The organism is Escherichia sp. E10V10 (assembly GCF_004211985.1).
In the GTDB taxonomy this organism is placed as follows: domain Bacteria; phylum Pseudomonadota; class Gammaproteobacteria; order Enterobacterales; family Enterobacteriaceae; genus Escherichia.
In genome coordinates this window covers 1-216,453 of record NZ_RHJO01000015.1, presented here as the reverse complement: position 1 = coordinate 216,453, position 216,453 = coordinate 1, and the positions used below count along the sequence as shown (strand labels likewise).

The window sequence follows — 216,453 nt, the reverse complement described above, 5'->3', positions numbered from 1 at the left end:
TGACCTCTCTGAACGTCTGCGTCTGCGCGGCTGGCAGGTTCCGGCATTTACTCTCGGCGGTGAAGCCACCGACATCGTGGTAATGCGCATTATGTGCCGCCGTGGCTTCGAAATGGACTTCGCTGAACTGTTGCTGGAAGACTACAAAGCCTCCCTGAAATACCTCAGCGATCACCCGAAACTGCAGGGTATTGCCCAGCAGAACAGCTTTAAACATACCTGATAACAGAATGTCACCTGCATGCCAGGAGCATGCGGGTGTAATTCATTCATGGTAAAGAAATATATCCTATAAATAAGAGCAGTGGCGTAATGATCAGGATGCTAATTCTGATCATTTTTTTGTTTTTTGGGAAATTCATATAATTGAATAATTTGCAATGTAAATTAAATCTTGTGCAAATTACAATAGAATGCATCAGTTATTATTCATATTCGTTATTATTGCTTATTTTTTTCTCTAACAGATTGAAAAATAAGTGACCCGGAACAATGCTTCTAACCACTTAGGATGCTACTCTTTTTTTATCGTTTAAGCTTTATTTAAGTCGCGATTTGACTTAGGGTGTTGGCGTGCTACATTAAATACAATAATACGTTTCTGTTATAGTGTATTAATGATGCAATCACTACATGGAACTTGTTTAATTGCGTACGCAAAGCATAAATATATTCTCACCATGCAGAATGGTGAATATCGCTGTTTTAACGGTGGTGATTTGGTTTTTGCGGATGCAAACCAGATTTTAGTTGATGAATGTGCAGAGAACGTCGTCTTTGTCACTAAGGAAACACTCTCATTATTTCTCCCGATGCTCAAGGAGGAGGCATTAACTCTTCATGCCTGTAAAAAAGTTCCTTCGTTAATTGTGCATCACTGTACCCGAGATATCCCTGTTTTTCAGGAAGTTGTGCAGCTTTCACAGAGTAAAAATCTCCGCTATGGTGAGGTCTTACGTAACAGGGCATTAATATTCGCGATATTGTCGGTTTTTCTTGAAGATGAACAGTTTATAGCGCTACTCATGAATATCCTACAGCCCAATATGCGAACGCGGGTTTGTACGGTTATTAACCGTAATATCGCTCATGAATGGTCATTGGCGAAAATAGCCAGCGAGTTATTGATGAGTCCTAGTTTGTTAAAGAAAAAATTACGTGAAGAAGAGACGTCTTATTCGCAATTGCTTACCGAATGTAGAATGCGAAGAGCGTTACAACTCATTGTAATACATGGCTTTTCTATAAAGCGAGTGGCCGTGTCGTGTGGCTATAACAGTGTGTCGTATTTTATTTATGTTTTTCGCAATTATTATGGCATGACACCGACAGAGTATCATGAACGAATAGCTGAAAGAGGGTGTGATAACCCTCTGATGATGGATATTTGTGTAGCAGAAAAGTGTTGTCACCCTGAAAGGATAGTAAGGTTATAATTGCTTTTTGAAGATAAAAAAAACCCGGCATAGGGGACCGGGAAGAGGATAGTCTGCCGTCTCCAGACTAATAAGCCGTTATAACACTCCATGTTGGCACGGGAAACTTTGTGCTCTCAGTGGGTTAAATATAACTTTTGCTGGAGATAAGATCAGCCAATTTTTTATAAACATAAGCTATACACAAATTTAAGATATATCACGCATGCATTTACTTTTTATGGCTTAACTGATATATGCGCTTATGTATGTGATTACTTTTTGGTCCTACCAATTTTGGCAGTTTTGGCTTTTTACAGGAGTCATACATCATTTCATTTGTATACTGAAATTGTAATGGTTGTAGTAATGGAATATAAGGGCTTGTCATGACACACGTTTGCTCAGTGATCCTCACCCGCCGTTCATTTGATATTTATCATGAGCAGCAGAAACTCTATTTGCAAAAAGAGAGTATTCTTTTGATGGACAAAAATATGGTGGAGAGTTTTCCTTTTGATGAATCCTATGCCCGCAGACTAGATATCGATGAAAGGATCATTAGCTATTACTTGCACAATATCCGTCTTTCGGGGCGGTGTTTAGGGCTGCATGGTAAAAAACGGTTGCTAGTTAACCCAACACCACCAATGCCGCTGGTCACTGCGATATTTGATAGTTTTGCTCAAGAAGATATTGCGTCGAGGACATTAAGTAATATGCTTTACTTTTCCTGCCTTTCGATGTTTTCACGAAATAAAGAACTTATTCCTTTCCTTTTTAATAGCATTAGTACCGTTTCAGGTAAAGTTGAACGCATTATTGGCTGTGATATAGCCAAACGTTGGTATCTGCGTGATATCGCCGAAAAAATGTATACCAGTGAAAGCCTAATCAAGAAAAAATTGCAGGATGAAAATACCTGCTTCAGTAAAATATTGTTGGCCTCGCGAATGTCGATGGCCAGACGATTACTCGAGTTACGACAAATCCCGCTGCCGATGGTCGCAGAAAAATGTGGCTATAGCAGTACGTCGTACTTTATTAATACTTTCCGCCAGTACTATGGCGTAACACCGCACCAGTTTGCGCAACAGTCAACTGGGACCTTTAACTGACTGGATTTCTCATTCGAAAGTCGGTCAGGATCTCCCTCACACTTCATGTGAAAATCTTTCCTCATTAACTCTGCCGGGTCACCGGCAAGTTTGCTTTCGCAGTTTGCAAAACAGTAAACGTATTTTCAGGAGGAAAAGACGCGGCATGTTCAGGATTATTAAGTTTGCAATTCATACAATTACGGGAGTTCTGGTCAGTGTCGTGTTGTTTAAATTGATAACCAACGGTTGGAGCGGGTTCTACTTTCAATGCTGTTTACTGAGTCTGATGTTCCTGGCGGTAAGCTGGCTGTTGAGTGGCGAGTGGTTAGCGGGAAAGAGTAAGGCTGAACCCTCACGCTCAACCTTACTCTCGTTTACGCGTTACGCTTTTTTAAAGCGGGCAAAGAGATGTTCCACCACAACGAAAAAGACCGGAACGAAGTAAATCGCCAGCACCGTTGCTGCAAACATCCCCCCCATAACGCCTGTACCTACTGCGTTTTGCGCACCGGAGCCTGCGCCATGACTGATAACCAGCGGCAGCACGCCGAGAATAAAGGCCAGAGAGGTCATCAGGATTGGGCGTAAGCGCATCCGTGCCGCTTCGATAATCGCTTCCATCGGTGTCTTCCCTTCTTTTTGCATCATCTCAACCGCAAACTCGACAATCAGGATGGCGTTCTTGGCGGAAAGCCCAATGGTGGTCAGCAGACCAACCTGGAAGTAGACGTCATTGCTTAAGCCGCGCAGGTCTGTAGCCAGTAACGCGCCAATTACCCCAAGCGGTACGACCAGCATTACTGAGAATGGAATTGACCAGCTTTCATAAAGTGCGGCGAGGGCAAGGAACACCACGACCAGCGAGATGGCATATAGTGCCGGAGCCTGGTTGGAAGATAACGCTTCCTGATATGACAGTCCGGTCCATGAATAGCCAACGCCAGTCGGAAGTTTTGCGACCAGATCCGCCATAAATTTCATTGCGTCACCCGTACTTTTTCCTGCCGCCGCTTCCCCTAAAATCTCCATTGCTGGAATACCGTTGTAGCGTTCCAGACGTGGTGAGCCGTAGGTCCATTCTGTTGAAGAATAAGCAGAAAGCGGCGCCATCGTGCCGGAGGCGTTGCGCACATACCATTGGTTTATATTATCTGGCAGCATGCGGAACGGTGTTCCCGCCTGGACATACACTTTTTTCACTCGTCCCTGGTTAAGGAAGTCGTTCACGTAGCTACTACCGAAAGCGGTGGAAATGGTCTGGTTGATATCGGACAACTCCACGCCCATCGCCTCAGCTTTCGCAGCGTTGACGTTGACTTTGAACATCGGTGTATCTTCCAGGCCGTTCGGGCGTACCCCGGTGACCTGGTCAGGCGATTGCGCTGCCAGAGACAGCAACTCATTTCTCGCCTGGGTCAGCTTTTCATGTCCCAGGTTACCGTTGTCCAGTAGTTCCATATCAAAACCTGACGCTGTCCCCAGTTCTGCTACCGCCGGTAAGTTGAACGGGAAAATAACTGCTTTATTGATGCGGCTAAGAGCCACCATCGCCCGCTGAATAATCGCGGTCACCGAATTTTCTTCGCCGACGCGTTCAGACCACGGCTTCAGGCTGATAAACGCCAGACCGTTGTTTTGCCCCTGGCCGCTGAAACCAAAGCCGCCAACGGTAAACACCGACTGAACATTATTTTTCTCTTTTGTCAGATAGTAATCGGTCACCTGCTGCAGCACTTTAGTGGTGTTAACCATCGTGGAACCTGATGGTAGCTGTGCAGTGGTCATAAATACCCCCTGATCCTCTTCCGGCAAGAAGGAGGTCGGTGTACGCAGAAACAGCACCGCCATCCCGGCACAAATCAGCAGGTAAACCACCATATAACGACCCGTGCAGCGCAGCAGTGAGCGGGTACTGTCGGTATAGTGTTGGGTTGATTTTTCAAACAGATGGTTAAATCGCACAAACAACGCATTCTGTTTGTGACCGCCTTCTGGAACGGCTTTCAAAATGGTGGCGCAAAGGGCAGGCGTTAGACTCATCGCCACAAACACCGAAAGCAACATGGAGGAGATCAGCGTAATGGAGAACTGACGGTAAATTTCCCCGGTCGCGCCGCTCATAAAGGCCATTGGCATAAACACCGCGGAAAGCACAACGGCAATCCCGACCAGCGCCCGTTGGATTTGCCCCATTGATTTATGCGTCGCTTCCTTCGGCGGCAGCTTATCTTCTGCTATCACGCGCTCGACGTTTTCTACCACCACGATAGCATCATCGACCAGCAACCCTATCGCCAGCACCATCCCGAACATGGTGAGGGTGTTGATGGTAAAACCGACCGCCGACAAAATCGCAAATGTGCCGAGAATAACGACCGGAACGGCAATAGTCGGGATGATCGTAGCGCGAATGTTTTGTAAAAACAGATACATGACTAGGAAGACGAGGATGATGGCCTCAACCAGCGTTTTGAAAACTTCCTGGATTGAAATTTTAATAAATGGTGTCGTGTCGTAAGGATAAACCGTCTTCAGGCTGGCGGGAAAATAGGCCGATAAACGGTTGAGCTCTGCTTTTACCGCCCGCGAAGTATCGAGCGCGTTTGCTCCTGTAGCCAGTTTGATCGCGATCCCGGCGGCAGGTTTGCCGTTATAGCGCGCTACGGTGGAATAATCTTCCGCTCCCAGCTCGACGCGGGCAACGTCGCGCAGCAGCACTTGTGAACCATCTTGCTGAACTTTCAGCAGGATTTTGCCAAATTCTTCCGGTGTTTGCAGACGTGTCTGCACAATGATCGAGGCGTTCAGTTGTTGGTCTGCCGCCTGTGGCATTCCGCCCAGTTGACCGCCGGAAATCTGGTTGTTCTGTACCTTGATTTGGGAAATAACATCGGCAGGAACAAGGTTGTATTTATTGAGTTTTTGCGGGTCCAGCCAGATACGCATGGCGTACTCTGAACCAAAGAGCTGCACGCTACCGACACCTGCGGTACGACTTAATGGATCTTTAATATTAGAAGCCACATAGTCTGCAATGTCGTACTGGTTGAGGCTGCCGTTTTCAGAGATAAACGCTGCCACCATCAGGATATTGCTGCTCGACTTATTGACGCTAATCCCTTGTTGCTGTACTGCTTCGGGGAGTGATGGCATGGCAAGTTGCAGTTTATTCTGCACCTGAACCTGCGCAATATCGGGCGATGTTCCTGTCTCAAAGGTCAGTGTGATGGACGCATTACCCGCCGCATCACTGGTTGATGACATATACATCAGGCCATCAAGTCCATTCATATTTTGCTCAATCACCTGAGTGACCGAGTCTTCTACCGTTTGCGCATCAGCACCCGGATAGGTGGCGCTAACGGTGATGGTCGGTGGTGCAATCTGCGGATATTGCGCCACCGGTAAGTTCATGATCGCCAGCCCGCCTGCGAGCATCAAAATAATGGCAAGTACCCAGGCAAAAACCGGGCGATCAATAAAATAGTTAGCCATGAAAGTCCCCTTAAGCCTGCAACGTTATTGTTTCGATTCGGTGCTGGCGTTTTCCTGGCTGGAGGAAATTGCGCGTGCTTTGATACCTGGGCGAATGCGTTGCAAACCGGAAACGATCACCCGATCGCCAGCTTGCAAGCCAGAAGTGACGACCCACTGGTCGCCGATGGCTTTAGTGGCCTCAATTTCGCGTAACTGCACGACATCATCTTTATCAAGAATGAGCGCCGTTGCTTTGCCCTGGGCGTTATGGGTAACGCCTTCCTGCGGCACCAGTAACACATTCTGGCGACTACCTTCATCCACTAATGCTGTGACGTACATGCCTGGCAGTAAGTCGCCATTTGGATTGGGGAAAATCGCGCGCAACGTGACGGAGCCCGTGGTTTCATCCACCGTCGGGTCAGAGAATTTCAGCGTACCGGTCTGGCTGTAACGTTTACCATTTTCCAGATTGAGCTGTACTGGTGTACTGCCCTGAACCTGTTTGATTTGCCCACTGGCGACCTCTTCTTTCATGCGCAAAAAATCCTGCACTGACTGCGTGAGATCGACATAAATCGGGTCCAGACGCTGTACGGTAACCAGTGAATCCGCCTGGTTAGCGGTAACGAGTGCGCCGACGGTCACTGATGATTTCCCGCTGACGCCCGTAATGGGCGAGGTGACATTCGCGTATCGCAGATTGATGGTCGCCTGCTCAACAGCCGCTTTAGCAACGGTGACATTGGCTTCCGCCTCATTCAGCTGGGTGCGCGCGGTGTCGTAATCCTGACGGCTGACGTAGTTGGTTTTCAGCAACGATGCCTGGCGATTAAAGGTAATGCGGGCATTGCTGGCGGTAGAGAGGGCTTTCGCCAGCGAACCTTTGGCTGAGTTCAGCTCTGCCTGCAAGGGCGCAGGGTCAATCTGATACAACGAATCGCCCTGGTTGACTTTATCGCCCTCGATAAAATTGCGTTTAATGATGATGCCACCCACCTGCGGGCGAATCTCAGCAACTTCATAAGGAACAGTTCTGCCAGGCAATTCGCTCATGACATTGATTGAGCCGGGGGAGAGCTTCACCACGCCCACTTCTGGCGTCATGGCGGCAGCATTTTGCGCTGATTTGTCGTCGCATGCGGTGAGTATTACGCCGCAGAATAACAACGGTATTAACAGTTTTCTTTTTCTGTTCATTTTATTCCCTGAAAATTCGTGAAAAATTACGGATTTTTTGAATGTGTGCGGGGAGAGGCATGAGGGATTTACAGACCAGCGGCATAGTGCAGGCCATGGGGATGTATGCCTGTGATGGCGCATGCAGGCCGAGTGACCAATGTGGTGATTTAGATGGCAAAAAAAATGTTGCCGTTCTGCTGACAGTCTCTGCCTGCGTCCGGGCAACGAATGTTTCTACTGGTGGATACATAAACCAGGGGAATAAGTTCGTTTTTGCTTCTCCTTTGGTTATCACCGGGAGTAATGGAGTCAGCATTTGCATCCCTCGTCATGCCAGCCGTCAATTTCAGGCACTTATCGCTGGGCCACATCAACGCCTTCTTAAAAATAAGAAGAGATCCCCAGAGTCACGATGTCGCTCATACGTCTAAGTTTCAGCTTGTACATAATATTGAATTTCTGGATCTTTAATGTCTGCTGTGAAATTTTCAGTGTTGACGTGATATTACTTTCATTTTTGTTCTTAAGGATTAATTGCATAATTTTGAATTGATTATGCGAAAAACATAATTGAGAATTCTTATGAGGCAAGTGTTTTCCATAAGTAATATCAATCAGGTTTTTAATGCTTTCTTTACGGCTGATAAAAAAGATAGGCGACTGACTTTTAAGTTTACTGATGTGGTAAGGTGCCAGAACAATGATTCTTTCAGCATCTAACTTCTCAAGAAACTTAATCGCTTCTTCATCAAGGATATGATTATGATAGGTATCAATGATCACCTTGAATGGTTTGTTACCTATGCTTTTTATCTCTGACAGGGAATTGATTTTTATCATTTCGTGATTATCTTTCAACTGCAAAAAGCCCTGTAAAAGAAAAGAATCCTTCGTCATGAGAAAAATCATAACTTGCTCCTTAGCCGTTATTGTTTCGAACATGTCATCCTTTTCATTATTTACATCCATGTCCGAATTCGTTGTTCAATATAGTAAACGCCTATAAGAACGTTGCCCTTCGTGAACTAATACGTCTATTAACACTAATCAAAACTTGAGATTTATCCATCACGCACTCCATATATTGATCCTAGGTAACATTCCTGGGTGTTATAAATTTGTTAGTGCTAACAAGAAATTAACAACTCCCATATTTTCACCAAGAATAAGTTATCAATTTAAAGTTTGTGATTTCTTAATGATAAAACTAAAATAAAAAAGTAATCCGATTTAAATATCGAGTCTCCTTGTTTCTACTTAAGCTGGCAATTGGATTGCCAGCTTTCTTTTTAATTTTTCAGGAAAATTAACATCAACTGAATTAATTACCTTCTTATTGAGCCAATGCTTGCCAAATCTTGATTTCATTTTCCCACAGCACTTTTAAACATTAAACCTGACTACAGAAAATATCAGCCATGATAATGTTTGAAATGGCTAATTTGCTGTGAAATTTATAAAACCATAAAGGTTTCAGCGAGTTGTTTAATGAGTCGCACGGTAATTATTTCAACGATGGTTTATGTTTTGCCCTGGTGGCTATATGAAGTGAGAGTGTTACATGCCTCATAGTCACCATGAGTGATTATGAGGCGGTGTGGGAAATCCTGTGTCGACGGTCTGATATTGATTATTTTTTAACGAATAAACTAGCGAAGCTAAACAAGCTGGCAGCGCTGAATATTAGTTCTATCCCCACCAGTGTAGAAACTAGTGTTACAGAAACCATTGGCGTTGCACCCAGGAATATCCATGCGATGATGATATCCAGGATACCAATGACTAGTTGTAGCCAGCTGCCTTTCATTGAACGCTGGCGATACCAGCTCATCAAGCGAATAACCCCAGCGACACAAAACAAGCCAGCGATAAACGCCGCAATAGCAAAAATTCCCAGTTCTGGTGCGCGGATGAAGAAATAGCCGATCAACAAATAGGCGACAGCGACAAGGAAGCCGGATAATACAGGCCAGAAATTATGACTCCGGTTGCTGAATAAACCGACAATAAGCGCAATGCCTGAGCAGATTAATAATGCGCCAACGACCGTGCTAAGGATATCGCCAGAGACAAACGGGAAGCTTATACACAGCAAACCGACAATAAACAGTAGCACAGCAATAAACTGGATTGCTCTCCGATGCTTCTTAAGCATATCCAGGTCAAATTTCAAAATTGTTGCCTTATCTATATATAACATAGAACCACCCTATAAATTTAAGAAGAAAAACCCCTGCTATCAATCTATGCCAAAAATGCATCCAGGAATGCATGTGATTTAATAAAAATTTCCTAATTAATGTGTCTGACACCAATGTAACTTGTTGTATTTAAATAAAAATATCTGATTTTGACATTTTATCTCAACATGACATACCCAAAAAACCAGGTTATAACCTCAATGTCGAAATTGATTCGTGACGGCTCTTTCACTTTATAGTTGAGGATATTACGATGAAAAAAGTATTAGGTGTAATTCTTGGTGGCCTGCTTCTTCTGCCAGTTGTGAGCAATGCCGCGGATGCACAAAAAGCAGCTGATAATAAAAAACCTGTCAACTCCTGGACCTGTGAAGATTTCCTGGCTGTGGACGAATCCTTCCAGCCGACTGCAGTCGGTTTTGCTGAAGCACTGAATAACAAAGATAAACCAGAAGATGCGGTTATGGATGTTCAGGGCATTGCAACCGTAACCCCAGCTATCGTTCAGGCTTGTACTCAGGATAAACAAGCCAGCTTTAAAGATAAAGTTAAAGGCGAATGGGACAAGATTAAGAAAGATATGTAATTCATGGAATGCGTTGCATCGTATTTCCTTGAATATTGAACAGGCAGGAATACCTCGCGTTAAAGCAGATAATCCTCCTGTTCATATATACTTTATTTGTTGAATGGGTTGTAAAATGAATATTTCATCTCTACGTAAAGCCATGATTTTCGTTGGCGCTGTAGCGGCACTTTCACTGGTTAATGCACAATCTGCACTGGCTGCTAATGAATCTGCTAAAGATATGACTTGTCAGGAATTTATTGACCTGAATCCAAAAGCGATGACACCGGTTGCATGGTGGATGCTGCATGAGGAAACGGTTTACAAAGGTGGTGATACTGTAACCTTAAATGAAACTGATCTGACTCAGATTCCTAAAGTGATTGAATATTGTAAGAAAAATCCGCAGAAAAATTTGTATACCTTCAAAGATAAATTGGCAAATGTCCTGCCGAATTAACAGGAATAAAGCAAAAAGGAGTAGCAAGTTGAGCCATCTTGCTGCTCCTTTTTGCATTTTTATATGACTGCAGAATTTATTATTCGTCTAATCCTGGCTGCTATTGCCTGTGGTGCTATTGGCATGGAAAGGCAAATCCGCGGCAAAGGGGCAGGGCTTCGTACACATGTCTTAATCGGTATGGGTAGCGCCCTGTTTATGATTGTGTCGAAATATGGTTTCGCTGATGTGCTGGCGCTTGATCACGTCGGGCTTGATCCCAGCCGTATTGCCGCTCAGGTTGTCACTGGCGTCGGTTTTATAGGCGCGGGTAATATCCTCGTTCGTAATCAAAATATTGTCGGCCTCACCACCGCTGCGGATATCTGGGTAACAGCAGCAATCGGTATGGTGATTGGTAGCGGCATGTATGAGCTGGGGATTTACGGTTCTGTAATGACCTTGTTGGTACTGGAAGTCTTCCATCAATTAACTTTCCGGCTGATGAACAAGAATTACCATTTACAGCTGACGTTGGTGAACGGTAATACGCTGTCGATGCTCAACTGGTTTAAACAACAAAAAATAAAAACTGATTTAGTTTCGTTGCAAGAAAATGAAGATCATGACGTGGTTGCTATTGATATTCAGCTTCATGCGGCGACGTCGATAAAAGATCTGTTGCGATTATTAAAAGGTATGGCAGGGGTGAAAGGCGTTTCAATTAGCTAATCTATATAGTTATTTATTCGCAGGAGTACCAGTGCGGTACTCCTGTTGGTTTAATGATCGAGGACAATCAGCGGAGAATGATTGGCAGGGGCGTTTAATACAGTAATATCCGCGCCGTAGAGCATAGTCAGCGCCTGCTGTGTCAACACGTCCTGCGGTTTACCATTGGCGATAACCTTTCCTTTTTGCATCAATACAACACGGTCGGCATAACGGGCGGCAAGATTAAGATCGTGCAAAACACAGCAGACGTTGAATTGCCGTTCGCGAACTAACTGACGTAATAAACGAAACAGATGCTGCTGATGATGAATATCCAGCGCCGACGTTGGTTCATCAAGAAATAACCATTTCGGCGAGGGTATTGCTTCCCAAAGTTGTACCAGCAGGCGCGCTAATTGCACACGCTGTTGTTCACCGCCGGATAATTGCCGATAGTCGCGGTTTGCTAACGCCTGACAGTCGCATAGCGCCATTATCTGTGCCGTTTCATCCCCCTGATTACCGGTACGATGCGGATGGCGCCCCATCTGGATCACTTCTTGTACGCTGAATGGAAACGCCATATGGCTATTCTGACGCATCACGGCCCGGTGTTTCGCCAGTTCGGTAATTGACCATTCATTTAATGGCTTATTAAATAACCGGCATTCACCGCTATCAGGTTGAAGATAGCCGGTGAGTTGGCGAAGCAACGTGGATTTTCCCGCACCATTAGGACCGAGAATGGCAACAATTTCCCCGCCGGGAAAAGTCAGCGAGACATTGTCAGTCAGGCGTCGCCCATGAAGGCTATAAACCAGGTTCCGGGCGCTAATCATGCGATCCTCCGGTTGCGCAGAATCAACCACATGAAATACGGACCGCCAAGCAGGCTGGTTAGTAATCCTACAGGCATTTCTGCGGGCTGTACCAGTGTGCGGGCAAGCGTGTCTGCCATCAGTAATAAGCAGGCTCCGGCAAGGGCAGAGCAAGGAATTAGCCAGCGATGATTTGCTCCGGTTGTCATGCGAATCAGATGCGGGATCACCAGGCCTATAAAGCCAATAATGCCGCTTACCGATACGGCAGCGCCAACGAGCAGTGAGCTAATCAACAGTAATTGTTGGCGTTTACGCTTTACGTTCACGCCGAGGTAATGGGCTTCTTCATCACCAAGTTGCAGCAAATTCAGCGTTCCGGCGAGACACGTTGTTGCCATAATGGCGGGCAGAATGAACGAACTGGCAACCAATAACGTTGGCCATTGCGCCTGACCGAGATTGCCCATCATCCACAACGTGAGTTGTCGTAGCTGTTGCTCATCGCCGATATAGCTCAGTATGCCGATCGCTGCGCCGCACAGGGCATTGATGGCGATACCGGCGAGTAACAATTGCATCATGCTGCCATCGCGATGGCGCTGCGTGATGAGAAAAATGATGGTGCAGACCACTAAACTTCCGGCGATGGCAAACACCATTTGTTCATAAAGCACCAGCACCACGGGGAAGGAGAAGGGCAGCACAATAGCAACGCCAACCATTAATGCCGAACCGCTACTGACGCCAAGTAATCCAGGGTCAGCCATTGGGTTGCGAAAAAGCCCCTGCATAATTACCCCTGCGGTTGCCAACGCTGCACCTACCAGCACCGCCAGCAAAACCCGTGGTAGACGAATATTGAGCCAGATATCGCGGTATTCCTCATCAAAAAGGGCATCAAAACTGATCTTTAACGCTCCCTGACTGGCACCGAACAGCACCAGAGCTAGCAATAATAGTGATAGCCCCATAAAGACCCTGGAGGAAGAGAGTGAATCCTTGAGCACGCAAAACTCCGTTATGACGTTGCGGCGCGGAGAGTCTGCGCCGCATGGGATTACGCCGGTTTCAGGTCCGGTTCAATCAGACTGTAGATCTGCTTGTTGAGTGCTGGCGCGTTTGCCAGTTCATGAATGTGTGCGGCGACATCGGCACGGTGAACAAAACCATGACACTCCTGATTTTGTATCCGTTGTGCTTTGCCTGTTGCTGCGCCGTCAAGCAGACCGCCAGGGCGGAGAATGGCGTAGTCTAGCTGGCTGGTTTGCAGCCAGCTTTCCGCCAGTGTCTTTTCGCGCACCGCCTGACCAAACGCGGCTTTTGCCCGCTCCGATAAGAACGGCCAACTATCGCCGCATCCCAAAGAAGTCACCAGAATCATGCGACGGATGCCTGCCTTTTCGGCCTCATCAATCACCGTTCTGTGGGCCAGATAATCCTGTGCGCCGCCCATTGTTGAGATGATAAGTGCTTGCGGACCAGCCGCGCGGCTGGCGGCTGCGACTACGCTGGCGTCACAAGCGTCGCCAGTAAAAACCTGCACACCTTGTTGCGCCAGTTGAGCCGCAGCGTCTGCACGGCGAACGATAGCGACGACCGGACGTTGTTCTGCCAGCGCCAGTTCAAGCGTTCTGGCGCCCACACCTTTTCCGCCCGCACCAAAGAGTAGCCAGGGTGTCATCAGGCGTGTTCCTTCAACGATGCTGCCAGAGCATGGAAGGCGTTGACCTGTTCACTCAGGAGCTGACGATGGTCATCCCTGCCGAGGAAGATTTTCAGCATGGCGCTGCCTTCTTTGTTGAAAAAGAGAATGGATGCGGTGTCCATGCCCATAAATTTACGTTCGATTAAGGCAATATGCGTGCAGTTTTCTGCTTTGATATGCCCGGACATGCCGTGCTTTCCACGCAGATTGAAATAGCCGTGGCGGTGGAAACCCGAAGGCAGTTCGCCGCTAAATTCGAGGATCACATCGGCAGTATGCACCAGCGTGGTGACGTTGCCCCATTCACAGACGGTATCCCAGACAGTATCGAATTTATCGCCTGACACAACAGTCGGAGAGGGCAGATTTTTCACTACCTCCAGAAGCGTGGTGTTGTATTGTTCGGCGATCGCCTCCAGCGTACCGTCTGGCTCCGTTTTCAAAAATTCCTGTAACGAGACATGGCTCATAAATCACTCCTGTTATGGTTTTTCAAGCGCAATTGCTGGCGCATTAAGTACCTGAATCAGTTCATTAAGAGACTGCAAAATGTTGCTTGCCCAGAAACGACCTTCATTGGTCAATCGCAGACACGTTGAAGCATCGCGGCTTAAGCCTTTTTGGTGCCACTGGGCCAGTAATGGTGCGAGTTTTTCGGCATGTGGCGTAAGTTCGTCCAGCGGTACACGCGCCGTTTCAATGCCCGATTGCAAGGTATGACGCCACTGCGCGTTACGTTCAGCGTTACGCATGATCATCATCAGCGGTTTTTTGCCTGCCGCGACGGATTCATGCCAGGTCTGCAGATTGCGTTCATTCATCCAGGAGTAACCATTAATCGAACCGCCGGCGCCGGAACCAAAGGCCAGACAATCGGCACCTTGTTTTATCAGCAGGTTATAGAGATTGCGTTCGCGTGTGGTACGGCCCCAGTGGCTGTTACTGATGCAGCGCCAACCGGCATCGTCCATAAAATCACACCCTTGCAGGTAAAGATCGCGACGTTCCGCCGGAGAGGGCACGGTAGTGCGCCCGTTTTCCATGGCTTTGCCCAGTGGCGTGTTGGGCAGGACGTTGAGCGCATAGAGGTCGACGCCGTCAAGACCGATATCGCGGGCAATAGCCAGATCTTCTCCCCAGGTTTGCGCATCCTGACCTGGCAGGCCAAACAGCAGGTCACAGACCACCGCAGCACGGTCGCGTTTGACCAGGCTTTCCATAAACGCAATGGCGGTTGGGCCATCCGAGGTGCGGGCCATTTTCTTGCGGATTTTGCTGTTAAACGACTGAATACCAATTGAGAAGCGGTTTGCTCCCGCATCAAGGCAAGCGTCGATTCGCTCAGCGTCAAAATTCAGTACCCGGCCTTCAATGGTGATTTCACAATCGGGTGCCAGTGGTAATTTCTCTCGTAGTGTGGTGATGATTCTTGCCAAATCGCGCGCGGAGAGTGCGGAAGGCGTACCGCCACCGAAATAGACCGCATGGATGGGCGCGGACTGATGCAATACGCTGTCTGCCTCCTGTTCGATTTCTCGAATCAGGGCATCGGTATAATGAGCACACGCATCTTCATTAAAACGATTCTGATAAAAACCACAAAACGTGCAGTGTGTCGCGCAAAAAGGAATATGAAGATAAACCAGTCGCTTACGAGGTGAGGTTGTTTGACTGATCATCTCTTGCCAGGTCTGTGCCAGTTGTTCTTTGGCGACCGGAATGGCTCCACGAAACGGCATCATGGCACGCCTGTCTTTAAATGGCTGGTCACCGTCTAAAGCAAAATGAGACGTGAGATCCAGGGTGTTTTTCATGTTCATACGTCTGATTTAAATCCGTTTATTGCGGCCAAAGTTGCTGGTGTAAAGACTCAACGACATCAGCAATACGCGGGCCCATTCCCAGAATCAGGTTTTGATCAACGGTGATAATGCGCTGGTTTTTCCATGCGGCAGTGTGGGTAATTCCGGCAATAGAACGTAGCCGATTAATATCGCCATCGACCATTTGTGAGGTTACGACAATCACTTCAGGGTTAGCCGCAATCAGCGATTCCGCGCTGTAGCTTTTGTACTGCTGGTGGGTAGCGACGTTTTCTGCTCCGGCAAGCGAAAGAATGGCGTCCGCGACGCTGCCTTTACCGGCAACCTGTGGCGCACTTCCGCCTGCGGAGAGAATAAACATGGCTTTAACCGGGGCTTTTTTGGCCGCCACGTTTTGCTGTACTCGCTCCAGGCGTTGGCTGATTTGTGTCACCAGCGCCTCGCCTTGTTCAGGAACCTGTAACGTTTTTGCCAGTTGGCGAATGTTGGCGTACATCTGCTCAAGGGTGGCTGGTACACGCGGCAGAGTGACGACGTTGACCTTTTGCGCCCGCAACTGGTCGAGCACAATTTGCGGTCCTGCATCCTGCCAGGTAATTACGCTATCCGGGCGAAGTGACAAAATGCCTTCGCTGCTGAGTTGTTTCCAGTAGCCAATATGCGGCAGTTTGGCGGTTTCTGGTGGATAAGATGTCGTTTCATCGACACCCACTACGCGCTCGCCAGCACCCATCGCGTAGATTAGCTCCGTCAGTGATCCTCCAGCGACCACAATGCGTTCGGCAGCCGTTGCGCTAAAAGCCCAGCTAAGAGCCAGTACTGCCGTAAACAATTTTTTTCGTTTTACCGCAGTCTTCGCGACAGAGGCCACGGCTGAAATACATAACATTAGTGGGGAAAAAAGATACGGCCTGTTGGTGATCCTTGGCATCATATGAGAACTCTTATCGAATTGAGAATGATCATGATTATCATTTGAGTTATATATGAAATACAACCGTCGATTCAATACGCAAGGCGTTACAAGCGTATTTATTTTTGATTTTTATCAAGATGCTTCGTCAGCTAACGTTCTTGTTACCGACAAAATTTCAGGGCGGGAAAAAGCTGAGATCTCAGAGATATCGCGGCTTGCAGAGCAAAGAGAAGAGAAAATTATCGCGGTTAACGACAACGTTTCGTTATGAGGTCGTGGGGGACTGCCACAAGAAAAAAATGGTTTTCTGGATACAGGATAGCTTTCATAACCCCCTGTTTATTGTGTTAATGGCGGTTAAAAAAAAGCTTGATCATAAAAAATTGATCGATAATAATTCTCATTATCACGTCTGGATTTAACAAAATATGACTATATGGATAACAAAATAATAGCTTTTGCAAGGGATAGCGCACAGCGCTCTTCACTCCAGATGCGGCATATCGCTTTGCCTGACAAAGAGGGCGAATTGTCCGGGATACCAGGCAATTTCACCGGATATAAACGCCTGTTAACTCACCCGGCGAATATTATCGCTTTGAATTGTAAATAAATTTATTTTTCGCCAGCCATCCCGGTATTAATCCAGGTAGCCAGCATTTTTTATTTTCCTCATGGAGAATCGCTATGTCACGTCCTCAATTTACCTCGTTGCGCTTGAGTTTGTTGGCTTTGGCTGTTTCTGCCACCTTGCCAACGTTTGCTTTTGCTACTGAAACCATGACCGTTACGGCAACGGGGAATGCCCGTAGTTCCTTCGAAGCACCAATGATGGTCAGCGTCCTCGACACTTCCGCTCCTGAAAACCAAACGGCGACTTCAGCCACCGATCTGCTGCGTCATGTTCCTGGGATTACCCTTGATGGTACCGGACGAACCAACGGTCAGGATGTAAATATGCGTGGTTATGACCATCGCGGCGTGCTGGTTCTTGTCGATGGCGTTCGTCAGGGAACGGATACCGGACACCTGAATGGGACTTTCCTCGATCCGGCGCTGATCAAACGTGTCGAGATTGTCCGTGGACCTTCGGCATTACTGTATGGCAGTGGCGCGCTGGGTGGGGTTATCTCCTACGATACGGTCGATGCAAAAGATTTATTGCAGGAAGGACAAAGCAGCGGTTTTCGCGTTTTTGGCACCGGTGGCACGGGGGACCATAGCCTGGGATTAGGCGCGAGCGCGTTTGGGCGAACGGAAAACCTGGATGGTATTGTGGCTTGGTCCAGTCGCGATCGTGGTGATTTACGCCAGAGCAATGGCGAAACCGCGCCGAATGATGAGGCTATTAATAACATGCTGGCGAAAGGAACCTGGCAAATTGATTCTGCCCAGGCTCTGAGCGGATTAGTGCGTTACTACAATAACGACGCGCGCGAACCAAAAAATCCGCAGACCGTTGAAGCGTCTGACAGCAGTAATCCGATGGTTGATCGTTCAACGATTCAACGTGATGCACAGCTTTCTTATAAGCTCTCTCCAGTGGGCAACGACTGGTTAAATGCTGATGCAAAAGTTTACTGGTCGGAAGTTCGTATTAATGCGCAAAACACGGGAAGTTCCGGTGAGTATCGCGAGCAGACAACGAAAGGTGCCAAACTGGAGAACCGTTCCACTCTGTTTGCCGAGAGTTTTGCCTCTCACCTGCTGACGTATGGCGGTGAGTATTATCGTCAGGAACAGCATCCGGGCGGCGCGACGACGGGCTTCCCGCAAGCAAAAATTGATTTCAGTTCCGGCTGGCTACAGGATGAAATCACCTTACGCGATCTGCCGATTACCCTGCTTGGCGGAACCCGCTATGACAGTTATCGCGGTAGCAGCGACGGCTACAAAGATGTTGATGCCGACAAATGGTCGTCTCGTGCAGGGATGACTATCAATCCGACCAACTGGCTGATGTTATTTGGTTCATATGCCCAGGCATTCCGCGCGCCGACGATGGGCGAAATGTACAACGATTCAAAGCACTTCTCGATTGGTCGCTTCTATACAAACTATTGGGTGCCAAACCCGAATTTACGTCCGGAAACCAACGAAACTCAGGAATACGGCTTTGGGCTGCGTTTTGATGACCTGATGTTGTCCAATGATGCCCTGGAATTTAAAGCCAGCTACTTTGATACCAAAGCGAAGGATTACATCTCCACAACCGTCGATTTCGCGGCGGCGACAACCATGTCTTATAACGTCCCGAACGCCAAAATCTGGGGCTGGGATGTGATGACGAAATATACCACTGACCTGTTTAGTCTTGATGTGGCCTATAACCGTACCCGCGGCAAAGACACCGATACCGGGGAATATATCTCCAGCATTAACCCGGATACCGTTACCAGCACCCTGAATATTCCGATCGCTCACAGTGGCTTCTCTGTTGGTTGGGTCGGTACGTTTGCCGATCGCTCAACACATATCAGCAGCAGTTACAGCAAACAACCTGGCTACGGCGTGAATGATTTCTACGTCAGTTATCAAGGGCAGCAGGCGCTCAAAGGCATGACCACTACTTTAGTGTTGGGCAACGCCTTCGATAAAGAGTACTGGTCGCCGCAGGGCATTCCACAGGATGGGCGTAACGGCAAAATTTTCGTGAGTTATCAATGGTAATCATCAGCCCCGATATTTCGGGGCATTTATCTGGAAGGAAGAGAGACAATGAACCACTACACACGCTGGCTTGAGTTAAAAGAACAAAATCCCGGAAAGTACGCGCGTGACATCGCAGGTTTAATGAATATCAGCGAAGCAGAACTGGCATTTGCGCGCGTCACGCACGACGCGTGGCGGATGCGCGGCGATATTCGTGAAATTCTGGCGGCGCTGGAAAGCGTTGGTGCAACCAAATGTATTTGTCGTAATGAATATGCAGTCCATGAGCAAGTTGGCTCGTTCACAAACCAGCATTTGAACGGTCATGCCGGATTAATACTCAACCCGCGCGCGCTGGATTTGCGACTGTTTCTTAATCAGTGGGCCAGTGTTTTCCATATAAAAGAAAACACGGCTCGCGGTGAACGTCAGAGTATTCAGTTTTTTGATCATCAGGGCGATGCGTTACTGAAAGTTTATGCTACCGACAATACCGATATGGCGGCATGGAATGAGCTTCTGGCACGCTTTATCGTCGAGGAAAATACGCCGCTTGAGTTAACAACGATTGATGCGCCTGCCGCACAAACCGATGTCGATGCCAGTGTTGTAGAACAAGAGTGGCGTGCGATGACGGATGTCCATCAGTTTTTTACGTTGCTCAAGCGCCACAACCTGACTCGTCAGCAGGCGTTCAATCTGGTGGCAGACGATTTGGCCTGCAAAGTATCTGGTAGTGCGCTGGCGCAGATTCTGGAATCTGCACAGCAGGATGGCAATGAAATCATGGTGTTTGTTGGCAACCGTGGCTGCGTACAGATTTTCACGGGTGTGGTAGAAAAAGTGGTGCCAATGAAAGGTTGGCTGAATATTTTCAACCCGACGTTTACTCTTCATCTATTAGAAGAGAGCATTGCTGAAGCCTGGGTTACCCGTAAACCGACCAGCGATGGCTACGTAACCAGCCTGGAACTGTTTGCTCATGATGGTACACAGATTGCGCAACTTTATGGTCAGCGTACTGAAGGGGAACAGGAGCAGGCGCAATGGCGTAAACAGATTGCGGCGCTGACGCAGGAAGGCGTTGCTGCATAACGAGTCATTGTCCGGAGGTCTGGCTGTCGCCGGACCTCTTTATAAATATCAGCTGGAGATTTCAGACCAGATAATCAATATGTTGATGACGTACCAGTTCGTTGATCCGTTTAAGATTGAGGATCATCATAATATTGTGTTTATGGCAGTAGAATGTTTTCAGCGATATTTTGAGTTTCCCCAGAATATCTTCTGTCGTCATTTGATTCGCAATGCAGCTCAGAACCTGATGCTGTTTGCGCGAGAGTGACACGTCCGCTTCTGGTACAGAGCAATAACTGCCATTGAGCAGCGCGACGAAGTCAATAATCGTAATATTTCTCTGGACAAAGGTTACCGGAACTTTCCCCAGACAGCGTTTAATATTAAACGGCGAGAAAACAATGACATGAACAGGCCGCAGGCGTTCAATTTTGTTGAGCATTGATGAGTGGAATACATTATTCATTAATGTATCAATAATTACTAAGGCATTCTGATGCAACGTTAAGTCAATCTCTTTTTCGTTCTGTATATGAACGACATTACCTTTACTTATAATATTTTTCATCGCGGTGAAAAACATGGTGTCTTTGGTAATTATAAGAAACATAACCGACTCCCGTTGCGAACATTAACTTTATAATCAGGTCGCCAAAGGTAATAAAAAGGTCAGGGCTTGTAATTATAGTTATATAGAAATGATTTTATTGAAGATGCAGATATTTGAAAAATATCTGCATCTTTAAACCAAATTATTTCACCAGTTCTGGCGTTACCTGGCTAACTGCATTGGTGTAGTACGGTGTGCCCCAGCCGGGTTCAGGCCAGAATGCGCCGTAGCCGTAATCCCACAAGTTGTAGGTGGTATTGACCACTTCTCTCAAATGCCATACCTGAATCCCCTGCACATTTACGTCAACGAAGTTATATGGGACTTTATTGATAAATCCAGGTTGTTCGCCCTGAATAGTGCCGAGAACGGTGACAAAGTGGTTACGGTAGTTCACTGGGTCAAGGAAGCCGCTTTGTCTGGCGAGCAGTCGCCCTTGATAGTTGGCCTCAATGTCAGGTTTCGCATAGCTATCCAACGGCAATACGGCGATTTCTAGCAACGTATCTGTTTTACCGTTGATAACGTTGATAACCTTCCCGCCGAAGCGTGCCTGTTGGCCAACATACAAATTCGGTTGGTTATGAACAGCAACAAAACTTTTTTGAATATCAGGTTGGTTATTGCCTTTGATATTTTGCGGAATCGAACTACATGCGGCAAGAAAAAATGAAAGGCTGAAGATGAGTGCACCTTTTGTCTTGTTCATGTTACTATCCTTATCAACAAATGTTAAAACCATAATAGATATTTCTTTATAGTTTTCATCTGATTTTCAGGTGATATGCCTGATAGTAACGTAAACCTGTCTGATATTTATATCCTTGCAGATGAGTTCCGGAAAGCATTGATGTGTGATGTTATTATGCGTCTCCTTATAATATGAGATATTATAAGGAGACTCTTATTTCTAATGGCACATGGCGTAAAAATTGTTATTGATGTGATGATAATGGTTTATAAATGTTAGATATGCAAGCCATTCGTAATTTTAATTTTGGGGATCTTCAATTTTAAAACGCTTATTATATGACTCATTTTATCTGTTCATTAAAAAACATTGTTTATCCGTCCTGCGTGGATATCAATAATTTACTGAAATTGCACGATCGAAATTATGTATTTTTTGTCAATAATGAGAGGGCGCAGCCGCCCCCTTTGTTTATTTTAATCGCTTACCCGCATCATCAATCACTTTCTCGCCATCTTCCTTGGTGAACGCGCCTTGTTGCGCATCTGGCAGAATTTCCAGCACGACTTCTGAAGGGCGACACAGGCGAGTTCCCAGCGGCGTCACTACAATCGGGCGGTTAATCAGGATGGGATATTGCAGCATAAAATCAATTAACCGATCGTCAGTAAATTTATCTTCTGCAAGGCCCAATTCCTCATACGGTTCAACGTTTTTACGCAGCAGCGCGCGTACGGAAATCCCCATATCGGCAATGAGTTTGACCAGTTCATTACGCGTCGGCGGAGTTTCCAGATAATAGATAATGGTCGGTTCGGTACCGCTGTTGCGGAGCATCTCAAGCGTATTACGCGACGTGCCGCAGGCCGGGTTGTGATAAATAGTAATGTTGCTCATATCAGTATCTCATTACGATGTGAAAGAGAGGCGTAGCGCCAGCGCGGTCAACGTCACAAACAGTACAGGCAGGGTCATGATAATCCCTGTACGGAAGTAATATCCCCAGCTGATTGTCATATTCTTCTGCGAAAGTACGTGCAGCCAGAGCAGCGTTGCCAGGCTACCAATCGGGGTAATTTTCGGCCCCAAATCGCAGCCAATCACGTTGGCATAAACCATCGCTTCTTTGATAACGCCAGATGCCGTGCTGCCCTCAATGGACAACGCGCCAACCAGTACCGTCGGCATATTGTTCATAATAGAAGAGAGCAAGGCGGTGAGGAATCCGGTGCCGAGCGTCGCGGCCCACAGGCCGTTATCCGCCAGCACGTTGAGTACGCCAGAAAGATATTCTGTTAACCCGGCATTGCGCAGGCCATAAACCACCAGATACATGCCGAGCGAGAAGATGACAATCTGCCAGGGTGCACCGCGCAGCACCTTGCCCGTATTAATCGCGTGACCGCGTTTAGCGACCGCAAACAAAATCAGCGCACCCACAGCTGCAATGGCGCTCACCGGAATGCCGAGTGGTTCCAGGACGAAAAATCCCACCAGCAGAAGCAGTAAAACAACCCAGCCAGTTTTGAACGTAGCAGGATCTTTAATCGCTTCGGTGGGAGATTTCAGCAGCGCCATATCGTAGTTCTGTGGAATATCTTTGCGGAAATAGAGATGCAGCATTACCAGCGTGGCAACAATTGCGGCGATATCCACCGGCACCATCACCGAAGCGTATTCGCGAAAGCCAAGACCAAAGAAATCTGCCGAAACGATATTCACCAGGTTGGAGACAATAAGCGGCAGGCTGGCGGTATCGGCAATGAATCCCGCTGCCATCACGAACGCCAGCGTCGTGCCTTTACTGAACCCTAAAGCCAGCAGCATGGCGATGACAATCGGCGTTAAAATAAGCGCCGCGCCATCATTGGCAAACAGGGCCGCAACGGCGGCACCGAGCAGGACAATCCAGGTAAACAGCAAGCGACCGCGTCCATTGCCCCAGCGTGAAACGTGCAGCGCTGCCCATTCAAAAAAGCCGGACTCATCCAGCAGCAGGCTGATGATAATGACGGCAATAAACGCAGCCGTCGCGTTCCAGACGATATTCCACACCACCGGAATATCACCCGGATGGACCACGCCCGTAACTAACGCCAGTACTGCGCCGAGGGTTGCACTCCAGCCGATGCCTAAACCTTTCGGCTGCCAGATAACCAATACGATGGTCAGGACAAAGATAGCGCCTGCCAGTAACATAATGCCTCCCGGATAAAACACATGTGCAAATCCATATGTGTTTAGCTAAATTTTTTAACCGCAAATGTTCTTACTGTCTGCGGAACAGTTTTGCCGAGCCAGGTTGCGGACAATCGCCTGAATCTTTTCCTGTTCACATCGCCAGGCCTGCTCAATAATTTTCGCGGCCCATGCTGGAATATGCGGTGATAAGCGGTAATGAACCCACTTACCTTGCTTGCGGTCCAGCAATAGCCCGCTTTCACGCAGCAATGCCAGATGGCGGGATATCTTGGGCTGCGACTGGTCGAGGGCAGTGCAGAGATCGCAGACGCATAACTCTCCCAGTTCGCTGAGCAGTAAAACGATGCCCAGACGGGTTTCATCGGCAAGAATTTTGAAGAGTTGGATGGGTAACAGAAATGACATATTGCGCTCCTGATTGTTACAGGCAGTGTCTCTCTTCAAAGCGGATAAGTCAAAAACATATATGAATTAATGAATGTGTAAGTGCAGAAGATGGTAATAGGTGTGAATTTTGAGTTGGCTATTCATTTGAAAGGCGGTCTGAATCAGGACGTAAAAAAACCGACTTTGCGTCGGTTTTTTACTCTTCAGCCTGAGCTGGTGGCTCTGGCTGGAGTGAGAATGCCCACATCTAACGGTTCAATACTATTAGCCAGTGGCTAACATTACAAGCGTTAGCGATTTCTTCAGCTGGCGAAGGGGGCACTTCGGTATATATCGCAGTGACGATTTATATACTTTCACTGGGTCATCGTCATATTAAGCCTTGTCCGAATCCGGATGTAAAAAAACCGACTTTGCGTCGGTTTTTTACTTTCCAGCCCAGAGTTGGTGGCTCTGGCTGGAGTGAGATAGCCATCATCTAACGCATCAATGCTAATACCATACTGAAACTATTGCAAGGACATGCTGGTTTTATAACCTGAATATACTGTATGATTATCCAGTTGGCTCTGAGACATTTTCACTCTGGCAATGCGCATAAACGCTTTCAAAGTCCTGGTCAGAAGTACGGGTGGTGCCGTTCACTGATGCTCTGGCCGGAGTGAGATAGTCGTCATCTAACAATGAGACATGCGCCGTGACAGGCAATGGATGAGTAAGCGGATGCATTCTCACTCCATCGCATGGAGAAAACGGGTGATTGATAAAGCAATCATCGTTCTTGGGGCGTTAATTGCGCTGCTGGAACTGATCCGCTTCCTGCTTCAGCTTCTGAACTGATAGCGGAAACGTAATTAAGGGCTAAGAGCACACTACTCTTAGCCCTTTAACATTTAACGCATTGTCACGAACTCTTCTGCCGCTGTCGGGTGAATGGCAACCGTGTTGTCGAAGTCTTTTTTGGTTGCGCCCATCTTCAGCGCCACCGCGAAGCCCTGCAACATTTCGTCCATACCAAAGCCAATGCCGTGAATACCGACAATCTTCTCTTCCGGTCCAACGCATACCAGTTTCATGCGGCACGGCTGGCGGTGAGTGGTGACGGCGGTATACATCGCGGTGAAAGAGGATTTATACACTTTCACCTGATCGTCGCCGTACTGCTCGCGCGCCTGCGGTTCCGTTAAACCAACAGTACCAATCGGCGGATGGCTGAAGACCACGGTCGGAATGTTGCTGTAATCCAGATGCTCATCCGGCTTGTTATTAAACAGGCGTTCAGAGAGACGGCGACCCGCTGCAACTGCCACCGGTGTCAGTTCCACTGCACCCGTGTTATCGCCCACCGCGTAAATACCTTCAACGTTGGTGTTTTGATATTTATCGACGACGATATAGCCTTTTTCGTTGGTTTTTACGCCAGCGGCTTCCAGGTTGATGTTGTCATTGGCAGGCTCGCGACCAATCGCCCAAATCAGGCAATCCACCGTTTCACTGCGACCATCTTCCAGCTCCAGCGTCAGGCTGCCATCGGCATTTTTCACCACCGCTTTCGGGATGGCGTTGGTGTGCAGCTGCGGGCCTTCGGCGTTCATCACTTCAACCAGCGTTTCAGAGATCATCGGGTCGAAACTGCGCAGCGGCGCATGTTTACGCACAAACAGATGCGTTTTCGCGCCCAAGCCGTTAATCACGCCCGCCAGCTCAACAGCGATGTAACCTGCGCCAACAACCGCTACACGCTCTGGCAAAGCAGGAAGGGCGAAGAAACCATCGGAATCAATACCATATTCCACGCCTGGAATATCCGGGTGGCTCGGACGACCGCCGGTGGCGATCAGAATATGATCGGCCGTGATGGTTTCGCCGTTTACCTCTAGCGTTTTGGCATCAACGAAGCGGGCAAAGCCTTTGATTACATCAACGTTATTTTTACCGAGCACGTTTTCATAGGAAGTATGAATACGGTCGATATAAGCGGTACGGCTGGCGATCAACGTTTCCCAGTTGAATTTATTGATAGTGGTATCGAAACCATAATCCGGGCCGTACATATGGATCGCTTCACGGATTTGCGCCGCGTGCCACATCACTTTTTTCGGTACGCAGCCGACGTTCACGCAGGTGCCGCCCAGCTCTTTGGCTTCAATCAGTGCGCATTTCTGGCCGTACATAGCCGCGCGGTTGATGGAGGCGATACCGCCGCTGCCGCCGCCGATGGCGATGTAATCATAGTGTTTAGTCATGACAGAGTGTCCTTATCGTTGATTACCGCGATTGTAGCGCGAGACGTAATAGGTGCCAGCAATGGCTGCAATTACTCCGGCACGATCCAGCTTACGGTGGCGTGCCCGGTGCCAGCCGGAACCAGTTTGCTGTGCAGCCACGGCAGCACGTTATTCATCTGCTGTTCCAGCTTCCACGGTGGGTTAATCACAATCATGCCGGAGGCGGTCATGCCACGGCGATCGCTGTCTGGCAGCACCGCCAGTTCAATTTGCAGAATTTTGCGAATGCCGGTCGCTTCCAGGTCGTGGATCATGCGCTTAATTTGCTGGCGCAGCACCACTGGATACCACAATGCGTAAGTGCCAGTGGCGAAACGTTTGTAACCTTCTGCTATCCCGCTGACCACCGCCTGATAGTCGGTTTTCATTTCATACGGCGGGTCGATAAGGATTAAACCACGGCGGGAAACCGGCGGCAGCTTGGCCTTAAGCTGCTGGAAACCGTCGGCTTTTTCGACGCGCGCACGGCTGTCTTTCTGAAATTCAGAACGCAGCAACGGGTAATCGCTCGGGTGCAGCTCGGTCAGTTGCAGGCTGTCTTGTTCGCGCAGTAACTGACGAGCAATCAACGGCGAACCGGGGTAGTAACGCAACTGACCGCTACGGTTGAAGTGTTTTACCACATTGATGTACGCCTCCAGTTCTGCGGGCAAATCGTCCTGCTGCCAGATACGGGCGATACCTTCGAGATATTCGCCGGTACGCTCGGCATGTTCGCTACCTAACTGATAACGCCCGGCCCCTGCGTGGGTGTCGAGATAGAGAAACGGTTTATCTTTCTCTTTCAGCGACTCGATGATCAGGCTCTGAACGGTATGTTTAAGGACGTCGGCGTGGTTGCCAGCGTGAAAGCTGTGGCGATAACTGAGCATGGGTAAAGGTGTTCCGGTAAGTAAAAATCGGCCCGTATTCGGGGCGCACAAAAGCCTATCAGGACAGTATACCGAAAAGAGGCCGCCGCCGCGAAAGCGTAACGTTTCTCATTGAAATTCACTACACTTAACCCCATGCTACACACATTATGTAAAGCGCCTGTTGAGCGCTTCCTTAACCTCTTTAACCAGGACTGCGCTAATGACGAATCCGTTACTGACTCCCTTTGAATTGCCTCCGTTTTCTAAAATTCTCCCGGAACATGTCGTTCCAGCCGTGACTAAGGCGCTGAATGACTGCCGCGAAAACGTGGAGCGCGTAGTAGCGCAAGGGGCACCGTACACCTGGGAAAATCTCTGCCAGCCGCTGGCGGAAGTGGACGATGTGTTGGGGCGTATCTTCTCCCCGGTCAGCCACCTGAACTCGGTGAAAAATAGCCCGGAACTGCGTGAAGCCTACGAGCAAACCCTGCCGCTGCTGTCGGAATACAGCACCTGGGTAGGGCAACATGAAGGGCTGTATAAAGCGTATCGCGACCTGCGCGATGGCGATCATTACGCCACGCTGAATACGGCTCAGAAAAAAGCGGTTGATAACGCACTGCGCGACTTCGAACTCTCTGGTATCGGTCTGCCGAAAGAGAAACAGCAGCGTTACGGCGAAATTGCCACCCGTCTTTCTGAGCTGGGCAACCAATACAGCAACAACGTCCTCGATGCGACGATGGGCTGGACCAAACTCGTCACCGACGAAGCGGAACTGGCGGGGATGCCAGAAAGCGCTCTGGCTGCGGCAAAAGCCCAGGCCGAAGCGAAAGAGCTGGAAGGTTATTTGCTGACGCTGGATATCCCAAGCTACTTGCCGGTAATGACCTACTGCGACAACCAGGCTCTGCGCGAAGAGATGTATCGCGCTTACAGTACTCGCGCCTCCGATCAAGGCCCGAACGCCGGTAAGTGGGACAACAGCAAGGTGATGGAAGAGATCCTCGCGCTGCGTCACGAACTGGCGCAACTGCTGGGCTTTGAAAACTACGCCTTTAAATCCCTTGCCACTAAAATGGCAGAAAACCCGCAGCAGGTGCTGGATTTCTTAACCGATCTGGCAAAACGCGCGCGTCCGCAAGGTGAAAAAGAGCTGGCGCAACTGCGCGCCTTCGCCAAAGCCGAATTTGGCGTCGATGAGTTGCAACCGTGGGATATCGCATACTACAGCGAAAAACAAAAACAGCATCTTTACAGCATCAGTGACGAACAGCTGCGTCCGTACTTCCCGGAAAACAAAGCGGTTAACGGCCTGTTTGAAGTGGTGAAACGTATTTACGGCATCACCGCTAAAGAGCGTAAAGATGTTGATGTCTGGCATCCGGATGTACGTTTCTTCGAACTGTATGACGAGAACAACGAACTGCGCGGTAGCTTCTACCTCGACCTGTATGCCCGTGAAAACAAGCGCGGCGGGGCGTGGATGGATGACTGCGTAGGCCAGATGCGCAAAGCCGACGGTTCGCTGCAAAAACCGGTCGCGTATCTGACCTGTAACTTCAACCGCCCGGTAAATGGTAAACCGGCGCTGTTTACCCATGACGAAGTGATCACCCTGTTCCACGAGTTCGGTCACGGCCTGCATCATATGCTGACCCGCATCGAAACTGCCGGAGTGTCTGGTATCAGCGGGGTACCGTGGGATGCGGTCGAACTGCCGAGCCAGTTTATGGAAAACTGGTGCTGGGAGCCTGAGGCGCTGGCGTTTATCTCCGGTCACTATGAAACTGGCGAACCGCTGCCGAAAGAGTTGCTGGATAAAATGCTGGCGGCGAAGAACTACCAGGCGGCGCTGTTTATTCTGCGTCAGCTGGAGTTCGGCCTGTTCGATTTCCGCCTCCATGCCGAGTTCCGCCCGGATCAGGGAGCGAAAATCCTCGAAACTCTGGCAGAAATCAAGAAACTGGTTGCCGTAGTACCGTCTCCATCCTGGGGCCGTTTCCCGCACGCTTTCAGCCATATTTTCGCCGGTGGTTATGCCGCAGGTTACTACAGCTACCTGTGGGCCGACGTGCTGGCAGCAGATGCCTTCTCGCGTTTTGAGGAAGAGGGCATTTTCAACCGTGAAACCGGGCAGTCGTTCCTCGACAATATTCTGAGCCGTGGTGGTTCAGAAGAGCCGATGGATCTGTTCAAACGTTTCCGTGGTCGTGAACCGCAACTGGATGCGATGCTGGAGCATTACGGCATTAAGGGCTGATCATTCAGTGAAAATCTGCTTAATTGATGAAACAGGCACCGGAGACGGTGCCTTATCTGTTCTGGCGACCCGCTGGGGGCTGGAGCATGATGAAGACAACCTGATGGCGCTGGTGTTAACGCCGGAGCATCTGGAACTGCGCAAGCGCGATGAGCCAAAGCTTGGCGGCATTTACGTTGATTTTGTCAGCGGGGCGATGGCGCACCGTCGCAAATTCGGCGGTGGTCGCGGTGAGGCGGTGGCGAAAGCGGTGGGCATTAAAGGCGATTATTTGCCGGATGTCGTCGATGCTACCGCAGGACTTGGTCGCGATGCCTTTGTGCTGGCTTCGGTCGGCTGCCGCGTGCGGATGCTGGAGCGTAATCCAGTGGTTGCTGCATTGCTCGACGATGGCCTGGCGCGTGGTTATGCGGATGCGGAGATCGGCGGCTGGCTGCAGGAGCGTTTGCAATTAATTCACGCCTCCAGCCTGACGGCGCTGACTGATATTACCCCGCGCCCGCAGGTGGTCTATCTCGACCCGATGTTCCCGCATAAGCAGAAAAGCGCGCTGGTGAAAAAAGAGATGCGTGTCTTTCAGTCGCTGGTGGGGCCGGATCTTGATGCCGATGGGTTGCTGGAACCTGCGCGGCTGCTGGCGACCAAACGCGTGGTGGTAAAGCGCCCGGACTACGCGCCGCCGCTGGCGAATGTCGCCACGCCAAACGCGGTAGTCACCAAAGGGCATCGCTTTGATATTTATGCAGGTACGCCGGCGTAAAAGTAAAACAGGGTAGCGTTATCGCTACCCTGTTTTCTGCAAGAATAATCAATGGCTTTCCGGCGTCTCAATCATTCGTTTCAGCCACGGCACCATCAACAGCATCACTACAGCAACGCCCAGCGTGACCAGACCAATCTTACCAAACACGTTGGTATAGACAGGCAGCGTTTCAAGCGGGTCGGTAATGTTGTCTGGTACTGCGGTAAATGTTGCCACATAGCCGCCCAGCAAGAACGCGGCAGCCTGCGTAAGGAACCACATCCCGAGAATAAAGCCCATCAAATGTTGTGGCACCAGAGCGGCAATCATTGCGAGGCCCAGGGCGCTAATAAGCAGTTCACCTAAGCTCTGGAATAAGTAAACCAGCACGATAAACCATGGCGATGTCAGCCCCTGGGCATCCGCAAACCACATTCCCGCTGCGGCGGCTGTCAAAAAGCCCAGCGAGCACATAAACATACCGAGGGTAAATTTCATCGGCATGGAGAGGTCTTTGCCTTTGTTACCCAGATGCGTGTAAATGCCTGCCAAAACTGGGCTGGCGAGCACCACCCAGAACGGGTTAAGCGCCTGGAAGCTCACCGGGTTGATGGAAAAACCGAGAATTTCATGATGCACGTTGTTGATAGCAAAGAAGTTCAGCGACGTTGGCATCTGGGCGTAGAGGATGTAAAACACTACCGCTTCAAGCATCAGCACAAAGGCGACAAACATCTTATTGCGCCCGGTTTTATCCAGCTTGAATGCCTGACGGAAGAAGATAATGGTCACGACGATAGAGAGAACAATCAGTACCAGATTGGCGACTTCCACGTTGTGCATCAGCCATGCGCAAACGAAAATCATCACCACGCTGCCAAGCAGCACGTACAACAATTTGCTGAAGTTCATCGGTCGGAAATCTGGTTCAGAACCAATATCTTTCACCATTCCGCGACAGGCGATGTAAACCAGTAGCGCGACAATCAATCCTGCTCCGCATAAGTTATAGGTGACGGAATAGCCAAATCTGTCAGCGATAACCGGTGCTAGCGACAGCGCAATCAACGAGCCGATATTGATCGACATATAGAACAGGGTGAAAGCGCCATCGAGACGAGGATCTTTCGGTGGATAGCACTTCGAAAGCAGGCTTGCCGGGTTGGCTTTAAACAGGCCGTTGCCGACGGCGATTGTTCCCAGCGCGATGAATATCAGGTCTGGCTTGAGTAGCGACATCCCGGTCATGAAGTAGCCCATCGCCAGAACAATTGCCCCAAGGACAATGGTGCGTTTAGTTCCTAACAGATGGTCGCCAACATAACCACCGATCGAGATAAGGCCATAGACCAGCGCAGCGAAGGCACCAAAGGTGACAAAAGCCTGCTCTTGTGAGAAACCGAGCTGTTTAACGAAGAAAACGGCCAGGACGCCTTGCACGCCGTAGTAACCGAATCGCTCCCATAGTTCGACAAAAAAGATCATGAAGAATGGGCGAGGTTGTTGCAGCATCCCAGTGGGTGTTGTTGTATTCATAATTTTTAGCCTTTCAATACCATCATGAAAAGTATGAACGCGTAAGTGATTGCGCGCGAAAGAGTTTACACATGTCTAAAATTCTTAATATTGATGTAATGAATGCATTAATGCACTATCACAACAAAAAACAACCAGCTAATCATGCTGGTTGTTTGAGATATGATGGCGCTAAATGCTATTTTGTCGTGATGTAAATTTGAATTATTCGATGCGTAGTGGAACTTTCTGACTGCGGATGAACACCGGCTTGATTGAGCACTCCCGTGTTTGTACCCGCACGTCGCATTCGGGTACAACACAAAAAGCAGAACGCCCGCATAAGCGGGCGTCCAGGAGCAAGTAGGGGAGATATTATTCTTCTTCGTCGCGCAGCGGAACAATCAGCATATCAACGTGAACGGTGTTGATCAGCTGACGCGCGGAAGACATCAGTTTGCTCCAGAAGTCCTGGTGGTGACCACAAACAACCAGGTCCATGTCGTATTTCTTGATCGCATCAACCAGAACCTGACCCAAATCGCCGCTGCCGCTAAGGGTTTCAGTGATGGGGTATCCTGCGTTGGTGGAGAGTTCGGTCAATGCATGATGAGTCTCTTCGGAAATGCGTTTCTGCATGTCACCCAGATTTACATCAATAAGTCCGGTGTATAGGTCAGAGTAGTTTACATCTACGTGGATCAGAGAAACTTTCGCATTGTAGGGGCGAGCCATAGAGACTGCTTTCTCTACCAGAACTTTGCTTTCCGGGGAGAGATCGACCGCGATGAGAATGTGTTTATAAGCCATAGTGTTACTCCTTCCATAAAGTTGTCGATGACTGGCCAGCTTGCGTTTCTTGTGCCGTTACGTCACCCGCGTCCTGCGAACTACGTGCGCGGGGCTAACCCAGCCGTAAAGATTCAGTGAAAAGACCATCCTTACCTTATAGCGACCTGGATGATCCGTCAATCCGCCTTGCTTACCAATCAGATAATCAAATTTTCTACATGAATGTATTGATAGTGGTTAACCTTATGGAAAAAAAACAACCTGATCTCCTACACTATCTATAGAGCCGCTCGGATGTTTGCCATCACAAAAGCGGTTTCTCCAGGACCTGGTGTTAACTGATTGGCAGCGTATCGGGAGCGGTAGCCCCGGAGGGGAACTCCGCGGGCAGGTCGCCGGGGAGGGGGTATGATAAGCACCGTCGCATTATTTTGGGCTTTATGTGTCGTTTGCATTGTTAACATGGCGCGCTATTTCTCATCACTACGCGCGTTGTTAGTGGTACTGCGTAATTGCGATCCATTGCTCTATCAATATGTTGATGGAGGGGGCTTTTTTACCTCACATGGCCAACCCAACAAACAGGTGCGTCTCGTTTGGTATATCTATGCCCAACGTTATCGCGATCATCACGATGATGAGTTTATCCGTCGCTGCGAGCGCGTGCGTCGTCAGTTTATTCTGACCAGCGCATTGTGTGGCCTGGTGGTGGTAAGCCTGATTGCGTTGATGATTTGGCATTAAGCGCCACGGTAATAACGCATAAAAAAAGCGGGCCAGTAAACTGACCCGCCCGAGACTGATTACAAACGCAAAATTGCCTGATGCGCTACGCTTATCAGGCCTACATAATCTCTGCAATCTATTGAATTTGCATGTTTTTGTAGGCCGGATAAGGCGTTCACGCCGCATCCGGCATGAACAAAGCGCACTATGTCAACAATCTGAAGCGGGCCAGTAAACTGACCCGCTCGTTTTTATGCGTGCGATTACAGGAACTGCAAGGAGATCCAGTACAGCGCACCGGAGAGCAGAACTGCAGCCGGGAGGGTAAACACCCAGGCCATCAGAATGCTGGTTACGGTTTTACGCTGTAAGCCGCCGCCGTCAACCACCATTGTCCCCGCTACGGAAGAGGAGAGTACGTGAGTGGTGGAAACCGGCATCCCGGTATAACTCGCCAGACCGATAGACACCGCTGCCGTCATCTGAGCAGACATCCCCTGAGCGTAGGTCATGCCTTTCTTACCGATTTTCTCACCGATAGTGGTCGCCACACGACGCCAGCCAATCATCGTACCGATACCTAACGCCAGCGCGACCGCCATGATGATCCACACCGGAGCATACTCGATGGTGCTCAGCATATCGGACTTCAGTTTCTTCAACAGACGCTGATCATCCGCAGTGACGCCAGGCATTTTCACCACTTTGTCGATAGTGTCAGAAACGCACAGCATAATGCGGCGCATCTGGCTACGTTGGTCAAGCGACAGCTTGTCGTAGCTTTCCACATCGGCGGTCAGCATGCCTTTCAGGCGGTTGAGCGCGTTAATGGTATTCGACGGATGGCAATGGAACTCCGCAGGTTGTGTTGCGCCTGCTTCTGGTGTCGGTACTAACTGATCGGCACCGGTAGCCTGTTTAAGCAGCGCAGGATGCTGCTCAAAGTAAGCTTCCACATTGTTGATGGCATCACGGGTACGGGTGATTTCGTAGCCAGTGGCATTCATATTCACCACGAAGCCCGCTGGTGCGACGCCAATCAGAACCAACATAACCAGACCAATGCCTTTCTGACCATCGTTCGCGCCGTGAGAGAACGCCACGCCGATAGCGGAAAGGATCAGCGCGATACGCGTCCAGAACGGCGGCTTTTTCTTGCCGTCTTTCTTTTCACGTTCCGCTGGGGTCAGGTGGATACGGGCGCGTTTCTTGGTGCCGCTCCAGTAGCGACGCAGCAAGAAAATCAGACCGCCAGCAAACACCAGGCCGACAATAGGGGAAACGATCAGAGATGCGAAAATACTTAATACTTTCGGGATATTGAGTGCATCCACCACTGACGTACCGGTCATCAACGCATTGGTTAAACCAATACCGATGATCGCGCCAATCAGCGTATGGGAGCTGGATGCAGGTAAACCAAAGTACCAGGTACCAAGGTTCCAGATAATTGCTGCCAGCAACATAGAGAACACCATGGCAAGACCATGGGACGATCCCATATTAAGCAGCAGATCTGTCGGCAGCATATGCACAATGGCATAGGCAACACTAAGACCACCCAGCAAAACACCCAGGAAGTTGAACACTGCCGCCATAACCACAGCGAGCTGAGAACGCATCGCGCGGGTATAGATGACAGTTGCCACGGCGTTGGCTGTGTCATGGAAACCATTGATGGCTTCGTAGAACAGCACAAAAGCCAGTGCAAGCAATAATAACAGCCCGGTATGCAAATCCAGGCCAGCAAACAAATGTAGCATAGGACGTTACGCCATTTTGAGGACATGAACGCGGCGCATTATCAGTGACTTTCGCGGCGCGGGCAAAGTGAAATATAGATTTTTTTGATTTGCCTCCTGTATGAATTTCGCTCAAAAAATAATTATCTTATATAATTCAGACAAATACTTCCCCTAAGTAATATTGATGCTGGTGCGACCACTGAGGAATCTTTACAATTCACGCCCGTTTTTTCTAAGAGGAACGCAACGTGGAAAAGTTTGATGCCATTATTATAGGCGCTGGCGCGGCGGGTATGTTCTGTTCTGCGCTGGCAGGTCAGGCAGGGCGCAGAGTTTTGCTGATCGATAATGGCAAAAAACCGGGGCGCAAAATCCTCATGTCTGGTGGTGGGCGCTGTAACTTCACCAACCTTTATGTCGAACCAGGTGCCTATCTGAGCCAGAATCCGCATTTTTGTAAGTCTGCACTCGCGCGTTTTACCCAGTGGGATTTCATTGATCTGGTCAATAAACACGGCATCGCCTGGCACGAGAAAACGTTAGGGCAACTCTTCTGTGATGACTCCGCTCAGCAGATTGTCGACATGCTGGTGGATGAGTGCGAGAAGGGCAATGTGACCTTCAGATTACGTAGCGAAGTGTTGAGCGTGACGAAGGATGACGCGGGATTCACGCTTGAACTGAACGGCATGACCGTAGGCTGCGATAAACTGGTCATTGCGACCGGAGGCCTCTCGATGCCGGGGCTGGGTGCGTCGCCGTTTGGTTATAAGATTGCCGAACAATTCGGGCTGAACGTGTTGCCGACGCGCGCAGGCCTGGTGCCATTCACCCTGCATAAACCGTTGCTGGAGGAGTTACAGGTGCTGGCGGGCGTGGCGGTGCCTTCTGTGATAACCGCTGAAAACGGCACGGTGTTCCGTGAGAACTTACTCTTCACCCACCGCGGCTTGTCTGGCCCTGCGGTATTGCAGATATCCAGCTACTGGCAACCGGGTGAATTTGTCAGCATCAATCTGCTACCGGATGTCGATCTGGACGCCTTTCTTAATGAACAGCGTAACGCGCATCCGAATCAGAGCCTGAAGAACACGCTGGCGGTTCATTTGCCGAAACGGTTGGTTGAACGGTTACAACAACTCGGGCAAATCCCGGACGTCTCGTTAAAACAGCTCAACGTGCGTGACCAACAGGCGCTCATTGCCACATTGACTGACTGGCGTGTACAACCTAACGGCACTGAAGGCTATCGCACCGCCGAAGTGACGCTCGGCGGCGTGGACACCAATGAACTCTCGTCACGGACGATGGAAGCGCGTAAAGTGCCGGGCTTGTACTTTATCGGCGAAGTGATGGATGTTACCGGCTGGCTAGGGGGCTATAACTTCCAGTGGGCGTGGTCCAGTGCGTGGGCTTGTGCACAGGATTTGGCCTCAGAATAAGAGGCAAAATGCCCCCTCGTTTTCGCGGTGTAACCAGGGGGGATTACCTGAACAAAGTCCAGATAAGACGCTCGACGCCTTATCTGAAGCCTTTTCTATTATTTTTTCGCAGACCCCGCTTCTAATATAGAAACGATGGAAAACAGTGTAAAACACACTGCACCTAAGCCAACCAAAACTCGCGAAGGAATAAAATAAGCCATATCGGTTTGCGAAATTTCAGCAAGGAACGCTGCGAGGAACAGGCAAAACAGACAGGTAAATACCGGAATCATGGGTATTCTGTTGGCTAACGAACAGGTGCGTCGCCATACCAGCGCCAACAACCACACTTTGGAGAAAATACTGTAGCAGATCATCCCCAGACAGATGAGAATAATGCCGGGTGCCAGTCTGGCACTTTCATCAGAACTGACTAAAACGTAGATCCCCTGAATAACTGTCAGTGAGCCAAGTAAAATAACCCAATAACACCAGAGCCAATGTTCTTTCTCTGAGAATGTGTTCCGCGTTTGATGAACAATAGTGGCGACCAGGCCAATAAGACAAGCGCAAATTGCCGTTAACCCTAGCAGTACGTGACCAGCAACATAATGTGGTGTGATATCTGCACTACGTAACAGCGCGACTGACCAAATGAAACCAAAGAGAGTAAGCAGAACGGGAACAGCAATTAAGCCATTACCGATTGTTGAAGAATAAGCCTGCAACGGCGTACCATCACTCTTACTGCCCGAGGCGTTTTTGGGAATTAGCAGAAAATGCCCGGAAGACGCCGCCACGGTGGATACGCAGGCGGCAATCATCCCAACACCGAAAATAACATGCCCGGCAACAAATTCATCGGCCATGACATTATCACTTGCCAGCAGTAACCATCCCCAAATCATAGTTGCGATAGACCCAGCGTAACCAATAACAGGAAAAAGTGTGTTGTAGAGCTTATTCACACCATGCGTTAACTGCGAAATAATAATAAATGCAGTAGTGAATAACGCCAGACAGATTGCAGAAAGCGAAATAAGTACATGCCCCGCCACAAAATACTCACTTTGCCCGGAACCTGCTAATACAAAATCACCCAATGCAATACATATTATCCCCATGATTAAAGGGATTAATTTAAATAGCCATCCGATATATATATTCATTTTAAACTCCATGTGTACTTTCTGCTAATATAAGAAAGCGTATCAGTAGTATTTTTAGTCAGTTAAATATAACAATGAGATACCACCAAATGTAACAAGTAACTTTACTATAGCCGGATTTATTGCCCGGAGTGTTAAGTTTTAGATGTGAGTTAATGCTGATAAATAAATATTTATCCTAAGGTAAATTCTGAGTTAATATCTTTATCTTATACTCTAAATAATTCGAGTTGCAGGAAGGCGACAAGCGAGTGAATCCCCAGGAGCTTACATGAGTAAGTGACTGGGGTGAGCGAACGCAGACGCAGCACATGCAACTTGAAGTATGACGAGTATATTTTTATTTTGTTGCTTTAAACGACCTTGTTCGAGACTGCTTTATTTAATACACAAGCATTTATCATCTATCATCTTTTCAAAAAATTATTTCACTTTCGGTAAATATTTGCACCTCGGCGATAATAACGCTATGTGATAGTCATCGGATTTTCTGTTATGCAAACCTACGCAGTAGTACCTGAGAACCTGTGCAGAAGATTTTTGGTTAAAAACGCTATCGGACAGAAGAACATCGCGATGTATCACAAGCTGATGGTAATCAAATAGACAACATGAATATAACTGTTAGTATTTAATTGATTTCACTTATGAGTATGCGTGTTTCATTTACGGCCAGGAATGCTGATGATGACAACATTACTACCCGTTTTCACTAAGCCTTCCCCGTTGGCGCTCAGTTTGCTGCGCCCTGGCCGCCTTTGCCGTTTCCTTCTTATCCCGGATGGAATAATTCACTGAACGTCGTTCGGTGGCAGTTGTAACACGCGTCGATTGCTTACAGGGATTATGGCGGGTCGATTATGGATAATATTAAGCGCCATCTGGCGTGGTGGGTTGTAGGGTTACTGGCGGTTGCAGTCGCCGTGGCGTGGTGGTTGTTGCGCCCGGCAGGTGTGCCGGAAGGCTTTGCCGTCAGTAATGGTCGTATTGAAGCGACGGAAGTGGATATCGCCAGTAAAATTGCCGGGCGTATTGACACCATTCTGGTGAAAGAAGGCCAGTTTGTTCGCGAAGGTGAAGTGCTGGCGAAGATGGATACTCGCGTGTTGCAGGAGCAGCGACTGGAAGCCATCGCGCAAATCAAAGAGGCGCAAAGTGCCGTTGCTGCCGCGCAGGCTTTGCTGGAGCAGCGGCAAAGTGAAACTCGTGCCGCACAGTCGCTGGTTAATCAACGCCAGGCTGAACTGGACTCCGTAGCCAAACGTCATACGCGTTCCCGCTCGCTCGCCCATAGTGGGGCTATTTCTGCGCAACAACTGGATGATGACCGCGCCGCCGCCGAAAGCGCCCGTGCTGCGCTGGAATCGGCAAAAGCCCAGGTTTCGGCTTCTAAAGCCGCTATAGAGGCGGCACGCACCAATATCATTCAGGCGCAAACGCGCGTCGAAGCGGCACAAGCCACTGAGCGGCGCATTGCCGCAGATATCGATGACAGCGAACTGAAAGCCCCGCGTGACGGACGCGTGCAGTATCGGGTTGCTGAGCCAGGCGAAGTGCTGGCGGCAGGTGGTCGGGTGCTGAATATGGTCGATCTCAGCGACGTCTATATGACCTTCTTCCTGCCAACCGAACAAGCGGGCACGCTGAAACTGGGTGGTGAAGCCCGGCTGATCCTCGATGCCGCGCCAGATTTGCGTATTCCTGCAACCATCAGTTTTGTCGCCAGTGTTGCCCAGTTCACGCCAAAAACTGTCGAAACCAGCGATGAGCGGCTGAAACTGATGTTCCGTGTCAAAGCGCGTATCCCACCGGAATTACTCCAGCAGCATCTGGAATATGTCAAAACCGGTTTACCGGGCGTAGCGTGGGTGCGGGTGAATGAAGAACTTCCGTGGCCTGACGACCTGGTGGTGAGGTTGCCGCAATGACGCATCTGGAACTGGTTCCCGTCCCGCCTGTCGCGCAACTGGCGGGCGTGAGCCAGCATTATGGAAAAACCGTTGCGCTGAACAATATCACACTCGATATTCCGGCCCGCTGCATGGTCGGGCTGATTGGCCCGGACGGCGTCGGTAAGTCGAGTTTATTGTCATTGATTTCCGGTGCTCGTGTCATTGAGCAGGGCAACGTGATGGTGCTGGGCGGCGATATGCGCGACCCGAAGCATCGCCGCGACGTTTGCCCGCGCATCGCCTGGATGCCGCAAGGGCTGGGCAAAAACCTCTACCACACCTTGTCGGTGTATGAAAACGTCGATTTTTTCGCTCGCCTGTTCGGTCACGACAAAGCGGAGCGAGAAGTGCGAATTAATGAGCTGTTGACCAGCACCGGGTTAGCACCGTTTCGCGATCGTCCGGCAGGTAAACTCTCCGGCGGGATGAAGCAAAAACTTGGGCTGTGCTGTGCGTTAATCCACGATCCGGAATTGTTGATTCTTGATGAGCCAACAACGGGGGTTGACCCGCTCTCCCGCGCCCAGTTCTGGGATCTGATCGACAGTATTCGCCAGCGACAAAGCAACATGAGCGTGCTGGTCGCCACCGCCTACATGGAAGAGGCCGAACGCTTCGACTGGCTGGTAGCGATGAATGCCGGAGAAGTGCTGGCAACTGGCAGCGCCGAAGAGCTGCGGCAGCAAACGCAAAGCGCCACGCTGGAAGAAGCATTTATAAATCTGTTACCGCAAGCGCAACGCCAGGCGCATCAGGCGGTAGTGATCCCACCGTATCAACCTGAAAACGCAGAGATTGCCATCGAAGCGCGCGATCTGACCATGCGTTTTGGTTCCTTCGTTGCCGTTGATCACGTCAATTTCCGCATTCCACGCGGGGAGATTTTTGGTTTCCTTGGTTCGAACGGCTGCGGTAAATCCACCACCATGAAAATGCTTACCGGACTGCTGCCCGCCAGCGAAGGTGAGGCGTGGCTGTTCGGGCAACCGGTTGATCCAAAAGATATCGATACTCGCCGTCGGGTGGGCTATATGTCGCAGGCGTTTTCGCTCTATAACGAGCTCACCGTGCGGCAAAACCTGGAGTTACATGCCCGTTTGTTTCACATCCCGGAAGCGGAAATTCCCGCGCGAGTGGCTGAAATGAGCGAGCGTTTTAAGCTCAACGACGTTGAAGATGTTCTGCCAGAGTCATTGCCACTCGGCATTCGCCAGCGGCTTTCGCTGGCGGTGGCGGTGATTCATCGCCCGGAAATGTTAATCCTCGATGAGCCTACTTCTGGCGTCGATCCGGTGGCGAGGGATATGTTCTGGCAGTTGATGGTCGATCTCTCGCGTCAGGACAAAGTGACTATTTTCATCTCCACCCACTTTATGAACGAAGCGGAACGCTGCGACCGCATCTCACTGATGCACGCCGGAAAAGTGCTTGCCAGCGGTAAACCGCAGGAGCTGGTTGAGAAACGCGGAGCCGCCAGTCTGGAAGAGGCATTTATCGCCTATTTGCAGGAAGCGGCAGGGCAGAGCAACGAAGCCGAAGCGCCGCCCGAGATACACGACACCACCCACGCGCCGCGTCAGGGATTTAGCCTGCGCCGTCTGTTTAGCTACAGCCGCCGTGAAGCACTGGAACTGCGCCGCGATCCGGTCCGTTCGACGCTGGCGCTGATGGGAACGGTGATCCTGATGCTGATAATGGGTTACGGGATCAGTATGGATGTGGAAAACCTGCGCTTTGCGGTGCTCGACCGCGACCAGACCGTCAGTAGCCAGGCGTGGACGCTCAATCTCTCCGGTTCCCGTTACTTTATCGAACAGCCACCGCTCACCAGTTATGACGAGCTTGATCGTCGGATGCGTGCGGGCGATATCACGGTGGCAATTGAGATCCCTCCCAATTTCGGGCGCGATATCGCGCGTGGTACGCCCGTGGAACTCGGTGTCTGGATCGACGGTGCGATGCCGAGCCGCGCCGAAACGGTAAAAGGCTACGTGCAGGCCATGCACCAGAGCTGGCTACAGGATGTGGCGAGCCGACAGTCCACACCCGCCAGCCAAAGCGGGCTGATGAATATTGAGACGCGCTATCGCTATAACCCGGACGTAAAAAGCCTGCCGGCGATTGTTCCGGCGGTGATCCCGCTTCTGCTGATGATGATCCCGTCAATGCTAAGCGCCCTTAGCGTGGTGCGGGAAAAAGAGCTAGGGTCGATTATCAACCTTTACGTGACCCCCACCACCCGTAGTGAATTTTTGCTTGGCAAACAGCTGCCATACATTGCGCTGGGGATGCTGAACTTTTTCCTGCTCTGCGCCTTGTCGGTGTTTGTGTTTGGCGTACCGCATAAAGGCAGTTTCCTGACGCTCACCCTGGCGGCGCTGCTGTATATCATCATCGCCACCGGAATGGGGCTGCTGATCTCCACCTTTATGAAAAGCCAGATTGCCGCCATTTTCGGTACGGCGATTATCACGTTGATCCCGGCGACACAGTTTTCCGGGATGATCGATCCGGTAGCTTCGCTGGAAGGTCCAGGACGTTGGATCGGCGAGGTTTACCCGACCAGTCATTTTCTGACTATCGCCCGCGGGACGTTCTCGAAAGCGCTGGATCTGACTGATTTGTGGCAACTTTTTATCCCGTTGCTGATAGCCATCCCGCTGGTGATGGGCTTAAGCATCCTGCTGCTGAAAAAACAGGAGGGATGATGCGCCATTTACGCAATATTTTTAATCTGGGTATCAAAGAGTTGCGCAGTCTGCTCGGTGATAAAGCGATGCTGACGCTGATTGTTTTCTCGTTTACGGTGTCGGTGTATTCATCAGCGACCGTCACGCCAGGATCATTGAACCTCGCGCCGATCGCTATTGCCGATATGGATCAATCGCAGTTGTCGAACCGGATCGTTAACAGCTTCTATCGCCCGTGGTTTTTGCCACCGGAGATGATCACCGCCGATGAGATGGATGCCGGGCTGGACGCCGGACGCTATACCTTCGCGATAAATATTCCGCCTAATTTTCAGCGTGATGTCCTCGCCGGACGCCAGCCGGATATTCAGGTGAACGTTGATGCCACGCGCATGAGCCAGGCATTTACCGGCAACGGGTATATCCAGAATATTATCAACGGTGAAGTGAACAGCTTTGTCGCGCGCTACCGTGATAACAGCGAACCGTTGGTATCGCTGGAAACCCGGATGCGCTTTAACCCGAACCTCGATCCTGCGTGGTTTGGCGGGGTGATGGCGATCATCAACAACATTACCATGCTGGCGATTGTGCTGACCGGATCGGCGCTGATCCGCGAGCGTGAACACGGCACGGTGGAACACTTACTGGTGATGCCGATAACGCCGTTTGAGATCATGATGGCAAAGGTCTGGTCGATGGGGCTGGTGGTGCTGGTGGTGTCGGGATTATCGCTGGTGCTGATGGTGAAAGGCGTACTGGGTGTACCGATTGAAGGCTCGATCCCGCTGTTTATGCTGGGCGTGGCGCTCAGTCTGTTTGCCACCACGTCAATCGGCATTTTCATGGGGACGATAGCGCGTTCAATGCCGCAACTGGGGCTGCTGGTGATTCTGGTGCTGCTGCCGCTGCAAATGCTTTCTGGTGGCTCCACGCCGCGCGAAAGTATGCCGCAGATGGTGCAGGACATTATGTTGACCATGCCGACGACACACTTTGTTAGCCTCGCGCAGGCCATTCTCTACCGTGGTGCCGGATTCGAAATCGTCTGGCCGCAGTTCCTGACGCTGATGGCAATTGGCGGCGTGTTTTTCACCATCGCGCTGCTGCGATTCAGGAAGACGATTGGGACAATGGCGTAAGGAAGGGAAACTTGACTTCATACTGTGAAGTCATAAAGTGAAGTCATAAGGGAATGCCATGAAAACACAGGTACAGGCTTTACGAAAGAAACAAAAAACACGCTGGATCAGCTATTTAAATCACCTGTACCTCAAGGAATCAAATGGTCTGATATAGAGTCAATGGTTAAAGCATTAGGCGGAGAAATTAAGGAAGGAAGAGGTTCGCGTTGTAAGTTCATACTAAATATGAGCGTTGCGTGTTTCCATCGGCCTCATCCGTCGCCAGATACCGATAAAGGCGCTGTAGAAAGCGTGCGTGACTGGTTACTAAGTATAGGGGTAAAACCATGATCAAACTGAAGACGCCAAACTCTATGGAGATTGCCGGACAACCAGCTGTTATTACCTACGTGCCAGAACTGAATGCATTTCGTGGCAAATTCCTGGGCTTGTCAGGTTATTGTGATTTTGTCTCTGACAGCATTCAGGGGCTGCAAAAAGAAGGGGAGCTTTCCCTGCGAGAGTATCTTGAGGATTGTAAAGCTGCGGGTATTGAGCCGTATGCGCGTACAGAAAAGATTAAGACCTTTACGTTACGCTATCCAGAATCGCTGAGCGAACGCCTTAATAATGCCGCTGCGCAGCAACAAGTCTCTGTTAATACCTATATTATTGAAACACTGAATGAGCGTTTGAATCATTTATAAATTTTAGCGGCGTACATTACGCAGAATATCTGCCTTTACAGGATCTATCTATGCAACTGAACTTAATTTTATAAATTAAGTTCAGTTAATATCTTTTCTTTCCTCGTTTTAGAAATAACTCAATCTTCCTTCGGCAGGCACTGCAAATGCCCGTGCCGCACGCCGCGCTGGGCGATGACGTCATCGGCAAAATGCTGCACGTCGCCCATGTCGCCTTTCAACACGGCGATTTCCAGACAGTCGTCGTGGTTGATGTGCACATGCAGAGTAGCAACCGAGAGATCGTGGTGATGATGTTGGGTGGAGACAATACGGCTGGCTAAGTCGCGTTTTTCGTGTTCATACACATACGACAGCACCGCGAAACCTTGTGTGCCGTGCTGCTGGGTAGCTTCCTGCGCCAGGGCGCTACGCAGAATATCGCGGATAGCTTCGGAACGGTTGTTATAACCACGACGCTGGCTCAGGCTGTCCAGCGTCTCCAGTAAATCGTCATCAAGCGTGATGGTGACTCGTTGCATTTGCGTTAAACCTTTTCTGTGGCGCGACGGCGCACGGGGAATGCGGGTAATACCGCGTTTTGTAGCACACGTCCGGCGTCAGAGGAAAAGGTTAATTTATCTCCCACCACCTGGGTTTCGACGATTTGTCCGTTGTCCATCACCATCACTCGCTGGCAAAAGCGTTCTACAAGACGTAAGTCGTGGGTGATGAACAGGCAGGCGGTGCCAAACTGTTGTTGCAGCTTTTTCAGCAGGCGAATGACGCCCGCCTGTAACACGAGGTCAAGGTTAGAAACCGCTTCATCCAGAATCAGCAGTTTCGGTTCGACCGCCAGCGCGCGTGCCAGGCAGACGCGCTGGAGTTGGCCGCCGCTTAACTGCGGTGGGCGTTTGTCGAGCACGCTGTCGTCAAGATCTACCGCCTTCAGCATTTCGCTGGCGCGCGCCAGTTGTTCGGATTTTTTCAGCGATAGCAGATGGCGCATCGGTTCACGCAGGATCTCGCGCACGGTTTTGCGCGGATTCACGGCGCTGATGGAGTCCTGAAACACCATTTGAATATCGCGGCGGAACGCTTTACGTTGCGCGCGATTAAGTTTCGCCAGCGGTTCGCCGCGCCATTTAATTTTCCCCTGCGCGGGCGACTCTAAGCCTACCAGTAGCCGCGCGAGAGTGCTTTTTCCGCAGCCGCTGCGCCCCAGCAGGGCGACGGTTTCGCCGCTTTTCAGGGTCAGGGAAACGTTATTAAGCACCGCCTGATGCTGGTGCTTACCGCTGAAACCACCGTGTGCGTAGTGATGGGAAAGGTCGCAGACGTTAAGTAAAGTCATGATGCCAGCTCCATACCATAGAGGGCGAGATGCGCGGAAACCAGGCTGCGCGTCACCGCATGTTTGGGGGCGTTAAACAGCGTTTCTACATCGCCCTGTTCAACAATCTTACCGTGAGACATTACCGCCACGTCATCCGCCAGACGCGCTACCACGCCCATATCATGGGTAACCAGCAGCATTCCCGGTGCTTGTTTTTGCATAATGCTTTCCAGTAGATCGAGGATGCGTGCTTGTGCTACTACGTCGAGGTCGGTGGTTGGTTCATCGGCGATGATAAACGGTGATTCGCACAGCACCGCCATCGCAATCATCATGCGCTGCAACATGCCGCCGCTCATCTCGAACGGGTAGAGCTTCAGCACGCGCGCGGCGTTTTCCAGCCCCACCGCTTCTATGGCAGCGGTAAGCGTAGCGTCATCGGCGGGTTTCCCCAGCGCCAGGCAGGTTTCCCGCGCGTGGGTCTGCATGGTGTGAAGCGGATTAAAGGCACTGCGCGGGTTCTGCATGATGGTGGCAATTTTGATGCCGCGCAGGGCGCAGGGAGAAACCGGTTTTCCATCGGCCAAAATTTCCCCCGCCGTCTGGCGAACGCCAGCAGGCAGAATGCCCAGCGTCGCGGCGCAGGTCAGCGACTTCCCGCTGCCACTACCGCCGACTAACGCCAGCACACGCCCACGTTGCAGGGTTAACGATACGCCGTGCACCAGCGGCTGCGCGGCCTGTAGCGTGATATTACGGAGTTCAATCTGTTGCGGCATTAGTGTGCGTGCTCCGTCACCAGATGAGGATCCAGATGATCGCGCAGTGCGTCACCCACCAGGTTAAAGGCCATCACGCTGATAAACAGCGCAAGCCCCGGCCAGAACATTTGCAGCGGCTGGGTCCAGATATACTGGCGCGCGTCGTTAATCATCACGCCCCATTCGGCGGTCGGCGCGGTCACGCCGAGGCCGAGGAAGGACATCCCCGCGACGTGCAGCATCATATGGCCGATATCCAGCGTTGCCAGCACCAGCAGCGAGGGGATCACCGCACCTGCCAGATGATCAACAAACACCCGCACATGGCCCGCGCCGGAAAGACGTGATGCCAGCACAAACTCGCGCTGGCGCAGTGAAATCACCAGGCTTCGCACCATGCGTGCATACCACGCCCAGTGCGACAGGGCGATGGCGATAATTACGTTGGTCAGCCCGGTGCCGAGCACGCCGACCATAAAGAACGACAGAATCGAGGTCGGGAAGGTCATAAACATATCGGCGACGCGCATGGTGGCCTGATCAACGCGCCCGCCAATCAGTCCGGCGCTGCCGCCAATAACCAGCCCTAATGTCAGCACCAGCAGCAGGCAAGCCATTACCGAACCGAGCGACACGCGGGTCGCTGCCATCAGCCGCGAGAAAATATCGCGCCCTAAGTGATCGGTGCCCAGCCAGTGCTGCGCATCCGGCGAAAGCAGGCGCGACGGCAAATCAATCGCCTGGGGGTCATACGGCAGCCACCACTGGCTGGTGAGCGCAATCAGCGCCAGCAGGGCGATAATGATCAGCGCCAGGCGTACCGACCAGCGGGAAGAGAGGAAAAAGTTCACGCGTGCGCTCCTTCATGACGACGAATGCGCGGGTCCAGCGCGGCGTTGAGCAAATCGACAATCAAATTGCAGACCACAAAAACCACCACCATCATCAGCGTAAAGCACTGAATGACCGGATAGTCACGGTTAAAAATCGCCGACACCGCATAGCGCCCGACGCCCGGCCAGGCAAAGATGTTTTCGATAATCATCGTCCCGCCAATCAGTTCGCCGATGTGCATCCCCACGGCGGTGATCATCGGCAGCGAGGCATTGCGCAGAATATGGCGGCGTTCGGTCTGTTTGTCGTTCAAACCGCGCAACCGCGCCCAGGTGACGTGACGCTGACCGGCGACGTCCAGCATACTGGCGCGCAGCAAACGCGCGTTAATCGCCAGCGACATAAAGGCAATGGAAACCGCAGGCAAAATGATGTGCTGCCAGCCGCCGTAACCCATCGCGGGTAGCCATTGCAGATACACCGAAAACGCCATCACCAGTAAAAACGCCAGCCAGAAGTTGGGCATCGACACACCGAGAAACGCGATGAAACGTACGGCGAAATCCGGCAGACGATCGCGATGACGCGCCGCCCAGATACCGAGCGGTACGGAAGTGAGCAGAATTAACACCAGCGCCGCGCCCGCCAGTTCCAGCGTGGCGGGCAGGAAGTTCAGCATATCGTCCAGTACCGGGCGCTGCGTGGCAAACGAGATACCAAAGTCAAGATGCAGCGCCTTCCATAGCCAGGTGCCGTACTGCACGTACAGCGGCTGATCCAGCCCGAGCATGGTGCGGGTAGAGGCCAACATATCTGGCGTCGGCGGCAGATTAGACAGACGCAAATAATCAAGCGCCGGGTCGCCGGTGCCGAGGCGCAACATCAGAAAAATGATCACCGAGGCGGAAAGCACCATCGGGATCAACAGCAGAAAGCGGCGTAATACGTAACGCAACATTAAGGTTTCACCGGTTTAATCTGTTCAAACGGAATTTCGGTGGCGATCGGCGCGTAGGGGATGTTACCCAGCTCCGGTTTTGATACCACCATCATTGAGATGTAACTGATAGGCAGATAAACCGCCTCGTCATGCAGACGGGTCAGAATGTCGCGATACAGCGCCTGACGTTGCGTTTCGTCATGGGTCGCCAGCACTTCGCCGATCTCTTTATCAATCAGCGGCTTGTCGGCTAATCCTTGCTGTGCCTGGAAGTCAGCGTGCGACGGTACGCGCATTGAACTCAGGAAGGCGTGTGGATCGTATGGCGCGCCCCAGGTGCGGTGGAAAATCATGCCAAAACGACCGTCGCGCTGACGAGCATAGATACTGCTCTCTTCTTCGCCAATCAGCGAGACATCTGCGCCAATCTGGCGCATATCAGCCTGAATGATTTCCGCCATCGATTTACTTAACGCATCGGTGCCGATGAACGAAAGTTCAATGCGCAGCGGCTGACCATTTTTCTCGCGGATGTCTTTGCCCGCAGGCAGCGTCCAACCGGCTTTTTCCAGCAACTCTTTCGCTTTCTGCGGATCGTACTGGCGTGGTTTCAGGCCGAGATTAGCGTAAGGCACAGAAGGGGCAAACAGGGTGTCGGCAACCTGCTGGGTGCCATACAACGCGTTATCAATCAGCGATTTTTTGTTTACCGCGTAATTAAGAGCTTCACGTACTGCCAGCTCGTTGGTAGGGGCTTTGGCAGTATTGAGCGCCAGCATCACGGTTTCGATCGGCTGTGACAGTTGGGTGTGGTAAGCCGGATTCTGGCTAAAGCGGGCGAAGGTATCGAGCGGTAATAACCCTTCGTTTCCGTACAGCAGGTCGATATCGCCAGTTTCAAACGCTACCGCGCGGGTAGTAGGGTCCGGGATGACGTTAAAAGTGATCTTTTTAATCGCTGGCTTTTCGCCCCAGTAGTTTTCGTTACGGACGAAGACATCGTACTGATTCAGTTTCGATTCCTGCAAAATCCACGGTCCGGTGCCAATCGGCGCTTTAATTCCGTTCATGGTTTCATGGTTTTTAAACTGCGAGGGGGCGATAAAACGGAAAGGACGGGGCAGGGCCAGTTCTTGCAGGAAAGGATAGTAGGCGCTTTTCAGGGTGATTTGCAGCTCGTTTTTACTGAGTGCTTTGACATCAACAATCTGGTTTGCCAGCTCCAGCCAGGCGTGACGTTGACGGTTATCGAGCACTGTGCGGAAGTTTTCTGCCGCTGCCTCGGCATCGAACGGTTCACCGTTGGAGAATTTCACGTCATCACGCAGGGTGAAGGTCCAGGTTTTACCATCTTCTGAATGAGTCCAGCTTTTTGCCAGCCACGGGATCACCGAACCATCAGCCTGATATTTTACCAGCGGTTCATAAACCATGCTCTGGGCGAACATCTGGTTAGGCGTGTAAAGGTGCGGGTTTAGTGGCCCGACGTTCACCGGCCAGGCGGTGGTGATTTCATCTGGCGCGGCGGCATGGACGATAAAAGACGCACAAGCCAGCAGCGCAAATAAAGTGCGGCGGAGTGTGGAGAGCATGGTAACCCCAATGGATTAAAATAGATGGCGGAAATAAGTATGACGATTTTAAGTATTCGTCATACTGATTACCTGTTCTGGATCAAGAGATGGACAGTCGGGTGGGCGGATCAGTTAACTGAATCGATCCATTGCACACTGTCGGCAGTGAGCGTAAAGGGGGTAGGGGTGCAGATTGCCAGGCTTAAATTGTCGAGCTGGCAATGGCTGACTGACAGCGAGGACTGATAGGTGCTGTCTACGCTGACGATTTGCCAGGCGCTGCCGCCACGCTGTTTAACGATGGCTTCTTTGCGCGTCCAGATGCGCCAGAACATTTCCAGTTGCTGATCAGGATGCACGGCGTCCATTTCAGCGTGTTCCCCGAGGCTGAACACCGCGTTCGCCAGCCAGCGCCAGTTGGCGCGCGGGCGAATCACTTCGATATCGCAGCCGACTTCGCCTTCATCACTCAACAGCAGGGCGATATCGTCACCGCTATGGCTTAAGTTGAACCATAGCGGCGTTTCCGGCGCGAATGCAGGTTTGCCTTGTTCGCCATAGATGATCTCCGGTAGCGGGGAAAGCGTGTGCGAAAGCAATGCACGCCCCGCTAGCCAACGTTCGCGTCGTGGACCTTGCGGTGCTTGCTCGCGTAAACCCGGTGGCAGTGGAGCTGCGCTTAAGGTCGAAACTTTCCCCAGAACTATCCGATACATATCAGGGCCAACGTTTAATGATGATGGATGTATTAATGCCGCCAAAGGCAAAGTTGTTACTCTGCAAAAACTCACAATCAACCTTGCGGGCTTCATGCATGATGTAATCCAGCGCGCCACAGTTCGGGTCTGGTTTATTCAGGTTTAGCGTAGGCGCAAACCAACCTTCGCGCATCATTTGCAGACTCATCCAGGCTTCGAGCGCGCCACAGGCACCAAGCGTATGACCAAAATAACTTTTCAGCGAGGAGAGCGGCACATTATCACCGTAAATGGTTGCTGTCGCCAGACTTTCTGCCATATCACCACGATCGGTCGCCGTGCCATGCGCCGAAATATAGCCGATATCTTGTGCGCTTAACCCGGCGATTTTCAGCGATTGCTCCATACAATACTGCATGGTTTCGCGCTGCGGCTGGGTAATATGTGCCGCGTCGCAGTTAGTCGCAAAGCCGACGATTTCACCGTAAATGGTCGCGCCGCGCGCTTTGGCGTGCTCCAGTTCTTCGAGAATGAGCGTACCTGCGCCTTCACCAATCACCAGCCCGTCGCGGTTTTCATCGAACGGTGAAGGTGTGGTTTTCGGCGCATCATTGTGCTGGCTGGTGGCGAAAAGCGTATCAAATACCGCTGCTTCTGAAGGACATAACTCTTCGGCACCACCAGCAACCATCACCGTTTGATAACCGTGGCGAATGGCTTCCCACGCATAACCGATCGCCTGGCTGCCGGAGGTACAGGCGCTGGAGGTTGGGATCACCCGCCCGCGCAGGCCGAAAAAGAGGCCAGTATTAACGGCGGTGGTGTGCGGCATCATCTGCACATAGGTGGTGCCAGTGATGTTATTGGTGTGCTTTTCAGTCAGCATGGTGGCGAACTCGCTTACCGGGCCGGTACTGCCGGTCGATGAACCGTACGCAATGCCCGTTTCGCCGCTGGTTAATATCGGATCGCCAATCAACCCTGCCTGCTCTAACGCCAGCTCGCTGGCACGGGTCGACATTTGCGACACGCGGCCCATCGCACGGATACGCTTGCGGGTGTAGTGCTCCGGTAGCGTGAAATCATCAACAGGCGCGCCAAGCAGGGTGTGCAGACCATCGTAGACCTGCCACTCCGGCATTTTGCGCACCGCATTTTCATACGCCAGTAAGCGTGCAGAAACGTCCTGCCAGTTTTCACCAAAGGCAGTCACGCCGCCCATTCCTGTAATCACTACGCGACGTGTCATAACATCCCTCCGTTGATGGAAATAACCTGGCGGGTGACGTAACCCGCAATATCAGACATTAAATAACTGGCAAGCCCGGCAACTTCTTCCGCCTGGCCCATACGTTTCATGGGGATCATCGACATTGCCTCTTTCAGGGCGCTCTCTTCCATTTCGATCATCCCGGTATCAATAAGCCCCGGCGCGATGCAGTTGACGGTGATTTTGCGTTTCGCGAGTTCGATAGCCAGTGCTTTTGTTGCGCCGATAATTCCGGCTTTGGCAGCGCTGTAATTCACCTGGCCGCGATTGCCCATTACGCCGGAAACCGAGGATAGCGTGATGATGCGCCCACCCTGGCGTGCGCCGATCATCGGCATAATGCACGGCTGAATGACGTTGTAGAAACTGTCGAGGTTGGTGTGGATCACCGCATCCCAGTCGTCATCGCTTAAAGCCGGAAAAGCGGCATCGCGGGCGATCCCGGCGTTACTAACCACGCCGTACCAGGCACCGTGTTGCGCGATCTCGTGCTCCAGCACTTCCCGACACTGTTCGCGGTTTGCGACGTCGAAACTGAGCAAACGCCCGTTACCCCCGTTGGCGACAATGGCATTCAGCGTTTCCTGAGCGCCTGTGGCGTCACGGTGATAGTGAACGCCAATGTTAAAACCGTCTGCCGCCAGTTGGCAGGCGATGGCTCGACCAATGCCTTTGCTGGCACCGGTAACCAGAACTGAACGACTCATCAGGACGCTCCTTGTTGAAACAGGGTGGTAAGTTCTTCCGCGGTCGGCTGGAAGGTGTTAATGCGGCCCGTCGCCTCGCCGTCGTTGATGCTGCACTCAAAACTGCCGAAGCGATCGTCTTGCATCAGCAGTTTGACGGTAATGGTCAGCGTCTGGCCTGCGGGCAGAATGCCAGCGGCGCAAAGCAATTCACGTGCGCCCAGTACCATCCCTAACTCAATACTGTTTTTGCCCTGCTGGTGGCGATGCCAGCCAGACCAGACGCCGACGGTTTGCGCCATCAATTCAAGGGCAAACCAGCCAGGGAGATTGCCGTCCGGGTCGAGAAACGGTGCTAGTACGCCACTGGGCGAGACCGTCACGCGGCACACCGCGCTGTCATCGCTGACGCTCACTACGTCTTCCAGCAGCAACATGGGCGCGTCGTGGGGCAGATAAGCGCCGGGTGATAAATAGTGGCTCACGAAACCCTCCCGAGCAGAATGCTGGCGTTATTGCCGCCAAAGGCGAAGGAATTGGACAGGATCACCGGACGTGCCAGCGGCTGCGGTTTTTCGATAATGCCGCACGGTGGCAGCGTGGGATCGCGTGGCGACAGGCTGAAGTCCTGAGCGGGCAGCGGTAAATCACGCTGTAAGATCAACATGCTGATTGCCGCCTCGGTAATGCCCGCCGCGCCCAGCGTGTGTCCGGTCAAATGTTTGGTGGAGCTGCACGGTACGCGTTCGCCAAACAGGGCGTTAACCACCATTGATTCAATCTGATCGTTGAGTTGTGTGGCGGTGCCGTGCAGGTTGATATAGCCGACGTCATCTGGCGTAAGCTGCGCATCGGTCAGCGCCTGATTAATAGCGCGGATCGCCCCTTCGCCCTGCGGATGCGGGGCCGAAATATGGTAAGCGTCGCTTGATTCACCAACGCCCAGCAACGCGATGGGCTGCGGTTCGCGGGTCAGCAGCATTAGCCCCGCCCCTTCGCCAATGGTGATACCTGCGCGGTCACGACCAAACGGCTGACATAAGGTTGGCGACAGTGATTCGAGGCTGTGAAAACCGTTAATCGGCATTCGGCTCAGGGTGTCTGCGCCACCCACAATGGCGGCATCGACCAGCCCCGCCTCGATAAGCCTGCGCCCGCTGATCATCGCTCTGGCGCTGGAAGAGCAAGCGGTTGAAAGGGTATAGGCCGGGCCGTCGAGCGCCAGCCAGTGGCTGAGAAAGCGCGACGGATCGCCGAGTTCTTGTTGCGCGTAGTGCCATGTGGTGCTCGGCTGTCCGTTGGTGCGCAGGTTAACGTGCGTGTCGCCCTCATGCAGGCCGGAGGTGCTGGTGCCAAGTACAATCGCGATGCGCTCGCGACCATATTTCGCGATAGCGTCATCAACCTGCGGCTGGATCTGCGCCAGCGCCGCCAGCAGGATCTGATTGTTGCGCGAGCGGTGCGCAGCGAATTTTTCGGGGATAAGCGGAAGCTCGCCATCCACGCCAGCCAGGACCGCCTGCGGATGCCCCTGCAACCAGCCTGCGCGCGGGCGCATTCCGGGAGCAACACCGCGAGTCAGGTTGGCTGCGATTTCGTCAAGGTTATTTCCCAGGGCGTTGATCATGCCGACGGCGGAAACATAAATCATATCAGTCACCTAAGTATTGAATGGTGATGTGGTATTTAAAGACATGCTGCTCAATGCTGATTGGCTCGCGTTTGCCCTTGCGATTCAGATAGGTGATTTCCGTGACCAGTTTGCCGCTGGCGTTACGTAGCTCGCGTTTGTCACCGTTGTCGCGAAGTGTCCAGCCTGCGGGGAGTTGCGGTTGCCAGGCGCTAATCGGCCAGTGGCTGAGCATTACGTCAGCCAGTACCTGACTTGCGGGCGGTAACTGTGGGACGACGATGGATTGCTCGGCGCGTAGCCCTTGCGCATCGTAGGTTACCAGAAACAGGCGAATGCCGACCGATGATAGTCCGGCAAGGGTGATTTTCTGGTCGTCGGCGTTAAGCATCACTAGCAGCGACTGGGTTTTGCCGTTGAAGCTGCCGGTCAACAGTTGCTGGGAATTGACGGCGGGTGAAATCCCCGGCGCAGGCAGCGTGATGCGCGTGCCAGGTTGCAGCCATGCCTGCGGGCGGCCTTCCTGTTCCGGTTGCGAGTGGCTACAGCCAGTGAGGATAAGCGTAGCGGTCAGAGCGAACGCTCGCCAGAATGTGGGTTTGATCATTTTTTTGTTCTCTTTTTATCGGGCATAGCCAGCGGCGAAAGCAGGAAGGCGGTGAAAATACCGCTCACCAGCACAATGCCAAAACTGCTGATGGCCTGAGTGGCGCTGAATACCAACATTCCCAGCGTCAGCAAGGTGGTGAGCATTGCCAGCGTGATCGCCAGTAGGGAAGTTAACGGTGTACCGCGCGGATTACTGAAAAACAGCGTGTAGTTGATACCGATGCCAAGCACCAGCACCAGCGCCAGCAGCGAAAAGAGATTCACCGCCTGCCCGCTCATCGCCAGCACCGCCAGACCGCAGCTCAGCGAAAGCACCGAAGGCACCAGGCTGATAAGCCCTTTGCGCCAGCCGAGGCGAGCTACCGCGCCGCAGGCAATCACCGCCAGCGCCACCAGCAACAAGCCGGTTAAGACGTAGCGGTAAAGTGCGAACAATTCATCAAAGGTACTTTTGCGATCAACCCAGGCAATGCCGCCAGGGTAATAGCTGGCGATTTCCTGCAACAACTCGCTACTTTTAACCCCTTCAACCGGCACCAGTACACCACTTTCGCCGTTTTCCAGCGTCAGCCACAGCAGACGCCAGCCTTCACTGGCGGGGCTTGCCAGCCATTCATCAACGTTCACCGGCATGGCGTTGAGATCCGGATTCACTGCCGTCAGCCCGGCATTTTGTAGTGCTTTTGTTACCGTCGGGGCAGCCGTTTTCAGCAGGTGTAAATCTTCCTCCTGCCGCGCCAGGGAGTTCAGCGGAATGGTGCGGTAGTTGCTGATAAGGCCGTCTTTTTTCGCCTTCTCCAGCGAGGTGGTAAATTTCTCCAGCCGTCTTAATGTTTGCTGTGGGGAGTCGCCGTAAACCACAAACCATTTTTGATCGACGCTTTGTCCGGTCAGGGCGGTAATGGCTTTCTCCTGGGCCAGAATATGCTGCGGCAGCGCCTGTAACTGCGAGATATCGTCATCGACGCGCAGCATTGACATCCCCGCCAGCGAAAACAGCGCCAGCGCGACGGGCAGGCCCAGCGACAGTTTTTTATTACGCCGCCATGCCGCCAGCCAGCGCAGCATCAGCGCCATCGCCGGAACCGGGCGCACCGGCAGGCCACGGCACAGCCACGGATGCCAGAACAGGACGGTCAGACAGGAGGCGCTCAACCCGACGGCGGCAAAAATCGCCATCTGGCGAATACCAGGGAAAGGGGCGAGCATCATAATCAGATATGCTGCTACGGTGGTGAGCAGCGCCAGCAGCAGGGCATTACGCACTTTCACCAGGCTTTGCCACGGCGAAACATCGTTGCCGTGCACCATCCGCTCGGTAAGGTAATAGAGCGTGTAGTCAGCGGAAATGCCGATAACGCTCATGCTCATCACCAGCGTCATCAGGTGTAATTCACCGAAAATCAACAATGTGGCGACCGTTCCCGCCAGCGCGCCGATGCCGATGGAAATCACGCAGAGCAGCAACGGACGTAAAGAGCGGAACACCGCCACAATCAGCAATATCACCCCCAGCAGCGTTGCCACGCCCAGGGTGGAGATGTCCTGCTTCGCCTGTTGGCTGGCGTAATCGCTGTAAAACACCGTGCCGCGCGAGAGCAACTGCGCCTGCGGGTAACGCGTTTTTAGATCTTTTTCCAGCGTATTCAGGGTCGTGATCAGCTGGTGGGTTTGCTGCATATCAAACGACGATCCCGCCAGTTCGCCGTGCAGCAGATACCAGTAGTTGCCCTGGGGATCCTGCGTCACCAGCCAGCCGTCCATCAGCCGCAAACGCTGGCCGTTTTTCGCCATCGCCAGCTGCGAGCCGCGCATTAACATCAGCGGATCGTTTTGCAACTCTTTGCCGCTTACCCCGGAGAACGCGGAATAAAGCTGGGAGAGGATCCACTGCGCCTGCGCTTCGCCGCCGTTTTGCAGGCGGGCGCGAGTGTCGGGGTCAATCAGGCCGTTGCGGTGCTGCCAGAAAAACGCTCCCCACGCTTGCTGGCTGGCGGCATCCATTGGCCCTTTAACGTCGCCGAGCGCAGCGGATTTTTGCAGCAGCGTCAGCCATTCCTGAGCGACTCTGGGATTAGCCTCTTTACCGGGGCTGACCAGCCACACCAGTTGGCGGTCCAGACGCTGCATAAAGCCGTCATTCAGCGCTGGAGGAATATCGCCCATCGCCTGTTTGGGTAACATAGCCAGCACGCTACTGTTCAGTCGTGATTGCGGCAGCAGGATCAGTAACGCCGCCGCCATGACCAGGCAGACTAGCCCCCATAACAGCGCGGGGCGGTTACTGGGCGGCAAAACGTTGGCGTTCGTCATCGGTCAGTTGCGCTGGCGTCAGTTGATGTTGGGTAAGAGCGATATCGGTGCGATCGCCCTGTTTATCATTAAGCTGAATGCTCTCCAGATAGGTTTGCCCGGCGAGATCGATGGTGTTGAAAATTTTATCCAGCGGCGTGGTGGTTGGGGTCAGGCGCAGCGTCCAGCGGCCTTCGCCTTTGTCGGCAAATTCGACGCGGAAGTTTTGTTCCAGCACTTTGCGATCGGCCTGGAACAGCGCGCGCAGCAGGTGGTTAAACTGGAACATCTGCGGGTTATTTTCTGCCGTGATGATTTGCGGCGGCTGACCGTTGATCACCTGCACCATGCGTTTATCGTCCAGCAATAGCTGCATGGGGAAGGGTGAGGTTTGATCCCACAATAGCCCCTGGTCGCGGGCGATCAACATCTGGCCCTGAGATCGCAGCGGCTGCGGCAGATCTTTAATCGTCCGGGTTTGATCGAAATGGGCGCGGATCACCGGTTGTTCGGTAAAGCGTTGCTGAAGATCGTCCAGGGTCAGGGCGCTCACAAACGGGCTAATCAGCAGCGCCAGCAGCGGTAAAAATTTCATGGTTTGACTCCCATGCGTTCAAACAGAATATCGGGGCTGACAAAGCACAGTTCGCGGCTTTGCTCGTCGACCGCGACCTGAATGGTGTATCCGGTGGTGGCGCGTTTGCCCGTTTCGGCATCGAAAATCTGATAGCTAATCCGCAGACGGTTTTCGAACTCTTCGATATGCGCACGCACGCGGATGCGCTGCTCAAAGGTGAGGGCGTGGCGATATTTCACCCGCGCATCGACCACTGGCCACAAATAACCTGACTCTTTCATCTGCCGATAGCCGTAATTGAACTGGTTGAGCAGCGCCTCGCGGGCCACTTCAAAGTAGCGAAAATAGTTACCGTGCCAGGCCACGCCCATCATATCGACGTCGTGAAAGGGAATGGTCAGCTCGACTTCAGCGGTAAATCGGGGATCGTTAAGCACCCTTTACTCCTTGTCCTGAATTTCCGGCAGTTGCCAGAAATCGAAAAAATTAAACCAGTCGAGGGGCGACTGGAGCGCGTAATGTTCCAGACGCGCGGCGTAGTGGTCGATAGCGTTTTGCAGCGCCTGTTGGCGTTCGCCACGCGGCAACAGCAGCGGGTCGGCAAAGGTTTCGCAGTGAATATGCAGCTTGCCGTGCTGGCGCAGGGCGAAAATCAGATTCACCGGGCAGCGCAAAATGGACGCGAGAATAAACGGCCCCTGTGGGAAAGGTGCAGGCTGACCCATAAACGGACTCCAGCAGACGCGCCAGTCGCCGCCGCGTTGCGGGTTGACGGCGATGCGGTCACCGACAATCGCCACCCATTCGCCGTTATCCAGCTTCTCTTTCAGCAGAATGGCGGTTTCCGGGCCAATATCCGTCACCGGGAGCAGGTTGATGCCAGCCTGCGGGGCCATCTCCTGCATTATCTGTTTAAAGCGTTGGGCGTTTTCGCTAAACACCAGCGCGTTAATGGTTTTGTAGCCCTGAATTTTTGCCAGCGCCCGGCACACTTCCACATCGCCAAGATGCGAGGCCAGCAGCAATTTGCCGCGCGGATCGCTGACGTTAAGTGCCGCTTCTGCGCCTGGCGCAAACAGCACATCGCGCCCCAGTTGTAGCTCGCCGCGCCAGCTGGCGATTTTGTCGAGCATGGCGTTGCCGAAACGTAGAAAGTGCTGATAGCTGTTGAGTTTTGCTGCCTGTGGTTGATGCTGGCGCACACGGGCGAGCCAGTCTTGTGATGCTTTGCGCGCCCGGTTGGCAGTGAGCCAGTAGACGCCCACCACCGGGTAAAGCAGCGCGGTAAACGCTGTTCTTCCCAGCAGACGCCAGACCAGCAGCATCAGGCGCATTCCCCATAATCCTTTCACTTCACTCTGCCGCGCCCAGTGTCTGGAAGAGCGGCGCATCAGCAGCGAAGGGATTCGCGGCAACATGCCGAAAAACAGACGCGTGTGCATGAGCGAGATGCGGACGTTATCTTTCAGGGCATCAAAATGCGAAAGCCCGTCCAGCGGATAGGTGACGCGGGTCGGCACGAAATAACTGGTATTTCCCTGCCAGTAGAGGCGCACCATCACTTCGGTGTCGAAATCCATCCGCTTGCCGATGGTGGCGTGTTTTGCCAGTTGCAGCGTTGGCGCAACCGGATAAACGCGAAAGCCGCACATGCTGTCTTTCAGTTGCAGGGAGAGCGTTTCGATCCATACCCAGACGTGGGTGACCCAGCGCCCGTACAGCCGTGAGCGGGGGATGGATTCATCGTAAATTGGCTGGCCGGAGATCAGCGCCGTAGGGTGCTGTTCGGCAAGTGTTAGCAGTTTGGGGATATCTTCAATCGCGTGCTGACCGTCAGCATCCACCTGTACCGCATGGCTGAACCCTGCGTCTGCCGCCGCCTGTAAGCCACGCATCACCGCCGCGCCTTTACCTGCGTTTTCTGCTAAGCGAATTAAGGTCACGCCAGGCTGTTCGCTAACCAGATTATCCAGTTGCTGTTGCGTGGCGGCATCGCTGCCGTCGTCCACCACAATACAGGGGAGATTAAATGGCTTAAGACGCGCCAGCACGCCCGGCATCATCGCGCCGTGGTTATAGCAGGGGATCAACACGCAGGGAGAAAAGTTTACCGACATAGGCGGATCTTCCCGCTACTGGCGGTGTGGCGGGCGTCACCGTCGTGACGCTGATAGCTATAGCTCAGAATCTGGCGATCTTCCTGCCAGTTAAGCGTGAGCGTGACGCGGTTTTCCGGCAGCAACGGAGACTGGAATTTTATGTTCTGAATGGAGTGAAAACGCCAGCCGGGCGCGAGCAGAGTGAGCGCGTAGCTCATCGCCCAGTCGATTTGTGCAACTCCTGGGAGTAATGGTTGCACGGCAAAATGACCGCGAAACCAGAACAGATCTGCCCTGAGATGCAAAACAATCTCAAGGTGATTCGCTTGTGCCTGATGGCGCTCGATTTCATGGGGCTTCATGAAATAACTCCTGTAATTGCGCATAGACACGCTTGTTCATACTGTTTACTGGCATTTCATCAATAACGCGCCAGTAACGCGGAATGGCAACTGGCTCCAGCGTCGGGCGCAGTAATCGCCGCCAGGTCATTTCCTGGCTATGCCCGCCGCCGTTCTGCCATTGCAGATGAGCTTCGTCATCCAGCACCAGCAAAGCGCCAATGCACTGACGCCCGCCGCGCGTAACGGGAACTGCCGCCACCTCGCGAATACCGTCCAGCGCCAGCAGACGTTGTTCCACTTCCTGCAGAGAAATACGTTTTTCTTCAATCTTAACGATGCGTCCGCGACGCCCCATCAGATGGAACTGACCATCTTCGCTAAACTGCAAGATATCGTCGAGTAACAAGCCGGTATCTTCCGCCATCAGCGGTGAAAAGAGGCGAAAAGCATCACATTCGGCCTGGAACTGCATACCTGGAAAGGGCTGCCAGCGGCGTTGCTCCTGTTCGCGGTAACGCCAGGCGATGACGCCGGTTTCCGTGCTGCCGTAGATTTCATCAGGCCAGACGCGCAGCCAGCTCGCGGTGTGTTGTACGTCCTGCCACGGTAGCTCACCGCCAGCAGAGAGAAGCACCTGAACAGGCGGCGGGGATAGCTGAGCATCCAGACGCTTCAAAAATGCCGGGCTGCTGATGAAGATATAGCGATGCTGATGACTCAACGCGGCAAACTGTTCGACATACCAGAGCATGGCGGCGTGCAGCGGTAATCCCAGCGCCATTGGCAGGAAAACGCGAAAAGTCAGGCCATACAAATGCTGCGGCAATACGGAACCGACCACCCGACAACCCGCCAGACGTGCGCCTAATCGTTCAGCCAGCAGTTGTGCTTCACGGTCCAGCAAATGAACAGGTTTAATCACCCGCTTCGGCTGCCCCGTGGAACCGGAGGTAAACAGCTCGATATAAGCGTCTGGCGCTATAGCGGCAAAGGTGAATGATTGTGTCGCGACTTGTGGGGAACTTGCTACCAATAGCAATGAACCTTGCCAGTTAAGTTCGCTGTCACTAAGTACACCATCGAACAGTTCACGTTGCTCGTTAAGCTGGATAACACGGTTATGCCCCGGAAGCAGCGGCGTTTTTCCGGCGTGTAGCGTGGCGAGCAGGGCAACGATAAACAGATAGCTGTTCTCAAAGCACAGCGCCCAACGTTCACCCGGCTGTTGCTGCAAGCGGCAGATAAGTTGCGCGACATCGTGACGCAAATCGCCCAGCGTCCAGGTGCTTTCGTCCAGCCACGCAATGGGCGTGTCATCAGGGCGTGGCGCAGTCAGCCAGCGTGCAAGCGGTAAGGTCTGCTTCATGAGCGATCTCTTTTCATCACTTGACGGCGCACCAGCCATTCACCTGCCATTAACGTCCCCATCAACAAATAAGCAATCATGCCGTTCCAGGCAGTCCATAACGACATATCGCCATGCAGCGCGGTAAAGAGAGCAATTCCGCCGTTGATGATGAAAAAGCCGCACCAGATTTGCGTGACGTGGCGGGTATAGCGCACGCCATTTTCCGGAAGGTCTGGCTCCTGCAAACGCGCCAACCGCTCAACTATCGGCATTGCCGACCACAGCGAACCGCCAAAAACCGCCAGCATTACCGTATTAACCACTACCGGGTAAAACAGCAGTAGCTGGTGCGTTTTCAACGCAAAGCTGGCGACACACAAGGCGATGCCTACGACAGCGACGATTTGTGTTACGGCTTGTAGCGGCCCCGCCTGGCCACGGGTCTGGCGCAGGCGCAACAAAAGCAGCAGCGCCATCAGCGGCAACAGCCAATGCAGGCCGTTATGTGCCAAACCAAGCCAAATCACAAACGGCCAGGTGAGCAGCAATAATCCGGTCAGCAGCTTAATAATCGGTAGCGAGCGAATGCCCGACATCAGATCAGGCTTCTTGTAGCAGGCGTTCTACGGCCTCTACGACATCCTGGACTGTACGCACTGCTTTAAACTCTTCCGGCTTGATTTTCTTACCGGTTTTCTTTTGCAGGTGCACAATCATGTCAACGGCGTCGATGCTGTCCAGTTCCAGATCTTCGTACAGGCGCGCTTCAGGTTTGATGTCCTGCGGATCGATTTCAAACAGCTTAACCAGCAGGGCTGAGACTTCCTGATAGACGGTTTGTTGTTCTGTCATGATGGCTTTCCTCAGGCACGTTGCGCAGCAATGAAAGAGGCCAGAGTGGCGACGGAGAAAAAGTGCTGACGCATCTCTTCGCTTTCCGCGGAAAGTACAACGCCATACTCATTTTTCACTGCCAGCCCCAGTTCCAGGGCATCGATGGAATCCAGCCCTAAACCGTCGCCGAACAGCGGCGCATCGGTCTCGATATCATCAGGAGTCAACTCGTCCAGATTGAGGGTGCTGATGATGAGATTTTTAATTTCCAGATAAAGCGCTTGCATTATTTATTCCTGAGAGAGGTAAACAACCTTGTTGTAATTGAAGCAAAAGATGCCGGTTAAGCTGCCTTGCTGCCAGCGCCGGTTCTTGTGAAGTTGCATCGTAAAATTCTTGAATTTCTACCCGCCCACGGACTGCAACCGTAAAAAACGGCCGGGCAGGTGGAACGTCGTACCATTTACTTTGTTTATCCAGCAGATGCTCGCTACAGCCGATCGTCACGATGCGCATATCGCTGGCGCAGCGCACGGCAATATTCGCCGCCCCGCGCTGCAACGTCATTTTTTCACCGGGCTTCGTTCGTGTGCCTTCGGGGAAAATCAGGATAGTGTCTCCCTGTGCCAGTCGCTGTTGGCAGCGGGGTAACAGGGTTTCAGCTTCGCTGTTGATTAAATAATCAGCCGCCCGCACAACGCCGCCAAGAAAAGGATTTTTTAACAGCGCGCTTTTCACCAGGCAGTCAGTTTCTGGCATGACTGACGCCAGCAGTACGTAATCAATAAGCGTGGGATGATTAGCTACGACGAGGCAACCGCGTTCCTGACGTAAGATTTCAGCCCCATCAATCCGATAATCCAGCACGCCAAGCCCTTTTGCGACTGTTAAAAACAGACGAAAACTGGCGGCAATGCTGCGGCGCGCCACACGACGGCGGCGGGAAGTATCCCACACCAAAACTAACAATACGTTAAACCACACCACAGAGAGCAGTAGTCCGCCGAGGCCAAACAGGGCAAAACACAACCCGGTCATAACCAGTCGCCATGTCCACTCCAGGCGCGACATCAGCTTACTCATCTGCGGCTCCAGCGCCATTGCACGCGCTCGCCAGGCAGTGAAAATTTATCAACGTTTTGTAAAAAGTGCTGTAAAAACAACATGCTTTGCGGCAGCAATGTTTCATTGCCCGCAATGACTGGCTGTGTTTCACATTGCCAGTCATCGCCAGCTTCAATCACCAGCGCGACGGCGTACGGCCAGGTCGGCATTTCTGCTGGCAGTTGTGGGTGATAGAACTCAGGCAGAAAGCCATCAAAATCGACCATCAACACGCGTTGGTATCCCGCTTGTAACAGGCTAAGCACTTCACATAAACCTTGCTGGAAACTGTCGCGACCAGCCGAAAGCGATGACGAAACGATCGGTTGTTTGGCCGCAATGGTCAGGTTGCCCACGGAAGAGTTGTGTACGGAGAGCGCGAAGTCCGTCGGAGAGAGCGCCTGTTCGGTTGCCAGTGCATGAACAATGCGGTAATTGCGTTCCAGTTCGCCATGACGACTGGTATACAAAACGGCGTCTGGCTGATGGCGGCGTAGCATTGCCAGACCGCACTCCACGGCCAGTTTGCTGCCAGAACTGAGACGGCGGGCGGTCATCATTGGCAGTTCACTTAATTTTGCCAACGGCGCGGCAGGGTCAACCGCCCACGGCTGGCGCGACCATGCTTGCCATTGCTGCGCTTCGCTAAGTCCAGGCGCCAGTGCCTGCCAGTCGGTAATATTTAATGTAAATTTCATCAACGCGCGCCCGCGGTAAACCAAAATTATTAAGTGACGATTATTTCTTTTGGCATATCAAAAGTGTATGCCCAACGCCTAAATTATCGTGGCGCTCTGCTACCTGAAATCCTGCTTTATTCAGATAGTCGTAAAATTTCTCTGCGCTATAGAAACGGCTGTTACCGTTTGCCATGCAGGTGAAATAAAGTGAGGAGGCATTCAAGCTAAACGATGCCGCTTCAAACCGCTGCGCATCCCAGAACAACTCCATAATGCAAAGTTTTGCGCCTGGCTTCATTACGCTGGCAACTTTGCTGAGTATGCTAATTATTTGTTCGGGTGAAAAACAGTCTAAAAATTGACTCATCCACCAGATATCAGCCTCGCCCGGTAACGGCGCATCGCTTAGCATATCCACAGCATGGAAATCTATACGATCAGAAAAGCCTGCATTCGCGATATTTTCTTTGGCGAGCACGATTTGTTGTGGCAGATCTAATAACGTAACGGTGATGTTTTCGTTGTATTTACAGCAGCGCAAAGCCCACTTACCGGTATTGCCGCCTACATCGTACAAGGTTGTGGGGTTGTTGGCGAATACATAAGGCAGTGCGGCGTTAAATGCGCCATCTGAATAGTAATGATCAAACGCGAACCAGCTTTCACGGGCGGCGTCAGGTAATTGTGAAAGTGCCGGATATATCGTCGGCCAGTCGCCAAATACTTTTAACCCGGAAGGTTTGCCTTCATTGAGTGAATCGGCGAGGAAGAATAGCCCCTGATAACAGACATCCTGGGTGAAATCCATATTCACGCGCGTCATGGTGTCATGCAGGAGGTAATGACCGATTTTCGCCAGGTAATAAATTCCCTCTTTGCAGGTAATAATTCGCCCGCTTAAGCCCATATCTAACAGAACGCTGGCAGCATATTCGTTGATATGACTATTTTCGGTGATATCAGCCAGCGTTGCGCCATGTTTGCCTTGCCGATCCAGATAAGAAAGTACACCCGCATTACGCAGGCAGAGAGCTGTTTGAAAAAGCATGGGGGCAAAGGCAATGCGTTGAGCTTCGGTAATCGCATCCAGTGCGCTAAGAGAATCCTGTTCGTACATGTTGGGCACAACCTGTTAAGAGGGAATTAAATTATTATCGGACCGAAGCGGCCCGACTTTAGGGGAAATTACAAATCTGCGCCAGCCGACAAATTCAGTTGAATATCTTTGTCGAGATTGCGGACCCAGCGATTATAGTTTTTATGAATTTGTCCGCCTGATGCTTGCAGGTTCTGACTATTTTCATAATTGATATCGTAGCTGGATGCCGTGTAGTTAATGCGAATTTCTGCTGAATGATCGCGTGATTGTTGACGTGCTTTAATTACGCCTTGTCCGGCTTCGGACATAATCCATTTGCGTTCAATGCCAGCTTTCAGAATCGCTTTTTTAACTTGATCCTGAGTATGACCGGCGCTGACGGTTGAGTGAACTTGATCAATTGGCGCAGTACGCGCACAACCCGCTAAAGCGCCCACAACAGCAATAGCAGCAAACCATTTCATGTAGTGTTTCATTATAACCCCATTAAAGTATTGTTTTTACGAGTAAAGCAGGATTTAACTGTAATTGCTGGTATCACTATATTCTTTATTTAGCGAAAAATTTACTTATGAGATAAGTCAGTAAGTGCACATCAGAACAAATCATTTTGAGATGACTAAATTACTGCCAGCGGGGACCAACTATAAGTGAGTGAGAAAAATGAGGCAATAAAAATAACACAATATAATCAGTGCGTTCTCTGGGATGGGAATTTAATGATTATTCGGTGTTTATATATATTTGACTTAAGGAGTGGTTTTTAGAAATTAATTTTCTGAATAATATTGCATCATTTTCTCGAATCAAATGGCCACCGTTAGATAAACGGTGGCCATTGTCTGATCAGGGTGCGCTATTACCCCGGTAACCGACTTTTCGGTCTGCCTGGCCCCAGTAAAATCGCCAGTTTGCTACCGCCTTTCGTGGTTTCCATCCAGATTTTACAGACGCTGGTTAATGGCACCGAAAGTAGCATCCCTACCGGACCGAGCAGCCATCCCCAAACCAACAACGAAAGAAATACCACCATGGTGGACATCCCCAGGCGATGGCCCATCATCCGTGGTTCTAAAATATTGCCGATGACCATATGGACAACTAAAAACAATGCGCCGACCAGAATACATTCGTAAACACCATTAAACAGCAGCACCTGAATCATTGGCGGTACGGCGGAAATTACCGCGCCGATATTGGGGACGTAGTTGAGTAAAAACGCCAGTACCGCCCACATCAGCGCAAACTGCACGCCCATCAGCGCCAGCCCCAGCCAGACGATAACGCCCGTCCATAAACTTAGCAGCGTTTTTAATGCCAGATAATGCGAAACGCCTTTTAATGCGCGGTGTAATCCGGCGATGTGAATCTGTGGGTTATTCAACGCAAAACGCATTTTGTAAGGGACGTGGCGTACTTCAAACAGCATAAAAACAACGGTCATCACCAGCAGAAGTACGCTCGCCATTGCCCCGGAAAGCCCGGTCATTAAAGCGGTGGTGAAGGTAACCACTTTTTCTGAATCCATCCGCTGCAACATTCGTTCCGGCGACATATGCAAATTAAGAAAAGGCAGCATCTCCTGCAATTTAAAAAGCTTGCGCGTCAGCTCCTTATTAAACTTCGGCAGCATAGAGATGAACTCGTTAAACGATGCCGCCAGCACACCGACCAGCGCAGTAAGCGCAATCAACATCACTACGACCACAATCGTAATGGCAACGGGACGCTGAACTCTGCGACGAATAAACCAGGTCACCAGGGGATTGAGGACGATGGCGAAAAACAGCGCCAGTAACAATTGCACAATGATGTCTGCCGCTGCGTGAATACCCGCGAGGATTACTACCAGTGAAGCCAGCTTGAGTAGAATGTGCATGCCCGTTTTATCGGGTTGAGATGTTTCCATTGGGGCTTCCTTATGACTTTTTGTATTAAGTGTAGCGGGAGTCACGCCAGCAATATTCTGATTCTTCTTGCTGATTTACACGCCACCACGTGGTAAAAATGAAACACTGTTGTAAAAATGTGGTGCTCCTCATGCCCGTACCTGTTGCCGAACCGGCGCTTAACGGAATGCGCCTGAATTTGCGCATTGTCTCCATTGTCATGTTTAACTTCGCCAGCTATCTGACCATTGGGTTACCGCTCGCCGTGCTACCGGGCTATGTCCATGATGTGATGGGCTTTAGCGCCTTCTGGGCGGGGTTGGTTATCAGTCTGCAATATTTCGCCACGTTGCTGAGTCGTCCTCATGCCGGGCGTTATGCTGATTTGCTGGGGCCAAAAAAGATTGTCGTCTTTGGTTTGTGCGGCTGCTTTTTGAGCGGGCTGGGTTATCTGGTGGCTGGGTTAACCGCCAGTCTGCCAATTATCAGTCTGTTATTACTTTGCCTGGGGCGCGTGATTCTTGGGATTGGGCAAAGTTTTGCCGGAACGGGGTCGACACTGTGGGGCGTTGGCGTGGTCGGTTCGCTGCATATCGGACGAGTGATTTCGTGGAATGGCATTGTCACTTACGGAGCGATGGCGATGGGCGCGCCGTTAGGTGTGGTGTTTTATCACTGGGGCGGTTTGCAGGCGTTAGCATTAATCATTATGGGCGTGGCGCTGGTGGCTATTTTGTTGGCAATACCGCGTCCGACGGTGAAAGCCAGTAAAGGCAAACCTCTGCCGTTTCGCGCGGTGCTTGGGCGCGTCTGGCTGTACGGTATGGCGCTGGCGTTGGCTTCCGCCGGGTTTGGCGTTATCGCCACCTTTATCACGCTGTTTTATGACGCTAAAGGCTGGGATGGTGCGGCCTTCGCGCTGACGTTGTTTAGCTGTGCGTTTGTTGGAACGCGATTGTTATTCCCTAACGGCATAAACCGCATGGGTGGCTTAAACGTGGCGATGCTCTGCTTTAGCGTTGAGATAATCGGCCTGCTGCTGGTTGGCGTGGCGACTATGCCGTGGATGGCGAAAATCGGCGTCTTACTGGCGGGAGCGGGCTTTTCGCTGGTGTTCCCGGCATTGGGCGTAGTGGCGGTCAAAGCGGTGCCGCAGCAGAATCAGGGGGCGGCGCTGGCAACCTACACCGTATTTATGGATTTATCGCTTGGCGTGACCGGACCACTGGCAGGGCTGGTGATGAGTTGGGCGGGCGTACCGGTGATTTATCTGGTGGCGGCGGGGCTGGTCGCAATCGCGTTATTGCTGACGTGGCGATTAAAAAAACGGCCTCCGGTGGAAGCACCTGAGGCCGTTTCGTCATCTTAAAACTTACTGAATAACCAGCGTGTTAATGATGTTTTCTGCGGTGGTCTGCGCTTTTTGCTGATCGTCAGCAGGCAGTGTGATTTGCATGGTCAGCAGTTGGTTGCCCACGTTACCCAGAATGACGGAAGAGTACGCCGTCTGGCCTTTAGCAGAGATAACGCTGTCTAACTGCTGCATTTTGTGACCTTTCAGCTCAATGGCTTTGTTGGTCACCACTTGCAGCTGTGGATCGCGGCTACGTTGCTGATCTTCCAGACGCTTCGCCAGCACAGCCAGGTCTTCTTTCGGATCATCGCCCATAATAACAATCACCGCTTTCTGCCCGGTGGCGTCGGACCAGACGTGCATGTTATTGGCCTGTGTTCCCAGCTTACCGCTCTGGTCGGTCATATCCGCTGGCAGCGAGAAGCTTAACTTGCCATCAAGCAGGTTGACGGGATTCGCGGTAGCGTTACTTTCCGCGACTGTACCTTCCGCTGTAGTGTTAGTGTCTTTATCATCACAGGCCGCAAGCCCCATAACCAGCAGGCCAATTCCGACATATTTAACCAGATTGCGCATTGACATCTTCCTTTCGATAAACGGCCATAACGGCTCATTCATCCATCTTATCACAAGTCTGATAACGAACCTTTAACTGGCCTGCAAAGCGTTGATTTCGGATTTATCTGCCAGTCTTTTCAATAGCATATTGAGTAATACGCCATACATTGGCAGGAAAAAAACGATGCTGATTAACACTTTGAAACAGTAATCAACCAGCGCGATTTCCATCCAGTGTTCGGCCATAAAGGCATCCGGACTCCGCCAGAAAGCAATGAAGAAGAAGGCCAGTGTGTCACTGACGTTACCGAACAGTGTGGACGCTGTCGGTGCCAGCCACCAGCGGCGATTCTGGCGCAGGCGGTTAAAGACATGCACGTCGAGGATCTGCCCCAGCGCGTAGGCCATAAAGCTGGCAGTAGCGATACGAGCGACAAACAGGTTGAAGTGGGCGAGAGCACCGAATCCCTGCCAGGAACCCATATAGAACAGCGACGAGATGACATAGGAGATCAATAACGCCGGGATCATCACCGCAAAGATGATACGACGGGCCAGCGGTGCGCCAAAAATACGCACAGTCAGGTCGGTAGCAAGAAAAATAAACGGAAAGCTAAACGCGCCCCAGGTGGTATGAAAACCAAAAATGGAGACGGGAAGCTGAACCAGATAGTTACTGGAGGTGATCACCAGCAGATGAAATAACGATAACCAGAACAACGCCTTGTAGCGCAGTGGTTGTGTTGAAACGTTCATATTTTACCTTTTTGATTAACCATTGGGGTGAGGGAACCCAATACGTACGACACGCTATTTTACCTTGATTAAATAACGTTCTTACCCTTTTTTCGAGCCGCCGCATGATACTGCTTTACGTTGACAATGCAATGGCTAATTTTCACGCAATCGTTAACCTGGTTTGCTAACGGACATACAGAGCGTAAACTAGCGCCGTTTTTTTATGTGATGAGAAGAAAATGACCGATCTCTTTTCCAGCCCTGACCACACACTCGACGCGCTTGGCCTGCGCTGCCCGGAGCCGGTGATGATGGTGCGCAAAACCGTGCGCAATATGCAGCCTGGCGAAACGTTACTGATTATCGCCGACGATCCGGCGACGACCCGAGATATTCCTGGGTTTTGTACCTTTATGGAACACGAACTGGTTGCTAAAGAGACGGATGGCTTGCCTTATCGTTATTTGATTCGTAAAGGCGGTTGATAGGGGCTGATTGGCTTCGATGCCGCCTTTTCCTCACCCCCTAACCCTCTCCCCAGAGGGGCGAGGGGACCGAACGTGCTCAATGTTGCGGCTTGCAACCGGTTTGCAGGACGGATAAAGCGTTCAAGCTGCATCTGGCGATACGGTGCACAATGCCTGATGCGACGCTGTCGCGTCTTATCATGCCTACGAGTTCGATGCTCTGTGTAGGCCAGATAAGGCGTTCACGCCGCGTCCGGCACGCAAGTGTAATGGAATGCACAAATGGATTATTTAATTCCAGTTTGTCTGGGATTGCTGGCGATATTCGCCCCCAATTGGCTGATGCCTGTTTTTATCATCATGGGGGGATGGCTGGGGGTACTTGCCTGTGGTTGGCTCTGGCTAATGATTTTTTTACCTTTACTTAACGGTGTCGGGCTTGCTTATGCCCTGTGGTTGATGTTCAAAAGGCCATCATTAGCATCCCGCCTGGTTGCAGCATTCAGTGTTATCTCCGTCATTCTGATGTTAGCGCTATATTACGCTTTCCTGACCATGCCGCCGTTCCCGCCTCAGCACTAAGCCTGATAGCCAGAGGCCATCAGGCAACACCTTTATTTCCTGCGCAACAATCTTAACGCATTCGCTGTCACCAGCACCGTCGCCCCCGTATCTGCCAGCACAGCCAGCCACAGGCCGGTCATCCCTAACAGCGTCGTGACGAGGAAGATCCCTTTCAGCCCCAGCGCAATAGTGATGTTCTGGCGGATATTGGCGTGAGTGGCGCGCGCCAGTTCAATCATTTGCACCAGGCCGCGCAGGTGGTTATGGGTTAATGCTGCATCGGCGGTTTCCAGCGCCACGTCTGTGCCGCTGCCCATTGCAATCCCGATGGCGGCGGCTTTCATCGCTGGCGCGTCGTTAATACCGTCACCGACCATCGCCAGCGGCGCATGTTGATTCAGCTCGGTCACCGCTTTGACTTTATCTTCCGGCAATAGGCCCGCTTTAAATTCCAGCCCCAGTTCCCCGGCGATTGCCGCCGCTGCGCGTGGATTATCGCCAGTAAGGATCACCCCTTTGACGCCCAGCGCGTTCAGTTCATTGATAGCAGTTGCGGCATCGGCGCGCAGGGTGTCCTGCAATGCAATGACACCAAGTACGTCATCGTTACGTACCACCAGCACTACCGTTTGCCCGGCGCTTTCCAGTTCATTAATCACACCAGCAAATGCATCAGCAGGATGTTTTCCGGCAGCGCAAATCAATACGCGCTCACCGTTAACCTGCGCTTCAATGCCGGACCCAACCAGCGCCCGCTGTGACTCGGCGGCGGGAATGGCGAGTGCAGCGACCTGCGCTTCACGAACTATGGCTTGTGCAAGTGGATGCGTTGCGCCTTGCTCGACCGCCGCCGCCAGTGTCAGCAGTTCAGATTCACTAACACCCGTTGCCGGATGAATCGCGGTAACGTGCGGTTTACCGACGGTCAGCGTACCGGTTTTATCAAACGCCACCTGGGTAACACGACCCAACTGCTCCAGCGCCGCACCGCCTTTAATTAACGCCCCACGACGTGCCGCCGCCGCCAGCCCGGAGGTAATCGCCGCGGGCGTGGAGATAACTAACGCACACGGGCAACCAATCAGCAGCAGAGTCAGCCCTTTATAAATCCACTCCTGCCAGCTGGCGGCAAACAGCAGCGGCGGCACCAGCGTTACCAGCAGAGCGACGGCCATAATCGCGGGCGTATAGATACGGCTGAAACGGTCGATAAACCGCTCAATGGGCGCGCGGCGCTCTTCGGCTTCTTCGATCAGTTTCAGAATCCGGTCAATGGCGCTGGCACCCGGTTCTGACAGCACTTCCAGCGTTACCAGACGGTCTACGCTGGTGGCACCAGCAGGGACTTTATCGCCCGTTGTGCGCTCCACCGGAATAGATTCGCCGGTCAGGGCGCTTTCATCAAAACTGGCAAACGGTGAGAGCAGTTTACCGTCGGCAGGCAAACGCCCACCTGCCGCAACTTCAATCACATCGCCAGGCCGCAGGCTATTGATCGCCACCTCTTCCCGCTCACCGTTACGCAGGCGCGTGGCGGTTTCTGGTTTCAGCGCCATTAACGCGCTGACCCCTTGACGTGCGCGGCTGGCGGCCCAGCCTTCCAGTCGTTCGCCAATCAAAAACAGCAGCAACACCATCGCAGCTTCAGCCGTTGCGCCAATAAACAGCGCACCAATGGCGGCTACGCTCATTAACGTTTCAATAGCAAAGTAACTGCCGGATTTGATCAGCCGTAATGCCTGACGAGCAATTGGGTACAGCCCAACCAGCGTGGTCGCGATAAACGCCAGTTGACCAAACGGATGATTGAACTGCTCCAGTCCCCAACTGATTGCCATCATCACGATAAGCGTAATCAGCGGCAGATTCTCTTTCAGGCGTGATTCTTGTGGTTCGTCGGTGGCCTGTTCATCGCGCAGGGAATAGCCTGCTTTTTGCACCGCAGATTCAACTTGTGCGCGGATGTCATTGTCGGCATCAACCACCAGCTTCTCGGTGGCAAACAACACCTGCACCTGATTCACGCCTGCAAGCTGGCGCACGGCATTTTCTACCTTGCGCGCACAGGCGGCACAGTCCATACCGCTGACTTTCCAGCTATAGCGATTGCCGGAGACGTTTTCAGAAAGGGGGGGCGTACTGGAACATGCGCCGTCGCAGCAACAGTCGTTGGCGTTCTTTACCGGTGTTAGCGGTTTGAACGCAGCAAATTGGGGGGCTTTCTTGCCGAGATTGTCAGGAGTCGACATGGCATCCTCCGGTTAAGTTTTTTCTCATTAACCGAAGGATACACTCTGGAGCCGACTCCAGAGTCAAGTTTTATCAGAGATACAGCGAGCGGACGATGAGGAAGTGACCGGCAAAGTAGCAGGCGGCAGCAATGGCGTTATCGGCCCGGAAGCGGCGGCGATAGTGGCTACCCAGCCAGACAAAGTTGCTGATAAACAGTAACGAAGCGCCGACAAACGCAGAGAGCGCCGGAGCGGTCGGACGGAAGAACCACAGTTCACCTGCCAGCCACACCATCACCAGCGTCATACCGACAAAGGTACAAATGGGCCAACGTAACTCTTCCAGGCGTGTCCAGATAATGGCCAGCAACAGCGCGCCCAGTACCAGCAACACCAGCGGCAATGGCCAGAAGAAAGAGAGCGTCATCTGGCTGGCGAAATAGATAGTGTACAGCAGGTGAGAGAGGAAAAATGCGCCAATGGCGTACATCAGACGTTGACGTGGCAACAGGGTTAGCGCATCGCCCAGCAGTGAGGCGCAGAGTCCCGCCAGCACCAGATAGCTAATGGCGTCGAACATCGGCGCTTGCCAGGCCAGTAATAGCAGGAGAAGAAGAGTTAACGGTTTAAACACCCAGCGTTGCCAGGTTGAACCACGATAGGAGGCATCCACAGATAGCCATGCGGAAAGACAGACAGCGATAAACGACCAAAGCATCTTAGTTCCTTGAATTCGTTATTATTTAGTAAGCGGAATGCCTACAGTCTTGCTATTCAGTTTAGTGGCGAGGGCGGACAGATGACAACACCATAACGGGCAGGGTATGCTTATTTCCGCATTTTCCGATAAGGTACAAAGATGAGTAAACCACCTCTTTTCTTTATTGTTATCATTGGCTTAATTGTTGTCGCTGCATCGTTTCGCTTTATGCAGCAGCGGCGGGAAAAAGTTGATAATGATATGGCACCGCTCCAGCAAAAGCTGGTGGTGGTGAGTAACAAGCGGGAAAAACCAATTAACGATCGCCGTTCGCGCCAGCAGGAAGTGACTCCGGCTGGCACCAGTATGCGCTATGAGGCAAGCTTCAAACCGCAAAGCGGTGGACTGGAGCAGACGTTCCGCCTCGACGCCCAGCAGTACCACGCCCTGACAGTGGGCGATAAAGGTACGCTGAGCTATAAAGGCACGCGTTTTGTCAGTTTTGTTGGCGAACAATAAGGTTATTTTTTAACTTTAAATTTCTTCTGCCAGGCCAGCAGTTCAAACACGCCGAAAAGGAAAATACGCACCTTTTCGGCACTGCTTAGCTGCGGACCATCCTTCGGCAAAGTGGATTTCAATAGCGCCAGCTGCATACCATGCATCAGCACGGTAAAAATCAGCGCCACGTTAACGAAAATATTCAGCGGTCGCGGAAATGGCTGAACAAGATTGAGGATTAAAAATCCCCATACGCAAAGCATTAACAAACGTCCAATATTAATCAGCATCACTTTCTCCTTGTGTTTCACGCTGATACAACCGATAAGCAACTTGCCCCGCCACTTTTTCCCGATATAACGACCAGTTTGCCGGAACAGTAGGCAGACCGTTTTCGACTTCACTCTCGACATATATCCAGGCTTCGTCAGCCAGCCAGCCGTTGTCTTCCAGTAAATTTATGGTTTCTTCCAACAAGCCTCGGCGGAATGGCGGATCGACAAACACGATATTATGCGGTGTGCCTTTTTGCGCCAGGAATGACATTGCATTGCTGTTAACCACCCGCGCATTATCTGCTTTCAGGGTTGCCAGATTCTTGATTAATTGCTGATGCACCGCACGATCCATCTCAATCAGCGTGGCGCCCGCAGCGTAGCGAGACAAGGCTTCCAGCCCCAGCGCGCCGCTACCGGCGAAGCAATCCAGACATTGCGCATCGACGATAACCGGAGCCAGCCAGTTAAATAACGTTTCGCGCACGCGATCGGTGGTGGGGCGCAGGCCTGGGCTGTCCGGGACCGGGAGTTTACGGCCTCGCCACTGCCCGCCAATAATGCGGATTTGGCCGCTACCGGAATGATTCGGTTTTTTCATGATAAATTGCTCAATCCGCCAGATAACACATAATTGCAGGCGGTGATGTGTATTCAGTTAAGTGATAGACTATTTCATCATTTTTTTAGCTGCTATGTACATAGCGTTAACGCTGTGCCATGAAGCAACAGCGAGGAGTGTAGTCGCAGATGGCGAAAGAAAAAAAACGTGGCTTTTTTTCCTGGCTGGGCTTTGGTCAAAAAGAGCAGACCCCGGAAAAAGAGACAGAAGTCCAAAATGATCAATCGGTTGTAGAAGAAACTGTCCAGGCAGAAGAGCCTGCGAAGGTTGCTGAACAACCTGTTGAGGCGTTGCCGCAGGCCCATACTGAAGCCGAGGCGGAAACTTTTGCTGCCGAAGTGGTGGAAGTGACTGAACAGGTTGTCGAAAGCGAGAAAGTGCAGCCTGAAGCTGTTATCGAAGCGGAAGTCAGTGCGCAGCCAGAACCCGTAGTGGAAGAATCGCCAGCACCGGTAGTTGAACCTGAAGTTACGCCGGAGCCAGTGGCTATTGAACGTGAAGAGCTGCCATTGCCGGAAGACGTCAACGCCGAAGAGGTTTCGCCAGAAGAGTGGCAGGCCGAAGCGGAAACCGTAGAGATTGTCGAAGCGGCACAAGAAGAAGCGGCTAAAGAAGAAATCACCGACGAAGAGCTGGAAGCACAGGCGCTGGCTGCCGAAGCGGCAGAAGAGGCGGTGATGGTGGTTCCTCCGGCAGAAGAAGAGCAGCCGGTTGAAGAAATTGCCCAGGAGCAAGAAAAACCGACCAAAGAAGGTTTCTTCGCGCGCCTGAAACGCAGCCTGTTAAAAACCAAAGAAAATCTCGGTTCCGGATTTATCAGCCTGTTCCGCGGTAAAAAAATCGACGATGATCTGTTTGAGGAGCTGGAAGAGCAGCTTTTGATCGCCGATGTGGGTGTGGAAACCACGCGTAAAATCATCACCAATCTGACAGAAGGTGCATCCCGCAAGCAGCTTCGTGACGCCGAGGCGCTCTATGGCCTGCTGAAAGAAGAGATGGGCGAGATTCTGGCGAAAGTCGATGAACCACTGAACGTCGAAGGCAAAGCGCCGTTTGTGATCCTGATGGTCGGCGTCAATGGCGTGGGGAAAACCACGACGATTGGTAAGCTGGCGCGTCAGTTTGAACAGCAAGGTAAATCTGTGATGCTGGCGGCGGGCGATACTTTCCGTGCGGCAGCGGTTGAGCAGTTGCAGGTCTGGGGGCAGCGCAACAATATCCCGGTAATTGCCCAGCATACTGGTGCAGATTCCGCCTCTGTTATCTTCGACGCCATTCAGGCTGCGAAGGCGCGTAATGTTGACGTTCTGATTGCCGATACCGCCGGACGCCTGCAGAACAAATCGCACCTGATGGAAGAGCTGAAGAAAATCGTCCGCGTGATGAAGAAACTCGACGTTGAAGCCCCGCATGAAGTTATGCTGACTATCGACGCCAGCACCGGGCAGAATGCGGTAAGCCAGGCCAAACTGTTCCACGAAGCGGTTGGCTTAACCGGCATCACGTTAACGAAACTGGACGGCACGGCGAAAGGCGGGGTAATTTTCTCGGTGGCTGACCAGTTTGGTATTCCTATCCGCTATATTGGTGTCGGCGAACGTATTGAGGATTTGCGTCCGTTTAAAGCGGACGACTTTATAGAGGCACTTTTTGCCCGAGAGGATTAACAATGATTCGCTTTGAACATGTCAGCAAGGCTTATCTCGGTGGGAGACAGGCGCTGCAGGGCGTTACGTTTCATATGCAGCCGGGTGAGATGGCGTTTCTGACCGGTCATTCCGGTGCAGGGAAAAGTACCCTCCTGAAGCTGATCTGTGGGATTGAGCGGCCAAGCGCCGGGAAAATCTGGTTTAGCGGCCATGACATCACGCGTCTGAAAAACCGTGAAGTTCCGTTTCTGCGCCGCCAGATCGGCATGATTTTCCAGGATCACCATCTACTGATGGACCGTACTGTCTATGATAACGTGGCGATCCCGTTGATTATCGCTGGTGCCAGCGGTGACGATATTCGTCGCCGTGTATCGGCGGCGCTGGACAAAGTCGGGCTACTGGACAAAGCGAAAAACTTTCCAATACAGCTTTCTGGCGGTGAACAGCAGCGCGTTGGCATTGCCCGCGCGGTGGTGAACAAACCTGCGGTACTGCTGGCTGACGAACCGACCGGTAACCTGGATGATGCGCTGTCAGAAGGGATTTTACGTCTGTTTGAAGAGTTTAATCGCGTTGGGGTAACAGTATTGATGGCAACACACGACATCAACCTGATTTCACGACGTTCCTATCGCATGCTCACCCTGAGCGATGGTCACTTGCATGGAGGCGTGGGCCATGAATAAGCGCGATGCAATCAATCATATCCGGCAGTTTGGCGGGCGTCTTGATCGCTTCCGTAAATCGGCTGGTGGCTCTGGCGACGGTGGGCGTAACGCGCCGAAACGCGCGAAGTCCTCGCCAAAACCGGCAAATCGCAAAACCAACGTTTTCAACGAACAGGTGCGCTATGCGTTCCACGGCGCTTTGCAGGATCTGAAAAGCAAACCGTTCGCCACGTTTCTAACCGTGATGGTCATCGCCATCTCCCTGACGCTGCCAAGCGTCTGTTATATGGTGTACAAAAACGTTAACCAGGCGGCGACGCAGTATTATCCGTCACCGCAAATTACCGTTTACTTGCAAAAAACGCTGGATGATGACGCCGCTGCGGGCGTGGTCGCGCAGCTACAGGCCGAGCAGGGCGTGGAGAAAGTGAACTATCTTTCTCGTGAAGATGCACTGGGCGAGTTCCGTAACTGGTCTGGCTTTGGTGGTGCGCTGGATATGCTGGAAGAAAACCCGCTTCCGGCAGTAGCGGTGGTGATCCCGAAACTCGATTTTCAGGGGACGGAGTCACTGAATACGCTGCGCGATCGAATCACTCAGATTAACGGCATTGACGAAGTGCGGATGGATGACAGCTGGTTTGCCCGTCTGGCGGCGTTGACCGGGCTGGTCGGGCGCGTTTCGGCGATGATCGGCGTATTGATGGTGGCGGCCGTGTTCCTCGTCATCGGCAACAGCGTACGTCTGAGCATCTTTGCTCGCCGTGACTCCATCAACGTGCAGAAACTGATTGGTGCGACGGATGGTTTCATCCTTCGCCCGTTCCTGTACGGCGGTGCACTGCTGGGATTTTCTGGCGCATTGTTGTCATTAATTTTGTCAGAAATTCTGGTACTGCGTTTGTCGTCAGCGGTGGCGGAAGTGGCGCAGGTTTTCGGAACTAAGTTTGATATCAATGGCTTATCGTTCGATGAATGTCTGCTTTTGCTGCTGGTGTGTTCGATGATTGGCTGGGTGGCAGCCTGGCTTGCCACGGTACAACATTTACGCCATTTTACGCCTGAATAATAAAAGCGTGTTATACTCTTTCCCTGCAATGGGTTCCGTAGCAGGGAAAGAGACCCCGTTGTCTCTTCCCGGTATTTCATCTCTATGTCACATTTTGTGCGTAATTTATTCACAGCGTTGCATTGAACTTGTGGATAAAATCACGGTCTGATAAAACAGTGAATGATAACCTCATTGCTCTTAAGCTCTGGCACAGTTGTTGCTACCACTGAGGCGCCAGAAGATATCGATTGAGAGGATTTGAATGACTGACAAAATGCAAAGTTTAGCTTTAGCCCCAGTTGGCAACCTGGATTCCTACATCCGGGCAGCTAACGCGTGGCCGATGTTGTCGGCTGACGAGGAGCGGGCGCTGGCTGAAAAGCTGCATTACCATGGCGATCTGGAAGCAGCTAAAACGCTGATCCTGTCTCACCTGCGGTTTGTTGTTCATATTGCTCGTAATTATGCGGGCTATGGCCTGCCACAGGCGGATTTGATTCAGGAAGGTAACATCGGCCTGATGAAAGCAGTGCGCCGTTTCAACCCGGAAGTGGGTGTGCGCCTGGTCTCCTTCGCCGTCCACTGGATCAAAGCAGAGATCCACGAATACGTTTTGCGTAACTGGCGTATCGTCAAAGTTGCGACCACCAAAGCGCAGCGCAAGCTGTTCTTTAACCTGCGTAAAACCAAGCAACGTCTGGGCTGGTTTAATCAGGATGAAGTCGAAATGGTGGCTCGCGAACTGGGCGTAACCAGCAAAGACGTGCGTGAGATGGAATCGCGTATGGCGGCACAGGACATGACTTTTGACATGTCTTCCGACGACGATTCTGACAGCCAGCCGATGGCTCCGGTGCTCTATCTGCAGGATAAATCATCTAACTTTGCCGACGGCATTGAAGATGATAACTGGGAAGAGCAGGCGGCAAACCGCCTGACCGATGCGATGCAAGGTCTGGACGAACGCAGCCAGGACATCATCCGCGCGCGCTGGCTGGACGAAGACAACAAGTCCACGTTGCAGGAATTGGCTGACCGTTACGGTGTTTCCGCTGAGCGTGTGCGCCAGCTGGAAAAGAACGCGATGAAAAAATTGCGCGCTGCTATTGAAGCGTAATTTCCGCTATTAAGCAGAGAACCCTGGATGAGAGTCCGGGGTTTTTGTTTTTTTGGGCCTCTGCAATAATCAATTTCCCCCTCCGGCAAAACGCCAATCCCCACGCAGATTGTTAATAAACTGTCAAAATAGCTATTCCAATATCATAAAAATCGGGTATGTTTTAGCAGAGTATGCTGCTAAAGCACGGGTAGCCATGCATAAAACGAAATAAAGTGCTGAATAACAACATCACAACACACGTAATAACCAGAAGAATGGGGATTCTCAGGATGAATATAAAGGGTAAAGCGTTACTGGCAGGATGTATCGCGCTGGCATTCAGCAATATGGCTCTGGCAGAAGATATTAAAGTTGCGGTCGTGGGCGCGATGTCTGGTCCGGTGGCCCAGTACGGTGACCAGGAGTTTACTGGCGCAGAGCAGGCGGTAGCGGATATCAACGCCAAAGGCGGCGTTAAAGGTAACAAACTGCAAATCGTAAAATATGATGATGCCTGTGACCCGAAACAGGCGGTCGCCGTGGCGAACAAAGTGGTTAACGACGGCATTAAATATGTCATTGGTCACCTCTGTTCTTCATCAACACAGCCAGCGTCTGATATCTACGAAGACGAAGGCATTTTAATGATCACCCCAGCGGCAACCGCACCAGAGCTGACCGCGCGTGGCTATCAGTTGATCATGCGCACCACCGGCCTGGACTCCGACCAGGGGCCGACGGCGGCAAAATATATTCTTGAGAAAGTGAAACCGCAGCGTATTGCTATCGTCCACGACAAACAACAGTACGGCGAAGGTCTGGCGCGTGCGGTGCAGGACGGCCTGAAGAAAGGCAATGCTAACGTGGTGTTCTTTGATGGCATCACCGCCGGGGAAAAAGATTTCTCAACGCTGGTGGCGCGTCTGAAGAAAGAGAATATCGACTTCGTTTACTACGGCGGTTACCACCCGGAAATGGGACAAATCCTGCGTCAGGCACGCGCGGCAGGGCTGAAAACTCAGTTTATGGGGCCGGAAGGTGTGGCTAACGTCTCGCTGTCTAATATCGCGGGCGAGTCAGCGGAAGGGCTGCTGGTGACCAAGCCGAAGAACTACGATCAGGTTCCGGCGAACAAACCGATTGTTGATGCCATCAAAGCGAAAAAACAGGACCCAAGCGGCGCGTTCGTCTGGACCACCTACGCCGCGCTGCAATCTTTGCAGGCGGGTCTGAATCAGTCTGACGATCCGGCTGAGATCGCGAAATACCTGAAAGCGAACTCGGTGGATACCGTGATGGGGCCGCTGACGTGGGATGAGAAAGGCGATCTGAAAGGCTTTGAGTTCGGCGTATTTGACTGGCACGCCAACGGCACGGCGACCGATGCGAAGTAATTATTAATCGGCAACTTTGGGTTGCCGCCAAATTGCTAATATCGAGTACGTTGCTTCATGCCGGATGCGGCGTAAACGCCTTATCCGGCCTACAAGATCCAAAGAAATCAGTAAATTGCAACACACATTGTAGGCCTGATAAGCGTAGCGCATCAGGCAATTTCTCGTTGGTCATCACTTTTGAAATCAAACTTGACGATTAACGCTTCTCCCAACCGCCCTGCTGTGCCGTAAATCCCAGTGCCTGCATAAACGCCGTCATCACGCCGCGATCTTCCACGCCTGCATCCGCCATCCACCAGCATGAAACGCCAGGATTGTTACGCAAAACCTCTTCCAGCAGGTATTGCCCCACACCGCGACGTCGGGTGACTTCCCGCACGCGCAGGGAATCCAGTGCTCCCTCGGTGCCGCTTAAGGTTACCCGTACGGCAGCGAGCAGGCGCTCGTTAAAACGCGCGGCGTAGATACGGTGGTTATAGTCAACCTGTAACGAGGAAGGGGAATACTCCGGCCAGATCTTTTGCAGGTCAATCCGGTCCTGGTCGCTAAAGTTTTCTAATCGAATGATGGTCAGCTTCATGGGTAACCCGTGTAAATCACAAAAGTGGAACCAGTGTAGCGAAATAATTTAATCGGAGGCTTTCTCTTTTTTATTTCTTTTGGCAGGTGATTAATTTTTTTTCAGCAATAATTACAAAGTTAAAACATTAGAGAATGAAAAATGTTCAGCATAATCCCCTGAATGGTAGTGAATTATTCCGCCCTTTGTACCGTTATTTTATGCTGACAACGGCGCTTTTTTCTGTTTATCTATCAATAAATTCAGAATATTATCTGTTCTTAATCGACTGAAAAATAGGGATTTTAATCGCTATTATCACAAAATACTTCGCTAAACCCTTAATCAGACAGGCAAAAACAGCGCAGTATAAAAAAGAACAGTCTGATTTGTTAACACATAAAAACAAAGCAACACAACATTACGAGTGGGGATTTTGAATAATGAAACGGAATGCGAAAACTATCATCGCAGGGATGATTGCACTGGCAATATCACACACCGCTTTAGCCGACGATATTAAAGTTGCCGTTGTCGGCGCGATGTCTGGCCCGGTTGCCCAGTGGGGCGATATGGAATTTAACGGCGCGCGTCAGGCAATCAAAGACATCAATGCCAAAGGGGGAATTAAGGGCGATAAGCTGGTTGGCGTGGAATATGACGACGCCTGCGACCCGAAACAGGCCGTTGCGGTCGCCAACAAAATCGTTAACGACGGCATTAAATACGTTATTGGTCATCTGTGTTCTTCTTCTACCCAACCTGCGTCAGATATCTATGAAGACGAAGGTATTCTGATGATCTCGCCGGGAGCGACCAATCCGGAGCTGACCCAACGCGGTTATCAACACATCATGCGTACTGCCGGGCTGGACTCTTCCCAGGGGCCAACGGCGGCAAAATACATTCTTGAGACGGTGAAGCCCCAGCGCATCGCCATCATTCACGACAAACAACAGTATGGCGAAGGGCTGGCACGTTCGGTGCAGGACAGTCTGAAAGCGGCTAATGCCAACGTCGTTTTCTTCGACGGCATTACCGCTGGCGAGAAAGATTTCTCTGCGCTGATTGCCCGCCTGAAAAAAGAAAACATCGACTTCGTTTACTACGGCGGTTACTACCCGGAAATGGGGCAGATGCTGCGCCAGGCCCGTTCCGTCGGCCTGAAAACTCAGTTTATGGGGCCGGAAGGTGTGGGTAATGCGTCGCTGTCGAATATTGCCGGTGATGCCGCTGAAGGCATGTTGGTCACCATGCCAAAACGCTATGACCAGGATCCGGCAAACCAGGGCATCGTTGATGCGCTGAAAGCAGACAAGAAAGATCCATCCGGGCCATATGTCTGGATCACCTACGCGGCGGTGCAATCTCTGGCAACTGCCCTTGAGCGTATCGGCAGCGATGAGCCGCTGGCGCTGGTGAAAGATTTAAAAGCTAACGGTGCAAACACCGTGATTGGGCCGCTGAACTGGGATGAAAAAGGCGATCTTAAGGGATTTGATTTTGGTGTCTTCCAGTGGCACGCCGACGGTTCATCCACGGTAGCCAAGTGATCATCCCACCGCCCGTAAAATGCGGGCGGGTTTAGAAAGGTTACCTTATGTCTGAGCAGTTTTTATATTTCTTGCAGCAGATGTTTAACGGCGTCACGCTGGGCAGTACCTACGCGCTGATAGCCATCGGCTACACCATGGTTTACGGCATTATCGGCATGATCAACTTCGCCCACGGCGAGGTTTACATGATCGGCAGCTACGTCTCATTTATGATCATCGCCGCGCTGATGATGATGGGCATTGATACCGGCTGGCTACTGGTGGCGGCGGGATTCGTCGGCGCAATTGTCATTGCCAGCGCCTACGGCTGGAGTATCGAACGGGTGGCTTATCGCCCGGTGCGTAACTCTAAGCGCCTGATTGCGCTCATCTCGGCAATCGGTATGTCCATCTTCCTGCAAAACTACGTCAGCCTGACCGAAGGTTCGCGCGACGTGGCGCTGCCCAGCCTGTTTAACGGTCAGTGGGTGGTGGGCCATAGCGAAAACTTCTCTGCCTCTATTACCACCATGCAGGCGGTGATCTGGATTGTCACCTTCCTCGCCATGCTGGCGCTGACGATTTTCATTCGCTATTCCCGCATGGGGCGCGCCTGTCGTGCCTGCGCGGAAGATCTGAAAATGGCGAGCCTGCTTGGCATTAACACCGACCGGGTGATTGCGCTGACCTTTGTGATTGGCGCGGCAATGGCGGCGGTGGCGGGTGTGCTGCTCGGTCAGTTCTACGGCGTAATTAACCCCTACATCGGCTTTATGGCCGGGATGAAAGCCTTTACTGCTGCGGTGCTCGGTGGGATTGGCAGTATTCCGGGGGCGATGATTGGCGGGCTGATTTTGGGGATTGCGGAGGCGCTCTCTTCTGCCTATCTGAGTACGGAATATAAAGATGTGGTCTCATTTGCCCTGCTGATTCTGGTGCTGCTGGTGATGCCGACCGGTATTCTGGGTCGCCCGGAGGTAGAGAAAGTATGAAACCGATGCATATTGCAATGGCGCTGCTTTCTGCCGCGATGTTCTTTATCCTCGCTGGCGTCTTTATGGGCGTGCAGCTGGAGCTGGACGGCACCAAACTGGTGGTCGACACGGCTTCGGATGTTCGTTGGGAGTGGGTGTTTATCGGCACGGCGGTGGTCTTTTTCTTCCAGCTTTTGCGACCTGCTTTCCAGAAAGGGCTAAAAAGCGTTTCCGGACCGAAGTTTATTCTGCCCGCGATTGATGGCTCCACGGTGAAACAAAAACTGTTCCTCGTGGCGCTGCTGGTGCTTGCGGTGGCGTGGCCGTTTATGGTGTCGCGTGGGACGGTGGATATCGCCACCCTGACCATGATCTACATTATCCTCGGTCTCGGGCTGAACGTGGTTGTTGGTCTTTCTGGTCTGCTGGTGCTGGGGTACGGCGGCTTTTACGCCATCGGCGCTTACACCTTTGCGCTGCTCAATCACTATTACGGCCTGGGCTTCTGGACCTGCCTGCCGATTGCTGGATTAATGGCAGCGGCGGCGGGCTTCCTGCTCGGTTTTCCGGTGCTGCGTCTGCGCGGTGACTATCTGGCGATCGTTACCCTCGGTTTCGGCGAAATTGTGCGCATATTGCTGCTCAATAACACCGAAATTACCGGCGGCCCGAACGGCATCAGTCAGATCCCGAAACCGACCTTCTTCGGCCTTGAGTTTAGCCGTACCGCCCGTGAAGGTGGCTGGGACACCTTCAGTAATTTCTTTGGCCTGAAATACGATCCCTCCGATCGCGTCATTTTCCTCTACCTGGTAGCGTTGCTTTTGGTGGTGTTTTCTTTATTCGTCATTAACCGCTTACTCCGGATGCCGCTGGGCCGCGCGTGGGAAGCGTTGCGAGAAGATGAAATCGCCTGCCGTTCGCTGGGCTTAAGCCCGCGTCGTATCAAGCTGACCGCCTTTACCATCAGCGCCGCGTTTGCCGGTTTTGCCGGAACGCTGTTCGCGGCGCGTCAGGGCTTTGTCAGCCCGGAATCCTTCACCTTTGCCGAATCGGCGTTTGTGCTGGCGATAGTGGTGCTCGGCGGTATGGGCTCGCAATTTGCAGTGATTCTGGCGGCAGTTCTGCTGGTGGTGTCGCGCGAGTTGATGCGTGATTTCAACGAATACAGCATGTTAATGCTCGGTGGTTTGATGGTGCTGATGATGATCTGGCGTCCGCAGGGCTTGCTGCCCATGACGCGCCCGCAACTGAAGCTGAAAAACGGCGCAGCGAAAGGAGAGCAGGCATGAGTCAGCCATTATTATCTGTTAACGGCCTGATGATGCGCTTCGGCGGCCTGCTGGCGGTGAACAACGTCAATCTTGAACTGTACCCGCAGGAGATCGTTTCGTTAATCGGCCCTAACGGTGCCGGAAAAACCACGGTCTTCAACTGCCTGACCGGATTCTACAAACCCACTGGCGGCACCATTTTACTGCGCGATCAGCATCTGGAAGGTTTGCCAGGTCAGCAAATTGCCCGCATGGGCGTGGTGCGTACCTTCCAGCATGTGCGTCTGTTCCGCGAAATGACGGTGATTGAAAACCTGCTGGTGGCGCAGCATCAGCAACTGAAAACCGGGCTGTTCTCTGGCCTATTGAAAACGCCTTCTTTCCGTCGCGCCCAGAGCGAAGCGCTCGATCGCGCCGCGACCTGGCTTGAGCGCATTGGTTTGCTGGAACACGCCAACCGTCAGGCGAGTAACCTGGCCTACGGTGACCAGCGCCGTCTGGAGATCGCCCGCTGTATGGTGACGCAGCCGGAGATTTTAATGCTCGACGAACCGGCAGCAGGTCTTAACCCGAAAGAGACGAAAGAGCTGGATGAGCTGATTGCCGAACTGCGTAACCATCACAACACCACTATCTTGTTGATTGAACACGATATGAAGCTGGTGATGGGAATTTCGGACCGAATTTACGTGGTCAATCAGGGGACGCCGCTGGCAAACGGTACGCCGGAGCAGATCCGTAATAACCCGGACGTGATCCGTGCCTATTTAGGTGAGGCATAAGATGGAAAAAGTCATGTTGTCCTTTGACAAAGTCAGCGCCCACTACGGCAAAATCCAGGCGCTGCATGAGGTGAGCCTGCATATCAATCAGGGCGAGATTGTCACGCTGATTGGCGCGAACGGGGCGGGGAAAACCACCTTGCTCGGCACGTTATGCGGCGATCCACGCGCCACCAGCGGGCGAATTGTGTTTGATGATAAAGACATTACCGACTGGCAGACGGCGAAAATCATGCGCGAAGCGGTGGCGATTGTCCCGGAAGGGCGTCGCGTCTTCTCGCGGATGACGGTGGAAGAGAACCTGGCGATGGGCGGCTTCTTTGCCGAACGTGACCAGTTTCAGGAGCGCATAAAGTGGGTGTATGAACTTTTTCCGCGTCTGCATGAGCGCCGTGTTCAGCGGGCGGGCACCATGTCTGGCGGTGAACAGCAGATGCTGGCGATTGGTCGCGCACTGATGAGCAACCCGCGTTTGTTGTTGCTTGATGAGCCATCGCTCGGTCTTGCGCCGATTATCATCCAGCAAATTTTCGACACCATCGAGCAGCTGCGCGAGCAGGGGATGACTATCTTCCTTGTCGAGCAGAACGCCAACCAGGCGCTGAAGCTTGCTGATCGGGGCTACGTGCTGGAAAACGGTCATGTGGTGCTCTCCGATACCGGCGATGCGCTACTGGCGAACGAAGCGGTGAGAAGTGCGTATTTAGGCGGGTAAATTATCAATAACCCGGCAGCTAAGTTCTGCCGGGTTCTTCGTCCGTTTACAGACTTGTTTCGACTGACCGGGAGGATTAAAACCAGACCACTTATTTGCCACGGAAAGGTTCCCTCCCATGCATTATGCCGTTGTCGTCATGCTTGAACTGCTTTGCTGTATTCACGCTTACCGTACCGGACAAGAGCGGTATTGGATTTTTATCATCTTCTGTTTTCCGGTGATTGGTTGCGTGGCGTATTTCGTCATGGTGATGCTGCCTGAAACGGGCGCTGACCGTCACGGACGTACTTTGCTGATGCGCCTGCAGGACAAAATCAATCCGGAACGCCACCTGCACAAATTAACCGAAGAGCTGGCGATTGCCGAGACCAATCAAAACCACTATCAACTTGCCAACGAGCTGGCGCGCCTGGAGCGTTATCACGAAGCCGTTCCCCATTATCAGCAGGCGTTAAGCGGGATATTCGTCCATGAAGCGGCAATGATGTTAAGCCTGGCGCAGGCACAATTTGCCATCCAGGAGTTCGCTGCCTGCCAGCAGACGCTGGAAGATGTGATGCGTTATAACCCTGATTTTCAGTCGGCAGAAGGGCACTTGTTATTCGCCAGAACCTTAGCCGCTCAGGAAAAATACGCAGATGCGGAAAGCGAGTTTGACGTGTTGGTTTCTTATTACCCTGGCCCGCAGGCGCGTATTTACTATGCGGAAATGCTGGCGAAAATGAGTCGGTTACGTGAAGCCAACGAGCAGTATGTTGCTGTGGTTGATACGGCTAAACGCTCAAGACCACATTACAGAAAACACCACCGGGAATGGATTAAGACCGCCAATGAACGGCTGAAGCAGAGTATTGTTCAATAAGTGCTGCGCCAGATAGCCTCTGGCGCGTTAATTTTCCCCAACGTAGCATTATCCGTGCCCCATCTCCCATTTTCCCTCACCCACGCCGTCACCGCCTTGTCATCTTTCTGACACCTTACTATCTTAAAAATGTAACAAAAGAGTTATTTTTCTGTAATTCGAGCATGTCATGTTACCCCGCGAGCATAAAACGCGTGAATTCGCGCATTCGGTACAACAAGAGAGATAAACGATGAAACCGTTACATTATACAGCTTCAGCACTGGCGCTCGGACTGGCGTTAATGGGCAATGCGCAGGCAGTGACAACTATTCCGTTCTGGCATTCTATGGAAGGGGAACTGGGTAAAGAGGTGGATTCTCTGGCCCAACGTTTTAACGCCGAAAACCCGGATTACAAAATTGTACCGACCTATAAAGGTAACTACGAACAGAATTTAAGCGCGGGGATTGCCGCATTTCGTACCGGCAACGCACCGGCTATTTTGCAGGTTTATGAAGTTGGCACCGCCACCATGATGGCGTCGAAAGCCATTAAACCGGTGTATGACGTGTTTAAAGAGGCGGGGATTCAATTCGATGAGTCGCAGTTTGTGCCGACGGTTTCAGGTTACTACTCCGACAGCAAAACGGGCCACTTACTCTCCCAGCCGTTCAACAGCTCGACTCCCGTTCTCTATTACAACAAAGACGCCTTCAAGAAAGCGGGGCTAGACCCGGAACAGCCGCCGAAAACCTGGCAGGATCTGGCTGACTATGCCGCGAAACTGAAAGCCTCCGGCATGAAGTGCGGCTACGCCAGCGGCTGGCAGGGCTGGATCCAACTGGAAAACTTTAGCGCCTGGAACGGCCTGCCGTTTGCCAGCAAAAACAACGGCTTTGACGGCACAGACGCGGTGCTTGAGTTCAACAAGCCGGAGCAGGTGAAACACATCGCCATGCTCGAAGAGATGAACAAGAAGGGCGACTTCAGCTACGTCGGGCGTAAGGATGAATCCACCGAGAAGTTCTATAACGGTGATTGCGCAATGACGACTGCCTCTTCTGGTTCTCTTGCCAACATTCGCGAGTACGCCAAATTCAACTACGGCGTAGGCATGATGCCTTACGACGCCGATGCGAAAGGTGCGCCACAAAACGCCATTATCGGCGGGGCCAGCCTGTGGGTGATGCAGGGCAAAGATAAAGAAACGTATACCGGCGTGGCGAAGTTCCTCGACTTCCTCGCGAAGCCAGAAAACGCTGCCGAGTGGCATCAGAAAACCGGTTATCTGCCAATCACCAAAGCGGCGTATGACCTGACGCGTGAGCAGGGCTTTTACGAGAAAAACCCAGGGGCGGATACCGCGACGCGTCAGATGCTGAACAAGCCGCCGTTGCCGTTCACCAAAGGGCTGCGTCTGGGCAACATGCCGCAGATCCGCGTGATTGTGGATGAAGAGCTGGAGAGCGTGTGGACCGGTAAGAAGACGCCACAGCAGGCGCTGGATACCGCCGTTGAGCGTGGGAATCAGTTACTGCGCCGCTTTGAGAAATCGACGAAGTCTTAACCAGTGAAATGTCGGGTGCGCTTCGCTTATCCGACCTGCCATCGTGTGTAGGCAGAATAAGCGAAGCGTATCCGGCACAGTTCAGGAATTAACCGTAATGTCATCATCCCGTCCGGTGTTTCGCTCGCGCTGGCTGCCTTATTTGCTGGTCGCGCCACAGCTCATCATCACCGTTATCTTTTTTATCTGGCCTGCGGGCGAAGCGTTGTGGTACTCGCTACAAAGCGTCGATCCGTTTGGTTTCTCCAGCCAGTTTGTCGGCCTGGATAACTTCGTCACGCTGTTCCATGACAGCTACTATCTCGACTCCTTCTGGACGACGATAAAATTCAGTACCTTTGTCACCGTCAGCGGTTTGCTGGTGTCGCTGTTCTTCGCGGCGCTGGTGGAGTACATCGTGCGCGGCAGTCGTTTCTATCAAACCTTGATGCTGCTGCCGTATGCCGTGGCTCCCGCCGTTGCCGCCGTATTGTGGATCTTCCTGTTTAACCCCGGCCGTGGGCTGATCACTCATTTTCTCGCAGAGTTCGGCTACGACTGGAACCACGCGCAAAACAGCGGTCAGGCAATGTTTCTGGTGGTGTTTGCCTCGGTGTGGAAGCAAATCAGCTACAACTTTCTGTTCTTCTATGCCGCGCTGCAATCCATTCCCCGTTCGTTGATTGAAGCCGCAGCCATCGACGGTGCAGGCCCGATTCGCCGCTTCTTTAAGATTGCGCTGCCGCTTATTGCGCCAGTGAGTTTCTTCCTGCTGGTGGTGAACCTGGTGTATGCCTTCTTCGACACCTTCCCGGTGATCGACGCCGCCACGTCCGGCGGGCCAGTACAGGCTACCACGACGCTGATTTATAAGATCTACCGCGAAGGCTTTACCGGACTGGATCTGGCTTCGTCTGCCGCGCAGTCGGTAGTGTTGATGTTCCTCGTCATCGTGCTGACGGTGGTGCAGTTCCGCTATGTTGAAAGCAAGGTGCGTTACCAATGATTGAGAACCGTCCGTGGCTGACAATATTCAGCCATACCATGCTGATCCTCGGGATCGCGGTGATCCTCTTCCCGCTGTACGTGGCGTTTGTCGCGGCGACGCTGGATAAACAAGAAGTCTACGCCGCGCCGATGACGCTTATTCCCGGCACGCATCTGCTGGAAAACATCCACAACATCTGGGTGAATGGGGTAGGCACGAATAGTGCGCCGTTCTGGCGGATGTTGCTTAACAGTTTTGTGATGGCGTTCAGTATTACGCTCGGCAAAATTACCGTCTCGATGCTCTCGGCATTTGCCATTGTCTGGTTTCGTTTTCCACTACGTAACCTCTTCTTCTGGATGATTTTTATCACTCTGATGTTGCCGGTTGAAGTGCGTATTTTCCCGACGGTGGAAGTCATCGCCAACCTGAAGATGCTCGACAGCTACGCCGGTTTAACGCTGCCGCTGATGGCCTCGGCGACCGCCACGTTTCTTTTCCGCCAGTTCTTTATGACGCTGCCGGATGAGCTGGTGGAAGCGGCGCGGATCGACGGCGCGTCGCCAATGCGTTTCTTTTGCGACATCGTTTTTCCGTTGTCGAAAACCAATCTGGCGGCGCTGTTTGTGATCACCTTTATTTACGGCTGGAACCAGTATTTGTGGCCGTTGTTGATTATTACCGACGTTGATCTCGGCACCACCGTGGCAGGGATTAAAGGGATGATCGCCACTGGCGAAGGCACCACGGAATGGAACTCGGTGATGGCGGCGATGTTGTTAACCCTGATCCCACCAGTAGTGATTGTTTTAGTGATGCAGCGTGCCTTTGTGCGCGGCCTGGTCGATAGTGAGAAATAAGATGGCAGGACTGAAATTACAGGCAGTAACCAAAAGCTGGGATGGCAAAACCCAGGTCATTAAACCGCTGACCCTTGATGTTGCGGATGGCGAATTTATCGTGATGGTCGGGCCGTCTGGCTGCGGGAAATCGACGTTATTGCGCATGGTGGCCGGACTGGAGCGGGTAACGACGGGCGATATCTGGATCGACCGCAAGCGTGTCACCGAAATGGAGCCGAAAGATCGCGGAATTGCGATGGTATTCCAGAACTACGCGCTTTATCCGCATATGAGCGTCGAAGAAAACATGGCGTGGGGGCTGAAAATCCGCGGCATGGGCAAGCAGCAAATTGCCGAGCGCGTTAAAGAAGCGGCGCGTATTCTGGAACTGGACGGCCTGCTCAAACGTCGCCCGCGTGAGCTTTCCGGCGGTCAGCGCCAGCGTGTGGCGATGGGGCGCGCGATTGTGCGTGAGCCGGCGGTGTTCTTGTTTGATGAGCCGCTCTCTAACCTTGATGCCAAGCTGCGCGTGCAGATGCGGCTTGAACTACAACAACTGCACCGTCGCCTGAAAACAACTTCACTCTACGTTACCCATGATCAGGTTGAAGCGATGACGCTCGCCCAGCGAGTGATGGTAATGAACGGCGGCGTTGCCGAACAGATTGGCACGCCAGTTGAAGTCTACGAAAAGCCCGCCAGCCTGTTTGTGGCGAGTTTTATCGGCAGCCCGGCGATGAACCTACTGGCTGGCCGCGTGAATAACGAAGGCACGCATTTCGAACTGGATGGCGGTATTGCGCTGCCGCTAAACGGTTACTATCGCCAGTATGCCGGGCGTAAAATGACTCTCGGCATTCGCCCGGAACATATTGCGCTAAGCTCGCAGGCAGAAGGTGGCGTTCCGCTGGTGATGGACACGCTGGAGATCCTCGGCGCAGATAACCTGGCGCACGGACGCTGGGGCGAACAGAAGCTGGTGGTGCGACTGGCGCATCAGGAGCGCCCGACGGCAGGTAGCACGCTGTGGCTGCATCTGCCGGAAAATCAGCTGCATCTTTTTGATGGTGAAACAGGACAACGAGTATGAGTAACTGGCCTTATCCCCGCATCGTCGCCCACCGTGGCGGCGGTAAACTGGCTCCGGAAAACACCCTGGCAGCAATCGATGTGGGGGCAAAATACGGTCATAAGATGATCGAATTTGACGCGAAGTTATCGAAAGATGGCGAGATCTTTCTGCTCCATGACGACAATCTTGAACGCACCAGCAACGGTTGGGGCGTTGCGGGCGAGCTGAACTGGCAGGATTTACTGCGCGTGGATGCAGGCAGTTGGTACAGCAAAGCGTTTAAAGGTGAGCCGCTGCCGTTGCTTTCGCAGGTGGCGGAACGCTGTCGCGAACATGGGATGATGGCGAATATCGAAATCAAGCCCACCACTGGCACCGGGCCATTAACGGGCAAAATGGTGGCGCTGGCGGCACGCGAACTTTGGGCCGGTATGACGCCGCCGCTGCTGTCATCGTTTGAGATTGATGCTTTAGAAGCCGCACAGCTGGCGGCACCGGAACTGCCGCGTGGTTTGTTGCTGGATGAGTGGCGCGACGACTGGCGCGAGTTGACTACGCGGCTGGGCTGCGTCTCTATTCATCTCAATCATAAGTTGCTCGATAAAGCGCGAGTGATGCAGTTGAAAGACGCTGGATTACGGATTCTGGTGTATACCGTCAACAAACCCCAGCGCGCGGCAGAGTTGCTGCGCTGGGGCGTGGATTGCATCTGTACCGATGTGATTGATGTAATTGGTCCGAACTTTACGGCCCAATAGTTTTCAACGGAATGTCAGGCTGCGACGTGCTGGGCGGATTCAGCATGTCGCCGTTTTTCCTCTCTTGCAGCATATGCTGCTGATTTAGCGAACTATCCGGATTATGGTTACTGTTTAACATCCCGCCGTTGGTGTTGGGCAGCATTTGCTGCCGGGCGGGATTTAGCTCCCCCGGCTGCGACTGCAATACCCGTTGCGAGTTACTGTTAATCTGATTTTCTAAATGCTGCTGTTGTAATTGCGTCTGAGTTTTCAGTTGCTGATTCAGCATCCCTTTTTGCTGGATTTGCTGCGTTTGCATTTGAGTTTGCATCCGCTGCTGGCTGGGGATTTGATATCCCGGCTGGTTGGGGTTGTTCAGAGTATTAATGGGCTGTGCAAAGCCGACAAACGGCAGGAGTGCCGTCAAAAGCAGAAGTCGTTTCATCGCGTATCCTCCTCTGAAGATATCCTTTAAGTTTACTCGCTTCCCGGCAAAACGATGATTAATTCAGAGTTATATACCAGGCTTAGCTGGGGTTGCCCCACACATAACTGGAGAATAACGATGATAAAACCGACGTTTTTACGCCGGGCGGCGATTGCAGCTTTGCTTTCAGGATGTTGTTTTAGTGCGGCAGCCGCGCCACCTGTTTCTTATGGTGTGGAGGAAGATGTCTTCCATCCGGTACGCGCAAAGCAGGGGATGGTGGCGTCTGTAGATGCTACTGCCACTCAGGTGGGGGGGGATATCCTCAAGGAGGGCGGGAATGCCGTTGATGCTGCCGTGGCGGTGGGCTACGCGCTGGCGGTAACGCATCCGCAGGCGGGGAATCTGGGCGGCGGTGGTTTTATGTTAATCCGCTCGAAAAATGGCAATACCACGGCTATCGATTTCCGCGAAATGGCGCCGGCCAAAGCGACCCGCGATATGTTCCTTGATGATCAGGGCAACCCGGACAGCAAAAAATCACTCACTTCGCATCTGGCTTCCGGCACGCCCGGTACGGTAGCAGGTTTCTCGCTGGCGTTGGATAAATACGGCACCATGCCGTTGAACAAAGTGGTGCAGCCAGCGTTTAAACTGGCACGCGATGGTTTTATCGTTAACGACGCGCTGGCAGACGATCTCAAAACCTACGGTAGCGAAGTGTTGCCGAATCACGAAAACAGTAAAGCTATCTTCTGGAAAGAGGGCGAGCCGCTGAAAAAGGGCGACAAGCTGGTGCAGGCGAACCTGGCAAAGAGCCTAGAGATGATTGCCGAAAACGGCCCGGATGAATTCTACAAAGGCACGATAGCAGAACAGATTGCCCAGGAGATGCAGAAAAACGGTGGCTTGATCACGAAAGAAGATTTAGCGGCGTATAAAGCGGTCGAACGTACACCGATAAGCGGCGATTATCGCGGGTATCAGGTTTACTCCATGCCACCGCCATCTTCCGGCGGTATTCATATCGTACAAATCCTCAATATCCTGGAAAACTTCGATATGCAGAAATACGGCTTTGGCAGCGCCGATGCGATGCAAATCATGGCAGAAGCTGAGAAATATGCCTACGCCGACCGCTCGGAATATCTTGGCGACCCGGATTTTGTCAAAGTCCCGTGGCAGGCACTGACCAATAAAGCCTATGCCAAATCCATTGCCGAGAAAATCGATATCAATAAAGCGAAGCCATCCAGCGAAATTCGCCCAGGCAAGCTTGCGCCTTATGAGAGTAATCAAACTACCCATTACTCAGTGGTGGATAAAGACGGTAACGCGGTAGCGGTTACCTATACGCTGAACACCACCTTCGGTACGGGTATTGTCGCAGGCGAGAGCGGTATTTTGCTCAATAACCAGATGGATGATTTCTCCGCCAAACCAGGCGTGCCGAACGTTTATGGGCTGGTGGGCGGTGATGCCAACGCCGTCGGGCCGAACAAACGCCCGCTGTCATCGATGTCGCCGACTATTGTGGTGAAAGACGGTAAAACCTGGCTGGTCACCGGAAGCCCTGGCGGTAGCCGGATCATCACCACCGTGCTGCAAATGGTGGTGAATAGCATCGATTATGGCATGAATATCGCCGAAGCGACCAATGCACCGCGTTTCCACCATCAGTGGCTGCCGGACGAGCTGCGTGTCGAGAAAGGATTTAGCCCGGATACGCTCAAGCTGCTGGAAGCAAAAGGTCAGAAAGTGGCGCTGAAAGAGGCGATGGGCAGTACGCAAAGTATTATGGTTGGGCCGGACGGTGAGTTGTACGGCGCATCCGACCCACGCTCGGTGGATGATTTAACTGCGGGGTATTAATATATTAAGCCCTCTCCCGGTAGGTGAGGGCTTAAATGACAAACTTAGATTGCAAATCCTCTATTTCACCCGCGCCATATAATACGCATCAACATATTCACCATTACGCAATGCGTACTTCTTGCCGGTCCCTTCAATCTCAAAGCCGAATTTTTTATAGACCTTAATTGCTGGCGCGTTATCGACGAACACCGTTAGCTCGATACGATCTACCCGCAACCAGTTGTTGCACATTTCAATCATCTCTCGCATCAGGGCGCTGGCGACACCGCGATTCTTCCAGCGGGCGTCGACACAGATACCAAAATCGGCAACATGACTGCGGCGTGGGCGTTGCTGTACATCAATGGTGAGATGACCTACTACAGTTCCATCAATACAGGCGACGAGTTGCTTGATGCCGGGGCGAGCGGTGAGTCGCTCCTGCCACATTGGCTCTGACGGATGAGGCACCTGTAGTGTGTTGTAATACACCTCCGGCTGGGCGTGGATATGCCGAATGGCCTCATAATCGCGCGTTTCTGCGTGGCGTATTACTATCTCACTCATTCCTCTGTCCTCTTTAGGGTAAATGTCCCTTTCAACATCATTGACTTTCAAATACGAGTCAAATGCATTTTTTTGCAAAAAGTGTTGGACAAGTGCGAATGAGAATGATTATTATTGTCTCGCGATCAGGAAGACCCTCGCGGAGAACCTGAAAGCACGACATTGCTCACATTGCTTCCAGTATTACTTAGCCAGCCGGGTGCTGGCTTTTTTTTGCTTGTCATTTTGTCCACGGGAAGTGTTCCTCGTGTTGAGACAAATGCAAAATCGCCTGATGCGCTACGCTTATCAGGCCTACAAATAGTCCTGAACCGTAGGTCAGATAAGGCGTTCACGCCGCATCCGGCATGAATAAAGTGCACTTTGCCAACAATCTGACGTACTGAAGCCCAGGCATAGGAACCGCGTCCGCTTTGCGCTAAGGTGTAAATAACCACCTTAAAAAGGACGAAATCATGGTCATCAACTGTGCCTTTATTGGCTTCGGCAAAAGCACCACCCGTTACCATCTGCCGTATGTACTTAACCGCAAGGATAGCTGGCATGTCGCGCATATTTTTCGCCGCCATGCGAAGCCGGAAGAACAGGCCCCCATTTATTCCCATATTCATTTCACCAGCGATCTCGACGAAGTGTTAAACGATCCCGATGTTAAGCTGGTTGTCGTCTGCACCCACGCGGACAGCCACTTCGAGTACGCGAAGCGCGCGCTGGAAGCCGGGAAAAATGTACTGGTCGAAAAACCGTTCACCCCGACGCTTGCGCAGGCGAAAGAGCTGTTTGCGCTGGCGAAAAGCAAAGGGCTGACCGTCACGCCGTATCAGAATCGTCGCTTTGACTCCTGCTTCCTGACGGCAAAAAAAGCGATTGAAAGCGGCAAGCTGGGAGAGATTGTCGAAGTGGAAAGCCATTTTGACTATTACCGCCCGGTGGCAGAAACCAAACCTGGACTGCCGCAGGATGGCGCGTTCTATGGGCTTGGTGTGCATACCCTGGACCAGGTTATCTCGCTGTTTGGTCGCCCGGATCACGTCGCTTATGACATCCGCAGCCTGCGTAATAAAGCCAATCCTGACGACACCTTTGAAGCGCAGCTGTTTTATGGCGACCTGAAAGCGATCGTTAAAACCAGTCATCTGGTGAAAATCGATTATCCGAAATTTATCGTTCACGGTAAGAAAGGTACATTTATTAAATACGGTATCGACCAGCAGGAAACCAGCCTGAAGGCTAATATTATACCGGGCGAACCTGGATTTGCGGCGGATGATTCGGTCGGTGTGCTGGAGTATGTCAATGACGAGGGCGTGACGGTCAGAGAAGAGATGAAGCCGGAGATGGGCGACTATGGGCGCGTTTATGATGCGTTGTACCAAACCATCACCAGCGGTGCGCCAAATTACGTCAAGGAATCTGAAGTTCTTACTAATCTGGAAATCCTTGAACGCGGTTTTGAACAAGCCTCTCCCTCCACAGTGACTCTCGCGAAGTAAGTTTGATGGCCCCTCGAATAGTTCAATTTTTTTGAACAGAGGGGTCAATTTTCACCCTCTATCATCCCAGGCAGATCGGGTCCACACTAAGCCCATCGAAATCATTCAGGGGGCGAATACAAATGATCTACTTACGCAAAGCAAATGAACGCGGTCATGCAAATCATGGCTGGCTGGACTCCTGGCATACTTTCTCTTTTGCCAATTATTACGATCCGAACTTTATGGGCTTCTCTGCACTGCGCGTGATTAACGACGACGTGATTGAAGCAGGGCAGGGCTTCGGCACTCACCCGCATAAAGATATGGAAATTTTGACCTACGTGCTGGAAGGTACTGTTGAGCACCAGGACAGCATGGGCAATAAAGAACAGGTTCCGGCGGGCGAGTTCCAGATTATGAGTGCGGGTACGGGTATTCGTCACTCAGAGTACAACCCAAGCAGCACCGAGCGTCTGCATCTGTATCAGATCTGGATCATGCCGGAAGAAAACGGCATTACGCCGCGTTATGAACAGCGTCGCTTCGATGCCGTGCAGGGTAAACAACTGGTGCTCTCGCCGGATGCGCGTGACGGTTCGCTGAAAGTGTATCAGGATATGGAACTGTACCGCTGGGCGCTGGTAAAAGATGAGCAGTCGATACATCAGATTGCCGCTGAACGCCGCGTCTGGATCCAGGTGGTGAAAGGTAATGTCACTATTAACGGCGTAAAAGCCTCGACCAGCGATGGTCTGGCGATTTGGGATGAGCAGGCGATTTCCGTCCACGCTGATAGCGACAGTGAAATCCTGCTGTTCGATTTACCGCCAGTCTAAATTTATCTCACAAACCTTCCTGAGGAATCAGGAAGGTTGTGATGCGTCCGTGGTAAACTAAAGGAATCTATCCCTTTTGTACCTTTCAGGACGATGAAAAAGAAAAGACCCGTACTTCAGGATGTGGCTGACCGTGTAGGCGTGACCAAAATGACGGTCAGCCGCTTTTTGCGTAACCCGGAGCAAGTTTCCGTCGCTCTACGTGGCAAGATTGCCGCCGCTCTTGATGAACTGGGTTATATTCCCAATCGCGCGCCCGATATCCTCTCTAACGCCACCAGCCGGGCGATTGGCGTCCTGTTACCTTCTCTCACCAACCAGGTTTTTGCGGAAGTATTACGCGGTATCGAAAGCGTCACCGACGCGCACGGTTATCAAACCATGCTGGCGCACTACGGTTATAAACCGGAAATGGAGCAAGAACGCCTTGAATCGATGCTCTCCTGGAATATCGATGGCCTGATCCTTACCGAACGCACCCACACGCCACGCACCTTAAAGATGATTGAAGTGGCGGGTATTCCGGTGGTGGAGCTGATGGACAGCCAGTCGCCGTGCCTCGATATCGCTGTCGGTTTTAATAACTTTGAAGCGGCACGCCAGATGACTGCCGCTATTATTGCTCGCGGGCATCGTCACATTGCTTATCTCGGCGCACGTCTCGACGAACGTACTATCATCAAACAGAAGGGATATGAGCAGGCGATGCTGGATGCAGGCCTGGTGCCATATAGCGTGATGGTTGAACAATCTTCTTCTTACTCTTCCGGTATTGAACTGATTCGTCAGGCGCGGCGGGAATATCCACAGTTGGATGGCGTGTTCTGTACCAACGATGACCTGGCGGTCGGCGCGGCGTTTGAATGTCAGCGTCTGGGGTTGAAAGTTCCTGACGATATGGCGATTGCCGGTTTCCACGGTCATGACATCGGCCAGGTGATGGAGCCACGGCTGGCAAGTGTGCTGACGCCGCGTGAGCGGATGGGCAGCATTGGCGCTGAACGCCTGCTGGCGCGTATTCGTGGCGAAGCGGTGACGCCGAAAATGTTAGATTTAGGTTTCACCTTGTCACCGGGTGGATCTATTTAAGCCTACAAATTTGAAGTAGCTCACACTTATACACTTAAGGCACGGATGGATATTGCTTCTGTTTTTGTCCGGCTGGAGAATGTTACCGATAACAGTTACCCGTAACATTCTTAATTCTTGTACTGTGGGGGCACCACTTTGAGCACGACTAATCATGATCACCACATTTACGTCTTAATGGGCGTATCGGGCAGCGGCAAATCTGCGGTCGCCAGTGAAGTGGCGCATCAACTTCATGCCGCGTTTCTTGATGGCGATTTCCTCCATCCGCGCCGCAATATCGAAAAAATGGCGTCTGGTGAACCGCTGAATGACGACGATCGCAAACCGTGGTTGCAGGCGCTGAACGACGCCGCGTTTGCTATGCAGCGTACCAATAAAGTGTCGCTGATCGTCTGCTCTGCACTGAAAAAACACTATCGCGACCTGCTGCGTGAAGGTAATCCGAATCTCTCTTTCATCTACCTGAAAGGCGATTTTGATGTGATTGAAAGCCGCCTGAAAGCGCGCAAAGGCCATTTCTTTAAAACCCAAATGTTGGTGACGCAGTTTGAAACGCTGCAGGAGCCGGGTGCGGACGAAACCGATGTACTGGTGGTGGATATCGATCAACCGCTGGAAGGTGTTGTGGCAAGCACCATTGAGGTTATTAAAAAAGGCAAATAAGTAGTGACTACATTAACGCTTGTTTTAACAGCAGTAGGGTCTGTTTTACTGCTGCTGTTTTTAGTCATGAAGGCGCGTATGCACGCTTTCCTGGCTTTGATGGTGGTGTCTATGGGGGCTGGCCTTTTTTCCGGTATGCCGCTCGATAAAATCGCAGCGACGATGGAAAAAGGGATGGGAGGCACCCTCGGCTTCCTGGCGGTGGTTGTCGCCCTGGGAGCCATGTTTGGCAAGATCTTACATGAAACCGGCGCAGTCGATCAGATTGCCGTCAAAATGCTCAAATCCTTCGGTCACAGCCGCGCGCATTATGCCATCGGCCTTGCGGGGCTGGTCTGCGCGCTACCGCTGTTCTTTGAAGTGGCGATTGTTCTGCTGATTAGCGTTGCTTTCTCAATGGCGCGCCACACCGGTACGAACCTGGTGAAGCTGGTAATCCCATTATTCGCAGGCGTGGCAGCAGCGGCTGCGTTCCTGGTGCCTGGACCAGCGCCGATGCTGCTGGCATCGCAGATGAATGCCGACTTTGGCTGGATGATCCTGATTGGCCTGTGTGCGGCAATTCCGGGGATGATTATTGCCGGGCCGCTGTGGGGCAATTTCATCAGCCGTTACGTGGAGCTGCATATTCCTGACGACATCAGCGAACCGCATCTCGGCGAAGGCAAAATGCCGTCTTTTGGATTCAGCCTGTCGCTGATCCTGCTGCCGCTGGTGCTGGTAGGGCTGAAAACCATTGCTGCGCGTTTTGTACCAGAAGGATCAGCTGCTTACGAATGGTTTGAATTTATCGGCCATCCGTTTACTGCGATTCTGGTTGCTTGTCTGGTAGCAATTTATGGCCTGGCAATGCGTCAGGGCATGCCAAAAGACAAAGTGATGGAGATTTGCGGTCACGCGCTGCAACCGGCGGGGATCATTCTGCTGGTGATTGGTGCAGGCGGCGTGTTCAAACAGGTGCTGGTTGACTCTGGCGTAGGTCCGGCGCTGGGCGAAGCGTTAACCGGCATGGGCCTGCCGATTGCCATCACCTGCTTCGTGCTGGCAGCTGCAGTGCGCATCATTCAGGGGTCTGCCACCGTTGCCTGTTTAACGGCGGTGGGGCTGGTGATGCCGGTTATTGAACAATTGAATTACTCCGGTGCGCAAATGGCGGCACTGTCGATTTGTATCGCTGGTGGTTCGATTGTCGTCAGCCACGTTAACGACGCTGGTTTCTGGTTGTTCGGTAAATTTACCGGTGCGACCGAAGCCGAAACGCTGAAAACCTGGACCATGATGGAAACCATCCTCGGCACTGTTGGTGCCATCGTCGGGATGATTGCGTTCCAGCTGTTGAGTTAATTACTGCGACAAATTACTGCGAGCTTGCTCGCAGTAATTCATTTCTCTTTTCTCCCCTCTTCATCTTTTTGATCTCTCTCGCAAATTTACCTGCTAATAATCCGTTCTAATCACTGCCTAAAGATCGCAGGAGATAAAGATGGAAAAGCACGGAGCTGAATTGCTTTTAAAGCGGATGTTAGGAAATACCACCGCTACTTTCAGGGAAGGGCAATGGGAAGCCATAGACGCGGTGGTGAACCAACGGCGAAAACTGCTGGTTGTCCAACGCACTGGCTGGGGGAAAAGTGCCGTGTACTTCATCGCCAGTAAAATCTTCCGCGATCGCGGCGTTGGCCCGACAATTATCATCTCTCCTTTGCTTGCCCTGATGCGTAACCAGGTTGCCGCCGCTGAACGGTTAGGTATTACGGCTGAAACGTTGAATTCTACAAACAGAGAAGAATGGCAGCGCATTAGCGATAAGTTGCTGCAAGGTGAGGTCGATTGCTTGCTGGTTTCCCCGGAACGTTTGGCAAACCAGGACTTTATCGAAACGGTTTTATATCCTATAGCCGATCGTATTGGCTTGCTTGTGGTCGACGAGGCGCACTGCATCTCTGATTGGGGCCACGATTTTCGCCCGGATTACCGACGTATATTAGATATTTTGCGCCAACTGCCTGCGAATACCCCTGTTCTGGGTACAACCGCGACAGCGAATAACCGTGTCGTTGAGGATATCCGTCAGCAATTGGGTGACATTGTGATTCAGCGTGGAACGCTGGCTCGCGAAAGTTTGGCGCTTGATGCCTTAGTCTTAGGTGAACAGTCATCCCGTCTGGCATGGTTAGCAACGGTTATCCCTCAGTTTTCCAAATCGGGAATTGTTTATACCCTGACTACTCGCGATGCCGAACTTGTCGCCGAGTGGTTAAGGAAAAATGGTATCAGTGCATTTGCTTACTACAGTGGCGTGACTTGTGAAGGCGCGGAAGATTCTAATACTGCCAGGGAATATCTGGAGCAGGCACTGCTGGCAAATAAAATTAAAGTTCTGGTCGCGACGACGGCGCTGGGAATGGGCTTTGACAAACCGGATTTGGGGTTTGTTATTCATTACCAGATGCCAGGTTCGATAGTTGGTTACTACCAACAGGTGGGGCGTGCCGGTCGCGGTATCGATTCTGCTGTTGGCATACTGCTTTGTGGCAGTGAAGACCGCGCTATTCATAAATTCTTCCGTGAAAGCGCCTTTCCTGCGGAGGCGCAAATTCATGAAATACTCAACGTACTTAGCGAGAATGACGGTCTTACCCTACGAGGCATTGAACAACGGACGAATCTTCGTTATGGGCAAATAGAAAAAGCACTGAAGTTACTGGTAGCTGAAAATCCATCGCCTGTGGTGTATACCGAGAAATTATGGCGCAGAACAATTGTCAGTTTTTCTCCTGACCATGAACGAATTAACCATTTGATGAATCAGAGAAAAAGCGAGCTGGAAGACGTTGAAAGCTATATCACGACCAAGGAGTGCAAAATGCAATTTCTGCGCCGCGCACTCGATGAGCCAAGTGCCGAACGTTGTGGTAAATGTAGCAGTTGTCTTCAGCATCCGTTGTTGTCGCCCGACATTGATAGCAGCTTACTCCATGCGGCAAATTTATTTATTAAACACGCTGACCTGCCATTAAATCTCAATAAACAGGTGGCAGCTGGGGCTTTTACGCAATACGGATTTAAAGGGAACTTGCCTGCGGGTTTACAAGGATCTACGGGGCGAGTCCTTTCTCGTTGGGGCGATTCCGGGTGGGGAAAGCAGGTAGCACAGGAGAAAAAAATGGGGCGCTTCAGTGATGAGCTGGTGGAGGCATGTGCGGAAATGGTTCGCCAACGCTGGAATCCGCATCCTGAACCAACCTGGGTATGCTGCGTTCCTTCATTAAGGCACCTCGACCTGGTTCCTGATTTTGCCCGGCGACTGGCGGCGAAACTAGGCTTACCTTTTATTGATGCCATTGGAAAAGTCGTGGACAATCCACCGCAGAAAATGCAGCAAAACCGTTTTCACCAGTGTCAAAATCTCGACGGGGCGTTTGTGATTACCCCTCCTTTGATGCCAGGTCCGGCGTTGCTGGTTGACGATATCGTGGATTCTGCATGGACGCTGACAGTTCTGACAGCACTGTTACGCCAGGCTGGTTGCCCGACGGTTTATCCTCTTGCCCTTGCTTCTACCTCGGTAAAAAATTGATGAATCTTTCAGCCAATGCACAAGCGACTCTCCTGCTAACCAGCGATTTTTCTCGCGCGGCGGCGAGTGAGTATAAACCTCTTAGTAATAGTGAATGGGGGAAGTTTGCATTATGGCTGAAGCACCAACGTATCAGTCCCGCCGATCTTCTGGTGCCGCAACCGCAAGAGAAACTTACAGGCTGGAGCGATCCGCGTATTTCACAGGAGCGTATTCTTGGCTTGCTGGCGCGGGGTCATAGTCTGGCGTTGGCGGTAGATAAGTGGCAACGCGCCGGTTTATGGATCTTAACTCGAGGAGATGCCGATTATCCCGTTCGCTTGAAAAACCGATTGCGAACGGATGCACCTCCCGTTTTATTTGGCTGCGGGAATAAAGCATTACTGCAAGCGGAAGGTATGGCGATTGTTGGCTCGCGAGACGCTCCGACTGACGATTTGCGCTATACCCAACAACTGGCAGCGAAACTGGCCCAACAGGGGATTTGCGTTATCTCTGGTGGTGCGCGAGGTATTGATGAGTGTGCAATGGCGTCGGCACTAGAGGCCGGGGGAACTGCCGTTGGCGTATTAGCTGATAGCTTGTTAAAAACGAGCACGTTAGTGAAATGGCGTGAAGGGCTTATAGCAGGCAACCTGGTGTTGATTTCGCCGTTTTACCCAGAGGTACGTTTCACTGTCGGCAATGCGATGGCGCGGAATAAATATGTTTATTGCCTTGCTGAAAGCGCAATGGTTGTACGTGCGGGAATGACCGGTGGAACGATAACTGGGGCGATGGAGGCATTAAAACATCAGTGGCTGCCTGTCCTGGTTAAACCAAATCAGGATGTGCAATCAGCCAATTCACGATTAGTAGAAAATGGGGCGTCATGGAGTGCTGAACAGGCTGAAAATGTGACGATCAGACTGCCAGACGTTCCTGGGCAGATGTATGACAGAGCATTCCGTAACGCTCAACCAGAACTGTTTTCGCTGCATGAAGATGACGCAAATTATGCAGTAATGCCTGCGCATACGCCTGTCGATTTTTATCAACTCTTTGTAGCGGAACTGGCGATCCTTGCAAAGGAATCGATAAGTATTGAAAGGCTGGCGTCTTGTACTGGTTTAACCATCGAACAAGCTAGTGTATGGCTGAATCGCGCAGAAGAAGAGGGAAGGGTTATCCGATTGGGCGAAGGTCATTATCAGTTCAGGTAATAAAACAGGTGCCGCGTCTGATTGTTTGCAGCACCTGTTTGAACCTTACCCCTTCATCCACATCCGAATGCCGTCGAGGAACATCTGGGTTGCCATCATCACCAGAATCAATCCCATCAGGCGTTCAAGTGCGTTCACTCCTTTCTCGCCCAGCAGACGTAAAAATAGCGATGACTGTAGCAGGATAACAAAGGTGCCGCCCCAGGCCAGCAGCAGCGCAATCACCAGATGCCCCATCTGATTCGGGTACTGGTGAGACAGCAACATTAATGTGGCGAGGATAGTCGGCCCTGCTACTAATGGGATTGCCAGCGGCACAATAAACGGCTCTTCACCTGCCGGAAGCCCACTGCTATTGCCCGAAGCACTGGGGAAAATCATCTTAATGGCGATCAGAAAGAGAATGATGCCGCCAGAAATGGAGACGGTTTCTGCCCGCAGGCTAAGAAATGCCAGAATTTTCTCACCCGCAAACAGGAACACCAGCATCACCATGAGAGCAATAAGCAACTCTCGCACCATGATTGCCCGACGTCTTTTCGGTTCTGTATGTTTCAGTACGGACATAAAAATAGGTAGGTTTCCGAGCGGATCCATAATCAAGATCAATAAAACTGCTGCAGAAATGATTTCATTCATAACTCAAGTTCCCTGATAATTGCCGTGGACTTTCTGCGTGCTACGAAAGCAGGATAAGTCGCATTACTGATGGCTTCGCTATCATTGATTAATTTCACTTGCGACTTTGGCTGCTTTTTGTATGGTGAAAGATGTGCCATGAGGACACCGGCACATATATACAGCACACATCTTTGCAGGAAAAAACGCTTATGAAAAATGTTGGTTTTATCGGCTGGCGCGGTATGGTCGGCTCCGTTCTCATGCAACGCATGGTTGAAGAGCGCGACTTCGACGCCATTCGCCCTGTCTTCTTTTCGACTTCACAGTCTGGTCAGGCTGCGCCTTCCTTTGGCGGTGCTTCTGGCACACTTCAGGATGCCTTTGATCTGGAGGCGCTGAAGGCTCTCGATATCATCGTAACCTGTCAGGGCGGCGAGTATACCAACGAAATCTATCCAAAGCTCCGTGAGAGCGGATGGCAAGGTTACTGGATTGACGCAGCATCGTCTCTGCGCATGAAAGATGACGCCATCATCATTCTTGACCCAGTCAATCAGGACGTCATTACTGATGGATTAAATAAAGGCATCAGGACTTTTGTTGGCGGTAACTGTACCGTAAGCCTGATGTTGATGTCGTTGGGCGGTTTATTCGCCAATGATCTTGTTGATTGGGTTTCCGTTGCAACCTACCAGGCGGCTTCCGGCGGTGGTGCGCGACATATGCGTGAGTTGTTAACCCAGATGGGCCAACTGTATGGCCATGTGGCGGATGAACTCGCGACACCGTCCTCTGCTATTCTCGATATTGAACGCAAAGTCACGACCTTAACCCGCAGCGGCGAGTTGTCAGTGGATAACTTTGGCGTGCCATTGGCAGGCAGCCTGATTCCGTGGATCGACAAACAGCTTGATAACGGTCAGAGCCGCGAAGAATGGAAAGGGCAGGCGGAAACCAACAAGATTCTCAACACATCTTCCGTTATTCCGGTAGATGGTTTGTGTGTGCGTGTCGGGGCGTTGCGCTGCCACAGCCAGGCATTCACCATCAAACTGAAAAAAGATGTGTCTATTCCGACCGTGGAAGAACTGTTGGCGGCCCATAACCCGTGGGCAAAAGTGGTTCCAAACGATCGCGAAATCACTATGCGTGAGCTAACCCCAGCTGCCGTCACCGGTACGCTGACCACGCCGGTAGGGCGTCTGCGTAAGCTGAATATGGGACCTGAGTTCCTGTCAGCCTTTACCGTGGGCGACCAGCTGCTGTGGGGGGCCGCGGAGCCGCTACGCCGGATGCTTCGTCAACTGGCGTAATGTTTATTCATTAAATTTGGGGCGTAATGCTGCCCCTTTTAGTGCGTAGTACAGGAGTAAGCGCAGATGTTTCATGATTTACCGGGAGTTAAATAGAGCATTGGCTATTCTTTAAGGGTGGCGGGATACATACGTATTCAATGCCTTACCTGAAGTGAGGACGGCGTAGAGAGGATGCACAGAGTGCTGCGCCGTTCAGGTCAAAAAAATGTCACAACCAGATGTCAAAAATTAGTTGGATGGGGTGACACAATAAAACAGGAAGACAAGCATGTCCGATCGTATCGATAGAGACGTGATTAACGCGCTAATTGCAGGTCATTTTGCGGATCCTTTTTCCGTACTTGGAATGCATAAAACCACAGCGGGACTGGAAGTCCGTGCCCTTTTACCTGACGCCACCGATGTGTGGGTAATTGAACCAAAAACTGGACGCAAAGTCGCTAAACTGGAGTGTCTCGACTCTCGTGGATTCTTCAGCGGCGTCGTTCCTCGGCGTAAAAATTTTTTCCGCTATCAGTTGGCGGTTGTCTGGCATGGCCAGCAGAATCTGATTGATGATCCTTACCGTTTTGGCCCTTTAATCCAGGAAATGGACGCCTGGCTGTTATCTGAAGGTACCCACCTGCGCCCGTATGAAACCTTAGGTGCGCACGCAGATACTATGGATGGCGTTACCGGCACGCGTTTTTCTGTCTGGGCGCCAAATGCCCGCCGTGTCTCGGTTGTTGGGCAATTCAACTACTGGGATGGTCGTCGTCACCCGATGCGCCTGCGTAAAGAGAGCGGCATCTGGGAACTGTTTATCCCTGGCGCGCATAACGGTCAGCTCTATAAATACGAAATGATTGATGCCAATGGCAATCTGCGTTTGAAGTCTGATCCTTATGCCTTCGAAGCGCAGATGCGCCCGGAAACCGCTTCCCTTATTTGCGGACTGCCTGAAAAGGTCGTGCAGACCGAAGAGCGCAAAAAAGCGAATCAGTTTGATGCGCCAATTTCTATCTATGAAGTTCACCTGGGGTCATGGCGTCGTCACGCCGACAACAACTTCTGGTTAAGCTACCGCGAACTTGCCGATCAGTTGGTGCCTTACGCGAAATGGATGGGCTTTACCCACCTCGAACTGTTGCCAATTAACGAGCATCCATTCGATGGCAGTTGGGGCTATCAGCCGACAGGTTTGTATGCGCCAACTCGCCGTTTTGGCACTCGCGATGATTTCCGCTATTTCATTGATGCCGCCCACGCAGCAGGTTTGAACGTGATTCTCGACTGGGTGCCGGGTCACTTCCCAACAGATGACTTTGCACTTGCCGAATTTGACGGTACAAATCTGTATGAACACAGCGATCCGCGTGAAGGCTACCATCAGGACTGGAATACCCTGATCTACAACTATGGTCGTCGCGAAGTCAGCAATTTCCTTGTTGGTAACGCGCTGTACTGGATCGAGCGTTTTGGTATCGATGCGCTGCGTGTCGATGCGGTTGCTTCGATGATTTATCGTGATTACAGCCGTAAAGAAGGTGAGTGGATCCCGAACGAGTATGGTGGACGCGAGAATCTGGAAGCGATTGAATTCCTTCGCAATACCAACCGTATTATCGGTGAACAAGTTCCTGGTGCAGTAACGATGGCGGAGGAGTCTACCGACTTCCCGAACGTTTCCCGCCCGCAGGATATTGGTGGTCTGGGCTTCTGGTACAAGTGGAACCTTGGCTGGATGCACGACACTCTGGATTACATGAAGCTCGACCCGGTTTATCGTCAATACCACCACAATAAACTCACCTTCGGGATGCTCTACAACTACACTGAAAACTTCGTCCTGCCGCTGTCGCACGACGAAGTGGTGCACGGCAAAAAATCGATTCTCGACAGGATGCCAGGCGATGCATGGCAGAAGTTTGCCAATCTGCGAGCCTACTATGCCTGGATGTGGGCGTTCCCGGGCAAGAAACTGTTGTTCATGGGTAATGAATTTGCCCAAGGGCGTGAGTGGAACCACGATGCCAGCCTCGACTGGCATCTGCTGGAAGGTGGCGACAACTGGCATCACGGTGTCCAGCGACTGGTACGCGATCTGAACCATACTTATCGTCACCACAAAGCTCTGCACGAGCTGGATTTCGACGCCTACGGCTTTGAATGGCTGGTGGTGGATGACCATGAACGCTCGGTGCTGATCTTTGTGCGTCGCGATAAAGAGGGTAACGAAATTATCGTTGCCAGCAACTTTACGCCGGTGCCGCGCCATGATTATCGCTTTGGCATTAATCAGCCAGGTAAGTGGCGTGAGATTCTCAACACCGATTCCATGCACTACCACGGCAGCAATGCTGGCAATGGCGGCGCGGTACATAGCGATGAGATCGCCAGCCACGGTCGTCAGCATTCATTGAGCCTTACTCTACCACCGCTGGCCACTATCTGGCTGGTGCGGGAGGGAGAATGACACAACTCGCCATTGGCAAACCTGCTCCCCTTGGCGCGCACTATGATGGCCAGGGCGTCAACTTCACGCTCTTTTCCGCTCATGCTGAGCGGGTAGAGCTATGTGTGTTTGACGCTCAGGGCATAGAACACCGGTATGACTTGCCAGGACGCAGCGGCGATGTCTGGCACGGTTACTTGCCGGATGCGCGCCCGGGTTTGCACTATGGGTATCGCGTACATGGCCCCTGGCAACCTGCCGTGGGGCATCGCTTTAACCCGGCGAAGTTGTTGATTGATCCTTGCGCGCGGCAAATTGAGGGTGAGTTTAAAGATAACCCGCTGCTGCATGCAGGCCATAATGAACCTGATTATCGTGACAACGCCGCCATTGCGCCGAAATGCGTGGTGGTGGTCGATCACTATGACTGGGAGGATGATGCCCCGCCGCGCACGCCGTGGGGCAGCACCATCATTTATGAAGCCCATGTCAAAGGATTAACCTATCTGCATCCGGAGATCCCGGTTGAGATCCGCGGCACCTATAAAGCGCTCGGCCATCCGGTGATGATCAACTATTTAAAACGGTTGGGCATTACCGCGCTGGAACTGTTGCCAGTGGCGCAGTTTGCCAGTGAACCGCGCCTGCAACGCATGGGGCTAAGTAACTACTGGGGCTACAATCCGGTGGCGCTGTTTGCGCTGCATCCGGCATATGCCAGCTCGCCCGAAACGGCGTTGGACGAGTTTCGCGACGCAGTGAAAGCCCTGCACAAGGCGGGTATTGAAGTCATTCTCGACATCGTACTCAACCACAGTGCGGAACTGGACCTCGACGGTCCGGTATTCTCACTGCGCGGGATCGACAACCGTAGCTATTATTGGATAAGAGACGACGGCGATTATCACAACTGGACTGGTTGTGGTAATACGCTCAATTTGAGCCATCCGGCGGTAGTGGAGTACGCCAGCGCCTGTCTACGCTACTGGGTGGAAACCTGCCACGTTGATGGTTTCCGCTTCGATCTCGCAGCAGTCATGGGGCGAACACCGGAGTTTCGTCAGGATGCGCCGCTGTTTACGGCTATCCAGAATTGCCCTGTGCTTTCGCAAGTGAAGTTAATTGCCGAACCGTGGGATATCGCGCCAGGTGGTTATCAGGTGGGCAATTTCCCACCGCTGTTTGCCGAGTGGAATGATCATTTCCGCGACGCCGCACGCCGTTTCTGGCTGCACTATAACCTGTCGCTGGGTGAGTTTGCCGGGCGTTTTGCCGCCTCCAGCGATGTTTTTAAACGTAATGGCCGTCTGCCGAGTGCTGCGATTAATCTCGTCACTGCGCATGACGGTTTTACGCTTCGCGACTGCGTTTGTTTCAACCATAAACACAATGAAGCAAATGGAGAGGAAAATCGCGACGGGACCAACAACAATTACAGTAACAATCATGGTAAAGAAGGGTTAGGCGGTACTCTTGATTTGATTGAACGGCGGCGCGACAGCATTCACGCCCTGTTAACGACGTTGTTGCTCTCCCAGGGTACGCCGATGTTACTGGCAGGTGATGAACATGGTCACAGCCAGCATGGCAATAACAATGCCTACTGTCAGGATAACCAACTAACGTGGTTGGACTGGTCGCAGGCAAACAGTGGGTTAACGGCGTTTACCGCCGCGTTAATCCATTTGCGCAAGCGCATTCCTGCTTTGGTAGAGGATCGCTGGTGGGAAGAAGGCGATGGCAATGTCCGTTGGCTGAATCGATATGCTCAACCTTTAAGCTCGGATGAGTGGCAAAACGGGCCAAAGCAGCTGCAAATTTTGCTTTCGGATCGTTTTTTGATCGCAATAAACGCCACGCTTGAGGTAACAGAGATTGTTTTACCTGCTGGGGAGTGGCACGCCATTCCCCCATTCGCTGGAGAGGATAACCCAGTGATTACGGCTGTCTGGCCGGGACCTGCACACGGATTGTGTGTGTTCCAGAGATGATAAAAAAGGAGTTAGTCATGGTTAGTTTAGAGAAGAACGATCACTTAATGTTGGCGCGCCAGCTGCCATTGAAATCTGTTGCCCTGATACTGGCGGGAGGACGTGGTACTCGCCTGAAGGATTTAACCAATAAGAGAGCAAAGCCTGCCGTACACTTCGGCGGTAAGTTCCGCATTATCGACTTTGCGCTGTCCAACTGCATCAACTCTGGGATCCGTCGTATGGGCGTGATCACCCAGTACCAGTCTCACACCCTGGTGCAGCATATTCAGCGCGGCTGGTCGTTCTTCAATGAAGAAATGAACGAGTTTGTCGACCTGCTGCCCGCGCAGCAGAGAATGAAAGGGGAAAACTGGTATCGCGGTACCGCAGACGCGGTCACTCAAAACCTCGATATCATCCGCCGCTATAAAGCGGAGTATGTGGTGATCCTGGCTGGTGACCACATCTACAAGCAAGACTACTCGCGAATGCTTATCGACCACGTCGAAAAAGGTGCGCGTTGTACTGTTGCTTGTATGCCAGTACCGATTGAAGAAGCCTCTGCATTTGGCGTTATGGCAGTCGATGAAAACGATAAAATTATCGAATTTGTTGAAAAACCGGCTAACCCGCCATCAATGCCAAACGATCCGAGCAAATCTCTGGCGAGTATGGGTATCTACGTCTTTGACGCCGACTATCTATATGAATTGCTGGAAGAAGACGATCGCGATGAAAACTCCAGCCACGACTTTGGTAAAGATTTGATTCCAAAAATCACCGAAGCAGGCCTGGCTTATGCGCATCCATTCCCTCTCTCTTGCGTACAGTCTGACCCAGACGCCGAGCCGTACTGGCGCGATGTGGGTACGCTGGAAGCTTACTGGAAAGCGAACCTTGATCTGGCCTCTGTGGTGCCGGAACTGGATATGTACGATCGCAACTGGCCAATTCGCACCTACAATGAATCATTGCCACCAGCGAAATTTGTTCAGGATCGCTCCGGTAGCCATGGGATGACCCTTAACTCACTGGTTTCCGGCGGTTGTGTAATCTCTGGTTCAGTGGTGGTGCAGTCCGTTCTGTTCTCGCGCGTTCGTGTTAATTCATTCTGCAACATTGATTCCGCCGTATTGTTACCGGAAGTATGGGTAGGTCGCTCGTGCCGTCTGCGCCGCTGTGTCATTGACCGCGCTTGTGTCATTCCGGAAGGCATGGTGATTGGTGAGGATGCAGAGGAAGATGCACGTCGTTTCTATCGTTCAGAAGAAGGCATCGTGCTGGTTACGCGCGAAATGCTACGGAAGTTAGGGTATAAACAGGAGCGATAATGCAGGTTTTACATGTATGTTCAGAGATGTTCCCGCTGCTTAAAACCGGCGGTCTGGCTGATGTTATTGGGGCATTACCCGCAGCACAAATCGCAGACGGCGTTGACGCTCGCGTACTGTTGCCTGCATTTCCCGATATTCGCCGTGGCGTGACCGATGCGCAGGTGGTATCTCGTCGTGATACCTTTGCCGGGCATATCACGCTGTTGTTCGGTCATTACAACGGGGTTGGTATTTACCTGATTGACGCGCCGCATCTCTACGATCGTCCCGGAAGCCCGTATCACGATACCAACTTATTTGCCTACACTGACAACGTGTTGCGTTTTGCGCTGTTGGGGTGGGTCGGGGCAGAAATGGCCAGTGGGCTGGACCCATTCTGGCGCCCTGATGTAGTGCACGCGCACGACTGGCATGCAGGCCTTGCGCCTGCGTATCTGGCGGCACGCGGGCGTCCGGCGAAGTCTGTGTTTACTGTGCACAATCTGGCCTATCAAGGCATGTTTTATGCACATCACATGAATGACATCCAACTGCCGTGGTCATTCTTTAATGTTCACGGGCTGGAGTTCAACGGGCAAATCTCTTTCCTGAAAGCCGGACTGTATTACGCTGACCATATTACAGCGGTTAGTCCGACCTACGCTCGCGAGATTACTGAACCACAGTTTGCCTACGGTATGGAAGGTCTACTTCAGCAGCGTCATCGTGAAGGACGACTTTCCGGCGTACTGAACGGCGTGGACGAGAAAATCTGGAGTCCAGAGACGGACTTACTTTTAGCCTCGCGTTACACCCGCGATTCATTGGAGGATAAAGCGGAGAATAAGCGCCAGTTGCAAATCGCAATGGGGCTTAAGGTTGACGATAAAGTGCCGCTTTTTGCAGTGGTGAGCCGTCTGACCAGCCAGAAAGGCCTGGATCTGGTGTTAGAAGCCTTACCGGGCCTTCTGGAACAGGGCGGACAACTGGCGCTGCTCGGCGCGGGCGATCCGGTATTGCAGGAAGGTTTCCTTGCTGCAGCAGCGGAACACCCCGGTCAGGTTGGTGTACAGATTGGTTATCACGAAGCATTTTCGCATCGCATTATGGGCGGCGCGGACGTCATTCTGGTGCCCAGTCGTTTTGAACCGTGCGGTTTAACACAACTTTATGGATTGAAGTACGGCACGCTGCCTTTGGTGCGGCGTACCGGTGGGCTTGCTGATACAGTCTCTGACAGTTCTCTAGAGAACCTCGCAGATGGCGTCGCCAGTGGGTTTGTCTTTGAAGATAGTAATGCCTGGTCGCTGTTACGGGCTATTCGACGTGCTTTTGTACTTTGGTCCCGTCCTTCACTTTGGCGGTTTGTGCAACGTCAGGCTATGGCAATGGATTTTAGCTGGCAGGTCGCGGCGAAGTCGTACCGTGAGCTTTACTATCGCTTGAAATAGTTTTCAGGAAACGCCTATATGAATGCTCCGTTTACATATTCATCGCCCACGCTTAGCGTAGAAGCTCTTAAGCATTCTATCGCTTATAAGCTGATGTTTACGATTGGAAAGGACCCGGTCGTCGCCAATAAACATGAATGGCTGAACGCAACGTTATTTGCTGTGCGCGATCGTCTCGTGGAGCGCTGGTTACGCTCGAACCGTGCCCAACTGTCGCAAGAAACTCGTCAGGTTTATTACCTTTCGATGGAGTTTTTGATTGGCCGTACTCTCTCCAACGCCATGTTGTCGTTAGGTATTTATGACGATGTTCAGGGGGCGCTGGAGTCGATGGGGTTAAATCTCGAAGAGTTGATTGATGAAGAAAATGACCCGGGCCTCGGGAACGGTGGTCTGGGACGCCTGGCAGCTTGCTTCCTGGATTCACTGGCGACTTTAGGGTTACCAGGTCGCGGCTACGGTATTCGTTACGACTACGGCATGTTCAAGCAGAACATCGTTAACGGCAGTCAGAAAGAGTCACCGGACTACTGGCTGGAATACGGCAACCCGTGGGAATTTAAACGACACAATACGCGCTACAAAGTGCGTTTTGGTGGACGTATTCAGCAAGAAGGCAAGAAAACTCGCTGGATTGAAACTGAAGAAATTCTGGCCGTTGCTTATGACCAGATAATCCCCGGCTATGACACTGACGCAACTAATACCCTGCGTTTATGGAGCGCACAAGCCAGTAGCGAAATTAACCTGGGTAAATTCAACCAGGGGGACTACTTCGCGGCGGTGGAAGACAAAAACCACTCCGAGAACGTATCCCGCGTACTGTACCCGGACGACTCCACTTATTCCGGGCGTGAACTGCGTCTGCGTCAGGAATACTTCCTGGTTTCCTCGACCATTCAGGACATTTTAAGCCGCCATTATCAGCTGCATAAAACCTACGATAATCTGGCAGATAAAATCGCGATTCATCTCAATGACACTCATCCGGTGCTGTCGATTCCTGAGCTGATGCGTCTGCTGATTGACGAGCATAAATTCAGCTGGGATGACGCTTTTGAAGTGTGCTGCGAGGTCTTCTCTTACACCAACCACACGCTGATGAGCGAGGCGCTGGAAACCTGGCCGGTCGATATGCTGGGTAAAATTCTGCCGCGTCACTTGCAGATAATCTTTGAAATCAATGACTATTTCCTGAAAACCTTGCAAGAGCAGTATCCGAACGACACTGACCTGCTGGGACGGGCGTCAATCATTGATGAATCCAACGGGCGTCGTGTGCGGATGGCCTGGCTGGCGGTTGTCGTGAGTCATAAAGTTAACGGTGTTTCAGAGTTGCACTCTAACCTGATGGTGCAGTCGCTGTTTGCTGATTTTGCGAAAATTTTCCCGGGTCGTTTCACCAACGTTACCAACGGTGTGACGCCGCGTCGCTGGCTGGCGGTAGCGAACCCATCGCTTTCAGCTGTGCTGGACGAGCACCTGGGCCGTAACTGGCGCACCGACCTTAGCCTGCTGAGCGAGCTGCAACAGCATTGTGATTTCCCGATGGTCAACCATGCGGTGCATCAGGCGAAGCTGGATAACAAAAAACGTCTGGCCGAGTACATCGCCCAGCAGTTGAATGTGGTGGTGAATCCGAAGGCGCTGTTTGATGTGCAGATCAAACGTATTCACGAATACAAACGTCAATTGATGAATGTGTTGCACGTTATCACTCGTTATAACCGTATCAAGGCCGATCCGGATGCTAATTGGGTGCCGCGCGTGAATATTTTTGGTGGCAAGGCCGCTTCGGCTTATTACATGGCGAAGCACATTATCCATTTGATCAACGATGTAGCTAAAGTGATCAACAACGATCCGCAGATTGGCGACAAGTTGAAAGTGGTGTTTATCCCGAACTACAGCGTTAGTCTTGCGCAGTTGATCATTCCGGCGGCCGATCTGTCTGAACAGATTTCGCTGGCGGGGACGGAAGCCTCCGGCACCAGTAACATGAAGTTTGCCCTTAACGGCGCGCTGACTATCGGTACGCTGGACGGTGCGAACGTCGAAATGCTGGATCATGTCGGTGATGACAATATCTTTATCTTTGGTAACACAGCGGAAGAAGTGGAAGAACTGCGTCGTCAGGGTTACAAACCGCGTGAATACTACGAGAAAGATGAAGAGCTGCATCAGGTGCTGACGCAAATCGGCAGCGGTGTATTCAGTCCGGAAGATCCGGGACGCTATCGCGATCTGGTTGATTCGCTGATCAACTTTGGCGACCACTATCAGGTACTGGCGGATTATCGCAGCTATGTCGATTGTCAGGATAAAGTCGACGAACTCTACGAGCGTCAGGAAGAGTGGACAGCAAAAGCGATGCTTAACATCGCCAATATGGGCTACTTCTCTTCAGACCGTACGATCAAAGAGTACGCCGATCATATCTGGCATATTGATCCAGTGAGATTGTAAGTTCGCAAAGTGGTAACTGCCGTGTGTTCCCTTAAAGCTATCGTTAATGGGCACACGGCATTTTTATATCAGATAAACGATATGTCATGACAATTTACATACAGTATCGATATATAATTAATATTTATTAATTCTTAATAAAAATCCTCATCTGAGTATGTATCATATAATAAGCATTATAAGTGACTAATAAATTATTTATTATATTTATATATTGCCGCGCTCCTCAGTTATACTGCCTAAAATAAATCTCTTTGTTTTCAAATGACTGTATTTTTATATAAAGTCAATCATTGCGAGCATGGATTCTTTTAGTTACATTACCAGGCAGCTTATATAATATTTTCCAGCCATTATATCTCTTAATTTTCTGGGGTTAACCACACCAGCTTTATTCATTTAAATAATGTGATTTGTTAAAGCTGAATGTAAAAATAATCGCCAATATTGCTTGGATTTTTTAACAAAAGGAAAGGTATAAATGAAATTCAATCTATCTAATTTATCCGTGGTTTTACTCGCATCAGGAATGCTGATGTCAACTGCGGTAACCGCTGCGCCAGACGATGCATCACAATTTGGTGGTGCGGATAAAAACTGGAGCACCGCTGATTATCCAAAACTCACCGATATGGATGACAACACTGATGCGATGGGCGGAAACATTCGCTTTACTGGTCGAGTGGTTAAAGCGACGTGTAAGGTCGCTACAGAATCAAAACAGATTGAAGTGGTACTGCCAGTCGTACCTTCTAACGCTTTCACGGGCATTGATACCGAAGCGACGGGCGCCAGTAACCAGACTGACTTCAACATTAAGCTGACCGATTGTAGCAATACGGACAGTCAAGACATTGAGTTTCGTTTTACTGGCGCCGCAGACGGTGCCAACCAGACGCTTGCCAATGAAGTGGAAGGACTTGCTAATGCTGATGGTACTGGCGAAACGGGAGCAACAGGTGTAGGGATTCGTATTTATTCTAAAAACACGACAACTGATGGCCTGATTAAACTGAATACACAAACTCCTCAGGGGAGTGGTTCTTCGGCAGCTTACGTGATTCCTGGCGATGCTGCTACCCATGATTTTACTGCCGCATTTACCGCAGGCTATGCGCAGAACGGTAGTTCCGTTGCACCAGGTCTGGTGAAAGCTACGGCAAGTTTCGTCGTGCTGTACGAATAATTACAGCAAAATAATTTCAGGTTACAGTTACTTGTAGCCTGAAATTAATATTACGTGTTTATTTGTAATAAATAGACTCGTATCAGTAATTACAATTAATTTCATCTACAAGGATGCAGTATGAGATGGATTTCAAAAAATAAATGTTTTACGAATAGAAACATTAATTCTTTGCAGAAGGCTCATTATGTCATAAGGGCCGGTGTTCTATTTTTACTATCCGCCATATCTATCAATGCTATTGCTGCGGGTGGCTTCGGTCTTGGTTCTACGCGTCTGGTTTATCCATCTGACAGTCAGCAAATTACGTTAAGTGTACAGAATGGTGGGGCTAACACCAGCTATTTAATCCAGTCATGGATTGATGACAATCAAAGCAGTAAAAAAAGTCAGGATTTTGTGGTTACGCCTCCTTTATTTATGTTGCCAACGCGAAAAGAAGCCTCATTGAGGATAATGTTTATTGGTAAATCACAGTTACCGACTGATCGCGAAACATTATTCTGGATGAATGTGAAAGCGATTCCGCCAACGGATGAGAAGAATACCCAGAAAAACACGTTACAACTGGCGTTACAAAACAGAATTAAATTATTTTACCGTCCGAATAATTTACCCGTTCAAGCTGGTAAAGCACGGGATATGCTGCGATTTAAATACGAAGGTAAACAGCTGAGAGTCATTAACCCTTCTCCCTATTATCTGACGGTGACTGGAATCAGGGTGCAAGGGGCAAAATTACCCAATGCGTTTGTTCCACCGAAAAGTGACGTAACAGTGTCTTCACCAGTGACGTTAGCCGGTGAAATTACTTATCAAACTATCAATGATTACGGTGCCACAACGGCCAGGCAAAAGGGAACGATGCAATAAACCTGGAAGATTAAAACGTTAAAGCAACTCAGGTCAGGGATATGAACCTAAAGCTCAGAAAACTCGAACACAGGATGGCAAGGCACAAGCAGATGAGGCGGTGTATGCTGCTTCTACTGACACTTTTGCCTACGTGTTCAGTGGCGGGTATGCGCTTTAACCCTGCATTCCTGTCGGGTGATACTGAAGCTGTTGCTGATTTATCTCGTTTTGAGAAAGGGATGACGTATCTTCCTGGTAGCTATGAGGTTGAAATATGGGTCAATGATTCGCCTTTGACATCACGTAAGGTTACTTTCAAAGCTGATGATCAGAATCAGTTGATCCCCTGTTTTTCGCTCGATGAGTTAGTTACTTTAGGAATTAACAAAAGTGCATTGCCGGAGCAGGCGCAAGCAGAGGGGAATAATTGTCTCGATTTACGTATATGGTTTGCAGAAGTTCAATATACTCCTGAACTGGATGCGCAACGACTCAAACTGACCTTTCCGCAGGCAATATTAAAGCATGAAGCACGTGGTTATATTCCACCTGAGGAATGGGATAATGGTATCCCAGCCATTCTTATTAATTATGATTTTTCTGGCAACAGCGATCGTGGAGACTATGCGTCTGATAGTTATTATTTAAATCTTCGTTCAGGTTTAAACTTAGGAGCGTGGCGTTTTCGTGATTATTCTACATGGAGTCGTTCAGGTAATTCACCGGGTAAAATTGCACATGTGAGTAGTACGTTACAACGGGTCATTATTCCATTCAAAAGTGAATTAACACTGGGTGATACCTGGTCTTCATCAGATGTTTTCGACAGCGTGAGTATTCGGGGTGTCAAACTTGAGTCCGATGAAAACATGCTGCCGGATAGCCAAAGTGGCTTTGCCCCGACTGTGCGCGGCATTGCTAAAAGTAATGCCCAGGTCACGATTAAACAAAATGGCTATGTTATTTATCAGACATATACTCCCCCTGGGCCTTTTGAAATCAACGATCTGAACCCTACGTCTTCCGCAGGGGATTTAGAAGTTACGATCAAAGAGTCTGATAATTCCGAAACTATCTATACCATTCCTTACGCCGCTGTACCCATCCTTCAACGCGAAGGACATATTAAATATTCCGCAACTGCCGGTAAATATCGTAGTAATAGCTATAATCAAAACAATCCGAATATCTTTCAAGGCGATTTGATTTGGGGGTTACCCTGGGATATTACCGCCTATGGAGGGATACAATACGCTAATAATTATCGGGCAATAGCACTCGGGCTTGGGTTCAACCTTGGTATGTTTGGTGCGACCTCATTTGATTTGACGCAAGCCAATAGCACGCTTGCTGATGGCAGTAAACATCAAGGGCAATCGTACCGTTTTCTATACTCAAAATCGTTAGTGCAAACAGGTACGGCTTTTCAGATTATTGGTTATCGTTACTCGACGGAGGGATTTTATTCGTTGAGTGATACGACATACAAACAAATGTCGGGTACGGTTATCGATCCAGATACCCTTAATGAAAAAGACTATGTTTATAACTGGAATGATTTTTATAATTTACGTTATAACAAAAGAGGAAAATTTCAGGCGAATATATCACAACCATTGGGTGAATATGGCTCTATGTATTTGGCAGCGAGTCAACAAACTTACTGGAATACGAATAATAAAGATACCTTATACCAGGTTGGCTATAATACGAGTGTGCATGGGGTTTATTTAAATATTGCTTATAATTACAGCAAATCACCAGGTTCAGATGCGGACAGAATCTTATCCGTCAATATATCATTGCCGATCAGCAATTGGTTATCACCAGCAGTCGATGGGCGCACTGCGACAAATTCTATGACTGCGACCTATGGTTACAGTCAAGATAATAGCGGTCATGTGAATCAGTATGCTGGAGTATCTGGTTCACTGCTGGAACAACATAATCTCAACTATAATATTCAACAAAATTTTGCCAATCAGAATAATAGCGGAAATGGATCGGTAGGTTTAAATTACCGCGGTACTTATGGTTCACTAAATTCCGGATACAGCTACGATAATAATGGTAACCAGCAATTTAACTATGGTTTAAGTGGTGCCATGGTTGTTCACGAAAATGGTTTAACGCTAAGTCAGCCGTTAGGTGAAACAAATATACTGATAAAAGCACCAGGAGCAAACAATGTAAATGTGGAGCGCGGAACGGGGGTTAAAACAGACTGGCGTGGCTATGCTGTCGTGCCTTATGCCACGGAATATCGGCGTAATAATATCTCTTTAGACCCTATGTCTATGAGTATGCATACAGAATTAGATGCCACTACTATGGAAGTGATACCCAGTAAAGGTGCTTTAGTTCGCGCTGAGTTTAATGCACATGTCGGTATTCGTGGTTTATTTAATCTTCACTATCGTAATAAACCAGTTCCATTTGGTGCGACGGCCAGTGTACCCACTGAGGGGACCACTCAGATTACAGGAATAGTGGGTGACAGTGGGCAGGTTTATCTCTCCGGTTTGCCTTTACAAGGCATAATAAATATACAGTGGGGAGAAAGTTCTTATCAGCAATGTCAGGCAAGCTATCAATTACCGGAAAGCGAGCTGGATAATGCCATTAGCTATGCAAATCTGGAGTGCCGCTAATGAATATATTACAGAAATTTATTCTATTAATTTTTACATCATTATTCATGATGGTGATTTCATGTAACGCACTGGCTAACGATACCGTAATAGTCACATTTACAGGACAATTATTAGCAAAAACGTGTGATATTACAGCTGGAAGCAAAGATCAGCCAGTAAATATGGGAACTTATGACGTCAATGATTTTTTGAATGTAGGGGATGTTTCTGGCAGCCATACATTTACGATCAATCTGGAAGGATGTCCTACAACAACCAGTACTGTTTATAGTTCAGGAGTAAGTGCTAATGTGAGGTTTACTGGAGATACTGATGCTATCAATACCACTTTATTACGCCTTACTTCCAGTGCAGATAGTGCAACTGGAGTGGGCGTCGAAATTTTAGATAGCAATGATAAAATTATATCAATTAATAGTGAGTCAGGGTTCAAAGAATTAATTTTAGATAATAATGGCGATGCCAGTTTAGCCTTTAAACTCCGCTATAAGTCAACTCAGCAAAACGTACATGCGGGGCAGGCGAATGCACTGTTGTACTTTGATATAGATTATCAGTGAGGATAATATGACGCGCTCCTGGAATTTAATTGCTCTGTTATTCTCTGTGATATCAATGCCATCCATTGCTGATGATACAACACATACAGGTGTTGTACGTATAGAAGGAATAATAACGGCAAAGACTTGTATTGTTGCCGATGAGTCTAAAAATTTCACAGTTAACATGCCTGATGTTCCCAGTTATAGGGTGAGAAATTCAGGGAGTGTTACTGAAAAAGTTGGCTTCTCTGTAAAGTTAACCCGTTGTGGCAGTGATGTCGGTCATGCCAATGTCACGTTTGATGGAACATCAGTTAGTGAAGACACGGCCCTATATAAACTGGAAGAGGGCTCAGTCGAGGGGTTAGCACTGGCTATTTTTGACAACAACAAACAAAGTATTAGTAATGGTATAAAGAGTACAAGTTATGCCCTTACACCATTGGTAGATAATACATTGCATTTCTTTGCTGCTTATAAAGCTATAAAAAATGATGTACAACCAGGAGAGGCGAATGCATCAGTTTCCTTTATCGTCACTTATGATTAATGTGCTGATATGCTTTTTTATGTGTTGCACAAATGCGCAGGCAGGAGTTGTTGTTGGCGGTACCCGTTTTGTTTACCCAGAAAAGCAGTCATCAATTTCGGTCGAGCTTAAAAATACTGCCAGTAAAGATATGCTGGTTAAAATTTCCGTGACACCTGATGATGGCCGCCAGTTAAAAGGCACACTGGAATCCCAACCTTTACTACCAAATAAGGCGTTTATTGCCACACCACCATTATTGGTACTTAAACAAGATAAAAATACCAAAATAAGAATTAATCGCGTGGGTGGTCAGTTACCTGTGGATCGTGAGAGTTTATTTATACTGAATGTTGCAGCGTTACCTGCTCAGGAACAAAACTCACAACTTAAGAACGAAAATCAACTCCAGGTAGCTGTACGCAATAGGATGAAAATATTTTATCGCCCGGAGACGTTATCAGGTAATCCACTTGATGCTTATCAACAGTTACGGTGGTCGCGACACAATGAAGCTGTCACCATTTTTAACCCTACGCCCTGGTATGTGACACTCTATAATTTATCTATTGATGGTAAAAGCGTAAATGGTGGCATGGTCGCACCATTTAGTCATCGTCAACAGAATTGGTGTCAGCGGCAAGGAAATTGTGAGATTAACTGGCAAACGTTGGATCTTTACAATAATGCTTTACCTGTTTGGAGCGTAAAATTAAATGTTTTACAAAATAATGCTATGGGTGCAGTAGCGATACATGGATAACCGGAGAAGCATGATGCTTACTTATTTTTGGGGAAATATAAAAGCAATTTGTATATTGTTTATTCTTTTAGTCAGTAGCTGCTATAACATCGTATATGCGGAAGATATGGGACGGGATCGCGCTTTTTGTTATCCTGGTGCACCAGGTAATAATACTACTCCTGCGACATTTTCTTATAACTTTGGTACGGTGACTGTCTCAGATGTTAATAATAATTCTCCCGGAACAGTGTTACCAACACAGAGCTGGAAAATAGGGCGTTATAAGGCTTATTGTAATTCTCTGGATGATTATGAAATTTATTTTTCTGGTGTGTCTGGTATTGATCCGTCGGGAGCGGCTGGTGATCATCAGGGGAGCGATATATTTATACCATTGACACATGAGATATCTGTTTTGACACATATTAAACTTTATAATAAAAACGGCACAATGACAGATAAGACGGTACCTTTTGAGAACTATAGCACCAATTATCCAGCGGACAGAAGTAAACCAGATAATTGGTCCTCTGGAACAGAAGGTTATATAAAAATTAGACTTGATAAAAAAATAATATCCGATATATCGATAAATAACGTATTGCTGGTTTCTTTGTATGTCAGCCAATTCCCAACAGAGCACGGACCAATTCCCGTATTTAATGCTTATATTGGTAACTTAAATATTGAGGTTCCACAAGGCTGCACAATTAATGAGGGCACCAGCTTTACGGTTAATATGCCGGATGTTTGGGCCAGTGAGTTAAGTCGTGCTGGCGCTGGAGCAAAGCCAACAGGTGTTTCTCCAGTTGCAACCACTATTCCGATAAATTGTACGAATAAGGATATTGATGCCGTAATGACGCTGGTTTTTGATGGCAATATCTCATCAACGAGAGATGTTAATGGCCGGCAAAGCATTATTCAGGCGGAGGATAACCCAGACGTTGGCATTATGATTATGGATAGCCAACAGGAATCCGTAGACTTGAACGCCCTTGCTGCGCATGTTGGTGTGCCATTTAAGTTAATTGAAAACCGAGCTGAGTCAGCTCAGACAGCAGACGTGACTTTTCTGTCTCTACCCGTTAGTACCACAGGGCGACTACCCGCTGCGGGTCGTTATAATGCCCTGGCTGTTTTGCGGGTGGAATACCAGTGATGTATGAGTCAGTGCAGAAACGGATTAGCCCGCTTTTAGCCATCGGTGAAAAATAAAGCACAGTAACAGCAAGGATGAATAATATGCAAAACAGAAAATGGATTTTGACCTCGCTGGTAATGACTTTTTTCGGCATCCCCATACTGACGCAATTTTTGGCAGCGGTTGTTGCCATGCTGGGTGCCGGGCTTGCCGCCATTCTTGAAGTTTGCAATTTACTCTTCACGCCAACAATTTACCTTCTGCTTAACATTTTTATGTTGGCGCTGGGTGCGATAATGCTATTTTTCTCGGGGCGAGTATGGGCGGGCGATAGTGCACCAGAAAAAAGAGAAATAGCCGCCTGGCGGCAATGTCTTTTTTTAGTTCCCGCTTTATTAACCCTGATTGGCTGGATAATCACGCTGCATCTGGCAGATTATCAATTTCGCCAGATGGGATCAGGTTGGTTGGCAGACCTTATGCTCCCCTGGCTGGGCGTTTTGTTAGTCTCATTAGTCGGTGGTGAGTACTGGTGGGTAGTCATTATTCCCGTTGGGGCGCATATCAGTTTTTCGCTAGGATACAGCTGGCCAACCAGACATTCTTTAACCGGCACATCCGGGCTACGTTGCCGTAATTCCCTCCTGTTTATCCTTCTCATGCTTGGTTTTATCGCTGGTTATCAGGCTCATTTATATAAAGAACTTAATCCAGGCGTTGGTGTACGCGAAAATATTGATACCTGGGCCTGGCAACCCGATAAACTCAATAATCAACTGACGCCACTGCGTGGTAAACCGCAAATTCAGTTCACTCAAAACTGGCCGCGACTCGATGGCGCCACGGCAGCGTACCCAATTTATGCTTCTGCCTTTTATGCGTTAAGCGTAATACCAGAGGATTTTCACGTCTGGGAATATCTGGATAACTCTCGTACCCCCGAAGCATATAATAAGATTGTTAAAGGTGATGCCGATATTATCTTTGTGGCTCAACCTTCCGGTGGGCAGAAAAAACGCGCAGGGGAATCGGGCGTCACTTTGAACTACACACCTTTCGCCCGTGAAGCGTTTGTTTTCATCGTCAATGCGGATAACCCGGTTAATTCCCTGACTGAACAACAAGTGCGTGACATCTTCAGTGGCTCAATTACCAACTGGCGCACGGTTGGCGGTAATGATCAGGAGATCCAGACCTGGCAACGCCCGGAAGACTCTGGCAGTCAGACGGTGATGCAATCACAGGTTATGAAAAATGTCCGCATGATCTCACCACAGGAAACTGAGGTGGCTAGTATGATGGGAGGAATGATTAAAGTTGTTGCCGAATACCGTAATACAAACAACGCAATAGGCTACACCTTCCGCTATTACGCGACGCAAATGAATGCTGACAAAAATATCAAATTGTTATCGATTAACGGTATTACACCGACTGCGGAAAACATCCGTAACGGCAAATATCCGTATATCGTCGATGCCTTTATGGTAACGCGGGAAAATACGACGTCAGAGACACAAAAATTGGTGGAATGGTTTTTAACTCCGCAAGGGCAGAGCCTGGTGGAAGATGTGGGATATGTGCCGATGTATCCAACAATGAAATAACCCTCGAGGGAAAGGAATCAACGCGATGAATAAATTCACAGGCGTTTTACTGTTAGGTGCAGTATTACTGGCGGGATGCGCCGACCGGGAAGGGTACTATAACAGCGTCAGGGAAGAAGAGAGCCATGGCCTGACGTCTCTGCGGGGACAACCTGAATTCCGTTACAGCGAAGATTGGACAAGATGGCCGAGAGTGTACGGTGCAACAGCTTTATACCCGCTGTATGCTTCTGCATATTATGAATTAGTACCGGAGCCGAAAGATGCGGATCAAACCTCGCTGGCCTGGCAGGCGTATGGTTTACAGCAAACCCGAACAGCGGAAGCCTACGATAGTCTGATTAAAGGTACTGCGACTGTTATTTTTGTCGCGCAACCCTCTGAAGGGCAGAAAAAACGTGCAGGAGAAGCGGGTGTTAAGCTGAAATATACCGCGTTTGCCCGCGAAGCCTTTGTCTTTATCGTTGATATCAAAAACCCGGTTAATTCACTTAGCGAACGGCAGGTCAAAGACATTTTTAGCGGTAAAGTGAGTCGCTGGAATAAAGTGGGCGGCAGTGACGAAAGTATAAAAGTCTGGCAGCGGCCAGAAGATTCAGGAAGCCAAACGGTTATGAAGGGACTGGTTATGCAAGATACTCCAATGCTGCCAGCCAAAAAATCCACTGTTATTGATCTTATGGGCGGTTTAATTACCGAAGTCGCCGACTACCAAAATACACCATCTTCCATTGGATACACCTTCCACTATTACGTCACACGTATGAATGACAATATGCTTAAAATGCGCAAACAGATCAAACTGTTGGCTATAAACGGCGTTGCGCCTACAGAGGAAAATATTCGTAACGGATCTTATCCCTATGTTGTGGATGCCTATATGGTGACGCGTGAAAACCCCACGCCGGAAACGCAGAAATTCGTTGACTGGTTTTTAAGCCCGCAGGGGCAGCAATTGGTAGAGGATGTGGGCTATGTGCCGCTGTATAAAACGCAACCTTAGAGCAGGGAAATAATATGGATACTACCATTATTCGCCTGAACGCGGCGAATGCTCGTTTTGTTTATCAACCGTTTACACGCGACCAGCGGGCGAGGGGGTAATTATGCAACCCAGCCCCGCCATGCAGGCATTAATTGAGCAGATATATCACACCTTTCACCGTTATCCGGTGCCGAAGCAATTTGTGGTTTGTTGTGAATATTGCCTGAGTCAGCAGGAACAAAAGGCATTACGGAATACATCGTTACGAGCGATCCCTTATTCTTTAATCAATGCCTGGAATAGTAGTCCTGGTCCTGATCCGCAAAACAGCGATGAAGTCCGTTATTTTCTGCCGCGTCTACTGGAATTTGTTGCGCAGGGGTATTTTGACAATATTCACGAAGTCTTTTCTCTGCGCCGTATCAACCTGGCTAATAAAGCAAACTGGCGTGCGGATGAACTGGCGATATTGCAGCAATTTGCCTGCCAGTATATGGCTGATTGGGTATCTGGCGATGAAGCTGTCGAATTACAGTACATGCTGGAAATGTTTTTCCGTGCCGATATCGCCCTTGCGCCATTGCTTGATGCCGTTATCTCTGTACCCGGTTACCAGCCCACAGTGTCAGTGGCATGTTTACTGTGGCATAACAGGGAAGAGAATATCCAGAATAGTAGCTTTGAGCAGGATGATGACGATAAAGCTATTACCGCCCAAATCAATACCTGGGCTGACAACAATCAATCCATCCTGAAAGAACGCTCGCGGCAAGCGATTGAGAACCCGCTTAGGCAGCCTGAACAGGGCACACGATATCAGGTCTGGGAAGATGACTGGCTGATTGATGAGTGTTTATGCGCGATGTATGACGCATCATCCGAATCACCAGGGCAATAAAGATGAATAAAATCAGACTTTATATTCCCCCGCTAATTCTCGGCTTTATTATTGTACCGTTGTTGATATGGCCGACGGTGGTTGCGCTGGCTGCTTCTGTTATAACGCTGAGTTTTCTGGGGGAGATACTGTTCTCTATCCCGCTCATGATCAGGCGTATTTCATTTCTGGAATTACAACTTTGGTTATCGGTCGAATATGCGCTTTTCTTCTGTGTAATGTGCTGCGTCGGTTGGCAATTTGCTCGCAGAACTCAATCTGAATTGAAAAGCAGACTGCATTGTTGGCTGGTATTTGCACCAGTTTATTTCTGGTTGCTCCTGTGGAATATCATTTTTTATGTCGCGCCAGCGCAAATTGCTTTGCTGGAAAATATGCGCAGTTTCTTTCTGACAGTCGTCTGGCTCCCACTGAATTTTTCGCCATTTTGGTCCCAACCGTGGACTGGCTTTGTCGGCCCGATAAGTGCACAGCTTGGTTTTGCGTTGGGATATTATTGCCAGTGGCGTAGCAAAAATAGAAGCCAGAGGAAGAAGTGGGGCGAGTGGGTAATGTGTCTGAGTTTTGTTACGTTGGGTATGATGGCGTGGGCTTTGCGGTAATTCCCTGAATCAAAAAGTAGGTTAGATTGAAATTTGACCTCAGATTGTTGACGAAGTGCGCTTTGTGCATGCCGGATGCGACATGAACGTCTTATTGGCCTACAAGACCATGCAAATTCAATATATTGCATAAACCACGTAGGCCTGATAAGCGTAGCGCATCAGGCAATTTTATGTTTGTCATCAGTCTCAGGCCAGATCGAAATCTGATCTGGCCACCTTACGTTAAATCACGACGCCAGCGACAACTTCTGCTGCGTATACTCTACCAGCCACTGACTCACACGAGATTGTTGATCCGCATTCAGCCACATGCCTTGCTTTGTGCGACGCCACAGGGCATCGTCGGCACGGCGGACCCATTCGTGATCCACCAGATATTTCAGCTCCGCTTCGTAAAACTCATGTCCGAAATCCTCCCCGAGGTCGCTTATCGCCCCTGCATTGCCGAGCAGCAGCTCGCTGTTGCTGCCGTAAGTGCGCGCATAATGACGTGCCAGCGATTCGGTCAGGAATGGGTAACGGCGGCGCAGACGCGCGGCATAATCGTCGCGGTCGCCTTCAATGGCACCACCCGGCAGCACGCTCTCTTTCGTCCACGCCGGGCCAATACCCTGATAATACGGCGTCAGTTTTTCCAGCGCATGTTCCGCCAGTTTGCGGTAGGTGGTCAACTTACCGCCGAATACCGACAGCAGCGGTGCTTTGCCGTTTTCATCATGGATATCAAGGGTGTAATCACGGGTAATAGCCTGCGGCGAGTCGGACTCATCATCACACAGCGGACGCACACCGGAGTAGGTCCAGACGATATCGTCACGGCTTAACTGCTTTTTAAAGTGCGTGTTATACACTTTCAGCAGGTAATTGATTTCACTCTCTTCAATCTTCACTGCTTTCGGATCACCTTTGTATTCCACATCGGTGGTGCCGATGATGGAAAACTCGTCCATCCACGGGATCACGAACACAATGCGTTTATCTTCGTTTTGCAGAATGTAGGCCTGCTTTTGGGTATGCACGCGCGGCACCACAATATGGCTGCCTTTGATCAGGCGAATGCCATAAGGCGAAGGCAGATGCATCCCATCGTCGAAGAACTGCTTCACCCACGGGCCGGTGGCGTTCACCAGGCCGCGTGCCTGCCAGCTGTATTTTTTACCGGTATCGATATCTTCCGCTTCCACAATCCACAGGCCGTTTTCGCGGCGAGCAGAAGTGGCACGAGTACGAGTAAGCACTTCGCCGCCTTTACGCACCACCATCTGGGCGTTGGCGAGTACCAGACGGGCGTCGTCAACCCAACAGTCAGAATATTCGAATCCGCGCTTAATTTCCGGTTTTAACACTGAGTTTGCGCCAAAACGCAAAACGGTTGATCCCGGCAGGCTGGTGCGTTTACCCAGATGATCGTACATAAACAGACCAATCCGAATCATCCACGCCGGGCGCAGATGCGGACGATGCGGCAAGCGAAAACGCATCGGGAAGGCGATATGCGGGGCCATTTTCAGTAGCACTTCACGTTCGGCCAGCGCCTCGCTGACCAGTCGGAATTCATAGTGCTCAAGGTAGCGCAGGCCACCGTGAATGAGTTTTGAACTGGCGGAGGAGGTCGCGCAAGCGAGATCCTGCGCCTCCAGCATCAGCACGGATAAACCGCGTCCAGCGGCGTCTGCCGCGATACCAGCACCATTGATGCCGCCACCTATCACAATCAGATCTTTGGTTTCCATGCTGCCCTCATTCACTTTCGTTAAAGCTCATAAATGCTCGTTATCGAACATATTAGCAAAGAATCGCGCTTTGGGTAACATTGAAAAAACATTTTAGAGTGATATGTATAACATTATGGCGTTTATCTGCCGCTTCGACGTAAACTGTGCGGTAAATTTGCCCACTTGTTTGTAAAGAAAGAGAGACGCATGGATCAGTTCGAATGTATTAACGTTGCCGACGCGCACCAGAAGTTGCAGGAAAAAGAGGCGGTGCTGGTCGATATTCGCGATCCACAGAGTTTCGCAATGGGGCATGCGGCGCAGGCTTTCCATTTGACTAACGACACGCTGGGCGCGTTTATGCGTGATAACGACTTCGATACACCGGTGATGGTGATGTGTTACCACGGTAATAGCAGCAAAGGCGCGGCGCAGTATCTGCTGCAACAGGGCTACGATGTGGTCTATAGCATTGATGGCGGTTTTGAAGCCTGGCAACGTCAGTTTCCCACAGAGGTGGCGTACGGCGCGTAAGGCTTTATACTGTCCCCTTTTGTGTGGAATAAGCGACAGCAACAATGTTGATGATTACCTCTTTTGCTAACCCCCGCGTGGCGCAGGCGTTTGTCGATTACATGGCGACGCAGGGTGTTATCCTCACGATTCAACAACATAATCAAAGCGATGTCTGGCTGGCGGATGAATCCCAGGCTGAACGTGTGCGGGCGGAGCTGGCGCGTTTTCTCGAAAACCCGGCAGATCCGCGTTATCTGGCGGCCAGCTGGCAGGCGGGCCATACCGGCAGTGGCCTGCATTATCGCCGTTATCCTTTCTTTGCTGCCTTGCGTGAACGTGCAGGTCCGGTAACCTGGGTGATGATGATCGCCTGCGTGCTGGTGTTTATCGCCATGCAAATCCTTGGCGATCAGGACGTGATGCTATGGTTGGCCTGGCCATTCGATCCGACGCTGAAATTTGAGTTCTGGCGCTACTTCACCCATGCGTTAATGCATTTCTCACTAATGCATATCCTCTTTAACTTGCTCTGGTGGTGGTATCTCGGCGGTGCGGTGGAAAAACGCCTCGGTAGCGGTAAGCTAATTGTCATTACTCTCATTAGCGCCCTGTTAAGTGGCTATGTGCAGCAAAAATTCAGCGGGCCGTGGTTTGGCGGGCTTTCTGGCGTGGTGTATGCGCTGATGGGCTACGTCTGGCTACGTGGCGAACGCGATCCGCAAAGTGGCATTTACCTGCAACGTGGGTTAATTATCTTTGCGCTGATCTGGATTGTCGCCGGATGGTTTGATTTGTTTGGGATGTCGATGGCGAATGGAGCACACATCGCCGGGTTAGCCGTGGGTTTAGCGATGGCTTTTGTTGATTCGCTCAATGCGCGAAAACGAAAATAATTCCAGGGATTTATAAATGAAACAAACACAACGTCACAACGGTATTATCGAACTGGTTAAACAGCAGGGTTATGTCAGTACCGAGGAACTGGTGGAGCACTTCTCTGTCAGCCCGCAGACTATTCGCCGCGACCTCAACGAGCTGGCAGAGCAAAACCTGATCCTGCGCCATCATGGCGGTGCGGCGCTGCCTTCCAGTTCGGTTAACACGCCGTGGCACGATCGCAAGGCCACCCAGACTGAAGAAAAAGAGCGCATCGCCCGTAAAGTGGCGGAGCAAATCCCCAACGGCTCGACGCTGTTTATCGATATCGGCACCACGCCGGAAGCGGTGGCGCACGCGCTGCTCAATCACAGCAATTTGCGCATTGTCACCAACAATCTCAACGTTGCTAACACGTTGATGGTAAAAGACGATTTTCGCATCATTCTCGCCGGAGGCGAATTACGCAGCCGCGATGGCGGGATCATTGGCGAAGCGACGCTCGATTTTATCTCTCAGTTCCGTCTGGACTTTGGCATTCTGGGGATCAGCGGCATCGATAGCGACGGCTCGCTGCTGGAGTTCGATTACCACGAAGTTCGCACCAAACGCGCCATTATTGAGAACTCGCGTCACGTTATGCTGGTTGTCGATCACTCGAAATTTGGCCGTAATGCGATGGTCAATATGGGCAGCATCAGCATGGTTGATGCCGTCTACACCGACGCCCCGCCGCCAGCGGGCGTGATGCAGGTGCTGACGGACCATCATATTCAACTGGAGCTGTGCTGATCCTGCACGGCTTCCCACGCCAGACCAAAACGCGCCAGGTATTTGCGTAGCCGATCCGCGTCATTGACGCTGGCTTTGCCCTGGCGCGAAACATCAAAAAGCTGTCGTCCAGCTGCGGAAAGCGACTTTGCCTGGCGGCAGATAGCGATAACGTGTTCCAGTTGCATACGGTCGAAGAGATCGATGTTTTCTGCCTCTGCGCCCAGCAACGCCGTAAGCGCGGAGGGGCGGCTCTCCTGCCAGTTATAGCGCAGACGGTTTATCTCATCTTCAACCACGTCCAGAGTGATGCGTCCGCTAGTGGCAAAGGTTGCCATCCGCGTGACGCTGGCAGAAAGCTCGCGAAAGTTACCGCGCCATGTTGCCTGGGGAGATGTCGCAAAGGCCAGCCAGGCGCGCCGTGCTTCGGTGTTAAAACGCACGCTGTCGCCGGTGAGTGAGGCGTGGCGCTCCACTTCATAATCCAGGTTAGGTTCAATATCTTCCTGGCGCTGGCGCAGCCCCGGCAGGGTGAAGGTCCAGAGATTGATCCGCGCGTACAGATCTTCGCGGAATTTGCCTTCGGCAACCAGCTGGCGCAAATCGCGCACCGTTCCGGCGATAAGCTGAAAATCACTGCTCACCTGGCGATCGCTGCCAAACGGGTAAAAGGTTTTCTCTTCAATGGCTTTCAGCAGCATTGCCTGTTCGTCTGCGCCCAGTTCGCCAATCTCATCAAGAAACAACATTCCACCGTTGGCGCTGCGTAATAATCCTTCACGAGATTCCCGCGCCCCGGTAAACGCGCCTTTCACATGACCAAACAGCGTCGACATGGCGGTATCGCCGCGCAGGGTGGCGCAGTTCACTTCCACAAACGCGCCGCTAAACTGATGCCGTGCCTGTTTTAACTCGAAGATGCGTCGCGCCAGAAACGACTTACCTGCACCGGTTGGGCCGTTAAGCAGGATCGGTGCGCGGGATTTAATCGCCACTTTTTCGATCTGCTCAATCATGCGGTTGAAGTGGGGGTTACGCGTGGCAATGCCGGACTTAAGAAAATCGAGCGTTTGCTGGCGTTCCTCGGCAAAGCGGCTGGCGATGGCGTTATAACGGCTTAAATCGAGATCGATAATCGTCACCGCGCCTGGACTATCGGGCTGTTCTTTTTTGCGCGGAGGTGAAGATTGTATCAACCGGGCGGGTAGGTAACGCGCTTCTGCCAGCAGAAACCAGCAAATCTGCGCGACGTGGGTGCCGGTGGTGATGTGAATTAAATAGTCTTCTTTATCAGGTTGGAACGCGTAACCACGGGCGAAGTCATGCAGGCAGGCGTAAACCTCTTCGAAATCCCATGGGTTATGCAGTTCAATCTCAACGCTCACCACTTCTGTTTCTGGCGAAACGCTGGCGATATCGCGTTTAAGCGTTTCAAATAGCGAGCGCGAGCGGGCGTCGTGCAATAATTCCAGTCGATCGATGACCAACGATTCTTGCTGGCATAAACAGAGTGTCGGACGCCATTTTGACCAGCGCTGACTACCGCGCCCGGCATAATCCAGCACCGTTCCGACAAAGCCAAAAGCCACTGTTTTACGCATCTTAGATATCCTTATAAAAGACGATATTTCATTATCGGTAAATTGGCTTTGCGGGAAATCTCCGTTTACGGACGTAAAGATTTTATCTATTTAAAAACAATGAATTAAAAAATTAACCTGCATATTTAATTTTCTGGCACGACGGTTGCAATTATCAGGACATACCAACGAAAAGAGAAAAACAAAATGAATTACGAATTACTGACCACTGAAAATGCCCCGGTAAAAATGTGGACCAAAGGCGTGCCGGTAGAACCCGATGCACGTCAGCAACTTATTAATACGGCGAAGATGCCGTTTATTTTCAAACATATTGCGGTAATGCCTGATGTACACCTGGGTAAAGGTTCCACCATTGGTAGCGTGATCCCGACTAAAGGGGCGATTATTCCGGCGGCGGTGGGCGTGGATATCGGTTGTGGAATGAACGCACTGCGTACCGCGTTAACGGCGGCAGACCTGCCTGAAAACCTGGCGGAGCTGCGTCAGGCAATTGAAACGGCCGTGCCGCATGGGCGTACCACTGGCCGTTGTAAACGTGATAAAGGCGCATGGGAAAACCCGCCTGTTAACGTCGATGCGAAATGGGCTGAGCTTGAAGCCGGTTATCAGTGGTTAACGCAAAAATATCCCCGTTTCCTTAACACTAACAACTATAAACACCTGGGAACGCTGGGAACGGGTAACCACTTTATTGAAATCTGCCTTGATGAGTCGGACCAGGTGTGGATTATGCTGCACTCCGGTTCACGCGGAATCGGTAACGCCATCGGAACATATTTTATCGATCTGGCACAAAAAGAGATGCAGGACCAGCTTGAGACGTTGCCGTCGCGTGACCTGGCGTACTTTCTGGAAGGAACAGAATACTTTGATGATTACCTGAAAGCCGTGGCCTGGGCGCAGCTTTTTGCCAGCCTTAACCGCGATGCGATGATGGAAAACGTGGTAACGGCGTTGCAGAGCATTACGCAGAAAACGGTAAGACAGCCACAAACGCTGGCGATGGAAGAGATCAACTGTCACCACAACTATGTGCAAAAAGAACAGCACTTTGGCGAAGAGATCTATGTGACGCGTAAAGGCGCGGTGTCTGCGCGTGCTGGTCAATATGGAATTATTCCCGGTTCGATGGGAGCGAAAAGCTTTATCGTCCGTGGGCTGGGAAATGAAGAGTCGTTCTGTTCATGCATCCACGGTGCCGGGCGGGTAATGAGCCGTACTAAAGCGAAAAAACTGTTCAGCGTGGAAGATCAAATTCGTGCCACCGCGCATGTGGAATGCCGTAAAGATGCCGAAGTGATCGACGAAATCCCGATGGCGTATAAAGATATTGATGCGGTGATGGCGGCACAAAGCGATCTGGTGGAAGTTATCTACACCCTGCGTCAGGTGGTGTGCGTAAAAGGATAAATGATGAAAAGGATGATTGCGCTGGATGGCGCACAGGGCGAAGGCGGCGGGCAGATCCTGCGTTCGGCGCTGAGCCTGTCGATGATAACCGGCCAGCCATTTACCATCACCGGCATTCGTGCCGGGCGGGCGAAACCGGGGCTGTTGCGCCAGCATCTGACTGCGGTAAAGGCGGCGACGGAAATTTGCGGAGCAACGGTGGAAGGCGCGGAGCTGGGATCGCAGCGTCTGGTCTTCCGGCCTGGTACCATGCGCGGCGGCGATTACCGCTTTGCTATCGGTAGCGCCGGAAGTTGTACGCTGGTGCTGCAAACGGTGCTGCCCGCGCTGTGGTTTGCCGATGGGCCTTCGCGTGTTGAAGTGAGCGGCGGCACCGATAACCCGTCGGCCCCGCCTGCGGATTTTATCCGCCGGGTGCTGGAGCCGCTGCTGGCGAAAATAGGAGTTCATCAGCAAACCACATTATTACGCCACGGTTTTTACCCTGCCGGAGGCGGCGTGGTGGCAACGGATGTCTCGCCCGTGGCATCGTTTAACACCTTGCAACTTGGCGAGCGCGGGAACATTGTGCAGATGCGTGGAGAGGTGCTACTGGCTGGTGTGCCGCGCCATGTTGCTGAGCGTGAAATCGCTACACTGGTGGGTAGTTTTTCCCTGCATGAGCAGAATATTCATAACCTGCCGCGCGACCAGGGGCCGGGTAATACCGTCTCGCTTGAAGTCGAAAGTGAAAATATCACCGAACGCTTTTTTGTCGTCGGTGAAAAGCGCGTCAGTGCCGAGGTGGTCGCGGCACAGTTAGTGAAAGAGGTGAAACGCTACCTGGCAAGCCCAGCGGCGGTGGGGGAATATCTCGCTGACCAGTTGGTACTGCCGATGGCGCTGGCGGGCGCGGGAGAATTTACGGTCGCCCATCCCTCATGTCATCTGCTGACCAATATCGCCGTGGTGGAGCGTTTCTTGCCCGTGCAGTTCAGTCTGACAGAAACAGACGGCGTAACGCGAGTGAGCGTTGAATGATGCAGAGATGTAAGCCGGATCTGGCGCGTTATCCGGCTAAATTCACACTCCATACCCCATCATCTTCAGCAGTTTCTGCGCGTGTTGTACCGCAGCCTGGCGGTGGGCGACGCCGAGTTTTTGGTACAGATTGCGGATATGCGTTTTGATGGTGGTCGCTGCGACTTCCAGTTCACCGGCAATTTGTTCGTTGCTGTAACCGGAGTAAATCAGCCCCAGTACTTGCCATTCACGTTGTGTCAGCGGGCTGGTGCGGATAAGTTCTGGCACTTCCGGATGATTTAGCAGACGTTCAACGAAACTCTCATCGAAATGGGCGAATTTATGTCGATGATGTTGATTGATTTCCCGCAGAATACGCTGCGCGCGGTGCTGTTCCAGTTCCGGCAACGTATTGAGTTGAATCAGCTGACGTAACTGTTGCGCCATCGCTTCGCCTTCAATAACAAAATGACTGATAAATCCAGTGCGGTTTGCCAGTTTTAATGCATCCAGCAACACACGCTGGGCGTCGCTTTTACGCCCAGCTTGCCAGTACAACTGATTGAGTAAAAGCAGGTTCCGGTTGAGGTCGCTCATTAACCGCAGACTGCGGGCGTTTTCGTTCAGTTCTTCGAGGACTATTTCCGCCGGTTCAAACTCTCCCAGCAAGATTTGTGCGCGGGCAATGTTGCGCCATTGACCTTGCAGGAAGTGATTGTTCGCAAACTCTGGTTTCGCAGTATGGCTCAGCCAGTTGGCGGCAGCCGCTTTATCTCCGGTCATTTGCCAGTAAATCACCCGGACTTTGTTGGCGTTAGAGATCCAGTCGCTGTGATATTTGCCATTCCCCAGCAGGTTTTCCAGACGGTTTAGCTGGCTACGGGCGTTATCTAAATCACCACGGGCCAGCGAGCATTGGATCAACATTGCCAGGCACTGAAGCTGTTGCTGCGGCTGATAAGACGACAAGACTTCAATCCCGCTTCGCGCCGAGGCTTCGGCTTCATCCAGCCGCGCCCAGGCCCATAGCAGCTGTGCACGGATGCGCACCAGAAACTCATGCATCGGCAACTGTTCCAGATGCTGCTCGTTGATCAACTGGAATGCTTTTTCCTGTGTTTCCCATGCAGTTTGCAGGAACCCTTGGGCAAACAGAATTTCACTTTGCTGAATCAGACTCCACAAGGCGTAGTGCCAGACATCGTGCTGACGCGCCATTTGTTCGGTTTGCTGCATTAACGCCAGTGAACGGGGCAATTCGCCTTTGCAGTGCAACACTTCGCCAAGCACGGATGTCGCGACAATGCGGCTGTAGAACCAGCCCGGGGGCAGTTCTTCCAGCGCCAGTTTTGCCAGTCGCTCGGCTTCATCCGGATTGCCGTCGTTAATAGCCACCTGGGCGCGCAGAGCGTTAAATTCTGCGTGCATGGTACCTTCCCTGATATCCTTGATCTCATGCTCGGCACGCGCCAGCAGGGTGTTCACTTCGCCATAGCGATGTTGGCTTTGCATCAGCCACGCCTGCAACAACACCAGCTGTGGGTTTTCCAGCAGGCTGTCCCACGGCAGGGCGTTGAGCGACTCTTCCAGCAGTGACAGTTCGCTATGGTTGAACAAACTCCAGGCGTGATTAAGCAGAATATCGCGCAGCATCAGCGCGTCGCCTGCGGCCAGCGCATGATGAATAGCTTCGCTGGGGAAACCTTGCGCCATCCAGCTTTCTGCGGCAGCACGGTGAATTTCCGGCAGTTCCGCCGCCAGTTCCCACTGGCAGCGCTGGCGCAGGAAGTTGCCAAACAACGGGTGATAGCAGAACCACTCGCCGGTATCATCCATCCGTTGCAAAAACAGTCCCTGACGTTCAATTTCTTCGAGGCGCATTTGCCCGTTGTCTTCACCGGTCACGCGGGTGATTAGCGCATCGTTCATCGAGCGTAAAATGGCACTTTTCAGTAGAAAATGGCGCGTTGCCAGATCAACGTTATCCAACACTTCATCGACCAGATAATCAGAAAGATGGCTGGCATTAATGCCCGCCAGGCGACGTGCGGATTTGTGCGCAGAGTGGGTATTCTGTCGGACGGAGAGGGCGATTAATTGTAAAGCCGTTGCCCAACCAGAAACGTCATCGCAAATCCGGCTACTTTCAGCGGCTTCAATGGGCGAAGACAGACGGCAATCAAAAAACTGCTTGGCTTCCTGGTGGGTAAACGCCAGTTGCTGGCTGCCAATTTCCAGCAGTTGGTCACGTACACGCAAATTGGCAATACCCAGTTGCGGAAGATTGCGCGACAAAACCACCAGGGTCAGATTTTCTGGTTGATGACGAATAAAGAAGCGCATTGACTCGTGAATCACTGGGTTGGTGATCAGATGATAATCGTCAATAACCAGGTAGAGCGGCTGGTGCCACTCTGCCAGTTCGATAAACAGTTGGGCAAAAAGTGAGGATAGACTGGCATATTGCCGCTTTTGCGCCATCACTTCACTGGCGGGGCAATGCCCGTTGGTGGCCTGTTGAATTGCGGCAATCAGGTAGCTGGCGAAACGTTCTTGCTGGTTATCGCCGTCATCCAGCGAGTACCAGCCCAAATCGTTTTTGCCTGCCGCCCATTGGGATATGAGCGTTGTCTTTCCGTAGCCCGCAGGACTTGTGATCAGCACCAGCCTGAAGTTGTTCGCGCCGGAAAGTTTAGCCAGCAGGCGCTCACGAACCACGGTATGGTCGAGTCGAACCGGACGACTTAATTTTGACGGAATCAGCATAGTTAATCACTTCACTGTGGAAATTGAGGAAATATTATTTTTTTTGCGCTTCGTAATTAATGGTTATAAGGTCGGCCAGAAATCTGTGCAATGCAAGCGATGACGGTTTTTTATGTGTCTGAATTTGCACTCTGTCACAATTCAAAACCTTTATTAATGGTTCACCTAAAAACTACGCTGATTCAGCGTAGATACTGGATCTTATGGTGTTTTCTCGTGGTTCAAAAGCGTTATTAAAGCAATGATGCTTCCTTAATTCATGATGAAAGGTCTATCTAAAAAGATGATCCTAATAAATCTATTAAGAATGAGATGAATCACGATTGGTATTTCATTACTGAAACTATTTCGCTGCTTTACTTAATTTATAGAGTGGCTTTCCGCTTTTTGATAATACGCGACGCCCTTTCTTACTGTTAATCGTCGATTTTTTTGCGCTCTTTGGCACTGGGCCGATGCTTTTGCAGTTGATTGCACTACCTTTAAGTGTTCGCGATCACATTTTCTTGCTCATCCCCGTCACTCCTCCCCGCCTAATCCCCCGTAGGATGAGGAAGGTCAACATGGAGCCTGGCAAACTAACGATAACGTTGTGTTTAATGTCTAAGAAAACTGGAACTCCTATGTCACAACCCATTTTTAATGAAAAGCAATTTCAGGAAGCCCTGTCACGTCAATGGCAGCATTATGGCTTAACTTCTGCAGCTGAGATGACCCCTCGTCAGTGGTGGCAGGCCGTGAGTGAAGCGCTGGCGGAAATGTTGCGTGCCCAGCCTTTTGCCAAACCGACGGCGAATCAGCGCCATGTTAACTACATCTCAATGGAGTTTTTGATTGGTCGTCTGACGGGCAACAACCTGTTAAATCTCGGTTGGTATCAGGCTGTTCAGGATTCGCTGAAGTCTTATGACATCAACCTGACAGATTTGCTGGAAGAAGAGACTGACCCGGCGCTGGGCAACGGCGGTCTGGGCCGTCTGGCGGCATGTTTCCTCGATTCAATGGCGACCGTCGGACAATCCGCAACAGGCTATGGTCTGAACTATCAATATGGTCTGTTCCGTCAGTCATTTGTTGACGGTCAACAAATGGAAGCGCCAGATGACTGGCATCGCGGTAACTATCCGTGGTTCAGCCATAATGAAGCGCTTGACGTGCAGGTTGGGATTGGTGGCAAGGTCACGAAAGACGGACGTTGGGAGCCCGCATTTACCATTACCGGCCAGGCGTGGGATTTACCTGTGTTGGGCTACCGAAATGGTGTGGCGCAGCCGCTGCGTTTATGGCAAGCGACACATGCGCATCCGTTTAACCTCACCAAATTCAACGACGGCGATTTCCTGCGTGCTGAACAACAGGGCATCGACGCTGAAAAACTGACTAAAGTGCTCTATCCAAACGACAACCATACTGCCGGTAAAAAACTGCGTCTGATGCAGCAATATTTCCAGTGTGCTTGTTCGGTTGCCGACATTCTGCGTCGTCACCATCTGGCGGGGCGTAAACTGCACGAGCTGGCAGATTACGAAGTCATTCAACTGAACGATACCCACCCGACTATCGCTATTCCGGAACTGCTGCGCGTGCTAATCGATGAGCACCAGATGAGCTGGGATGACGCATGGGCAATCACCAGCAATACCTTTGCTTATACCAACCATACCCTGATGCCAGAAGCACTGGAGTGCTGGGATGAGAAACTGGTAAAAGCCCTGCTGCCACGCCATATGCAGGTAATCAACGAAATTAACAACCGCTTTAAGAAGTTGGTGGAAAAAACCTGGCCGGGCGATAAAGCGGTATGGGCGAAGCTGGCGGTGGTGCATGACAAACAAGTTCGCATGGCCAATATGTGCGTGGTAAGCGGCTTTGCGGTAAACGGTGTGGCGGCGCTGCACTCGGATCTGGTGGTGAAAGATCTGTTCCCGGAATATCACCAGCTATGGCCGAACAAATTCCATAACGTCACCAACGGTATTACACCACGTCGCTGGATCAAACAGTGCAACCCGGCACTGGCAGCATTGTTGGATAAGTCACTGAAAAAAGAGTGGGCTAACGATCTCGATCAACTGATTAATCTGGAAAAATTCGCTGATGACGCGAAATTCCGTCAGCAATATCGCGAGATCAAACAGGCGAATAAAGTTCGTCTGGCGGAGTTTGTGAAAGTTCGTACCGGTATTGAAATCAATCCTCAGGCGATTTTCGATATTCAGATCAAACGCCTGCACGAGTACAAACGCCAGCACCTGAATCTGCTGCATATTCTGGCGTTGTACAAAGAAATTCGTGAAAACCCGCAGGCTGATCGCGTACCGCGCGTCTTCCTCTTCGGCGCGAAAGCGGCACCGGGCTACTACCTGGCGAAGAATATTATCTTTGCGATCAACAAAGTGGCTGACGTGATCAACAACGATCCGCAGGTGGGCGACAAGCTGAAGGTTGTATTCCTGCCAGATTATTGTGTATCTGCTGCGGAAATGCTGATCCCGGCGGCGGATATCTCCGAACAGATCTCCACCGCAGGTAAAGAAGCTTCTGGTACTGGCAATATGAAACTGGCGCTTAACGGTGCGCTCACTGTCGGCACGCTGGATGGCGCAAACGTCGAAATCGCTGAGAAAGTCGGTGAAGAGAATATCTTTATCTTTGGTCATACTGTCGAGCAGGTTAAGGCGCTGAAAGCGAAGGGCTATGACCCGGTGAAATGGCGGAAGAAAGATAAGGTGCTTGATGCGGTATTGAAGGAGCTGGAAAGCGGCAAATATAGCGATGGCGATAAACACGCGTTTGACCAGATGCTGCATAGCCTCGGTAAGCAGGGCGGCGATCCGTATCTGGTGATGGCGGACTTTGCGGCTTATGTCGAAGCGCAAAAACGCGTGGATGTGCTGTACCGCGACCAGGAGGCCTGGACTCGCGCGGCGATCCTCAATACCGCCCGCTGCGGTATGTTCAGCTCGGATCGCTCAATCCGTGATTATCAGGCTCGTATCTGGCAGGCAAAACGCTAAGGAAGCGCGATGGAAAGCAAACGTCTGGATAAAGCCGCGTTGGCGGCGGGGATCAGCCCCAATTACATCAATGCCCACGGAAAACCGCAGTCGATTAGCGCCGAAACCAAACGGCGTTTGCTTGATGCGATGCATCAAAGTACCGCCACGAAAGTGGCGGTAACACCAGTGCCAAATGTCATGGTGTATACCGCCGGGAAAAAAATGCCAATGGCGGTAGAGGGCAGCGGCGAATTTAGCTGGTTGCTGACCACCGAAGAAGGTACGCAGTACAAAGGCCACGTGAGCGGTGGTAACGCGTTCAATCTACCGACGAAGCTGCCGGAAGGTTATCACACGCTGACGCTTACCCAGGATGAACAGCGTGCTCATTGTCGGGTGATTGTCGCCCCGAAACGCTGCTACGAACCGCAGGCATTGCTCAACAAGCAAAAGCTGTGGGGGGCCTGCGTTCAGCTTTATACGCTGCGATCGGAAAAAAACTGGGGTATTGGGGATTTTGGCGATCTCAAAGCGATGCTGGTGGATGTGGCGAAACGTGGTGGAGCGTTTATCGGCCTGAATCCGATTCATGCGCTCTATCCGGCAAACCCGGAAAGCGCCAGCCCATATAGCCCGTCTTCTCGCCGCTGGCTGAACGTGATTTATATCGACGTCAACGCCGTTGAAGATTTTCAGCTTAGCGAAGAGGCGCAAACCTGGTGGCACATGCCGACGACGCAGCAGACGCTGCAACAGGCGCGGGATGCCGACTGGGTCGATTACTCCACGGTTACCGCCTTAAAAATGACAGCATTGCGCATGGCGTGGAAAGGTTTCGCGCAACGTGATGATGAGCAGATGACAGCGTTTCGCCAGTTTGTTGCAGAGCAAGGCGACAGCCTGTTTTGGCAGGCAGCCTTTGATGCGCTACATGCCCAGCAAGTGAAAGAAGACGAAATGCGCTGGGGCTGGCCAGCATGGCCTGAGATGTATCAGAACGTGGATTCGCCAGAAGTGCGTCAGTTCTGCGAAGAACATCGCGATGACGTCGATTTTTATCTCTGGTTGCAGTGGCTGGCTTACAGCCAGTTTGCCGCTTGCTGGGAGATAAGCCAGGGCTATGAAATGCCGATTGGCTTGTATCGTGACCTGGCGGTTGGTGTAGCAGAAGGTGGGGCAGAAACCTGGTGCGACCGTGAATTGTATTGCCTGAAAGCGTCGGTTGGCGCGCCGCCGGATATCCTCGGCCCGTTGGGGCAGAACTGGGGCTTGCCGCCGATGGACCCGCATATCATCACCGCGCGCGCCTATGAACCGTTTATCGAGCTGCTGCGTGCCAATATGCAAAACTGCGGCGCATTACGAATTGACCATGTGATGTCGATGCTGCGTTTGTGGTGGATACCGTATGGCGAGACGGCGGATCAGGGGGCATATGTTCACTATCCGGTGGATGATCTGCTCTCGATTCTGGCACTTGAAAGTCAGCGTCATCGCTGCATGGTGATTGGCGAAGATCTCGGCACTGTACCAGTAGAGATTGTCGGTAAACTGCGTAGTAGCGGTGTTTACTCCTATAAAGTGCTCTATTTCGAAAGCGACCATGAGAAGACATTCCGCGCGCCGAAAGCGTACCCGGAGCAGTCGATGGCAGTTGCGGCGACACACGACCTGCCAACGCTTCGCGGTTACTGGGAAAGCGGTGATTTAACGCTGGGCAAAACGCTGGGCCTGTATCCGGATGAAGATGTGCTACGCGGTTTGTATCATGATCGCGAACTGGCGAAGCAGGGGCTGCTGGATGCACTGCATAAATACGGTTGTCTGCCTAAACGCGCCGGGCATAAGGCGTCGCTGATGGCGATGACGCCGACGCTTAATCGTGGTTTGCAACGCTACATTGCCGACAGTAACAGCGCCCTGTTAGGGCTACAGCCGGAAGACTGGCTCGATATGGCGGAACCGGTAAATATTCCTGGAACCAGTTACCAGTACAAAAACTGGCGACGCAAGCTTTCCGCAACGCTTGAGACGATGTTTGCCGATGATGGGGTGAACAAGTTGATTCAGGATCTGGACAAGCGGCGCAGGGCGGTAGCGAAGAAGAAGTAGAGTGCGGTTGATGCCGGATGCGACGCTTGACGCGTCTTATCCGGCCTACTAATTAATGCCGAATCGTAGGCCGGATAAGGCGTTCACGCCGCATCCGGCCATCAGTATTATCAAATCACCATATTCAGCAGCAGACAGCCAACCAGACCGCACACTGAGATAATGGTTTCCAGCATCGACCAGGATTTGATGGTCTCGCCGATAGTCAGGTTAAAGTACTCTTTGAACAGCCAGAAGCCCGGATCGTTCACGTGCGAGAAAATCACACTACCGGAACCAACCGCAATAACCATCAGCTCTGGGCTAACGCCTGTCGTTGCAATCAGCGGTGCCGCGATACCCCCCGCAGTGATTGCCGCAACGGTTGCGGAACCCAGCGCGATACGCAGTACGGCAGCAATCGACCATGCCATCAGCAGCGGAGAAATGTTGGTTTCGTGCATCATGGAAGCAATGTATTTGTCCACGCCGCTGTCTACCAGCACCTGCTTGAACGCACCGCCACCACCGATAATCAACAGCATCATCGCGATGATTTTGATGGAAGAAACCAGCGTGTCGTTAATCTGATCCATTGAACGGCCACGGTTCAGACCAAAGGTGAACATCGCAATCAGCACAGCAATCAGCGTTGCCATTACCGGGTCACCGAGGAACTCCGCCACCGGCAGGAAAGCGTGACCTTTCGGCAGGATCATTTCGGCAATCGCACGCATCGCCATCAGCACAACTGGCACCAGAGAAGTCCAGACGCTGACGCCAAAGCTCGGCATTTCTTCTTCGCTGAAGGTTTTCGCGCTGTACAGACCTTCCGGGATTGGCTTATCGATACCTTTCAACACACGAGCGTAAACCGGACCGGCGAGAATCACGGTCGGGATTGCCAGAATAGTACCGTACAGCAGGGTTTTACCCATATCGGCATTGAAAATGGTGGCAATCGCAGTCGGGCCCGGATGCGGTGGCAGGAAGCCGTGGGTCACAGACAGTGCAGCCGCCATTGGTACTCCAACATACAGCAGTGGAATATTCGCGGAAGCCGCGATGGTAAACACCAGCGGCAGCATCAGCACAAAGCCCACTTCATAGAACAGGGCAAAACCAACGGTAAAACCGGTCAGTACCACCGCCCACTGGATGTGTTTTTTACCAAATTTGGCAATCAGCGTGGTGGCGATACGTTGTGCACCACCGCAGTCTGCCAGCATTTTGCCCAGCATCGCGCCAAAACCCATGATCAGGGCAAGGCTGCCGAGCGTACCGCCGACACCGGCTTTGATAGAGCCAATAACTTTATCCAGTGGCATACCTTGCATTAATCCAACAGCAAGCGCCACCAGGACGAGAGCGATGAAACCGTTCATTTTGAAGCGGATCATCAGGAGTAATAACAAGATTACACCGATAGCAACAATGACTAATGGCATGATTTACCTGGCCTTTCATTTGTTATGGGTAACGTCAGGCTTCTGACGATAAATTCTGATCGTCCCAACTGGGAACAGAGATATAACAGCACCATGGCTGACGACTTCTAAAACTAATTAGTGTAGTCAGATGTTATGAGTGTGTTTGGTGCCCATGTAAATGATACGGGTAACATTGTGTGCTTGAGAATCACCAGAGCGGGGTAAATTTAAATTATGAGAGGTTGGTCATATTATCGCGGGGAAACGAAGGGATGGATTTGCCGAGTCAATGTAGAGCCAATGCCTGGCAGACGGCCCGATAAGACGCTTTAGCGTCGCATCGGGCTATCTGCAAAAGAGGGGGGACTTAGTAGTAAGAGTGCTCGCCGCGCTGGTGTTCGGTGAGATCGCGTACACCTTTCAGCTCCGGGAATTCGTTCAGCAGCTGCTTCTCGATCCCCTCTTTCAGCGTCACATCGACCATAGAACAACCGTTACAGCCGCCGCCGAATTGCAGAATGGCGTAACCGTCTTCGGTGATTTCCATCAGCGAAACGCGACCACCGTGACCGGCAAGTTGCGGGTTGATCTGCGATTGCAGCATATACTCCACACGCTCCATCAGCGGCGCATCGTCAGCCACTTTACGCATTTTGGCGTTCGGGGCTTTCAGCGTTAACTGAGAACCCAACTGGTCGGTAACAAAGTCGATCTCTGCATCTTCCAGGTATGGCGCGCTTAACTCATCAACATACGCAGTCAGCAGGTCAAATTTCAGGGCGGTGTCGGTGGCTTCCACAGCGTCCGGCGGACAATAAGAAACGCCACATTCAGCGTTAGGCGTGCCAGGGTTAATCACAAATACGCGGATTTGTGTCCCTTCTTCCTGGTTTGCCAGCAGTTTGGCAAAGTGCGCTTGTGCAGCATCGGAAATACGGATCATAGTAATGGCCTAATAGTTGACTATTTTAGTTGGTTATAATACGCCCATCATCGAGGCTCTACAAGGTTCGACAAAGGCACCAGACCTGGACTGTCGCCGCACCATTGCGTAAAAGCAGCTGCGCAATCTCTGCGACGGTACTTCCGGTGGTAACGACATCATCCACAATCACCATATGGCGACCTTGCACAGGCAATTCAAGGCGAAAGGCATTTTTCAGGTTGCGCTTGCGCAGCCGGGCACTGAGAAAATGCTGGATAGCGGTGGCCCGTGTTCGTACGACGGCTTCGCTATCCCACTGGCAGTGCAACCAGCGTGATAACGGCTGACACAGCAAATCGCTCTGATTAAATCCCCGACGCCAGTGACGCCGCTGCCATAACGGAACGCTGATGATGCGATCCGGCAGTTGCAACCCGGCGGTACGACGAGCGTGTAAGACCTCCAATAGTAACAGACGTGACAGGGCGCTGGCGATTTCGCTGCGCCGCGAAAATTTAAGCTGGTGGATGAGCGGGCTTAATGGCGGCGTGTAGTTGGCGACCGTGACCAGTCTTTGCCAGGGCGGCGGTTTTTGCAGGCAGCGGCCGCAGGGAAGATGTGAGTGTGTGGCGGGTAATCCACATTGTGGGCATAAGGTTTTATCTGTACGTGCGGCGCGGGAGCAGACCGAACAAATCCCCCAATGACCTAACGCCAGCGGCATTCGGCATAGCCAGCATAATCCCGGTACTGTTAGCATATGTTCATCCTTGTAAGTCAAAAGAGAACAATAGCGGATGAATAACATCTGGTGGCAGACCAAAGGTCAGGGGAATGTTCATCTTGTGCTGCTGCACGGATGGGGACTGAATGCCGAAGTGTGGCGTTGCATTGACGAGGAACTCAGCTCGCATTTTACGCTGCACCTTGTTGACCTGCCCGGCTTCGGGCGCAGCCAGGGATTTGGTGCGATGTCGCTTGCTGAGATGGCAGAAGTCGTGCTGCAACAGGCACCGGATAAGGCCATCTGGCTGGGCTGGAGTCTGGGGGGACTGGTGGCAAGCCAGATTGCGTTAACCCATCCCGAGCGTGTTCAGGCGTTGGTTACCGTGGCATCGTCACCGTGTTTCAGTGCTCGTGACGGCTGGCCGGGGATAAAACCGGACGTGCTGGCAGGTTTCCAGCAGCAACTGAGTGAAGATTTTCAGCGCACAGTAGAACGGTTCCTTGCGTTACAAACCATGGGTACAGAAACGGCACGCCAGGATGCGCGAGCGCTGAAGAAAACCGTTCTGGCGTTACCGATGCCGGAGGTTGACGTGCTTAATGGTGGGCTGGAAATTCTGAAAACGGTCGATCTCCGTCAGTCGCTGCAAAACGTACCTATGCCGTTTTTGCGATTGTATGGCTATCTCGACGGTCTGGTGCCGCGCAAAGTGGTGCCGATGCTGGATCAACTCTGGCCGCACAGCGAGTCATACATCTTCGCCAAAGCGGCCCATGCGCCGTTTATTTCGCATCCGGATGAGTTTTGTCACCTGCTGGTGGCATTGAAGCAGAGGGTGTAGGCAGGAAGTGAGGGTTACTGTTGTGGGTCGATTATATTCACCAGTTTACCGATCACCTCACTAATCAATGCTTCATCGGCAACAGTATGAAATTGAGCGCCACGGGCAATAAGATCGACTGCTTTCAGCTGGTGACAAAGCACAACGCCATGCAGGTTACCGGTTTGCGTATCATGGGGGAGGACGTTCACCGTCACCCCTGTGGAACGTGCTGCATTTGCCCCTGTTGAAATCGGACAGCACATAGCAACTTTTAAAACATTGTTGAGTTCTTTGTCTGTTACCACAATGCAATAATGTGGATCCCGAAGTTCATGCCCGGCAACCGGATCAGGGTTAAAACACCAAATCTCACCACGATGTGGCGTCCGTGCCTTTACCATGCTTCATTACCTTTTTTCCCTTCAGCCCATCCTTCTGTGGACTGATTTAGCTCCGTAATTTCGCTTTCATCGATCTGACTCAACAACTGCGCGACGGTAAGACGCCCACGTGGTTTGTGCTCTGTTGCGCGCAAATTAACGCTATCGCCTTTTTTCTCCACGGTAAGCTCTGTGCCCGGTGACCAGCCAAGATCGGTGGCAACATCTCGTGGGATAGTAACGATCATGGCTCCTCCTTGTTGCCGTAATTTCACTGTCTGCATATCAGTTCCTAAGTGCTACTTTGTGTTACATGCAAGATAGCACAAAGTAGCACTTAAGCAGGGGATAGTGTCTACTGGCTCGCCGCAGCCAACTCTTCTTCTGACACCCCGGTAAAGCGCATGATGTCTGCAAGAGGGACTCCGGATTCAAGCATTATTTTTGCTATATGTAAGGCTTTGGATTGTTCCCCTTCCTGCCGCAACCTTTCCGCAATAGTCATTAAACTCTCCTTTGTTTTATCAATGGATAATTTCTTTAAGCTCCTCCATCGTCAGGCTGGTAAATAATATTATGTATTCATGGGGGATACCCGCTTTCAGCATCGTTTGGGCAATATCCAGGGCTTCCAGGCGTCGTCCTTGCTGTACGCCTTGACGATGACCTTCCTGCCGCAATCTTTCCGCAATAGTCATTAAACTCTCCTTGTGTTTCGGTGAACGTTCGGCCACACCGTCGATAAAATCGTTAAAACGCACCGCATCGCCGGTTTGCAATATGTAATTAAACAGCCCTTTGATTTGTCTGTCATTAGCGTATCCACTACTTAATAAGCAGGCCATTTGCTCTACCAGCCCCATCAGGTCGCGTTGACGAATATGTTTTTGAATTAACTCCAGCAGCGCCATGCGTCGGTGTTGCATGATTTCATCATCAGGCATGACGGTGACATCAATCAGCGGAAATGCAGAGGCATAGAGCTGCCTGGCCAGGTTGGGATCGGCGAAACAATCCAGCCAACACAGCGAATAGGGATAGGGGCTTTCAATACCGTGGTAAAACAACAACGGCACCACCATCGGCAACGTTTTGTATCCGGCATCAAGGTGGTTTTGCATTGCGGCAATGGCGTAACGCATCATGCGAAATGCGATCAGTTTGTTTGAGGTGCTTTGATGTTCAATCAGGCAATAGATATATCCCGGTCCTTGTTCCGTTTTCACCGACCACAGCACGTCGGAGTAGCTTTCACGCAGATCGTCATCAATAAAACTGCTCGACTCCAGCTTGAGGGTTTTCATATCACAGAGCGCGTGAATGGGGGCCGGTAAATGGAACGCAAGAAAATCGCGTGCCGTGTCCGGTTGGCGTAAAAAGAGTTTGAACAGTGCATCGTGTGGGGTGGAACTCTGCTTTTTGCTCATGGCGTTCCTTCACCTGTTGTTTGAATGTCGCGACTCTACGCGCCACTCCACACCTGTGCATTAGCGAGTTTTCATCCCTGCGAGACGCTTTCAGAGGAACTTACTCTGTGCTGCAAGAATTGCATTTTTATGGAAAGCCGCACGCAAAAAAGCCCGGTAGCAAACGCATACCGGGCTTTTCAAAACAGGCGATGGAGTATGGTTAACGCAGCGCCCACCACTCGCGCAGACAGGCTTTTCCTTCCGGGCAGCTTTTACAACTGCCGGAGAGGCAGCCGTCGGGTTCTTCCTGAATCCGCACGGCTTTGCCCATACTTTCCAGTTGTTGCAGCATGGCGTTAATCATTGGCTGTGGAGTGTTCAATGCCTGGCTTATCTGGGCCGCTTCCATACGACCCCGTAACGCCAGCAAATCACGCACCTGAATGAGCGAAGCCATTGCTGTATCCTTAGTGGCAATCGCCAGTGGTGCTGGCTGCACAGCAACTGCTTACCGACTTGCGCGTTGCCAGCAGTTCGATATCCACCCGGCTACGCGCGCGGCGCAGCAAACCGATAACCACGATGTTAAACAGGATAACCGCCAGAATGCATACCAGACTGTAGGTTGGATGCTGGCTGTAGCTGGCGACTTGATAGAACAATGTTGCCAGCGAGTAAGCGATATTCAGCCCCCACAGGATGGAGAAGCCCATCCAGCCACGGCTTGATTCACGCGCGATAGCACCCATCACCGAGATGCACGGTACATACAGCAGGACGAAAATCAGGTAGCTGTAAGCGGCTGCGGCGCTACCGAATTTCTGATCCATCACGCCCATCGCCCCGGTACCCATTTCGCCGTCGCCTTTGCTTGCTTCAATGGGGTTCATCAGTACGCTAAGGCTGAAGGTGTCTTTCAGGCTCTGCCAGGTTTCATCTACCGCACTGAACAGCTCTTCACCGAGGTTAAATTCCGCCGGATTGAACTCTTCGTCCTGAATATTTTCTGCGGTGTAGAGGGTGTTGAGCGTACCCACCACCACTTCTTTCGCCATGGCACCTGTAAACAGGCCAACCGTTGCCTGCCAGTTATCTTCATGTACGCCAATCGGCTTGAAGACCGGGGTGATCACCCGGCTGACGGAAGCCAGCGCCGAGTCGTTGATGTTATCGACGATTTTTCCGCTCAGCGAGAAGCTGTTGAAGGCGCTCAGGAAAATGCTGACGATGATAATCACTTTACCAGCACGCAGAACGAAGCCTTTCAGACGCTGCCAGGTCTGGATAATCAGGCTTTTAACGTGTGGTACATGGTAGACCGGCAGCTCCATGACGAACGGCGTCGCTTCACCGCGCATGATGGTGTACTTGAGCATCAGGCCAGTCAGCACCGCCATCACGATACCCAGCATATACAGCGAGAAGACCGCCAGCGCGCCGTTCTGCCCGAAGAAGGCAGCCGCAAATACTGCGAAGATAGCCAGACGTGCGCCGCAGGACATAAACGGTGCCATCATAATGGTCATCAGGCGTTCACGCGGAGCATCAAGAGTTCGCGCGCCCATTACCGACGGTACGTTACAACCGAAACCAACGATCAGCGGTACAAAGGATTTCCCCGGCAAGCCCAGCGCCTGCATCAGACGGTCCATCACAAACGCCGCACGCGCCATATAACCGGAGTCCTCGAGGAAGGAGAGGAACAGGTACATCATGCCGATCTGCGGCACCAGTGGCAGCACGGTGTTAATACCGCCGCCCAGGCCCTGGGCGAGGAAGATAGTCAGCCAGTCCGGGAAGTGGAGCGTGTAGCCAATCCACTGAATACCATGCACAAATAGCGCCACGGAGCCGACGTCAAACAGCGGCTGTAACGCCCCGCCGATGTTGATAGCGAGCAGGAACATCAGGTACATCACAAAGAGGAAAATCGGCAGACCGAGGAAACGGTTGAGCACGATTTTATCTACCGCAGTGGTGAAACGGCTGGGTTCTGCCGTCAGGGTGTTGCTTACCACATCACAGATGGCAGCAATGCACTGGTAACGCGCATCGGCAATGTGCAGCGCCGGATCGTCCATCTCATTACGCAGACGGGCGAGGGCGGCATCCAGATGCTGCGACGCTTCACCGGCGTAGGCGCGGCTGTAGATATCGCCTTCCAGCATTTGCAGGCCCAGCCAGCGACGCTGCTTGAGCGGGATGTCGGACGGCATCACTTTTGCCAGCGAGTCGGCTTCATTGATTAGCGGCTGGGCGTAATGCACCAGTTCTACATTGTCGTTGGCTTTGTAGCGGTCAATCGCCAGTTTCAGAGCTTCGATACCGCGACCACGCGTGGAAACCAGTGGAACTACCGGGCAGCCAAGACGCGCCGACAGCGCATCAATTTCGATGCGAATATTTTGTTTCTCGGCAATGTCGAGCATGTTCAGCGCCACGATGCAGGGAATGCCGAGTTCCAGCAGCTGTAGCGTCAGGTACAGGTTACGCTCAAGGTTAGACGCATCCACCACGTTAATCAGCAGATCGGCGTCGCCACTCAAAATGTAGTGACAGGCGATTTGCTCGTCCAACGACGTCTGCGATGAAATAGTAGTCAGAGAATAAGTACCGGGCAGATCCACCAGCGTGACCTGATGATCGGTGGTGGAAAACTGACCCTCTTTACGTTCGACGGTAACGCCGGCCCAGTTTCCTACACGCTGACGTGCGCCGGTGAGCTGGTTAAATAAAGTTGTCTTGCCAGAATTTGGATTACCAATTAAGCCAATGGTTAATTTTTTCATTGTTGTTATCACCGTATTAACAGGAAACCGCTTCCACTTCTAATAAGGCCAGATCTTTTTTCCGTAATACTAGGCTTACACGACGGGTTTCGATATGAATGGGGTCGCCGAGTGGAGCGACGCGCACCACATTAAAAGAGGAGCCAGGTAACATGCCAAGAGAAAGCAGTTTTTGGCGATATGCCGGGCTGATTTCACGGGAAAAGCCAGTGATTTTCCACGCAGTATCTGGAGTGTATTGCATAGGTGCCTACTTGTTTCTCATTAACTGGATAACTACCTCATGGGGCGTTTGACAGCGACATGAGACCAGATGATTTGCCAACGAAGGAGAGATTAAATAATCAACAGTACAATGATAATGAGAATGGTTTCTATCAGCAATACTTAAAATGTGTGCGAATGTTGGTTTGAATAATAATCTGACTCAATGTTGATGTGGCTCAAGGTTATATCGCAGCCAAAATATAATTCGAATGACGAATTATTAGGGCGGGTTAATGTTTAATTAAGGTTTCAGTTGTTAATGAGGTGATAAATATTAACGGAATATATTGTGAGTTTGGCTGTGGAATAAATATGCCGGAGAATATCTCCGGCATATTTATGTCAGGCAGGGCGTTCGTTGGCAGATGCGGCGTGAACGCCTTATCTGGCCTACGATTTCGTGCAAATTTGAACCGTAGGCCAATCAGGGTGTTTAACGCTTTTTACCCATTGCTGCCGCCAGCGCATCCATCATCGCGCTATTACCGGCAGGCTGCGCTTCACGCCCACGCGGTTTGGCTGCCGGGCGGTTGTTTTGCGGGCGATCGTTACCGCCGCCGCGACGAGCGTTGGCTTCGCCAGGCTGCTCGTCCAGACGCATGGTCAGGGCGATACGTTTACGCTGAAGATCCACTTCCAGCACTTTCACCTTCACAATGTCGCCTGCTTTCACCACGGTATGCGGATCTTCCACAAACTTGTTCGACAAAGAAGAGATGTGAACCAGGCCGTCCTGATGTACGCCGATATCAACAAAAGCACCAAAGTTGGTGACGTTGGTGACCGCGCCTTCGAGGATCATACCCGGTTGCAGGTCGTTCATCGTTTCGACGCCATCGGCAAACTGAGCGGTTTTAAATTCCGGACGCGGATCGCGACCCGGTTTTTCCAGCTCTTTGATGATGTCGGTTACCGTCGGCACACCGAATTTCTCATCGGTAAAATCAGACGCTTTCAGGTTACGCAGCTCGCTGCTGTTACCCATCAGATCTTTCAGTGCCTGCTGTGTTGCTGCCAGAATGCGTTCCACCACCGGATAGGCTTCCGGGTGAACGGTAGACGCGTCCAGCGGGTTATCACCGTGGTTAATGCGCAAGAAGCCCGCACACTGCTCGAAGGCTTTCGGCCCCAGACGGCTCACTTTTAACAGTTGCTGACGGTTCTGGAACTGGCCGTTCTCATCGCGCCAGGCCACGATGTTTTGCGCCATCATGCGCGTCAGGCCCGCTACGCGAGTTAACAGCGGAACAGAAGCGGTATTCAAATCAACGCCAACGGCGTTAACGCAGTCTTCTACTACTGCATCCAGCTTGCGGGCCAGCTGCGTCTGGCTGACGTCATGCTGATACTGACCCACGCCGATAGATTTCGGATCGATTTTCACCAGCTCCGCCAGCGGATCCTGCAAACGGCGGGCGATAGATACTGCGCCACGCAGAGAAACGTCGAGATCCGGGAACTCCTGTGCTGCCAGCTCGGAAGCCGAGTAAACTGATGCGCCAGCTTCGCTGACGATCACTTTCTGCGCGGTCACTTTCGGGAACTGCTTCTGGACATCAAGATAGAAACGCTCGGTTTCGCGGGAAGCTGTACCGTTGCCGATCGCCACCAGTTCAACGTTATGCTTTTCACACAGGGCAGCAACGGTCATCGCTGCTTTTGCGGCTTGTCCGGTGTGCGGGTAAATGGTATCGGTTGCCACCAGTTTGCCGGTTGCATCGACTACCGCTACTTTTACCCCGGTACGCAGACCCGGATCGAGGCCCATCGTCGCACGCAGTCCGGCAGGGGCCGCCATCAGCAGATCGTGCAGGTTACGGGCAAAGACATTAATCGCTTCATCTTCCGCACGTTCGCGCACGGTGCCCATCAGTTCTGTTTCCAGATGCATCAGCACCTTGATGCGCCACGTCCAGCTCACCACGCCTTTGCGCCAGCTATCCGCCGGGGCATTGTTCAGGCGCAGGCCGAGATGATCCATGATGATTTGCTCGCAATAGCTCTCTTTTGGCGGCTCATCGAACTGCGGATCGGCATTCAGCGAAAGCTGGAGTATGCCTTCGTTACGACCACGGAACATCGCCAGCGCGCGGTGAGAAGGCACCGTTGACAGCGGTTCGTGATGATCGAAATAGTCGCGGAATTTCGCCCCTTCCTCTTCTTTACCGCTCACCACTGTAGAAACCAAATGCGCGTTTTTCCACAGATAATCACGCACTTTTGCCAGCAGCGCGGCATCTTCGGCAAAGCGTTCCATCAGGATATAACGCGCGCCGTCCAGCGCGGCTTTGGTATCTGCCACGCCTTTATCGGCATCAACATATTGTGCGGCGGCGACTTCTGGCGTGTGTGACGGATCGCTCCACAGCAGGTCAGCCAGTGGCTCAAGACCTGCTTCAATGGCGATTTGCCCGCGGGTACGACGTTTAGGTTTGTAAGGCAGGTAGAGGTCTTCGAGTTCGGTTTTGCTCAAGGTAGCGTTAATGGCATTCGCCAGCTCGTCGGTGAGTTTACCTTGCTCAGAAATGGACTTGAGAATAGCCTGACGTCTCTCTTCCAGCTCGCGCAGATATCCCAGACGTGTTTCCAGATTACGCAGCTGCGTGTCATCCAGACCGCCGGTGATTTCCTTACGATAACGTGCGATAAACGGCACGGTATTCCCTTCGTCAAGCAGGCGAACGGCAGCGTCAACCTGTTCCGGGCGTGCCTGAATTTCACCCGCAATAATGCGGCAGAACGAATCATTCATCATGGTTTGAGTTCATCTTTTCGGATCAAAAATCAGGGGATAGTTATACGGACTGGCTGGCAAAAATGCCAGCCATCGGCAGGAGGTTAAGACTCTTCCTTACGGTTTCACGTACTCGATAGCATTAACATACCAGCTCGCTTCCCCGGCAGGGGTATTCACCACCGCCAGATCGCCCACTTCTTTTTTCAGCAATGCGCGGGCCATTGGGGAATCGATAGAGATGTAGTCTTTACGGCCAAAGATTTCATCATAGCCGACGATCCGGAAACGGTGAGTCACGCCATCGTCGTTTTCAATCTCTACCCACGCGCCAAAGAAAACTTTTCCTTCCTGCTGGGGCGAGTAATCGACGATTTTGAGATTTTCCATGCATTTAGTGAGATAGCGCACACGACGGTCGATTTCACGCAGGCGCTTTTTATTATACTGATAGTCAGCGTTTTCGCTGCGGTCGCCCAGACTTGCGGCCCAGGTCACCTTCTTTGTGACTTCCGGGCGCTCTTCACGCCAGAGATAATTTAGCTCTTGTTTGAGTTTTTCATACCCTTCCCGGGTAACCAGGGGCGTTTTCATCTCGTTGATTCCCTTTGTCTGTTTGATAATGCGCACATTGGGTATAACGTGATCATATCAACAGAATCAATAATGTTTCGCTGAATAAATTGTATACTTAAGCCGCTGTTTAATATGCTTTGTAACAATTTAGGCTGAAATTCATACCAGATTTAGCTGGTGACGAACGTGAGCTTTTTTAAGAATACACGCTTACAAATTGTTGCGAACCTTTGGGAGTACAAACAATGCAAGAGAACTACAAGATTCTGGTGGTCGATGACGACATGCGCTTGCGTGCGCTGCTGGAGCGTTATCTCACCGAACAAGGCTTCCAGGTTCGAAGCGTCGCTAATGCAGAACAGATGGATCGCCTGCTGACTCGTGAATCTTTCCATCTTATGGTACTGGATTTGATGTTACCTGGTGAAGATGGTTTGTCGATTTGCCGACGTCTTCGTAGCCAGAGTAACCCGATGCCGATCATTATGGTAACGGCGAAAGGGGAAGAAGTTGACCGTATCGTTGGCCTGGAAATTGGTGCTGACGATTACATTCCAAAACCGTTTAACCCGCGTGAATTGCTGGCCCGCATCCGTGCGGTGCTGCGTCGTCAGGCGAATGAACTGCCGGGCGCGCCGTCACAGGAAGAAGCTGTGATTGCTTTCGGTAAGTTCAAACTTAACCTGGGTACGCGTGAAATGTTCCGCGAAGATGAACCGATGCCGCTGACCAGCGGTGAATTTGCGGTCCTGAAGGCGCTGGTCAGCCATCCGCGTGAGCCGCTCTCCCGCGATAAGCTGATGAACCTTGCCCGTGGCCGTGAATATTCCGCAATGGAACGTTCCATCGACGTGCAGATCTCTCGTCTGCGCCGCATGGTGGAAGAAGATCCGGCACATCCGCGTTACATTCAGACCGTCTGGGGTCTGGGCTACGTCTTTGTACCGGACGGTTCTAAAGCATGAGGCGATTGCGCTTCTCGCCACGAAGTTCATTTGCCCGCACGTTATTGCTCATCGTCACCTTGCTGTTCGTCAGCCTGGTGACGACTTATCTGGTGGTGCTGAACTTCGCGATTTTGCCGAGCCTCCAGCAGTTTAATAAAGTCCTCGCGTACGAAGTGCGTATGTTGATGACCGACAAACTGCAACTGGAGGACGGCACGCAGTTGGTTGTGCCTCCCGCTTTCCGTCGGGAGATCTACCGTGAGCTGGGGATCTCCCTCTATTCCAACGAAGCTGCCGAAGAGGCCGGGCTGCGTTGGGCGCAACACTATGAATTCTTAAGCCATCAGATGGCGCAGCAGCTGGGCGGCCCGACGGAAGTTCGCGTCGAGGTTAACAAAAGCTCGCCTGTTGTCTGGCTGAAAACCTGGCTGTCGCCCAATATCTGGGTACGCGTGCCGCTGACCGAAATTCATCAGGGCGATTTCTCCCCGCTGTTCCGCTATACGCTGGCGATTATGCTGATGGCGATTGGCGGGGCGTGGCTGTTTATTCGTATTCAGAACCGACCGTTGGTCGATCTCGAACATGCTGCTTTGCAGGTCGGTAAAGGGATTATTCCGCCGCCGCTGCGTGAATATGGCGCTTCGGAGGTGCGTTCGGTTACCCGCGCCTTCAACCATATGGCGGCTGGTGTTAAGCAACTGGCGGATGACCGCACGCTGCTGATGGCAGGGGTAAGTCATGACCTGCGCACGCCACTGACGCGTATTCGCCTGGCGACCGAGATGATGAGCGAGCAGGATGGCTACCTGGCAGAATCGATCAACAAAGATATCGAAGAGTGCAACGCCATCATTGAGCAGTTTATCGACTACCTGCGTACTGGTCAGGAGATGCCAATGGAACTGGCGGATCTTAATGCGGTGCTTGGTGAGGTGATTGCCGCGGAAAGTGGCTATGAGCGTGAAATTGATACCGCGCTTTATCCTGGCTGCATAGAAGTGAAAATGCATCCGCTGTCAATCAAACGTGCGGTGGCGAATATGGTGGTGAACGCTGCCCGCTATGGCAATGGTTGGATCAAAGTCAGCAGCGGAACGGAGCCAAATCGCGCCTGGTTCCAGGTGGAAGACGACGGTCCGGGTATCGAGCCTGAACAGCGTAAGCATCTGTTCCAGCCTTTTGTCCGCGGCGACAGTGCGCGCACCATTAGCGGCACGGGACTAGGCCTGGCGATTGTGCAGCGTATCGTGGATAACCATAACGGGATGCTGGAGCTTGGCACCAGCGAGCGGGGCGGGCTTTCCATTCGCGCCTGGCTGCCATTACCGGTAACGCGGGCGCAGGGCACGACAAAAGAAGGGTAAATAAACGGGAGGCGAAGGTGCCTCCCGTTTTTAGATTGTTTTCAATTGATTGATAATGAAAGGATTCGCTTGCAAAAGCAGGAGCAATTTTCGAGGTGCTCCGGTAGGTTGACGGCGTTTGGTTTCCCAGCTTTTTACCAGGTCGTAACTCACCCCCACGGCGACAGCGAAATCTTGCTGACGTAAGCCAGTTGCTTCACGGATCGCTTTTACATCGATTTCGCTAAAAGTATGGACGTGTTCTGGCTCAGGCGTTTTTTCACCCTTTTCGATGCGTACCATTTCTTCTGCGCTGGCAAGAAGATCAGCAAATAATTCGTCTTTCATCTATTTCCAATGCCTCTGTTGGCGTTGCGGCCGTGATGGGATTTGTTGAGCTTCAACATTAAAGCAGCTTTTCGGACAATAGTTTCAATGCCTTTCTTTGTTCTTCTGTTAAATCATCCTGTTCATTTTTAGGATAAATCAATGCCAGATAAATTCGGCCATTGCGTGTCACGTTGTAATAAATTATCCGAATGCCGCCCCGTTTCCCCATACCAGAACGGTTCCAGCGAATTTTTCTGAAACTGCAGATATAAAAAAACCCCTTATCCGTTTGGATAAGGGGTCAGTGAAATATTAACCGATTACAGCTTCGGACCTGCCGCTACCAGCGCGGCACCCGCTGGGGTGTCGGTGTATTTATCGAAGTTGTCGATAAACAGTTTCGCCAGCGTTTCAGCTTTTTCCTGCCACTGTTCCGGGGAAGCGTAGGTGTTACGCGGATCGAGGATCTTCGTATCAACACCCGGCAGCTCGGTCGGGATCGCCAGGTTAAACATCGGCAGAGTGAAGGTTTCTGCGTTATCCAGCGAACCGTTGAGGATGGCGTCGATAATGGCGCGGGTATCTTTAATGGAGATACGTTTGCCAGTGCCGTTCCAGCCAGTGTTAACCAGATATGCCTGCGCGCCCGCTGCCTGCATACGTTTTACCAGCACTTCTGCGTATTGAGTCGGGTGCAGCGACAGGAATGCCGCGCCGAAGCAGGCAGAGAAGGTTGGCGTCGGTTCGGTGATGCCACGCTCTGTACCAGCCAGTTTGGCGGTGAAGCCTGAGAGGAAGTGGTACTGAGTTTGATCGGCAGTCAGGCGAGAAACCGGTGGCAGTACGCCAAAAGCATCTGCGGTCAGGAAGATAACTTTAGTCGCGTGGCCCGCTTTGGAAACTGGCTTAACGATGTTATCGATGTGATAGATCGGATAAGAAACGCGGGTGTTCTCGGTTTTTGAACCATCATCAAAGTCGATGGTGCCATCTTCACGTACAGTGACGTTTTCCAGCAGCGCATCGCGACGGATAGCGCCATAGATTTCTGGCTCTGCTTCTTTCGACAGTTTAATGGTTTTCGCGTAGCAGCCGCCTTCGAAGTTAAACACACCGTCATCGTCCCAACCGTGCTCGTCATCGCCAATCAGACGACGTTTCGGGTCGGTGGAAAGGGTGGTTTTACCGGTGCCGGAAAGGCCGAAGAACACCGCAACATCGCCTTTCTCGCCAACGTTGGCGGAGCAGTGCATAGAAGCGATACCTTTCAGCGGCAGCAGGTAGTTCATCATTGAGAACATCCCTTTCTTCATTTCGCCGCCGTACCAGGTGCCACCAATCAGCTGCATGCGCTCGGTGAGGTTAAACGCCACGAAGTTTTCAGAGTTCAGACCCTGTTCTTTCCACTGCGGGTTGGTGCACTTCGCGCCGTTCATGACGATAAAGTCAGGTTTGAAACCTTCCAGCTCTTCATCACTCGGGCGAATAAACATGTTCTTGACGAAATGCGCCTGCCAGGCCACTTCGGTGATGAAACGTACGGAAAGGCGAGTATCCGGGTTAGCGCCACAGAAAGCATCAACCACAAACAGGCGTTTGCCGGAAAGCTGTTTGGTCACCAGGCCTTTCAGATGTTGCCAGGTTTCCGGAGAGAGAGGTTTGTTGTCGTTCTTACCTTTGCCTTTGTCTGCCCACCAGAAGGTATCGCGAGTGGTATCGTCGCGGACGATATACTTATCTTTTGGTGAACGCCCGGTGAAGATCCCGGTATCCACGGCAACGGCACCCAGATTAGTTAACACCCCTCGCTCATAACCTGTCAGGCTCGGATCGAGCTCTTCCTGATACAGCAGGTCGTAGCTTGGGTTGTAAACGATATCATGAACGTCACTGATACCATAAGCCTCGAGTTCTTGCGGGGTCAAACCATTGTTAACGCGCATTTCACTGCTCCTTAGCCAATATGTATTGCCTGAATAGTAAAGTCTTTTTGGGGGTGTTAACCGCGACAAGGCTCATAGATTTACGCATCTGGAGAAATTCATATTTGACAAAAAACTCCGTGATTCCTGTCACGAAACGGTTGCTATTATCGCAGAAATGGCATTCCAGGTGTGGAAAATGTTCCTAAAAGGTTAAAAGTTAGTTTAATTGGCCATTATAATGTGAGTTAAATCTCATTCCTGATTGAAATTTATGCAAAATCAATCAGTAAAGTATCGATTCACCACCGCAAAATTTTTTGTAAATTTTTCTTAAAATAAATATTAGTACTGCCTGAATGCAATAATTAACCTTCCTTTTGATTCCGGATCACGAACATGGATAACGTTGAACTTTCACCTGCAACACGGTGGGGAATGGTCGCCACTGGATTAATCCAGGGGCTGGTTTGCTATTTTCTGATAACCTGGCTGGCTGTGGACAATAACAACTGGCTTGTTTACGGCATTCCTGCGACCGTGGCGCTTTCATCCGTTTTGTTATTCACCGTGGAATCCTTCAAACAGAAGCGTTTGTGGGGGTGGCTGGCGCTGGTATTTATTGCCACCCTGGCGATGAGCGGCTGGCTGAAATGGCAAATTGATGGCATGAGTCCCTGGCGAGCGGACCAGGAACTCTGGGAATTTGGTTGTTATCTGCTGTTAATGGCGATGTTGTTATTGCCCTGGATACAACTGAATTTGCACGAAAGAAAAGAGCAAACGAACTATAGCTTTTTTTACCAGTCAGCGTGGCATAACGCTCTAATATTGATGGTGATTTTTATCACTAATGGTCTGACATGGCTGGTGCTTTTACTGTGGAGTGAGTTATTTAAACTTGTTGGCATCACGTTTTTCAGTACCCTCTTTTTTTCAACCGACTGGTTTATTTATCTTACGCTGGGCCTGGTTACCGCGCTGGCAGTCATTCTTGCGCGGACTCAATCGCGGTTAATCGCCTCTATTCAAAAGCTCTTCACGTTAATCGCCACAGGTTTGCTACCACTGGTTTCACTGCTGACGCTGCTGTTTATTATCACTTTGCCCTTTGCTGGTTTGAATGCGATTTCCCGCCACATCTCCGCCGCTGGGCTGCTTTTAACTCTGGCCTTTTTGCAGTTGCTCTTAATGGCCATTGTCCACGATCCGCGAAAAGCATCGCTTCCCTGGACTGGCCCATTGCGTTGCCTGATAAAAATGTCTCTGCTGGTGGCGCCGCTCTATGTGCTGATCGCTGCCTGGGCTATATGGATGCGGGTCGCTCAATACGGCTGGACTACCGAACGCTTGCACGGCGCACTGGCGGTGGTGGTGTTACTGGTCTGGTCGCTGGGGTATTTCGTCAGTATTGCCTGGCGTAAAGGGCAAAATCCCCTTGTTCTTCAGGGCAAAGTGAACCTTACGGTTTCGTTATTGGTGCTGGTGATACTGGTGCTTCTTAATTCGCCGGTGCTGGACAGTATGCGCATTAGCGTGAACAGCCATATGGCGCGTTATCAGAGTGGCAAGAACATGCCAGACCAGGTAAGTATCTACATGCTCGAACATAGCGGTCGCTATGGACGTGCAGCGCTTGAGTCGCTGAAAAGCGATGTCGAGTATATGAAAGACCCGAAACGCAGGTGGGGTCTGCTGATGGCGTTTGATGGAGTGCAACGTCTTCAGCAGCAGATATCGGAAAAAGCATTAGCTGATAATGTATTTATTGCCCCAGGTTCTGGAAAGCCGGATATGACATTCTGGTCGGCAGTGATGAAAAATCGCTATAACGCAATGATATGTATTGAAAAAGATGCCTGCGTGCTGGTAGAGCAAGATCTGAATAGTGATGGTAGGGCAGAGCGGATCCTGTTTGCCTTTAATGATGAAAGATACATTGTCTATGTTATTGATCCTGCCGGGAAAGAATGGAAAGAGATTACGATGAGTTCACTCCCGCGTGTAATAACGAAAGAGAAATTACTCACAGCGGCGAAGAATGGAAAACTGGGGACGAAGCCTAAGGTGTGGCGCGATCTTACGGTGGATGGTGAAACGCTGGATTTGAATCTGAATGAGTGACAGCGCGTTTGGATGCTGCGCCTTATCTTACCTGCGATAAATTGCATTTAATCCGTAGGCCAGATAAGCGCAGCGCATCAGGCAATTTAGTTATGATATCCGGCAGAGTCACCTCTGCCGGACATGGCGATTAATGTACCTGCGGATCTGCCGGAGACGCATTGTTGCGGATCTCGGCAATATCCATTGCATTGAACAGATAGTGGTTACCACAGTAATCACAATGCATGTCAATTTCGCCTTCTTCCGCGAGGATGCTATCAACTTCTTCATCCGGCAGCGTTTTCAGCGCGCCTGCGCAACGTTCACGCGAGCAGGTGCATTTGAATTCAACATCCTGCGGATCGTAAACCGTCACCTCTTCTTCGTGGTACAAGCGCCACAAAACTTCGTTTGCCGGTAACGTCAGCAGCTCTTCAGTTTTGATGGTTTCGGTCAGCGTCGCAAGGTGGTCGAAGTCGTCTTGCTGGGCATTTTGCGCAGGCATTACCTGTAACAACATACCGCCCGCAGCCGGTTTGCCGTCTACGTCACCGGTGCGAATAAACAGGCGCGTCGGCAGCTGTTCAGAACGCATAAAGTAATCTTCCAGGCAAGCCGCCAGGGTATCACCTTCCAGACCAACTACACCCTGATAGCGTTCGCCTTCGCTCGGGGTAATGGTGATCACCACGTAACCATTGCCGACCAGCGTTTTCAGGTCGGCATTTTCTGGAATTTCGCCCTGCACGCGCGCCACACCGCGCATCTGCTGTTTGTTGTTACCGTTAATAACCGCCAGATTCATCGGACCGTCGCCTTGCAGCTGTACGGTGATATCACCATCAAACTTCAGCGTAGCGGTCAACAGGCTGGTCGCGACCAGCAGTTCTGCCAGCACGTTTTTCACCGGCTGCGGATAATCGTGATTCTCAAGGATCTGTTGCAGGGTTTCCGAAACGGTTACCAGTTCGCCGCGAACGGCAAAGTTTTCAAACAGATAGCGATGTAATTGGTCATGTTGCGGCATAATCATCTCTCTTGCAGGTGACAGTTATTCACTGTCGCCGTGTTTAAATCGTAACAGGTCGCGGCGCTCTTTTTTGTCCGGGCGCCGGTCCGGGTGCGGCATGGTTAAGGCATTAAGTTTACGTGCCAGCGCCATTTTTTCGCGTTTCTCTACACTTTCCGCAGTCTCTTCATACAGCAAGGCTGCCTCGCTGGCGGGGCGACGCTGTTCAGTAATCGCCTTTACAATCACCGTTCGTTCGTCATTTCCCTGGCGCAGCGTGAGCGTGGCATTCAGCTCGACGACTTTACTCGGCTTGCTGCGTTGCCCGTTGTAATGCACCTTACCGCCTTCAATCATTTCGCGGGCCAGCGCGCGGGTTTTATAAAAACGGGCGGCCCATAGCCATTTATCCAGTCGAACCTCAACAGCCGGTTTTTCTTTCATGGCGTCTCCTTCACATTAGCGAGGGGATCAGGCGGCGGTAGTCATTCAGTGACGGATGGCGTTCATACTGTTTTTCGGCTATTCCAGAGTCAGGGTTGGTGACGCCGAGACAGTAACGAATACCAAATTGCGCGGCAGCATCGAGAATGGCTTCGCTGTCATCAATAAACAGCGTTCTTTCAGCTTTCAGACCCGTAGCTTCGGCCACCGCATGCCATAACCGCTGATCCTCTTTCGGATAACCAAATGTGTGGGTGGAAAGTAATAAATCAAGGTGTGCGTCCAGACCCGTATGCTCAAGTTTAACGGCCAGGTTATGTGGATGGGCGTTAGTGAGCAAAATTCGCTGCTTGCCGCTGGCTTTCAGCGCTTCGAGAAACGGAATAGTATCTTCACGCAACACTGCACGCGGCCCCATCTCGGTGGTCATCGCACAGATATCCAGACCCAGTTGCTCGCTCCAGTAATCAAGACAGTACCAGTTTAGCGTATGCTGCACGTCGTGATATTGCTGGCGCATATATTCCATTGCTTCCTGTGGCGTAACACCGTTTTGCGCGCCCCATGTTTCAGGCACCAGTTTTTGCCAAAAATAGTTATCGAAGGCGAGGTCGAGCAACGTGCCGTCCATATCCAGCAGAACGGTGTCTACGTCCTGCCAGGCAATGTTGATATGCATGGGGGAAATCTCCAGAGTGAAGCAATTTGCGCGACAGGGTAGCATAACCTGCCGCGCAAACGTGTTATTCGATGAGGCTTTCTGAAGACGTGAGCAGCGTCGGATTCAGGCAGCTTTCGTAATATTCCTTAATCTCCATCATGCGGGTGCGATGACGCTGGTAACGACGCCAGGCCTGCACGCCATTATAGATGGCACAGCCGAACATCGTCAGTAGCAGTAATGTGGTGCCGAGATAGCGCCACAGGCCAGAACGGTCCGGAATAGGGTGCAAGCTGATATGCTGCGTACCGTTGGCATCGGTGAAAATATTGGTGACGATCCCCTCGGCGTTAAACGGTGTATGCATCAACATTTGCGCCAGCTTCTGGAAAGCGTTCCATTGTTCTTGCGCCGGGTAGTCATAAAGCGAGGCTGCTGGCCACGGTTGATCGACAAAATCGCTGCCTTCGTCGCTGACAATCAGGAAGCCGCCAGGCGCTGGGCTATTCAGTGATTGTGCTGCTCGCGCCGTTTCATGAGTGATAAACGGTGCGGTGGAAGTCGCCACCAGATTATCCAGCGATTCTGCGCTCACCGGGCGGAGTAATACATTCACACCATCAAGTTTTCCTGCGTTGGCGCGTTTTACCAGTGCGTCCCAGTCCTTACTGTTGCCGAGATTCACCAGCGCATTTTTCAACCGAACACAATCATCTTTGGCGGCACAGAGATCGGCGGTCTTCAGTACGATGTCGCCAAAGTCATCAAGCAAAACCATGCCGGATTTCTGAATTGCTGAACGCAATGTGGCGCTGACGCGAGATTCATCATCCGGTTTCGGGTGCAACTGGCGGTTTACTGCTTCGGTCAACGCCGTAGCTTTGTTAACCAGTTCCGATTCTGGTAATGGCAATGAACGGGCGTCATTCCAGATGATTTGCGAGCAGTCAAACGGCAAAAACGGTGAATTGGTTTTCGCGCTCCAGGTGCCGGAAGTGCGGATATTACACATGCCTGTACCACTTAGACGTAAGGTATCGCCTACGCGTACGCCAGCGTCCGCAAGTTGTTTAACACTGGTGGCCTCAATAGTCTGCGCGCCTTTCATCCACGAGAGAGTGAATTTCAGCGGCATATCCAGTGGGATCCAGAACAGCAGCATAAACAAGACAATCAGCGAACCGGCTGCGATAACCGTGCTGCGTAGCCAGTGCTGCAACGGGAAGTTTTTTACTTCGTCATGCAGCGAAAGATAGCGCCCCTGGCGCACGACGTGACGGTCGAGGTAGATATCGATATCGGTTTGTTGTCCGAGATCCTGGGCAATGTAAGGTTGCCAGTGCGCGGGGTAGACCAGATCGATAATACCAAGCGAAATATTGTTAATCTGTTCCTGAGAGTTTTCACCAAATAGCCCCCAGCGACGCGGTGTCCCGCGCAGGCAGTGGATTTCCCTTAGGGAAGATTTGGCAGGTGGCGCATATAATCCCCACAGGCCCGCGCCCAGCAGCAGTAGCGCGCCGCCAACCAACCACGGGACAAATACATCTGGGGTCACCAGGCAGAAATAGAACATCAGGAATGAGGCGACAATCAGCAGCGCTTCCCGCAATCCTCGTGGGCGGCTAAGTGCATACTCTTCGTGCGTTTCCTGGCGAATGTTGAGCAACTCAATTTGTTCGCTCTCTTCACCGCGAATCGATGCCTGTGTTGATGGAATAGGTTGTAACGTGTAACCGCGAGTCTCCTGCATATACTCTTGCAGCGTATGGCCGTTGAGTGAAATGACTAATGGGAGTGAGTCGGTATAAATCAGTTCAACGGTGTTTTCGTCGTTGATGTACTGCTCCCAGAAAGGCGGCAGGTGGACTTCTACCGAGTCAAGGTAGTAGCGCCATTTATTGGGATCGTCGGTAGAGATGCCATAACGTGTGATAGCGTGCGTCAGCATCATCACATTATTGCTTTCGGCGTTCAGCGTCAGAGAGACAGGCGCCGTGCTGGCACCCGTCGGGCCGGGAACCTGCAAAATCTGCGTCAGGCTCTCGAGATAATTTTCAACAGCGCTACGTTCTTCCGGAGTGAGTTTGCGCGTTTGCGCATCAGCGAAGGCGTTAGCCCAGGGCAATTGTCGCCGCCTGGTGCGGGTTTTTATCAGCCATCCCGCAAGTAGTGAGCAGGCCAGCAAAGCAGCTAAAAAAATCACAATGGTGCTCATGCTTTCCCCATCTTACTTAATTTGTCAGGCGTGATTATTCGCACCCTGGACACAATATAGGATTCTGCGGTTGGCTATCGGCAAGCGTGGAGTTGAACTTGAGCATCATTAAGCGCATCCCAGTAACCGCTGATCATAGCAAACCCTCTGAGGGCGGAATATCAGCAAATTCCTGGAGTTATTTCAACCTATTGACTTTTAATTTGATTTGAGAACGATTATTTATCAGGTTGCATAAATGTAAATAACATGCAATTCACATTGCCGAAACGGTGTCCGATATCGCACAATAAATACTGATTTCACTGCAAAGATTCCACAATGAGAAAATCATTACAAAAACCCACCATTCTGAATGTTGAAACTGTAGCCCGTTCCCGACTGTTTACCGTCGAAAGCGTGGATCTGGAGTTCAGCAATGGCGTGCGGCGTGTTTATGAACGAATGCGTCCAACCAACAGGGAAGCGGTGATGATTGTGCCTATTGTGGACGACCATCTGATCCTGATTCGTGAGTACGCGGTGGGAACTGAATCCTACGAGTTAGGGTTTTCGAAAGGGCTGATTGATCCCGGTGAAAGCGTCTACGAAGCAGCTAACCGCGAGCTAAAAGAAGAAGTGGGATTTGGTGCGAACGATCTGACTTTTTTGAAGAAACTCAGCATGGCGCCGTCTTACTTTTCCAGCAAAATGAATATCGTGGTAGCGCAGGATCTCTACCCGGAGTCGCTGGAAGGCGATGAGCCAGAGCCGCTACCGCAGGTTCGCTGGCCGCTGGCGCATATGATGGATTTGCTTGAAGATCCTGACTTCAATGAAGCGCGCAATGTCAGTGCGCTGTTCCTCGTGCGCGAGTGGTTGAAGGGGCAGGGGCGGTTGTAAATACGTAGAGCTTGCCTGATGCGCCATGCTTATCAGGCCTACGAATTTTCTTCAATGTATTGATTTTTCAAGATGTTTCACGCTGCATCCGGCATGAACAACGCGCACTTTGCCAGCAAACTGAAAAGGCGCCGAAGCGCCTTTTTAATTAGAACAATTCCTGTGCCTCACCATTATCGATAATGGTCGTTCCCACCTCGCGCACCGCCTGCTGTGTAGGCTGTGTACCTTCAATGAAGTACTCTTCGCGGCTGTTGCCGCCGCTGGCCAGTTGCCCAGTGCTGCGATCGATATTCACCGTCACAATACCCGGCGGCGGCGTCAGCGGTTGTTCCGGTACGCCTTCCAGAACGGCTTTCATATAAGCGTCCCATGCAGGCTGCGCGCTTTTAGCACCACCTTCATAACCAGAGATCTGATCTTTAATTGCCCCGGAAGCCGTGGTATGACCGAGATTACGACGGTGATCGTCAAAGCCAATCCATACTGAGGTTACTACGCCTGGTCCGTAACCCGAGAACCATGCATCCTTCGAGCTGTTGGTGGTCCCGGTTTTCCCGCCGATATCATGACGTTGCAAATCACGACCTGCGCGCCAGCCAGTACCTTGCCAGCCTGGTTCACCAAAGATATTGGTGTTCAGTGCGCTCTTAATCAGGAATGCCAGCGGAGTGCTGATAACGTGCGGTGCATACTCCTGCGCGCCGGTCTTCGCGACTAATGTCTGATTAGCTTGCTCTAGTTGCGGCATCGGCACCGAAACATTTTGCTGCTCGCGGGAGATAGCCACGTCTTCAACGTCGTTATTTTCCAGCACGTTCGATTTTTGCGTATCGCCGTAAATCACCGGGATATCGCATTCCGGGCAAGCTACTTTCGGTTTCGCTTCGAAAATCACGCCGCCCTGGTCGTTTTCAATTTTGCTGATAAACCACGGATCCACCAGGAAGCCACCGTTCGCCATTACTGCGTAGCCGCGCGCCACCTGCAGCGGCGTGAAGGACGCGGAACCCAGCGCCAGCGATTCGGTATGAACAATGTTTTGCGCCGGGAAGCCGAAGCGTTGCAGATACTCTGCAGCGTAGTCAACGCCCATAGCCCGCATTGCACGCACCATCACTACGTTCTTCGACTGGCCCAGTCCCTGACGTAAACGGATTGGACCGGCATATTGCGGCGGTGAGTTTTTCGGCTCCCAGTCAGAACCAGCACCGGCGTCCCAGCGGGAAATCGGCACATCGTTCAGCATACTTGCCAGCGTCAGACCTTTATCCATTGCTGCGGTGTAGAGGAACGGTTTGATATTCGAACCCACCTGACGCAGCGCCTGAGTTGCGCGGTTGAACTTGCTCTGGTTGAAGTCAAAGCCACCCACCAGCGCCATGACGGCACCGTTTTGCGGATTGATCGACACAAGCGCCGAGTTCACCTCTGGCACCTGCGCCAGCCACCAGGCATCGCCAACCTGGCGAACCCAGATCTGCTGACCCGTTTGCACCACATCAGTCACTTTACGCGGCGTCGGTCCCTGTTGAGTGTCTGAACGGTAAGGACGCGCCCAGCGAACGCCTTCCATACGCAACGTTACGGACGTTCCGTCAGCCAGCATCGCTGTCGCTTCCTGCGGATTGGTGCTGGTAACTGCGGCAGGCAGCAGCGGACCGTAAGTCGGCAACGCTTTCAGAGTATTGGTTATCTTTTTGGTGTCCCACGCCGTCTCACCCACTTTCCACAGCACATTAGCCGGGCCGCGATAACCGTGACGCATGTCGTAGTCCAGCACGTTGTTACGCACCGCTTGCTGCGCGGCCTGCTGAACTTTGCGGGTAATGGTGGTGTAAATGCGATAACCGTCTTCATAAGCGCTTTCGCCGTAACGGCTATACATCTCCTGACGCACCATTTCGGTGAGATACGGCGCCGAGAACGCAATTTCCGGCGCGTGATAATTGGCGTTAATCGGCTCACTACGCGTCTGATCGTATTGCTGCTGGGTGATATACCCTTCGCTCAACATACGTGACAGCACAACGTTACGCCGCGCGACGGCGCGATCCATTGAGTAGAGCGGGTTGAAAGTGGATGGGGCTTTTGGCAGCCCGGCAATCACCGCCATTTCGTTCAGCGTCAGTTGGTCGACCGTTTTACCGAAATAGACTTGTGCCGCAGCACCGACACCATAGGCACGGTAACCGAGGTAAATCTTGTTCAGATAAAGCTCGAGGATCTCGTCTTTAGTCAGCAACTGTTCAATACGAATCGCGAGGAAGACTTCCTTAATCTTACGCATCAGTGTGCGTTCCGGACTGAGGAAGAAGTTTCTCGCCAGTTGCTGGGTAATGGTACTCGCCCCTTGTGACGCGTGACCAGAGAACAACGCCACACTTGCCGCACGGAAGATCCCCACCGGGTCAACGCCGTGATGCTCATAAAAGCGGCTGTCCTCCGTCGCGATAAAGGCTTTCACCATTTCCGGCGGGATTTGATCCAACGTAACCGGAATACGACGCTTTTCACCATATTGCGCAATTAGCTCGCCATCGGCGCTGTAAATCTGCATCGGAATTTGTAGGCGAACATCTTTTAATGTCGCCACATCCGGCAGTTGTGGCTCGATGTAGCGGTAGAGGCCATAAATCGAGCCTGCTCCCAGCAGAATGCAACAGACTGCAAGGATCAATAAATACTTTACGAACTTCACTGGAAATTTCCGATTTGGTTTCATTTGGGCAGTTTATAAACAAACGCGCGGTAGTATAAAGGCAAGCCAGACGCATTGATATACCCGTCAGAGTGACGGGTGATAAGGAGATCATCACAATGGCATTTAAGAACTGGCAAATTGGGTTGCATTTACAACAGCAAGAAGCGGTGGCGGTTGCTATCGTGCGTGGTGCAAAAGAATGTTTTTTGCAACGTTGGTGGCGTTTGCCGCTGGCGACAGACATTATCAAAGATGGACGCATTCTCGATACAGAGCGGCTGGCAAAAACGTTGTTACCGTGGAGTCGTGAACTGCCGCATCGACATCACATTATGCTGGCATTTCCTGCTGGTCGAACGTTACAGAGGGCATTTCCACGCCCGGCGATGTCTCTCGGTGAGCGAGAGCAAACGGCATGGCTGGCAGACACAATGGCACGCGAGTTGGATATGGAACCGGACTCTCTGCGCTTCGATTATAGCGAAGATTCACTAAGCCCGGCCTATAACGTGACCGCCGCGCAAAGCAAAGAGTTGGCAACGTTACTTACCCTGGCAGAAAGATTGCGTGTTCACGTTAGCGCGATTACCCCAGATGCCTGCGCTTTACAACGGTTTCTGCCTTTTTTACCCCCTCACAAGCAATGTCTGGCCTGGTGTGACCACGAACAGTGGTTGTGGGCGACGCGTTATAACTGGGGGCGCAAGCTGGTGGTGGGGATGACAAGCGCGAATGACCTTGCAGCGATGTTATCCGTGGACCCCGACAGTATCGCAATATGCGGCGAAGGCGGATTTGACCCCTGGGAGGCGGTTTCTGTTCGTCAGCCGCCGCTACCGCCACCAGGTGGAGACTTCGCCATTGCGCTGGGGTTGGCGCTTGGGGAGAGTCGCTAATGAACCCACCAATCAATTTTTTGCCCTGGCGACAGCAACGCCGTGCGGCCTTTTTTCGCTTCTGGTTGCAGATGTTTGTTGCCCCTCTGCTGCTGACCGTAGGGATAACGCTAATGCAGCGTCTGGCATATAACGCCGAAGCACGCGTAGACGCCATTTTGCTCGAGGGAGAACAACAACTCGCCCGTAGCTTACAGGTCACTAAGCCACGTTTGCTGGAACGCCAACAGTTACGCGAACAGCATTTGCGACGTCAGCGTCAGCGACAATTTACCCGCGACTGGCAACCAGCGCTGGAAGCGCTGGCGACGCTTTTACCAGAAAAAGCCTGGCTGACCACGCTGAGCTGGCAGCAGGGAACGCTGGAGGTCAAAGGACTTACGTCGAACATCACAGCACTAAATGTGTTGGAGAAGTCACTCCGTGAGGATGCCTCTTTTCAGCTCAACCAGCGAGGGGCCACGCAGCAGGATGCACAAGGGCGCTGGCAATTTGCGTATCAGTTAACAAGGAAGGTTAGCGATGAACTCGCTCTTTGACTGGTGGTTTACCACATCTCCTCGTACCCGTCAGTTTGGCTGGGCAGTCTGGTTGCTGGTGTTATTCACAATCATCGTTCTTTCATTGGCCCATCAGGAAGAGAGCGACGCATTAATTCGACTGCGGGCAAGTAATCACCAGCAGTGGGCTGCACTGCATCGCCTGGTAGACACCACACCCATCCGCGAAGAAAAGACGTTGCCCTTTTCGCCGCTGGATTTTCAGTTGCCTGGCGCGCAACTGGTTTACTGGCATCCGTCAGCCCAGGGAGGCGAGTTGGCGTTGAAAACGCTCTGGGAAGCGGTGCCGTCGGCATTTACACGACTGGCAGAGCGCAACGTCAGCGTAAGTCGTTTTTCGTTAAGCGTGGAAGGTGATGAACTCTTGTTCACGCTCCAACTGGAGGGGGCGAATGATGGCTAAACGTTGGCTGCTGGCTGGTGTTGCATTATGGCTATTAACCGGCATGCGCGACCCGTTTAAACCACCGGAAGATCTATGCCGGATTAGCGAACTTACCCAGTGGCGCTATCAGGGGATGGTAGGAAGAGGCGAGCGCGTTATCGGCGTAATAAAAGATGGGCAAAAGAAATGGCGACGGGTGCAGCAAAACGATGTGCTGGAAAACGGCTGGACGATCTTACAGCTGACGCCAGACACACTAACGCTGGGAACCGGGACAAACTGCGAACCGCCACAATGGTTGTGGCAACGGCAAGGAGATACAAATGAAGCAATGGATAGCCGCACTACTGTTGATGATGATGCCCATCGTGCAGGCGGCAAAGCCGCAAAAAGTGACGCTGATGGTGGATGACGTTCCGGTTGCTCAGGTTTTGCAGGTGCTGGCCGAACAGGAGAAGCTAAACCTGGTGGTGTCGCCAGACGTCAGCGGTACGGTGTCGTTACATCTAACAGATGTTCCCTGGAAGCAGGCACTACAAACTGTAGTGAAAAGCGCCGGACTGATAACGCGCCAGGAGGGCAACATTCTCTCAGTGCATTCCATTGCCTGGCAGAATGACAATATCGCCCGCCAGGAGGCGGAGCAGGCGCGGGCGCAGGCAAATCTGCCGCTGGAAAATCGCAATATTACTCTGCAATACGCCGACGCCGGAGAGCTGGCGAAAGCGGGGGAGAAGCTACTGAGTGCCAAAGGGAGTATGACCGTCGATAAACGCACCAATCGCCTTTTGCTACGAGATAACAAAACGGCGTTAAGCGCCCTTGAACAGTGGGTAGCGCAAATGGATTTGCCGGTAGGCCAGGTTGAACTGTCGGCGCATATTGTCACCATTAATGAAAAAAGTTTGCGTGAGTTAGGCGTGAAATGGACGCTGGCCGATGCGCAACACGCTGGCGGCGTTGGGCAAGTAACTACGCTCGGTAGCGATCTCGCGGTGGCGACGGCGACGACGCATATCGGTTTTAACATTGGGCGGATCAACGGACGTTTGCTGGATCTGGAGCTTTCCGCACTAGAACAGAAACAGCAACTGGATATTATCGCTAGCCCACGTTTACTGGCTTCGCATCTCCAGCCTGCCAGCATTAAACAGGGAAGCGAAATTCCGTATCAGGTTTCCAGTGGTGAAAGTGGTGCAACATCGGTGGAGTTTAAAGAGGCGGTACTGGGAATGGAGGTCACGCCCACGGTGTTACAAAAAGGTCGCATCCGGCTGAAATTACACATCAGCCAGAACGTTCCGGGGCAGGTCCTTCAACAAGCCGATGGCGAAGTGCTGGCAATTGATAAGCAGGAGATCGAAACGCAAGTCGAGGTCAAAAGCGGAGAAACGTTGGCGCTGGGCGGCATTTTTACCCGTAAAAATAAATCGGGTCAGGATAGCGTACCGTTGTTGGGTGACATTCCCTGGTTCGGGCAATTATTTCGTCATGATGGAAAAGAAGATGAACGACGTGAGTTAGTGGTGTTTATCACGCCACGACTGGTTTCCAGTGAGTAAACCGCCGCAAAAGCGGTGATGTTTTTACGTTGAACGTGTTTCATCTATTTGACGCGCGCAGGTATTTAGCATACAAGGAGTACCGATTTGAGAGTTGGTGCTCTTAGCTGCCTGCGTTTTATGATGATGATTTATCATTCAGGCGGCATTTTGCTGTCTTTTTTACGCTAATCTTACCCGGTGATTTATCGCCAAAGCGGTGATAGCAAGGCAGCATGCCTGCAGCGACCAGATATGCAGAGGGATGGGCGATTTATTCAGTTGCCAAACCTGCTGGAGTATTGAGATAATTTTCAGTCTGACTCTCGCAATATCTTATGAGGTTTCAGTTCATGTCCTGCTGCGCTCTCTGAGCGAAGCGGGTTTATCATTAACGAATAGTCTTAGTAGTACCGAAAAAATGGCAGAGAAACGCAATATCTTTCTGGTTGGGCCTATGGGTGCCGGAAAAAGCACTATTGGGCGCCAGTTAGCTCAACAACTCAATATGGAATTTTACGATTCCGATCAAGAGATTGAGAAACGAACCGGAGCTGATGTGGGCTGGGTTTTCGATTTAGAAGGCGAAGAAGGCTTCCGCGATCGCGAAGAAAAGGTCATCAATGAATTGACCGAGAAGCAGGGTATTGTGCTGGCTACTGGCGGCGGCTCTGTGAAATCCCGCGAAACGCGTAACCGTCTTTCCGCTCGTGGCGTTGTCGTTTATCTTGAAACGACCATCGAAAAGCAACTTGCACGCACGCAGCGTGATAAAAAACGCCCGTTGCTGCACGTTGAAACACCGCCACGTGAAGTTCTGGAAGCGTTGGCCAATGAACGCAATCCGCTGTATGAAGAGATTGCCGACGTGACCATTCGTACTGATGACCAAAGCGCTAAAGTGGTCGCAAACCAGATTATTAACATGCTGGAAAGCAACTAATTCTGGCTTTAAATACACTCGTCTGCGGGTACAGTAATTAAGGTGGATGTCGCGTTATGGAGAGGATAGTCGTCACTCTCGGGGAACGTAGTTACCCAATTACCATCGCATCTGGTTTGTTTAACGAACCAGCTTCATTCTTACCGCTGAAATCGGGCGAGCAGGTGATGTTGGTCACCAACGAAACCCTGGCTCCTCTGTATCTCGATAAGGTCCGCGGCGTACTTGAACAGGCGGGTGTTAACGTCGATAGCGTTATCCTCCCTGACGGCGAGCAGTATAAAAGCCTGGCAGTACTCGACACCGTCTTTACAGCGTTGTTGCAAAAGCCGCATGGCCGCGATACTACACTGGTTGCACTTGGCGGCGGCGTGGTGGGCGATCTTACCGGTTTCGCGGCGGCGAGCTATCAGCGCGGCGTTCGCTTCATTCAAGTCCCAACGACGCTATTGTCGCAGGTTGACTCCTCCGTTGGCGGCAAAACCGCGGTAAACCATCCCCTCGGTAAAAACATGATTGGCGCGTTTTACCAACCTGCATCGGTGGTGGTAGATCTCGATTGTCTGAAAACGCTTCCTCAGCGTGAGTTGGCTTCGGGGCTAGCGGAAGTCATCAAATACGGCATTATTCTTGACGGCGAGTTTTTCCATTGGCTGGAAGAGAATCTCGACGCGCTGCTTCGTCTGGATGGCCCTGCAATGGCGTACTGTATTCGCCGCTGCTGTGAGCTGAAAGCAGAAGTTGTCGCCGCCGACGAGCGTGAAGCTGGCTTACGTGCTTTACTCAATCTTGGACATACCTTTGGTCATGCCATTGAAGCTGAAATGGGCTATGGTAATTGGCTACACGGTGAAGCGGTTGCTGCGGGTATGGTAATGGCGGCGCGCACATCGGAACGTCTCGGGCAGTTCAGTTCTGCCGAAACGCAGCGTATTATTACCCTGCTCACGCGGGCTGGGTTACCGGTCAATGGGCCGCGCGAAATGTCCGCGCAGGCATATTTACCGCATATGCTGCGTGACAAGAAAGTTCTTGCGGGAGAAATGCGCTTAATTCTTCCGCTGGCAATTGGTAAGAGCGAAGTTCGCGGCGGTGTTTCGCACGATATCGTTCTTAACGCCATTGCTGATTGTCAGTTAGCGTAACAACAAGAAAGGTCAGGCCGCTTATCCGGCGGTTTATTAGCTTCAGGTTAATTGCAACGTGGTAAGCATTAACCTTTTAGTGGGGTGTTAAATGGATGAATTCAAACCAGAAGACGAGCTGAAACCCGATCCCAGCGATCGTCGTACTGGTCGTTCTCGTCAATCTTCTGAGCGTTCTGAACGTACTGAACGTGGCGAACCGCAAATCAATTTTGATGATATTGAACTTGATGAAACTGACGATCGCCGTCCGACTCGTGCGCAAAAAGAGCGCAATGAAGAACCGGAAATCGAACAAGAATATGACGAATCCGAAGATGAAACGGTGGATGAAGAGCGCGTAGAGCGTCGTCCGCGTAAGCGCAAAAAAGCAGCCAGCAAACCTGCTTCTCGTCAGTATATGATGATGGGCGTCGGTATTCTTGTTCTGTTGCTGTTGATCATCGGTATCGGTTCTGCGTTAAAAGCCCCCTCGACCTCTTCCAGCGATCAAACTGCGTCTGGCGAGAAGAGTATTGATCTTGCTGGCAATGCGACCGATCAGGCGAATGGCGTGCAGCCAGCACCGGGAACCACGTCTGCGGAAAATACTCAGCAGGATGTTTCTCTGCCGCCGATTTCTTCTACGCCGACCCAGGGGCAAACCCCGGCGACAACGGATGGTCAACAGCGTGTTGAAGTACAGGGTGATCTGAACAATGCCCTGACCCAGCCGCAAAATCAGCAACAGCTGAACAATGTGGCGGTAAATTCGACATTGCCGACCGAACCCGCAACGGTTGCGCCAGTACGCAATGGCAATGCATCGCGCGACACGGCAAAAACGCAAACCGCTGAACGTCCGACCACCACGCGTCCGCCGCGTCAGCAGGCAGTGATTGAACCGAAAAAACCGCAAGCAACTGTGAAAACCGAACCGAAGCCGGTAGCACAGCAACCGAAGCGTACCGAACCAGCAGCGCCAGTGGCGAGCTCGAAGGCACCGGCTGCGACTTCTACGCCAGCGGCAACGCCAGCGCCGAATGCGACTGCCAGCACGGAGCCGACACAAACGGCATCTCCGGCGCAAACCACGACAACACCAGCTGCTGGGGCGAAGAGCACGGGTAATGTTGGTTCGTTGAAATCGGCACCGTCAAGCCATTACACTCTGCAGTTGAGCAGTTCCTCTAACTACGACAACCTGAACGGTTGGGCGAAGAAAGAGAACCTGAAAAACTACGTTGTCTATGAAACGACGCGTAATGGTCAGCCGTGGTATGTCCTGGTTTCTGGCGTGTACGCTTCGAAAGAAGAAGCGAAAAAAGCGGTATCTACATTGCCAGCCGATGTCCAGGCCAAAAATCCTTGGGCGAAACCGCTGCGTCAGGTACAGGCCGATCTGAAGTAATCAAGGCTATTTCCCGCAATGGATAACCGTTGCGGGAACTGCCTGAAGCGCTGGATGCTGTCGGAGCTTTCTCCACAGCCGGAGAAGGTGTAATTAGTTAGTCAGCATGAAGAAAAATCGCGCTTTTTTGAAGTGGGCAGGGGGCAAATATCCCTTGCTTGATGATATTAAACGGCATTTGCCTAAGGGCGAATGTCTGGTTGAGCCTTTTGTTGGTGCCGGGTCGGTGTTTCTTAACACCGACTTTTCTCGTTATATCCTTGCTGATATCAACAGCGATCTGATTAGTCTCTACAACATTGTAAAGACGCGTACTGAAGAGTATGTGCAGGCTGCCCGCGAGCTGTTTGTTCCCGAAACAAATTGCGCGGAGGTCTACTATCAGTTCCGCGAAGAGTTCAACAAAAGCCAGGATCCCTTGCGTCGGGCAGTACTGTTTTTATATTTGAACCGCTACGGTTACAACGGTTTGTGCCGTTACAATCTGCGCGGTGAATTTAACGTGCCGTTTGGCCGTTATAAAAAGCCCTATTTCCCGGAAGCTGAGTTGTATCATTTTGCCGAAAAAGCGCAGAATGCCTTTTTCTATTGTGAGTCTTACGCCGACAGCATGGCGCGCGCAGATGATGCATCCGTCGTCTATTGCGATCCGCCTTATGCGCCGCTTTCTGCGACCGCTAACTTCACGGCGTATCACACAAACAGTTTTACGCTTGAACAACAAGCCCATCTGGCGGAGATCGCAGAAGGTCTGGTTGATCGCCATATTCCTGTGCTGATCTCCAATCACGATACGATGTTAACGCGTGAGTGGTATCAGCGCGCAAAATTGCATGTCGTCAAAGTTCGACGCAGTATAAGCAGCAACGGCGGCACACGTAAAAAGGTGGACGAACTGCTGGCTTTGTACAAACCAGGAGTCGTTTCACCCGCGAAAAAATAATTCTCAAGGAGAAGCGGATGAAACAGTATTTGATTGCCCCCTCAATTCTGTCGGCTGATTTTGCCCGCCTGGGTGAAGATACCGCAAAGGCCCTGGCAGCTGGCGCTGATGTCGTGCATTTTGACGTCATGGATAACCACTATGTTCCCAACCTGACAATTGGGCCAATGGTGCTGAAATCCTTGCGTAACTACGGCATTACCGCCCCTATCGACGTGCATCTGATGGTGAAACCGGTCGATCGTATTGTGCCTGATTTCGCTGCTGCTGGCGCCAGCATCATTACCTTTCATCCAGAAGCCTCCGAGCATGTTGACCGCACGCTGCAACTGATTAAAGAAAATGGCTGTAAGGCGGGGCTGGTATTTAACCCGGCGACACCATTGAGCTATCTGGATTACGTAATGGACAAGCTGGATGTGATCCTGCTGATGTCCGTCAACCCTGGTTTCGGCGGTCAGTCTTTCATTCCGCAAACATTAGATAAACTGCGCGAAGTGCGCCGCCGCATCGATGAGTCGGGTTTTGATATCCGTCTGGAAGTGGACGGTGGCGTGAAGGTGAACAACATTGGCGAAATCGCTGCGGCGGGAGCGGATATGTTCGTCGCCGGTTCGGCAATCTTCGACCAGCCAGACTACAAAAAAGTCATTGATGAAATGCGCAGTGAACTGGCAAAGGTAAGTCATGAATAAGTTTGAAGATATTCGCGGCGTCGCTTTTGATCTCGACGGTACGCTGGTGGACAGTGCTCCTGGTCTTGCTGCTGCGGTAGATATGGCGCTGTATGCGCTGGAGTTGCCTGTTGCAGGTGAAGAACGCGTTATTACCTGGATTGGTAACGGCGCAGATGTTCTGATGGAGCGCGCATTGACCTGGGCGCGTCAGGAACGTGCGACTCTGCGTAAAACAATGGGGAAACCGCCCGTTGATGACGACATTCCGGCAGAAGAACAGGTACGTATTCTGCGTAAACTGTTCGATCGCTACTATGGCGAAGTTGCCGAAGAGGGGACGTTTTTGTTCCCGCACGTTGCCGATACGCTGGGCGCGTTGCAGGCTAAAGGCCTGCCGCTAGGCCTGGTTACCAACAAACCGACGCCGTTCGTTGCGCCGCTGCTCGAAGCCTTAGATATCGCCAAATACTTCAGCGTGGTGATTGGTGGTGATGATGTGCAAAACAAAAAACCGCATCCGGACCCGCTGTTACTGGTGGCTGAGCGGATGGGAATTGCCCCACAACAGATGCTGTTTGTTGGCGACTCACGCAATGATATTCAGGCGGCAAAAGCGGCAGGTTGCCCATCAGTTGGCTTAACCTACGGATATAACTACGGCGAGGCTATCGATCTCAGCCAGCCTGATGTAATTTATCACTCTATAAATGACCTTCTGCCCGCATTAGGGCTTCCGCATAGCGAAAATCAGGAATCGAAAAATGACTAAGCCCATCGTTTTTAGTGGCGCACAGCCCTCAGGTGAATTGACCATTGGTAACTACATGGGTGCGCTGCGTCAGTGGGTAAACATGCAGGATGACTACCATTGCATTTACTGTATCGTTGACCAACACGCGATCACCGTGCGCCAGGACGCACAGAAACTGCGTAAAGCGACGCTGGATACGCTGGCGTTGTACCTGGCATGTGGCATCGATCCTGAGAAAAGCACCATTTTTGTTCAGTCCCACGTACCGGAACATGCGCAGTTAGGCTGGGCACTGAACTGCTATACCTACTTCGGCGAACTGAGCCGCATGACGCAGTTTAAAGATAAATCTGCGCGTTATGCCGAGAACATCAACGCTGGTCTGTTTGACTACCCGGTGCTGATGGCTGCGGACATCCTGCTGTATCAAACTAATCTGGTACCGGTGGGTGAAGACCAGAAACAGCACCTCGAACTGAGCCGCGATATCGCCCAGCGTTTCAACGCGCTGTACGGCGATATCTTTAAGGTGCCGGAGCCGTTTATTCCGAAATCTGGCGCGCGTGTAATGTCGCTGCTGGAGCCGACCAAGAAGATGTCCAAGTCTGACGATAACCGCAATAACGTTATCGGCCTGCTGGAAGATCCGAAATCGGTAGTGAAGAAAATCAAACGCGCGGTCACTGACTCCGACGAGCCACCGGTAGTTCGCTACGATGTGCAGAACAAAGCGGGCGTTTCCAACCTGCTGGATATCCTTTCTGCAGTTACTGGCAAGAGCATCCCGGAACTGGAAAAACAGTTTGAAGGCAAGATGTATGGTCATCTGAAAGGCGAAGTGGCTGATGCCGTTTCCGGTATGCTGACTGAATTGCAGGAACGCTATCACCGTTTCCGCAATGACGAAGCCTTCCTGCAACAGGTGATGAAAGACGGTGCAGAAAAAGCCAGCGCGCACGCTTCCCGTACGCTGAAAGCGGTGTATGAAGCGATTGGTTTTGTGGCGAAGCCGTAATTCACTATTGCTGGCAAATTGCGCTTTGTTCATGCCGGATGCGGCGTGAACGCCTTATCCGGCCTACAAAGTAATGCACATATTGCAAGGAAATGTAGGCCTGATAAGCGTAGCGCATCAGGCAATTTTGCTTTTATCATCACTCTGAAACCGGGGAAACCCGGTTTTTTTATCCTCTTTTCGCAACAACCCGAAAAAATGTGAAGTGCCTCGCCGTTTCCACATCTCTTGGTTGCCACTTATCTTCATTTTAATGAAGATATAAATATTCACTTTATTGAAAATATACTATGCGTCGAACGTTTATCAAAAAAGAAGGCGTCGTCATCACGACTCTGGCTCGTTATCTGTTAGGTGAAAAGTGCGGTAATCGATTGAAAACAATAGATGAACTGGCAACTGAGTGCCATTCATCGGTTGGTCTGACACAGGCCGCGCTGAAAACGCTGGAATCAAGCGGCGCGATAAGAATTGAACGCCGTGGGCGCAATGGCAGTTATCTGGTCGAGATGGATAACAAAGCATTGCTGACTCATGTGGATATCAACAACGTGGTATGTGCGATGCCCTTGCCCTATACCCGTTTGTACGAAGGACTGGCGAGCGGATTGAAAGCCCAGTTTGATGGCATTCCTTTTTACTATGCGCATATGCGTGGCGCGGATATTCGCGTGGAGTGTTTGCTTAACGGCGTGTATGACATGGCGGTAGTGTCCCGCCTGGCGGCAGAAAGTTATCTCACGCAAAAAGGGTTATGCCTCGCGCTGGAGTTGGGGCCGCATACCTACGTTGGCGAGCACCAGCTGATTTGCCGTAAAGGGGCGTCCGGCAACGTGAAACGCGTGGGGCTGGATAACCGCTCGGCGGATCAGAAAATCATGACCGATGTCTTTTTTGGCAATAGCGATGTGGAGCGCGTCGACCTCTCATATCACGAGAGTTTACAACGCATTGCTAAAGGCGATGTCGATGCGGTTATCTGGAACGCGGTGGCGGAAAGCGAACTGGCCATGCTGGGATTAGAAGCGACGCCGCTGACGAACGATCCGCTATTTTTACAGGCCACTGAAGCCGTGGTGCTAACGCGAGCCGATGATTACCCGATGCAACAATTGCTACGTGCGGTTGTTGATAAACATGCCCTGCTTGCTCATCAACAGCGAGTCGTCAGTGGGGAACTTGAACCCAGTTATTAAGCGAAAGGCGTCTTAAATGGAAAACAGACTCAACCTGCTTTGCGAGGCAGGAGTCATTGATAAGGACATCTGCAAAGGCATGATGCAGGTCGTCAAAGTACTGGAAACAGAATGCCATCTTCCCATACGCAGCGAGCAGGGAACGATGGCGATGACGCATATGGCGAGTGCGCTGATGCGCAGTCGTCGGGGCGAACACATACTGCCGCTGGATGACGAATTACTGGCGGAACTGGCGCAATCCACATACTGGCCAGCGATTGTGCAATTGCATCAGGTGCTATTGAAGGAATTCGCGCTGGAAATTAACCCGTGTGAAGAAGGGTATTTGCTGGCCAATCTCTATGGATTATGGATGGCCGCCAACGAAGGTGTCTGAGTTATACGGCAAATCCGCGTCACATAACTTAAATATTCAAAAAAATGAATGTTTAATTCAAGGAATAGAAACGAGGCAACAAGATGTTTATAGAAGCATTGAAACGCCAGAACCCAGCGCTGATTTCCGCCGCACTAAGCTTGTGGCAACAGGGCAAGATCGCCCCGGACAGTTGGGTTGTCGACGTGGATCAGATACTGGAAAACGGTAAGAGGCTGATTGAGACGGCGCGGCTTTACGGCATTGAGCTGTATCTGATGACCAAGCAGTTTGGCCGTAATCCGTGGCTGGCGGAAAAACTTCTGGCACTGGGCTACAGCGGCATTGTGGCGGTGGATTACAAAGAGGCGCGGGTCATGCGCCGCGCCGGTCTGCCGGTGGCGCATCAGGGACATCTGGTGCAAATCCCTTGTCACCAGGTTTCTGACGCCGTTGCACAGGGAACTGACGTCATCACCGTGTTTACTCTCGATAAAGCGCGGGAAGTTTCTGCAGCAGCGGTGAAGGCCGGACGTGTGCAGTCTGTGCTGCTCAAAGTTTATAGCGATGATGATTTTCTTTATCCGGGCCAGGAGAGCGGTTTTCCCCAAAACACGCTGCATGACATTGTCGCTGAAATCCAAAAACTACCAGGACTACATTTAGCGGGACTAACCCATTTCCCTTGCCTGCTTTGGGATGAGGCTGCCGGGAAAGTTTTGCCGACACCAAATCTTCACACGCTGGTACAAGCACGGGATCAACTGGCGAAATCTGGTATTGCGATTGAGCAACTGAACGCGCCTTCAGCGACCAGCTGCACTTCGCTGCCATTGCTGGCGCAATACGGTGTTACCCATGCCGAACCCGGGCATGCGCTGACCGGTACTATTCCGGCAAACCAGCAGGGCGATCAGCCTGAACGTATCGCCATGCTCTGGTTAAGTGAAATCTCCCATCATTTCCGTGGCGACAGCTACTGCTACGGCGGCGGTTACTACCGTCGTGGTCATGCTCACCGCGCTCTGGTTTTTACTAAAGAAAATCAAAAGATTACTGAAACCAACCTCAAAACTGTAGATGACAGCAGTATCGACTACACCCTGCCGTTAGCAGGCGAGTTTCCGGTGAGTAGTGCCGTAGTGCTCTGTTTTCGTACACAAGTTTTTGTTACCCGCAGTGATGTGGTGCTGGTATCGGGTATTCAGCGTGGCGAACCGGAAATCGTCGGTCGTTATGACAGTCTTGGAAACGCTCTGGGGGCGTAATGGCGCGATTTGTGGTGTTAGTGATTGATAGCTTTGGCGTAGGCGCAATGAAAGATGTCACGCTGGTGCGCCCGCAAGATGCGGGAGCGAATACCTGTGGTCACATTTTGAGCCAGCTGCCGCATTTGCAGCTGCCAACGCTGGAGAAAATGGGGCTAATCAACGCATTGGGTTATGCGCCTGGAGATATGCAACCGTCAGATTCCGCAACCTGGGGTGTGGCAGAGCTGCAACATGAAGGTGGCGATACCTTTATGGGGCATCAGGAAATTTTAGGCACGCGCCCGTTACCGCCGCTACGGATGCCCTTTCGCGATGTGATTGACCGTGTTGAGCAAGCATTACTTAACGCTGGTTGGCAGGTGGAGCGTCGTGGTGATGATCTGCAATTTCTGTGGGTCAATCAGGCGGTTGCGATTGGCGATAATCTCGAGGCGGATTTAGGCCAGGTCTATAACATTACCGCCAATCTCTCTGTGATCTCTTTTGACGACGCAATCAAAATTGGTCGTATCGTGCGTGACCAGGTACAGGTCGGTCGGGTCATTACATTTGGCGGCCTGTTAACCGACAGTCAGCGTATTCTCGATGCCGCAGAAAGCAAAGAAGGGCGCTTTATTGGTATTAATGCGCCGCGTTCTGGCGCTTATGACAATGGTTTCCAGGTCGTGCATATGGGCTATGGCGTCGATGAAAAAGTGCAGGTGCCGCAAAAACTGTATGAAGCAGGCGTGCCAACCGTGCTGGTGGGTAAGGTGGCAGATATCGTCAACAATCCTTATGGCGTGAGCTGGCAAAACCTGGTGGATAGCCAGCGGATTATGGATATCACCCTCGACGAATTTATCACCCATCAGACAGCGTTTATTTGCACCAACATTCAGGAAACCGACCTCGCTGGTCACGCAGAAGACGTCGCACGTTATGCCGAACGTTTGCAGGTCGTTGACCGTAATCTTGCTCTCCTGGTTGAGGCGATGCAGCCAGATGACTGTCTGATCGTCATGGCTGATCATGGTAACGACCCGACAATCGGTCACAGCCACCATACCCGCGAAGTCGTGCCTGTGCTGGTTTTTCAGCAAGGCCTGGCTGCCACGCAGCTTGGTGTTCGCACCACGCTTTCTGATGTGGGGGCTACCGTGTGTGAATTTTTCCGTGCGCCACCGCCACAAAATGGTCGCTCTTTTCTTTCCTCCCTCCGGTTTGCAGGAGACACCCTATGAGTTTTGATCCGACGGGTTACACCCTGGCCCATGAGCATCTGCATATTGATCTCTCCGGCTTTAAAAACAACGTGGACTGCCGCCTTGATCAGTATGCGTTCATTTGCCAGGAGATGAACGACCTGATGGCCCAGGGCGTGCGTAATGTGATTGAGATGACCAACCGTTACATGGGGCGCAATGCGCAATTTATGCTTGATGTAATGCGCGAAACCGGGATCAACGTGGTGGCCTGTACCGGTTATTACCAGGACGCGTTTTTCCCGGAACATGTGGCGACCCGCAGCGTGCAGGAACTGGCGCAAGAGATGGTCGATGAAATTGAGCAGGGTATCGATGGCACGGAACTGAAAGCCGGGATCATCGCGGAGATTGGCTCCAGCGAAGGAAAGATTACGCCGCTGGAAGAGAAGGTGTTTATTGCCGCCGCGCTGGCACATAACCAGACCGGACGCCCGATCTCCACACATACGTCGTTCAGCACGATGGGGCTGGAACAACTGGCTCTGTTGCAAGCCCACGGGGTTGATCTTTCGCGCGTCACCGTTGGTCACTGCGATCTGAAAGACAACCTCGACAACATTTTGAAGATGATCGATCTCGGCGCGTACGTGCAGTTCGACACCATTGGTAAGAACAGTTACTACCCGGACGAAAAGCGTATTGCGATGCTTCATGCACTACGCGACCGTGGGTTGCTGAACCGCGTCATGCTGTCGATGGATATTACGCGCCGCTCCCATTTAAAAGCCAACGGTGGTTATGGCTATGACTTTTTATTGACCACCTTTATTCCGCAATTGCGCCAGTCAGGATTCAGTCAGGCCGATGTGGATGTGATGTTACGTGAAAATCCCTCTCAATTTTTCCAATAAGGACAGACTCATGAAAAAGATTGGCGTTGCAGGCTTACAGCGTGAGCAGATTAAAAAAACCATTGAAGCGACGGCTCCAGGCTGTTTTGAAGTTTTCATTCATAACGATATGGAAGCAGCGATGAAGGTGAAATCCGGGCAACTGGATTACTACATCGGCGCGTGTAATACCGGTGCGGGCGCGGCATTGTCGATTGCCATCGCGGTGATTGGCTATAACAAAAGTTGCACTATTGCCAAGCCGGGCATTAAAGCGAAAGACGAACATATCGCCAAAATGATCGCCGAAGGGAAAGTCGCATTTGGGCTTTCCGTTGAGCACGTCGAACACGCGATTCCGATGTTGATTAACCATCTGAAATAAAAGGCACGACTATGGATCTGTATATTCAGATTATCGTGGTGGCGTGCCTGACGGGTATGACATCGCTTCTGGCGCATCGCTCGGCGGCTGTTTTTCATGACGGTATCCGCCCGATCCTGCCGCAACTGATTGAAGGCTATATGAACCGTCGCGAGGCGGGGAGTATCGCTTTTGGTCTGAGCATTGGTTTTGTGGCCTCGGTGGGGATCTCTTTTACCCTGAAAACCGGGCTGCTAAACGCATGGCTACTCTTTCTTCCTACCGATATCCTCGGCGTACTGGCGATAAACAGCCTGATGGCGTTTGGCCTTGGCGCTATCTGGGGGATATTGATCCTCACCTGCCTGTTGCCAGTAAACCAGCTGCTGACCGCGCTACCGGTGGATGTATTAGGTAGTCTGGGGGAATTAAGCTCGCCGGTGGTTTCAGCTTTTGCACTGTTCCCACTGGTGGCGATTTTCTACCAGTTTGGCTGGAAGCAAAGTCTGATCGCCGCCGTGGTTGTGCTGATGACCCGTGTGGTGGTAGTGCGCTATTTCCCGCATCTCAATCCGGAATCCATCGAAATCTTTATTGGCATGGTAATGCTGCTGGGGATCGCGATAACTCACGACCTGCGTCATCGTGATGAAAATGACATCGATGCCAGCGGGCTTTCGGTGTTTGAAGAACGTACGTCGCGGATTATCAAAAACTTACCCTATATCGCTATCGTGGGGGCATTGATTGCTGCCGTTGCCAGCATGAAGATTTTTGCTGGTAGCGAAGTTTCGATCTTCACACTGGAGAAAGCATATTCCGTAGGCGTAACGCCGGAACAATCGCAAACGCTGATTAACCAGGCAGCTCTGGCAGAATTCATGCGCGGACTGGGATTTGTGCCGTTGATTGCCACCACCGCGTTAGCCACCGGCGTATATGCAGTTGCGGGCTTTACCTTTGTTTATGCGGTGGGCTATCTCTCGCCGAATCCGATGGTTGCAGCGGTATTAGGTGCCGTGGTTATTTCGGCAGAAGTCTTGCTGCTTCGTTCGATCGGCAAATGGCTGGGGCGCTACCCGTCGGTGCGTAATGCGTCGGATAACATCCGTAACGCCATGAATATGCTGATGGAAGTGGCTCTGCTGGTCGGTTCGATTTTCGCAGCAATTAAGATGGCGGGTTATACCGGATTCTCTATCGCGGTTGCCATTTACTTCCTCAACGAATCTCTGGGCCGTCCGGTACAGAAAATGGCGGCACCGGTCGTGGCAGTAATGATCACCGGCATCCTGCTGAATGTTCTTTACTGGCTTGGCCTGTTCGTTCCGGCTTAAGGAAGGCATCGATGAAGACGTTTCCTCTGCAAAGCCTGACGATTATTGAGGCGCAGCAAAAGCAGTTTGCGCTGGTGGATAGCATTTGTCGCCATTTCCCCGGCAGCGAGTTTCTTACTGGCGGTGATTTAGGGTTAACTCCAGGTCTGAATCAACCGCGTATTACCCAACGGGTGGAGCAGGTGCTGGCTGATGCATTTCACGCACAGGCCGCGGCGCTGGTGCAGGGCGCGGGGACTGGAGCGATTCGCGCCGGGCTGGCGGCTTTGCTCAAACCGGGGCAGCGTCTTCTGGTGCATGACGCGCCTGTTTATCCGACGACTCAGGTCATTGTTGAGCAGATGGGGCTGACGCTTATCACTGCTGATTTCAATGACCTGGCGGCACTGAAGCAGGTCGTCGAAGCGCAACAACCGGATGCGGCGCTGGTACAGCATACGCGCCAGCAACCGCGGGACAGCTACATTCTGGCAGATGTGCTGGCAACGTTGCGCTCGTCTGGCGTTCCAGCGTTAACCGATGACAACTATGCGGTGATGAAGGTAGCGCGAATCGGCTGCGAATGCGGGGCGAATGTCTCGACATTCTCCTGTTTCAAGCTGTTTGGGCCAGAGGGCGTTGGCGCGGTGGTAGGTGATGCCGATGTTATTCGTCGGATTCGTGCCACGCTTTACTCCGGCGGCAGCCAGATTCAGGGCGCTCAGGCGCTGGAAGTGTTGCGTGGGCTGGTGTTCGCGCCAGTGATGCACGCGGTGCAGGCGGGGGTATCTGAACGGCTGCTGGCCTTGCTCAACGGTGGCGCAGTACCGGAAGTGAAAAGCGCCGTCATTGCTAATGCGCAGTCGAAGGTGTTGATTGTGGAGTTTCATCAGCCGATTGCCGCCAGGGTGCTGGAAGAGGCGCAAAAGCGCGGCGCGTTGCCTTACCCGGTGGGCGCGGAGTCGAAATATGAAATCCCGCCGCTTTTTTACCGTCTTTCCGGAACGTTTCGCCAGGCGAATCCGCAATTAGAACATTGTGCGATTCGCATTAATCCTAATCGTAGCGGTGAGGAGACGGTACTGCGGATTTTGCGTGAGAGTATTGGCAGTATTTAATCGTTGTGAATGACGTTTACGGAGTTAATACAAAAACAAATACGCCCTCAGGTAATCCCGAGGGCGTCAGGTAATTAAATCAGCGTTAGCTAATTTCAGTCAGAGACTTACTGTGCAGTAGGACCGCAGCCGCCAATGATTTTAGAAATAGAAATTGCCGGGTGCAGCAGGTAGTCGTAAGAGCAGTTCTTTTCACGGTTTTCAATATGACCAGTACATGCAGTTAATGTTGCCAGAACTGCACCAACCAGTGCCACTTTAATAAACTTGTTCATTTTCATTCCCTATGTAAAATATATCGAGTAATATTCATTGATTATGTGAATATAAGCAAACAGCTCGCTAAAGACGATACAGGAATATCTATTATGCGTCAGTGAACGGACTATGAATATTATGCTTATATTTGTAAGCCGCTGTAACTGCAGGGCGTTATTAAAATAAATTAGTTAAAAGTTTGTTTTATGTATGCTGAAAATAAACATTAATATAAGTATGTTTGTAAATAAAAAAAGGCCGGAAATATCCGGCCTTAGTTAATTTTTTTTAAATTAATGGTTAGAGAACCAATTTAATTTATTGCGCAGGCCAACGACCCGACCAATAATAATTAATGATGGGCTGTTCATTTGTTGAGCCAGTTCACCTAGCTGCGCGAGCGTACCGTCAATCACGCGTTGCGTGACCGCAGTGCCGTTTTCAACAATCGCCACTGGCATTTCACCAGGCATTCCGTGTTCAATCAGTTTTTGCTGAATGGTCGCGGCCTGATTCAGCCCCATATAGAACACCAGCGTCTGTTTTTCTGCCGCCAGATTTTCCCAGTCCAGCTCGCCACCGGTTTTTAAGTGTCCGGTAATTAAGCGTACGCTCTGAGCATAATCGCGATGCGTAAGTGGAATACCCGAATAGGCAGAGCAACCAGAAGCTGCGGTAATACCCGGAACCACCGAGAACGGAATGCCCGCGTTGCACAGTGTTTCCAGCTCTTCGCCACCACGGCCGAAAATAAACGGATCGCCGCCTTTCAGACGCACCACGCGTTTGCCTTTTTGCGCTTCCCGCAGCAGGATCTGGTTAATCTCTTCCTGCGGTACGCAGTGATATCCCGCGCGTTTACCGACGAAGACACGATCCGCATCACGGCGTACCAGATTCATAATATCGTCAGAAACCAGACGGTCGTAGACCACCACATCAGCTTGCTGAATTTGTTGCAGACCTTTCAGCGTCAGCAGCCCGGCATCGCCCGGACCTGCACCAACCAGCACCACTTCACCACGATGATCGAGCGGTTCGTTGATTAACTGTTCGGTGGTTTCAGTAATGGCTTTCTGATCGTTGTTTGCCAGCGACTGCGCCAGGCGGTCGTTAACGAACAATTTTTCCCAGAAGCGGCGACGTTCACCCATCGTGGCGAACTGTTGTTTCACTCGACCGCGTAACTGCCCGGCATATTTCGCCACCTGGCCCAGATGCAACGGCAGCAGTGATTCAAGTTTTTCGCGCAACAGACGTGCCAGTACCGGCGAGGTGCCGCCAGAGGAGACCGCTACCATGAGCGGTGAGCGGTCAATAATCGACGGCATAATAAAGCTGGCGGCTTTCGGTGCATCGACCACGTTACAGAAGATGCGACGAGCTTCAGCGGCTTCGCTGACGCGCTGGTTAAGCGCGTCATCATCCGTCGCTGCAATCGCCAGCCAGCAGGTGTCGAGAAGGCTTTCATCAAATGGCCCTTCGACGAGAGTTAACATGCCTGCATCTGCCCATGCGGTGAACTGTGGAATAAACGCTAATGCATTCACCGTTAAGCGAGCACCTGCGTCTAACAGCAACCTTGCTTTGCGTTCCGCGACATCACCACCGCCGACAATCAGACAGTCGCGATCGCGTAATTGGCAAAATATAGGCAAATGATCCACGTAAAAACCCCTTAGTAATTAACCGGCAGCCGTTTCAGTTTGATTAAATTTGTCCGCAATCGGACGATTCGCTTTCGGCGTAGCATACCAATAACCCAATCCCATGAATACGGCGCCCGATAAAGTATTACCCAGCGTCACCCACAGCAGGTTATGACCAATACCCGCCAGCGTGTAGGCTTCGCTGTGGTTGCCGAACCAGGAGAGCGCAAACAGGGTCATGTTAGCGATGGAGTGCTCATAGCCGGACGCGATAAATGCCAGCAGACACCACCAGATAGCGATAAATTTCGCCGCTCCTTCAGTGCGCAGCGCCATCCAGATTGCCAGACAAACCAGCCAGTTACACAATGCGCCTTTGAAGAACAGTACCATTGCCGGTGCGGTAGTTTTAGCCAGCGCGACGGAGTGAACGATGCTGGTATCTACCGGCAGCAGGCTACCGCCGCCCCAGCTATAAAGCATGGCAACGAAGACGGAACCGACCAGGTTACCCAGCCAGGTTTGCGGCAGGATTGCCCACATTTGCCCGTGGCTGATGGTGCCCGCTTTCACCCCTAAGGTGAGGAACATGGTGTGTCCGGTGAACAGTTCAGAACCGGCGATAATCACCAGCGTTAAGGCGATACCAAAGGTCGCGCCCATCACCAGAGGACGTATGGACGGATCGAGCAAATTACCGAGCGTGAAAATTAGGATGATTCCAAGACCCACATACGCCCCCGCCATAGCGGAGCTGACCCAAAAGCCGAGCGGGTTATTTGCCGACAGGCGTGCAATGCGCGCAGCATTAGCCGCACACTTATTAATAGTGTCTGTAAACATTTGATTATCCTTTAAAAAATAAAAACAAAAAATAAAACAAAAAGTTTAAAAAATGTCCTGCAATATACCGAAGGTCATTACAGGACAATGCAAAAAGGGGAGGCATTGCGCCTCCCGTTAAAACATTAACCGCGCAGCTGTACCACGCCGTCTTTCACTCGCGCTTCGTAATGCTTGACGGAAAACTGCTCGTCTTCCATGCACAAACCGTCGCTTAAGCGAAAACGCTGTTTTTTCAGCGGGCTGGCGACCCACAGCTCGCCCTGGTGTTCTGCAATCAGCCCGCGTGACAGCACGCTGGACTCGAAGAACGGATCGATGTTGCTGATCGCAAACACCTGGTCGCTGTGATACGGGCGGAAAATTGCTACCTGCTCGTCACCTAACAGCGCGCAGACGCCGGTTTCAGGCAGGATGTCATCGATTTTGCAGATGTCTTTCCACTGGCTCATGCGTTGTCCTCCACCAGAGTTACCGGGATACGTTCATACGGCGTTGCCGGACGGTGCTGTTCGCGCTCTGGCACCATCTGCACGTTCGGGTCACGCTTGTCGCTGTTGATGAAGTGTTTGAAGCGAGTCTGCGCAGACGGCGTATTGACCGTTTCAGTCCACTCACACACTACCGCTTCACGCAGGCGCGCCATCTCTTCTTCCAGATGTGCGTTCAGCCCCAGTTTGTCGTCAATGATCACCGCTTTCAGGTAATCAATGCCGCCTTCAAGGTTTTCTAACCACGGTGCGGTACGCGTCAGTTTGTCGGCGGTACGGATGTAGAACATCATGAAGCGGTCGAGATATTTGATCAGCGTTTCGCGATCGATATCCGCTGCCAGCAGATCCGCATGACGCGGTTTCATGCCGCCGTTACCGCAAACATACAGGTTCCAGCCTTTTTCGGTGGCGATGATGCCCACGTCTTTACCCTGAGCCTCTGAACATTCACGGGTACAGCCGGAGACACCAAACTTCATTTTGTGCGGAGTACGGATGCCTTTGTAGCGGTTTTCCAGTTCCACGCCGAGGCCGACGCTATCGCCAACACCGTAGCGGCACCAGGTGCTACCCACGCAGGTTTTCGCCATACGCAGTGCTTTCGCATAGGCATGACCGGTTTCGAAGCCGGCTTCAATCAGCTGACGCCAGATTTCCGGCAGATCGTCTTTCTGTGCGCCAAACATCGCCAGGCGCTGGGAGCCGGTGATTTTGGTGTAGAGATTAAATTCACGCGCGATACGACCTACCGCCATCAGCCCTTCCGGGGTGATTTCACCGCCCGGAGAGCGCGGGATCACCGAGTAGGTGCCGTCTTTCTGGATGTTAGCGAGGAAGTTGTCGTTAGAATCCTGCAGCGGAGTATGTTCCGGCTTCAGAATGTATTCGTTCCAGCAGGAGGCCAGCAGCGAACCGACGGTTGGTTTACAAACTTCACAACCGTAGCCTTTGCCGTGTTTCGCCAGCAGTTCTTCGAAGGTTTTAATGCCTTCAACGCGGATCAAATGGAACAGTTCCTGACGCGAATAAGCAAAGTGTTCGCACAGGTTGTTGTTAACTTCGATGCCCTGTTTCGCCAGTTCCGCGTTCAGTACCTGAGTGACCAGCGGGATACAGCCACCGCAGCCAGTACCCGCTTTGGTTTCGGCTTTCAGCGCCGCAACGGTGTGGCAGCCTTTGTTGATGGCAGCAATCAGGTCGCCTTTAGTGACGTCGAAGCAGGAGCAGATTTGCGCGCTGTCCGGCAGTTTATCAACACCGATAGACGGCTTACCGCTACCAGAGTGCGCCGGCAGGATCAGGGAATCCGGGTTTTCCGGCAGCTCGATAGCGTTCAGCACCAGTTGCAGCAGGTTACCGTAGTCGCTGGTATCGCCCACCAGTACCGCACCGAGCAGGGTTTTGTTGTCTTCGCTGACAATCAGGCGTTTGTAGATCTCTTTGCTTTCGTCGAGGTAAACGTAGCTACGTGCGCCAGGCGTGCGACCGTGCGCATCACCAATACCGCCTACGTCTACGCCCAGCAGTTTCAGCTTGGCGCTAAGGTCAGCACCTTCAAAGGCGTTTTCGCTACCGAGAATGTGGTCAACGGCGACCTGCGCCATTTTGTAGCCAGGTGCTACCAGACCAAATACACGGTTGTTCCAGCTTGCGCATTCACCGATGGCGTAGATATCCGGATCGGAAGTCTGGCAGGAATCATTAATGACGATACCCCCACGCGGAGCTACGTCCAGACCACACTGGGTTGCCAGCTTATCGCGTGGACGGATACCGGTAGAGAAGACGATAAAGTCAACTTCCAGCTCGCTGCCGTCGGCAAAACGCATGGTTTTACGCGCTTCAACACCTTCCTGCACAATCTCAAGGGTGTTTTTGCTGGTGTGAACGCGTACACCCATGCTCTCGATTTTGCGACGCAGCTGCTCGCCACCCATCTGATCAAGCTGTTCCGCCATCAGCATAGGGGCAAATTCGATAACGTGGGTTTCAATACCTAAGTTTTTCAGCGCGCCAGCGGCTTCCAGACCTAACAGGCCGCCACCAACAACGGCACCGCGCTTGCTGCGACGTGCGCAGGATTCAATGGCGTTGAGGTCTTCAATGGTGCGATAGACAAAGCAGTCCTGAGTATCAGAACCTTTGATTGGCGGGATCCACGGGTAGGAACCGGTCGCCATGATCAGCTTGTCATAAAAAACGGTGCGCCCGGCGCTGGAGTGGATCACCTTCTCCTGGCGGTTGATGGTGATAGCGCGTTCGCCGACCAGAACTTTGATGCCGTGTTTCTCGTAAAAGCCTTCGCGCACCAGCGACAGCTCTTCGGCGGTGTGGTGAGAGAAGTAAGACGAGAGGTGTACGCGGTCATAAGCGATGCGCGGTTCTTCACAGAAAACGGTAATATCAAAGTTGGCCGCATCAGATTTATCAAGAAGATCTTCGATAAAGCGATGGCCGACCATACCGTTACCGATAATTGCGAGTCTGACTTTGCTCATTTTTGCCTCGATTTCTTTTTTATTACCGCCTACCTTAACGATTCAGCAACCCCGCTTATTGATGTAAATCAAATTCACCTTTATATACTCCTTAAGTGGTATATTGCTGATTTGTATAAATTTTCTTAAGTCACGGAATTGTCTGATATTTCATGTTTGTGTAAAAAACACACAAAATGAAAGGTTTTATAGAGATGAAGGCACGTTGCGGGGGAAGAGAAGAAAAGGCCGGACGACGATAGCGCCGCCCGGCATGAGCAATTAATGAGAGGTCAGGGTGTTGTGCTGACGGTGACGGCTGACAAAACCTAACAGGAAGCACATCACGAATACCACAGCGTACAGACCGTTTGCAGTGAGCAGTGCTGCCTGTGGACCGCTATGTTCAACAATCGGTCCGGTAACCACAAAGGTCAACATGGTGCCGATGGTTCCGCAGGTCAGGACAAAGTTAACCAGTTTTGGCGATGGTACTTTGGTCTGCTGTGAACCCAGGGTGATGATGGTGGTATAGATCGCGCTGGAGAAGAAGCCCAGGGCGAGAATTGACCACGCCATGTGTGCCGGTGTTCCGGTGTTAAAGACATACATCAGAATCGCAGCCAGACCAGCCAGTACGGTCAGAATGCGTTGCAGATCAAAGAAGCGAAGAATAAAGCTGAATGCCCACATGCCAACCATGTACGACATCCAGAAGTTGCTTACCAGCGTACCTGCATCGTTCAGGCTCATGCCCAGACCTTTGGCATACTCCGGCACCCAGGAGATAAAACCTAACTGGCCGAGGATGTAGCACAGTGCCGCAATGGAGAGAAACAGCACGCCGATCCCCCATTTTTCTTTCGCTACCGGAGCGTCAGTTTTTGGCGCATGTTTACCCAATGCCGGGAACTCACAGCCGAAGGTCAGAATAAAGATAGCGACGTACACCAGCCCGATGCAGGCATAAACCCAGTACCACTCAATGCTGCGTGCCAGCAGATACGCGGCAATCATCGGGAAAATCATCCCGGCCATACTGAAGAAGGAGTCGGTAAATAACAGGCGGGAACCGCGCTGACGTCCTTCATACATTTGCGTTATCAGGAACGTACCAATCGACATGGTGATGCCGCTAACCACCCCGAGAATGAACATCGCCGCCGAGAACAGCGCCAGGCTGTGGCTGAACATCAAACCGGCAACCGCCAGCACCATCAGGAGAAAGCCAAAACGTAACTGCGTTTTCAACGGGACGATTTCCATCAGCCAGGCGTTAAGGAAGATAGAGATTAAAATGCCGGCATTGAGGAAGGTGAAGGTATTACTCATACTGGAAACAGGCAGATTGAAATAATCGGCGATGTTTCCCATCACCATCCCGGTGACAATAACCAACGCACCGGTCAGTGCGTAGGAGAGAAAGCTAATCCATGTGAGCTTGATGCGATTGCTGTTAGTCATGATTGGCCTGCGTTAAAAGATAAAATGGCATAGTGGATATGCTGCGAGCGGGCGATTTTAGGTGATTTTGTGATCTGATTAAATATTTAATTGCAAACGGTTGCTAATTTGCAATGTTTAAAGTGATTCTCATCACGAAATATACGTGATCATCAGGTTACATATATTTCAAGTGCGTAAAATTAGGTAAAGGAATGGCCTTGTCATTGAAGGCTATTTAGAATCTCTCCACTTGCTTTTTTTCTGCTCTGTTAAGGAAATCTCATGTTCAAATCGACCCTGGCAGCTGTTGTAGCTGTTTTCGCTCTTTCTGCTCTCTCACCTGAAGCAATGGCAGCGAAAGGGGATCCGCACGTATTGTTAACAACCTCTGCTGGTAATATCGAACTGGAGCTGGATAGCCAGAAAGCGCCAGTGTCTGTGCAAAACTTTGTCGATTATGTGAACAGCGGTTTTTATAACAACACTACCTTTCACCGGGTGATCCCGGGCTTTATGATTCAGGGTGGTGGATTTACCGAGCAGATGCAGCAGAAAAAACCGAATCCGCCGATCAAAAATGAGGCTGATAACGGTCTGCGTAACACCCGTGGCACCATCGCGATGGCGCGTACCGCCGACAAAGACAGCGCCACCAGCCAGTTCTTTATCAACGTTGCCGATAACGCCTTCCTCGACCACGGTCAGCGTGATTTCGGTTACGCGGTATTTGGCAAAGTGGTGAAAGGCATGGATGTTGCTGACAAGATTTCCCAGGTCCCAACCCATGATGTTGGCCCGTACCAGAATGTGCCGTCAAAACCGGTAGTTATCCTTTCCGCTAAAGTCCTGCCGTAATGATTTCTCGCGCGGGTAATCTTGCCCGCGCCTCTGCTCTCCCGGCGTAACCTGGATTTGCCGCTTATACTTGTGGCAAACGGACACGTTCAGGGAGGCATCAAGTGAAGAAACTCACCGATAAGCAAAAGTCCCGTCTCTGGGAGCTTCAGCGTAATCGTAATTTCCAGGCCAGCCGCCGCCTTGAAGGCGTCGAGATGCCATTAGTCACTCTTACTGCCGCAGAGGCTTTAGCACGCCTTGAAGAGCTGAGGAGGCACTATGAGCGATAAATTCGGCGAAGGGCGCGATCCGTATCTTTATCCTGGCCTTGATATCATGCGTAATCGGTTGAATATCCGCCAGCAGCAGCGGCTGGAACAGGCTGCTTACGAAATGACGGCGCTGCGTGCTGCGGCCATTGAGCTTGGTCCGCTGGTGCGCGGTTTACCGCATTTGCGCGCTATTCATCGCCAGCTTTATCAGGATATTTTCGACTGGGCAGGGCAACTGCGAGAAGTTGATATTTATCAGGGCGATACGCCGTTCTGCCACTTTGCCTATATCGAAAAAGAGGGCAATGCCCTGATGCAGGATTTAGAGGAAGAAGGTTATCTGGTTGGTCTTGAGAAAGCGAAGTTTGTCGAGCGGCTGGCGCACTACTATTGTGAAATCAACGTCCTGCATCCATTCCGTGCGGGAAGTGGCCTGGCACAGCGGATCTTCTTCGAGCAACTGGCGATTCATGCCGGCTATCAACTGAACTGGCAAGGTATTGGTGAAGAGGCCTGGAATCAGGCGAATCAGAATGGGGCAATGGGAGACCTTACGGCTCTGCAGACGATATTTAGCAAAGTGGTAAGCGAAGCCGGGGAATCTGAGTAAAATAGCGCGGTTCTTTCGTACCGGAGCCGCCATGATCCTGCTTATTGATAACTACGATTCTTTCACCTGGAACCTCTACCAGTACTTTTGTGAACTGGGGGCCGATGTGCTGGTTAAGCGCAACGATGCGTTGACACTGGTGGATATCGACGCCCTTAAACCACAAAAAATTGCCATATCACCCGGCCCCTGTACGCCAGATGAAGCCGGGATCTCCCTTGAAGTTATTCGCCACTATGCCGGGCGCTTGCCGATTCTTGGCGTCTGCCTCGGTCATCAGGCGATGGCGCAGGCTTTTGGTGGCAAAGTTGTGCGCGCCGCAAAGGTCATGCACGGTAAAACCTCACCGATTACGCATAACGGCCAGGGCGTATTCCAGGGGCTGGCGAATCCACTCACCGTGACGCGCTACCATTCGCTGGTGGTGGAACCTGACTCATTGCCAGCGTGCTTTGACGTGACTGCCTGGAGCGAAACCGGGGAGATTATGGGGATTCGTCATCGCCAGTGGGATCTTGAAGGTGTGCAGTTCCATCCGGAAAGCATTCTCAGCGAGCAGGGGCATCAACTGCTGGCGAATTTCCTGCATCGCTGATTTCTGGTTGCTATCTAGTGATTTTTTATGCATATTTTGTGATTATAATTTCACATTGGTTTATGCGTAACAGGGTGATCATGAGATGGCAACTGAACAAGCAGCAATTACACGCGCGACTTTCGATGAAGTGATCCTGCCGATTTATGCACCGGCAGAGTTTATTCCGGTAAAAGGTCAGGGCAGCCGAGTCTGGGATCAGCAAGGCAAAGAGTATGTCGATTTCGCGGGTGGGATTGCGGTAACGGCGTTAGGCCATTGCCATCCGGCGCTGGTGGAAGCGTTAAAAACCCAGGGGGAAACCCTGTGGCATATCAGCAACGTTTTCACCAATGAACCGGCGCTGCGTCTTGGGCGTAAACTGATTGAGACGACGTTTGCCGAACGCGTGGTGTTTATGAACTCCGGTACGGAAGCCAACGAAACCGCCTTTAAACTGGCGCGTCACTACGCCTGCGTGCGTCATAGTCCGTTCAAAACCAAAATTATTGCCTTCCATAACGCTTTTCATGGTCGCTCGCTGTTTACCGTTTCGGTGGGTGGGCAGCCAAAATATTCCGACGGCTTTGGGCCGAAACCGGCAGACATCATCCACGTTCCCTTTAACGATCTCCACGCAGTGAAAGCGGTTATGGATGATCACACCTGTGCGGTGGTGGTTGAGCCGATCCAGGGCGAGGGCGGCGTGACGGCTGCGACGCCAGAGTTTTTGCAGGGCTTGCGCGAGCTGTGCGATCAATATCAGGCATTATTGGTGTTTGATGAAGTGCAGTGTGGAATGGGGCGGACTGGCGATTTGTTTGCCTATATGCACTACGGCGTGACGCCAGATATTTTGACCTCTGCGAAAGCCCTGGGCGGCGGCTTCCCGATTAGCGCCATGCTGACCACGGCGGAGATTGCTTCAGCGTTTCATCCTGGTTCTCACGGTTCCACCTACGGCGGTAATCCACTGGCCTGTGCAGTCGCGGGCGCGGCGTTTGATATCATCAATACCCCTGAAGTGCTGGAAGGCATTCAGGCGAAACGCCAGCGTTTTGTTGACCATTTGCAGAAGATTGACCAGCAGTTTGATGTGTTTAGCGATATTCGCGGCATGGGGTTGTTGATTGGCGCGGAGCTGAAACCACAATACAAAGGTCAGGCGCGTGATTTCCTTTATGCGGGCGCAGAGGCTGGCGTAATGGTGCTGAACGCCGGGCCGGATGTGATGCGTTTTGCGCCGTCGCTGGTGGTGGAAGATGCGGATATCGATGAAGGGATGCAACGTTTCGCCCACGCGGTGGCGAAGGTGGTTGGGGCGTAAATAAGACGCGTCAGCGTCGCATCAGGCAAAAGATGTCGGATGCGGCGTGAACGCCTTATCCGACCTACAGTTCGAGTGTATGCTTGTCGGCTGATAAGACGCGTCAGCGTCGTATCAGGCAAAGGGTGTCGCTTCTGGCAATGAATTGATTACGCCTTCGAATCCCGCAACTTGCGACTCAACCAAATCCCGTGATGCGGTCGCTGACGCCACGCCATCGACGATATGGTGTGCATGGTATTCAGATGGCCAATAACCCGTTGTAAATGCTGTTCCAGGGTACCAGCCGCGCCTTCGTGCGGCAGCATCTCTGGCGCGTCTATGATATTGGCGTCACCAGACCCGCCCGGCTCGTCATATTCCAGCCGCTGTTGACAGCGTTGAATAGCGATTTCACAAGACTGCAAATACTCTTGCGCCAGCTCCTGTGGTAATGTCCGGTGTTCTCGCGCCAGCGTGGTCATGGCATTAATATGTTCAACAATAAACTGACTATGTGTTACCCACAGTTTCATGTCAGCCAGATAATGGCTGTTAAATGCGGGTTCCTGCATCGCTTGATTTAATGAGTTATACAGAGTGTTATGTGCCTGATTAACCCGCATTCGCTGCCAGGCCAGTGGTGTTGGTTGCGGATCTTTACTCAAGATCAGACGAATCGCTTCCTGGTAGGTTTCTAAAGCATCATGGGCGTTCTTACGCAATAACCCGCTCTGCCACTGCGGCCACAGCCATACCGTGCCACCGAAGGCAATCAAACAACCAATAATGGTATCGATAAGACGCGGAATGATGTATTGCTCGCCGTTCAGCCACAACAGTTGCAGGGTATACACCGCAGTAATGGTAAAGCCGACCGTTGCCCAGCCGTAGTTTTTGCGCAATATCAGGTAGCTGGCGAGGGTGGTAAACAGCATCAGCGTCAGGGTGTAACCTTCGGGAATTTTAAAGTGCAGCGCCACGCCCGCAATGATTAACCCGACCACGGTTCCCACGGAGCGATTCACAATCCTCAGACGGGTCGCGCCGTAACCATTTTGTGTCACCAGCAACACCGTCATCAGGATCCAATACGACTTCGGCAGATGCAGCGCGGTCCCCATCAAACTGGCGACGCTCAACATCACACTGAGTCGCCCGGCATTGCGCAGTGCCGGAGATTTCAATGAAAGATAACTTTTTAACGCCGGAAGTAATGGCATCCGCCGCTGTTTATCCGCCAGCAGATCGCGGGCATAGAGCGGTTTCTGGGTACGCAACACACGAGCGATGCGGCTGAAGTGCCAGTAGCAGAATTGCCCCACGGGGTTATCCGGGTGTTGGCGGGCGATTTTCTCCAGTGCACCAATTTGCTTCTCCATCGTAAAACGCGTCGGCAGGCGATGGTAAAGAATGTCATCAGCCAGCACGCGCAGGCGAGCAGCGATGGTTTGCGCATTCCAGCGGATAACTTCCTCCGCATGGCTACGCTCGACCAACTTTTGCACCTCTTCAGGTTGATGCAAACTGACCGAAATATGTTCCTGTAAATCCAGAGCTTCCTGGAAAATGCGCAACATCCGCTTGTAGTCAGTATTATTTTGCGCGGAAAGCATGTGCATTTGCTGATAGCACTGGGTAATTAAATCGACCGCTTTTTGCTGGCGTACCAGTAGTGGCGGGAGCGCTTTTTCGGGATCGGTGTGCTGAGTGAGCAGACTGTATTTGATTTCACAGTAATCAGCCAGTTCACGGTAGAGCAGACTAAGTGATTCGCGTAGGGGTTGTTCGCGCCAGATCCAGAACCAAAACCAGTTAAACAGCCCGTACCAGAGTGTGCCTAACGCATAAATGAGCAATGGCTCCCATACCGGCATATATCCCGCCAGACTGAGGGTAAAAATGGCAGCCAGCAGCGATGCAGGAAGCAATTTTGCGTGTAATGGCCCAAGCTCAGCAGTGACGCCAAGTACCAGCGTTAACCCGGTCAGCAGAAAGGGCAGGGGGATATCTTTTTCCAACAGCAGCTGTGTCAATAAGCTACAGGTAGCAAACAGCGACGCGCCAATAATCAAGCGTTTGAAAAAACGTTTATGGGGGGTATCAAGCCCCGCAATGTTGCAACAGGCAGGGACGAGTGAAAACAGCAGGCCGAGTCTTAATTCGCCAAACAACAGACCAACGGCCACGGGCAAACATAGCACCAGTGTTTGTCGTAGTGCATAGTTGATATCAGGATGATAAATCAGTCTGCGCCACATCGGTTTAAACAAAATGGCGCGCTACCAGGTAACGCGCCACTCCGATGGGGTTAACGGGTGCCGTAAACGACGATGGTTTTACCGTGTGCGGAGATCAGGTTCTGATCTTCCAGCATCTTCAGAATGCGCCCCACGGTTTCACGAGAACAGCCGACAATTTGACCAATTTCCTGACGGGTAATTTTAATTTGCATACCGTCCGGGTGAGTCATGGCATCCGGTTGTTTCGCCAGATTCAGCAGCGTCTGCGCGATGCGACCTGTAACGTCGAGGAAAGCGAGGTTGCCCACTTTCTCTGAAGTGACTTGCAGACGACGCGCCATCTGCGCGGAGAGACGCATCAGAATATCCGGGTTAACCTGAATTAATTGACGAAATTTTTTGTAGGAAATTTCAGCTACTTCACAGGCGGTTTTTGCACGTACCCATGCGCTACGTTCCTGGCCTTCTTCAAACAGGCCCAATTCGCCAATAAAATCACCCTGATTCAGATAGGAGAGGATCATTTCTTTACCCTCCTCGTCTTTGATCAGCACTGCCACAGAGCCTTTAACGATGTAGTACAGCGTTTCCGCTTTTTCACCCTGGTGAATAAGCGTGCTCTTGGATGGATACTTATGAATGTGGCAATGAGACAAGAACCATTCGAGAGTCGGGTCTGTTTGCGGTTTGCCAAGCACCATGCGCGGTTATCCTCTGTTATAAGCTTTCTCCAGAGCCAGAAAACGGCGCTGTCTCTGGGTTGCCGAAATGTGCTTCCCGCTACCTGGGAAGGGGCTATCAACTGAACTGCACGGTAATGTGACGTCCTTTACATACATGCAGTACATCAATGTATTACTGTAGCATCCTGACTGTTTTAGCATAGCTTTCGCTCTGTGTCTCCTGGTGTCTCGCTTCAGCATGACCCAGGTCGCCTTCCGTTGCGCGATTTGGTCAGTACGCGTACTCTGTCAGGAAAATTGACGCAATGGAGTTCCGATTATGCAAGCGCGTGTGAAGTGGGTTGAAGGGTTAACTTTTTTGGGCGAATCCGCCTCTGGTCACCAGATTTTAATGGATGGCAACTCTGGCGATAAAGCGCCCAGCCCGATGGAAATGGTGCTGATGGCGGCGGGTGGCTGTAGCGCCATTGATGTGGTTTCTATCCTGCAAAAAGGGCGTCAGGATGTGGTTGATTGTGAAGTAAAACTGACCTCTGAACGCCGCGAAGAGGCCCCGCGCCTGTTTACCCATATCAATTTGCATTTTATCGTCACAGGTCGCGACCTGAAGGACGCAGCGGTTGCGCGTGCGGTGGATCTCTCTGCTGAGAAATATTGTTCAGTGGCGCTGATGCTGGAAAAAGCGGTGAATATTACCCACTCTTATGAAGTGGTTGCTGCGTGATTTAACTACCCCGTTGTGATGCCGGATAGTATTTTATCCGGCTTATTGGTGAAGTTACTCGATTTTCTTCCCTTCCATCAGTCGTTGCACCAGCGGCAGCATAATTAACTCCATTGCCAGACCCATTTTGCCGCCCGGCACCACTAATGTATTGATGTGGGAAATGAATGAGCCCTGCAACATCGCCAGTAGCCAGGGGAAATCGATCCCTTCCAGATTACGAAAATGGATCACCACAAAGCTTTCATCCAGCGATGGAATGCCTTTTGCCGCGAACGGGTTTGAAGTGTCGACGGTGGGAACGCGCTGGAAGTTAAGATGGGTGCGGGAAAACTGCGGCGTGATGTAGTTGATATAGTCTTCCATTGAACGCACTACAGAGTCCATCACTGCTTCTCGTGAGTGCCCGCGCTCGCTGGTGTCGCGGATCAGTTTTTGAATCCACTCAAGGTTAACGATAGGTACCACGCCAACCAGTAAGTCTACATGCTGCGCAACGTTATGCTGTGGCGTGACTACGCCGCCGTGTAAACCTTCATAAAACAGTACATCAGTCGGTTCCGGTAAAGGTTGCCAGGGGGTGAATGTCCCCGGTACCTGATTCCACGGTACGGCTTCGTCGTAGGTATGCAGATATCTGCGAGATTTCCCTTTGCCGCTCTGGCCGTATTCAATAAAGGTCTGTTCCAGCAGGCCGAAGTCGTTGGCTTCGGGACCGAAGTAGCTGATATGCCGCCCGGCGTCGCGCGCTTTGCGGATCGCCATGTCCATTTCCGGGCGGGTATAGCGGTGAAAACTGTCGCCTTCCACCTCGGCGGCTTGCAGATTTAACTGGGCGAATATTTTACGAAACGCGAGGCTGGTGGTGGTAGTCCCCGCGCCGCTGGATCCTGTTACCGCAATGACCGGATGTTTGGCAGACATAGTAACTCCATGACTTGGCTATCATTATTATTTCGTCCGCCGACGGTTGCAGGTTATTCGCGAAACTGACTGCGCGGCATGATATTGACCGTCTCGTGCAGTTCCGACCAGACCAGTACCGCTTCTCCGCACTGTAGCTGGCGTTTGACGTCGGCGACTTTCTGTTCAAGCGTACGCTCTTGTTCACCATAATCGGTGCCTTCACGTAACACAAAGCTTTCAATTAAATTTTCCAGCGTTTCAGGGGAGATGTCTTGCCAGGGAATCAACATGATTTCGCCTCCAGATACGTTGTTAACCAGTCAGGAATGCGTGACTCCAGCCACATTTGCGGGTGAAGTAATGTACCGCCAATAAAACCAACATGACCCCCATGTTCGGTCAGTTGATACTCTACTTGCGGAGGAAGATTTTCCGGTTTCGGGATCACCTGATGATCCATAAACGGATCGTCTTTGGCGTGAATAATCAGCGTCGGTTTAGCGATCCGATTGAGCATCGGCATGGCACTACACTGACGATAATAGTCGATAGCGTCGGCGTAGCCGTGAATTCTGGCGGTGATCAGATCGTCAAATTCACGGATACGACGTACCGATTTTAACTGCGCGAGATTAATCGGCAGCGTACCGGGGTAGGCCGCCAGCTTGCGCGCAGCATTGGCTTTTAGCAGGTTCAGCAAATAACGCTGATAAACGCGGGAAAAGCCCTTTTCCATATGGTAACTACAGGCTTCCAGCACAAACGGCGCAGAGACAATCACCGCCGCATCAATCGGGAGATCATTGCCTTCTTTTGCCAGCAAACAGGCCAGCATATTACCGCCGAGCGAATAGCCGACGGCAGCCGTTGGCGCATGACCAAACTCGCGTTGCAGCCAGCGTAAAAACCAACTGGCGTCTTCGGTTTCGCCCGAATGGTAAATGCGGTGCATGCGGTTAGGTTCACCGCTGCATCCGCGAAAATGCATCACCACACCCAGCCAGCCGCGCTTTTTCGCCGCATCAACCAGGCCGTGGGCGTAAGGGCTATTGAGGCTGCCTTCGAGCCCGTGAAACACCACTAAACGCGGTTTATGTCTCGCCTGTGCAGGATCTTCACTCCACGCGAGATCGACAAAATCACCGTCGGGCAACTCCAGCCGCTGCCAGTGCGGAGTAAATTTCACCTGACGACGAAACAGACGCGGCAGCATGGTTTGTAGATGGCAATTGCTGAAACCGCGCATAGGGATGAATTCAGCACTGCTGCTGAATTCATTGGCATCGGTCGTCGTTATCTGCGCCATCAGTTACTTTGGCCTTCAAGCAGCATCTGCTCAAGCTGCTCCTGGGCTTCCAGCCACGCCATTTCGCACTCTTCCAGGCCGGATTTGGCGCTGGCTTGTTGTTGCAGGCAGGCGGTCAATTCCGCTTTACGGCTCTGATCGTACAGTTCGCTGTCGCCGAGTTTCTCTTCCGCCTGCGCCAGTTGCGCATTCAGCTTCTCCATCTCTTTTTCCAGACGGGCAATCTCTTTACGCAGTGGCTGGGTTTGCGCACGCAGCTCCGCTTCCCGACGCTTCTGATCTTTACGCGCCTGGGCGCTGTTCGCGTTCTCTTTTGGCGCGTCGTCGGCCTGGTTTTCCTGCTTTTGTACGTCGCTCAACCACTGTTGATAATCTTCCAGATCGCCGTCGAACGGTTCGACTTTACGATCGTGAACCAGATAGAGATCGTCAGTGGTGGAACGCAGCAAATGACGGTCGTGCGAAACGACAACCAGCGCGCCTTCAAACTCGATCAACGCTTCAGTCAGTGCCTGACGCATGTCGAGGTCAAGGTGGTTGGTCGGTTCGTCGAGCAGCAGCAGATTCGGACGCTGCCAGACGATTAATGCCAGCACCAGGCGGGCTTTTTCACCACCGGAAAAGCGGCGCGTTTCTTCCGTCACTTTATCGCCCTGGAAACCAAAGCCGCCGAGATAGTCACGCAGTTTTTGCTCCAGCTCCTGCGGCGCTAAACGTGCCAGATGTTGAATAGGCGATTCGTCGGCGCGCAGGTATTCCAGTTGATGCTGGGCGAAGTAGCCGAGCTTGATCCCTTTCGCCAGACCAATTTCACCGCTGACTGGAGCAAGTTCACCGGCTAACAGTTTGATTAATGTCGATTTACCCGCGCCGTTGCGGCCTAACAGACCAATGCGCGAGCCAGGGACCAGATTCAGTTTAATCGAGTCGAGAATAATGCGATCGCCATAGCCTGCGCTGACTTTTTCCATCTTCAGTAACGGATTTGGCAGACTTTCCGGCGCGCGGAAGCTAAAACGGAACGGGTTGTCGACGTGCGCCGGGGCAATCAGCTCCATACGCTCGAGCATCTTAATGCGGCTCTGGGCCTGCTTCGCTTTGGTGGCTTTGGCACGGAAACGGTCGATATAACTTTGCAGATGCGCTACGCGTTCCTGCTGGCTTTCATACATCGCTTGTTGCTGCGCCAGACGGGTGGCGCGCTGTACTTCAAACGAACTGTAGTTACCGGTGTACTCGAACATGCTTTGTTGTTCGATATGAATAATTTTATCCACTATCGGATCGAGGAAGTCGCGGTCGTGAGAGATCAGGATCAGCGTGCCCTGATAGCTCTTCAGCCATTTTTCCAGCCAGATAACGGCATCGAGATCGAGGTGGTTAGTCGGTTCGTCGAGCAGCAGCAAGTCTGAACGGCAAATCAGCGCCTGGGCAAGGTTAAGACGCATACGCCAGCCACCGGAGAAATCACTCACCGGGCGCTCCAGTTGTTCATTGCTGAAACCGAGGCCGTGCAGCAGGCTGGCGGCACGGGAGCGAATACTCCATGCGTCAATAGCATCCAGCTTGCCATGAATGGTCGCAATGGCGTGCCCGTCGTTACGTTCGTTTGCGTCGTGCAGCTGCGCTTCCAGTTGACGATATTCACGGTCGCCGTCAATGACATATTCCAGCGCCGCTTGCGGTAACGCCGGCGTTTCCTGATTCACCCACGCCAGTTGCCAGCTTCCCGGAAAGGTGTAGCTGCCGCCGTCGGCGCTGATTTCATTTTTCAGCAATGCCAGCAGGGTAGATTTACCACAGCCGTTTTTACCCACCAGGCCGACTTTCTGCCCGGGGTTGATGGTGGCGGTGGCATTATCCAGCAGGACGCGCACGCCGCGACGAATTTGTAACGAGGAGAAAACAATCATAAGGCGCCGTATGTTCAGACTATGTTAACTTATCATTATGATAATGTAATGTATGGGCGAGCTGCCGCACCGGGCGCAATGGTAGCCCAAAACAGCGACTATACACAAAAACCATACCGGGAGGGGGATGATGTCTCAGCCAGCGAAAGTTTTGCTGCTGTATGCCCATCCGGAATCTCAGGACTCGGTGGCAAACCGGGTACTGCTTAAACCGGCCACGCAGCTCAGCAATGTTACCGTGCACGACCTTTACGCGCACTATCCCGATTTTTTTATTGATATCCCCCGTGAGCAGGCATTACTGCGCGAGCACGAGGTGATTGTCTTTCAGCATCCTCTTTATACCTATAGCTGCCCGGCGCTACTGAAAGAGTGGCTGGACCGGGTATTAAGTCGTGGTTTTGCCAGCGGGCCGGGGGGAAACCAACTGGCGGGAAAGTACTGGCGTAGCGTGATTACCACCGGCGAGCCGGAAAGTGCTTACCGTTATGACGCATTGAATCGCTACCCGATGAGCGATGTTCTGCGCCCCTTTGAACTGGCGGCGGGCATGTGCCGGATGCATTGGTTAAGCCCCATCATTATTTACTGGGCGAGACGGCAAAGCGCACAGGAGCTGGCGAGCCACGCCAGAGCCTACAGTGACTGGCTGGCAAATCCGCTGTCTCCAGGAGGCCGCTGATGGAAGGTTCCGATTTTTTACTCGCAGGAGTGCTGTTTCTCTTCGCGGCGGTGGCTGCGGTGCCGCTGGCATCGCGGCTGGGTATTGGCGCTGTGTTGGGATATTTGCTGGCAGGGATTGCAATTGGCCCGTGGGGGCTGGGGTTTATTAGCGACGTCGATGAGATCCTCCACTTTTCGGAACTCGGCGTGGTGTTCCTGATGTTTATCATCGGCCTGGAGTTGAATCCTTCCAAACTTTGGCAATTGCGACGCTCGATTTTTGGCGTAGGCGCGGCACAGGTGCTGTTAAGCGCGGCGTTGCTGGCAGGATTATTGATGCTGACGGATTTCGCCTGGCAGGCGGCGGTGGTCGGTGGCATTGGCCTTGCGATGTCTTCAACTGCAATGGCGTTGCAATTGATGCGTGAGAAAGGGATGAATCGCAGCGAATCCGGGCAGCTCGGGTTTTCGGTTCTGCTGTTTCAGGATCTGGCGGTGATCCCGGCACTGGCGTTAGTGCCGTTGTTGGCGGGTTCAGCAGACGAACATTTCGACTGGATGAAGATCGGCATGAAGGTGCTGGCGTTTGTCGGCATGCTGATTGGTGGGCGCTATTTACTGCGTCCGGTATTCCGCTTTATTGCAGCTTCTGGCGTGCGGGAAGTGTTCACCGCCGCGACGCTGCTGCTGGTGTTGGGTTCCGCATTGTTTATGGATGCGCTGGGGCTGTCGATGGCGCTCGGTACGTTTATTGCAGGCGTGCTGCTGGCGGAAAGTGAATATCGCCATGAACTGGAAACGGCTATCGATCCGTTTAAGGGGTTGCTGCTCGGGCTATTTTTTATCTCTGTCGGCATGTCGCTCAACCTCGGGGTGCTTTATACCCATCTGTTGTGGGTAGTGATAAGCGTGGTTGTGCTGGTGGCGGTGAAAATTCTCGTGCTGTATTTGCTGGCGCGACTGTATGGCGTGCGTAGCTCAGAGCGGATGCAGTTTGCTGGCGTATTGAGTCAGGGCGGTGAGTTTGCCTTCGTACTCTTTTCTACCGCTTCTTCACAACGCTTATTCCAGGGCGACCAGATGGCGCTGTTGCTGGTGACGGTGACGCTTTCCATGATGACCACGCCGCTGCTGATGAAGCTGGTGGATAAATGGCTATCCCGCCAGTTTAACGGACCGGAAGAAGAGGATGAAAAACCGTGGGTCAACGATGATAAACCGCAGGTTATAGTCGTGGGCTTTGGGCGTTTTGGTCAGGTGATTGGTCGTTTGCTGATGGCAAATAAAATGCGCATTACCGTGCTGGAGCGGGATATCAGTGCCGTTAACCTGATGCGTAAATATGGCTACAAAGTTTATTACGGCGACGCCACGCAGGTAGATCTTTTACGTTCTGCGGGTGCAGAGGCCGCAGAGTCTATTGTCATTACCTGTAACGAGCCGGAAGACACCATGAAGCTGGTGGAGATTTGCCAGCAACACTTTCCGCATTTGCATATTCTTGCGCGAGCGCGCGGACGTGTGGAAGCGCATGAGTTATTACAGGCCGGGGTGACGCAGTTTTCCCGTGAGACATTCTCCAGTGCGTTAGAGCTGGGGCGCAAAACGCTGGTCACGCTTGGCATGCATCCGCATCAGGCGCAGCGCGCGCAACTGCATTTTCGCCGCCTGGATATGCGAATGCTGCGGGAGTTAATCCCGATGCATGCTGATACCGTACAAATTTCTCGCGCCAGGGAAGCCCGACGCGAACTGGAAGAGATTTTCCAGCGTGAAATGCAACAAGAACGACGCCAGCTGGACGGCTGGGATGAATTTGAGTAGAGGGTAAAGATGGCAATCCGAAAACGTTTTATCGCGGGCGCAAAATGCCCGGCCTGTCAGGCGCAAGATTCCATGGCGATGTGGCGCGAAAATAATATTGATATTGTTGAATGCGTTAAGTGTGGACACCAGATGCGTGAAGTCGATAAAGAAGCCCGCGATCACGTTCGCAAAGATGAGCAAGTGATCGGGATTTTTCATCCGGACTAGCGATATGCGCCGAGTTTTTTTAAGCTAGTGAGTACACGGCTGCAGAATTCCGCTACAATCTGCGCCACTATTCTTCCCATGCTCAGGAGATATCATGAAAGTAGCAAAAGACCTGGTGGTCAGCCTGGCCTATCAGGTACGTACAGAAGACGGTGTGTTGGTTGATGAGTCTCCGGTGAGTGCGCCGCTGGACTATCTGCATGGTCACGGTTCTCTGATCTCTGGCCTGGAAACAGCGCTGGAAGGTCATGAAGTTGGCGACAAATTTGATGTCGCTGTTGGCGCGAACGACGCTTACGGTCAGTACGACGAAAACCTGGTGCAGCGCGTTCCTAAAGACGTATTTATGGGCGTTGATGAACTGCAGGTAGGTATGCGTTTCCTGGCTGAAACCGACCAGGGTCCAGTACCGGTTGAAATCACTGCGGTTGAAGACGATCACGTTGTGGTTGACGGTAACCACATGCTGGCTGGTCAGAATCTGAAATTCAACGTTGAAGTTGTGGCGATTCGCGAAGCGACCGAAGAAGAACTGGCTCATGGTCACGTTCATGGCGCGCACGATCATCACCACGATCACGACCACGACGGTTGCTGCGGCGGTCATGGCCACGATCACGGTCATGAACACGGTGGCGAAGGCTGCTGTGGCGGTAAAGGTAACGGCGGTTGCGGTTGCCACTAATACCGAAAAAGTGACAAAAAAGCGGGGAATCCCCGCTTTTTTTACGCCTCAATAATGTGGCGGTGGCGTTTCTTCAGCCTGCGACGCGATGTTCGACGGCTGGCTGGCTTTTAACTTCTCGGTCAGCAGACGCAGATGATCGCGCAGTTTCGCCATCTCCATTTCATGAGCGGTCACCGTGACGTTCAGTTCTTCAATGGTGATTTCCTGAAAAGCCAGCCGGCTCTCCAGTTCTGCCAGGCGTGCTTCCAATGTTAAATCCTGCATGATTCACCTCTTTTGTCGAATGGTCGCCGCGGATTCTACTTAACTTTGCTGCCCGAGACAGCACTCATTTCGCAGTCATCGAAACTAATTTAAACAAAAAGAGTCTGAAAATAGATGATAATAGGGCGTATCTGTATGTAGATTTGTTCGACAACGTTTTATAGTACCTTTCTGATAATAGTTAACCCAGGGGTGAGATGCCCCGATCCTGGAGATATGGATGAAATCACTGTTTAAAGTAACGCTGCTGGCGACCACAATGGCCGTTGCCCTGCATGCACCAATCACTTTTGCTGCCGAAGCGGCGAAACCAACTGCAACTGCTGACAGCAAAGCAGCGTTCAAAAATGACGATCAGAAATCAGCTTACGCGCTGGGTGCTTCGCTCGGTCGTTACATGGACAATTCTCTGAAAGAACAAGAAAAGCTGGGCATCAAACTGGATAAAGATCAGCTAATCGCGGGTGTTCAGGATGCATTTGCGGATAAAAGCAAACTCTCTGATCAAGAGATCGAACAGACTCTGCAAGCGTTTGAAGCACGCGTGAAGTCCTCCGCTCAGGCGAAGATGGAAAAAGATGCTGCTGATAACGAAGCGAAAGGTAAAGAGTACCGCGAGAAATTTGCCAAAGAGAAAGGTGTAAAAACCTCTTCAACTGGCCTGGTTTATCAGGTAGTGGAAGCCGGTAAAGGTGAAGCACCGAAAGACAGCGATACTGTAGTAGTGAACTACAAAGGTACGCTGATTGACGGTAAAGAGTTCGATAACTCATATACCCGTGGTGAACCGCTCTCGTTCCGTCTGGACGGCGTGATCCCTGGCTGGACTGAAGGTCTGAAGAACATCAAGAAAGGCGGTAAGATCAAACTGGTTATTCCACCAGAGCTGGCTTACGGCAAAGCGGGCGTTCCGGGGATCCCACCGAACTCTACTCTGGTATTTGACGTAGAACTGCTGGATGTGAAACCAGCACCGAAGGCTGATACGAAGCCAGAAGCAGATGCTAAAGCAGCAGATTCTGCTAAAAAATAAGCATTAAAAACCGCCGCCTGACCAGGCGGCGGTTTTTTTATTGCAGGCCGGATATAATTAGTGCTGGAAAGCGGAACCTCCGCTGTATTAATTTAATTACCCGCATCATTAATGAGCCTGCCCTGAAAAGTTAACGACAGGCTCCTGAAAAGGAGTGTTTTTTTTCATGTCCAGGTCGCTTTTAACCAACGAAACCAGTGAGTTGGATTTACTGGATCAACGTCCTTTCGACCAGACCGATTTTGATATTCTGAAATCCTACGAAGCGGTGGTGGACGGGTTAGCGATGCTCATTGGTTCCCACTGTGAAATCGTTTTGCACTCTTTGCAGGATTTAAAATGTTCAGCCATTCGTATTGCCAACGGCGAACATACAGGCCGGAAGATTGGCTCGCCAATTACCGATCTGGCACTGCGTATGCTGCATGACATGACGGGAGCGGATAGCAGCGTTTCTAAATGCTACTTTACTCGCGCCAAAAGCGGCGTATTAATGAAGTCCCTGACCATCGCGATTCGTAACCGCGAACAGCGTGTAATTGGTCTGCTGTGCATCAATATGAATCTTGATGTTCCTTTCTCGCAGATTATGAGCACTTTTGTGCCGCCAGAAACCCCGGACGTCGGTTCAAGTGTCAACTTTGCGTCTTCGGTTGAAGATCTGGTTACCCAAACACTGGAGTTCACCATTGAAGAAGTGAACGCCGATCGTAATGTTTCTAATAACGCCAAAAATCGTCAAATCGTGTTGAATCTTTACGAGAAAGGCATTTTCGATATCAAAGATGCGATCAACCAGGTTGCTGATCGTCTCAACATCTCCAAACATACTGTTTATCTCTATATCCGTCAGTTCAAGAGCGGTGATTTCCAGGGGCAAGATAAGTAATGCGTTTTGCCATCGTGGTAACCGGGCCAGCATACGGAACGCAACAGGCGAGTAGTGCTTTTCAGTTTGCACAGGCGCTGATAGCAGAAGGCCATGAGTTGAGTAGCGTCTTTTTCTACCGGGAAGGGGTCTATAACGCTAACCAGTTAACTTCTCCGGCAAGTGACGAATTTGACCTTGTGCGCGGCTGGCAGCAGTTGAACGCGCAACATGGTGTGGCGCTGAATATCTGCGTAGCGGCAGCGTTACGCCGCGGTATCGTCGATGAAACTGAAGCTGGAAGACTGGGGCTGGCCTCGTCAAACCTTCAGCCGGGATTTACCTTAAGCGGACTTGGCGCTCTGGCAGAAGCCTCGCTAACCTGTGACAGGGTGGTACAGTTCTGATGAAACGAATAGCGTTTGTCTTTTCTACTGCGCCTCATGGCACCGCGGCTGGTCGCGAGGGATTAGATGCTTTACTCGCAACTTCCGCTTTAACTGACGATCTCGCCGTCTTCTTTATCGCCGATGGCGTTTTTCAGCTTCTGCCAGAACAAAAGCCCGATGCGGTGCTGGCGCGTGATTACATTGCCACTTTTAAATTGCTGGGTCTGTATGACATTGAACAGTGCTGGGTTTGTGCGGCTTCTCTACGCGAACGAGGATTAGATCCGCAGACACCCTTTGTTGTCGAAGCCACGCCGCTCGAAGCAGATGCCTTACGCCGCGAACTCGCCAACTACGATGTTATTTTGAAATTTTGAGGCGTACATGTTGCACACATTACATCGCTCTCCCTGGCTGACAGATTTTCCTGCGCTGCTGCGTCTGCTCAGTGAGGGCGACGAACTGCTGTTATTACAGGATGGCGTAACTGCCGCAGTTGACGGCAACCGCTACCTTGAAAGTCTGCGTAATGCCCCCATTAAGGTTTATGCCCTGAACGAAGACCTCATTGCCCGCGGTTTGACTGCTCAAATTTCGAACGATATCATCCCGATTGACTATACTGATTTCGTCAGACTTACGGTTAAGCACACCAGCCAGATGGCCTGGTGACGGCGGGATCGTTGTATATTTCTTGACACCTTTTCGACACCGCCCTAAAATTCGGCGTCCTCATATTGTGTGAGGACGTTTTATTACGTGTTTACGAAGCAAAAGCTAAAACCAGGAGCTATTTAATGGCAACAGTTAACCAGCTGGTACGCAAACCACGTGCTCGCAAAGTTGCGAAAAGCAACGTGCCTGCGCTGGAAGCATGCCCGCAAAAACGTGGCGTATGTACCCGTGTATATACTACCACCCCTAAAAAACCGAACTCCGCACTGCGTAAAGTATGCCGTGTTCGTCTGACTAACGGTTTCGAAGTGACTTCCTACATTGGTGGTGAAGGTCACAACCTGCAGGAGCACTCCGTGATCCTGATCCGTGGCGGTCGTGTTAAAGACCTCCCGGGTGTTCGTTACCACACCGTACGTGGTGCGCTTGACTGCTCCGGCGTTAAAGACCGTAAGCAGGCTCGTTCCAAGTATGGCGTGAAGCGTCCTAAGGCTTAATGGTTCTCCGTTAAGTAAGGCCAAACGTTTTAACTTAAATGTCAAACTAAACTCGTAGAGTTTTGGACAATCCTGAATTAACAACGGAGTATTTCCATGCCACGTCGTCGCGTCATTGGTCAGCGTAAAATTCTGCCGGATCCGAAGTTCGGATCAGAACTGCTGGCTAAATTTGTAAATATCCTGATGGTAGATGGTAAAAAATCTACTGCCGAATCTATCGTATACAGCGCGCTGGAGACCCTGGCTCAGCGCTCTGGTAAATCTGAACTGGAAGCATTCGAAGTAGCTCTCGAAAACGTGCGCCCGACTGTAGAAGTTAAGTCTCGCCGCGTTGGTGGTTCTACTTATCAGGTACCAGTTGAAGTCCGTCCGGTTCGTCGTAATGCTCTGGCAATGCGTTGGATCGTTGAAGCTGCTCGTAAACGCGGTGATAAATCCATGGCTCTGCGCCTGGCGAACGAACTTTCCGATGCTGCAGAAAACAAAGGTACTGCAGTTAAGAAACGTGAAGACGTTCACCGTATGGCCGAAGCCAACAAGGCGTTCGCACACTACCGTTGGTAATCCCTTCGGAGTTTTAGTCACCAGGCGGGCGCTTCCAGTAAGCAGCCCGCTTTGGGCTACTTAAATTGAACGCCTAAAAGATAAACGAGGAAACAAATGGCTCGTACAACACCCATCGCACGCTACCGTAACATCGGTATCAGTGCGCACATCGACGCCGGTAAAACCACTACTACCGAACGTATTCTGTTCTACACCGGTGTAAACCATAAAATCGGTGAAGTTCATGACGGCGCTGCAACCATGGACTGGATGGAGCAGGAGCAGGAACGTGGTATTACCATCACTTCCGCTGCAACTACTGCATTCTGGTCTGGTATGGCTAAGCAGTATGAGCCGCATCGCATCAACATCATCGACACCCCGGGGCACGTTGACTTCACAATCGAAGTAGAACGTTCCATGCGTGTTCTCGATGGTGCGGTAATGGTTTACTGCGCAGTTGGTGGTGTTCAGCCGCAGTCTGAAACCGTATGGCGTCAGGCAAACAAATATAAAGTTCCGCGCATTGCGTTCGTTAACAAAATGGACCGCATGGGTGCGAACTTCCTGAAAGTTGTTAACCAGATCAAAACCCGTCTGGGCGCGAACCCGGTTCCGCTGCAGCTGGCGATTGGTGCTGAAGAACATTTCACCGGTGTTGTTGACCTGGTGAAAATGAAAGCTATCAACTGGAACGACGCTGACCAGGGCGTAACCTTCGAATACGAAGATATCCCGGCAGACATGGTTGAACTGGCTAACGAATGGCACCAGAACCTGATCGAATCCGCAGCTGAAGCTTCTGAAGAGCTGATGGAAAAATACCTGGGTGGTGAAGAACTGACTGAAGCAGAAATCAAAGGTGCTCTGCGTCAGCGCGTTCTGAACAACGAAATCATCCTGGTAACCTGTGGTTCTGCGTTCAAGAACAAAGGTGTTCAGGCGATGCTGGATGCGGTAATTGATTACCTGCCATCCCCGGTTGATGTACCTGCGATCAACGGTATCCTGGACGACGGTAAAGACACTCCGGCTGAACGTCACGCAAGTGATGACGAGCCGTTCTCTGCACTGGCGTTCAAAATCGCTACCGACCCGTTTGTTGGTAACCTGACCTTCTTCCGTGTTTACTCCGGTGTGGTTAACTCTGGTGATACCGTACTGAACTCCGTGAAAGCTGCACGTGAGCGTTTCGGTCGTATCGTTCAGATGCACGCTAACAAACGTGAAGAGATCAAAGAAGTTCGCGCGGGCGACATCGCTGCTGCAATCGGTCTGAAAGACGTAACCACTGGTGACACCCTGTGTGACCCGGATGCGCCGATCATTCTGGAACGTATGGAATTCCCTGAGCCGGTAATCTCCATCGCAGTTGAACCGAAAACCAAAGCTGACCAGGAAAAAATGGGTCTGGCTCTGGGCCGTCTGGCTAAAGAAGACCCGTCTTTCCGTGTATGGACTGACGAAGAATCTAACCAGACCATCATCGCGGGTATGGGCGAACTGCACCTCGACATCATCGTTGACCGTATGAAGCGTGAATTCAACGTTGAAGCGAACGTAGGTAAACCGCAGGTTGCTTACCGTGAAACTATCCGCCAGAAAGTTACCGATGTTGAAGGTAAACACGCGAAACAGTCTGGTGGTCGTGGTCAGTATGGTCATGTTGTTATCGACATGTACCCGCTGGAGCCGGGTTCAAACCCGAAAGGCTACGAGTTCATCAACGACATTAAAGGTGGTGTAATCCCTGGCGAATACATCCCGGCCGTTGATAAAGGTATCCAGGAACAGCTGAAAGCAGGTCCGCTGGCAGGCTACCCGGTAGTAGACATGGGTGTTCGTCTGCACTTCGGTTCTTACCATGACGTTGACTCCTCTGAACTGGCGTTTAAACTGGCTGCTTCTATCGCCTTTAAAGAAGGCTTTAAGAAAGCGAAACCAGTTCTGCTTGAGCCGATCATGAAGGTTGAAGTAGAAACTCCAGAAGAGAACACCGGTGACGTTATCGGTGACTTGAGCCGTCGTCGTGGTATGCTCAAAGGTCAGGAATCTGAAGTTACTGGCGTTAAGATCCACGCTGAAGTACCGCTGTCTGAAATGTTCGGATATGCAACTCAGCTGCGTTCTCTGACCAAAGGTCGTGCATCATACACCATGGAATTCCTGAAGTATGATGAAGCGCCGAGTAACGTTGCTCAGGCCGTAATTGAAGCCCGTGGTAAATAAGCCTAAGGGTTAATACCAAAGTCCCGTGCTCTCTCCTGAAGGGGAGAGCACTATAGTAAGGAATATAGCCGTGTCTAAAGAAAAATTTGAACGTACAAAACCGCACGTTAACGTTGGTACTATCGGCCACGTTGACCACGGTAAAACTACTCTGACCGCTGCAATCACCACCGTACTGGCTAAAACCTACGGCGGTGCTGCTCGTGCATTCGACCAGATCGATAACGCGCCGGAAGAAAAAGCTCGTGGTATCACCATCAACACTTCTCACGTTGAATATGACACCCCGACCCGTCACTACGCACACGTAGACTGCCCGGGGCACGCCGACTATGTTAAAAACATGATCACTGGTGCTGCTCAGATGGACGGC

206 protein-coding genes and 6 pseudogenes are annotated in these 216,453 nt (G+C 51.5%); 117 read left to right on the top strand and 95 right to left on the bottom strand.

The features are described 5' to 3' along the window. From D9736_RS16810 to gadW, 3 genes and pseudogenes are all read left to right on the top strand, one after another. A pseudogene (locus tag D9736_RS16810) lies at positions 1–223 on the top strand (glutamate decarboxylase); the annotation flags it as partial. 397 nt (positions 224–620) lie between these two features. After that, entirely contained in the window at positions 621–1,436 is an 816-nt protein-coding gene (gene gadX / locus D9736_RS16805) for a DNA-binding transcriptional regulator GadX (RefSeq protein WP_130258770.1), read from the top strand. 368 nt (positions 1,437–1,804) lie between these two features. Then, positions 1,805–2,533: an acid resistance transcriptional activator GadW gene (gene gadW / locus D9736_RS16800; protein ID WP_130217846.1), complete on the top strand. Its 729-nt coding sequence runs from the start codon at positions 1,805–1,807 to the stop codon at positions 2,531–2,533. 363 nt (positions 2,534–2,896) lie between these two features. Here gadW and mdtF read toward each other — a convergent pair whose 3' ends face one another. Continuing rightward, on the bottom strand, positions 2,897–6,010 hold the full coding sequence (gene mdtF, locus D9736_RS16795; RefSeq protein ID WP_130258760.1) for a multidrug efflux pump RND permease MdtF: 3,114 nt from the start codon (positions 6,008–6,010) through the stop codon (positions 2,897–2,899). Positions 6,011–6,034: 24 nt separating this feature from the next. Beyond that, positions 6,035–7,144, bottom strand: a complete 1,110-nt coding sequence (gene mdtE, locus D9736_RS16790; protein ID WP_346471935.1) for a multidrug transporter subunit MdtE — start codon at positions 7,142–7,144, stop codon at positions 6,035–6,037. A 107-nt stretch (positions 7,145–7,251) separates the two neighbouring features. On the opposite strand from mdtE, the pseudogene D9736_RS23850 reads away from it, so the two are divergent. After that, positions 7,252–7,536: pseudogene (locus D9736_RS23850) on the top strand (hypothetical protein); the annotation flags it as partial. Between the two features lie 19 nt (positions 7,537–7,555). Here the strand turns inward: D9736_RS23850 and gadE are convergent. Beyond that, positions 7,556–8,083, bottom strand: a complete 528-nt coding sequence (gadE, locus tag D9736_RS16780; protein WP_064527778.1) for an acid resistance transcriptional activator GadE — start codon at positions 8,081–8,083, stop codon at positions 7,556–7,558. A 721-nt stretch (positions 8,084–8,804) separates the two neighbouring features. Then, the gene (hdeD, locus tag D9736_RS16775) at positions 8,805–9,374 is read right to left on the bottom strand and encodes an acid-resistance protein HdeD (RefSeq protein ID WP_130221293.1); all 570 of its coding nucleotides are present in this window, start codon (positions 9,372–9,374) and stop codon (positions 8,805–8,807) included. A 254-nt stretch (positions 9,375–9,628) separates the two neighbouring features. Between hdeD and hdeA the strand changes: the two genes are divergently transcribed. The 3 genes from hdeA to D9736_RS16760 all read left to right on the top strand — a co-directional run bounded on the left by hdeA (position 9,629) and on the right by D9736_RS16760 (position 11,114). Further along, positions 9,629–9,961 carry an acid-activated periplasmic chaperone HdeA gene (gene hdeA / locus D9736_RS16770; RefSeq protein ID WP_130209189.1) on the top strand — a complete coding sequence of 111 codons (333 nt, stop codon included), beginning with the start codon at positions 9,629–9,631 and terminating at the stop codon, positions 9,959–9,961. Positions 9,962–10,076: 115 nt separating this feature from the next. Next, a complete protein-coding gene (gene hdeB, locus D9736_RS16765) occupies positions 10,077–10,403 on the top strand; it encodes an acid-activated periplasmic chaperone HdeB (RefSeq protein WP_130209187.1) in 327 nt (108 codons plus the stop codon). A 63-nt stretch (positions 10,404–10,466) separates the two neighbouring features. Beyond that, on the top strand, positions 10,467–11,114 hold the full coding sequence (locus D9736_RS16760; protein WP_130258758.1) for an MgtC/SapB family protein: 648 nt from the start codon (positions 10,467–10,469) through the stop codon (positions 11,112–11,114). Positions 11,115–11,164: 50 nt separating this feature from the next. On the opposite strand, the gene D9736_RS16755 is transcribed toward D9736_RS16760, so the two are convergent. Genes D9736_RS16755 through shuT form a run of 6 tightly spaced genes read right to left on the bottom strand, consistent with a single transcriptional unit; the run spans position 11,165 to position 16,376 of the window. Further along, complete coding sequence (locus tag D9736_RS16755) at positions 11,165–11,935, bottom strand: heme ABC transporter ATP-binding protein (RefSeq protein ID WP_130258757.1); 771 nt, start codon at positions 11,933–11,935, stop codon at positions 11,165–11,167. Next, a complete protein-coding gene (shuU, locus tag D9736_RS16750; protein ID WP_217355974.1) occupies positions 11,932–12,924 on the bottom strand; it encodes a heme ABC transporter permease ShuU/ChuU in 993 nt (330 codons plus the stop codon). The genes D9736_RS16755 and shuU overlap by 4 nt, the downstream gene beginning before the upstream one ends. Before the next feature lie 50 nt (positions 12,925–12,974). Beyond that, positions 12,975–13,598 (bottom strand): anaerobilin reductase, encoded by a 624-nt coding sequence (chuY, locus tag D9736_RS16745; RefSeq protein WP_130258756.1) that lies wholly within the window; start codon positions 13,596–13,598, stop codon positions 12,975–12,977. Further along, entirely contained in the window at positions 13,598–14,092 is a 495-nt protein-coding gene (hutX, locus tag D9736_RS16740; RefSeq protein ID WP_021550030.1) for a heme utilization cystosolic carrier protein HutX, read from the bottom strand. Before hutX ends, chuY begins: the two co-directional genes overlap by 1 nt. Positions 14,093–14,104: 12 nt before the next feature. Further along, positions 14,105–15,442 (bottom strand): heme anaerobic degradation radical SAM methyltransferase ChuW/HutW, encoded by a 1,338-nt coding sequence (gene hutW / locus D9736_RS16735; protein ID WP_130258755.1) that lies wholly within the window; start codon positions 15,440–15,442, stop codon positions 14,105–14,107. Between the two features lie 19 nt (positions 15,443–15,461). Further along, positions 15,462–16,376, bottom strand: coding sequence for a heme ABC transporter substrate-binding protein ShuT (shuT, locus tag D9736_RS16730; protein ID WP_130258768.1), 915 nt, complete (start codon positions 16,374–16,376; stop codon positions 15,462–15,464). 55 nt (positions 16,377–16,431) lie between these two features. Here shuT and D9736_RS23390 point away from each other — a divergent pair, with 55 nt between their 5' ends. From D9736_RS23390 to chuS, 3 genes are all read left to right on the top strand, one after another. Continuing rightward, the gene (locus tag D9736_RS23390) at positions 16,432–16,632 is read left to right on the top strand and encodes a hypothetical protein (RefSeq protein WP_165383169.1); all 201 of its coding nucleotides are present in this window, start codon (positions 16,432–16,434) and stop codon (positions 16,630–16,632) included. 416 nt (positions 16,633–17,048) lie between these two features. Then, positions 17,049–19,031: a TonB-dependent heme/hemoglobin receptor ChuA/ShuA gene (gene chuA, locus D9736_RS16720; protein WP_130221299.1), complete on the top strand. Its 1,983-nt coding sequence runs from the start codon at positions 17,049–17,051 to the stop codon at positions 19,029–19,031. A gap of 48 nt (positions 19,032–19,079) precedes the next feature. Beyond that, the gene (gene chuS / locus D9736_RS16715) at positions 19,080–20,108 is read left to right on the top strand and encodes a hematinate-forming heme oxygenase ChuS (protein WP_130258754.1); all 1,029 of its coding nucleotides are present in this window, start codon (positions 19,080–19,082) and stop codon (positions 20,106–20,108) included. Positions 20,109–20,169: 61 nt separating this feature from the next. Here chuS and D9736_RS16710 read toward each other — a convergent pair whose 3' ends face one another. From D9736_RS16710 to D9736_RS23385, 6 genes are all read right to left on the bottom strand, one after another. Then, complete coding sequence (locus D9736_RS16710) at positions 20,170–20,700, bottom strand: LuxR C-terminal-related transcriptional regulator (RefSeq protein ID WP_130217826.1); 531 nt, start codon at positions 20,698–20,700, stop codon at positions 20,170–20,172. 142 nt (positions 20,701–20,842) lie between these two features. Continuing rightward, a complete protein-coding gene (slp, locus tag D9736_RS16705; protein WP_130217824.1) occupies positions 20,843–21,409 on the bottom strand; it encodes an outer membrane lipoprotein Slp in 567 nt (188 codons plus the stop codon). A gap of 453 nt (positions 21,410–21,862) precedes the next feature. Then, the gene (gene arsC, locus D9736_RS16700; RefSeq protein ID WP_130258753.1) at positions 21,863–22,288 is read right to left on the bottom strand and encodes a glutaredoxin-dependent arsenate reductase; all 426 of its coding nucleotides are present in this window, start codon (positions 22,286–22,288) and stop codon (positions 21,863–21,865) included. Between the two features lie 12 nt (positions 22,289–22,300). Beyond that, positions 22,301–23,590 carry an arsenite/antimonite:H(+) antiporter ArsB gene (gene arsB, locus D9736_RS16695; RefSeq protein WP_130258752.1) on the bottom strand — a complete coding sequence of 430 codons (1,290 nt, stop codon included), beginning with the start codon at positions 23,588–23,590 and terminating at the stop codon, positions 22,301–22,303. A 54-nt stretch (positions 23,591–23,644) separates the two neighbouring features. Further along, positions 23,645–23,998 (bottom strand): As(III)-sensing metalloregulatory transcriptional repressor ArsR, encoded by a 354-nt coding sequence (arsR, locus tag D9736_RS16690; protein ID WP_130258751.1) that lies wholly within the window; start codon positions 23,996–23,998, stop codon positions 23,645–23,647. Positions 23,999–24,535: 537 nt separating this feature from the next. After that, a complete protein-coding gene (locus D9736_RS23385; protein ID WP_001339935.1) occupies positions 24,536–24,709 on the bottom strand; it encodes a hypothetical protein in 174 nt (57 codons plus the stop codon). 27 nt (positions 24,710–24,736) lie between these two features. Between D9736_RS23385 and dinQ the strand changes: the two genes are divergently transcribed. Then, positions 24,737–24,820 (top strand): damage-inducible type I toxin DinQ, encoded by an 84-nt coding sequence (gene dinQ / locus D9736_RS16680; RefSeq protein ID WP_001295215.1) that lies wholly within the window; start codon positions 24,737–24,739, stop codon positions 24,818–24,820. Between the two features lie 53 nt (positions 24,821–24,873). Here the strand turns inward: dinQ and gorA are convergent, their stop codons facing one another. After that, the gene (gene gorA / locus D9736_RS16675; protein ID WP_000160811.1) at positions 24,874–26,226 is read right to left on the bottom strand and encodes a glutathione-disulfide reductase; all 1,353 of its coding nucleotides are present in this window, start codon (positions 26,224–26,226) and stop codon (positions 24,874–24,876) included. A 71-nt stretch (positions 26,227–26,297) separates the two neighbouring features. Further along, complete coding sequence (rlmJ, locus tag D9736_RS16670; RefSeq protein WP_000954225.1) at positions 26,298–27,140, bottom strand: 23S rRNA (adenine(2030)-N(6))-methyltransferase; 843 nt, start codon at positions 27,138–27,140, stop codon at positions 26,298–26,300. A 202-nt stretch (positions 27,141–27,342) separates the two neighbouring features. On the opposite strand from rlmJ, the gene prlC reads away from it, so the two are divergent. Together prlC and rsmJ are read left to right on the top strand one after the other, a co-directional pair. After that, positions 27,343–29,385: an oligopeptidase A gene (gene prlC / locus D9736_RS16665; RefSeq protein WP_001298719.1), complete on the top strand. Its 2,043-nt coding sequence runs from the start codon at positions 27,343–27,345 to the stop codon at positions 29,383–29,385. A 7-nt stretch (positions 29,386–29,392) separates the two neighbouring features. Next, positions 29,393–30,145: a 16S rRNA (guanine(1516)-N(2))-methyltransferase RsmJ gene (gene rsmJ / locus D9736_RS16660; RefSeq protein WP_130258749.1), complete on the top strand. Its 753-nt coding sequence runs from the start codon at positions 29,393–29,395 to the stop codon at positions 30,143–30,145. 48 nt (positions 30,146–30,193) lie between these two features. Here the strand turns inward: rsmJ and dtpB are convergent, their stop codons facing one another. Together dtpB and uspA are read right to left on the bottom strand one after the other, a co-directional pair. Beyond that, complete coding sequence (gene dtpB / locus D9736_RS16655) at positions 30,194–31,663, bottom strand: dipeptide/tripeptide permease DtpB (protein ID WP_130221309.1); 1,470 nt, start codon at positions 31,661–31,663, stop codon at positions 30,194–30,196. Positions 31,664–32,017: 354 nt separating this feature from the next. Further along, positions 32,018–32,452, bottom strand: coding sequence for a universal stress protein UspA (gene uspA, locus D9736_RS16650; protein WP_000323571.1), 435 nt, complete (start codon positions 32,450–32,452; stop codon positions 32,018–32,020). 390 nt (positions 32,453–32,842) lie between these two features. Here uspA and uspB point away from each other — a divergent pair, with 390 nt between their 5' ends. After that, positions 32,843–33,178 (top strand): universal stress protein UspB, encoded by a 336-nt coding sequence (gene uspB / locus D9736_RS16645; RefSeq protein WP_000626187.1) that lies wholly within the window; start codon positions 32,843–32,845, stop codon positions 33,176–33,178. Between the two features lie 74 nt (positions 33,179–33,252). Here uspB and D9736_RS23770 read toward each other — a convergent pair. Together D9736_RS23770 and pitA are read right to left on the bottom strand one after the other, a co-directional pair. Then, a pseudogene (locus D9736_RS23770) lies at positions 33,253–33,351 on the bottom strand (hypothetical protein); the annotation flags it as partial. A 72-nt stretch (positions 33,352–33,423) separates the two neighbouring features. Further along, positions 33,424–34,923: an inorganic phosphate transporter PitA gene (gene pitA / locus D9736_RS16640; protein ID WP_130217812.1), complete on the bottom strand. Its 1,500-nt coding sequence runs from the start codon at positions 34,921–34,923 to the stop codon at positions 33,424–33,426. Positions 34,924–35,153: 230 nt separating this feature from the next. Here pitA and D9736_RS16635 point away from each other — a divergent pair, with 230 nt between their 5' ends. Further along, the gene (locus D9736_RS16635) at positions 35,154–36,347 is read left to right on the top strand and encodes an NAD(P)/FAD-dependent oxidoreductase (protein ID WP_130258748.1); all 1,194 of its coding nucleotides are present in this window, start codon (positions 35,154–35,156) and stop codon (positions 36,345–36,347) included. Between the two features lie 98 nt (positions 36,348–36,445). On the opposite strand, the gene D9736_RS16630 is transcribed toward D9736_RS16635, so the two are convergent. After that, positions 36,446–37,498, bottom strand: a complete 1,053-nt coding sequence (locus D9736_RS16630; protein ID WP_130258747.1) for a DUF2776 family protein — start codon at positions 37,496–37,498, stop codon at positions 36,446–36,448. Positions 37,499–38,182: 684 nt separating this feature from the next. On the opposite strand from D9736_RS16630, the gene D9736_RS23610 reads away from it, so the two are divergent. The 6 genes and pseudogenes from D9736_RS23610 (at position 38,183) to D9736_RS16605 (ending at position 43,971) form a co-directional block, all read left to right on the top strand. Continuing rightward, positions 38,183–38,296 carry a hypothetical protein gene (locus D9736_RS23610; RefSeq protein ID WP_240779350.1) on the top strand — a complete coding sequence of 38 codons (114 nt, stop codon included), beginning with the start codon at positions 38,183–38,185 and terminating at the stop codon, positions 38,294–38,296. Between the two features lie 62 nt (positions 38,297–38,358). Next, positions 38,359–39,426: an HlyD family secretion protein gene (locus D9736_RS16625; protein WP_130258746.1), complete on the top strand. Its 1,068-nt coding sequence runs from the start codon at positions 38,359–38,361 to the stop codon at positions 39,424–39,426. Then, positions 39,423–42,158, top strand: a complete 2,736-nt coding sequence (gene rbbA, locus D9736_RS16620; RefSeq protein ID WP_130258745.1) for a ribosome-associated ATPase/putative transporter RbbA — start codon at positions 39,423–39,425, stop codon at positions 42,156–42,158. The genes D9736_RS16625 and rbbA overlap by 4 nt, the downstream gene beginning before the upstream one ends. Next, entirely contained in the window at positions 42,158–43,282 is a 1,125-nt protein-coding gene (locus tag D9736_RS16615; RefSeq protein ID WP_016262635.1) for an ABC transporter permease, read from the top strand. The genes rbbA and D9736_RS16615 overlap by 1 nt, the downstream gene beginning before the upstream one ends. A gap of 58 nt (positions 43,283–43,340) precedes the next feature. Further along, positions 43,341–43,615, top strand: a pseudogene (locus D9736_RS16610) (type II toxin-antitoxin system HicA family toxin). Further along, positions 43,612–43,971, top strand: coding sequence for a type II toxin-antitoxin system HicB family antitoxin (locus D9736_RS16605; protein WP_000593555.1), 360 nt, complete (start codon positions 43,612–43,614; stop codon positions 43,969–43,971). Before D9736_RS16610 ends, D9736_RS16605 begins: the two are co-directional and overlap by 4 nt. A gap of 119 nt (positions 43,972–44,090) precedes the next feature. On the opposite strand, the gene nikR is transcribed toward D9736_RS16605, so the two are convergent. The 26 genes from nikR to D9736_RS16475 all read right to left on the bottom strand — a co-directional run bounded on the left by nikR (position 44,091) and on the right by D9736_RS16475 (position 66,574). Beyond that, complete coding sequence (nikR, locus tag D9736_RS16600; RefSeq protein WP_001190062.1) at positions 44,091–44,492, bottom strand: nickel-responsive transcriptional regulator NikR; 402 nt, start codon at positions 44,490–44,492, stop codon at positions 44,091–44,093. Positions 44,493–44,497: 5 nt separating this feature from the next. Next, on the bottom strand, positions 44,498–45,304 hold the full coding sequence (nikE, locus tag D9736_RS16595) for a nickel import ATP-binding protein NikE (RefSeq protein WP_130221330.1): 807 nt from the start codon (positions 45,302–45,304) through the stop codon (positions 44,498–44,500). Continuing rightward, positions 45,301–46,065 carry a nickel import ATP-binding protein NikD gene (nikD, locus tag D9736_RS16590; RefSeq protein ID WP_130258744.1) on the bottom strand — a complete coding sequence of 255 codons (765 nt, stop codon included), beginning with the start codon at positions 46,063–46,065 and terminating at the stop codon, positions 45,301–45,303. The genes nikE and nikD overlap by 4 nt, the downstream gene beginning before the upstream one ends. Further along, the gene (gene nikC / locus D9736_RS16585) at positions 46,065–46,898 is read right to left on the bottom strand and encodes a nickel ABC transporter permease subunit NikC (protein ID WP_001008963.1); all 834 of its coding nucleotides are present in this window, start codon (positions 46,896–46,898) and stop codon (positions 46,065–46,067) included. The genes nikD and nikC overlap by 1 nt, the downstream gene beginning before the upstream one ends. Further along, positions 46,895–47,839 (bottom strand): nickel ABC transporter permease subunit NikB, encoded by a 945-nt coding sequence (gene nikB, locus D9736_RS16580; RefSeq protein WP_130258743.1) that lies wholly within the window; start codon positions 47,837–47,839, stop codon positions 46,895–46,897. The genes nikC and nikB overlap by 4 nt, the downstream gene beginning before the upstream one ends. After that, positions 47,839–49,413, bottom strand: a complete 1,575-nt coding sequence (gene nikA / locus D9736_RS16575; RefSeq protein ID WP_130258742.1) for a nickel ABC transporter substrate-binding protein — start codon at positions 49,411–49,413, stop codon at positions 47,839–47,841. Before nikA ends, nikB begins: the two co-directional genes overlap by 1 nt. Positions 49,414–49,523: 110 nt before the next feature. Then, positions 49,524–50,111 (bottom strand): 4'-phosphopantetheinyl transferase AcpT, encoded by a 588-nt coding sequence (gene acpT, locus D9736_RS16570; RefSeq protein WP_130217788.1) that lies wholly within the window; start codon positions 50,109–50,111, stop codon positions 49,524–49,526. Position 50,112: 1 nt separating this feature from the next. Beyond that, complete coding sequence (locus D9736_RS16565; protein ID WP_000198472.1) at positions 50,113–51,342, bottom strand: beta-ketoacyl-ACP synthase; 1,230 nt, start codon at positions 51,340–51,342, stop codon at positions 50,113–50,115. Beyond that, complete coding sequence (locus D9736_RS16560) at positions 51,339–52,070, bottom strand: 3-ketoacyl-ACP reductase FabG2 (RefSeq protein WP_000091664.1); 732 nt, start codon at positions 52,068–52,070, stop codon at positions 51,339–51,341. Before D9736_RS16560 ends, D9736_RS16565 begins: the two co-directional genes overlap by 4 nt. Then, positions 52,070–52,534, bottom strand: coding sequence for a 3-hydroxy-fatty acyl-ACP dehydratase (locus D9736_RS16555; protein WP_000020243.1), 465 nt, complete (start codon positions 52,532–52,534; stop codon positions 52,070–52,072). Before D9736_RS16555 ends, D9736_RS16560 begins: the two co-directional genes overlap by 1 nt. After that, positions 52,531–53,700: a beta-ketoacyl-[acyl-carrier-protein] synthase family protein gene (locus tag D9736_RS16550; protein WP_130258741.1), complete on the bottom strand. Its 1,170-nt coding sequence runs from the start codon at positions 53,698–53,700 to the stop codon at positions 52,531–52,533. Before D9736_RS16550 ends, D9736_RS16555 begins: the two co-directional genes overlap by 4 nt. A gap of 1 nt (position 53,701) precedes the next feature. Further along, positions 53,702–54,286: a DUF3261 domain-containing protein gene (locus D9736_RS16545; protein WP_130258740.1), complete on the bottom strand. Its 585-nt coding sequence runs from the start codon at positions 54,284–54,286 to the stop codon at positions 53,702–53,704. Continuing rightward, positions 54,283–56,601, bottom strand: a complete 2,319-nt coding sequence (locus tag D9736_RS16540) for an MMPL family transporter (RefSeq protein WP_130258739.1) — start codon at positions 56,599–56,601, stop codon at positions 54,283–54,285. Before D9736_RS16540 ends, D9736_RS16545 begins: the two co-directional genes overlap by 4 nt. After that, positions 56,570–57,175, bottom strand: a complete 606-nt coding sequence (locus D9736_RS16535) for an outer membrane lipoprotein carrier protein LolA (protein WP_000670564.1) — start codon at positions 57,173–57,175, stop codon at positions 56,570–56,572. The genes D9736_RS16540 and D9736_RS16535 overlap by 32 nt, the downstream gene beginning before the upstream one ends. Then, a complete protein-coding gene (locus D9736_RS16530) occupies positions 57,172–57,594 on the bottom strand; it encodes a thioesterase family protein (protein WP_130217778.1) in 423 nt (140 codons plus the stop codon). Before D9736_RS16530 ends, D9736_RS16535 begins: the two co-directional genes overlap by 4 nt. 3 nt (positions 57,595–57,597) lie before the next feature. After that, positions 57,598–59,274, bottom strand: coding sequence for a glycosyltransferase (locus D9736_RS16525; RefSeq protein ID WP_130258738.1), 1,677 nt, complete (start codon positions 59,272–59,274; stop codon positions 57,598–57,600). After that, complete coding sequence (locus D9736_RS16520) at positions 59,265–59,618, bottom strand: beta-hydroxyacyl-ACP dehydratase (protein WP_130258737.1); 354 nt, start codon at positions 59,616–59,618, stop codon at positions 59,265–59,267. Before D9736_RS16520 ends, D9736_RS16525 begins: the two co-directional genes overlap by 10 nt. Next, on the bottom strand, positions 59,605–60,966 hold the full coding sequence (locus tag D9736_RS16515) for an acyl-CoA synthetase (RefSeq protein WP_130258736.1): 1,362 nt from the start codon (positions 60,964–60,966) through the stop codon (positions 59,605–59,607). Before D9736_RS16515 ends, D9736_RS16520 begins: the two co-directional genes overlap by 14 nt. Next, a complete protein-coding gene (locus D9736_RS16510) occupies positions 60,963–61,544 on the bottom strand; it encodes a hypothetical protein (RefSeq protein ID WP_130258735.1) in 582 nt (193 codons plus the stop codon). Before D9736_RS16510 ends, D9736_RS16515 begins: the two co-directional genes overlap by 4 nt. A gap of 4 nt (positions 61,545–61,548) precedes the next feature. Further along, complete coding sequence (locus D9736_RS16505; protein WP_000139646.1) at positions 61,549–61,800, bottom strand: acyl carrier protein; 252 nt, start codon at positions 61,798–61,800, stop codon at positions 61,549–61,551. 11 nt (positions 61,801–61,811) lie between these two features. After that, positions 61,812–62,069, bottom strand: coding sequence for a phosphopantetheine-binding protein (locus D9736_RS16500; protein WP_001148686.1), 258 nt, complete (start codon positions 62,067–62,069; stop codon positions 61,812–61,814). Then, positions 62,044–62,865 (bottom strand): lysophospholipid acyltransferase family protein, encoded by an 822-nt coding sequence (locus D9736_RS16495; RefSeq protein ID WP_130258734.1) that lies wholly within the window; start codon positions 62,863–62,865, stop codon positions 62,044–62,046. Before D9736_RS16495 ends, D9736_RS16500 begins: the two co-directional genes overlap by 26 nt. Next, positions 62,862–63,584: a beta-ketoacyl synthase chain length factor gene (locus tag D9736_RS16490; RefSeq protein WP_130258733.1), complete on the bottom strand. Its 723-nt coding sequence runs from the start codon at positions 63,582–63,584 to the stop codon at positions 62,862–62,864. The genes D9736_RS16495 and D9736_RS16490 overlap by 4 nt, the downstream gene beginning before the upstream one ends. Positions 63,585–63,624: 40 nt before the next feature. Continuing rightward, on the bottom strand, positions 63,625–64,683 hold the full coding sequence (locus D9736_RS16485) for a methyltransferase (protein ID WP_130235625.1): 1,059 nt from the start codon (positions 64,681–64,683) through the stop codon (positions 63,625–63,627). A gap of 68 nt (positions 64,684–64,751) precedes the next feature. Then, positions 64,752–65,129 carry a hypothetical protein gene (locus D9736_RS16480; RefSeq protein ID WP_130258765.1) on the bottom strand — a complete coding sequence of 126 codons (378 nt, stop codon included), beginning with the start codon at positions 65,127–65,129 and terminating at the stop codon, positions 64,752–64,754. Positions 65,130–65,524: 395 nt separating this feature from the next. After that, positions 65,525–66,574, bottom strand: coding sequence for an AI-2E family transporter (locus D9736_RS16475; RefSeq protein ID WP_130217762.1), 1,050 nt, complete (start codon positions 66,572–66,574; stop codon positions 65,525–65,527). A 98-nt stretch (positions 66,575–66,672) separates the two neighbouring features. On the opposite strand from D9736_RS16475, the gene D9736_RS16470 reads away from it, so the two are divergent. Further along, entirely contained in the window at positions 66,673–67,923 is a 1,251-nt protein-coding gene (locus tag D9736_RS16470) for an MFS transporter (RefSeq protein ID WP_130258732.1), read from the top strand. A gap of 3 nt (positions 67,924–67,926) precedes the next feature. On the opposite strand, the gene dcrB is transcribed toward D9736_RS16470, so the two are convergent. Together dcrB and D9736_RS16460 are read right to left on the bottom strand one after the other, a co-directional pair. Then, entirely contained in the window at positions 67,927–68,484 is a 558-nt protein-coding gene (gene dcrB / locus D9736_RS16465; protein ID WP_130221346.1) for a phage sensitivity protein DcrB, read from the bottom strand. 72 nt (positions 68,485–68,556) lie between these two features. Continuing rightward, the gene (locus D9736_RS16460) at positions 68,557–69,222 is read right to left on the bottom strand and encodes a 7-cyano-7-deazaguanine/7-aminomethyl-7-deazaguanine transporter (RefSeq protein WP_130258731.1); all 666 of its coding nucleotides are present in this window, start codon (positions 69,220–69,222) and stop codon (positions 68,557–68,559) included. A gap of 221 nt (positions 69,223–69,443) precedes the next feature. On the opposite strand from D9736_RS16460, the gene tusA reads away from it, so the two are divergent. Then, complete coding sequence (gene tusA, locus D9736_RS16455) at positions 69,444–69,689, top strand: sulfurtransferase TusA (protein WP_000130621.1); 246 nt, start codon at positions 69,444–69,446, stop codon at positions 69,687–69,689. A 264-nt stretch (positions 69,690–69,953) separates the two neighbouring features. Beyond that, the gene (locus D9736_RS16450; protein ID WP_130258730.1) at positions 69,954–70,253 is read left to right on the top strand and encodes a hypothetical protein; all 300 of its coding nucleotides are present in this window, start codon (positions 69,954–69,956) and stop codon (positions 70,251–70,253) included. Positions 70,254–70,285: 32 nt separating this feature from the next. Here the strand turns inward: D9736_RS16450 and zntA are convergent, their stop codons facing one another. Continuing rightward, the gene (gene zntA, locus D9736_RS16445; RefSeq protein ID WP_130258729.1) at positions 70,286–72,484 is read right to left on the bottom strand and encodes a Zn(II)/Cd(II)/Pb(II) translocating P-type ATPase ZntA; all 2,199 of its coding nucleotides are present in this window, start codon (positions 72,482–72,484) and stop codon (positions 70,286–70,288) included. Positions 72,485–72,557: 73 nt separating this feature from the next. Further along, on the bottom strand, positions 72,558–73,184 hold the full coding sequence (locus tag D9736_RS16440) for a lysoplasmalogenase (protein ID WP_064527705.1): 627 nt from the start codon (positions 73,182–73,184) through the stop codon (positions 72,558–72,560). 141 nt (positions 73,185–73,325) lie between these two features. Here D9736_RS16440 and D9736_RS16435 point away from each other — a divergent pair, with 141 nt between their 5' ends. Further along, on the top strand, positions 73,326–73,685 hold the full coding sequence (locus D9736_RS16435) for a DUF2500 domain-containing protein (RefSeq protein ID WP_130258728.1): 360 nt from the start codon (positions 73,326–73,328) through the stop codon (positions 73,683–73,685). Positions 73,686–73,687: 2 nt separating this feature from the next. On the opposite strand, the gene D9736_RS16430 is transcribed toward D9736_RS16435, so the two are convergent. Beyond that, entirely contained in the window at positions 73,688–73,957 is a 270-nt protein-coding gene (locus D9736_RS16430) for a DUF1145 family protein (protein WP_130217750.1), read from the bottom strand. Next, complete coding sequence (gene rsmD, locus D9736_RS16425) at positions 73,947–74,543, bottom strand: 16S rRNA (guanine(966)-N(2))-methyltransferase (RefSeq protein WP_130209084.1); 597 nt, start codon at positions 74,541–74,543, stop codon at positions 73,947–73,949. Before rsmD ends, D9736_RS16430 begins: the two co-directional genes overlap by 11 nt. 149 nt (positions 74,544–74,692) lie before the next feature. Between rsmD and ftsY the strand changes: the two genes are divergently transcribed. The 5 genes from ftsY (at position 74,693) to livJ (ending at position 80,428) form a co-directional block, all read left to right on the top strand. Beyond that, the gene (ftsY, locus tag D9736_RS16420) at positions 74,693–76,231 is read left to right on the top strand and encodes a signal recognition particle-docking protein FtsY (protein ID WP_130217748.1); all 1,539 of its coding nucleotides are present in this window, start codon (positions 74,693–74,695) and stop codon (positions 76,229–76,231) included. 2 nt (positions 76,232–76,233) lie between these two features. After that, positions 76,234–76,902: a cell division ATP-binding protein FtsE gene (gene ftsE / locus D9736_RS16415; RefSeq protein ID WP_000617723.1), complete on the top strand. Its 669-nt coding sequence runs from the start codon at positions 76,234–76,236 to the stop codon at positions 76,900–76,902. Further along, positions 76,895–77,953: a permease-like cell division protein FtsX gene (gene ftsX, locus D9736_RS16410; RefSeq protein WP_130209080.1), complete on the top strand. Its 1,059-nt coding sequence runs from the start codon at positions 76,895–76,897 to the stop codon at positions 77,951–77,953. Before ftsE ends, ftsX begins: the two co-directional genes overlap by 8 nt. A gap of 244 nt (positions 77,954–78,197) precedes the next feature. Continuing rightward, on the top strand, positions 78,198–79,052 hold the full coding sequence (gene rpoH, locus D9736_RS16405; RefSeq protein ID WP_000130220.1) for an RNA polymerase sigma factor RpoH: 855 nt from the start codon (positions 78,198–78,200) through the stop codon (positions 79,050–79,052). Positions 79,053–79,324: 272 nt separating this feature from the next. Next, the gene (gene livJ / locus D9736_RS16400; protein ID WP_130258727.1) at positions 79,325–80,428 is read left to right on the top strand and encodes a branched chain amino acid ABC transporter substrate-binding protein LivJ; all 1,104 of its coding nucleotides are present in this window, start codon (positions 79,325–79,327) and stop codon (positions 80,426–80,428) included. Positions 80,429–80,627: 199 nt separating this feature from the next. Here livJ and panM read toward each other — a convergent pair whose 3' ends face one another. Next, entirely contained in the window at positions 80,628–81,011 is a 384-nt protein-coding gene (panM, locus tag D9736_RS16395; RefSeq protein WP_130258726.1) for an aspartate 1-decarboxylase autocleavage activator PanM, read from the bottom strand. A gap of 422 nt (positions 81,012–81,433) precedes the next feature. Here panM and livK point away from each other — a divergent pair, with 422 nt between their 5' ends. The 11 genes from livK (at position 81,434) to ugpQ (ending at position 92,323) form a co-directional block, all read left to right on the top strand. Beyond that, a complete protein-coding gene (gene livK, locus D9736_RS16390; protein ID WP_130258725.1) occupies positions 81,434–82,543 on the top strand; it encodes a high-affinity branched-chain amino acid ABC transporter substrate-binding protein LivK in 1,110 nt (369 codons plus the stop codon). 47 nt (positions 82,544–82,590) lie between these two features. Then, positions 82,591–83,517 (top strand): high-affinity branched-chain amino acid ABC transporter permease LivH, encoded by a 927-nt coding sequence (livH, locus tag D9736_RS16385; RefSeq protein WP_001295111.1) that lies wholly within the window; start codon positions 82,591–82,593, stop codon positions 83,515–83,517. Further along, complete coding sequence (gene livM / locus D9736_RS16380; RefSeq protein ID WP_130258724.1) at positions 83,514–84,791, top strand: branched chain amino acid ABC transporter permease LivM; 1,278 nt, start codon at positions 83,514–83,516, stop codon at positions 84,789–84,791. The genes livH and livM overlap by 4 nt, the downstream gene beginning before the upstream one ends. Beyond that, positions 84,788–85,555: a high-affinity branched-chain amino acid ABC transporter ATP-binding protein LivG gene (gene livG, locus D9736_RS16375; protein WP_000082101.1), complete on the top strand. Its 768-nt coding sequence runs from the start codon at positions 84,788–84,790 to the stop codon at positions 85,553–85,555. Before livM ends, livG begins: the two co-directional genes overlap by 4 nt. A gap of 1 nt (position 85,556) precedes the next feature. Next, positions 85,557–86,270 (top strand): high-affinity branched-chain amino acid ABC transporter ATP-binding protein LivF, encoded by a 714-nt coding sequence (livF, locus tag D9736_RS16370; RefSeq protein ID WP_000416895.1) that lies wholly within the window; start codon positions 85,557–85,559, stop codon positions 86,268–86,270. A gap of 118 nt (positions 86,271–86,388) precedes the next feature. Then, positions 86,389–87,135 carry a hypothetical protein gene (locus D9736_RS16365; RefSeq protein ID WP_130258723.1) on the top strand — a complete coding sequence of 249 codons (747 nt, stop codon included), beginning with the start codon at positions 86,389–86,391 and terminating at the stop codon, positions 87,133–87,135. Positions 87,136–87,367: 232 nt separating this feature from the next. Further along, positions 87,368–88,684, top strand: a complete 1,317-nt coding sequence (ugpB, locus tag D9736_RS16360; protein ID WP_130221358.1) for a sn-glycerol-3-phosphate ABC transporter substrate-binding protein UgpB — start codon at positions 87,368–87,370, stop codon at positions 88,682–88,684. Positions 88,685–88,781: 97 nt separating this feature from the next. After that, positions 88,782–89,669, top strand: a complete 888-nt coding sequence (ugpA, locus tag D9736_RS16355; RefSeq protein ID WP_000099289.1) for a sn-glycerol-3-phosphate ABC transporter permease UgpA — start codon at positions 88,782–88,784, stop codon at positions 89,667–89,669. Beyond that, positions 89,666–90,511: a sn-glycerol-3-phosphate ABC transporter permease UgpE gene (gene ugpE / locus D9736_RS16350; protein WP_000572183.1), complete on the top strand. Its 846-nt coding sequence runs from the start codon at positions 89,666–89,668 to the stop codon at positions 90,509–90,511. The genes ugpA and ugpE overlap by 4 nt, the downstream gene beginning before the upstream one ends. A gap of 1 nt (position 90,512) precedes the next feature. Then, complete coding sequence (gene ugpC / locus D9736_RS16345) at positions 90,513–91,583, top strand: sn-glycerol 3-phosphate ABC transporter ATP binding protein UgpC (RefSeq protein ID WP_130258722.1); 1,071 nt, start codon at positions 90,513–90,515, stop codon at positions 91,581–91,583. Next, positions 91,580–92,323 (top strand): glycerophosphodiester phosphodiesterase, encoded by a 744-nt coding sequence (gene ugpQ / locus D9736_RS16340; protein ID WP_130258721.1) that lies wholly within the window; start codon positions 91,580–91,582, stop codon positions 92,321–92,323. The genes ugpC and ugpQ overlap by 4 nt, the downstream gene beginning before the upstream one ends. On the opposite strand, the gene D9736_RS16335 is transcribed toward ugpQ, so the two are convergent. Next, positions 92,310–92,750 (bottom strand): DUF2756 family protein, encoded by a 441-nt coding sequence (locus D9736_RS16335; protein ID WP_130209058.1) that lies wholly within the window; start codon positions 92,748–92,750, stop codon positions 92,310–92,312. The genes ugpQ and D9736_RS16335 overlap by 14 nt on opposite strands. 120 nt (positions 92,751–92,870) lie before the next feature. Here D9736_RS16335 and ggt point away from each other — a divergent pair, with 120 nt between their 5' ends. After that, positions 92,871–94,604, top strand: coding sequence for a gamma-glutamyltransferase (gene ggt, locus D9736_RS16330; RefSeq protein WP_130258720.1), 1,734 nt, complete (start codon positions 92,871–92,873; stop codon positions 94,602–94,604). 60 nt (positions 94,605–94,664) lie between these two features. On the opposite strand, the gene yhhY is transcribed toward ggt, so the two are convergent. Next, complete coding sequence (gene yhhY, locus D9736_RS16325; protein ID WP_130258719.1) at positions 94,665–95,153, bottom strand: N-acetyltransferase; 489 nt, start codon at positions 95,151–95,153, stop codon at positions 94,665–94,667. 455 nt (positions 95,154–95,608) lie between these two features. Here yhhY and D9736_RS16315 point away from each other — a divergent pair, with 455 nt between their 5' ends. The 7 genes from D9736_RS16315 (at position 95,609) to D9736_RS16285 (ending at position 104,001) form a co-directional block, all read left to right on the top strand. Further along, a complete protein-coding gene (locus tag D9736_RS16315) occupies positions 95,609–96,646 on the top strand; it encodes an oxidoreductase (RefSeq protein WP_130258717.1) in 1,038 nt (345 codons plus the stop codon). 122 nt (positions 96,647–96,768) lie between these two features. Then, positions 96,769–97,464, top strand: a complete 696-nt coding sequence (yhhW, locus tag D9736_RS16310) for a quercetin 2,3-dioxygenase (RefSeq protein WP_130209049.1) — start codon at positions 96,769–96,771, stop codon at positions 97,462–97,464. Positions 97,465–97,557: 93 nt separating this feature from the next. Then, positions 97,558–98,553: a gluconate operon transcriptional repressor GntR gene (gntR, locus tag D9736_RS16305; RefSeq protein ID WP_130209047.1), complete on the top strand. Its 996-nt coding sequence runs from the start codon at positions 97,558–97,560 to the stop codon at positions 98,551–98,553. 138 nt (positions 98,554–98,691) lie between these two features. Next, complete coding sequence (gene gntK / locus D9736_RS16300) at positions 98,692–99,219, top strand: gluconokinase (RefSeq protein WP_000108330.1); 528 nt, start codon at positions 98,692–98,694, stop codon at positions 99,217–99,219. Between the two features lie 3 nt (positions 99,220–99,222). After that, positions 99,223–100,563 carry a gluconate transporter gene (gene gntU, locus D9736_RS16295; protein WP_130258716.1) on the top strand — a complete coding sequence of 447 codons (1,341 nt, stop codon included), beginning with the start codon at positions 99,223–99,225 and terminating at the stop codon, positions 100,561–100,563. Between the two features lie 139 nt (positions 100,564–100,702). Next, complete coding sequence (locus D9736_RS16290; RefSeq protein ID WP_130221367.1) at positions 100,703–102,799, top strand: RecQ family ATP-dependent DNA helicase; 2,097 nt, start codon at positions 100,703–100,705, stop codon at positions 102,797–102,799. After that, positions 102,706–104,001, top strand: a complete 1,296-nt coding sequence (locus D9736_RS16285) for a DNA-processing protein DprA (RefSeq protein WP_130258715.1) — start codon at positions 102,706–102,708, stop codon at positions 103,999–104,001. Before D9736_RS16290 ends, D9736_RS16285 begins: the two co-directional genes overlap by 94 nt. 45 nt (positions 104,002–104,046) lie before the next feature. Here the strand turns inward: D9736_RS16285 and yhgN are convergent, their stop codons facing one another. Then, a complete protein-coding gene (gene yhgN, locus D9736_RS16280) occupies positions 104,047–104,640 on the bottom strand; it encodes an NAAT family transporter YhgN (protein ID WP_130217718.1) in 594 nt (197 codons plus the stop codon). Between the two features lie 191 nt (positions 104,641–104,831). Here yhgN and asd point away from each other — a divergent pair, with 191 nt between their 5' ends. The 17 genes from asd (at position 104,832) to D9736_RS16195 (ending at position 127,322) form a co-directional block, all read left to right on the top strand. Then, complete coding sequence (gene asd / locus D9736_RS16275; RefSeq protein ID WP_130217716.1) at positions 104,832–105,935, top strand: aspartate-semialdehyde dehydrogenase; 1,104 nt, start codon at positions 104,832–104,834, stop codon at positions 105,933–105,935. Positions 105,936–106,206: 271 nt separating this feature from the next. Then, the gene (gene glgB / locus D9736_RS16270) at positions 106,207–108,393 is read left to right on the top strand and encodes a 1,4-alpha-glucan branching enzyme (protein WP_130209043.1); all 2,187 of its coding nucleotides are present in this window, start codon (positions 106,207–106,209) and stop codon (positions 108,391–108,393) included. Continuing rightward, entirely contained in the window at positions 108,390–110,363 is a 1,974-nt protein-coding gene (gene glgX / locus D9736_RS16265) for a glycogen debranching protein GlgX (RefSeq protein ID WP_130258714.1), read from the top strand. The genes glgB and glgX overlap by 4 nt, the downstream gene beginning before the upstream one ends. Positions 110,364–110,380: 17 nt before the next feature. After that, on the top strand, positions 110,381–111,676 hold the full coding sequence (gene glgC / locus D9736_RS16260; RefSeq protein ID WP_130217714.1) for a glucose-1-phosphate adenylyltransferase: 1,296 nt from the start codon (positions 110,381–110,383) through the stop codon (positions 111,674–111,676). Continuing rightward, on the top strand, positions 111,676–113,109 hold the full coding sequence (gene glgA / locus D9736_RS16255; protein WP_130217712.1) for a glycogen synthase GlgA: 1,434 nt from the start codon (positions 111,676–111,678) through the stop codon (positions 113,107–113,109). Before glgC ends, glgA begins: the two co-directional genes overlap by 1 nt. An 18-nt stretch (positions 113,110–113,127) precedes the next feature. Then, positions 113,128–115,575, top strand: a complete 2,448-nt coding sequence (glgP, locus tag D9736_RS16250) for a glycogen phosphorylase (protein ID WP_130221371.1) — start codon at positions 113,128–113,130, stop codon at positions 115,573–115,575. 481 nt (positions 115,576–116,056) lie between these two features. Then, positions 116,057–116,761 carry a fimbrial protein gene (locus D9736_RS16245; RefSeq protein ID WP_130258713.1) on the top strand — a complete coding sequence of 235 codons (705 nt, stop codon included), beginning with the start codon at positions 116,057–116,059 and terminating at the stop codon, positions 116,759–116,761. 120 nt (positions 116,762–116,881) lie between these two features. Then, positions 116,882–117,634, top strand: coding sequence for a fimbria/pilus periplasmic chaperone (locus D9736_RS16240; RefSeq protein ID WP_130258712.1), 753 nt, complete (start codon positions 116,882–116,884; stop codon positions 117,632–117,634). A gap of 41 nt (positions 117,635–117,675) precedes the next feature. After that, on the top strand, positions 117,676–120,267 hold the full coding sequence (locus D9736_RS16235) for a fimbrial biogenesis usher protein (RefSeq protein ID WP_165383168.1): 2,592 nt from the start codon (positions 117,676–117,678) through the stop codon (positions 120,265–120,267). Continuing rightward, entirely contained in the window at positions 120,267–120,830 is a 564-nt protein-coding gene (locus D9736_RS16230; protein WP_130258711.1) for a fimbrial protein, read from the top strand. The genes D9736_RS16235 and D9736_RS16230 overlap by 1 nt, the downstream gene beginning before the upstream one ends. 7 nt (positions 120,831–120,837) lie before the next feature. Beyond that, entirely contained in the window at positions 120,838–121,362 is a 525-nt protein-coding gene (locus D9736_RS16225) for a fimbrial protein (RefSeq protein ID WP_130221374.1), read from the top strand. Beyond that, positions 121,328–122,104: a molecular chaperone gene (locus D9736_RS16220; protein ID WP_130258710.1), complete on the top strand. Its 777-nt coding sequence runs from the start codon at positions 121,328–121,330 to the stop codon at positions 122,102–122,104. Before D9736_RS16225 ends, D9736_RS16220 begins: the two co-directional genes overlap by 35 nt. A gap of 13 nt (positions 122,105–122,117) precedes the next feature. After that, positions 122,118–123,248: a fimbrial protein gene (locus D9736_RS16215; RefSeq protein ID WP_130258764.1), complete on the top strand. Its 1,131-nt coding sequence runs from the start codon at positions 122,118–122,120 to the stop codon at positions 123,246–123,248. 83 nt (positions 123,249–123,331) lie between these two features. Then, positions 123,332–124,837 carry a PstS family phosphate ABC transporter substrate-binding protein gene (locus D9736_RS16210; RefSeq protein ID WP_130217700.1) on the top strand — a complete coding sequence of 502 codons (1,506 nt, stop codon included), beginning with the start codon at positions 123,332–123,334 and terminating at the stop codon, positions 124,835–124,837. Between the two features lie 25 nt (positions 124,838–124,862). Continuing rightward, entirely contained in the window at positions 124,863–125,840 is a 978-nt protein-coding gene (locus tag D9736_RS16205; RefSeq protein WP_130217698.1) for a PstS family phosphate ABC transporter substrate-binding protein, read from the top strand. Positions 125,841–125,943: 103 nt separating this feature from the next. Then, entirely contained in the window at positions 125,944–126,720 is a 777-nt protein-coding gene (locus D9736_RS16200) for a hypothetical protein (RefSeq protein ID WP_130217696.1), read from the top strand. Positions 126,721–126,722: 2 nt separating this feature from the next. Then, positions 126,723–127,322, top strand: coding sequence for a hypothetical protein (locus D9736_RS16195; protein WP_130258709.1), 600 nt, complete (start codon positions 126,723–126,725; stop codon positions 127,320–127,322). Between the two features lie 230 nt (positions 127,323–127,552). On the opposite strand, the gene glpD is transcribed toward D9736_RS16195, so the two are convergent. Further along, a complete protein-coding gene (gene glpD, locus D9736_RS16190) occupies positions 127,553–129,058 on the bottom strand; it encodes a glycerol-3-phosphate dehydrogenase (protein WP_130258708.1) in 1,506 nt (501 codons plus the stop codon). Positions 129,059–129,247: 189 nt separating this feature from the next. On the opposite strand from glpD, the gene glpE reads away from it, so the two are divergent. From glpE to D9736_RS16175, 3 genes are read left to right on the top strand one after another with little or no spacing between them, the layout of a single operon-like run. Continuing rightward, positions 129,248–129,574, top strand: a complete 327-nt coding sequence (gene glpE, locus D9736_RS16185; RefSeq protein ID WP_130221378.1) for a thiosulfate sulfurtransferase GlpE — start codon at positions 129,248–129,250, stop codon at positions 129,572–129,574. Between the two features lie 44 nt (positions 129,575–129,618). Further along, entirely contained in the window at positions 129,619–130,449 is an 831-nt protein-coding gene (glpG, locus tag D9736_RS16180; protein ID WP_130221379.1) for a rhomboid family intramembrane serine protease GlpG, read from the top strand. A gap of 16 nt (positions 130,450–130,465) precedes the next feature. Next, positions 130,466–131,224: a DeoR/GlpR family transcriptional regulator gene (locus D9736_RS16175; protein WP_021550071.1), complete on the top strand. Its 759-nt coding sequence runs from the start codon at positions 130,466–130,468 to the stop codon at positions 131,222–131,224. Here D9736_RS16175 and rtcR read toward each other — a convergent pair. Then, positions 131,206–132,804 carry a DNA-binding transcriptional regulator RtcR gene (rtcR, locus tag D9736_RS16170; protein WP_130258707.1) on the bottom strand — a complete coding sequence of 533 codons (1,599 nt, stop codon included), beginning with the start codon at positions 132,802–132,804 and terminating at the stop codon, positions 131,206–131,208. The genes D9736_RS16175 and rtcR overlap by 19 nt on opposite strands. Before the next feature lie 186 nt (positions 132,805–132,990). Here rtcR and rtcB point away from each other — a divergent pair, with 186 nt between their 5' ends. Both rtcB and rtcA read left to right on the top strand, forming a co-directional pair. Next, positions 132,991–134,217, top strand: coding sequence for an RNA-splicing ligase RtcB (gene rtcB, locus D9736_RS16165; RefSeq protein WP_130258706.1), 1,227 nt, complete (start codon positions 132,991–132,993; stop codon positions 134,215–134,217). 3 nt (positions 134,218–134,220) lie between these two features. Next, entirely contained in the window at positions 134,221–135,237 is a 1,017-nt protein-coding gene (rtcA, locus tag D9736_RS16160; RefSeq protein WP_130258762.1) for an RNA 3'-terminal phosphate cyclase, read from the top strand. A 42-nt stretch (positions 135,238–135,279) separates the two neighbouring features. Here rtcA and malT read toward each other — a convergent pair whose 3' ends face one another. Further along, on the bottom strand, positions 135,280–137,985 hold the full coding sequence (malT, locus tag D9736_RS16155) for an HTH-type transcriptional regulator MalT (protein WP_130258705.1): 2,706 nt from the start codon (positions 137,983–137,985) through the stop codon (positions 135,280–135,282). Positions 137,986–138,608: 623 nt separating this feature from the next. Here malT and malP point away from each other — a divergent pair. Then, on the top strand, positions 138,609–141,002 hold the full coding sequence (gene malP, locus D9736_RS16150) for a maltodextrin phosphorylase (RefSeq protein WP_130258704.1): 2,394 nt from the start codon (positions 138,609–138,611) through the stop codon (positions 141,000–141,002). Positions 141,003–141,011: 9 nt separating this feature from the next. Next, entirely contained in the window at positions 141,012–143,096 is a 2,085-nt protein-coding gene (gene malQ / locus D9736_RS16145) for a 4-alpha-glucanotransferase (protein WP_130258703.1), read from the top strand. A gap of 110 nt (positions 143,097–143,206) precedes the next feature. Here malQ and gntT read toward each other — a convergent pair whose 3' ends face one another. From gntT to gntX, 3 genes are all read right to left on the bottom strand, one after another. Then, positions 143,207–144,523, bottom strand: a complete 1,317-nt coding sequence (gene gntT, locus D9736_RS16140; RefSeq protein ID WP_001131758.1) for a gluconate transporter — start codon at positions 144,521–144,523, stop codon at positions 143,207–143,209. 349 nt (positions 144,524–144,872) lie between these two features. Continuing rightward, positions 144,873–145,448, bottom strand: a complete 576-nt coding sequence (gene nfuA, locus D9736_RS16135; RefSeq protein WP_000619389.1) for a Fe-S biogenesis protein NfuA — start codon at positions 145,446–145,448, stop codon at positions 144,873–144,875. A 58-nt stretch (positions 145,449–145,506) separates the two neighbouring features. Further along, on the bottom strand, positions 145,507–146,190 hold the full coding sequence (gene gntX, locus D9736_RS16130) for a DNA utilization protein GntX (RefSeq protein WP_130258702.1): 684 nt from the start codon (positions 146,188–146,190) through the stop codon (positions 145,507–145,509). A 37-nt stretch (positions 146,191–146,227) separates the two neighbouring features. On the opposite strand from gntX, the gene bioH reads away from it, so the two are divergent. After that, positions 146,228–146,998 carry a pimeloyl-ACP methyl ester esterase BioH gene (bioH, locus tag D9736_RS16125; RefSeq protein WP_130258701.1) on the top strand — a complete coding sequence of 257 codons (771 nt, stop codon included), beginning with the start codon at positions 146,228–146,230 and terminating at the stop codon, positions 146,996–146,998. 14 nt (positions 146,999–147,012) lie between these two features. Here the strand turns inward: bioH and D9736_RS16120 are convergent, their stop codons facing one another. The 9 genes and pseudogenes from D9736_RS16120 to greB all read right to left on the bottom strand — a co-directional run bounded on the left by D9736_RS16120 (position 147,013) and on the right by greB (position 155,153). Beyond that, positions 147,013–147,381 (bottom strand): type II toxin-antitoxin system PemK/MazF family toxin, encoded by a 369-nt coding sequence (locus tag D9736_RS16120; RefSeq protein ID WP_130258700.1) that lies wholly within the window; start codon positions 147,379–147,381, stop codon positions 147,013–147,015. Continuing rightward, a complete protein-coding gene (locus D9736_RS16115) occupies positions 147,375–147,644 on the bottom strand; it encodes an AbrB/MazE/SpoVT family DNA-binding domain-containing protein (RefSeq protein ID WP_130217670.1) in 270 nt (89 codons plus the stop codon). The genes D9736_RS16120 and D9736_RS16115 overlap by 7 nt, the downstream gene beginning before the upstream one ends. A 71-nt stretch (positions 147,645–147,715) precedes the next feature. Continuing rightward, a pseudogene (locus D9736_RS16110) lies at positions 147,716–147,877 on the bottom strand (transposase); the annotation flags it as partial. Between the two features lie 7 nt (positions 147,878–147,884). After that, entirely contained in the window at positions 147,885–148,787 is a 903-nt protein-coding gene (gene rpnA / locus D9736_RS16105; RefSeq protein WP_130258699.1) for a recombination-promoting nuclease RpnA, read from the bottom strand. Positions 148,788–148,989: 202 nt separating this feature from the next. Beyond that, positions 148,990–149,226, bottom strand: coding sequence for a [Fe-S]-dependent transcriptional repressor FeoC (feoC, locus tag D9736_RS16100; RefSeq protein WP_001306319.1), 237 nt, complete (start codon positions 149,224–149,226; stop codon positions 148,990–148,992). 10 nt (positions 149,227–149,236) lie between these two features. Further along, complete coding sequence (feoB, locus tag D9736_RS16095; RefSeq protein ID WP_130258698.1) at positions 149,237–151,558, bottom strand: Fe(2+) transporter permease subunit FeoB; 2,322 nt, start codon at positions 151,556–151,558, stop codon at positions 149,237–149,239. A gap of 16 nt (positions 151,559–151,574) precedes the next feature. Further along, complete coding sequence (gene feoA, locus D9736_RS16090) at positions 151,575–151,802, bottom strand: ferrous iron transporter A (RefSeq protein ID WP_001200455.1); 228 nt, start codon at positions 151,800–151,802, stop codon at positions 151,575–151,577. A 456-nt stretch (positions 151,803–152,258) separates the two neighbouring features. Further along, on the bottom strand, positions 152,259–154,580 hold the full coding sequence (locus D9736_RS16085) for a Tex family protein (protein WP_130258697.1): 2,322 nt from the start codon (positions 154,578–154,580) through the stop codon (positions 152,259–152,261). A 96-nt stretch (positions 154,581–154,676) separates the two neighbouring features. Continuing rightward, positions 154,677–155,153, bottom strand: a complete 477-nt coding sequence (greB, locus tag D9736_RS16080) for a transcription elongation factor GreB (RefSeq protein ID WP_000856744.1) — start codon at positions 155,151–155,153, stop codon at positions 154,677–154,679. 227 nt (positions 155,154–155,380) lie between these two features. Between greB and ompR the strand changes: the two genes are divergently transcribed. Continuing rightward, complete coding sequence (gene ompR / locus D9736_RS16075) at positions 155,381–156,100, top strand: two-component system response regulator OmpR (protein ID WP_001157751.1); 720 nt, start codon at positions 155,381–155,383, stop codon at positions 156,098–156,100. Next, on the top strand, positions 156,097–157,449 hold the full coding sequence (envZ, locus tag D9736_RS16070; RefSeq protein WP_130217662.1) for a two-component system sensor histidine kinase EnvZ: 1,353 nt from the start codon (positions 156,097–156,099) through the stop codon (positions 157,447–157,449). The genes ompR and envZ overlap by 4 nt, the downstream gene beginning before the upstream one ends. 30 nt (positions 157,450–157,479) lie before the next feature. On the opposite strand, the gene nadS is transcribed toward envZ, so the two are convergent. From nadS to pckA, 3 genes and pseudogenes are all read right to left on the bottom strand, one after another. Further along, positions 157,480–157,776 carry a NadS family protein gene (gene nadS, locus D9736_RS16065; RefSeq protein WP_130208987.1) on the bottom strand — a complete coding sequence of 99 codons (297 nt, stop codon included), beginning with the start codon at positions 157,774–157,776 and terminating at the stop codon, positions 157,480–157,482. 58 nt (positions 157,777–157,834) lie between these two features. Next, positions 157,835–158,017, bottom strand: a pseudogene (locus D9736_RS16060) (type II toxin-antitoxin system RelE/ParE family toxin); the annotation flags it as partial. Positions 158,018–158,078: 61 nt separating this feature from the next. Beyond that, a complete protein-coding gene (pckA, locus tag D9736_RS16055) occupies positions 158,079–159,701 on the bottom strand; it encodes a phosphoenolpyruvate carboxykinase (ATP) (RefSeq protein ID WP_130208983.1) in 1,623 nt (540 codons plus the stop codon). A gap of 378 nt (positions 159,702–160,079) precedes the next feature. On the opposite strand from pckA, the gene D9736_RS16050 reads away from it, so the two are divergent. After that, entirely contained in the window at positions 160,080–161,804 is a 1,725-nt protein-coding gene (locus D9736_RS16050; protein ID WP_130258696.1) for a DUF4153 domain-containing protein, read from the top strand. 130 nt (positions 161,805–161,934) lie between these two features. Here D9736_RS16050 and hslO read toward each other — a convergent pair whose 3' ends face one another. The 4 genes from hslO to igaA form a co-directional block, all read right to left on the bottom strand. Then, complete coding sequence (gene hslO, locus D9736_RS16045) at positions 161,935–162,813, bottom strand: Hsp33 family molecular chaperone HslO (protein ID WP_130208979.1); 879 nt, start codon at positions 162,811–162,813, stop codon at positions 161,935–161,937. Between the two features lie 24 nt (positions 162,814–162,837). Then, positions 162,838–163,239, bottom strand: coding sequence for a ribosome-associated heat shock protein Hsp15 (hslR, locus tag D9736_RS16040; protein WP_130258695.1), 402 nt, complete (start codon positions 163,237–163,239; stop codon positions 162,838–162,840). Positions 163,240–163,249: 10 nt separating this feature from the next. Beyond that, complete coding sequence (gene yrfG / locus D9736_RS16035) at positions 163,250–163,918, bottom strand: GMP/IMP nucleotidase (protein ID WP_130221392.1); 669 nt, start codon at positions 163,916–163,918, stop codon at positions 163,250–163,252. 64 nt (positions 163,919–163,982) lie between these two features. Then, positions 163,983–166,118: an intracellular growth attenuator protein IgaA gene (gene igaA, locus D9736_RS16030; RefSeq protein ID WP_130217656.1), complete on the bottom strand. Its 2,136-nt coding sequence runs from the start codon at positions 166,116–166,118 to the stop codon at positions 163,983–163,985. Between the two features lie 321 nt (positions 166,119–166,439). On the opposite strand from igaA, the gene nudE reads away from it, so the two are divergent. Beyond that, entirely contained in the window at positions 166,440–167,000 is a 561-nt protein-coding gene (gene nudE, locus D9736_RS16025) for an ADP compounds hydrolase NudE (protein ID WP_126511443.1), read from the top strand. Positions 167,001–167,148: 148 nt separating this feature from the next. Here nudE and mrcA read toward each other — a convergent pair whose 3' ends face one another. Then, positions 167,149–169,701, bottom strand: coding sequence for a peptidoglycan glycosyltransferase/peptidoglycan DD-transpeptidase MrcA (mrcA, locus tag D9736_RS16020; RefSeq protein WP_130208973.1), 2,553 nt, complete (start codon positions 169,699–169,701; stop codon positions 167,149–167,151). A gap of 119 nt (positions 169,702–169,820) precedes the next feature. Here mrcA and hofM point away from each other — a divergent pair, with 119 nt between their 5' ends. The 20 genes from hofM (at position 169,821) to D9736_RS15920 (ending at position 187,650) form a co-directional block, all read left to right on the top strand. Then, complete coding sequence (gene hofM, locus D9736_RS16015; RefSeq protein WP_130258694.1) at positions 169,821–170,600, top strand: DNA utilization protein HofM; 780 nt, start codon at positions 169,821–169,823, stop codon at positions 170,598–170,600. Next, the gene (locus D9736_RS16010; protein WP_130258693.1) at positions 170,600–171,139 is read left to right on the top strand and encodes a PilN domain-containing protein; all 540 of its coding nucleotides are present in this window, start codon (positions 170,600–170,602) and stop codon (positions 171,137–171,139) included. The genes hofM and D9736_RS16010 overlap by 1 nt, the downstream gene beginning before the upstream one ends. After that, entirely contained in the window at positions 171,123–171,563 is a 441-nt protein-coding gene (locus tag D9736_RS16005; RefSeq protein WP_130258692.1) for a DNA utilization protein HofO, read from the top strand. The genes D9736_RS16010 and D9736_RS16005 overlap by 17 nt, the downstream gene beginning before the upstream one ends. After that, entirely contained in the window at positions 171,553–171,957 is a 405-nt protein-coding gene (locus tag D9736_RS16000; protein WP_130258691.1) for a DUF2531 family protein, read from the top strand. The genes D9736_RS16005 and D9736_RS16000 overlap by 11 nt, the downstream gene beginning before the upstream one ends. Beyond that, positions 171,869–173,107, top strand: coding sequence for a DNA uptake porin HofQ (gene hofQ / locus D9736_RS15995; protein ID WP_130258690.1), 1,239 nt, complete (start codon positions 171,869–171,871; stop codon positions 173,105–173,107). Before D9736_RS16000 ends, hofQ begins: the two co-directional genes overlap by 89 nt. A 400-nt stretch (positions 173,108–173,507) precedes the next feature. Beyond that, a complete protein-coding gene (gene aroK / locus D9736_RS15990) occupies positions 173,508–174,029 on the top strand; it encodes a shikimate kinase AroK (RefSeq protein ID WP_001507994.1) in 522 nt (173 codons plus the stop codon). 56 nt (positions 174,030–174,085) lie between these two features. Continuing rightward, positions 174,086–175,174 carry a 3-dehydroquinate synthase gene (gene aroB / locus D9736_RS15985; protein WP_130208963.1) on the top strand — a complete coding sequence of 363 codons (1,089 nt, stop codon included), beginning with the start codon at positions 174,086–174,088 and terminating at the stop codon, positions 175,172–175,174. A 91-nt stretch (positions 175,175–175,265) separates the two neighbouring features. Further along, positions 175,266–176,564, top strand: a complete 1,299-nt coding sequence (damX, locus tag D9736_RS15980; protein ID WP_130258689.1) for a cell division protein DamX — start codon at positions 175,266–175,268, stop codon at positions 176,562–176,564. A gap of 106 nt (positions 176,565–176,670) precedes the next feature. Next, positions 176,671–177,507, top strand: coding sequence for an adenine-specific DNA-methyltransferase (dam, locus tag D9736_RS15975; protein ID WP_130217642.1), 837 nt, complete (start codon positions 176,671–176,673; stop codon positions 177,505–177,507). Between the two features lie 17 nt (positions 177,508–177,524). Then, on the top strand, positions 177,525–178,202 hold the full coding sequence (gene rpe, locus D9736_RS15970) for a ribulose-phosphate 3-epimerase (protein ID WP_000816280.1): 678 nt from the start codon (positions 177,525–177,527) through the stop codon (positions 178,200–178,202). Next, positions 178,195–178,953 carry a phosphoglycolate phosphatase gene (gph, locus tag D9736_RS15965; protein ID WP_130217640.1) on the top strand — a complete coding sequence of 253 codons (759 nt, stop codon included), beginning with the start codon at positions 178,195–178,197 and terminating at the stop codon, positions 178,951–178,953. Before rpe ends, gph begins: the two co-directional genes overlap by 8 nt. Beyond that, positions 178,946–179,950, top strand: a complete 1,005-nt coding sequence (gene trpS / locus D9736_RS15960) for a tryptophan--tRNA ligase (RefSeq protein ID WP_130208955.1) — start codon at positions 178,946–178,948, stop codon at positions 179,948–179,950. Before gph ends, trpS begins: the two co-directional genes overlap by 8 nt. 290 nt (positions 179,951–180,240) lie before the next feature. Then, positions 180,241–181,146: a GntR family transcriptional regulator YhfZ gene (yhfZ, locus tag D9736_RS15955; RefSeq protein WP_130258688.1), complete on the top strand. Its 906-nt coding sequence runs from the start codon at positions 180,241–180,243 to the stop codon at positions 181,144–181,146. Positions 181,147–181,162: 16 nt separating this feature from the next. Beyond that, entirely contained in the window at positions 181,163–181,525 is a 363-nt protein-coding gene (locus D9736_RS15950) for a PRD domain-containing protein (RefSeq protein ID WP_130208951.1), read from the top strand. An 83-nt stretch (positions 181,526–181,608) separates the two neighbouring features. Next, a complete protein-coding gene (locus D9736_RS15945; protein ID WP_130258687.1) occupies positions 181,609–182,772 on the top strand; it encodes a YhfX family PLP-dependent enzyme in 1,164 nt (387 codons plus the stop codon). Next, complete coding sequence (locus tag D9736_RS15940; RefSeq protein WP_130217634.1) at positions 182,772–183,998, top strand: phosphopentomutase; 1,227 nt, start codon at positions 182,772–182,774, stop codon at positions 183,996–183,998. The genes D9736_RS15945 and D9736_RS15940 overlap by 1 nt, the downstream gene beginning before the upstream one ends. Further along, on the top strand, positions 183,995–184,873 hold the full coding sequence (locus D9736_RS15935) for a phosphotriesterase-related protein (RefSeq protein ID WP_130258686.1): 879 nt from the start codon (positions 183,995–183,997) through the stop codon (positions 184,871–184,873). Before D9736_RS15940 ends, D9736_RS15935 begins: the two co-directional genes overlap by 4 nt. A 10-nt stretch (positions 184,874–184,883) precedes the next feature. After that, positions 184,884–185,237: a DUF2620 domain-containing protein gene (locus D9736_RS15930; RefSeq protein ID WP_000719728.1), complete on the top strand. Its 354-nt coding sequence runs from the start codon at positions 184,884–184,886 to the stop codon at positions 185,235–185,237. An 11-nt stretch (positions 185,238–185,248) separates the two neighbouring features. Next, positions 185,249–186,553: a YhfT family protein gene (locus tag D9736_RS15925; RefSeq protein WP_130258685.1), complete on the top strand. Its 1,305-nt coding sequence runs from the start codon at positions 185,249–185,251 to the stop codon at positions 186,551–186,553. A gap of 11 nt (positions 186,554–186,564) precedes the next feature. Next, positions 186,565–187,650 carry an aminotransferase class I/II-fold pyridoxal phosphate-dependent enzyme gene (locus tag D9736_RS15920; RefSeq protein ID WP_130258684.1) on the top strand — a complete coding sequence of 362 codons (1,086 nt, stop codon included), beginning with the start codon at positions 186,565–186,567 and terminating at the stop codon, positions 187,648–187,650. 107 nt (positions 187,651–187,757) lie between these two features. Here the strand turns inward: D9736_RS15920 and D9736_RS15915 are convergent, their stop codons facing one another. The 6 genes from D9736_RS15915 to tsgA all read right to left on the bottom strand — a co-directional run bounded on the left by D9736_RS15915 (position 187,758) and on the right by tsgA (position 194,835). Continuing rightward, complete coding sequence (locus tag D9736_RS15915; protein WP_064527562.1) at positions 187,758–187,925, bottom strand: YhfL family protein; 168 nt, start codon at positions 187,923–187,925, stop codon at positions 187,758–187,760. Positions 187,926–188,201: 276 nt separating this feature from the next. Then, positions 188,202–189,575 (bottom strand): siroheme synthase CysG, encoded by a 1,374-nt coding sequence (cysG, locus tag D9736_RS15910; protein WP_130217628.1) that lies wholly within the window; start codon positions 189,573–189,575, stop codon positions 188,202–188,204. 18 nt (positions 189,576–189,593) lie between these two features. Beyond that, complete coding sequence (gene nirC / locus D9736_RS15905; protein WP_130258683.1) at positions 189,594–190,400, bottom strand: nitrite transporter NirC; 807 nt, start codon at positions 190,398–190,400, stop codon at positions 189,594–189,596. A 125-nt stretch (positions 190,401–190,525) separates the two neighbouring features. Next, positions 190,526–190,852 (bottom strand): nitrite reductase small subunit NirD, encoded by a 327-nt coding sequence (nirD, locus tag D9736_RS15900; RefSeq protein WP_000084764.1) that lies wholly within the window; start codon positions 190,850–190,852, stop codon positions 190,526–190,528. After that, positions 190,849–193,392: an NADPH-nitrite reductase large subunit gene (gene nirB, locus D9736_RS15895; RefSeq protein WP_000049213.1), complete on the bottom strand. Its 2,544-nt coding sequence runs from the start codon at positions 193,390–193,392 to the stop codon at positions 190,849–190,851. Before nirB ends, nirD begins: the two co-directional genes overlap by 4 nt. 261 nt (positions 193,393–193,653) lie before the next feature. After that, complete coding sequence (gene tsgA, locus D9736_RS15890; RefSeq protein ID WP_130208935.1) at positions 193,654–194,835, bottom strand: MFS transporter TsgA; 1,182 nt, start codon at positions 194,833–194,835, stop codon at positions 193,654–193,656. 264 nt (positions 194,836–195,099) lie between these two features. Here tsgA and ppiA point away from each other — a divergent pair, with 264 nt between their 5' ends. The 5 genes from ppiA (at position 195,100) to argD (ending at position 198,437) form a co-directional block, all read left to right on the top strand. After that, positions 195,100–195,672: a peptidylprolyl isomerase A gene (gene ppiA / locus D9736_RS15885; protein WP_064527557.1), complete on the top strand. Its 573-nt coding sequence runs from the start codon at positions 195,100–195,102 to the stop codon at positions 195,670–195,672. A gap of 104 nt (positions 195,673–195,776) precedes the next feature. Beyond that, entirely contained in the window at positions 195,777–195,944 is a 168-nt protein-coding gene (locus D9736_RS15880) for a YhfG family protein (RefSeq protein ID WP_000736860.1), read from the top strand. Next, on the top strand, positions 195,934–196,536 hold the full coding sequence (locus tag D9736_RS15875) for a putative adenosine monophosphate-protein transferase Fic (protein ID WP_130258682.1): 603 nt from the start codon (positions 195,934–195,936) through the stop codon (positions 196,534–196,536). The genes D9736_RS15880 and D9736_RS15875 overlap by 11 nt, the downstream gene beginning before the upstream one ends. A gap of 31 nt (positions 196,537–196,567) precedes the next feature. Then, positions 196,568–197,131: an aminodeoxychorismate synthase component 2 gene (pabA, locus tag D9736_RS15870; RefSeq protein WP_130258681.1), complete on the top strand. Its 564-nt coding sequence runs from the start codon at positions 196,568–196,570 to the stop codon at positions 197,129–197,131. Positions 197,132–197,216: 85 nt separating this feature from the next. After that, positions 197,217–198,437: a bifunctional acetylornithine/succinyldiaminopimelate transaminase gene (gene argD / locus D9736_RS15865; RefSeq protein WP_130258680.1), complete on the top strand. Its 1,221-nt coding sequence runs from the start codon at positions 197,217–197,219 to the stop codon at positions 198,435–198,437. Between the two features lie 149 nt (positions 198,438–198,586). Here the strand turns inward: argD and D9736_RS15860 are convergent, their stop codons facing one another. Both D9736_RS15860 and crp read right to left on the bottom strand, forming a co-directional pair. Continuing rightward, positions 198,587–200,677 (bottom strand): YccS/YhfK family putative transporter, encoded by a 2,091-nt coding sequence (locus tag D9736_RS15860; protein ID WP_130209200.1) that lies wholly within the window; start codon positions 200,675–200,677, stop codon positions 198,587–198,589. A 50-nt stretch (positions 200,678–200,727) separates the two neighbouring features. Next, on the bottom strand, positions 200,728–201,360 hold the full coding sequence (gene crp, locus D9736_RS15855) for a cAMP-activated global transcriptional regulator CRP (protein ID WP_000242755.1): 633 nt from the start codon (positions 201,358–201,360) through the stop codon (positions 200,728–200,730). A 301-nt stretch (positions 201,361–201,661) separates the two neighbouring features. Between crp and D9736_RS15850 the strand changes: the two genes are divergently transcribed. Then, a complete protein-coding gene (locus D9736_RS15850; protein WP_001148908.1) occupies positions 201,662–202,066 on the top strand; it encodes an OsmC family protein in 405 nt (134 codons plus the stop codon). 54 nt (positions 202,067–202,120) lie between these two features. Here the strand turns inward: D9736_RS15850 and D9736_RS15845 are convergent, their stop codons facing one another. Genes D9736_RS15845 through D9736_RS15830 form a run of 4 tightly spaced genes read right to left on the bottom strand, consistent with a single transcriptional unit; the run spans position 202,121 to position 206,191 of the window. Continuing rightward, the gene (locus D9736_RS15845) at positions 202,121–202,990 is read right to left on the bottom strand and encodes a phosphoribulokinase (protein WP_130217618.1); all 870 of its coding nucleotides are present in this window, start codon (positions 202,988–202,990) and stop codon (positions 202,121–202,123) included. Between the two features lie 53 nt (positions 202,991–203,043). After that, on the bottom strand, positions 203,044–203,262 hold the full coding sequence (locus D9736_RS15840; RefSeq protein WP_064527543.1) for a YheU family protein: 219 nt from the start codon (positions 203,260–203,262) through the stop codon (positions 203,044–203,046). Then, positions 203,256–204,278: a hydrolase gene (locus D9736_RS15835; protein ID WP_130258679.1), complete on the bottom strand. Its 1,023-nt coding sequence runs from the start codon at positions 204,276–204,278 to the stop codon at positions 203,256–203,258. The genes D9736_RS15840 and D9736_RS15835 overlap by 7 nt, the downstream gene beginning before the upstream one ends. Continuing rightward, positions 204,278–206,191 (bottom strand): ABC transporter ATP-binding protein, encoded by a 1,914-nt coding sequence (locus tag D9736_RS15830; RefSeq protein WP_042002854.1) that lies wholly within the window; start codon positions 206,189–206,191, stop codon positions 204,278–204,280. The genes D9736_RS15835 and D9736_RS15830 overlap by 1 nt, the downstream gene beginning before the upstream one ends. Before the next feature lie 130 nt (positions 206,192–206,321). Here D9736_RS15830 and kefG point away from each other — a divergent pair, with 130 nt between their 5' ends. The 4 genes from kefG (at position 206,322) to slyD (ending at position 209,573) form a co-directional block, all read left to right on the top strand. Beyond that, the gene (kefG, locus tag D9736_RS15825; RefSeq protein ID WP_130258761.1) at positions 206,322–206,873 is read left to right on the top strand and encodes a glutathione-regulated potassium-efflux system ancillary protein KefG; all 552 of its coding nucleotides are present in this window, start codon (positions 206,322–206,324) and stop codon (positions 206,871–206,873) included. Continuing rightward, entirely contained in the window at positions 206,873–208,678 is a 1,806-nt protein-coding gene (gene kefB, locus D9736_RS15820) for a glutathione-regulated potassium-efflux system protein KefB (protein ID WP_000399122.1), read from the top strand. Before kefG ends, kefB begins: the two co-directional genes overlap by 1 nt. Before the next feature lie 9 nt (positions 208,679–208,687). After that, on the top strand, positions 208,688–208,888 hold the full coding sequence (locus tag D9736_RS15815) for a YheV family putative zinc ribbon protein (protein WP_001007734.1): 201 nt from the start codon (positions 208,688–208,690) through the stop codon (positions 208,886–208,888). A gap of 94 nt (positions 208,889–208,982) precedes the next feature. Next, complete coding sequence (slyD, locus tag D9736_RS15810; RefSeq protein ID WP_000861334.1) at positions 208,983–209,573, top strand: peptidylprolyl isomerase; 591 nt, start codon at positions 208,983–208,985, stop codon at positions 209,571–209,573. 48 nt (positions 209,574–209,621) lie between these two features. Here slyD and D9736_RS15805 read toward each other — a convergent pair whose 3' ends face one another. After that, positions 209,622–209,840: a protein SlyX gene (locus D9736_RS15805; protein ID WP_064527535.1), complete on the bottom strand. Its 219-nt coding sequence runs from the start codon at positions 209,838–209,840 to the stop codon at positions 209,622–209,624. 220 nt (positions 209,841–210,060) lie between these two features. Between D9736_RS15805 and fkpA the strand changes: the two genes are divergently transcribed. The 9 genes from fkpA to D9736_RS15760 form a co-directional block, all read left to right on the top strand. Then, entirely contained in the window at positions 210,061–210,873 is an 813-nt protein-coding gene (fkpA, locus tag D9736_RS15800; protein ID WP_130208921.1) for an FKBP-type peptidyl-prolyl cis-trans isomerase, read from the top strand. Between the two features lie 166 nt (positions 210,874–211,039). Then, positions 211,040–211,762 (top strand): transcriptional regulator, encoded by a 723-nt coding sequence (locus D9736_RS15795; protein WP_000091466.1) that lies wholly within the window; start codon positions 211,040–211,042, stop codon positions 211,760–211,762. Next, a complete protein-coding gene (gene tusD / locus D9736_RS15790) occupies positions 211,762–212,148 on the top strand; it encodes a sulfurtransferase complex subunit TusD (RefSeq protein ID WP_001209689.1) in 387 nt (128 codons plus the stop codon). The genes D9736_RS15795 and tusD overlap by 1 nt, the downstream gene beginning before the upstream one ends. After that, entirely contained in the window at positions 212,148–212,507 is a 360-nt protein-coding gene (gene tusC, locus D9736_RS15785; RefSeq protein WP_130217614.1) for a sulfurtransferase complex subunit TusC, read from the top strand. The genes tusD and tusC overlap by 1 nt, the downstream gene beginning before the upstream one ends. A 7-nt stretch (positions 212,508–212,514) precedes the next feature. Further along, positions 212,515–212,802 carry a sulfurtransferase complex subunit TusB gene (tusB, locus tag D9736_RS15780; RefSeq protein WP_130217612.1) on the top strand — a complete coding sequence of 96 codons (288 nt, stop codon included), beginning with the start codon at positions 212,515–212,517 and terminating at the stop codon, positions 212,800–212,802. Between the two features lie 125 nt (positions 212,803–212,927). Continuing rightward, the gene (gene rpsL / locus D9736_RS15775; protein WP_000246815.1) at positions 212,928–213,302 is read left to right on the top strand and encodes a 30S ribosomal protein S12; all 375 of its coding nucleotides are present in this window, start codon (positions 212,928–212,930) and stop codon (positions 213,300–213,302) included. Positions 213,303–213,398: 96 nt separating this feature from the next. After that, on the top strand, positions 213,399–213,869 hold the full coding sequence (rpsG, locus tag D9736_RS15770; RefSeq protein WP_001138043.1) for a 30S ribosomal protein S7: 471 nt from the start codon (positions 213,399–213,401) through the stop codon (positions 213,867–213,869). Between the two features lie 96 nt (positions 213,870–213,965). Continuing rightward, positions 213,966–216,080, top strand: coding sequence for an elongation factor G (fusA, locus tag D9736_RS15765; protein WP_000124701.1), 2,115 nt, complete (start codon positions 213,966–213,968; stop codon positions 216,078–216,080). Between the two features lie 70 nt (positions 216,081–216,150). After that, on the top strand, positions 216,151–216,453 hold a 303-nt coding region (locus D9736_RS15760; protein WP_000031688.1), incomplete at its 3' end, for a GTP-binding protein.

Excerpts from the sequence above, each read along its gene's own strand:
- malP (WP_130258704.1), top strand. The coding sequence starts at position 138,609 with ATGTCACAACCCATTTTTAATGAAAAGCAATTTCAGGAAGCCCTGTCA.
- D9736_RS16175 (WP_021550071.1), top strand. The coding sequence starts at position 130,466 with ATGAAACAAACACAACGTCACAACGGTATTATCGAACTGGTTAAACAG.
- hdeD (WP_130221293.1), bottom strand. The coding sequence starts at position 9,374 with ATGTTATATATAGATAAGGCAACAATTTTGAAATTTGACCTGGATATG.
- gntR (WP_130209047.1), top strand. The coding sequence starts at position 97,558 with ATGAAAAAGAAAAGACCCGTACTTCAGGATGTGGCTGACCGTGTAGGC.
- ugpE (WP_000572183.1), top strand. The coding sequence starts at position 89,666 with ATGATTGAGAACCGTCCGTGGCTGACAATATTCAGCCATACCATGCTG.
- D9736_RS16475 (WP_130217762.1), bottom strand. The coding sequence starts at position 66,574 with ATGGAAACATCTCAACCCGATAAAACGGGCATGCACATTCTACTCAAG.
- glpE (WP_130221378.1), top strand. The coding sequence starts at position 129,248 with ATGGATCAGTTCGAATGTATTAACGTTGCCGACGCGCACCAGAAGTTG.
- hslR (WP_130258695.1), bottom strand. The coding sequence starts at position 163,239 with ATGAAAGAAAAACCGGCTGTTGAGGTTCGACTGGATAAATGGCTATGG.
- tsgA (WP_130208935.1), bottom strand. The coding sequence starts at position 194,835 with ATGACTAACAGCAATCGCATCAAGCTCACATGGATTAGCTTTCTCTCC.
- rpe (WP_000816280.1), top strand. The coding sequence starts at position 177,525 with ATGAAACAGTATTTGATTGCCCCCTCAATTCTGTCGGCTGATTTTGCC.
- D9736_RS16430 (WP_130217750.1), bottom strand. The coding sequence starts at position 73,957 with ATGCTGATTAATATTGGACGTTTGTTAATGCTTTGCGTATGGGGATTT.
- D9736_RS15920 (WP_130258684.1), top strand. The coding sequence starts at position 186,565 with ATGAAGACGTTTCCTCTGCAAAGCCTGACGATTATTGAGGCGCAGCAA.
- glgA (WP_130217712.1), top strand. The coding sequence starts at position 111,676 with ATGCAGGTTTTACATGTATGTTCAGAGATGTTCCCGCTGCTTAAAACC.
- D9736_RS16560 (WP_000091664.1), bottom strand. The coding sequence starts at position 52,070 with ATGAGTCGTTCAGTTCTGGTTACCGGTGCCAGCAAAGGCATTGGTCGA.
- D9736_RS16335 (WP_130209058.1), bottom strand. The coding sequence starts at position 92,750 with ATGAAACGACTTCTGCTTTTGACGGCACTCCTGCCGTTTGTCGGCTTT.
- D9736_RS16615 (WP_016262635.1), top strand. The coding sequence starts at position 42,158 with ATGCGCCATTTACGCAATATTTTTAATCTGGGTATCAAAGAGTTGCGC.
- D9736_RS16205 (WP_130217698.1), top strand. The coding sequence starts at position 124,863 with ATGAATAAATTCACAGGCGTTTTACTGTTAGGTGCAGTATTACTGGCG.
- D9736_RS16200 (WP_130217696.1), top strand. The coding sequence starts at position 125,944 with ATGCAACCCAGCCCCGCCATGCAGGCATTAATTGAGCAGATATATCAC.
- chuY (WP_130258756.1), bottom strand. The coding sequence starts at position 13,598 with ATGACACCCTGGCTACTCTTTGGTGCGGGCGGAAAAGGTGTGGGCGCC.
- D9736_RS16510 (WP_130258735.1), bottom strand. The coding sequence starts at position 61,544 with ATGTCGGGCATTCGCTCGCTACCGATTATTAAGCTGCTGACCGGATTA.
- D9736_RS16470 (WP_130258732.1), top strand. The coding sequence starts at position 66,673 with ATGAAACACTGTTGTAAAAATGTGGTGCTCCTCATGCCCGTACCTGTT.
- rtcR (WP_130258707.1), bottom strand. The coding sequence starts at position 132,804 with ATGCGTAAAACAGTGGCTTTTGGCTTTGTCGGAACGGTGCTGGATTAT.
- D9736_RS15805 (WP_064527535.1), bottom strand. The coding sequence starts at position 209,840 with ATGCAGGATTTAACATTGGAAGCACGCCTGGCAGAACTGGAGAGCCGG.
- ppiA (WP_064527557.1), top strand. The coding sequence starts at position 195,100 with ATGTTCAAATCGACCCTGGCAGCTGTTGTAGCTGTTTTCGCTCTTTCT.
- D9736_RS15875 (WP_130258682.1), top strand. The coding sequence starts at position 195,934 with ATGAGCGATAAATTCGGCGAAGGGCGCGATCCGTATCTTTATCCTGGC.
- D9736_RS15935 (WP_130258686.1), top strand. The coding sequence starts at position 183,995 with ATGAGTTTTGATCCGACGGGTTACACCCTGGCCCATGAGCATCTGCAT.
- rtcA (WP_130258762.1), top strand. The coding sequence starts at position 134,221 with ATGAAAAGGATGATTGCGCTGGATGGCGCACAGGGCGAAGGCGGCGGG.
- fkpA (WP_130208921.1), top strand. The coding sequence starts at position 210,061 with ATGAAATCACTGTTTAAAGTAACGCTGCTGGCGACCACAATGGCCGTT.
- D9736_RS16315 (WP_130258717.1), top strand. The coding sequence starts at position 95,609 with ATGGTCATCAACTGTGCCTTTATTGGCTTCGGCAAAAGCACCACCCGT.
- livK (WP_130258725.1), top strand. The coding sequence starts at position 81,434 with ATGAAACGGAATGCGAAAACTATCATCGCAGGGATGATTGCACTGGCA.
- acpT (WP_130217788.1), bottom strand. The coding sequence starts at position 50,111 with ATGTATCGGATAGTTCTGGGGAAAGTTTCGACCTTAAGCGCAGCTCCA.
- gntX (WP_130258702.1), bottom strand. The coding sequence starts at position 146,190 with ATGCTAACAGTACCGGGATTATGCTGGCTATGCCGAATGCCGCTGGCG.
- malT (WP_130258705.1), bottom strand. The coding sequence starts at position 137,985 with ATGCTGATTCCGTCAAAATTAAGTCGTCCGGTTCGACTCGACCATACC.
- arsB (WP_130258752.1), bottom strand. The coding sequence starts at position 23,590 with ATGTTACTGGCAGGCGCTATCTTTGTCCTGACCATCGTATTGGTTATC.
- glgP (WP_130221371.1), top strand. The coding sequence starts at position 113,128 with ATGAATGCTCCGTTTACATATTCATCGCCCACGCTTAGCGTAGAAGCT.
- D9736_RS16520 (WP_130258737.1), bottom strand. The coding sequence starts at position 59,618 with ATGAAGCCCCATGAAATCGAGCGCCATCAGGCACAAGCGAATCACCTT.
- D9736_RS16485 (WP_130235625.1), bottom strand. The coding sequence starts at position 64,683 with ATGTACGAACAGGATTCTCTTAGCGCACTGGATGCGATTACCGAAGCT.
- D9736_RS16565 (WP_000198472.1), bottom strand. The coding sequence starts at position 51,342 with ATGACACGTCGCGTAGTGATTACAGGAATGGGCGGCGTGACTGCCTTT.
- D9736_RS15925 (WP_130258685.1), top strand. The coding sequence starts at position 185,249 with ATGGATCTGTATATTCAGATTATCGTGGTGGCGTGCCTGACGGGTATG.
- hdeA (WP_130209189.1), top strand. The coding sequence starts at position 9,629 with ATGAAAAAAGTATTAGGTGTAATTCTTGGTGGCCTGCTTCTTCTGCCA.
- envZ (WP_130217662.1), top strand. The coding sequence starts at position 156,097 with ATGAGGCGATTGCGCTTCTCGCCACGAAGTTCATTTGCCCGCACGTTA.
- D9736_RS15945 (WP_130258687.1), top strand. The coding sequence starts at position 181,609 with ATGTTTATAGAAGCATTGAAACGCCAGAACCCAGCGCTGATTTCCGCC.
- slyD (WP_000861334.1), top strand. The coding sequence starts at position 208,983 with ATGAAAGTAGCAAAAGACCTGGTGGTCAGCCTGGCCTATCAGGTACGT.
- ftsX (WP_130209080.1), top strand. The coding sequence starts at position 76,895 with ATGAATAAGCGCGATGCAATCAATCATATCCGGCAGTTTGGCGGGCGT.
- D9736_RS15860 (WP_130209200.1), bottom strand. The coding sequence starts at position 200,677 with ATGTGGCGCAGACTGATTTATCATCCTGATATCAACTATGCACTACGA.
- nfuA (WP_000619389.1), bottom strand. The coding sequence starts at position 145,448 with ATGATCCGTATTTCCGATGCTGCACAAGCGCACTTTGCCAAACTGCTG.
- D9736_RS16480 (WP_130258765.1), bottom strand. The coding sequence starts at position 65,129 with ATGAAATGGTTTGCTGCTATTGCTGTTGTGGGCGCTTTAGCGGGTTGT.
- livH (WP_001295111.1), top strand. The coding sequence starts at position 82,591 with ATGTCTGAGCAGTTTTTATATTTCTTGCAGCAGATGTTTAACGGCGTC.
- yhfZ (WP_130258688.1), top strand. The coding sequence starts at position 180,241 with ATGCGTCGAACGTTTATCAAAAAAGAAGGCGTCGTCATCACGACTCTG.
- D9736_RS16760 (WP_130258758.1), top strand. The coding sequence starts at position 10,467 with ATGACTGCAGAATTTATTATTCGTCTAATCCTGGCTGCTATTGCCTGT.
- D9736_RS16540 (WP_130258739.1), bottom strand. The coding sequence starts at position 56,601 with ATGACGAACGCCAACGTTTTGCCGCCCAGTAACCGCCCCGCGCTGTTA.
- D9736_RS16005 (WP_130258692.1), top strand. The coding sequence starts at position 171,123 with ATGAACTCGCTCTTTGACTGGTGGTTTACCACATCTCCTCGTACCCGT.
- rpoH (WP_000130220.1), top strand. The coding sequence starts at position 78,198 with ATGACTGACAAAATGCAAAGTTTAGCTTTAGCCCCAGTTGGCAACCTG.
- ftsE (WP_000617723.1), top strand. The coding sequence starts at position 76,234 with ATGATTCGCTTTGAACATGTCAGCAAGGCTTATCTCGGTGGGAGACAG.
- D9736_RS16195 (WP_130258709.1), top strand. The coding sequence starts at position 126,723 with ATGAATAAAATCAGACTTTATATTCCCCCGCTAATTCTCGGCTTTATT.
- D9736_RS16440 (WP_064527705.1), bottom strand. The coding sequence starts at position 73,184 with ATGCTTTGGTCGTTTATCGCTGTCTGTCTTTCCGCATGGCTATCTGTG.
- D9736_RS15830 (WP_042002854.1), bottom strand. The coding sequence starts at position 206,191 with ATGATTGTTTTCTCCTCGTTACAAATTCGTCGCGGCGTGCGCGTCCTG.
- D9736_RS16505 (WP_000139646.1), bottom strand. The coding sequence starts at position 61,800 with ATGACAGAACAACAAACCGTCTATCAGGAAGTCTCAGCCCTGCTGGTT.
- feoC (WP_001306319.1), bottom strand. The coding sequence starts at position 149,226 with ATGGCTTCGCTCATTCAGGTGCGTGATTTGCTGGCGTTACGGGGTCGT.
- kefB (WP_000399122.1), top strand. The coding sequence starts at position 206,873 with ATGGAAGGTTCCGATTTTTTACTCGCAGGAGTGCTGTTTCTCTTCGCG.
- rbbA (WP_130258745.1), top strand. The coding sequence starts at position 39,423 with ATGACGCATCTGGAACTGGTTCCCGTCCCGCCTGTCGCGCAACTGGCG.
- feoB (WP_130258698.1), bottom strand. The coding sequence starts at position 151,558 with ATGAAAAAATTAACCATTGGCTTAATTGGTAATCCAAATTCTGGCAAG.
- D9736_RS16450 (WP_130258730.1), top strand. The coding sequence starts at position 69,954 with ATGGATTATTTAATTCCAGTTTGTCTGGGATTGCTGGCGATATTCGCC.
- yhhY (WP_130258719.1), bottom strand. The coding sequence starts at position 95,153 with ATGAGTGAGATAGTAATACGCCACGCAGAAACGCGCGATTATGAGGCC.
- uspB (WP_000626187.1), top strand. The coding sequence starts at position 32,843 with ATGATAAGCACCGTCGCATTATTTTGGGCTTTATGTGTCGTTTGCATT.
- nikR (WP_001190062.1), bottom strand. The coding sequence starts at position 44,492 with ATGCAACGAGTCACCATCACGCTTGATGACGATTTACTGGAGACGCTG.
- D9736_RS16710 (WP_130217826.1), bottom strand. The coding sequence starts at position 20,700 with ATGTTTCTTATAATTACCAAAGACACCATGTTTTTCACCGCGATGAAA.
- yrfG (WP_130221392.1), bottom strand. The coding sequence starts at position 163,918 with ATGCATATCAACATTGCCTGGCAGGACGTAGACACCGTTCTGCTGGAT.
- pabA (WP_130258681.1), top strand. The coding sequence starts at position 196,568 with ATGATCCTGCTTATTGATAACTACGATTCTTTCACCTGGAACCTCTAC.
- ftsY (WP_130217748.1), top strand. The coding sequence starts at position 74,693 with ATGGCGAAAGAAAAAAAACGTGGCTTTTTTTCCTGGCTGGGCTTTGGT.
- nikA (WP_130258742.1), bottom strand. The coding sequence starts at position 49,413 with ATGCTCTCCACACTCCGCCGCACTTTATTTGCGCTGCTGGCTTGTGCG.
- D9736_RS15835 (WP_130258679.1), bottom strand. The coding sequence starts at position 204,278 with ATGGCGCAGATAACGACGACCGATGCCAATGAATTCAGCAGCAGTGCT.
- hutX (WP_021550030.1), bottom strand. The coding sequence starts at position 14,092 with ATGAGCCATGTCTCGTTACAGGAATTTTTGAAAACGGAGCCAGACGGT.
- livG (WP_000082101.1), top strand. The coding sequence starts at position 84,788 with ATGAGTCAGCCATTATTATCTGTTAACGGCCTGATGATGCGCTTCGGC.
- pckA (WP_130208983.1), bottom strand. The coding sequence starts at position 159,701 with ATGCGCGTTAACAATGGTTTGACCCCGCAAGAACTCGAGGCTTATGGT.
- ugpQ (WP_130258721.1), top strand. The coding sequence starts at position 91,580 with ATGAGTAACTGGCCTTATCCCCGCATCGTCGCCCACCGTGGCGGCGGT.
- D9736_RS16000 (WP_130258691.1), top strand. The coding sequence starts at position 171,553 with ATGATGGCTAAACGTTGGCTGCTGGCTGGTGTTGCATTATGGCTATTA.
- panM (WP_130258726.1), bottom strand. The coding sequence starts at position 81,011 with ATGAAGCTGACCATCATTCGATTAGAAAACTTTAGCGACCAGGACCGG.
- rsmD (WP_130209084.1), bottom strand. The coding sequence starts at position 74,543 with ATGAAAAAACCGAATCATTCCGGTAGCGGCCAAATCCGCATTATTGGC.
- D9736_RS16500 (WP_001148686.1), bottom strand. The coding sequence starts at position 62,069 with ATGCAAGCGCTTTATCTGGAAATTAAAAATCTCATCATCAGCACCCTC.
- D9736_RS15845 (WP_130217618.1), bottom strand. The coding sequence starts at position 202,990 with ATGTCTGCCAAACATCCGGTCATTGCGGTAACAGGATCCAGCGGCGCG.
- gorA (WP_000160811.1), bottom strand. The coding sequence starts at position 26,226 with ATGACTAAACACTATGATTACATCGCCATCGGCGGCGGCAGCGGCGGT.
- uspA (WP_000323571.1), bottom strand. The coding sequence starts at position 32,452 with ATGGCTTATAAACACATTCTCATCGCGGTCGATCTCTCCCCGGAAAGC.
- D9736_RS16365 (WP_130258723.1), top strand. The coding sequence starts at position 86,389 with ATGCATTATGCCGTTGTCGTCATGCTTGAACTGCTTTGCTGTATTCAC.
- D9736_RS16550 (WP_130258741.1), bottom strand. The coding sequence starts at position 53,700 with ATGATTTATGTTTCCGCCGTCGGCATGATCAACGCCCTGGGAAATAAC.
- D9736_RS16050 (WP_130258696.1), top strand. The coding sequence starts at position 160,080 with ATGGATAACGTTGAACTTTCACCTGCAACACGGTGGGGAATGGTCGCC.
- gadW (WP_130217846.1), top strand. The coding sequence starts at position 1,805 with ATGACACACGTTTGCTCAGTGATCCTCACCCGCCGTTCATTTGATATT.
- D9736_RS16245 (WP_130258713.1), top strand. The coding sequence starts at position 116,057 with ATGAAATTCAATCTATCTAATTTATCCGTGGTTTTACTCGCATCAGGA.
- gadX (WP_130258770.1), top strand. The coding sequence starts at position 621 with ATGCAATCACTACATGGAACTTGTTTAATTGCGTACGCAAAGCATAAA.
- arsC (WP_130258753.1), bottom strand. The coding sequence starts at position 22,288 with ATGAGCAACATTACTATTTATCACAACCCGGCCTGCGGCACGTCGCGT.
- yhgN (WP_130217718.1), bottom strand. The coding sequence starts at position 104,640 with ATGAATGAAATCATTTCTGCAGCAGTTTTATTGATCTTGATTATGGAT.
- zntA (WP_130258729.1), bottom strand. The coding sequence starts at position 72,484 with ATGTCGACTCCTGACAATCTCGGCAAGAAAGCCCCCCAATTTGCTGCG.
- nikE (WP_130221330.1), bottom strand. The coding sequence starts at position 45,304 with ATGACTTTACTTAACGTCTGCGACCTTTCCCATCACTACGCACACGGT.
- D9736_RS23390 (WP_165383169.1), top strand. The coding sequence starts at position 16,432 with ATGAAATACAACCGTCGATTCAATACGCAAGGCGTTACAAGCGTATTT.
- D9736_RS16240 (WP_130258712.1), top strand. The coding sequence starts at position 116,882 with ATGAGATGGATTTCAAAAAATAAATGTTTTACGAATAGAAACATTAAT.
- chuA (WP_130221299.1), top strand. The coding sequence starts at position 17,049 with ATGTCACGTCCTCAATTTACCTCGTTGCGCTTGAGTTTGTTGGCTTTG.
- yhhW (WP_130209049.1), top strand. The coding sequence starts at position 96,769 with ATGATCTACTTACGCAAAGCAAATGAACGCGGTCATGCAAATCATGGC.
- aroK (WP_001507994.1), top strand. The coding sequence starts at position 173,508 with ATGGCAGAGAAACGCAATATCTTTCTGGTTGGGCCTATGGGTGCCGGA.
- D9736_RS23610 (WP_240779350.1), top strand. The coding sequence starts at position 38,183 with ATGATGACAACATTACTACCCGTTTTCACTAAGCCTTCCCCGTTGGCG.
- D9736_RS15950 (WP_130208951.1), top strand. The coding sequence starts at position 181,163 with ATGGAAAACAGACTCAACCTGCTTTGCGAGGCAGGAGTCATTGATAAG.
- D9736_RS15940 (WP_130217634.1), top strand. The coding sequence starts at position 182,772 with ATGGCGCGATTTGTGGTGTTAGTGATTGATAGCTTTGGCGTAGGCGCA.
- D9736_RS15915 (WP_064527562.1), bottom strand. The coding sequence starts at position 187,925 with ATGAACAAGTTTATTAAAGTGGCACTGGTTGGTGCAGTTCTGGCAACA.
- argD (WP_130258680.1), top strand. The coding sequence starts at position 197,217 with ATGGCAACTGAACAAGCAGCAATTACACGCGCGACTTTCGATGAAGTG.
- glpD (WP_130258708.1), bottom strand. The coding sequence starts at position 129,058 with ATGGAAACCAAAGATCTGATTGTGATAGGTGGCGGCATCAATGGTGCT.
- greB (WP_000856744.1), bottom strand. The coding sequence starts at position 155,153 with ATGAAAACGCCCCTGGTTACCCGGGAAGGGTATGAAAAACTCAAACAA.
- pitA (WP_130217812.1), bottom strand. The coding sequence starts at position 34,923 with ATGCTACATTTGTTTGCTGGCCTGGATTTGCATACCGGGCTGTTATTA.
- kefG (WP_130258761.1), top strand. The coding sequence starts at position 206,322 with ATGTCTCAGCCAGCGAAAGTTTTGCTGCTGTATGCCCATCCGGAATCT.
- D9736_RS15930 (WP_000719728.1), top strand. The coding sequence starts at position 184,884 with ATGAAAAAGATTGGCGTTGCAGGCTTACAGCGTGAGCAGATTAAAAAA.
- D9736_RS16460 (WP_130258731.1), bottom strand. The coding sequence starts at position 69,222 with ATGAACGTTTCAACACAACCACTGCGCTACAAGGCGTTGTTCTGGTTA.
- rpnA (WP_130258699.1), bottom strand. The coding sequence starts at position 148,787 with ATGAGCAAAAAGCAGAGTTCCACCCCACACGATGCACTGTTCAAACTC.
- arsR (WP_130258751.1), bottom strand. The coding sequence starts at position 23,998 with ATGTCATTTCTGTTACCCATCCAACTCTTCAAAATTCTTGCCGATGAA.
- D9736_RS16085 (WP_130258697.1), bottom strand. The coding sequence starts at position 154,580 with ATGATGAATGATTCGTTCTGCCGCATTATTGCGGGTGAAATTCAGGCA.
- ugpB (WP_130221358.1), top strand. The coding sequence starts at position 87,368 with ATGAAACCGTTACATTATACAGCTTCAGCACTGGCGCTCGGACTGGCG.
- nadS (WP_130208987.1), bottom strand. The coding sequence starts at position 157,776 with ATGAAAGACGAATTATTTGCTGATCTTCTTGCCAGCGCAGAAGAAATG.
- D9736_RS16225 (WP_130221374.1), top strand. The coding sequence starts at position 120,838 with ATGACGCGCTCCTGGAATTTAATTGCTCTGTTATTCTCTGTGATATCA.
- glgX (WP_130258714.1), top strand. The coding sequence starts at position 108,390 with ATGACACAACTCGCCATTGGCAAACCTGCTCCCCTTGGCGCGCACTAT.
- D9736_RS16525 (WP_130258738.1), bottom strand. The coding sequence starts at position 59,274 with ATGTCGGTAAACTTTTCTCCCTGCGTGTTGATCCCCTGCTATAACCAC.
- tusD (WP_001209689.1), top strand. The coding sequence starts at position 211,762 with ATGCGTTTTGCCATCGTGGTAACCGGGCCAGCATACGGAACGCAACAG.
- hutW (WP_130258755.1), bottom strand. The coding sequence starts at position 15,442 with ATGAACATGAAAAACACCCTGGATCTCACGTCTCATTTTGCTTTAGAC.
- D9736_RS16755 (WP_130258757.1), bottom strand. The coding sequence starts at position 11,935 with ATGATTAGCGCCCGGAACCTGGTTTATAGCCTTCATGGGCGACGCCTG.
- D9736_RS16120 (WP_130258700.1), bottom strand. The coding sequence starts at position 147,381 with ATGGTAAAGGCACGGACGCCACATCGTGGTGAGATTTGGTGTTTTAAC.
- nirD (WP_000084764.1), bottom strand. The coding sequence starts at position 190,852 with ATGAGCCAGTGGAAAGACATCTGCAAAATCGATGACATCCTGCCTGAA.
- nirC (WP_130258683.1), bottom strand. The coding sequence starts at position 190,400 with ATGTTTACAGACACTATTAATAAGTGTGCGGCTAATGCTGCGCGCATT.
- rlmJ (WP_000954225.1), bottom strand. The coding sequence starts at position 27,140 with ATGCTCAGTTATCGCCACAGCTTTCACGCTGGCAACCACGCCGACGTC.
- D9736_RS16210 (WP_130217700.1), top strand. The coding sequence starts at position 123,332 with ATGCAAAACAGAAAATGGATTTTGACCTCGCTGGTAATGACTTTTTTC.
- nikB (WP_130258743.1), bottom strand. The coding sequence starts at position 47,839 with ATGTTGCGTTACGTATTACGCCGCTTTCTGCTGTTGATCCCGATGGTG.
- D9736_RS23385 (WP_001339935.1), bottom strand. The coding sequence starts at position 24,709 with ATGCATCCGCTTACTCATCCATTGCCTGTCACGGCGCATGTCTCATTG.
- gph (WP_130217640.1), top strand. The coding sequence starts at position 178,195 with ATGAATAAGTTTGAAGATATTCGCGGCGTCGCTTTTGATCTCGACGGT.
- D9736_RS16545 (WP_130258740.1), bottom strand. The coding sequence starts at position 54,286 with ATGATCAAACCCACATTCTGGCGAGCGTTCGCTCTGACCGCTACGCTT.
- tusC (WP_130217614.1), top strand. The coding sequence starts at position 212,148 with ATGAAACGAATAGCGTTTGTCTTTTCTACTGCGCCTCATGGCACCGCG.
- hdeB (WP_130209187.1), top strand. The coding sequence starts at position 10,077 with ATGAATATTTCATCTCTACGTAAAGCCATGATTTTCGTTGGCGCTGTA.
- D9736_RS16010 (WP_130258693.1), top strand. The coding sequence starts at position 170,600 with ATGAACCCACCAATCAATTTTTTGCCCTGGCGACAGCAACGCCGTGCG.
- bioH (WP_130258701.1), top strand. The coding sequence starts at position 146,228 with ATGAATAACATCTGGTGGCAGACCAAAGGTCAGGGGAATGTTCATCTT.
- ugpC (WP_130258722.1), top strand. The coding sequence starts at position 90,513 with ATGGCAGGACTGAAATTACAGGCAGTAACCAAAAGCTGGGATGGCAAA.
- nikD (WP_130258744.1), bottom strand. The coding sequence starts at position 46,065 with ATGCCGCAACAGATTGAACTCCGTAATATCACGCTACAGGCCGCGCAG.
- D9736_RS16515 (WP_130258736.1), bottom strand. The coding sequence starts at position 60,966 with ATGAAGCAGACCTTACCGCTTGCACGCTGGCTGACTGCGCCACGCCCT.
- glpG (WP_130221379.1), top strand. The coding sequence starts at position 129,619 with ATGTTGATGATTACCTCTTTTGCTAACCCCCGCGTGGCGCAGGCGTTT.
- gntT (WP_001131758.1), bottom strand. The coding sequence starts at position 144,523 with ATGCCATTAGTCATTGTTGCTATCGGTGTAATCTTGTTATTACTCCTG.
- D9736_RS15815 (WP_001007734.1), top strand. The coding sequence starts at position 208,688 with ATGGCAATCCGAAAACGTTTTATCGCGGGCGCAAAATGCCCGGCCTGT.
- trpS (WP_130208955.1), top strand. The coding sequence starts at position 178,946 with ATGACTAAGCCCATCGTTTTTAGTGGCGCACAGCCCTCAGGTGAATTG.
- D9736_RS16220 (WP_130258710.1), top strand. The coding sequence starts at position 121,328 with ATGCATCAGTTTCCTTTATCGTCACTTATGATTAATGTGCTGATATGC.
- tusB (WP_130217612.1), top strand. The coding sequence starts at position 212,515 with ATGTTGCACACATTACATCGCTCTCCCTGGCTGACAGATTTTCCTGCG.
- D9736_RS16290 (WP_130221367.1), top strand. The coding sequence starts at position 100,703 with ATGGAAAAGCACGGAGCTGAATTGCTTTTAAAGCGGATGTTAGGAAAT.
- dam (WP_130217642.1), top strand. The coding sequence starts at position 176,671 with ATGAAGAAAAATCGCGCTTTTTTGAAGTGGGCAGGGGGCAAATATCCC.
- dtpB (WP_130221309.1), bottom strand. The coding sequence starts at position 31,663 with ATGAATACAACAACACCCACTGGGATGCTGCAACAACCTCGCCCATTC.
- dcrB (WP_130221346.1), bottom strand. The coding sequence starts at position 68,484 with ATGCGCAATCTGGTTAAATATGTCGGAATTGGCCTGCTGGTTATGGGG.
- D9736_RS16215 (WP_130258764.1), top strand. The coding sequence starts at position 122,118 with ATGCTTACTTATTTTTGGGGAAATATAAAAGCAATTTGTATATTGTTT.
- shuT (WP_130258768.1), bottom strand. The coding sequence starts at position 16,376 with ATGCCAAGGATCACCAACAGGCCGTATCTTTTTTCCCCACTAATGTTA.
- D9736_RS16235 (WP_165383168.1), top strand. The coding sequence starts at position 117,676 with ATGAACCTAAAGCTCAGAAAACTCGAACACAGGATGGCAAGGCACAAG.
- D9736_RS16605 (WP_000593555.1), top strand. The coding sequence starts at position 43,612 with ATGATCAAACTGAAGACGCCAAACTCTATGGAGATTGCCGGACAACCA.
- glgB (WP_130209043.1), top strand. The coding sequence starts at position 106,207 with ATGTCCGATCGTATCGATAGAGACGTGATTAACGCGCTAATTGCAGGT.
- nirB (WP_000049213.1), bottom strand. The coding sequence starts at position 193,392 with ATGAGCAAAGTCAGACTCGCAATTATCGGTAACGGTATGGTCGGCCAT.
- malQ (WP_130258703.1), top strand. The coding sequence starts at position 141,012 with ATGGAAAGCAAACGTCTGGATAAAGCCGCGTTGGCGGCGGGGATCAGC.
- mdtF (WP_130258760.1), bottom strand. The coding sequence starts at position 6,010 with ATGGCTAACTATTTTATTGATCGCCCGGTTTTTGCCTGGGTACTTGCC.
- ggt (WP_130258720.1), top strand. The coding sequence starts at position 92,871 with ATGATAAAACCGACGTTTTTACGCCGGGCGGCGATTGCAGCTTTGCTT.
- prlC (WP_001298719.1), top strand. The coding sequence starts at position 27,343 with ATGACGAATCCGTTACTGACTCCCTTTGAATTGCCTCCGTTTTCTAAA.
- hofM (WP_130258694.1), top strand. The coding sequence starts at position 169,821 with ATGGCATTTAAGAACTGGCAAATTGGGTTGCATTTACAACAGCAAGAA.
- D9736_RS16285 (WP_130258715.1), top strand. The coding sequence starts at position 102,706 with ATGGACGCTGACAGTTCTGACAGCACTGTTACGCCAGGCTGGTTGCCC.
- fusA (WP_000124701.1), top strand. The coding sequence starts at position 213,966 with ATGGCTCGTACAACACCCATCGCACGCTACCGTAACATCGGTATCAGT.
- aroB (WP_130208963.1), top strand. The coding sequence starts at position 174,086 with ATGGAGAGGATAGTCGTCACTCTCGGGGAACGTAGTTACCCAATTACC.
- tusA (WP_000130621.1), top strand. The coding sequence starts at position 69,444 with ATGACCGATCTCTTTTCCAGCCCTGACCACACACTCGACGCGCTTGGC.
- hslO (WP_130208979.1), bottom strand. The coding sequence starts at position 162,813 with ATGCCGCAACATGACCAATTACATCGCTATCTGTTTGAAAACTTTGCC.
- D9736_RS16230 (WP_130258711.1), top strand. The coding sequence starts at position 120,267 with ATGAATATATTACAGAAATTTATTCTATTAATTTTTACATCATTATTC.
- hofQ (WP_130258690.1), top strand. The coding sequence starts at position 171,869 with ATGAAGCAATGGATAGCCGCACTACTGTTGATGATGATGCCCATCGTG.
- ugpA (WP_000099289.1), top strand. The coding sequence starts at position 88,782 with ATGTCATCATCCCGTCCGGTGTTTCGCTCGCGCTGGCTGCCTTATTTG.
- crp (WP_000242755.1), bottom strand. The coding sequence starts at position 201,360 with ATGGTGCTTGGCAAACCGCAAACAGACCCGACTCTCGAATGGTTCTTG.
- livM (WP_130258724.1), top strand. The coding sequence starts at position 83,514 with ATGAAACCGATGCATATTGCAATGGCGCTGCTTTCTGCCGCGATGTTC.
- asd (WP_130217716.1), top strand. The coding sequence starts at position 104,832 with ATGAAAAATGTTGGTTTTATCGGCTGGCGCGGTATGGTCGGCTCCGTT.
- chuS (WP_130258754.1), top strand. The coding sequence starts at position 19,080 with ATGAACCACTACACACGCTGGCTTGAGTTAAAAGAACAAAATCCCGGA.
- D9736_RS16535 (WP_000670564.1), bottom strand. The coding sequence starts at position 57,175 with ATGAAATTTTTACCGCTGCTGGCGCTGCTGATTAGCCCGTTTGTGAGC.
- D9736_RS16435 (WP_130258728.1), top strand. The coding sequence starts at position 73,326 with ATGAGTAAACCACCTCTTTTCTTTATTGTTATCATTGGCTTAATTGTT.
- slp (WP_130217824.1), bottom strand. The coding sequence starts at position 21,409 with ATGAACAAGACAAAAGGTGCACTCATCTTCAGCCTTTCATTTTTTCTT.
- glgC (WP_130217714.1), top strand. The coding sequence starts at position 110,381 with ATGGTTAGTTTAGAGAAGAACGATCACTTAATGTTGGCGCGCCAGCTG.
- D9736_RS15850 (WP_001148908.1), top strand. The coding sequence starts at position 201,662 with ATGCAAGCGCGTGTGAAGTGGGTTGAAGGGTTAACTTTTTTGGGCGAA.
- D9736_RS16495 (WP_130258734.1), bottom strand. The coding sequence starts at position 62,865 with ATGAGTAAGCTGATGTCGCGCCTGGAGTGGACATGGCGACTGGTTATG.
- nudE (WP_126511443.1), top strand. The coding sequence starts at position 166,440 with ATGAGAAAATCATTACAAAAACCCACCATTCTGAATGTTGAAACTGTA.
- rpsL (WP_000246815.1), top strand. The coding sequence starts at position 212,928 with ATGGCAACAGTTAACCAGCTGGTACGCAAACCACGTGCTCGCAAAGTT.
- D9736_RS16625 (WP_130258746.1), top strand. The coding sequence starts at position 38,359 with ATGGATAATATTAAGCGCCATCTGGCGTGGTGGGTTGTAGGGTTACTG.
- D9736_RS16490 (WP_130258733.1), bottom strand. The coding sequence starts at position 63,584 with ATGAAATTTACATTAAATATTACCGACTGGCAGGCACTGGCGCCTGGA.
- D9736_RS16630 (WP_130258747.1), bottom strand. The coding sequence starts at position 37,498 with ATGAATATATATATCGGATGGCTATTTAAATTAATCCCTTTAATCATG.
- D9736_RS16115 (WP_130217670.1), bottom strand. The coding sequence starts at position 147,644 with ATGCAGACAGTGAAATTACGGCAACAAGGAGGAGCCATGATCGTTACT.
- rpsG (WP_001138043.1), top strand. The coding sequence starts at position 213,399 with ATGCCACGTCGTCGCGTCATTGGTCAGCGTAAAATTCTGCCGGATCCG.
- rtcB (WP_130258706.1), top strand. The coding sequence starts at position 132,991 with ATGAATTACGAATTACTGACCACTGAAAATGCCCCGGTAAAAATGTGG.
- igaA (WP_130217656.1), bottom strand. The coding sequence starts at position 166,118 with ATGAGCACCATTGTGATTTTTTTAGCTGCTTTGCTGGCCTGCTCACTA.
- D9736_RS15795 (WP_000091466.1), top strand. The coding sequence starts at position 211,040 with ATGTCCAGGTCGCTTTTAACCAACGAAACCAGTGAGTTGGATTTACTG.
- feoA (WP_001200455.1), bottom strand. The coding sequence starts at position 151,802 with ATGCAATACACTCCAGATACTGCGTGGAAAATCACTGGCTTTTCCCGT.
- D9736_RS15840 (WP_064527543.1), bottom strand. The coding sequence starts at position 203,262 with ATGTTGATTCCCTGGCAAGACATCTCCCCTGAAACGCTGGAAAATTTA.
- damX (WP_130258689.1), top strand. The coding sequence starts at position 175,266 with ATGGATGAATTCAAACCAGAAGACGAGCTGAAACCCGATCCCAGCGAT.
- livF (WP_000416895.1), top strand. The coding sequence starts at position 85,557 with ATGGAAAAAGTCATGTTGTCCTTTGACAAAGTCAGCGCCCACTACGGC.
- gadE (WP_064527778.1), bottom strand. The coding sequence starts at position 8,083 with ATGATTTTTCTCATGACGAAGGATTCTTTTCTTTTACAGGGCTTTTTG.
- ompR (WP_001157751.1), top strand. The coding sequence starts at position 155,381 with ATGCAAGAGAACTACAAGATTCTGGTGGTCGATGACGACATGCGCTTG.
- livJ (WP_130258727.1), top strand. The coding sequence starts at position 79,325 with ATGAATATAAAGGGTAAAGCGTTACTGGCAGGATGTATCGCGCTGGCA.